Annotated in this window: 225 protein-coding genes, 3 tRNA genes, 2 pseudogenes and 1 riboswitch (1 of these 231 cut by a window edge); of the genes and pseudogenes, 101 read left to right on the top strand and 129 right to left on the bottom strand. The window is 65.3% G+C overall.

Going from position 1 to position 220,829, the window contains the following annotated elements:
- The 9 genes and pseudogenes from FPL11_RS01595 to FPL11_RS10260 all read left to right on the top strand — a co-directional run.
- On the top strand, window positions 1-273 hold a 273-nt coding region (locus FPL11_RS01595), incomplete at its 5' end, for a lysophospholipid acyltransferase family protein (protein WP_484385948.1).
- 3 nt (window positions 274-276) lie between these two features.
- Window positions 277-1,218 (top strand): ADP-glyceromanno-heptose 6-epimerase, encoded by a 942-nt coding sequence (gene rfaD, locus FPL11_RS01600; protein ID WP_144346948.1) that lies wholly within the window; start codon window positions 277-279, stop codon window positions 1,216-1,218.
- A 573-nt stretch (window positions 1,219-1,791) separates the two neighbouring features.
- On the top strand, window positions 1,792-2,574 hold the full coding sequence (locus FPL11_RS01605) for a hypothetical protein (protein ID WP_144346949.1): 783 nt from the start codon (window positions 1,792-1,794) through the stop codon (window positions 2,572-2,574).
- A 29-nt stretch (window positions 2,575-2,603) separates the two neighbouring features.
- Entirely contained in the window at window positions 2,604-2,873 is a 270-nt protein-coding gene (locus FPL11_RS01610; protein ID WP_144346950.1) for an LpxL/LpxP family acyltransferase, read from the top strand.
- 3 nt (window positions 2,874-2,876) lie between these two features.
- Window positions 2,877-3,407: pseudogene (locus FPL11_RS01615) on the top strand (NAD-dependent epimerase/dehydratase family protein); the annotation flags it as partial.
- Between the two features lie 111 nt (window positions 3,408-3,518).
- Entirely contained in the window at window positions 3,519-4,847 is a 1,329-nt protein-coding gene (locus FPL11_RS01620; protein WP_144346951.1) for an O-antigen ligase family protein, read from the top strand.
- An 82-nt stretch (window positions 4,848-4,929) separates the two neighbouring features.
- Window positions 4,930-5,892, top strand: coding sequence for a glycosyltransferase (locus tag FPL11_RS01625; RefSeq protein ID WP_144346952.1), 963 nt, complete (start codon window positions 4,930-4,932; stop codon window positions 5,890-5,892).
- A 374-nt stretch (window positions 5,893-6,266) separates the two neighbouring features.
- Window positions 6,267-6,911, top strand: a complete 645-nt coding sequence (locus FPL11_RS10055; RefSeq protein ID WP_159308525.1) for a glycosyltransferase family 9 protein — start codon at window positions 6,267-6,269, stop codon at window positions 6,909-6,911.
- The gene (locus FPL11_RS10260) at window positions 6,898-8,067 is read left to right on the top strand and encodes a glycosyltransferase family 4 protein (RefSeq protein WP_412549250.1); all 1,170 of its coding nucleotides are present in this window, start codon (window positions 6,898-6,900) and stop codon (window positions 8,065-8,067) included. Before FPL11_RS10055 ends, FPL11_RS10260 begins: the two co-directional genes overlap by 14 nt.
- Here the strand turns inward: FPL11_RS10260 and FPL11_RS01640 are convergent.
- The 4 genes from FPL11_RS01640 to FPL11_RS01655 form a co-directional block, all read right to left on the bottom strand.
- Window positions 8,056-9,150, bottom strand: coding sequence for a glycosyltransferase family 4 protein (locus tag FPL11_RS01640; protein ID WP_159308526.1), 1,095 nt, complete (start codon window positions 9,148-9,150; stop codon window positions 8,056-8,058). The two genes, FPL11_RS10260 and FPL11_RS01640, sit on opposite strands and share 12 nt — an antisense overlap.
- 261 nt (window positions 9,151-9,411) lie before the next feature.
- A complete protein-coding gene (locus FPL11_RS01645) occupies window positions 9,412-10,380 on the bottom strand; it encodes a UDP-glucuronic acid decarboxylase family protein (RefSeq protein WP_144346956.1) in 969 nt (322 codons plus the stop codon).
- 24 nt (window positions 10,381-10,404) lie between these two features.
- On the bottom strand, window positions 10,405-11,466 hold the full coding sequence (gene waaF, locus FPL11_RS01650; RefSeq protein ID WP_144346957.1) for a lipopolysaccharide heptosyltransferase II: 1,062 nt from the start codon (window positions 11,464-11,466) through the stop codon (window positions 10,405-10,407).
- Complete coding sequence (locus FPL11_RS01655; RefSeq protein WP_235013501.1) at window positions 11,463-12,422, bottom strand: lysophospholipid acyltransferase family protein; 960 nt, start codon at window positions 12,420-12,422, stop codon at window positions 11,463-11,465. The genes waaF and FPL11_RS01655 overlap by 4 nt, the downstream gene beginning before the upstream one ends.
- A 99-nt stretch (window positions 12,423-12,521) precedes the next feature.
- Here FPL11_RS01655 and hldE point away from each other — a divergent pair, with 99 nt between their 5' ends.
- A complete protein-coding gene (hldE, locus tag FPL11_RS01660; RefSeq protein WP_144346958.1) occupies window positions 12,522-13,982 on the top strand; it encodes a bifunctional D-glycero-beta-D-manno-heptose-7-phosphate kinase/D-glycero-beta-D-manno-heptose 1-phosphate adenylyltransferase HldE in 1,461 nt (486 codons plus the stop codon).
- On the opposite strand, the gene FPL11_RS01665 is transcribed toward hldE, so the two are convergent.
- Entirely contained in the window at window positions 13,964-14,674 is a 711-nt protein-coding gene (locus FPL11_RS01665; RefSeq protein ID WP_144346959.1) for a 3-deoxy-D-manno-octulosonic acid kinase, read from the bottom strand. The two genes, hldE and FPL11_RS01665, sit on opposite strands and share 19 nt — an antisense overlap.
- On the opposite strand from FPL11_RS01665, the gene FPL11_RS01670 reads away from it, so the two are divergent.
- The gene (locus tag FPL11_RS01670; protein ID WP_144346960.1) at window positions 14,666-15,769 is read left to right on the top strand and encodes a glycosyltransferase family 9 protein; all 1,104 of its coding nucleotides are present in this window, start codon (window positions 14,666-14,668) and stop codon (window positions 15,767-15,769) included. The genes FPL11_RS01665 and FPL11_RS01670 overlap by 9 nt on opposite strands.
- The gene (locus FPL11_RS01675; protein WP_144346961.1) at window positions 15,766-17,106 is read left to right on the top strand and encodes a 3-deoxy-D-manno-octulosonic acid transferase; all 1,341 of its coding nucleotides are present in this window, start codon (window positions 15,766-15,768) and stop codon (window positions 17,104-17,106) included. Before FPL11_RS01670 ends, FPL11_RS01675 begins: the two co-directional genes overlap by 4 nt.
- Here FPL11_RS01675 and FPL11_RS01680 read toward each other — a convergent pair.
- From FPL11_RS01680 to FPL11_RS01690, 3 genes are read right to left on the bottom strand one after another with little or no spacing between them, the layout of a single operon-like run.
- Window positions 17,081-18,400 (bottom strand): TolC family outer membrane protein, encoded by a 1,320-nt coding sequence (locus FPL11_RS01680; protein ID WP_144346962.1) that lies wholly within the window; start codon window positions 18,398-18,400, stop codon window positions 17,081-17,083. The two genes, FPL11_RS01675 and FPL11_RS01680, sit on opposite strands and share 26 nt — an antisense overlap.
- A gap of 19 nt (window positions 18,401-18,419) precedes the next feature.
- Window positions 18,420-18,743 (bottom strand): rhodanese-like domain-containing protein, encoded by a 324-nt coding sequence (locus FPL11_RS01685; protein ID WP_144346963.1) that lies wholly within the window; start codon window positions 18,741-18,743, stop codon window positions 18,420-18,422.
- A gap of 24 nt (window positions 18,744-18,767) precedes the next feature.
- Window positions 18,768-19,430: a protein-L-isoaspartate O-methyltransferase family protein gene (locus tag FPL11_RS01690; protein WP_144346964.1), complete on the bottom strand. Its 663-nt coding sequence runs from the start codon at window positions 19,428-19,430 to the stop codon at window positions 18,768-18,770.
- Window positions 19,431-19,929: 499 nt separating this feature from the next.
- On the opposite strand from FPL11_RS01690, the gene FPL11_RS01695 reads away from it, so the two are divergent.
- Window positions 19,930-20,943, top strand: a complete 1,014-nt coding sequence (locus FPL11_RS01695; protein WP_144346965.1) for a transposase — start codon at window positions 19,930-19,932, stop codon at window positions 20,941-20,943.
- Here the strand turns inward: FPL11_RS01695 and FPL11_RS01700 are convergent.
- Window positions 20,924-21,907, bottom strand: coding sequence for a DnaJ C-terminal domain-containing protein (locus FPL11_RS01700; protein WP_144346966.1), 984 nt, complete (start codon window positions 21,905-21,907; stop codon window positions 20,924-20,926). The two genes, FPL11_RS01695 and FPL11_RS01700, sit on opposite strands and share 20 nt — an antisense overlap.
- Window positions 21,908-22,080: 173 nt before the next feature.
- On the opposite strand from FPL11_RS01700, the gene rpmB reads away from it, so the two are divergent.
- From rpmB to mutM, 3 genes are all read left to right on the top strand, one after another.
- Window positions 22,081-22,317: a 50S ribosomal protein L28 gene (gene rpmB, locus FPL11_RS01705; RefSeq protein WP_110882317.1), complete on the top strand. Its 237-nt coding sequence runs from the start codon at window positions 22,081-22,083 to the stop codon at window positions 22,315-22,317.
- Between the two features lie 7 nt (window positions 22,318-22,324).
- Complete coding sequence (gene rpmG / locus FPL11_RS01710; protein WP_110882318.1) at window positions 22,325-22,480, top strand: 50S ribosomal protein L33; 156 nt, start codon at window positions 22,325-22,327, stop codon at window positions 22,478-22,480.
- A gap of 81 nt (window positions 22,481-22,561) precedes the next feature.
- Window positions 22,562-23,380, top strand: a complete 819-nt coding sequence (mutM, locus tag FPL11_RS01715; protein WP_144346967.1) for a bifunctional DNA-formamidopyrimidine glycosylase/DNA-(apurinic or apyrimidinic site) lyase — start codon at window positions 22,562-22,564, stop codon at window positions 23,378-23,380.
- 42 nt (window positions 23,381-23,422) lie between these two features.
- Here mutM and FPL11_RS01720 read toward each other — a convergent pair whose 3' ends face one another.
- The 7 genes from FPL11_RS01720 to FPL11_RS01750 all read right to left on the bottom strand — a co-directional run bounded on the left by FPL11_RS01720 (window position 23,423) and on the right by FPL11_RS01750 (window position 31,969).
- Window positions 23,423-24,202, bottom strand: a complete 780-nt coding sequence (locus FPL11_RS01720) for a dienelactone hydrolase family protein (protein ID WP_144346968.1) — start codon at window positions 24,200-24,202, stop codon at window positions 23,423-23,425.
- A 79-nt stretch (window positions 24,203-24,281) separates the two neighbouring features.
- Window positions 24,282-25,340 (bottom strand): tartrate dehydrogenase, encoded by a 1,059-nt coding sequence (locus FPL11_RS01725; RefSeq protein WP_144346969.1) that lies wholly within the window; start codon window positions 25,338-25,340, stop codon window positions 24,282-24,284.
- A 15-nt stretch (window positions 25,341-25,355) separates the two neighbouring features.
- On the bottom strand, window positions 25,356-27,137 hold the full coding sequence (cydC, locus tag FPL11_RS01730) for a thiol reductant ABC exporter subunit CydC (RefSeq protein WP_144346970.1): 1,782 nt from the start codon (window positions 27,135-27,137) through the stop codon (window positions 25,356-25,358).
- Complete coding sequence (cydD, locus tag FPL11_RS01735) at window positions 27,130-28,812, bottom strand: thiol reductant ABC exporter subunit CydD (RefSeq protein WP_144346971.1); 1,683 nt, start codon at window positions 28,810-28,812, stop codon at window positions 27,130-27,132. Before cydD ends, cydC begins: the two co-directional genes overlap by 8 nt.
- Window positions 28,813-28,815: 3 nt before the next feature.
- Window positions 28,816-29,814 carry a cytochrome d ubiquinol oxidase subunit II gene (gene cydB / locus FPL11_RS01740; RefSeq protein WP_200833614.1) on the bottom strand — a complete coding sequence of 333 codons (999 nt, stop codon included), beginning with the start codon at window positions 29,812-29,814 and terminating at the stop codon, window positions 28,816-28,818.
- A complete protein-coding gene (locus FPL11_RS01745; RefSeq protein ID WP_144346973.1) occupies window positions 29,811-31,232 on the bottom strand; it encodes a cytochrome ubiquinol oxidase subunit I in 1,422 nt (473 codons plus the stop codon). Before FPL11_RS01745 ends, cydB begins: the two co-directional genes overlap by 4 nt.
- A 50-nt stretch (window positions 31,233-31,282) precedes the next feature.
- Window positions 31,283-31,969 (bottom strand): Crp/Fnr family transcriptional regulator, encoded by a 687-nt coding sequence (locus tag FPL11_RS01750; RefSeq protein ID WP_246085258.1) that lies wholly within the window; start codon window positions 31,967-31,969, stop codon window positions 31,283-31,285.
- Between the two features lie 112 nt (window positions 31,970-32,081).
- Here FPL11_RS01750 and FPL11_RS01755 point away from each other — a divergent pair, with 112 nt between their 5' ends.
- Genes FPL11_RS01755 through FPL11_RS01765 form a run of 3 tightly spaced genes read left to right on the top strand, consistent with a single transcriptional unit; the run spans window position 32,082 to window position 33,726 of the window.
- Window positions 32,082-32,276 carry a YgaP family membrane protein gene (locus FPL11_RS01755; RefSeq protein WP_110882325.1) on the top strand — a complete coding sequence of 65 codons (195 nt, stop codon included), beginning with the start codon at window positions 32,082-32,084 and terminating at the stop codon, window positions 32,274-32,276.
- A gap of 44 nt (window positions 32,277-32,320) precedes the next feature.
- Window positions 32,321-32,755: a DsrE family protein gene (locus FPL11_RS01760; protein ID WP_186295079.1), complete on the top strand. Its 435-nt coding sequence runs from the start codon at window positions 32,321-32,323 to the stop codon at window positions 32,753-32,755.
- 17 nt (window positions 32,756-32,772) lie between these two features.
- Complete coding sequence (locus FPL11_RS01765) at window positions 32,773-33,726, top strand: sulfurtransferase (protein WP_246085259.1); 954 nt, start codon at window positions 32,773-32,775, stop codon at window positions 33,724-33,726.
- Between the two features lie 93 nt (window positions 33,727-33,819).
- On the opposite strand, the gene FPL11_RS01770 is transcribed toward FPL11_RS01765, so the two are convergent.
- Entirely contained in the window at window positions 33,820-34,398 is a 579-nt protein-coding gene (locus FPL11_RS01770) for a LysE/ArgO family amino acid transporter (RefSeq protein ID WP_235013518.1), read from the bottom strand.
- On the opposite strand from FPL11_RS01770, the gene FPL11_RS10220 reads away from it, so the two are divergent.
- Window positions 34,339-34,464, top strand: a complete 126-nt coding sequence (locus FPL11_RS10220) for a hypothetical protein (RefSeq protein WP_268815730.1) — start codon at window positions 34,339-34,341, stop codon at window positions 34,462-34,464. The genes FPL11_RS01770 and FPL11_RS10220 overlap by 60 nt on opposite strands.
- Here the strand turns inward: FPL11_RS10220 and hemH are convergent.
- From hemH to FPL11_RS01785, 3 genes are all read right to left on the bottom strand, one after another.
- Window positions 34,446-35,564: a ferrochelatase gene (gene hemH, locus FPL11_RS01775; RefSeq protein WP_144346975.1), complete on the bottom strand. Its 1,119-nt coding sequence runs from the start codon at window positions 35,562-35,564 to the stop codon at window positions 34,446-34,448. The two genes, FPL11_RS10220 and hemH, sit on opposite strands and share 19 nt — an antisense overlap.
- A 95-nt stretch (window positions 35,565-35,659) precedes the next feature.
- Window positions 35,660-35,980, bottom strand: coding sequence for a carboxymuconolactone decarboxylase family protein (locus FPL11_RS01780; protein ID WP_144346976.1), 321 nt, complete (start codon window positions 35,978-35,980; stop codon window positions 35,660-35,662).
- Window positions 35,980-36,663, bottom strand: coding sequence for a CsgG/HfaB family protein (locus tag FPL11_RS01785; protein ID WP_144346977.1), 684 nt, complete (start codon window positions 36,661-36,663; stop codon window positions 35,980-35,982). Before FPL11_RS01785 ends, FPL11_RS01780 begins: the two co-directional genes overlap by 1 nt.
- A gap of 252 nt (window positions 36,664-36,915) precedes the next feature.
- Here FPL11_RS01785 and FPL11_RS01790 point away from each other — a divergent pair, with 252 nt between their 5' ends.
- The 5 genes from FPL11_RS01790 to FPL11_RS01810 all read left to right on the top strand — a co-directional run bounded on the left by FPL11_RS01790 (window position 36,916) and on the right by FPL11_RS01810 (window position 40,735).
- Window positions 36,916-37,833 carry an alpha/beta hydrolase gene (locus FPL11_RS01790; RefSeq protein WP_144346978.1) on the top strand — a complete coding sequence of 306 codons (918 nt, stop codon included), beginning with the start codon at window positions 36,916-36,918 and terminating at the stop codon, window positions 37,831-37,833.
- A gap of 17 nt (window positions 37,834-37,850) precedes the next feature.
- Window positions 37,851-38,489, top strand: coding sequence for a GntR family transcriptional regulator (locus FPL11_RS01795; RefSeq protein ID WP_144346979.1), 639 nt, complete (start codon window positions 37,851-37,853; stop codon window positions 38,487-38,489).
- A gap of 77 nt (window positions 38,490-38,566) precedes the next feature.
- Window positions 38,567-38,923, top strand: coding sequence for a helix-turn-helix domain-containing protein (locus tag FPL11_RS01800; RefSeq protein WP_110882331.1), 357 nt, complete (start codon window positions 38,567-38,569; stop codon window positions 38,921-38,923).
- Between the two features lie 91 nt (window positions 38,924-39,014).
- Window positions 39,015-40,031: a zinc-dependent alcohol dehydrogenase family protein gene (locus FPL11_RS01805; protein ID WP_144346980.1), complete on the top strand. Its 1,017-nt coding sequence runs from the start codon at window positions 39,015-39,017 to the stop codon at window positions 40,029-40,031.
- Between the two features lie 23 nt (window positions 40,032-40,054).
- Window positions 40,055-40,735, top strand: coding sequence for an SOS response-associated peptidase (locus tag FPL11_RS01810; protein ID WP_144346981.1), 681 nt, complete (start codon window positions 40,055-40,057; stop codon window positions 40,733-40,735).
- Window positions 40,736-40,759: 24 nt separating this feature from the next.
- Here the strand turns inward: FPL11_RS01810 and FPL11_RS01815 are convergent, their stop codons facing one another.
- Window positions 40,760-42,322, bottom strand: coding sequence for a BCCT family transporter (locus FPL11_RS01815; RefSeq protein WP_144346982.1), 1,563 nt, complete (start codon window positions 42,320-42,322; stop codon window positions 40,760-40,762).
- A gap of 82 nt (window positions 42,323-42,404) precedes the next feature.
- The gene (putA, locus tag FPL11_RS01820) at window positions 42,405-45,902 is read right to left on the bottom strand and encodes a bifunctional proline dehydrogenase/L-glutamate gamma-semialdehyde dehydrogenase PutA (RefSeq protein WP_144346983.1); all 3,498 of its coding nucleotides are present in this window, start codon (window positions 45,900-45,902) and stop codon (window positions 42,405-42,407) included.
- An 88-nt stretch (window positions 45,903-45,990) separates the two neighbouring features.
- On the opposite strand from putA, the gene FPL11_RS01825 reads away from it, so the two are divergent.
- Window positions 45,991-46,464 (top strand): Lrp/AsnC ligand binding domain-containing protein, encoded by a 474-nt coding sequence (locus FPL11_RS01825; protein WP_144346984.1) that lies wholly within the window; start codon window positions 45,991-45,993, stop codon window positions 46,462-46,464.
- A 49-nt stretch (window positions 46,465-46,513) separates the two neighbouring features.
- On the opposite strand, the gene FPL11_RS01830 is transcribed toward FPL11_RS01825, so the two are convergent.
- The gene (locus tag FPL11_RS01830; RefSeq protein ID WP_144346985.1) at window positions 46,514-47,803 is read right to left on the bottom strand and encodes an NCS2 family permease; all 1,290 of its coding nucleotides are present in this window, start codon (window positions 47,801-47,803) and stop codon (window positions 46,514-46,516) included.
- A 58-nt stretch (window positions 47,804-47,861) separates the two neighbouring features.
- Entirely contained in the window at window positions 47,862-49,052 is a 1,191-nt protein-coding gene (locus tag FPL11_RS01835) for a urate hydroxylase PuuD (protein WP_235013504.1), read from the bottom strand.
- A 23-nt stretch (window positions 49,053-49,075) separates the two neighbouring features.
- On the opposite strand from FPL11_RS01835, the gene FPL11_RS01840 reads away from it, so the two are divergent.
- The gene (locus FPL11_RS01840; protein WP_144346986.1) at window positions 49,076-49,828 is read left to right on the top strand and encodes a TetR/AcrR family transcriptional regulator; all 753 of its coding nucleotides are present in this window, start codon (window positions 49,076-49,078) and stop codon (window positions 49,826-49,828) included.
- Here FPL11_RS01840 and FPL11_RS01845 read toward each other — a convergent pair.
- From FPL11_RS01845 to FPL11_RS01905, 13 genes are all read right to left on the bottom strand, one after another.
- Window positions 49,715-50,452: an ABC transporter permease gene (locus FPL11_RS01845; RefSeq protein ID WP_200833615.1), complete on the bottom strand. Its 738-nt coding sequence runs from the start codon at window positions 50,450-50,452 to the stop codon at window positions 49,715-49,717. The genes FPL11_RS01840 and FPL11_RS01845 overlap by 114 nt on opposite strands.
- Window positions 50,453-50,478: 26 nt before the next feature.
- The gene (locus FPL11_RS01850; RefSeq protein WP_144346988.1) at window positions 50,479-51,282 is read right to left on the bottom strand and encodes an ABC transporter ATP-binding protein; all 804 of its coding nucleotides are present in this window, start codon (window positions 51,280-51,282) and stop codon (window positions 50,479-50,481) included.
- Window positions 51,279-52,289 (bottom strand): ABC transporter substrate-binding protein, encoded by a 1,011-nt coding sequence (locus tag FPL11_RS01855; RefSeq protein ID WP_144346989.1) that lies wholly within the window; start codon window positions 52,287-52,289, stop codon window positions 51,279-51,281. Before FPL11_RS01855 ends, FPL11_RS01850 begins: the two co-directional genes overlap by 4 nt.
- A gap of 85 nt (window positions 52,290-52,374) precedes the next feature.
- Window positions 52,375-52,890: a 2-oxo-4-hydroxy-4-carboxy-5-ureidoimidazoline decarboxylase gene (uraD, locus tag FPL11_RS01860; protein WP_144346990.1), complete on the bottom strand. Its 516-nt coding sequence runs from the start codon at window positions 52,888-52,890 to the stop codon at window positions 52,375-52,377.
- Entirely contained in the window at window positions 52,887-54,215 is a 1,329-nt protein-coding gene (gene guaD, locus FPL11_RS01865; protein WP_144346991.1) for a guanine deaminase, read from the bottom strand. The genes uraD and guaD overlap by 4 nt, the downstream gene beginning before the upstream one ends.
- On the bottom strand, window positions 54,212-56,623 hold the full coding sequence (xdhB, locus tag FPL11_RS01870; RefSeq protein ID WP_235013505.1) for a xanthine dehydrogenase molybdopterin binding subunit: 2,412 nt from the start codon (window positions 56,621-56,623) through the stop codon (window positions 54,212-54,214). Before xdhB ends, guaD begins: the two co-directional genes overlap by 4 nt.
- Before the next feature lie 4 nt (window positions 56,624-56,627).
- Window positions 56,628-58,085 carry a xanthine dehydrogenase small subunit gene (gene xdhA / locus FPL11_RS01875; RefSeq protein WP_144346992.1) on the bottom strand — a complete coding sequence of 486 codons (1,458 nt, stop codon included), beginning with the start codon at window positions 58,083-58,085 and terminating at the stop codon, window positions 56,628-56,630.
- Window positions 58,082-58,915, bottom strand: coding sequence for a xanthine dehydrogenase accessory protein XdhC (gene xdhC, locus FPL11_RS01880; RefSeq protein ID WP_144346993.1), 834 nt, complete (start codon window positions 58,913-58,915; stop codon window positions 58,082-58,084). Before xdhC ends, xdhA begins: the two co-directional genes overlap by 4 nt.
- Window positions 58,916-59,016: 101 nt before the next feature.
- Window positions 59,017-59,367, bottom strand: a complete 351-nt coding sequence (uraH, locus tag FPL11_RS01885) for a hydroxyisourate hydrolase (RefSeq protein ID WP_144346994.1) — start codon at window positions 59,365-59,367, stop codon at window positions 59,017-59,019.
- 49 nt (window positions 59,368-59,416) lie between these two features.
- Entirely contained in the window at window positions 59,417-60,052 is a 636-nt protein-coding gene (locus FPL11_RS01890; RefSeq protein ID WP_200833616.1) for a LysE family translocator, read from the bottom strand.
- A 209-nt stretch (window positions 60,053-60,261) separates the two neighbouring features.
- Window positions 60,262-60,495 carry a hypothetical protein gene (locus FPL11_RS01895; protein WP_144346996.1) on the bottom strand — a complete coding sequence of 78 codons (234 nt, stop codon included), beginning with the start codon at window positions 60,493-60,495 and terminating at the stop codon, window positions 60,262-60,264.
- Between the two features lie 523 nt (window positions 60,496-61,018).
- Window positions 61,019-61,210, bottom strand: coding sequence for an H-NS family nucleoid-associated regulatory protein (locus FPL11_RS01900; protein ID WP_144346997.1), 192 nt, complete (start codon window positions 61,208-61,210; stop codon window positions 61,019-61,021).
- 446 nt (window positions 61,211-61,656) lie between these two features.
- Window positions 61,657-62,529: a hypothetical protein gene (locus FPL11_RS01905; RefSeq protein WP_144346998.1), complete on the bottom strand. Its 873-nt coding sequence runs from the start codon at window positions 62,527-62,529 to the stop codon at window positions 61,657-61,659.
- A gap of 134 nt (window positions 62,530-62,663) precedes the next feature.
- On the opposite strand from FPL11_RS01905, the gene FPL11_RS01910 reads away from it, so the two are divergent.
- Window positions 62,664-63,467 (top strand): hypothetical protein, encoded by an 804-nt coding sequence (locus FPL11_RS01910; protein WP_144346999.1) that lies wholly within the window; start codon window positions 62,664-62,666, stop codon window positions 63,465-63,467.
- A gap of 142 nt (window positions 63,468-63,609) precedes the next feature.
- On the opposite strand, the gene FPL11_RS01915 is transcribed toward FPL11_RS01910, so the two are convergent.
- Both FPL11_RS01915 and FPL11_RS01920 read right to left on the bottom strand, forming a co-directional pair.
- Complete coding sequence (locus FPL11_RS01915) at window positions 63,610-63,945, bottom strand: hypothetical protein (RefSeq protein WP_144347000.1); 336 nt, start codon at window positions 63,943-63,945, stop codon at window positions 63,610-63,612.
- A gap of 103 nt (window positions 63,946-64,048) precedes the next feature.
- Window positions 64,049-64,357 (bottom strand): DUF6626 family protein, encoded by a 309-nt coding sequence (locus FPL11_RS01920; protein ID WP_144347001.1) that lies wholly within the window; start codon window positions 64,355-64,357, stop codon window positions 64,049-64,051.
- A gap of 707 nt (window positions 64,358-65,064) precedes the next feature.
- Here FPL11_RS01920 and FPL11_RS10265 point away from each other — a divergent pair.
- Window positions 65,065-65,637, top strand: a complete 573-nt coding sequence (locus tag FPL11_RS10265) for a tyrosine-type recombinase/integrase (RefSeq protein ID WP_144347002.1) — start codon at window positions 65,065-65,067, stop codon at window positions 65,635-65,637.
- Between the two features lie 8 nt (window positions 65,638-65,645).
- On the opposite strand, the gene FPL11_RS01930 is transcribed toward FPL11_RS10265, so the two are convergent.
- From FPL11_RS01930 to FPL11_RS01940, 3 genes are all read right to left on the bottom strand, one after another.
- On the bottom strand, window positions 65,646-66,062 hold the full coding sequence (locus FPL11_RS01930; protein WP_144347003.1) for a restriction endonuclease: 417 nt from the start codon (window positions 66,060-66,062) through the stop codon (window positions 65,646-65,648).
- 11 nt (window positions 66,063-66,073) lie between these two features.
- Window positions 66,074-67,396, bottom strand: a complete 1,323-nt coding sequence (locus FPL11_RS01935; RefSeq protein ID WP_144347004.1) for a tyrosine-type recombinase/integrase — start codon at window positions 67,394-67,396, stop codon at window positions 66,074-66,076.
- A gap of 127 nt (window positions 67,397-67,523) precedes the next feature.
- Window positions 67,524-67,599: transfer RNA gene (locus tag FPL11_RS01940), tRNA-Phe, on the bottom strand.
- A 66-nt stretch (window positions 67,600-67,665) separates the two neighbouring features.
- Here FPL11_RS01940 and FPL11_RS01945 point away from each other — a divergent pair.
- Window positions 67,666-68,775, top strand: coding sequence for a tRNA-queuosine alpha-mannosyltransferase domain-containing protein (locus tag FPL11_RS01945; protein ID WP_159308527.1), 1,110 nt, complete (start codon window positions 67,666-67,668; stop codon window positions 68,773-68,775).
- Here the strand turns inward: FPL11_RS01945 and FPL11_RS01950 are convergent.
- From FPL11_RS01950 to FPL11_RS01975, 7 genes are read right to left on the bottom strand one after another with little or no spacing between them, the layout of a single operon-like run.
- On the bottom strand, window positions 68,720-69,547 hold the full coding sequence (locus tag FPL11_RS01950; RefSeq protein WP_144347006.1) for a bifunctional allantoicase/(S)-ureidoglycine aminohydrolase: 828 nt from the start codon (window positions 69,545-69,547) through the stop codon (window positions 68,720-68,722). The genes FPL11_RS01945 and FPL11_RS01950 overlap by 56 nt on opposite strands.
- Window positions 69,548-69,549: 2 nt before the next feature.
- Entirely contained in the window at window positions 69,550-70,080 is a 531-nt protein-coding gene (locus tag FPL11_RS01955) for an ureidoglycolate lyase (RefSeq protein WP_144347007.1), read from the bottom strand.
- Window positions 70,077-71,012, bottom strand: coding sequence for an allantoinase PuuE (gene puuE, locus FPL11_RS01960; RefSeq protein WP_144347008.1), 936 nt, complete (start codon window positions 71,010-71,012; stop codon window positions 70,077-70,079). Before puuE ends, FPL11_RS01955 begins: the two co-directional genes overlap by 4 nt.
- Window positions 71,009-71,137, bottom strand: a complete 129-nt coding sequence (locus FPL11_RS10225; RefSeq protein WP_268815726.1) for a hypothetical protein — start codon at window positions 71,135-71,137, stop codon at window positions 71,009-71,011. The genes puuE and FPL11_RS10225 overlap by 4 nt, the downstream gene beginning before the upstream one ends.
- A 23-nt stretch (window positions 71,138-71,160) precedes the next feature.
- Window positions 71,161-71,433, bottom strand: a complete 273-nt coding sequence (locus tag FPL11_RS01965) for an oxidative damage protection protein (protein WP_110882341.1) — start codon at window positions 71,431-71,433, stop codon at window positions 71,161-71,163.
- The gene (gene mutY / locus FPL11_RS01970) at window positions 71,423-72,487 is read right to left on the bottom strand and encodes an A/G-specific adenine glycosylase (RefSeq protein WP_144347009.1); all 1,065 of its coding nucleotides are present in this window, start codon (window positions 72,485-72,487) and stop codon (window positions 71,423-71,425) included. The genes FPL11_RS01965 and mutY overlap by 11 nt, the downstream gene beginning before the upstream one ends.
- Complete coding sequence (locus FPL11_RS01975) at window positions 72,487-73,971, bottom strand: AsmA family protein (RefSeq protein ID WP_144347010.1); 1,485 nt, start codon at window positions 73,969-73,971, stop codon at window positions 72,487-72,489. Before FPL11_RS01975 ends, mutY begins: the two co-directional genes overlap by 1 nt.
- A gap of 54 nt (window positions 73,972-74,025) precedes the next feature.
- Here FPL11_RS01975 and modA point away from each other — a divergent pair, with 54 nt between their 5' ends.
- The 4 genes from modA (at window position 74,026) to FPL11_RS01995 (ending at window position 76,849) form a co-directional block, all read left to right on the top strand.
- Window positions 74,026-74,832 carry a molybdate ABC transporter substrate-binding protein gene (gene modA, locus FPL11_RS01980; protein WP_144347011.1) on the top strand — a complete coding sequence of 269 codons (807 nt, stop codon included), beginning with the start codon at window positions 74,026-74,028 and terminating at the stop codon, window positions 74,830-74,832.
- Window positions 74,829-75,500 carry a molybdate ABC transporter permease subunit gene (gene modB / locus FPL11_RS01985; RefSeq protein WP_144347012.1) on the top strand — a complete coding sequence of 224 codons (672 nt, stop codon included), beginning with the start codon at window positions 74,829-74,831 and terminating at the stop codon, window positions 75,498-75,500. Before modA ends, modB begins: the two co-directional genes overlap by 4 nt.
- Complete coding sequence (gene modC, locus FPL11_RS01990; RefSeq protein ID WP_144347013.1) at window positions 75,497-76,576, top strand: molybdenum ABC transporter ATP-binding protein; 1,080 nt, start codon at window positions 75,497-75,499, stop codon at window positions 76,574-76,576. Before modB ends, modC begins: the two co-directional genes overlap by 4 nt.
- A 90-nt stretch (window positions 76,577-76,666) precedes the next feature.
- Window positions 76,667-76,849 carry a hypothetical protein gene (locus FPL11_RS01995; protein WP_144347014.1) on the top strand — a complete coding sequence of 61 codons (183 nt, stop codon included), beginning with the start codon at window positions 76,667-76,669 and terminating at the stop codon, window positions 76,847-76,849.
- On the opposite strand, the gene FPL11_RS02000 is transcribed toward FPL11_RS01995, so the two are convergent.
- Genes FPL11_RS02000 through FPL11_RS02020 form a run of 5 tightly spaced genes read right to left on the bottom strand, consistent with a single transcriptional unit; the run spans window position 76,850 to window position 82,295 of the window.
- Window positions 76,850-77,881 carry a proline racemase family protein gene (locus tag FPL11_RS02000; RefSeq protein ID WP_200833617.1) on the bottom strand — a complete coding sequence of 344 codons (1,032 nt, stop codon included), beginning with the start codon at window positions 77,879-77,881 and terminating at the stop codon, window positions 76,850-76,852.
- The gene (locus FPL11_RS02005) at window positions 77,878-79,437 is read right to left on the bottom strand and encodes an aldehyde dehydrogenase (NADP(+)) (RefSeq protein WP_144347015.1); all 1,560 of its coding nucleotides are present in this window, start codon (window positions 79,435-79,437) and stop codon (window positions 77,878-77,880) included. The genes FPL11_RS02000 and FPL11_RS02005 overlap by 4 nt, the downstream gene beginning before the upstream one ends.
- Window positions 79,438-79,443: 6 nt before the next feature.
- On the bottom strand, window positions 79,444-80,391 hold the full coding sequence (locus FPL11_RS02010) for a delta(1)-pyrroline-2-carboxylate reductase family protein (protein ID WP_144347016.1): 948 nt from the start codon (window positions 80,389-80,391) through the stop codon (window positions 79,444-79,446).
- A 2-nt stretch (window positions 80,392-80,393) separates the two neighbouring features.
- On the bottom strand, window positions 80,394-81,395 hold the full coding sequence (locus FPL11_RS02015; RefSeq protein WP_144347017.1) for a 4-hydroxyproline epimerase: 1,002 nt from the start codon (window positions 81,393-81,395) through the stop codon (window positions 80,394-80,396).
- Window positions 81,396-81,398: 3 nt separating this feature from the next.
- Complete coding sequence (locus tag FPL11_RS02020; protein WP_144347018.1) at window positions 81,399-82,295, bottom strand: dihydrodipicolinate synthase family protein; 897 nt, start codon at window positions 82,293-82,295, stop codon at window positions 81,399-81,401.
- Between the two features lie 92 nt (window positions 82,296-82,387).
- Between FPL11_RS02020 and FPL11_RS02025 the strand changes: the two genes are divergently transcribed.
- The 10 genes from FPL11_RS02025 (at window position 82,388) to FPL11_RS02070 (ending at window position 91,511) form a co-directional block, all read left to right on the top strand.
- On the top strand, window positions 82,388-83,068 hold the full coding sequence (locus FPL11_RS02025) for a GntR family transcriptional regulator (RefSeq protein WP_069133866.1): 681 nt from the start codon (window positions 82,388-82,390) through the stop codon (window positions 83,066-83,068).
- Window positions 83,069-83,078: 10 nt separating this feature from the next.
- Window positions 83,079-84,185, top strand: a complete 1,107-nt coding sequence (locus FPL11_RS02030; RefSeq protein ID WP_144347019.1) for a cis-3-hydroxy-L-proline dehydratase — start codon at window positions 83,079-83,081, stop codon at window positions 84,183-84,185.
- Window positions 84,186-84,254: 69 nt separating this feature from the next.
- Window positions 84,255-85,373, top strand: a complete 1,119-nt coding sequence (locus FPL11_RS02035; RefSeq protein ID WP_069133868.1) for a branched-chain amino acid ABC transporter substrate-binding protein — start codon at window positions 84,255-84,257, stop codon at window positions 85,371-85,373.
- 74 nt (window positions 85,374-85,447) lie between these two features.
- A complete protein-coding gene (locus FPL11_RS02040; protein ID WP_144347020.1) occupies window positions 85,448-86,362 on the top strand; it encodes a branched-chain amino acid ABC transporter permease in 915 nt (304 codons plus the stop codon).
- 2 nt (window positions 86,363-86,364) lie between these two features.
- The gene (locus tag FPL11_RS02045; protein ID WP_069133870.1) at window positions 86,365-87,336 is read left to right on the top strand and encodes a branched-chain amino acid ABC transporter permease; all 972 of its coding nucleotides are present in this window, start codon (window positions 86,365-86,367) and stop codon (window positions 87,334-87,336) included.
- A 16-nt stretch (window positions 87,337-87,352) separates the two neighbouring features.
- Complete coding sequence (locus tag FPL11_RS02050) at window positions 87,353-88,129, top strand: ABC transporter ATP-binding protein (RefSeq protein ID WP_069133871.1); 777 nt, start codon at window positions 87,353-87,355, stop codon at window positions 88,127-88,129.
- Window positions 88,126-88,842: an ABC transporter ATP-binding protein gene (locus FPL11_RS02055; RefSeq protein WP_069133872.1), complete on the top strand. Its 717-nt coding sequence runs from the start codon at window positions 88,126-88,128 to the stop codon at window positions 88,840-88,842. The genes FPL11_RS02050 and FPL11_RS02055 overlap by 4 nt, the downstream gene beginning before the upstream one ends.
- Window positions 88,842-90,116, top strand: a complete 1,275-nt coding sequence (locus FPL11_RS02060; RefSeq protein ID WP_144347021.1) for an FAD-dependent oxidoreductase — start codon at window positions 88,842-88,844, stop codon at window positions 90,114-90,116. Before FPL11_RS02055 ends, FPL11_RS02060 begins: the two co-directional genes overlap by 1 nt.
- A complete protein-coding gene (locus FPL11_RS02065) occupies window positions 90,103-91,245 on the top strand; it encodes an NAD(P)/FAD-dependent oxidoreductase (protein ID WP_144347022.1) in 1,143 nt (380 codons plus the stop codon). The genes FPL11_RS02060 and FPL11_RS02065 overlap by 14 nt, the downstream gene beginning before the upstream one ends.
- Complete coding sequence (locus FPL11_RS02070) at window positions 91,242-91,511, top strand: 2Fe-2S iron-sulfur cluster-binding protein (protein ID WP_144347023.1); 270 nt, start codon at window positions 91,242-91,244, stop codon at window positions 91,509-91,511. Before FPL11_RS02065 ends, FPL11_RS02070 begins: the two co-directional genes overlap by 4 nt.
- Here the strand turns inward: FPL11_RS02070 and FPL11_RS02075 are convergent.
- Window positions 91,500-91,573: transfer RNA gene (locus tag FPL11_RS02075), tRNA-Gly, on the bottom strand. The genes FPL11_RS02070 and FPL11_RS02075 overlap by 12 nt on opposite strands.
- Before the next feature lie 46 nt (window positions 91,574-91,619).
- On the opposite strand from FPL11_RS02075, the gene thiS reads away from it, so the two are divergent.
- The 9 genes and pseudogenes from thiS to FPL11_RS02115 all read left to right on the top strand — a co-directional run bounded on the left by thiS (window position 91,620) and on the right by FPL11_RS02115 (window position 99,371).
- Window positions 91,620-91,841, top strand: a complete 222-nt coding sequence (thiS, locus tag FPL11_RS02080; RefSeq protein WP_144347024.1) for a sulfur carrier protein ThiS — start codon at window positions 91,620-91,622, stop codon at window positions 91,839-91,841.
- 17 nt (window positions 91,842-91,858) lie between these two features.
- Window positions 91,859-92,656 carry a thiazole synthase gene (locus tag FPL11_RS02085; RefSeq protein ID WP_144347025.1) on the top strand — a complete coding sequence of 266 codons (798 nt, stop codon included), beginning with the start codon at window positions 91,859-91,861 and terminating at the stop codon, window positions 92,654-92,656.
- Window positions 92,653-93,336, top strand: coding sequence for a tRNA (guanosine(46)-N7)-methyltransferase TrmB (gene trmB / locus FPL11_RS02090; protein ID WP_144347026.1), 684 nt, complete (start codon window positions 92,653-92,655; stop codon window positions 93,334-93,336). The genes FPL11_RS02085 and trmB overlap by 4 nt, the downstream gene beginning before the upstream one ends.
- A 312-nt stretch (window positions 93,337-93,648) precedes the next feature.
- A pseudogene (locus FPL11_RS10165) lies at window positions 93,649-93,831 on the top strand (Fic/DOC family N-terminal domain-containing protein); the annotation flags it as partial.
- Window positions 93,832-93,926: 95 nt separating this feature from the next.
- Window positions 93,927-94,538 carry a Fic family protein gene (locus FPL11_RS02095; RefSeq protein WP_246085260.1) on the top strand — a complete coding sequence of 204 codons (612 nt, stop codon included), beginning with the start codon at window positions 93,927-93,929 and terminating at the stop codon, window positions 94,536-94,538.
- A 32-nt stretch (window positions 94,539-94,570) separates the two neighbouring features.
- Window positions 94,571-94,762: riboswitch (cobalamin riboswitch) on the top strand.
- A 145-nt stretch (window positions 94,763-94,907) separates the two neighbouring features.
- Complete coding sequence (locus FPL11_RS02100) at window positions 94,908-96,770, top strand: TonB-dependent receptor plug domain-containing protein (RefSeq protein ID WP_144347027.1); 1,863 nt, start codon at window positions 94,908-94,910, stop codon at window positions 96,768-96,770.
- A complete protein-coding gene (locus tag FPL11_RS02105; protein ID WP_235013507.1) occupies window positions 96,764-97,633 on the top strand; it encodes an ABC transporter substrate-binding protein in 870 nt (289 codons plus the stop codon). Before FPL11_RS02100 ends, FPL11_RS02105 begins: the two co-directional genes overlap by 7 nt.
- On the top strand, window positions 97,630-98,613 hold the full coding sequence (locus FPL11_RS02110) for a FecCD family ABC transporter permease (protein WP_144347028.1): 984 nt from the start codon (window positions 97,630-97,632) through the stop codon (window positions 98,611-98,613). Before FPL11_RS02105 ends, FPL11_RS02110 begins: the two co-directional genes overlap by 4 nt.
- Window positions 98,610-99,371, top strand: coding sequence for an ABC transporter ATP-binding protein (locus FPL11_RS02115; protein ID WP_144347029.1), 762 nt, complete (start codon window positions 98,610-98,612; stop codon window positions 99,369-99,371). Before FPL11_RS02110 ends, FPL11_RS02115 begins: the two co-directional genes overlap by 4 nt.
- Here the strand turns inward: FPL11_RS02115 and FPL11_RS02120 are convergent.
- Window positions 99,344-99,886 (bottom strand): hypothetical protein, encoded by a 543-nt coding sequence (locus FPL11_RS02120; protein ID WP_069133884.1) that lies wholly within the window; start codon window positions 99,884-99,886, stop codon window positions 99,344-99,346. The two genes, FPL11_RS02115 and FPL11_RS02120, sit on opposite strands and share 28 nt — an antisense overlap.
- A 35-nt stretch (window positions 99,887-99,921) precedes the next feature.
- Here FPL11_RS02120 and FPL11_RS02125 point away from each other — a divergent pair, with 35 nt between their 5' ends.
- On the top strand, window positions 99,922-100,728 hold the full coding sequence (locus FPL11_RS02125; protein ID WP_144347030.1) for an exodeoxyribonuclease III: 807 nt from the start codon (window positions 99,922-99,924) through the stop codon (window positions 100,726-100,728).
- Here FPL11_RS02125 and FPL11_RS02130 read toward each other — a convergent pair.
- The 3 genes from FPL11_RS02130 to FPL11_RS02140 are packed head-to-tail and all read right to left on the bottom strand — an operon-like array spanning window position 100,683 to window position 103,340.
- Window positions 100,683-100,964, bottom strand: coding sequence for a glutaredoxin family protein (locus FPL11_RS02130; RefSeq protein WP_144347031.1), 282 nt, complete (start codon window positions 100,962-100,964; stop codon window positions 100,683-100,685). The genes FPL11_RS02125 and FPL11_RS02130 overlap by 46 nt on opposite strands.
- 8 nt (window positions 100,965-100,972) lie before the next feature.
- Window positions 100,973-101,935, bottom strand: a complete 963-nt coding sequence (gene trxB / locus FPL11_RS02135) for a thioredoxin-disulfide reductase (protein WP_069133887.1) — start codon at window positions 101,933-101,935, stop codon at window positions 100,973-100,975.
- A gap of 25 nt (window positions 101,936-101,960) precedes the next feature.
- A complete protein-coding gene (locus FPL11_RS02140) occupies window positions 101,961-103,340 on the bottom strand; it encodes an AmpG family muropeptide MFS transporter (RefSeq protein ID WP_144347032.1) in 1,380 nt (459 codons plus the stop codon).
- A 141-nt stretch (window positions 103,341-103,481) separates the two neighbouring features.
- On the opposite strand from FPL11_RS02140, the gene ppc reads away from it, so the two are divergent.
- Window positions 103,482-106,124: a phosphoenolpyruvate carboxylase gene (ppc, locus tag FPL11_RS02145; protein ID WP_144347033.1), complete on the top strand. Its 2,643-nt coding sequence runs from the start codon at window positions 103,482-103,484 to the stop codon at window positions 106,122-106,124.
- 3 nt (window positions 106,125-106,127) lie between these two features.
- Entirely contained in the window at window positions 106,128-106,769 is a 642-nt protein-coding gene (gene pyrE / locus FPL11_RS02150) for an orotate phosphoribosyltransferase (protein WP_144347034.1), read from the top strand.
- Here pyrE and FPL11_RS02155 read toward each other — a convergent pair.
- From FPL11_RS02155 to coaBC, 6 genes are all read right to left on the bottom strand, one after another.
- Window positions 106,757-107,851: an acyltransferase family protein gene (locus FPL11_RS02155; RefSeq protein WP_144347035.1), complete on the bottom strand. Its 1,095-nt coding sequence runs from the start codon at window positions 107,849-107,851 to the stop codon at window positions 106,757-106,759. The genes pyrE and FPL11_RS02155 overlap by 13 nt on opposite strands.
- Window positions 107,848-108,753, bottom strand: a complete 906-nt coding sequence (gene argB / locus FPL11_RS02160) for an acetylglutamate kinase (RefSeq protein ID WP_069133892.1) — start codon at window positions 108,751-108,753, stop codon at window positions 107,848-107,850. Before argB ends, FPL11_RS02155 begins: the two co-directional genes overlap by 4 nt.
- Before the next feature lie 95 nt (window positions 108,754-108,848).
- Window positions 108,849-109,928: a cytochrome-c peroxidase gene (locus FPL11_RS02165; RefSeq protein ID WP_144347036.1), complete on the bottom strand. Its 1,080-nt coding sequence runs from the start codon at window positions 109,926-109,928 to the stop codon at window positions 108,849-108,851.
- A gap of 90 nt (window positions 109,929-110,018) precedes the next feature.
- Entirely contained in the window at window positions 110,019-111,395 is a 1,377-nt protein-coding gene (locus FPL11_RS02170) for a phosphomannomutase/phosphoglucomutase (protein WP_144347037.1), read from the bottom strand.
- A 17-nt stretch (window positions 111,396-111,412) separates the two neighbouring features.
- Window positions 111,413-111,868, bottom strand: coding sequence for a dUTP diphosphatase (gene dut / locus FPL11_RS02175; RefSeq protein WP_144347038.1), 456 nt, complete (start codon window positions 111,866-111,868; stop codon window positions 111,413-111,415).
- A complete protein-coding gene (gene coaBC, locus FPL11_RS02180) occupies window positions 111,855-113,042 on the bottom strand; it encodes a bifunctional phosphopantothenoylcysteine decarboxylase/phosphopantothenate--cysteine ligase CoaBC (protein WP_069133896.1) in 1,188 nt (395 codons plus the stop codon). The genes dut and coaBC overlap by 14 nt, the downstream gene beginning before the upstream one ends.
- 83 nt (window positions 113,043-113,125) lie before the next feature.
- Here coaBC and radC point away from each other — a divergent pair, with 83 nt between their 5' ends.
- Window positions 113,126-113,800, top strand: a complete 675-nt coding sequence (gene radC, locus FPL11_RS02185; protein WP_069133897.1) for a RadC family protein — start codon at window positions 113,126-113,128, stop codon at window positions 113,798-113,800.
- Between the two features lie 9 nt (window positions 113,801-113,809).
- On the opposite strand, the gene rpoH is transcribed toward radC, so the two are convergent.
- From rpoH to ftsY, 4 genes are all read right to left on the bottom strand, one after another.
- On the bottom strand, window positions 113,810-114,697 hold the full coding sequence (gene rpoH, locus FPL11_RS02190) for an RNA polymerase sigma factor RpoH (RefSeq protein WP_069133898.1): 888 nt from the start codon (window positions 114,695-114,697) through the stop codon (window positions 113,810-113,812).
- 76 nt (window positions 114,698-114,773) lie between these two features.
- Window positions 114,774-115,688 carry a permease-like cell division protein FtsX gene (gene ftsX, locus FPL11_RS02195; RefSeq protein WP_235013508.1) on the bottom strand — a complete coding sequence of 305 codons (915 nt, stop codon included), beginning with the start codon at window positions 115,686-115,688 and terminating at the stop codon, window positions 114,774-114,776.
- Window positions 115,689-115,699: 11 nt separating this feature from the next.
- Complete coding sequence (ftsE, locus tag FPL11_RS02200; RefSeq protein ID WP_069133900.1) at window positions 115,700-116,350, bottom strand: cell division ATP-binding protein FtsE; 651 nt, start codon at window positions 116,348-116,350, stop codon at window positions 115,700-115,702.
- Window positions 116,347-117,354, bottom strand: coding sequence for a signal recognition particle-docking protein FtsY (ftsY, locus tag FPL11_RS02205; protein ID WP_069133901.1), 1,008 nt, complete (start codon window positions 117,352-117,354; stop codon window positions 116,347-116,349). Before ftsY ends, ftsE begins: the two co-directional genes overlap by 4 nt.
- A 91-nt stretch (window positions 117,355-117,445) precedes the next feature.
- On the opposite strand from ftsY, the gene FPL11_RS02210 reads away from it, so the two are divergent.
- The 6 genes from FPL11_RS02210 (at window position 117,446) to FPL11_RS02235 (ending at window position 122,683) form a co-directional block, all read left to right on the top strand.
- Window positions 117,446-118,783, top strand: a complete 1,338-nt coding sequence (locus FPL11_RS02210; RefSeq protein WP_235013509.1) for a M16 family metallopeptidase — start codon at window positions 117,446-117,448, stop codon at window positions 118,781-118,783.
- Window positions 118,780-120,099: a M16 family metallopeptidase gene (locus FPL11_RS02215; protein WP_144347041.1), complete on the top strand. Its 1,320-nt coding sequence runs from the start codon at window positions 118,780-118,782 to the stop codon at window positions 120,097-120,099. Before FPL11_RS02210 ends, FPL11_RS02215 begins: the two co-directional genes overlap by 4 nt.
- Entirely contained in the window at window positions 120,099-120,644 is a 546-nt protein-coding gene (gene rsmD / locus FPL11_RS02220) for a 16S rRNA (guanine(966)-N(2))-methyltransferase RsmD (protein ID WP_144347042.1), read from the top strand. The genes FPL11_RS02215 and rsmD overlap by 1 nt, the downstream gene beginning before the upstream one ends.
- A gap of 76 nt (window positions 120,645-120,720) precedes the next feature.
- Window positions 120,721-121,215 carry a pantetheine-phosphate adenylyltransferase gene (gene coaD, locus FPL11_RS02225; RefSeq protein ID WP_069133905.1) on the top strand — a complete coding sequence of 165 codons (495 nt, stop codon included), beginning with the start codon at window positions 120,721-120,723 and terminating at the stop codon, window positions 121,213-121,215.
- A gap of 166 nt (window positions 121,216-121,381) precedes the next feature.
- Window positions 121,382-121,660, top strand: a complete 279-nt coding sequence (locus FPL11_RS02230; RefSeq protein WP_069133906.1) for an RNA recognition motif domain-containing protein — start codon at window positions 121,382-121,384, stop codon at window positions 121,658-121,660.
- A gap of 114 nt (window positions 121,661-121,774) precedes the next feature.
- Window positions 121,775-122,683, top strand: a complete 909-nt coding sequence (locus FPL11_RS02235; RefSeq protein WP_144347043.1) for a hypothetical protein — start codon at window positions 121,775-121,777, stop codon at window positions 122,681-122,683.
- Here FPL11_RS02235 and FPL11_RS02240 read toward each other — a convergent pair.
- Window positions 122,662-123,405, bottom strand: a complete 744-nt coding sequence (locus FPL11_RS02240) for a class I SAM-dependent methyltransferase (RefSeq protein WP_159308528.1) — start codon at window positions 123,403-123,405, stop codon at window positions 122,662-122,664. The genes FPL11_RS02235 and FPL11_RS02240 overlap by 22 nt on opposite strands.
- Window positions 123,406-123,489: 84 nt before the next feature.
- Here FPL11_RS02240 and FPL11_RS02245 point away from each other — a divergent pair, with 84 nt between their 5' ends.
- Genes FPL11_RS02245 through FPL11_RS02260 form a run of 4 tightly spaced genes read left to right on the top strand, consistent with a single transcriptional unit; the run spans window position 123,490 to window position 127,842 of the window.
- Window positions 123,490-125,292, top strand: coding sequence for a PHA/PHB synthase family protein (locus FPL11_RS02245; protein WP_069133909.1), 1,803 nt, complete (start codon window positions 123,490-123,492; stop codon window positions 125,290-125,292).
- The gene (gene purE, locus FPL11_RS02250) at window positions 125,282-125,773 is read left to right on the top strand and encodes a 5-(carboxyamino)imidazole ribonucleotide mutase (protein ID WP_144347045.1); all 492 of its coding nucleotides are present in this window, start codon (window positions 125,282-125,284) and stop codon (window positions 125,771-125,773) included. The genes FPL11_RS02245 and purE overlap by 11 nt, the downstream gene beginning before the upstream one ends.
- The gene (locus FPL11_RS02255) at window positions 125,770-126,918 is read left to right on the top strand and encodes a 5-(carboxyamino)imidazole ribonucleotide synthase (protein WP_144347046.1); all 1,149 of its coding nucleotides are present in this window, start codon (window positions 125,770-125,772) and stop codon (window positions 126,916-126,918) included. The genes purE and FPL11_RS02255 overlap by 4 nt, the downstream gene beginning before the upstream one ends.
- A 30-nt stretch (window positions 126,919-126,948) precedes the next feature.
- Window positions 126,949-127,842 carry a recombination-associated protein RdgC gene (locus FPL11_RS02260; RefSeq protein WP_069133912.1) on the top strand — a complete coding sequence of 298 codons (894 nt, stop codon included), beginning with the start codon at window positions 126,949-126,951 and terminating at the stop codon, window positions 127,840-127,842.
- Between the two features lie 200 nt (window positions 127,843-128,042).
- Here the strand turns inward: FPL11_RS02260 and FPL11_RS02265 are convergent, their stop codons facing one another.
- Entirely contained in the window at window positions 128,043-129,065 is a 1,023-nt protein-coding gene (locus FPL11_RS02265; RefSeq protein ID WP_069133913.1) for a histone deacetylase family protein, read from the bottom strand.
- Window positions 129,066-129,385: 320 nt separating this feature from the next.
- Between FPL11_RS02265 and FPL11_RS02270 the strand changes: the two genes are divergently transcribed.
- Window positions 129,386-130,465 (top strand): porin, encoded by a 1,080-nt coding sequence (locus FPL11_RS02270; RefSeq protein ID WP_144347047.1) that lies wholly within the window; start codon window positions 129,386-129,388, stop codon window positions 130,463-130,465.
- A gap of 56 nt (window positions 130,466-130,521) precedes the next feature.
- Here FPL11_RS02270 and FPL11_RS02275 read toward each other — a convergent pair.
- Window positions 130,522-130,598 (bottom strand) — tRNA-Arg (locus FPL11_RS02275).
- A 106-nt stretch (window positions 130,599-130,704) separates the two neighbouring features.
- Between FPL11_RS02275 and FPL11_RS02280 the strand changes: the two genes are divergently transcribed.
- Window positions 130,705-131,214, top strand: a complete 510-nt coding sequence (locus FPL11_RS02280; RefSeq protein ID WP_144347048.1) for a c-type cytochrome — start codon at window positions 130,705-130,707, stop codon at window positions 131,212-131,214.
- Here the strand turns inward: FPL11_RS02280 and FPL11_RS02285 are convergent, their stop codons facing one another.
- The 4 genes from FPL11_RS02285 to ubiK are packed head-to-tail and all read right to left on the bottom strand — an operon-like array spanning window position 131,215 to window position 136,340.
- Window positions 131,215-133,200 carry a monovalent cation:proton antiporter family protein gene (locus FPL11_RS02285; RefSeq protein WP_144347049.1) on the bottom strand — a complete coding sequence of 662 codons (1,986 nt, stop codon included), beginning with the start codon at window positions 133,198-133,200 and terminating at the stop codon, window positions 131,215-131,217.
- 20 nt (window positions 133,201-133,220) lie between these two features.
- On the bottom strand, window positions 133,221-134,483 hold the full coding sequence (locus FPL11_RS02290; protein ID WP_144347050.1) for a D-amino acid dehydrogenase: 1,263 nt from the start codon (window positions 134,481-134,483) through the stop codon (window positions 133,221-133,223).
- 29 nt (window positions 134,484-134,512) lie between these two features.
- Window positions 134,513-136,006 carry a YifB family Mg chelatase-like AAA ATPase gene (locus FPL11_RS02295; protein ID WP_144347051.1) on the bottom strand — a complete coding sequence of 498 codons (1,494 nt, stop codon included), beginning with the start codon at window positions 136,004-136,006 and terminating at the stop codon, window positions 134,513-134,515.
- A 52-nt stretch (window positions 136,007-136,058) separates the two neighbouring features.
- On the bottom strand, window positions 136,059-136,340 hold the full coding sequence (gene ubiK / locus FPL11_RS02300) for a ubiquinone biosynthesis accessory factor UbiK (protein WP_069133918.1): 282 nt from the start codon (window positions 136,338-136,340) through the stop codon (window positions 136,059-136,061).
- Window positions 136,341-136,590: 250 nt separating this feature from the next.
- On the opposite strand from ubiK, the gene glnK reads away from it, so the two are divergent.
- From glnK to FPL11_RS02315, 3 genes are all read left to right on the top strand, one after another.
- Window positions 136,591-136,929, top strand: coding sequence for a P-II family nitrogen regulator (glnK, locus tag FPL11_RS02305; protein WP_069133919.1), 339 nt, complete (start codon window positions 136,591-136,593; stop codon window positions 136,927-136,929).
- Between the two features lie 22 nt (window positions 136,930-136,951).
- Complete coding sequence (locus FPL11_RS02310; protein ID WP_144347052.1) at window positions 136,952-138,199, top strand: ammonium transporter; 1,248 nt, start codon at window positions 136,952-136,954, stop codon at window positions 138,197-138,199.
- Between the two features lie 125 nt (window positions 138,200-138,324).
- On the top strand, window positions 138,325-139,209 hold the full coding sequence (locus FPL11_RS02315) for an NAD(P)-dependent oxidoreductase (RefSeq protein WP_144347053.1): 885 nt from the start codon (window positions 138,325-138,327) through the stop codon (window positions 139,207-139,209).
- A 10-nt stretch (window positions 139,210-139,219) separates the two neighbouring features.
- On the opposite strand, the gene FPL11_RS02320 is transcribed toward FPL11_RS02315, so the two are convergent.
- The 7 genes from FPL11_RS02320 to FPL11_RS02350 all read right to left on the bottom strand — a co-directional run bounded on the left by FPL11_RS02320 (window position 139,220) and on the right by FPL11_RS02350 (window position 147,283).
- A complete protein-coding gene (locus FPL11_RS02320) occupies window positions 139,220-139,846 on the bottom strand; it encodes an SPOR domain-containing protein (protein ID WP_144347054.1) in 627 nt (208 codons plus the stop codon).
- 2 nt (window positions 139,847-139,848) lie between these two features.
- A complete protein-coding gene (argS, locus tag FPL11_RS02325; RefSeq protein WP_144347055.1) occupies window positions 139,849-141,609 on the bottom strand; it encodes an arginine--tRNA ligase in 1,761 nt (586 codons plus the stop codon).
- Window positions 141,610-141,676: 67 nt separating this feature from the next.
- Complete coding sequence (locus tag FPL11_RS02330) at window positions 141,677-143,866, bottom strand: primosomal protein N' (protein ID WP_144347056.1); 2,190 nt, start codon at window positions 143,864-143,866, stop codon at window positions 141,677-141,679.
- A 57-nt stretch (window positions 143,867-143,923) separates the two neighbouring features.
- Entirely contained in the window at window positions 143,924-144,337 is a 414-nt protein-coding gene (locus FPL11_RS02335) for a hypothetical protein (RefSeq protein ID WP_110882346.1), read from the bottom strand.
- 17 nt (window positions 144,338-144,354) lie between these two features.
- Entirely contained in the window at window positions 144,355-145,848 is a 1,494-nt protein-coding gene (locus FPL11_RS02340) for an NAD(P)(+) transhydrogenase (Re/Si-specific) subunit beta (protein ID WP_144347057.1), read from the bottom strand.
- Window positions 145,845-146,153 (bottom strand): NAD(P) transhydrogenase subunit alpha part 2, encoded by a 309-nt coding sequence (locus FPL11_RS02345; RefSeq protein WP_110882348.1) that lies wholly within the window; start codon window positions 146,151-146,153, stop codon window positions 145,845-145,847. The genes FPL11_RS02340 and FPL11_RS02345 overlap by 4 nt, the downstream gene beginning before the upstream one ends.
- On the bottom strand, window positions 146,153-147,283 hold the full coding sequence (locus FPL11_RS02350; protein ID WP_144347058.1) for an NAD(P) transhydrogenase subunit alpha: 1,131 nt from the start codon (window positions 147,281-147,283) through the stop codon (window positions 146,153-146,155). The genes FPL11_RS02345 and FPL11_RS02350 overlap by 1 nt, the downstream gene beginning before the upstream one ends.
- Before the next feature lie 254 nt (window positions 147,284-147,537).
- On the opposite strand from FPL11_RS02350, the gene FPL11_RS02355 reads away from it, so the two are divergent.
- Window positions 147,538-148,095 (top strand): HNH endonuclease, encoded by a 558-nt coding sequence (locus FPL11_RS02355; protein ID WP_144347273.1) that lies wholly within the window; start codon window positions 147,538-147,540, stop codon window positions 148,093-148,095.
- A 3-nt stretch (window positions 148,096-148,098) separates the two neighbouring features.
- Here the strand turns inward: FPL11_RS02355 and FPL11_RS02360 are convergent, their stop codons facing one another.
- The 5 genes from FPL11_RS02360 to FPL11_RS02380 form a co-directional block, all read right to left on the bottom strand.
- The gene (locus tag FPL11_RS02360) at window positions 148,099-148,881 is read right to left on the bottom strand and encodes an MlaA family lipoprotein (RefSeq protein ID WP_235013511.1); all 783 of its coding nucleotides are present in this window, start codon (window positions 148,879-148,881) and stop codon (window positions 148,099-148,101) included.
- A 4-nt stretch (window positions 148,882-148,885) separates the two neighbouring features.
- Window positions 148,886-149,899: a CDP-6-deoxy-delta-3,4-glucoseen reductase gene (locus FPL11_RS02365; protein ID WP_144347059.1), complete on the bottom strand. Its 1,014-nt coding sequence runs from the start codon at window positions 149,897-149,899 to the stop codon at window positions 148,886-148,888.
- 67 nt (window positions 149,900-149,966) lie between these two features.
- The gene (xth, locus tag FPL11_RS02370) at window positions 149,967-150,737 is read right to left on the bottom strand and encodes an exodeoxyribonuclease III (RefSeq protein WP_144347060.1); all 771 of its coding nucleotides are present in this window, start codon (window positions 150,735-150,737) and stop codon (window positions 149,967-149,969) included.
- Window positions 150,738-150,817: 80 nt separating this feature from the next.
- Window positions 150,818-151,975 carry an FAD-dependent oxidoreductase gene (locus FPL11_RS02375; protein WP_144347061.1) on the bottom strand — a complete coding sequence of 386 codons (1,158 nt, stop codon included), beginning with the start codon at window positions 151,973-151,975 and terminating at the stop codon, window positions 150,818-150,820.
- A 21-nt stretch (window positions 151,976-151,996) separates the two neighbouring features.
- Window positions 151,997-154,036, bottom strand: coding sequence for a M3 family metallopeptidase (locus FPL11_RS02380; protein WP_144347062.1), 2,040 nt, complete (start codon window positions 154,034-154,036; stop codon window positions 151,997-151,999).
- 205 nt (window positions 154,037-154,241) lie between these two features.
- Here FPL11_RS02380 and FPL11_RS02385 point away from each other — a divergent pair, with 205 nt between their 5' ends.
- From FPL11_RS02385 to FPL11_RS02395, 3 genes are read left to right on the top strand one after another with little or no spacing between them, the layout of a single operon-like run.
- Window positions 154,242-156,749 (top strand): mechanosensitive ion channel family protein, encoded by a 2,508-nt coding sequence (locus tag FPL11_RS02385; RefSeq protein ID WP_144347063.1) that lies wholly within the window; start codon window positions 154,242-154,244, stop codon window positions 156,747-156,749.
- A 55-nt stretch (window positions 156,750-156,804) separates the two neighbouring features.
- A complete protein-coding gene (gene gorA, locus FPL11_RS02390) occupies window positions 156,805-158,169 on the top strand; it encodes a glutathione-disulfide reductase (RefSeq protein ID WP_144347064.1) in 1,365 nt (454 codons plus the stop codon).
- 16 nt (window positions 158,170-158,185) lie between these two features.
- Window positions 158,186-158,713: a gamma carbonic anhydrase family protein gene (locus FPL11_RS02395; RefSeq protein ID WP_144347065.1), complete on the top strand. Its 528-nt coding sequence runs from the start codon at window positions 158,186-158,188 to the stop codon at window positions 158,711-158,713.
- Here the strand turns inward: FPL11_RS02395 and FPL11_RS02400 are convergent.
- From FPL11_RS02400 to pilM, 14 genes are all read right to left on the bottom strand, one after another.
- Window positions 158,695-159,948, bottom strand: coding sequence for a cation:proton antiporter (locus FPL11_RS02400; RefSeq protein WP_144347066.1), 1,254 nt, complete (start codon window positions 159,946-159,948; stop codon window positions 158,695-158,697). The genes FPL11_RS02395 and FPL11_RS02400 overlap by 19 nt on opposite strands.
- A 9-nt stretch (window positions 159,949-159,957) precedes the next feature.
- Window positions 159,958-160,776, bottom strand: a complete 819-nt coding sequence (aroE, locus tag FPL11_RS02405; RefSeq protein ID WP_144347067.1) for a shikimate dehydrogenase — start codon at window positions 160,774-160,776, stop codon at window positions 159,958-159,960.
- A 25-nt stretch (window positions 160,777-160,801) separates the two neighbouring features.
- Window positions 160,802-161,818: a porphobilinogen synthase gene (gene hemB, locus FPL11_RS02410; RefSeq protein ID WP_144347068.1), complete on the bottom strand. Its 1,017-nt coding sequence runs from the start codon at window positions 161,816-161,818 to the stop codon at window positions 160,802-160,804.
- Entirely contained in the window at window positions 161,808-162,263 is a 456-nt protein-coding gene (locus FPL11_RS02415) for an NUDIX domain-containing protein (protein ID WP_110882365.1), read from the bottom strand. Before FPL11_RS02415 ends, hemB begins: the two co-directional genes overlap by 11 nt.
- The gene (hemE, locus tag FPL11_RS02420; RefSeq protein ID WP_144347069.1) at window positions 162,256-163,320 is read right to left on the bottom strand and encodes a uroporphyrinogen decarboxylase; all 1,065 of its coding nucleotides are present in this window, start codon (window positions 163,318-163,320) and stop codon (window positions 162,256-162,258) included. The genes FPL11_RS02415 and hemE overlap by 8 nt, the downstream gene beginning before the upstream one ends.
- A gap of 14 nt (window positions 163,321-163,334) precedes the next feature.
- Window positions 163,335-164,741 (bottom strand): FAD-dependent oxidoreductase, encoded by a 1,407-nt coding sequence (locus FPL11_RS02425; RefSeq protein WP_144347070.1) that lies wholly within the window; start codon window positions 164,739-164,741, stop codon window positions 163,335-163,337.
- Between the two features lie 7 nt (window positions 164,742-164,748).
- Window positions 164,749-169,203 (bottom strand): glutamate synthase large subunit, encoded by a 4,455-nt coding sequence (gene gltB / locus FPL11_RS02430; RefSeq protein WP_144347071.1) that lies wholly within the window; start codon window positions 169,201-169,203, stop codon window positions 164,749-164,751.
- Between the two features lie 182 nt (window positions 169,204-169,385).
- Window positions 169,386-170,558, bottom strand: coding sequence for a deoxyguanosinetriphosphate triphosphohydrolase (locus FPL11_RS02435; RefSeq protein ID WP_144347072.1), 1,173 nt, complete (start codon window positions 170,556-170,558; stop codon window positions 169,386-169,388).
- Window positions 170,551-171,645: a 3-dehydroquinate synthase gene (aroB, locus tag FPL11_RS02440; RefSeq protein WP_144347073.1), complete on the bottom strand. Its 1,095-nt coding sequence runs from the start codon at window positions 171,643-171,645 to the stop codon at window positions 170,551-170,553. The genes FPL11_RS02435 and aroB overlap by 8 nt, the downstream gene beginning before the upstream one ends.
- Entirely contained in the window at window positions 171,635-172,168 is a 534-nt protein-coding gene (locus FPL11_RS02445) for a shikimate kinase (protein WP_144347074.1), read from the bottom strand. Before FPL11_RS02445 ends, aroB begins: the two co-directional genes overlap by 11 nt.
- Window positions 172,165-173,274 (bottom strand): type IV pilus secretin PilQ, encoded by a 1,110-nt coding sequence (pilQ, locus tag FPL11_RS02450; RefSeq protein WP_144347075.1) that lies wholly within the window; start codon window positions 173,272-173,274, stop codon window positions 172,165-172,167. The genes FPL11_RS02445 and pilQ overlap by 4 nt, the downstream gene beginning before the upstream one ends.
- Window positions 173,275-173,277: 3 nt before the next feature.
- A complete protein-coding gene (gene pilO, locus FPL11_RS02455) occupies window positions 173,278-174,174 on the bottom strand; it encodes a type 4a pilus biogenesis protein PilO (protein WP_144347076.1) in 897 nt (298 codons plus the stop codon).
- Window positions 174,164-174,730 carry a hypothetical protein gene (locus tag FPL11_RS02460; protein ID WP_144347077.1) on the bottom strand — a complete coding sequence of 189 codons (567 nt, stop codon included), beginning with the start codon at window positions 174,728-174,730 and terminating at the stop codon, window positions 174,164-174,166. The genes pilO and FPL11_RS02460 overlap by 11 nt, the downstream gene beginning before the upstream one ends.
- Window positions 174,714-175,655, bottom strand: coding sequence for a type IV pilus biogenesis protein PilM (gene pilM / locus FPL11_RS02465; protein WP_159308531.1), 942 nt, complete (start codon window positions 175,653-175,655; stop codon window positions 174,714-174,716). The genes FPL11_RS02460 and pilM overlap by 17 nt, the downstream gene beginning before the upstream one ends.
- Before the next feature lie 93 nt (window positions 175,656-175,748).
- Between pilM and FPL11_RS02470 the strand changes: the two genes are divergently transcribed.
- Together FPL11_RS02470 and FPL11_RS02475 are read left to right on the top strand one after the other, a co-directional pair.
- On the top strand, window positions 175,749-178,046 hold the full coding sequence (locus FPL11_RS02470) for a penicillin-binding protein 1A (RefSeq protein WP_144347079.1): 2,298 nt from the start codon (window positions 175,749-175,751) through the stop codon (window positions 178,044-178,046).
- A gap of 17 nt (window positions 178,047-178,063) precedes the next feature.
- Window positions 178,064-178,687: a hypothetical protein gene (locus tag FPL11_RS02475; RefSeq protein ID WP_144347080.1), complete on the top strand. Its 624-nt coding sequence runs from the start codon at window positions 178,064-178,066 to the stop codon at window positions 178,685-178,687.
- A 3-nt stretch (window positions 178,688-178,690) separates the two neighbouring features.
- On the opposite strand, the gene FPL11_RS02480 is transcribed toward FPL11_RS02475, so the two are convergent.
- Window positions 178,691-179,989, bottom strand: coding sequence for a citrate synthase (locus FPL11_RS02480; protein WP_144347081.1), 1,299 nt, complete (start codon window positions 179,987-179,989; stop codon window positions 178,691-178,693).
- 35 nt (window positions 179,990-180,024) lie between these two features.
- Window positions 180,025-180,288 (bottom strand): type B 50S ribosomal protein L31, encoded by a 264-nt coding sequence (locus tag FPL11_RS02485; RefSeq protein ID WP_110882379.1) that lies wholly within the window; start codon window positions 180,286-180,288, stop codon window positions 180,025-180,027.
- Between the two features lie 140 nt (window positions 180,289-180,428).
- Between FPL11_RS02485 and FPL11_RS02490 the strand changes: the two genes are divergently transcribed.
- Complete coding sequence (locus FPL11_RS02490) at window positions 180,429-180,809, top strand: SirB2 family protein (RefSeq protein ID WP_110882380.1); 381 nt, start codon at window positions 180,429-180,431, stop codon at window positions 180,807-180,809.
- Here the strand turns inward: FPL11_RS02490 and FPL11_RS02495 are convergent, their stop codons facing one another.
- Genes FPL11_RS02495 through rph form a run of 4 tightly spaced genes read right to left on the bottom strand, consistent with a single transcriptional unit; the run spans window position 180,810 to window position 183,460 of the window.
- Window positions 180,810-180,995: a CPXCG motif-containing cysteine-rich protein gene (locus FPL11_RS02495; protein ID WP_370456333.1), complete on the bottom strand. Its 186-nt coding sequence runs from the start codon at window positions 180,993-180,995 to the stop codon at window positions 180,810-180,812.
- The gene (gene hemW / locus FPL11_RS02500; protein WP_144347082.1) at window positions 180,992-182,143 is read right to left on the bottom strand and encodes a radical SAM family heme chaperone HemW; all 1,152 of its coding nucleotides are present in this window, start codon (window positions 182,141-182,143) and stop codon (window positions 180,992-180,994) included. Before hemW ends, FPL11_RS02495 begins: the two co-directional genes overlap by 4 nt.
- Window positions 182,128-182,742 (bottom strand): RdgB/HAM1 family non-canonical purine NTP pyrophosphatase, encoded by a 615-nt coding sequence (gene rdgB / locus FPL11_RS02505; protein ID WP_144347083.1) that lies wholly within the window; start codon window positions 182,740-182,742, stop codon window positions 182,128-182,130. The genes hemW and rdgB overlap by 16 nt, the downstream gene beginning before the upstream one ends.
- Before the next feature lies 1 nt (window position 182,743).
- On the bottom strand, window positions 182,744-183,460 hold the full coding sequence (gene rph, locus FPL11_RS02510) for a ribonuclease PH (RefSeq protein WP_110882383.1): 717 nt from the start codon (window positions 183,458-183,460) through the stop codon (window positions 182,744-182,746).
- A 61-nt stretch (window positions 183,461-183,521) separates the two neighbouring features.
- On the opposite strand from rph, the gene gmk reads away from it, so the two are divergent.
- The 7 genes from gmk to ubiA all read left to right on the top strand — a co-directional run bounded on the left by gmk (window position 183,522) and on the right by ubiA (window position 190,713).
- Window positions 183,522-184,160 (top strand): guanylate kinase, encoded by a 639-nt coding sequence (gmk, locus tag FPL11_RS02515; protein ID WP_144347084.1) that lies wholly within the window; start codon window positions 183,522-183,524, stop codon window positions 184,158-184,160.
- Window positions 184,161-184,270: 110 nt separating this feature from the next.
- Window positions 184,271-184,585 (top strand): DNA-directed RNA polymerase subunit omega, encoded by a 315-nt coding sequence (gene rpoZ, locus FPL11_RS02520; RefSeq protein ID WP_144347085.1) that lies wholly within the window; start codon window positions 184,271-184,273, stop codon window positions 184,583-184,585.
- A 10-nt stretch (window positions 184,586-184,595) separates the two neighbouring features.
- Complete coding sequence (locus FPL11_RS02525) at window positions 184,596-186,764, top strand: RelA/SpoT family protein (protein ID WP_144347086.1); 2,169 nt, start codon at window positions 184,596-184,598, stop codon at window positions 186,762-186,764.
- Window positions 186,765-186,796: 32 nt separating this feature from the next.
- Entirely contained in the window at window positions 186,797-187,189 is a 393-nt protein-coding gene (locus tag FPL11_RS02530) for a RidA family protein (RefSeq protein WP_110882386.1), read from the top strand.
- Between the two features lie 3 nt (window positions 187,190-187,192).
- Window positions 187,193-189,271 (top strand): ATP-dependent DNA helicase RecG, encoded by a 2,079-nt coding sequence (recG, locus tag FPL11_RS02535; RefSeq protein ID WP_144347087.1) that lies wholly within the window; start codon window positions 187,193-187,195, stop codon window positions 189,269-189,271.
- 12 nt (window positions 189,272-189,283) lie between these two features.
- Complete coding sequence (locus tag FPL11_RS02540; RefSeq protein WP_144347088.1) at window positions 189,284-189,835, top strand: chorismate--pyruvate lyase family protein; 552 nt, start codon at window positions 189,284-189,286, stop codon at window positions 189,833-189,835.
- Window positions 189,832-190,713 (top strand): 4-hydroxybenzoate octaprenyltransferase, encoded by an 882-nt coding sequence (gene ubiA / locus FPL11_RS02545; protein WP_110882389.1) that lies wholly within the window; start codon window positions 189,832-189,834, stop codon window positions 190,711-190,713. Before FPL11_RS02540 ends, ubiA begins: the two co-directional genes overlap by 4 nt.
- On the opposite strand, the gene FPL11_RS02550 is transcribed toward ubiA, so the two are convergent.
- Window positions 190,710-191,432: a ComF family protein gene (locus tag FPL11_RS02550; RefSeq protein ID WP_144347089.1), complete on the bottom strand. Its 723-nt coding sequence runs from the start codon at window positions 191,430-191,432 to the stop codon at window positions 190,710-190,712. The two genes, ubiA and FPL11_RS02550, sit on opposite strands and share 4 nt — an antisense overlap.
- A gap of 86 nt (window positions 191,433-191,518) precedes the next feature.
- On the opposite strand from FPL11_RS02550, the gene FPL11_RS02555 reads away from it, so the two are divergent.
- The 5 genes from FPL11_RS02555 to FPL11_RS02575 all read left to right on the top strand — a co-directional run bounded on the left by FPL11_RS02555 (window position 191,519) and on the right by FPL11_RS02575 (window position 196,565).
- Window positions 191,519-192,415, top strand: a complete 897-nt coding sequence (locus tag FPL11_RS02555; RefSeq protein WP_144347090.1) for a methyltransferase domain-containing protein — start codon at window positions 191,519-191,521, stop codon at window positions 192,413-192,415.
- Between the two features lie 90 nt (window positions 192,416-192,505).
- The gene (locus FPL11_RS02560; RefSeq protein WP_110882392.1) at window positions 192,506-193,087 is read left to right on the top strand and encodes a DUF2244 domain-containing protein; all 582 of its coding nucleotides are present in this window, start codon (window positions 192,506-192,508) and stop codon (window positions 193,085-193,087) included.
- On the top strand, window positions 193,084-193,953 hold the full coding sequence (gene coxB, locus FPL11_RS02565) for a cytochrome c oxidase subunit II (protein WP_144347091.1): 870 nt from the start codon (window positions 193,084-193,086) through the stop codon (window positions 193,951-193,953). The genes FPL11_RS02560 and coxB overlap by 4 nt, the downstream gene beginning before the upstream one ends.
- Before the next feature lie 28 nt (window positions 193,954-193,981).
- Window positions 193,982-195,556, top strand: coding sequence for a cytochrome c oxidase subunit I (gene ctaD, locus FPL11_RS02570; protein ID WP_110882575.1), 1,575 nt, complete (start codon window positions 193,982-193,984; stop codon window positions 195,554-195,556).
- Between the two features lie 148 nt (window positions 195,557-195,704).
- Complete coding sequence (locus FPL11_RS02575; protein WP_144347092.1) at window positions 195,705-196,565, top strand: cytochrome c oxidase subunit 3; 861 nt, start codon at window positions 195,705-195,707, stop codon at window positions 196,563-196,565.
- Between the two features lie 5 nt (window positions 196,566-196,570).
- Here FPL11_RS02575 and FPL11_RS02580 read toward each other — a convergent pair whose 3' ends face one another.
- The gene (locus FPL11_RS02580) at window positions 196,571-196,786 is read right to left on the bottom strand and encodes a twin transmembrane helix small protein (RefSeq protein ID WP_144347093.1); all 216 of its coding nucleotides are present in this window, start codon (window positions 196,784-196,786) and stop codon (window positions 196,571-196,573) included.
- A gap of 57 nt (window positions 196,787-196,843) precedes the next feature.
- Here FPL11_RS02580 and FPL11_RS02585 point away from each other — a divergent pair, with 57 nt between their 5' ends.
- The 4 genes from FPL11_RS02585 to cyoE are packed head-to-tail and all read left to right on the top strand — an operon-like array spanning window position 196,844 to window position 200,152.
- Window positions 196,844-197,608, top strand: coding sequence for an SURF1 family protein (locus FPL11_RS02585; RefSeq protein WP_159300254.1), 765 nt, complete (start codon window positions 196,844-196,846; stop codon window positions 197,606-197,608).
- Entirely contained in the window at window positions 197,605-198,198 is a 594-nt protein-coding gene (locus tag FPL11_RS02590) for a hypothetical protein (RefSeq protein WP_144347095.1), read from the top strand. The genes FPL11_RS02585 and FPL11_RS02590 overlap by 4 nt, the downstream gene beginning before the upstream one ends.
- On the top strand, window positions 198,195-199,202 hold the full coding sequence (locus tag FPL11_RS02595) for a COX15/CtaA family protein (protein WP_144347096.1): 1,008 nt from the start codon (window positions 198,195-198,197) through the stop codon (window positions 199,200-199,202). Before FPL11_RS02590 ends, FPL11_RS02595 begins: the two co-directional genes overlap by 4 nt.
- Window positions 199,199-200,152 carry a heme o synthase gene (cyoE, locus tag FPL11_RS02600; protein WP_144347097.1) on the top strand — a complete coding sequence of 318 codons (954 nt, stop codon included), beginning with the start codon at window positions 199,199-199,201 and terminating at the stop codon, window positions 200,150-200,152. The genes FPL11_RS02595 and cyoE overlap by 4 nt, the downstream gene beginning before the upstream one ends.
- A gap of 1 nt (window position 200,153) precedes the next feature.
- Here cyoE and FPL11_RS02605 read toward each other — a convergent pair whose 3' ends face one another.
- Entirely contained in the window at window positions 200,154-200,999 is an 846-nt protein-coding gene (locus tag FPL11_RS02605) for a universal stress protein (protein WP_159308532.1), read from the bottom strand.
- Between the two features lie 57 nt (window positions 201,000-201,056).
- Here FPL11_RS02605 and FPL11_RS02610 point away from each other — a divergent pair, with 57 nt between their 5' ends.
- Complete coding sequence (locus tag FPL11_RS02610; protein WP_200833618.1) at window positions 201,057-202,784, top strand: cation:proton antiporter; 1,728 nt, start codon at window positions 201,057-201,059, stop codon at window positions 202,782-202,784.
- Between the two features lie 7 nt (window positions 202,785-202,791).
- On the opposite strand, the gene lipA is transcribed toward FPL11_RS02610, so the two are convergent.
- Entirely contained in the window at window positions 202,792-203,799 is a 1,008-nt protein-coding gene (lipA, locus tag FPL11_RS02615; RefSeq protein ID WP_144347099.1) for a lipoyl synthase, read from the bottom strand.
- A gap of 19 nt (window positions 203,800-203,818) precedes the next feature.
- Window positions 203,819-204,004, bottom strand: coding sequence for a hypothetical protein (locus FPL11_RS02620; RefSeq protein WP_110882401.1), 186 nt, complete (start codon window positions 204,002-204,004; stop codon window positions 203,819-203,821).
- Window positions 204,005-204,072: 68 nt separating this feature from the next.
- Between FPL11_RS02620 and FPL11_RS02625 the strand changes: the two genes are divergently transcribed.
- Complete coding sequence (locus FPL11_RS02625) at window positions 204,073-204,321, top strand: sulfurtransferase TusA family protein (protein ID WP_144347100.1); 249 nt, start codon at window positions 204,073-204,075, stop codon at window positions 204,319-204,321.
- Here the strand turns inward: FPL11_RS02625 and sohB are convergent.
- Window positions 204,293-205,297, bottom strand: coding sequence for a protease SohB (gene sohB / locus FPL11_RS02630; protein ID WP_144347101.1), 1,005 nt, complete (start codon window positions 205,295-205,297; stop codon window positions 204,293-204,295). The two genes, FPL11_RS02625 and sohB, sit on opposite strands and share 29 nt — an antisense overlap.
- A 92-nt stretch (window positions 205,298-205,389) precedes the next feature.
- On the opposite strand from sohB, the gene FPL11_RS02635 reads away from it, so the two are divergent.
- Genes FPL11_RS02635 through FPL11_RS02645 form a run of 3 tightly spaced genes read left to right on the top strand, consistent with a single transcriptional unit; the run spans window position 205,390 to window position 207,111 of the window.
- On the top strand, window positions 205,390-205,701 hold the full coding sequence (locus FPL11_RS02635; protein WP_144347102.1) for a hypothetical protein: 312 nt from the start codon (window positions 205,390-205,392) through the stop codon (window positions 205,699-205,701).
- Window positions 205,698-206,516 (top strand): cytochrome c oxidase assembly protein, encoded by an 819-nt coding sequence (locus FPL11_RS02640; protein ID WP_110882405.1) that lies wholly within the window; start codon window positions 205,698-205,700, stop codon window positions 206,514-206,516. The genes FPL11_RS02635 and FPL11_RS02640 overlap by 4 nt, the downstream gene beginning before the upstream one ends.
- A complete protein-coding gene (locus FPL11_RS02645; RefSeq protein ID WP_110882406.1) occupies window positions 206,509-207,111 on the top strand; it encodes an SCO family protein in 603 nt (200 codons plus the stop codon). Before FPL11_RS02640 ends, FPL11_RS02645 begins: the two co-directional genes overlap by 8 nt.
- 21 nt (window positions 207,112-207,132) lie before the next feature.
- Here FPL11_RS02645 and ilvD read toward each other — a convergent pair whose 3' ends face one another.
- A complete protein-coding gene (gene ilvD / locus FPL11_RS02650) occupies window positions 207,133-208,824 on the bottom strand; it encodes a dihydroxy-acid dehydratase (RefSeq protein ID WP_144347103.1) in 1,692 nt (563 codons plus the stop codon).
- Between the two features lie 133 nt (window positions 208,825-208,957).
- Between ilvD and zapE the strand changes: the two genes are divergently transcribed.
- The gene (gene zapE, locus FPL11_RS02655) at window positions 208,958-210,058 is read left to right on the top strand and encodes a cell division protein ZapE (RefSeq protein ID WP_144347104.1); all 1,101 of its coding nucleotides are present in this window, start codon (window positions 208,958-208,960) and stop codon (window positions 210,056-210,058) included.
- A 220-nt stretch (window positions 210,059-210,278) separates the two neighbouring features.
- Here the strand turns inward: zapE and FPL11_RS02660 are convergent, their stop codons facing one another.
- The 14 genes from FPL11_RS02660 to gshB form a co-directional block, all read right to left on the bottom strand.
- Window positions 210,279-211,202 carry a histone deacetylase family protein gene (locus FPL11_RS02660; protein ID WP_144347105.1) on the bottom strand — a complete coding sequence of 308 codons (924 nt, stop codon included), beginning with the start codon at window positions 211,200-211,202 and terminating at the stop codon, window positions 210,279-210,281.
- 4 nt (window positions 211,203-211,206) lie between these two features.
- A complete protein-coding gene (locus FPL11_RS02665; protein WP_110882410.1) occupies window positions 211,207-211,647 on the bottom strand; it encodes a DUF4426 domain-containing protein in 441 nt (146 codons plus the stop codon).
- An 11-nt stretch (window positions 211,648-211,658) separates the two neighbouring features.
- Window positions 211,659-212,261 (bottom strand): methionine biosynthesis protein MetW, encoded by a 603-nt coding sequence (metW, locus tag FPL11_RS02670; protein WP_144347106.1) that lies wholly within the window; start codon window positions 212,259-212,261, stop codon window positions 211,659-211,661.
- On the bottom strand, window positions 212,258-213,412 hold the full coding sequence (metX, locus tag FPL11_RS02675; protein ID WP_144347107.1) for a homoserine O-succinyltransferase MetX: 1,155 nt from the start codon (window positions 213,410-213,412) through the stop codon (window positions 212,258-212,260). The genes metW and metX overlap by 4 nt, the downstream gene beginning before the upstream one ends.
- A gap of 2 nt (window positions 213,413-213,414) precedes the next feature.
- Window positions 213,415-213,993, bottom strand: a complete 579-nt coding sequence (locus FPL11_RS02680; protein ID WP_110882413.1) for a YggT family protein — start codon at window positions 213,991-213,993, stop codon at window positions 213,415-213,417.
- A gap of 2 nt (window positions 213,994-213,995) precedes the next feature.
- Window positions 213,996-214,823, bottom strand: coding sequence for a pyrroline-5-carboxylate reductase (gene proC / locus FPL11_RS02685; RefSeq protein ID WP_144347108.1), 828 nt, complete (start codon window positions 214,821-214,823; stop codon window positions 213,996-213,998).
- Window positions 214,820-215,530 carry a YggS family pyridoxal phosphate-dependent enzyme gene (locus tag FPL11_RS02690; protein WP_200833620.1) on the bottom strand — a complete coding sequence of 237 codons (711 nt, stop codon included), beginning with the start codon at window positions 215,528-215,530 and terminating at the stop codon, window positions 214,820-214,822. Before FPL11_RS02690 ends, proC begins: the two co-directional genes overlap by 4 nt.
- Before the next feature lie 70 nt (window positions 215,531-215,600).
- Window positions 215,601-216,287, bottom strand: a complete 687-nt coding sequence (locus tag FPL11_RS02695) for a hypothetical protein (RefSeq protein ID WP_144347110.1) — start codon at window positions 216,285-216,287, stop codon at window positions 215,601-215,603.
- Window positions 216,284-217,567: a dihydroorotase gene (locus FPL11_RS02700; protein WP_144347111.1), complete on the bottom strand. Its 1,284-nt coding sequence runs from the start codon at window positions 217,565-217,567 to the stop codon at window positions 216,284-216,286. The genes FPL11_RS02695 and FPL11_RS02700 overlap by 4 nt, the downstream gene beginning before the upstream one ends.
- On the bottom strand, window positions 217,564-218,532 hold the full coding sequence (locus FPL11_RS02705) for an aspartate carbamoyltransferase catalytic subunit (RefSeq protein ID WP_144347112.1): 969 nt from the start codon (window positions 218,530-218,532) through the stop codon (window positions 217,564-217,566). The genes FPL11_RS02700 and FPL11_RS02705 overlap by 4 nt, the downstream gene beginning before the upstream one ends.
- Complete coding sequence (gene pyrR, locus FPL11_RS02710) at window positions 218,529-219,041, bottom strand: bifunctional pyr operon transcriptional regulator/uracil phosphoribosyltransferase PyrR (RefSeq protein ID WP_144347113.1); 513 nt, start codon at window positions 219,039-219,041, stop codon at window positions 218,529-218,531. The genes FPL11_RS02705 and pyrR overlap by 4 nt, the downstream gene beginning before the upstream one ends.
- Complete coding sequence (gene ruvX, locus FPL11_RS02715) at window positions 219,038-219,451, bottom strand: Holliday junction resolvase RuvX (protein ID WP_144347114.1); 414 nt, start codon at window positions 219,449-219,451, stop codon at window positions 219,038-219,040. The genes pyrR and ruvX overlap by 4 nt, the downstream gene beginning before the upstream one ends.
- Before the next feature lie 16 nt (window positions 219,452-219,467).
- The gene (locus tag FPL11_RS02720; protein WP_144347115.1) at window positions 219,468-220,043 is read right to left on the bottom strand and encodes an energy transducer TonB; all 576 of its coding nucleotides are present in this window, start codon (window positions 220,041-220,043) and stop codon (window positions 219,468-219,470) included.
- Window positions 220,044-220,049: 6 nt separating this feature from the next.
- Window positions 220,050-220,829, bottom strand: partial view of a glutathione synthase gene (gene gshB / locus FPL11_RS02725; RefSeq protein WP_144347116.1) — the 3' portion only. The gene runs 177 nt beyond the window's last position; 780 of the gene's 957 nt are visible here — the last part of the coding sequence; the start codon falls outside the window, past its right edge; it ends in the stop codon at window positions 220,050-220,052.

Consider the following 220,829-nt stretch of genomic DNA (forward strand, 5'->3'; position numbering starts at 1 on the left):
ACATTGTTCGGCAAGCTCGCCGAGCGCACGAATGCGCCGGTGGTGATTGGCTGGGCGGAGCGCCTTGAGCGGGGACGCGGCTATCGGCTGCACTGGCGGCGGGTGACGGAGCCGGTGGGCGACCCTGACCCGGAAGTGGCGGCGACGGCGTTGAATCGGGAGATCGAGCGGGTGGTGGAAGCGCGGCCCGCGCAGTATCAGTGGACGTATCGGCGGTTTTCGCGGCGGCCGGCGGGGTGGGCGAATCCGTATGAAAGAACATCTGAGGGGTGATTAGTGATTGTTGTAACCGGTGGCGCTGGATTTATCGGCAGCAACCTTGTCCATGGGCTCAATGCGAGGGGTCGTGACGACATCGTCGTCGTTGATGATCTGACAGATGGGCGGAAGTTTCTCAACATCCGGGACGCGGGCATCGCGGACTATCTGGATCAGGATGAGTTTCTGGATTGGCTTGCGGAGAGTGGCGATCACCGCGTGGACGCCGTGTTTCATCTAGGTGCCTGTTCCGACACCACCGAGTGGGACGGCCGTTACATGATGGAAAACAACTTCGAGTACTCAAAACAGGCGCTTAACCTGTGTCTGCTCTATAACGTGCCGTTCATCTATGCCTCGTCCGCTGCGGTTTATGGCGGCGACACCGACTTCACGGAACAGATTGGCCGCGAGCGGCCGCTCAACGTCTACGGTTATTCGAAGGCGCTGTTTGACCAGTACGTCGCCAAGCTCATGCCCGAGGCCGAGAGCCAGATTGCGGGTCTGCGGTATTTCAACGTGTACGGACCCCGCGAACAGCATAAGGGCGGCATGGCCAGTGTCGCCTACCACCACCGCCAGCAGCTGCGTGACACCGGGCGCGTCAAACTGTTCGAGGGCTGTGACGGATACGGCGACGGTGAGCAGCGTCGGGACTTCGTCCACGTGGACGATGCCGTCGCGGTGAACCTGTGGCTATTGGATAACCCCTCGGTGAGCGGCGTATTCAATTGCGGGACGGGGCGATCGGAGCCGTTCAATCATGTGGCCCAGGGGGTTACGGAGTACTTTGGAGAAGGCGAGGTCGAATACATTCCCTTCCCCGCTCACCTCGAAGGGCGGTATCAGAGCTATACCCAAGCCGATATCTCGAAGCTGCGTGAGGCCGGGTATCGCGGCGAATTCAGGGATGTTCGTGCTGGGGTGAAGGATTATATGGCCTGGCTGGACGATGGTTGATAAGAGCAGCCGGGGAAGGACGGGGCTGATCCTTGCCACTACCAGTCGAGGTGTCTACGCACTCGACCCCAAGCAGTCAGCTGCTCCGAAGAAAATTTTAGAAGTGCGCCCCAGAGGATTTTGGGGGAGACGGCACAAGCTTGGCTTCTTCGGCGTAGCGAGCGACGCTCGGAGTAACGTTTATCTTGCTGAACGCGTCCAACCTTCATGGGTAACCAAAAAACAACTTACTAGTGTTTCTTGCTTATCTTGCGGTGATCTGTCGCTCAAGTCTGTTGTGGATGTCCCAGGTTGTTCAGACGTGCATCAGATTGCCTTTTTTAAAGAGAGCTTGTTTCTCACTGACACTGCGAAAGACAGAGTTTTAGTCTTTGATTTGGCCTGTAGTTCTATCGTTGGCGGCGCTGAAAAAATGAATATTGAACTTCACCCACGATCACGAAGATAAAGAAGCATAGTTTGTCCGGTTATAGGTAAGCAAGCTCCCTCAGGTGGGCAATTTGGCGATCTGTTTTCTTTTGACGATTTGTAAGCCCACCAATTTCGATTTATTTTTCAAAATAGCTTCATACAATGACGATATTAAACAGGAATAAAAAGTTCATCTACCTCAAGTCTCATAAGACTGCTGGAACCTCAACAGAGGTCTACTTGATCACACAGACCGCATTAGGTTCCGACATCTATAGGACAAGCAAAGATATTGAGAAGTATGGCTTCCCCAAGAAGCGCAGAGATAGAGAATTTGCACGTTTTAAAAAAGCTCTTCCAGCTCCTCGCCATTCAGCAAGTGACTGGATTTTAGCAACGAAATTGAAGTTTGGATCAAAGATGAGGGTCCGCGAGCACATGACGGGCAATGATGTTCTCGACCTTGTGGGGCAGGACTTTTTCAATCAGTGTTCGGTGGTCACGAATGTGAGAAATCCCTGGGATGCATTGGTCTCTAGTTATAAGTGGCAGCAAGGTGGTAGAGGAGGCGGTACACAGCCCTTCGAGTGTAGCTTCTCGGAATTCTTAAGCAGGTCACTGAGTGTTGGAGACAATGGAATAAGCATCGCCGAAGAGTATCTTTTCGATCCGTATATCAGCGGTCGGGGCTGGTTGATCGATAGGGTGATTTTTTTCGAAGATCTTGCAAATTCTATTGACGAGACTTTGAAGACTTTTCGGGTGGAAGGTGTTGGGTTCGAGAATGCATCAATTTACGAAAAGCGGACTCGGAAAAAGGAGGATTATCGTATCTGGTATTCGGATGCCGATGCCTACGCTGTTGAAGAGCGATTCTCTCGTTTTCTTTCCTGGTTCAGATATGATTTCAATAGCCCCGGAACGCCGCCGATGATGGGGCTTTAGTCGGTCATGCACGGCTAGGTTGATGGGTATTGTTCGGCAAGCTCGCCGAGCGCACGAATGCGCCGGTGGTGATTGGCTGGGCGGAGCGCCTGGAGCGGGGACGCGGCTATCGGCTGCACTCGCGGCGGGTGACGGAGCCGGTGGGCGACCCTGACCCGGAAGTGGCGGCGACGGCGTTGAATCGGGAGATCGAGCGGGTGGTGGAAGCGCGGCCCGCGCAGTATCAGTGGACGTATCGGCGGTTTTCGCGGCGGCCGGCGGGGTGGGCGAATCCGTATGAAAGAACACCTGAGGGGTGATTAGTGATTGTTGTAACCGGTGGCGCTGGATTTATCGGCAGCAACCTTGTCCATGGGCTCAATGCGAGGGGTCGTGACGACATCGTCGTCGTTGATGATCTGACAGATGGGCGGAAGTTTCTCAACATCCGGGACGCGGGCATCGCGGACTATCTGGATCAGGATGAGTTTCTGGATTGGCTTGCGGAGAGTGGCGATCACCGCGTGGACGCCGTTTTTCATCTGGGTGCCTGTTCCGACACTACCGAGTGGAACGGCCGTTACATGATGGAAAACAACTTCGAGTACTCAAAACAGGCGCTTAACCTGTGTCTGCTCTACAACGTGCCGTTCATCTATGCCTCGTCGGCTGCGGTTTATGGCGGCGACACCGACTTCACGGAACAGATTGGCCGCGAGCGGCCGCTCAACGTTTACGGTTATTCGAAGGCGCTGTTTGACCAGTACGTCGCCAAGCTCATGCCAGAGGTCGAGAGCCAGGTCGCTGGGCTGCGGTATTTCAACGTGTACGGTCCCCGCGAACAGAACAAGGGCGACATCTGAGCTATACTCAGGCCGATATCTCGGAGCTGCGTGAGGCCGGGTATCGCGGTGAGTTCAGGGACGTTCGTATTGGAGTGAGGGGTTATATGGCTTGGTTAGCGAATGAAGGCTGATAAAACCGCCGTCAGTGATGACTGCCGGGACCGAATCAGCGAACGGATTTCCGTTTTTCTGAGCATATCGGCGGCCGCGATGGCTGCCTTTGCAGTCGTTCTGCCTTCCGGTTACTCCATTGGCGCACTATTTCTACTTATCGGTAGCGTTTTCGGACTAATTCGGAGCGGAGTTCCACATATAGACCGAACGGCATGGGGGGTCGTCTTCGCTATGTCCGCTTATTCGACTTATTGGATCACTCATGCGGCCTTACATGGAGCTGATCCATCTGCATTCGATCAAACGAGCCGTCTGTTGCTTGCCGTTCCTGTATTGCTGGCAACTGCTATGTATGGGTTACGCTGGGTCTTCATATGGATCGGCATTGCGCTTGGCGGTGTCTCAACCGGTGTTATAGGGCTTTATGAGACCTATGTTGAGTCGGCTAGACGCGCTTCTGGAGGGGTTGGTCCTGAACACTTCGGCAATCTCTCTATCTTTTTCGCGTCTCTCAGTATTGTCGGCCTAGCATGGATGAGTGAAACGCGCCAGCCCATACGCTATCAAGTAATTCCGATACTGGGCATTCTCGGAGGCTTCGCTGGATCGTTGGCCTCCGGGACGCGCGCCAGCTGGATCGCCCTACTAGTTCTACTTGTTTTAATCACTTTCGCACTCCTCCGCCTCCGTTTGCGACGAATGCTACTTGTGATGGCTGTCGCAATACTAGTGGGTAGCAGCGCATTAGCAACTACTATGGATCACTCCTCATTCGTTACGAGACTGCAAGGTGCAGCGGAAGATATCAGCCATTTCTACACTGACGGGGCCCGGGCTGGATCTATGTCGAAAAGGTTCGATGTCTGGAAGGGTTCTTTAAGACTCTTCAAGGAGAAACCGTTATTCGGTTGGGGTGACCGCGGTTATCAAGAAGAAATGAACTCACTTGCGGAAAGCGGGTATATTACAAAAGGCGCAGCGAGGCTGAATCACTCACATAATGATTGGCTGAATGCTTCTTCAAAGCGAGGCATTCTGGGTTTAACAATCTTGGCAGCGCTTTACTTTTTCCCGATCTGGCTATATCTTCGATTTTTCCGTTCTGAGCAAAGCCCGTCGGATCGCATTATTTCTTTAGGCGGATTAGTTGCGTCTACGAATTTTTTGGTGTATGGGCTTGCGCATCATGCGCTTGGCTCAAATAATGGTGTAATGAACTTTGCTTTCTGGACCGCAGTATTCTGCGGGTACATCACCAATGCGAAACGTTATAACGAGCTTTCAGAGAGCTGTAATCAGATCTCCCATGAACCGCAGCGGATCAGCCGCAGTTGACCCAGAATATACGCAATCTTCAAACGTAAAGGCAATTTCCTTTCGTGAAAATCACGTTAATGATTATTTCTTTTAGGACAGCTTGGGTGTTAGTGAGGTGAAAATACTACATGTTACCGATAGAGATTTCCCATTAACCGGTGATGAAGGTGGGGCGCCGCAGTCCCTTATTGCCCTAGTTGATGCACAGAACAAGCAAGGGCATGACGCGGGTATTGTGACAACTGGGTCATCAAGGGTGGCATCAATCCATTCTATAAGTGGCCGCGGCGGTGAAGCTCAGAAACTTTTGGAGCTATGCGTCGACACTGGCGTGGATATCGTTCACTTTCATGCGGAAGCGAATCGATTACAGCCGACGTTAATGCAAAGGCGCATTATGTCTGTGACGCACGTCCGCGGATTGCACGACCCATCACTGGATCGCTCTATAAATCGTATATATGTTTCTCGCAGTCATGCCCAGCAGCATAGAGGCAGGCGATATGTCTATAATGGGATTGACGTTCAAGATATCCCATATCGGGAAGATCCAGGGCAATATTTAGCCTTCCTTGGGAAGGTGCGTCGTTCTAAGAAGGGTGCTGCTGAAGCAATAGCTGCGGCGAAAAAATGTAAGCATCCATTGAGAATCGCTGGAGGGCGGAAATTCAAAATCAAGGAGACATGGTTGCCGTTTCAGTCATTGATTTCAACACTGGGTGTCTTGGGCGGTGGAGAAAAGTACGAATTCCTTGGAAATGCAAAAGCGCTTCTGTTCCCAATCAGATGGGAGGAGCCGTTTGGCCTTGTGATGATCGAAGCGATGGCGACGGGAACGCCGGTGATAGCGTTTAACCGTGGTGCTGTTCCGGAGATCGTAAAAGACGGTGTCACTGGGTTCGTCGTCGAAGATCTAGAGGGCATGTGTGCAGCAATCGGGAACATCTCGTCACTTAGTCGTTCTCAATGTCGTCGGCACGTGCAAGAATCGTTTTCCATTGAGAGAACTTCTAGCTCGGTAATAGGTTGTTATCAGGATGCCCTCGCAGGGAGCATTTGGTGACATTACCGTCTCGGATCTTGCTAACACGTACAGATAAGCTTGGCGACTTTATGCTCGTGTGGCCGGCGCTTGCGCTGTTGCGTGCCTCGCTCCCGGCTGCGCGGATCGACGTACTCGTCGGACCGGCTGGTGTTCAGATTTCACAGTTGTGCAGGTACGTCGATAACGTCTTAGTTGATCATGGGCAGCCTGTTGGGGAGATAGCGGATGTTATCAAAGGCAACAAGTATGACGCGGCATTATCGTTTTTTGTTAATCGTAGAGCGGCGGCAGCGTTATGGGTAGGCCGAGTACCGTTCCGGCTCGCGCCAGCGACCAAGATATACCAGGTATTGTTTCACGGCCGGCAGGTGCAGAGGCGATCGAAATCGCTCATGCCCGAGTACGAATATAACATCGACCTGGTGCGCGCCTTACTCAGGCATTATGGAAGGGTGGTTCCCCAAGTCCCGAGCGGCCCCTACCTTGAGTTTCCATGCGAGTGTCTGGATCAGCGTCTCAAAGAGGTGGAAACTACCTACGGGTTCTCGAACGGAGCGAAGTTGATAGTTATACATCCGGGCAGTGGTGGGTCCGCACGGAACATGACGCCAGAGCGTTACGCTTGGCTAGCAGGAAAGATTTCAGAATTCGGCGATTGTTTCTTTCTCATAACAGCAGGGCCAGGAGAGGAAGGCGTAGCGCTGAGTGTTAACGATGCGATTGAATCCGCCCCTTCCGCGGTGCATTTTTCAAATCGAGGCATTGAAAAATTTGCCCAATTGATTGCCGTTTCAGATGTCTTTATTAGTGGATCAACAGGGCCACTTCACGTTGCTGGTGCGCTGAATGTGAACACAGTAGGGTTCTATCCTCGACGGCAATCGTCGACAGCGTTGCGTTGGCAGACGATCAATAGTCCATCTAAACGGCTTGCGTTTAGCCCGCCGGCGTGGGCAGGCGAAGACGATATGGACGCTATCGATCTTACGTTAGCCGCGTCAATAATAGGAGAAAAATATCTCTGTGGCAGCGAATAACGCACGAACTACCCCGAGACGGGTTTTGGAGGTTTGCTTAAGCGCTAGCTGGGGAGGCCTCGAAATGTATCCCGGTAGAATAGCCCCTCACTTACAAAAGCGGGGGTGGGAGGTTTATGGTCTAACGTTACGCGGTGCGAGGGTTGAAGAGGCACTACGGAGGCACGGGTGCAATGTAAAGACTTTCAGGTCGCGGTGGCTTTCTCTCCTCAACATTTGGCAGGTATTAAGCTATATACGTAGGAACGATATCCATATTGTGCACTGTCACAAGTCGAGCGACATGCAGATTGGGGCTTTGGTGGTTCTTTTTAGGCCCGATATCAGGCTTTTTTTCACTGACCATATGGGTGTGAAAAAGCCGAAAAGTGATTGGTATCACCGATGGGTATATAATAAGACAGCTCGCGTTTTTTCGATCAGCAAAGCCACTTATCAGTGGAATCGGTATTCATTACCGGTAACAAAGAAAAAGCTCACCCAGCTATATTATGGCGTCGACCTTGAGGCCTATACGGCTCCTCTGGCAGACCAGAAGGTTCGTCAAATCAGGGCGGATCTCGGAATTCGGCCCGGCGCCGTCGCCATTGTGCTCCCAGGGCGTATTGACAGAAGCAAGGGGCATCATATCTGGCTTGACGCATTGCGGGAGCTCTCCAATAAGGAGGGCTTGCCGGATTGGCAAGGTATTATTCTAGGTGGCGTGGATCCCCAAGATGCGCATTCGTCGGATTATTTTGGTGAACTAAAGAGATTCGTTGATAATAGCGGCTTAGATGGGGAGGTAATCTTCGGGGGTTTCCGAGACGATCTCGCTATGTGTCTACGGGGGGCTGATATCGCGTGTATACCGTCAGCGTGTGAGGCCTTCGGATTAGCAGTTATCGAATCAATGGCATCGGGTTGCGCGGTGGTGGGGTCGGCCTCAGGTGCAATCCCTGAGTTGCTAGGCGAGGATCGAGGGCTGACGGTTGAGCCGAGTGATCGTTCGGCTTGGGCAACGGCGCTTGAGTCCCTGCTTCGTGATCAGCGGAAGCGAAACTCCCTCTCGTCCAACGGAGCGGCGTGGGTGAGGGAAAATTTCTCAATGGACACTCATGTTAACAGGCTTACGGATTACTACTTGGGCATTTCAGGGTGTGAGTCAAGGGAGTAGCTGGTGATAGAGAGCGGCCGTTGATTCAACCGTTTTTCTGATATCAAAGGAACGAAGCATTTTCTCTTTAGCGCGTTGGCCCATGCGGTCACGAAGTTCTGAGTCAGCAATCAGCTTCGCTAGGTGACGGCTAAAGGCATTCAGGTCATCTATTGGGACGATGAAACCGTTGTCACCGTCGTCAATTATCTCAGGTAGGCCACCGGCGTTGGTTACTACGGCCGGGATTCCCTGTGCCATTCCCTCAATCACTGACTTCGGGAGGCCCTCTCTCCTCGATGGCGCTGTATTTATGTCCAATCCAGCCAAAATGTGAACGGCATCCGACCGGTAGCCAGTGAAGTGCACTCGAGATGCAATGTTAGAGTTGCTTGCCAATTTTTCGATATTAGGGTCACGGACCTCACCAATAAGGATAGCATGTACGTTGTCTGGTAAAAAATGTAGTGCCTGGATCAACATATCAGCGCCTTTAATGTAGCGCATATTCGCGACCATGCCGACCAAGATAGAGTCTTCCGGTATAGCGAAAAGTTCATTAATTTCGTGGCGTGCTGTGTGCCTATCGAGTCCTGAGTACCAGCTGATATCGTGACCCTTGTGTATTGTTACTAGCTTGGTCTCGGGTACACCGTTTGATGCGAGATCGGCCTTAACGGCATTCGACACACAGATCAGGCAATCTAATCTTGGGTTGAGCCACTTTAGGTAGCAAGTGGGATCCCAGCGTGAGACGTGGCCGACGGCTCCTCTGTAGGCAATGACTTTGTTTTTCAACCCATAGCTCGCTGTTATAAAGTTGGCGACCTGTCGGTTGCCTAACCCATGGAGGATGTCGAACCGCTCATGTATTACCCAATTTCGTATCAACTTGGCTTTTGGGAGGTCGATATTACTTTTAAGGTCGAGGGTGCGAGTTGGTACGCCGGCGTCGCGCAATTTGGTTAAATGAGGCGACGATGACTCGAATGCTGCGTGGGCATCGATGCCGTGGTCGCGTAGCCGGATTATTAGCTCCACTTCAGTAACATGCCCTTCGCCGACGGCGATGAGTGCTTTCGGGTTCGCGGAGGTCGGGCTCATTGGTGTGCCTTCTGTAGTTATCACAGTACTGGAGTGGTGCTGGTTGTCGCGCATAATTTGTGGGCGGTTCGATTGTCGGAGCTGGGAATGTTGCCCGCTTGTGCTGATTGTAAGTGTGTTTTGCGGACCACCTCCGCCGGCTGCAGGGGCTCGAGGCTATCGAGCAGCCTCGGCAGGTTCGCTTCCTCGTCCTTGGTGATGATGGCGACGGACAAGGATAGTGCCTGTCCCAGAGTTTTTGCTCCCGACTCGTCGTTCAACTTAGCTCAGCCCGCGTTCGACGAGATCGCGGAAGTACGCGACGGTCGGCTGCAGGCCGTCGACCAGCGGTACTGTTGGCGTCCACTCGAGGGTCTGCTGGGCAAGACTGATGTCGGGCTGGCGCTGGCGCGGGTCGTCGGCGGGCAGCGGTGCGTGGATCATCTGGCTTTTCGCTCCGGTTTCGTCGATCACCGCACGGGCGAGCTCGCGCATGGTGAACTCGCCGGGGTTGCCGAGATTGACCGGGCCGGTCACCGCGGCATCGGTGTTCATGAGCCGGATCAGCCCTTCGACCAGGTCATCCACATAGCAGAACGAGCGGGTCTGCTCGCCGTCGCCGTAGAGCGTGATGTCGTCGCCCCGCAGCGCCTGCATGATGAAGTTCGAGACCACGCGGCCGTCATTGGGGTGCATGCGCGGGCCGTAAGTGTTGAAGATCCGCGCCACCTTGATTTCGAGGTCGTGCTCGCGGTGGTAGTCAAAGAACAGCGTCTCGGCGCAGCGTTTGCCCTCGTCGTAGCAGGCACGCGTGCCGATTGGGTTGACGTGTCCCCAATAGTCCTCGGTCTGCGGGTGGATTTCCGGGTCGCCGTAGACCTCGCTGGTGGAGGCCTGAAGGATCGGGACATTCAGCCGCTTCGCGAGTCCCAGCATGTTGATCGCGCCGTGCACGCTGGTCTTGGTGGTCTGGACCGGATCGCGCTGGTAGTGAACGGGCGAGGCCGGGCAGGCCAGGTTGAAGATGCCATCGACCTCGACGAATAACGGGAAGGTCACGTCGTGGCGCATCGCTTCGAAATGCGGGTCATCGAGCAGATGGGCGATGTTGTCGCGGCTGCCGGTCAGGTAGTTATCGACACACAGCACGGCATGACCGGCGCCGATGAGTCGGTCACACAGGTGTGAGCCAATGAACCCTGCGCCGCCGGTGACGAGGTACGTTTTACGGAAGTGGTTACGAGTCGGCATGAGTAGGGCTCTCGGCTGGTTGCATCACGTGACTGGCGGTGCGGTGTGATCGATGGCCCGGATGACTTCGTCGGGCGAGATGCCGCGCAGGCAATTGAGGTGTCCCAGCGGACACTCTCGGGCAAAGCAGGGGCTGCACTCGAGGTGGTGGTAGATAATCTGCGCGTGCCTGCTAAGTGGCGGAGTATATTCAGGATCTGACGACCCGTACAGGGCGATCACGCGGGTCGGCGTGGCGGCTGCGATGTGCATCAGCCCCGAATCGTTGGTGACCACCGCGGTGCTTGCAGCCAACAGATCAATGGCCTGGCTGAGGGTTGTCTGCCCAGCAAGATCGAGGGCGCCGGGCGCATCCTGCGCAATCGACCGGGTGATCTCGGCATCTTTGGCTGCGCCGAGCAGCCAGACCGCCGCGTCACGGGCCAGATAATGCCGCGCCAGTGCGGCAAACGACCCGGCCGGCCAGCGCTTAGCCGGGCCGTATTCGGCGCCGGGGCAGAGGGTGATGATCGTGCCTGTCCCAAACCGCGGCGCGATCTCCAGGTCCTCGAGCGTGCGCTTTTGCTGCGTGGCGGTGCTGGTGAGTGCGGGGGTGGGTTGGGTCGTGCCCGGTTGGATTGTGCCTGTCCCAAACTTCCCGCCCTCGGAGTCGGCCAACGACACGAAGCGGTCCACTGTCCGGTAGGTGCGCTCACGGTCGAGTGGGCGGATGTCGTTGAGCAGGCCGTAGCGGTGCTCTCCCAGGTAGCCGGTTCGATGCGGTATGCGGGCGAGCCACGGCACGAGGGCCGCTTTGGCCGAGCGTGGCAGCACGATGGCCTGGCGATGGCGCAGGCGTTTTAGTGCCTGTCCCAATCTCCAACGCCTGAGCAGCCCCAGTTCGCCGTGGGCCACCGGCAGTGTCAGGGTGTGGCGCACTTCGGGCATGCGCTCGAGTAGTGCCTGTCCCCAAGTGGGTGCGATCACGTCAATCGGGCGCTCGGGGGATTGCTGCCGAAGTGTTTTGAAAAGGCTCTGCGCCATGACCATGTCGCCCACCCAGCCGGGGCCCACTACCAGCACGGCGTCATCCCGCTGGTTGCTCATGAGCGATCTCCACGCCGGTTATGCGGTTTTTGCAGGGCGTCGGCATAGGCGGGGCGCTCGTCCGGTGGGGGGTGCTTGAAGCGCCGGTGGAGCCAGAGGTACTGCTCGGGGTGGGCACGAATCCCGCGCTCCAGCACGGCGTTCATCCATTGGGCGTCGGTGCGGTCGTTGCCGGTGGGGAACCCGTCCATTGCCGGGCCCAGCGAGACGGTGTAGCCATCGCCGGCCGTGTTGACGTGGAAGAACATCGGCACGACCCGGGCGTTGGTCATGCGGCAAAGGCGCATCAGCCCGGTTGTCGTGGGTGTGCGCACGCCCATGAAGGGGACGAATTCGCTGTTCTGAGTGCCGTAGTCCTGATCGCCGGCGTACCAGACAGGGATGCCCTTTTTTAAGGTCCGAACAATCTGGCGAAGATCGGTCCGCGGCAGCACGCCTGCCAGGGTGCGCGAGCGGCTGCGGAGCATCGCCTGATCCATGCCCGGTTTTTTGCGCATCGGCTTGTAGATGACAGCCATGCGAATACGCGGGCCGATCAGTCGTGCCGCGAGTTCAACGCACAGGAAATGACCCGAGAGCAGGATCACCGGTCTCCCGTCGGACTGCGCGGCCTGCAGATGCGCCAGCCCATCGACTTGGCAGGGGATCTGGTCCACTGCCCGTCCGCCAAACCAGGCGAGTGCGGTCTCGGCTACCGCACGACCGGTGTAGCGGAGGTTGGCTCGAATGACCTGCTCGCGTTGTGCCTGTCCCCATTCAGGAAAGCACAGCTCAAGGTTTCGGTTCGCGACGCGGCGGCGCTGGGTCGGCAGTCGATTGAATAGGCCACCGAGGGTTTCGCCTAATTTAAATGCAATGCGCGGCGGCAGTTTGCCGAGGCTCCAGAACAGGGCAAGGGTCAGTCGCTGACTGATTCGGTTGCGCATCGTGGGCGCGGGCGGGCTGGCATCGGTCACGTCAGGAGGAGCTCTGATCGGCTGTTGGCGCGTGCTTGAGCGCGGTGGCTGCTAGAATCTGAGTCATGGTTCACACAATCTACCGCCTCGAGGGTTTCGATGCAGCTTGAATTGCCGGATTTTGAGGCCGCCCGGGTGCTCGTGGTCGGTGATGTAATGCTTGACCGCTACTGGCACGGCCCGACCCGTCGTATCTCGCCTGAGGCGCCGGTGCCGGTGTTGCGCGTGGATGGCGAGGACATGCGACCGGGCGGCGCGGCCAACGTCGCCATGAATCTTGGTGCACTGGGCGTTCAGGTGCGAATCATCGGGCTCATCGGGGATGACGACCACGGCCGGCTTCTGGAGGCCTCGCTGCAGGCCGGCGGCGTCGAGCCGATGCTCAAGCGTGTCGATACTCACCCCACGATCTGCAAGCTGCGCGTGCTCAGCCAGCGACAACAGCTCATGCGGCTTGATTTCGAGCGGCCATTCACGGCCTCGGAAACCGACGGCCTGACCGATCTGTTCAAATCCGCGCTCGCGGATACCGATGTCGTCATCGTCTCCGACTATGCCAAGGGCACGCTCTCGCACGTCGAGGCGCTGATCGCTGAAGCGCGGAACGTGCCTGTCCCAATCCTCGTCGACCCCAAAGGCACGGACTGGCAGCGCTACGCCGGCGCGACACTGCTCACCCCCAACCTTGGCGAATTCCGGCAGTACCAGGACAGGCACGGTGCCGGTCGGCCGGCTCGGGGGGATGAGGTTTGGGACAGGCACTTTCTTGAGACGGTCGTCCCGCCGGCGCTGGATGATCTGTCAATCGGGGGAATGCTGGTGACGCGCGGCGAGGCCGGGATGAGCCTGCTGCGCTCCGACGCGCAGCCATTCCACCTGCCGGCTCACGCCCAGGAGGTTTTTGATGTGACCGGCGCGGGCGATACGGTGATCGCCTTGCTGTCGGCGTCGCTGGCCGCGGGGTCCGATTTCCATCAGGCGACCGCGATCGCCAACTTTGCGGCCTCGCTGGTCGTGGCCAAGGTGGGTACGGCGTCAGTGACCGTGCCGGAGCTGGAGGCTGCGATCGGGCAGTCACCGCGGGATCATCCAGTCACCGACCCGCAGACGCTGCTGAAAATCCTCGAGCCGCTGCGCGAGCGCGGTGAGCGCATTGTCATGACCAACGGCTGCTTCGATCTTCTACACGCGGGGCACGTCCATTATCTGGGACAGGCGCGGGCACGGGGCGACCGCCTGATCGTCGCCGTCAATGACGACGAATCCGTGAGACGTCTCAAAGGGGCAGGCCGTCCGGTGATGCCCCTGGCGCAACGCATGGCAGTCCTCTCGGCGTTGGCGGCGGTTGATTGGGTCATTCCGTTTGCGGATGACACCCCCGCGAATGTGATCGAAAAGCTGCTGCCCGATGTGCTGGTCAAGGGAGGAGATTATCGACCGGAGGCGATCGCCGGCTACGACGCCGTCACTGCGGCAGGTGGCGAGGTGGAAGTGCTTGATTTTGTGGACGGCGAATCCACCAGCTCAATCATTGAGCGCATTCAGGGGCCTGACTCGTAGGCCTCGAGCAATCGCGGCCAGCCCCGCTCAGCCGCGCCCGTCAGCCCGGGCTCTTGGTCGAGCGAGCGTTTCAATCGCGCCAGGCTCCGGGTTTTCAGGAGAGCGTTGGCACGCAGGTGCCCTCGGTCCCAATCGATCAACCAGACTTCATGGCTCTCATCGATCAGTATGTTGCGAACATTCAGATCTGGGTGATGCGCATTCGCATCATGAAAGCCGCGCAACACCCGCCCGATCTTCGCCCAAATCGCCGACGAAGCCTCGTCAGCCACCCGATCGGCCATCGACCGAGCGCCCGGGATCCGTTCGGTGAGAATGTCCGCCGTGTAGGTCGTCGTCTGTCGCTGAACGCGTCCTAAGAATGGGACAGGCACAAAAAAATTCAGCGCTCGCAACCGCGCCATCACCGCCAGCTCCCGCCACGGACGGCTCCGCGAAAGCCCCGTCCAGATAAATCGGTCGTCGCTCAAGTGACGGGGCAGGCCGCCACGGCGGTAGTGACGCAGCACTAGGTGCTTACCGTGGGCACGCAGGAAGTAGGCCTGGGCGCGACCGGTGGCCTGACCGTCGAGCAAGCCCCGAGCCCGCAGCGCGTCAACATCGAACAGGTGGGGGGAATGGCTGGCGGGCGAGGCCGGATCTGGGCTGATAAAGTACTCATCATCCTCTTGTCGGACGCTTATATGCCCCATTACCGTCCAAACCCGATTGAACCGCTGCCAGAGCGGTTGTGTCTGTTTCGTCTCTCAGCGATTGGCGATTGCTGCAATATCGTTCCCGTTGTCCGCACGCTCCAGACCCAGCTGCCGGATACGCAGCTCACCTGGGTAATGGGCAAAGTGGAGGCCAGTCTACTGGGTGATCTGGATGGCGTGGAAGTCATTGCGCACGACAAAAACAACGGGACAGGCACATTGCGGCGCCAGCTTGGCGCCCGCAGATTCGATGCCTTGTTGCTGATGCAGGTCGCGTTGCGGGCGGGCCTGGCCTCGAGAGCTGTCCGTGCGCCGCTACGCGTGGGGTTTGATCGCGCTCGGGCGCGGGACGGTCATGGCCTTTTCATCAATCGTCGGATTCCCGCATCACCGCCCGGTCATGTCACTGAGGGGTTTTTCGGTTTCTGTGAAGCACTCGGGGTCCGGGATCGAACGCTGAAATGGGACATCCCGGTCCCGCAGGCGGCGAGGGACGAGGTTGATCGCTTGGTCGCAGGGACGCCGCTGATGGTGATCAGCCCCTGTAGCAGTGAGCGCTTTCGCAACTTCCGCAACTGGCCGGCCGAGCACTACGCCGAAGTTGCTCGGCATGCCGCCCTACACCATGGCCTGCAGGTCGTTCTCACCGGCGGGCACAGCGAGCTCGAGCACGCCTATGCAGAGCGTATCGAGCGGGCGCTGGCGGGCAGCAACAACGTGCCTGTCCCAAACCTCGTGAACCTGGTCGGTCGCACCAACCTGAAAACCCTGTTCGCCCTCATCCAGCGCGCAACGGTGGTGATTGCTCCCGACTCGGGGCCGGTGCATATGGCGGTGGCGGCGGGGACGCCGGCTATCGGGCTCTACGCGACGTCCAACCCGGATCGCACCGGACCAGTGCTGGGCCGAAAGTGGGTGGTCAACGCCTATCCGGCCGCTGTTCAGCGCTTTCTCAAGCGATCGGTTGAAACAGTCCGCTGGGGCCGGCGTGTGCGCGATCCCGATGCCATGTCGCTGATCACCCCGGCGATGGTGGTCGAGCGTCTGGATCAATTAATGGCGACGCCCGCCGATGAGCGGTTGCGCGAATGAACCTGGCTGCCTATCGCCTGATATCCCGAGCGCTTTCGCCGGCTTATCGCGTCTATCTGTGGCGTCTGGGGCGGAAAAATACCGCTTTTAAAAACGGTCGGGAGCAGCGCTGGGGCCGCTTTGGCAGTCACCCGCCAAAGGCCGGAGCCATCTGGGTGCATGCCGCTTCGGTGGGGGAAGTGCGGGCGGCGCAGAGCCTGATTGATCGGTTGGTGTCCGACGGGCGCTCTCTCTATATCACCACCAATACGCCAACGGGGTTGGAAACCCTGGCGCGGCGATATCGGGGGACCGTCGAGTACGGGTATGCCCCGGTGGATGTCCCCGGGGCTGTCGAGCGATTTGTGGACACCCTTTCACCGGCGGCTGCCGTGTTTATCGAACTTGAGATCTGGCCGAATCGTCTCGACACACTTGCCCGGCGGAGCGTCCCCGTGGCGCTGATCAATGCCCGCCTGAGCGCCGCAAGTCTCAAGCGATATCAGCGACTGGGTGCCCTGATCAAGCAGTCGCTCCGGGGGCTCACCTGCCTGTGCGCACAGACCGAGGAGGACGCCCAGCGGTTCAGTGAATTAGTAGGGAGGGATGGGCCGGATAACGTGCCTGTCCCAAAGCGGCATATCCACATCACCGGGAATCTCAAGTTCGATCAGCCAGTCGATGCCCGTCAGGCGGAGGCCGGCACGCGGCTTAGAGCCTTTATAGGCGGGGAGCGCCCGGTCTGGGTGGCCGCCAGTATCCGGCAGGGAGAGTCCGAGCTCATCCGACAAGCCCATCAGATGGTGCTTGAGGCCTTTCCTGATGCGCTTTTGATCGCCGTGCCCCGCCATCCCGAGCGCTTCCAGTGGCCGGCTGATGGTGCGGGCGGGTCCGAAGAAGTTTGGGACAGGCACGTTGTCAGCGCATCAGATCTCAACGATTCCATCGCTCTGGACCGCTCCACGAGGGTCTTGCTCGGCGACACCATGGGTGAGATGCCCCGATATCTATCCGCGGGGGATCTGGCATTTGTTGGGGGAAGTCTGGTGCCCGTCGGGGGGCACAACCCGCTTGAACCCGCCGCCCTCGGTAAGCCGATCCTGATGGGGCCTTTCGTGACCAACTGCCAGCAGATCGATTCGCTGCTAGGCCGTTGCGCGGGGCGGATCAGAGTCGAGACCGCTGCCGACCTGGCCCAGTCGGTGATGGTGCTGCTTCGGGACAGGCACTTTCTCGAGCAAACCGGCCGCAATGCCCGGACGCTCATCGAAGCCCACCGCGGGGCCAGTGAGCGGACGCTGGATATCCTTGAGCGGTGCGTTCTGCCGCCGCTCAGGACTCCCCGAGCAGATCATTGACCCGCTCGAGATCAGCTTCGGTCAACGTCCCGGCGGCCTGCCGTAAACGCAGGGTGTTCACCAGATACGCGTTGCGCGCCTGCTCGTAATCGCGCTCGGCGTTGAATAGCTCGCGCTGCGCGTTGAGCACATCGACAATGGTCCGAGTACCAACCTCAAAACCCGCTTCCGTGGCCTCCAGCGCAGACCGGGTCGAAACGCGGGCCTGATCAAGTGCCCGCACCCGCTCCAGCGCTGTTTGAACGCCCCGGTATGCATCCGCCGCGTTGCGGCCGACTGTCCGGCGCGTTTCCTCAAGCGCCTCGCGCGCTTCGGTATACCGGAACTGCGCTTCGCGGACATTGGAGGATACTTCGCCGCCCTGATAGAGCGGGAAGTTGAGCTCAACACCCGCACTCAGTTGGTTGGTTTCACGCTCGATACCATCGTTGTTGTAGTTGCGCGAGCGGTTGTATCCGGCCACCAGATCGGCGGTCGGCAGGCGCCCGCCGCGCTGGACATCAACCCCTTCCATGGCGGCCTCTGCGGCAAACCGGGCAGCCGCCAGCTGGCGGTTTTCCTCTTCGGCCTGCTCGCGCCAGGTGGCCGGATCCTCGGGTTCGGGAGCGGTAAGCGAGACTTCAGCCCGCACGGCATCGAGCTGTTCCGGGGCGCGGTCGGTGAGTTCGCGCAGCTCCTCTCGCCGGCTCTCGAGATCGTCTTCGGCCTGCAGCCGCTCCGCCTGGGCCAGATCGGCTCTCGCTCGGGCTTCTTCGACATCAGTGCGGGCGATCACTCCCACCTCGAAGCGCTGCTCGGCCTGATCGAGCTGACGTCGGATCGCGTCGAGGTTCGCTTCCGCCGCGTCCAGCGCCTCGCGGGCGTCGAGCACTGCGAAGTAGCGCTCAGCCACACGCAGGATAAGCTCCTGCCGGGCAAAATCGAACTCGGCCCGCGCCTGACTGACCTGAGCGTCCGCTCGATCGACAGCCTGGCTCTGTGAGTAGCGATACAGCGGCTGGGTCAGCGATACCCCGTAGGTAAGCTGTTGGAACTGATCGTCGGTCTCCCGATTATCGATCGCATCGTAGGTCGAGCTCAGCGCGACGTCCGGTTTCAGTCCGGCCTGTGCCTGTGGCAGCAGCTCCTCTCTGGCGTTGCGATCTGCGATTGCCTGCTGAAACTGCGGGTCGCTGGTGCGCGCCTGCTCGTAGATGCTCGTCAGGCTCTCGGCGTTCGCCAGGTTCGGGACAGCCACAAAAATGGCCGCCGCAAAGAGCGCCGTCCGCGCTGGCGTCTGTTTGGGGTCACGCATTGCGTAATAACCTGCTTGATCAGTATTTCGGTAAATCGGGGTCAACGGAATGGCACCAGGCGTCGATCCCGCCGCTTAGGTTGAAGACTCGTGAGTGCACATTTTGTTCAAGCCACTGGGCCACTTGAGCGCTTCTGACGCCATGGTGGCAAATCACGACAATGTCCTGGTCCGCCGGGACTCGCTCAGCAAGGCTTGGGTCAATGCCGCTCATGGGCTCGAACATACTGCCCTCGAGGTGGTTGATCCGCGTTTCCCAATCCTCGCGGATATCGAGCAGCGTGAAACGTGCCTGTCCCGTTGTCAGTTGCTCGTGCAATTCCCTGGGTGTAATCGTCAGCAAAGCATCGATCCGTTGCGGTCCCGGTCAGACCGCGAAACTGCGTGTGACGGGGGCTCCGACCAGCGCCGGCGCACTTGTGTCAAACAGACTCTCACGTGCCCATTGGTCCTCGCCGACGCGCGTGATCAGAACGGCTTCCATGATGGGGGGCTGTCCCACAATCAGAAACAATCGCCCGCCCTGGGTCAGGCTGCGATGGAATCCCTGATGGAGTTCCGGCAGTGAACCGGTAACCGCAATGACATCGTAGCGACGGCCGTCATCCCATCCCAGCGCTGCATCCCCGGTCTCAAGGCGGTTGTTTTCGATCGCCTGCTTTTTCAGGTTGGAAGCGGCAAGCTCGGTGAATTCCGGGTAGAGATCCACACTCGTGACATCCGCCGCCATCTCCCCGAGGCAGGCAGTCAAATACCCGGTTCCAGTACCGATCTCCAGAGCCCGCTCGTTCGGCTGCGGATCAAGCGCCTGCAGCAAGCGGCCGACCACCTTGGGCTCGAGCATCACCTGGTCATGATCGATCGGCACCTGCATGTCGGCATATGCGAGGTTGGCGAACGCACTCGGCGTGAAGCGGTCGCGCGGCATCCTGTGCATCACTTCGAGCACACGCTCGTTGAGGATTTCCCACGTGCGCAGCTGCTGCTCCACCATGTTGTCTCGCGCCGTTGCGAGGTTGACGTCGGTCATCGAGTTAAACCTATTGAGTGTCGACAGGGGCTGGGGTGTCAGGGACGCGTGGCGACGGGCGGTAATGACTATTCCTCCAACGTGCCTGTCCCGAACCAGATTCTACTGAAACCCTAAGCACTTTGCTTGAATGCGACAAGTTCGGCCTGACCCCCCTCATATGGGGGATACCAATGCCTCCCTTCCGCGTGGATACTCAGAGTCGACCAGCCGCTGGGCCGATGGACTTGGCAGCAGGGACGCTGATTTATCCCCGGACTGGCGGCTGGTCACCTTCCTCCTTCTCCCCATTCGCTTGACCTGCCGCTCGTCGGACGGCTGCTGCCGTTCGGTCGCTCAGGCGCGGATTGGGCTGGTGATCGATCCATTTGTTGGCGACACTGCAGTCGTGGGCAGTCGCTGGTGACGGGGTCGAGGAAAGGACGCCAAGCACCACGGCCGGCGGCTGTTTCCACCTTTTCCATAACGCTTGCATAGACCGTCGAGGAGCAGACCAGGGATGGGGCAACCACGACGCAATCAGATTTCGCTTGAGGCAACGCCTTACTATCACCTCGTTTCCCGGTGCGTGCGCCGGCAGTTCCTCTGCGGGAAAGATTCCCTCAGCGGCCAGGACTATTCGCATCGGCGCGAGTGGATCAAGGCAAGGCTTGCCCATCTGGTTGACGTGTTCGCAATTGATCTTTGCGCCTATGCGGTGCTGTCCAACCACTATCACCTCGTGGTGCGCGTCAATGAGAGTGACGCTCGAGCCCTCAAACCCCGGGAGGTCGTTCAGCGCTGGTTACGGATCTTCAGAGGACCGGCGTGGATGCACGAGTTTGTCAACGCGGGTGAGTCCGCGACGCCTCATCCAGCTATGCGCCTGATGATCGAGGGATATCGCTCACGTCTGATGAGTATTTCGTGGTTCATGCGCTGCCTGAACGAGCCCATCGCTCGTCGCGCTAATCATGAGGATGGTGTTACAGGCCACTTCTGGCAGGGCCGCTACCGGTCTCAGGCGCTGGCGGATGAAGGGGCGCTGCTTGCCGCCATGACCTATGTCGACCTTAACCCGCTGCGTGCGGGGATGGTGGATCGCCCGGAAGCAGGGCGTGACTGTTCGGCCGTCCAACGATTCAAGCAGGCCGCCACGGGGACCGATAAGGCCTCCGGGCCAGTCATCATGCCTTTCTCCGGTACCGATCTCGGAATGGCTGCTGGTGACCTTCCCGGAGAAAAATTTGAGTATCTGGAGTTACTCGACTGGACCGGACGTCATATGACCAAACCAGGTGTCCCAGTGATTGCCGCGGAGATGCCGCCGATAGCGGAACGGCTTGGTCTCGCGGCTCGAGGTCTGGTGGAGTTCGTAACAGGTCAGACGCGCTACCGTCAGGCGGTGCTGGGGGATGCCGCCAGGCTACCAGGCCTGGCGCGGCAGCTCGGGCGCCGCTACGTCAGGGGGTATCGCAGCGCCGCCGGTCTTTTCCTTGAGACGAGCGATAACCTCAATGCGAGCCCAGGCTAGCGCGCGGGTCGAAATCAAAGGCCTCCCTGAACGACTCAAAAGCCGCCTTCGCATCCTCCGTTTTGGCCGGCGGGTTGACGATCATGAGGCTGACATACTGATCACCGGGGGTTTTTCCGGGCATGCCCCGTCCCTTCAGCCGTAGCCGCTTCTGGCTCTGGCTTTCAGCAGGGATAGTCAGCTCAACTTTTCCGCCGAGCGTCGGTACCGCGACTGTGGCGCCCAACGCCGCCTCCCACGGTGCGACAGGAAGCACCAGATGGACATCTTTGCCATCGAGCTGGAAGTGTCGATGGGGCTTGATCAGGATTTTGATCAGAAGGTCCCCGTTCTCCCCGCCAAAAGGTGATGCTTCGCCCTGACCCTTCAGGCGTATCCTCTGCCCGTCAGTGACGCCGGCCGGGATTTTGACTTTGAGTTCGCGGCGCTGGGATTGTGCCTGTCCCGCTGCTGTGAAGCTGACCGTTCTGGTGGCCCCGCTATAAGCATCTTCAAGGTCGACTTCGAGCTCAGCGCTGACATCCCGTCCCTGCGCGCTCGCGCCTTGGTGCCTGTCCCAATCCGGCCCCCTCTGCTGACCGCGGAACTCGCCGAAGGGGTCATTGAAACCGCCCGCTGCGCCGCGGCCAAAGATACTTTCGAAAAAGTCGCTGAAGTCACCAAAGTCACCGCCGCCGCTAAATCCGGAGGTTGTCCTGGATCCAGTGCGCTGGCCGCCCGGCGGTGGCGAGTAGTCCTGGCCTGCCTGCCAGTTCTCGCCGAGCTGGTCATAGAGCTTGCGCTTTTCCGGATCCTTCAGGACTTCGTATGCCTCGGATATGCGCTTGAACTGGGCTTCCGCGTCTGGCTCTTCGCTTACGTCCGGGTGGTATCGACGCGCAAGCCGGCGGTATGCCTTCTTGATCTCGTCGGCCGACGCATCCCGGTTGACGCCGAGGGTTTTGTAGTAGTCCTGATACTCCATGCTTTTTTGTGCCTGTCCCAAACCTGGTATACCCATAGACCTTGTGCTTTCCCGGAGCAAATTCAAGGAGTAAGGCGTCCGCAGCATTGCAGCGTGACATCGATGCTGGTATAAAACACGGCTCAGTGAGCGCAGTTGCGCATCAGCTCGGTAACGGATTTCGGGAGGGCCAAATGGCCAAAGTCTGTCAGGTCACCGGCAAGCGCCCGATGACCGGAAACAACGTCTCACACGCCAACAACAAGACGCGCCGGCGCTTCCTGCCCAACCTGCGCTATCATCGGTTCTGGCTCGAGAGCGAGAGCCGTTGGGTAAGGCTGCGGATCTCCAGTAAGGGGATGCGGCTCATCGATAAACTCGGCATCGAGCAGGTTGTATCGGATCTGCGCAGCCGCGGCGAAAAGGTCTGAGGTAATCATGCGCGACAAGATCAAACTTGTATCGACCGCCGGCACGGGGCATTTCTACACTACCGACAAGAACCGTCGGAACACGCCCCATAAGCTTGAGTTCCGCAAGTACGACCCGGTGGTGCGCAAGCACGTGGTCTACAAGGAAGCCAAGATCAAATAAAAGTCTCGCAAGGCGCAGACTTCAAGGCCCGCTACAAGCGGGCTTTTTTATGCCCGATTGACCCTGAGCGGGGGCGAGCTGATGCCCGAACTACCTGAAGTCGAGACGACACGTCGGGGCCTTGAGCCACACTGTGTCGGGCGGGTCATAGAACGAGCCGTTGTCCGCGAGTCGAGGCTGCGCTGGCCGGTTCCCGCCGAGTTGGCAACGGCGATCACCGGGGCTCGGGTCTGGCAGCTGGACCGTCGTGGCAAATACCTGATCATGCGGCTCGACTCAGGTAGCGCTGTGATGCTGCATCTGGGGATGTCCGGCTACATCAGAGTGGTCCCGCCGCACACCCCGCCCCTCAAGCATGACCATGTCGACTTTCTCGTGGGGAGTGACTGCTGTCTGCGGTTTCATGATCCGAGGCGCTTTGGAAGCATCCACCTGACCGAAGAGCCCGCCGAGTCACACTCACTGCTGCGCTCACTGGGGCCTGAGCCTTTTGATGCCCGGTTTGATGGCGCCTATCTTTATGCTCAGGCCGGTAACCGACGTTTGGCAGTCAAGGCATTCATCATGGACAGCCGCATCGTCGTCGGTGTCGGGAACATCTACGCGACCGAAGCCTTGTTTCGTGCGGGGATCCACCCGGCCCGTGCGGCAGGCCGGGTGTCCCGGAAGCGCTTCGAGGGCCTCGCTGTCACAATTCGGGCAGTGCTCGCCGAGGCGATCGAGGCAGGGGGCACGACCCTTCGCGACTTCAGCCGCAGCGACGGCCAGCCGGGCTATTTTCAGCAATCCCTGGACGCTTACGGACGAGGCGGACAGCCCTGCAGGCGCTGCGGACGGACGCTGCGCACAAGCCGCCTCGGCCAGCGCGCCACTGTGTACTGCCCTGGTTGTCAACGCTGAAAGCGGTTGGCGACGAAGCTTTGTAGCCTGCCATCTGCGCTGTCAGTTATTCGCGTTAAGTGCCTGTCCCAAAAAATCCATCATCGCCGCCCAGGACTTGAGGTCGGCGCTGGCGTCGTATCGCTCGCTCGCATGCCAGTCGGTGAAGGCATGGCGCGCGCCGCCGTAAATCTCCATGTCATAGGCGACACTGTCCTCATCCAGTCTTGCAGCCAGGTCAGCGACATCGCTCATGGGAGCGACCTGGTCATTGCTGCCGTGGAGGATCAGCAAGGGAGCCTGGACTTGCTCATAGGTCTGTCCATCGGGCGTTGCCAGACCGCCGTGGAAGGACACAAATCCCTCTAGATCAGCGCCGGAGCGCGCCCACTCGAGCGCCGCAGCACCTCCAAAGCAGTAACCGATCGCCACTGCAGTGTCGGCTCCGATCGCCGATTGATTATCGGCTGCATCCAGCCCTGACTCCATGAGTGCCCGCATGCGGTCGCGATCGGCGTAAAGGGCATTGGTCAGTTCGCGGCGTCGCTCAATGCTCTGCGGACGAACACCTGCGCCAAACAGGTCCACCGCAAACGCTGCGTAACCGGCCTGGGCGAGCATCTCGGCCCGCGCTTTCTCATAATCTCCAAGGCCGTCCCAGTCATGGATGATGATGACTGTCGGTTGCTCGCTGCCAAGGGCGCTGTTGTAAGCCGCATAGCCCTCGAACGCCTGCTCGCCATGACTGTAACGAACAGTCTCGGTCACGATTTCCGCTCGAGCGATTGCGGGTATCAGCACCATCACCGCTGCGGCAGTCACTGAATGAAGGATGTAACGCATGGTTTTGCTCCTTGGCTGAAAACGGGCTGATAACGTGCCTGTCCCAAACTTGTCCCGATAACGTGCCGGTCCCAAACTTTTACCCAAGCTCGGCCAGCACGCGATCCGTAAACTCGACGGTGCCAGCGGTGCCTCCAAGGTCGCGGGTCATGACTTTGCCTTCGCCGGTGACAGCTTCCAGGGCGCTCATCAGGTCGGTCGCGGCGTCGTTTTCGTTGAGATGCTCGAGCATCATGACAACGGTCCAGATCATGGCGATCGGGTTTGCGATGTCCTGACCGGCGATGTCCGGCGCTGAACCGTGCACGGGCTCGAACATCGATGGCACGCCGGGATCGGGGTTGATGTTCGCGGAGGGGGCGACACCGATCCCACCGGCCGTGGCCGGGCCCAGGTCCGAGAGGATATCCCCGAACAGGTTGGTGCCAACGATGACATCGAACCAGTCCGGATGCGTGACCAGATTGGCGGCCAGGATGTCGACGTGATACTGCTCGACATTGACCGCCGGGTAGCGTGGCGCCATCGCTGCGACCTGCTCATCCCAGAAGGGCATGCTGTGCTTGATGCCATTGGATTTGGTGGCGTAGGCAAGCGTCTGGCGTGCCCGCGACTCGGCAAGCCGGAAGGCATAATTGAGGATCCGCTCGCTACCCTTGCGGGTGATGACATTGGCCTGGATGGCCATGGCCTCAGGAAGCCCGTCATACATGCGCCCGCCGATGTCCGAGTACTCACCCTCGTTATTCTCGCGGACCACAAGGTAGTTGATGTCCTCGGGGCCGCGATCGCGCAGCGCTGAGGTGAGACCTCGGAGCAGTCGCACGGGACGCAGGTTGACGTACTGCCCGAACTCGCGCCGGATGGGCAGGAGAAGCCCCCAGAGCGAGATATGATCGGGTACACCCGGATAGCCCACCGCGCCCAGCAGGATCGCGTCGTGAGGCCGAAGCTGCTCGATCCCATCCGCGGGCATCATCACCCCATGCCGCGCGTAGTACTCGCAGGAGTAGGGGAAGTCGGTGAATTCGAAGTTCAGCCCGGGACGGCGGGAGAGCGCCTCGAGACAGCGTAGCGCGCTTGGCATTACCTCGGCGCCAATCCCGTCGCCAGGAATCAGTGCGATGCGGTGGGTCATGGGGGCCTCTATTGTCTAGTTTTCTTCAGATAGCGCGCCCGCGCGCAGCAATAGCCGTCGATCGACACGGGGCAGAGATTCCGGACCGTGTCCGAGGACGATGGCGGACCGCGCTGACAGCCAGTCGGAGAGTCTCGCTGAGACAGCCTCCGCCGTCTGCTCGTCCAGGCCGGTCAACGGCTCATCAAGGATGACGAGTTGAGGATTGCGCATGAAAAGGCGAGCCAGTGCAAGACGTCGTGCCTGTCCCGCTGATAGCTCCATGCCGGACTCGCCCACCCAGGTGTGTAAGCCCTGATCCGTTGATGCCACGAATTCATCCAGCTGAACACTTTGCAAGGCTGCCCACATCATCGACTCGTCGGCATGCTGGTTGGCGATGCGGAGGTTGCCCGCGAATGAGCCGCTGAAAAGGTCGGTCTGCTGGGTGAGGTAGGCGATATCCGGATATAGGGCGTCAAGATCAAATGTCTCGATCGAGGTTCCATCAATCTCGACCGTGCCACTATCTACCTTAAGCTGACCGGCAATCATGGCGGCGATGCTGGATTTTCCGCAGCCGGATACGCCAATAATCCCGATGGTCTCCGCGGGCGATACATCCAGGTGGAGATTATCGAGGACGCGGGCACCCGCCCCGCGCACGAGCGACACGGCGTTGATGCTCACAGGCGGCGCGTGGCTGAGGCCCTCGGTACGCGGGTGTGCTCCAGCCGGTTGAACCGTGGTTTTGGAGCTGGCGTCTGACGTCTGTTTTGTGCCTGTCCCGTTGCTCCCGTTGTTCGTCGAGAGGCCGTCGATTGTGCCTGTCCCATTACTCACCCCATTACTCACCCCGTTACTCAGCCGTTGCGCGGAGGCGCGGGCGCGGGCGAGCTGGAGGCCGGCGGCGGGGAGGACGCCGAGCGGTTCGAGCAGCGCCAGTACGGCGAGGGGCATCATGACGGCAACGGGGCCGCTGGTCTGACCGGTCTGGAAAAGATGCAGGGCGATGAGTAGCACCAGCACGGCGGTTAGATGGATGCCGCTGTTGAGGATCGATTCGCCGTAGGCCATGCGTTTGGCAATCCGTTCATCGCGCCGGCGGGCCTGGTCGTCGGCTTGCATTACGGCCTGGCGATGATGCTCCAGGCTGCCGAAGGCGGTCAGCTCCGAGAGTCCCGTGACGTGATCCATGGCACTTGCACGAAGCGCGGCGGATGATGCCGCCAGATCCCGGGTGAGCTGCTGGCCGGTGTGCCAGGCCATCCAGAGCGCCCCGCCGGCCATCGTCGTCAGAACCACAATTACGAGCCCGCCGAGCCAGGGCGCGCCGATTGCAAGCAGAGCACCGACGAGCAGAATCGCAAGCAGCGCCACAACCGGCGGTGAAAGGCCGCGCAGGTACAGTCCGTCGAGGCGATCAATATCCGTGGTCAGGCGGTTGAGCAGTTCGCCGCTTCGCAGGCGCGCCATTTCCGCCGGATTGAGACGACTCAGCTGGGTGAAAACACGCCCACGCAGGTCACGCAAAAGCTGGAGTACCGTGTCGTGGTTGAAGATTCGCTCAAAATAGCGTGCGACGGTTCTGGAAACCGCGAAAGTCCGGATGCCGCCTCCGGGGATATAGATTTCGAGCGTGGCCGCGACACCGGCCGCAATCAGTGCCCCGGTAATGGCGGTCGCCGTGATGAACCAGCCGGACAGGGCCAGCAGCCCAATCCCTGACGCACTCGTCACGAACATCAGGACCGCGCCAAGGATCAGCCGGCCCCTGTAGTGTTTCAGCATCCGCAGATAAGGCTTTAGCTCATCCATTGCCAATCATCTCGAGCTGCTGATCGTTGATGCGGTAGCGCTGGTCAGCGACTCCCCGCAGCGCTGCGTCATGACTGCTGATCACGACCACACGGCCTTCGGCCGCGAGCGTGTTGATGGCCTTCAGCACGTAGCTTTCCGTTGTCGCGTCCAGCGCGTTGGTCGGTTCGTCGAGCAATATCATCGGTGCCGGTGAGACCAGGGCGCGGGCTAGCGCAACACGTTGTGCCTGTCCCCCTGATAGCGAGAGGCCTCGTTCGCCAACAATCGTATCCAACCCCTGGTCGAGGCGGTCGGTGAATTCCATGACTCCGGCCTGATGGGCGGCATCGAGGATGGCTGAGTCATCGGCGGCGGGGTCACCAAAACGGATATTGGCGCGGATACTCGTGTTGGCCAGGAAGGGCGGCGAACCCAGCCAGCCGATCCGCGAGTCCGAAAACCGCCGCTCGATTGTGCCCTCAGCCACTGGCAGGAGGCCGGCGATGGCGAGCAGCAGCGAGGTCTTGCCCGTACCGGAGGGGCCTTCGATCAGGACCCGCGCGCCAGCGTCCGCGCGAAAGGAATCGACCCGCAGAATGGTCCCACGCCCCACCCGATCCAGGCGCAGATCGGTCATCTGCAACGTGCCTGTCCCGAACTTTTCCTCCCCGAACTTTGTGCCCCCCCGCAACGTGCCTGTCCCAAACGTTTCCTCCCCCACCGGCCGGGCTTCGAGCTCGTTGAGGAGCTCGGCGGCGCCGAGGGCGGTGGCGCGGTCGTGGTAGTGCTGCGCGAGCGTTCGCAGGGGCTGGAAGAATTCCGGGGCGAGCAAGAGGATGAACAGGCCACTGAAAAGCGTGAGCTGTGTGGACGGGCCGTATTCGATGTAGCCGAGCAGTCCAAAGCCGATGTAGATCGCGACGACGGCGATGGCCACCGAGGCGAAGAACTCAAGCACCGCCGAGGAGAGGAAGGCGACGCGCAGCACGCGCATGCTCCGCTGCCGGTACTCATCCGATCCCGAGACAATGCCGGCGGCGGCGTCCTCGGTGCGGCCGAACAACCGCAGCGTCGTCAGTCCCCGCACCCGGTCGAGAAACTGACCGGACAGACGGCCGAGCGCCAGGAACTGGTCACGGTTGAGACGCTCGGCGCCCATGCCGACCAGTGCCATGAAAAGCGGGATCAGCGGCGCCGACAGCAGCAGAAAACTGGCGGCGATCCAGTCCTGGGTGTACGCCGCCGCCACAATGGCCGCGGGAACGATCACCGCAATGGTCATCTGCGGAACATAGCGGGCGAAGTAGCCCTCCAGGGCGTCCACCTGATCGGTCAGCTGGCTGCTGAGCTCTCCGCTGCTGATGTCCGCCAGCCCGGCGGGCCCCAGGGATTCCACATGATGGATGAGGCGGTGACGGACCACCGCCCGCACCCGGGCGGCCGCCGAGATACCGGCCCCGGCCCGGAGCGAGGCAAACAACGGTCGCAGACCGACAACGCCAATCAGGATCAGGCCGGCAAGCAGGAAATCGCCGAGGGGGCGCTCGTGAATGACCACCTGTTGGACCAGCCAAGCGATCAGCCCGGCCTGCGCGATGATCAGTCCGCCCTCGGCGATCCCGTATACCGCGGCCAACCGGAGTGGCCCGGACACCTCGCGGCGTTGCCGGGCCAGCCATTCCCTGGGTGTCATTCGCTAGTGGTAGCCCTCACCGGCGCGCACCTTGCCGCGGAACACCCAGTAGGTCCAGGCGGTGTAGGCGAGCACGACCGGAATGACAAACAGCACGCCCACCAGCAGGAACGCCTGCGACTCGGGTGCCGAGGCCGCGTCATAGAGGGTGTAATCCGGCGGCACCACATAGGGCCACTTACTGGCGAGCAGACCCAGATAGGTGAATACGAAAAGCCCCATGGTGGCGACGAACGGGATGCCCTCGTCGCGTCGCCGGACCGCCCGCATCACCAGATAGGCACAGCCCAGCGCACCCGCGGGTAGCAGCCAGATGAGCGACAGCGTGTCCATCCAGCGCTGGCGGACGAACTCGTCGACCAGCGGCGTCCAGAAGCTGATGATCAGGAAGATGCCCAGCACGCCGGCAAGCAGCTTGGGGGCGATGCGATACGCCCAGTCCTGGACCAGGCCTTCGGTTTTCATGATGATCCATGTGCTGCCGAGCAGCGCATAACCGATCAGCAGTCCGACGCCGGTCAGCAGCGTGAACGGCGTCAGCCAGTCAAAGGCCCCGCCGGTGTAGACCATGTTCTCGGTCTGGTAACCCTGGATATAGGATCCGACGACGATGCCCTGCGCGAGTGCGGCGACGGCGGACCCGCCCGCAAAGGCGACACTCCAGAAGTGCTTGCGCTCACGACTGGCCTTGAACCGGAATTCGAACGCCACCCCGCGGAAAATCAAACCGGCAAGCAGCAGGAACACCCCCAGGTACAGGGCCGGGAGCAGCACCGAGTAGACCAGCGGGAAGGCACCCAGCAGACCGGCGCCACCCAGCACCAGCCAGGTTTCGTTGCCGTCCCAGAATGGTGCAACGGTGTTCATCATGATGTCGCGGGATTCCTCGTCCGGGGCGAGGGGGTAGAGGATCCCCACGCCCAGATCGAAACCGTCCATGAGCACATACATGATCACGCCAAAGGCGATGATCGCCGCCCAGATCATGGTGAAGTCGATCATGTCCAGTCTCCCTTCAGCGGCGCAGCGGGCGCGGCATCGCCGATGGGGCCGCCACCGGAGAGCGGACGCTTGGGATGGGCGCCGGCCTCGTCGCTACCCGGCTCGGAGCCATCCATTCCGCCTTTTACCACCTGCCAGAGGTAGTATCCGCCCGCCGCGTAGACGACGGCGTAGACGGCCATGTACCCGATCAGGCTCACCACGGCCATCCAGCCACTGAGTGACGGCGTGACGCCCTCGGCAAAGCTGACCATGCCATACACCAGCCACGGCGCACGGCCCGACTCGGTGGTCACCCAGCCGGCCACCACGGCAATGAAGGGCGCGGCGATCATGAACGGCAGGGTGCGGTGGAACAGGCCCGGCTCGTAGAGCTGACGCCGCAGCCGTAGCACCAGTCCCCAGAGGCCGAAGGCGATCATCAGAAAGCCGATGCCCACCATGGCGCGGAACGACCAGAACACGATCGACACCGGTGGCTGCTCCGCCGGTGACGCCTCGCTGATGCCCGGCACAACGCCATCGGCATGATGGGTCAGGATGATGCTGGCAAGGCTGGGGATGCCCACCTCGAACAGGTTGCCCTGCGCTTCCTTGCTGGGCAGCGCAAAGAGCAGCAGCGGCGCATTCGACTGGGTCTCCCAGTTGCCCTCCATGGCCGCCAGCTTGGTCGGCTGATACTCGAGCGTATTCAGCCCATGGAAGTCGCCGATGACGGCCTGGGCCGGCGCCAGGAACAGGATCATCCACAGACACATGGACAGGGCCTTTTTGTTGGCCTCGACCCTGTGACCCTTGAGCAGATACCAGGCGCTGACACCCGCCACCACGAAGCTGCCGGTGAGGAAGCTGGCAACGGCCATGTGCGTGAACCGATACGGGAACGACGGGTTGAAGATCGCTTCCGTCCAGCTCGTCACGTGGAGGATACCGTCCCGGAACTCGGCGCCCGCCGGTGTGTGCATCCAGCTATTGGCGACCAGGATCCAGAACGCCGACACGAAGGTGCCCAGCGCCACCATGCAGGCGGCGAACAGATGCGTGCCCCGCGGCACTTTGTCGCGACCGAACAGCAGCACACCGAGGAAGGCGGCTTCGAGGAAGAACGCGGTGACCACCTCGTAGCTGAGAATCGGCCCGAGGAAGTTGGCTGATGCCTGCGAGAAGTTGCTCCAGTTGGTTCCGAACTGGAACGACATCACGATCCCGGAGACCACGCCCATACCAAACGCCACGGCGAAGACCTTGGTCCAGAACCGTGAGAGCTGCGCCCAGAGCGGGTTGCCGGTCTTGAAATGCAGCCCCTCGAGCAGGGCGATGTAGGACGCCAGGCCGATGGTGAACACCGGGAAGATGGCGTGAAACGACACCACGAAGGCGAACTGCAGTCGCGATATCAGTACGGGATCAAATTCCATGACACTTGCCTCTGGCTTGCCAACTTAAAACGCGGCCCTCCGCGTCTTATTCATGCGGTCCTGTCCTTCGCGGTTTCACCGCGGACCCGATCAAGCGCGTCGCGATCGCTGATCGTGATGCAACCGCGCTCGAGCCGAACGAGACCGCGACGTTCGAACTCCTTGAGCAGCCGGCTGACGACTTCCCGCGCCGTCCCCAATTCTACCGCAAGATCCTGATGGGTGACGGCGAGTTGCCCCTGAAATTGACGTTCGACAAGTTTTTCGGCGAGCCGCTCATCGAGACGCCGGAAAGCCACTTCCTCGATCACCAGCATGAGCGACTGCAGACGTTGACCATAACTCTCGAGTATCGCCTGGCGGAAGCACACGGCTTCGTCCATCAGCTCGGTCGTCAATGCCGGCGACAGGACCAGCACCTCGCTGTCCTTCTCCACAATCGCTTCCGACTGGTGGCTGTTCCGGGAAAGGAGACAGCCCAGCGACAGGGGACACATTTCACCCCCTTGGATGCGATAGAGCACGATTTCGTTCCCCGACGCGCCGATCATCTGCACCCGGATTTCACCCTCGATGACCAGTGGCAGCCCCTGGCATTCGTCGCCCGGGGCGAAGACCGGCGTGCCGGCGGGCATCGTCATGCGTCTGCCGCCCTCGAGCACCCGCCTGCAGGTGGTTTCATCCAGCGCATCGAACAGCCGATTGTCGGCGATTGCGGTCTCGTCGATATCTTTCACTGCAGTGCCCACCTGTGCTGTGTGACTTGATCACTGATTGCAGGCCGCCATCACGCGCCTACTGTCCGGGTCATTAAACCTGATGCAGTCGAATACTGTAAGGAGACCCGCAATGCTGAAACAGAACATCGGAACAGTCGACCGCGCCCTGCGCGCCATCGTTGGGCTGGCGCTGATCGCGCTGGCGGTTTTCAACTCAGGCATGGCCTGGGGCTGGATCGGCCTGGTCCCGCTCGCGACGGCCGTGTTCAGCACCTGCCCGGCCTACAGCCTGCTGGGCCTCAATACCTGCGCCCGCAAGGCGTGAATCGTTCCTCTTTCATTGTCCAGAACCCAATCAGGAGCACTTCCATGGATACTTTTCGACAACTCCTCGCCGGCTTCGTGCTGACGGTTTTTTCCGCCTCGGCGCTCGCCCAGAGTGGGCCGGACATGCTGTCCATCCTCACCAGTGACGAGGATGAGACACAGGCCATGGCCCTCATCCTGACCATGCAGGCGCAGAAAAACGGCGCTGTTCCTCAGGTCCTTCTCTGCGACGACGCGGGCGATCTGGCCGTGAGCTCGGAGGTGGATGAGTCGGAGACCCTGCGCGGCCCCGACGCCAGCCCGGCGCAGATGATCCAGCGGCTGGTGAATAACGGCGTCCAGGTTGATGTCTGCGCGATCTATTTGCCCAACCGCGAGTACACAGAGGCCGATCTGATCGATGGCGTGGGCGTTGCTCAGCCGCCGGCGATCGGTGCCCTGGTGGCGGATCCCTCGGTTCGCGAATTCACGTTTTAACGATTGAAGAGGTGACGATGATGACGATCCGTCAATCATTCCATGCAGCGGCCCTTGGCATCGCCGTTGCCCTGCCCGGTGCCGCGATGGCGCAGGACGCGGGGTCGGTCGACCTGCCCGAGCCGGTGGTCGGCGCCGACTGGGCGCTGGCTCATCAGGACGAGGTCACGCTGATCAACGTTTCGCGGCGTCCGTCCAACTACGACGCCACCGGCTTTGTGGACGGTGCGCCATTCGTCGGAATGTCGGAGTTCCTCTCGGAGCGACCGGGCATGAAGGACACCATCCGCTATCTGGCGCCGTCCGCTGAGGCGTTCGAAACGGTCATGCAGGGCCTGGGTGTGGACATCGACGACACCATTGTCATCGCTCCGGCCGGCGATACCGTGTATGGCGACGCCACCGTGGCCTCGCGCTTCTACTGGCAGCTGAAATATTTCGGTCACGACAACGTCGCGATCCTTGATGGTGGTGCCGCCGCCTGGGATGCCGCCGGCGGCGAAGTCGCCGAGTCGCCGGGATCGGCTGCCAACGGCAATTACACCGCCGGGGCCCCGCGTGAGGATCTGTTGGCGACGACCCAGGACGTCACGGCCGTGATCGATGGCGACTCGCCAGCTCAGCTGGTCGATAACCGTCCACTGGTGCAGTTCACCGGTCAGATGAGCAAGGACTACGTGGACGGTAGCGGTCATCTGCCCGGGGCGCGGCCGCTTCCGTTCACCCAGTTCGTGGCGCCACGCGACGGCATCGTCTACTGGCGCTCGCCGGAGGCTGCCCGGGAAATCGTCGCCTCAATGCTGCCGGGGACCGACGGGCCGATCATCAACTACTGCAACTCGGGGCATGTCTCGTCGCTGGCATGGTTCGGCGTCTCGGAGATCGCGGACCGCCCCGATGTGGCGCTCTATGATGGCTCACTCCACGAGTGGACCCTCGACGGCAACCGCTCGCTGGTCATCGGCGAGTAAGCACTGATTTCGGGACGGGCTTCGTGCCGGGGCGGGCTTCGTGCCTGTCCCGAAGTTTTCCACCCCACAAACTTCGTGCCTGTCCCAAACCGCCTACCCCCGCAACACCAGGTGTGCCGCGATCAACCACATCACCACGCCGATGGAGGCCTCCATCAGTCGCCAGGCGAGGGGGCGAGCGAATAGCGGCTGCAGGCGGCGCGCGCCGTAGCCGAGTGCGAAAAAGAACAGGAACGAGCCGGAGACCGCACCGCTGGCGAACGCCCATCGGCCGTCTTCGTACTGTGACGCCACCGTGCCGAGCATGACCACGGTATCCAGATAGACGTGGGGGTTGAGCCAGGTAATGGCCAGACACGCAAGCAGGGTGCCTGCAAGCGTCGATGCGTTGCCACGCCCGGCAACCGCGCCGGCTTCAGGCTGCAGGCCACCCGTTGAGCGCAGCGCCGCCAGCAGGCTTCGAGCGCCGTAGACTGTCAGGAAGAGCGCGCCGGCCGCCCGCATCGCCGGCTCCAGCCAGGGCAGCCAGGCTGTGATCTGGCCAAAACTGGTGACGCCGGCGGTGATCAGGATGGCGTCGGAGGCGGCACAGGTCAGGCATACCGCAAACACGTGCCGGCCGAGCAGGCCCTGCCTCAGGACGAACGCGTTCTGCGCCCCGATCGCGACGATGAGCCCGAGGCCCACCGCCAGACCGGTGGCAAAGACCGTGATCAGCGCTATTCATCCATCCACTGACTGCTGCCCATGGCGCGCGCCCGCTCCAGGGTCTTCTGCGGATCCCGACGGCTGCGCTTGATCGCCGGATCAGCCTCGGGCCAACCCTGAATGTGGTCCACCACCAGATCGGTCAGCATGTCGAGGTGGTCATCGCGTGCGTTGAGTGCACGGATGTAGCGCAGGTGCTCGCCGCCATTGTCCTCGAAGATCTCCGCGTTCTCGCCCTCGATCTCCTCGAGTGTCTCGAGGCAGTCGGCGGAGAACCCGGGGCAGATCACATCGAGCGTTTTCATGCCCGACTCCGCCAGCGACTTCACCGTCGCGTCGGTGTAGGGCTGCAGCCAGACCTCACGACCGAACAGTGACTGGAAGGTCACCTGCCACTCGTCATCCGCCAGACCGAGCTGTTCCGCGACCAGGCGCGCGGTCTTCTGACACTGGCAGTGATAGTTGTCGCCATTGAGCAGATAACGTCGCGGCATGCCGTGGAACGAGAACAGCATCTTCTCGGGCTTGCCGTTGGTTTCGCGATGCTCGCGGATGGTGTTCACCAGCGCCTGGATATAGGCCGGATCATCGTGATACTGGCCGATCAGCCGCAGCTCGGGGATCCGCCGCCACTTCTTGAGCTCGTCAAACACGGCATCGTAGGTCGATCCGACCGTCGTGGCCGAGTACTGCGGGTAGAGCGGCAGCACCAGGATGCGCTCCGCGCCCTCGTCGCGCAGGGCCTGCAGGCCTTCACGGATCGAGGGGTTGCCATAGCGCATGGCGAGCTTTACCGACACCGGACCATCCAGGCGCTCCTGCAGCCGCTCGTCGATGCCGGCGACCTGATCCTTGCCAATGGTCAGCAGCGGCGAGCCACCCTCTTCCCAGACTTCTGCGTAGGCGGCCGCGGATTTTTTTGGACGCGTGCGCAGGATGACCCCGTGCAACAGCAGCCACCAGAGCACCCGGTTGATCTCCACCACCCGCGGATCGCCCAGGAACTCGGCCAGATACCGGCGCAGCGCCGGGGTGGTGGGCGCATCCGGTGTGCCCAGATTGGTGACCAGAATCCCCAGACGCGGGACATCATCGTGGCGGGCGTTGGGTTTGGAGCTGTACATCGGCATGTCGATCGACCCTGCATTGAAGCTGAAACATCAATAATAGGCCGGATCACGCGCGGGGGAAAATGCAGCGCTCCGGCCCAATCGATAGGCGCGGTCTATTCACGCGGCCCGAGGATGTCCTCGATCCACGACAGACCCGCCACAGCGGCCGGAAAGCCCGCGGTGGGAATGGCCAACAATGCGACATGGCGCAGTGCCTCGGGGTCCACCCCTTCCGCCAGTGCCCGCCGTGCGTGCGAATGGGTGGCGCCTTCACTGCCGGTGCCGATTGCCAGGGCCAGTTTGACCAGTCGGCGTGAGCGTTCGTCCAAAGGCCCGTTTTCCGCGGCCGCACGGCCGAGTTCACTATAGGCGGCCCAGACCTCTGGGTGGTCCCTGGCGACGCGGTTGGCCGCCGGCGGCAGTTCATCACTCATCAGGATCCTCCCTGGCCCCGCTCGGGCAGGCTCTGTGTTAACTGATCAACGAGCACGGCGGTCTGCTCCTGACGCTGCTTTGACAGGGCGTCACCGGCGATGCCGCCGCCAACGGCGCCGCCGACACCGCCAATGATGGCGCCGGTGCCGCTGTCATCACCCACCTCGGCGCCAATGATGCCGCCGCCGATGGCGCCCAGAATCTGGCCGGCACGGCGCGTCATATCGGCACCGCTGCGAGCGCTGCCGGAGGCCGACCACAGGATCGTGCCGTTCTGCACATCGACCATCTGGGCGCTCATGCTCATGTCGTCGCCGAACTCGGGCACATTGACCAGCACCACGCTGTCGACGTTGAGGATCTCACCGGCGCGCGCGGCCCCGGACGCGCTGGTCACGGCCGAGCGGGAGAAGTCCTGTTCGCTGAGCACTTCCTTGATCTGACTGCGCTCGATGGGGCTGTAACCGCGGCCCAGCAGGGCCTGATTGAACATGCTGGCCACCTGGTCGCGGGCCGCCTGGCCGCCGATCCCATCCACTGAGACGACCGCCGTGCGCTCGAGGCCGGAGAAGTCGTAGCTGCGGTTGTATTCGCCACTCCCGCTGACCGAGGCGCAGCCAGCCACCAGCGCGGCAAGAGTGATGAGCAACCCGAGGGTCGAAAAACGCCGTGATATCAACATGAGCCTGCTCCGCCATTGCTTGTGGATCGTCAGACCCTCAATGCGGCCTGATCATTCAACGCGATCATTGTACCGCAGTGGTGCGGCGTCCGGCGTCGCAGCGCTCAGGCGCGCCGCTCGGGCCACTGCCGCTTCGCTGAATATTGATACATTAGTCATCCATCCGCCAGAACAGCCCGATATGCCCGCGTCCGAACATGCCCGACCGCTCTCCCCCAGTCAGTGGCCCATGCGTCGCCTGTGCCTGTCGAGATGATCGGCCTGATTACGGCGGTGGCCGTGGTGGCTGCGCTGCTCGCGGGTGGCGCGGTCTGGCTGCGCCGCAGTCTCGCGGCGCCCCGCCGGCCGGTAACGGGGACGCCGGCGGGCTATGGTGTCGTCGCTGACAGTGTGCGCTTCCGCACCCGCTGCGGGCGCTGGCTGTCAGGCTGGTTGCTGGCGGGGGATCCGCGCGTCGGCCGCGTCGTGATCTGTCACGGCTGGGGCGTCAACCGGGTGTTCATGCTGGCCCTCGCGCGACCGCTGCAGCAGGCGGGCTGGCAGGTGCTGGTCTTCGACGTCCGCAATCATGGCAACAGCGATGACGATACCTTTTCATCGATGCCGCGCTTTGCCGAGGATATCGTCGCGGCCGTGAGCTGGCTGCGACGCCATGACACCGGTGACGAGGGTCCGCTGGTGGTGGCCGGGCACTCGGTGGGCGCGGCGGCGACGCTGCTGGCGGCCTCGTGGTGCGACGACATTGATGCGGCGATCAGTCTGTCCGGGTTTGTCCATCCGACGCGCATGATGCAGCGCTGGCTGGCCGCCCGGCATATCCCCTATATGCCGTTGGGCTGGCTGGTGTTTCGGTACATCGAGGCGGTGATCGGTCATCGCTTTGACACTATTGCACCGGTGAAGGTCATCCGCGGACTGGACATTCCGGTGCTGATCGCCCATGGCCGGGGCGATACGGTGATCCCCCCGGCCGATGCCGAGGCACTGGCCCGGGCAGGACCGCCGGAAACGACCTGGCAGGTATGGCTCGAGGGCGGGCATGACCTCAGCGACGAGCTGGCCGCGCAGTGGCCGCGGCTGGCGGGTTTCCTTGAGCAGGTCCGGGCTGAAACCGCCAGCGTTGCAACACGCCGGCCCACGGCGCAATATCCAATGGAGTCGCATCGTTGAGCTGACATCAGGACTTCATGGACACGGTGACCGATCAGATCTGCCTTGCCATCCGCCAGCGCATTCTCGAGGGTGGCTTTCGCGGTGGGGACTTCCTCAAACAGCAGATGATTGCCGATGAGCTGGGGACCTCGCAGGCGCCGGTGCAGGCGGCCCTTTCACGGCTGGCCGCCGATGGCTGGGTGGAGAATATCCCCTACCGCGGCGCCCGAGTGATTGAGTGGACCCGCGAGGACAGTCACGAGGTTTTCGAAATCCGCGCACTGCTCGAGGCGTACGCCGCCCGGCGCGCGGCGGTTCGCATCCGCGCGACCCAGCTCACGCGCCTGCGGGCCATCGTTGAGCAGGAGTTCACCCTGCTGCAGCGTGCTTCGCCACCCCATGACTGGCTGAGTGATCTTAATCTCGAGTTTCACCAGACCATCATGGCCGCGGCTGGCAGTCGTCGCCTGCAGCGCTCGCTGGAGACGGTGATGCACGGCGCCATCTCCGCGCGCAGCACCTATGGCCTGGACCATCCGGTCATGGCCAACGCCATCGACGAGCACGCCCGCATTACCGACGCGCTCGCCAATGCCGACGGCGAAAGCGCCGCTGATCTGATGCAGGTCCACATTCTGTCGGTGGCTCGAGGTCAGTGCGAGGAAGGGGTTTAATTTAGTAGTTGAATTTAATTGCGACGGGGGGATGGCATGACTAGCTTCAACATCGGACGGGGACACAAGGGATTGCCATGGAACGGCAGACAATGCTTGCCGACGCGGACCTGACCGCAAAGCTCAGGGAGTCGATCTCGCCGGCGCTCCCCTACGGTGCCTCCCTCATTGCGCTCGACATTCTGGTGGCGGTGACCCGCGCCAGCAACGCGCAAACGCCGCTGAGTGTGAAGCAGCTGCTTGCGACGCTGCCTTATTCGGTGACGGGGGTTCGCTACAACCTGTCGCAGTTGGTGGCCGATGGCTGGCTGATCAAATCACGCCGGGCGGATGACCGACGTCTGGTACGTCTGTTTCCCACGGAGCGGGTCGCCGAGGCGTTTGCCGAGGTGCGCCGCGAATGCGAGTCCCAGCTGCGCGTTCCCCCGGATTAGGCCTGCCGGGGCGCGAACGGTTGCGTCGATCCGCCAGCGTGCTCAGCATGACGCCCTATAACAGTCAGGCATTCACGCTGAGGAGAAAAATATGGGGAACCGGACACTGACAATCGCCGCTGGCGGTGGCTTCGATCAGGTCAGCCTCGACAACCGGGCCGACCCGCCGGCACCCGCCGCCGGCGAAATCACCGTCCGACTGCGCGCCAGTTCCCTGAACTACCATGACTACGGGGTCGTTAAAGGGCCGATGGCCCCCCGGCACGAGTCGCGTATCCCACTTTCCGATGGCGCCGGTGACGTGACCGCCGTGGGCGAGGGGGTCGACGAGTTTGCCGTGGGCGATGCGGTGGTCAGCACGTTCTTCCCGGACTGGGTGGACGGTGATGCGACCGATGAGGGCTTTGGCGGGACACCCGGCGATGGCATTGATGGCTATGCACGGGAATCCGTGACCCGTTCCGCCAACGCCTTTACCCGCATCCCGGCAGGCTGGAGCCATGCCGAGGCGGCGACGCTGACCACGGCGGGTGTCACCGCCTGGCGGGCGCTGTTCGTAAACGGCAACCTCAAGCCCGGGCAGACCGTGCTGACCCTGGGCACCGGCGGGGTGTCGATCTATGCCCTGCAGATGGCCGTGGCGGCCGGCGCCCGGGTGATCGCCACCTCCTCGAGCGACGAAAAGCTTGAACGGCTGCGGGCGATGGGCGCCGAGGCGGTGATCAACTACCGCGACACCCCCGAGTGGGGCGACGAGGTCCGTGCGCTGACCGAGGGCCGCGGTGTCGATCATGTCGTTGAAGTGGGCGGCCCGGGCACGCTGCAGCAGTCGATGAAAGCCGCCGCCGTGGGCGGGCACATCTCGCTGATCGGTGTGCTCACCGGCGTGAACGGCGACTTCCCGCTGATTCAGGCGCTGTTGCGTCAGCAGCGTCTGCAGGCCGTGCTCGTCGGCAGCCGGCGCGATCAGCAGGATCTGGTCGAGGCCATGGAAGCCACCGGCATCCAGCCGGTCATTGATCGGCATTTTCCGCTGGATCGGCTGGTCGAGGCCTTCCAGCACGAGGAAAGCGGTGCCCACTTTGGCAAGATCTGCATCGATATCTAGCCACTGCAGCGACGGCCTGCGCCATGTGCGGACGCTTTGACCGCCATGTCAGCGCCGATGCCGTGGCCCGGGCCATGGGCGCCGGCGACGGGCTGGAAGAATCCGAGGCGCCGGCCGGTGGTTACAACATCACCCCCGGCCGGCCGATCCTGACCGCCCATGCCGACCCGGCCTCGGCGGCACCGCGGCTGGCGCTTGACCACTGGGGCTTTCACCCGCACTGGGCGGGCAGTGATGCGCCGTCCCCCATCAATGCCCGGGCCGAGACCGTGGCCACCTCGCCCTACTTTCGTGATGCGTTTGCCCATCGGCGCTGTCTGATCCCGGCCAACGGCTGGTTCGAGTGGCAGGCCACCGACGCCGGCAAGCAACCCTGGTATTTCACCGTAGCGGATGCCCCGCTGATCGCCTATGCCGGGATCTGGACCGAGGCCCCGGAGGACCGCACCGACGCAGGCCGCTCCTGCGCCGTCATCACCGAGCCGGCGCGCGGCATCGCCCGTTCGGTTCACCCGCGGATGCCCCTGGTGCTGGACCCCGGGTGCTGGGCGAGCTGGCTTGATCCCCACCTGACCGCGCGGGCCGATATCCGCCGGGCCGTCCAGCGCCTCGACCCCGAGGCGCTTGAGGCGTGGCCGGTGTCCCCCCGGGTCAATCGACCCAGTGAGGACGACCCGGCGCTGCTCGAGCCGGTCGAGCCCTGATCGGGCCCTGCCCGGGGCCGGACCTCAGCGTACCAGGCCCTGGGCCCGCGCCATGGCATAGGCCGCTTTCGGCCCGGTCCACAGCGATGGCAGCAGCACCAGCGACACCGGGATGGCGGTCACCACGATGAACTGCTGCAGTGCCGAGATCTGCCCGGCACCCATGTAGAGCAGGATCGCGGCCATCACCGCCAGGGCGATCCCCCAGAAAGCGCGAACGCCTGTCTCGGGACGGTCGTGCCCGGTGGCGACCATGGAGATGGTGTAGCTCATTGAATCGCCGGTCGTGGCCACGAAGATGGTGGTCAGCAGCAGGATCGCGGCGGCCATCACCGAGCCCAGTGGCAGGGCCTGGGCGACGGTGAGCGTGGCGACATCAAAGCGGAAGTTGGTCAGCGCTTCGGCAAGATCGATGCTGCCGTTCAGCTGATAGAAGATGCCCGAGCCGCCCAGCAGCGTGAACCAGACCGTGGTGGCGACCGGAGCGGCCACGCAGACCGCGAGGATCATTTCGCGCACGGTGCGCCCGCGCGAGATCCGCGCCACGAACAGCGCCATCAGCGGCCCATAGCCGATGAACCAGGCAAAGAAGAACACCGTCCACCACTTCATCCACCAGTCCGGCGCGGTCTGGGTGGTCATGGTGGCCATGGCGAGGAAGTTGCCCAGATACGCCCCCATGCCCTGGGTATAGGCGTCGACCAGGAACAGCGTGGGCCCGAACACCAGGATGACCGCGCCAATGGCCAGTGCCAGGTAGACGTTGAAGCGGCTGAGCATCTGGATGCCGCGATGGATGCCGGTGATCGCCGAGGTCACGTAGATCCCGCCGAGCACCACCAGCACCGCCAGCTGGGTGCCGTAGCCATCGGGCAGGCCGAACAGCACGCTGCCGCCAAAGGCGACCTGGGTGGCCAGAAAGCCGATGGGGCCGACGGTGCCCGCCACCACCGAGATCACGCACACCGCATCGACGACGCCGCCAAAGGCGCCGCGCATGACCCGGTCGCCGAACACCGGATAGAGCAGGGTGCGGGGCTGCAGGGGCTGACCCTTGACGTAGTGTGCATGGACCAGCACCAGACTGGTCAGCCCGCCCAGCACCGCCCAGGCAAGAAAGCCCCAGTGCATGAATGACTGGGCGAGGGCGCCGCGGATGGCCTCGACGGTGCCGGTCTCGGTGTCAAAGGCCGGCGGCGTCTGGGCGATGAAGTGGTAGACCGGTTCACCGGCTGCGAAGAACACCCCACCACCGGCCAGCAGGGTGCACATGATGATGGCCACCCAGCGGAAGGTGCTCATCTCGGGGGTGTCGAGATCGCCCATGACCGCGCCGCCGGCCGGCGAGATGGCCACCGCGATGGCAATGACGAAGGTCAGCAGCAGCAGCAGCTGGAAGTATGAGCCCAAGTACTTGGCCGTCCAGGCGAAGCCGCCGCCCACCAGCTGACTGACCAGATCGACATCAAGGATGGACAGGCCGACAAACAGCAGTATGAACCCTGCGCTGATCCCGAAGACCCAGGGGTCACCAAAGATGCGTTGCTTGTTTGTGCCTGTCCCGTAGTGATCCGGCGTTCTGGCCATTGGCGCTTTCCCCCATGGATAAAAAGCGCCGCATTCTGGGAGCCCGCCCTTGGGAAGTAAAGCGGGGTGCAGTCGCCGCGGGTTACTGCACCTTGGCGAGCAGCTGGGCGTTGCCACCGGAAGCGGTGATGTCCACGCAGACGTGGCGTTCCTGATTGACGTGGGCACGGTCCGGGCGGCCGGTGATCAGCGGCAGTATGACGCCGTCGCGCTGCGCGAGGGCGCGGGCATACGACTGCCCGGTGGGGGTGTCGCCCCACCAGATCGCTGCCGAAAAACCGGTCAGTGTCTCCAGCGCACTGGCTGGCAGTGCCCCGGGCGCCTCGATGGCCACGCCGCCCAGCGCCTCCACCTGGCGACGCTGCTCGGCGGCGGCCTCGACCCCGGGCCCCAGGCAGAGCAGCGGGGCCCGGGGAACATGATAGAGGCGGTTGGACTCGCCGGTGGGGCCCGGCATGTCCATGCCCTGGGCGGGCATGGGGGCATTGGCACTGGCCTCGAGCGTCTCCTGGATGGCGCCGACATCCGCCGGCTCGGCGCCGGGCTGGCCGATGGCCGGTGGCGGCGTCCCGCGGGCGAAGCGGGGCACGTAATCGGGGCCGCCGGCCTTGGGCCCGGTCCCTGAAAGCCCCTCGCCACCGAAGGGCTGACTGGCGACAATCGCGCCGATCTGGTTGCGGTTGACGTACAGGTTGCCGGCATGGACGCGGTCGACGATGTGCTGGACGCGGTCCTCGATGCGGGTGTGCACCCCGAAGGTCAGTCCGTAGCCACGAGCGTTGATGGCATCGATCACCGCGTCGAGGTCTTCGGCTTGATAGCCGGCGACATGCAGCACGGGGCCAAAGACCTCGCGCTCGAGGTCGTCGATGCCATCAACCTCGATGACCGCCGGGCCAACGAAATGGCCGCTCTCGGGGGCTTCGACCTGCTTGATCAGCCGCCCCTGACGACGCGCTGCGGCGACATAATCATTGATCGCGGTGGCCGCCTCGGCGTCGATCACCGGCCCCACGTCGGTGGACAGCTGCCAGGGATTGCCCAGGCGCAGTTCATCCATCGCACCCAGCAGCATGCGCATGAAATCGTCGCGGACATCCTCCTGTACATACAGGCAGCGCAGCGCCGAGCAGCGCTGACCGGCCGACTGGAAGGCACTGGCGATCACATCGCGCACCGCCTGCTCGTGCAGCGCCGTGGAATCGATGATCATGGCATTCAGGCCGCCGGTCTCGGCGATCAGCGGTGCCCCTGGGTCGAGGTTGCCATGCATGCTGCGATGGATGGCCTGTGCCGTTTCGGTCCCGCCGGTGAAGGCGACGCCGTCGATCCGCGAATCAGCGGTGAGCGCCGCCCCTACGCGGGCCCCGTCACCGGGCAGAAACTGCAGGGCCGAGACGGGCACACCGGCTTCATGGAGCAGCGCCACCCCCTTGGCCGCGGTCAGTGGGGACTGCTCGGCGGGCTTGGCGAGCACCGCATTCCCGGCGGCGAGGGCGCCGGCGATCTGACCGGTGAATATGGCCAGCGGGAAGTTCCATGGCGAGATGCACGCGAACCGCCCCCGCGGCTCGGGCTCGAGCTGCCGGGACTGGCGGGCGTAGTAGTAGAGAAAGTCGATGGCCTCACGCAGCTCGCCAACGGCGTCGAGCAGGTTCTTGCCGGCCTCGCGGGCGACGATGGCCAGGATTTCGCCAAAGTCGCGTTCATAGAGCTCGGCGGCCCGCTCGAGGATGTTGCCCCGCTCACGCGGTGACGCCGGCCACGGCCGGGCGGCTTCAATGGCGCGGCTGACGTCATCGGGGCTGGCGTCGTAGACCGTGCTGACAATGTCGGCGGGATCGGCGGGATTGGGGTGGTCATGCCCCTCAGCTCCCTCGGTGGCTGCCCCATCGGCGAGCAGGGGCCGGGCCTCAAAACGGCGGGCGTGGTAAGGCCGCCGGGCGCCCTCGATGCAGTCCAGATCGGCGATGTCCCCCAGATCGAACCCCCGGGCGTTGCGGCGCACCGGCTGGAACAGTTCCGGGCCGTTGGCAAGCTTGGGGTTGACCGGATGGACAACATCGTCGAGCGCCTCGAACGGACAGGCGACCACGGTCTCCGGCGGGACGTTCTCGTCAACGATCTGATTGACGAACGATGAGTTCGCGCCGTTTTCCAGCAACCGCCGCACCAGGTAGGCCAGCAGGTCGCGGTGCTCGCCCACCGGCGCATAGATGCGGCAGCGGGTGCCGTGACGCTGCATGACGATGTCGTGCAGGCGCTCGCCCATGCCGTGCAGGCGCTGAAACTCGAAGGCCTCGGCGGGTACGGCCTGCTCCCCGGCCATCGCCATGATCGCCGCGACTGAATGGGCATTGTGCGTCGCGAACTGGGGGTAGAGCCGGTCGGTCATCCCCAGCAGCTGGCGCGAAACGGCCAGGTAGCTGACGTCGCTCCCGGCCTTGCGGGTGAATACCGGAAAACCATCCACGCCCAGCGCCTGGGCGCGCTTGATCTCAGTATCCCAGTAGGCGCCCTTGACCAGACGCAGCGTCATCCGTCGATCGAGTCGTCCGGCCAGCGCATAGAGCCAGTCCACCGTGTCGGCGGCGCGCTGGCCATAGGCCTGAATGACCATGCCAAAGCCATCCCAGCCGGCGGTGCCGGGGTCCTGCAGGATGGCCTCGGCCACCTCCAGCGAGAGGTTGAGCCGGTCCGACTCCTCGGCGTCGATGTTGAACCCGAGGCCTTTTTCCGCGGCGAGCCGGGCGAGGGCGGTGACCCGCGGCACCAACTCGGTGAGTACACGGTCGCGCTGGGCCAGCTCGTAGCGCGGGTGCAGCGCCGAGAGCTTGACCGAGATGCCCGGATTGTCGCGGGCACTGTCCTGGCGCGCGGCGGCGCTGATGCGCAGGATGGCGTCGCGGTAGGCCTCGAAATAATGCTCGGCGTCCGTCGCGGTGCGGGCGGCCTCGCCCAGCATGTCGTAGGAGTAGGTGAAGCCCTTTTTCTCCTGCCCGCGCGCCCGCTTGAGGGCCGCCTGGATGGACTCGCCCAGCACGAACTGCCGGCCCATTTCGCGCATGGCGCGCCCGACCGCGGTCCGGATCACCGGCTCGCCAAGGCGCTTGACGGCACTGCGCAGGTTGCGGGTGACGCCCTTGCCGGGATCGTCGAGGATCCGGCCGGTCAGCATCAGCGCCCAGGTCGAGGCGTTCACCAGGCTGGAGCTGGAATGCCCCATGTGCTGGCCCCAGTCGGACGGGCGGATCTTGTCCTCAATCAGGGCATCAATGCTGGGCGCATCCGGCACCCGCAGCAGGGCCTCGGCAAGGCACATGAGCGCGATGCCCTCGTCGGTGGACAGGCCATACTCGGCGAGAAACACCTCCATCAGCCCGGGACGGGCGCTCTGGCGGATTTCGCGCACCAGGCCGGCGGCGTCCGCGACGATGGCGCCACGCTGGGCCGGGGACAGTGCCGCCCGGTCGACGAGCCGCTGCAGCGTGGTGATCTCCGAGCGCCGCATGCCATGGGTGAGGGCCGCCGGCAGTTCGACGGGACGATTGCTATCGAGGGCACTGATTCGAATATCCATGCCAATCACCATAAACGAGAAAAAATGATAGATTGGCCTGAAAACGACGGATCAGAAGGTCAAACGAATTGTTCTGGAGGCCTTTTCAATGACGGATGAACCGGGCAAGTCCCTTTCCCTCGATCGTCTGGACCGCGCCATCCTTCGCGTGCTCTCCGTGAACGGCCGCATCAGCGTGGCCGAGCTCGCCCGCCGTATCGGCCGCTCCAAGACGCCTACCCAGGCGCGCCTGCAGCGCCTTGAGAAAAGCCAGGTGATTCGCGGCTATCGGGCCATCCTCGACCCCATCGGCATCGGCGCGGCGCATGTGGCGTTCGTCGAGGTGCGCCTGTCGGATACCCGCGAGGCCGCGTTGCGCGACTTCAACGCCGCCGCCCGCGATATCCCCGAGATCGAGGAATGCCACCTCATCGCCGGTGGGTTCGACTATCTGCTCAAGGTGCGCACGCCCGGGATCTCGAGCTATCGGCGGGTGCTTGCCGAATCGATTTCCAGCCTCCCGTACGTGGCTTCCACCAGTACCTACGTGGCCATGGAAGCGGTCAAGGAGCTGGGGCCCTGAGGAGCGCTCCCGGTGGTTACGAGCCAGGAGCATCAAGGCCCGATCCCCTTTAGATGAAGGCGAACCGCAATGCGAACAGGGCGGCAATCACCCACACTGCGATGTGGACATTCCGGCCCTGGCCGGCGAGGGCCTTGCCAAGGGCGTACGTGATGAAGCCAAGGCCCATGCCATCAGCGATGGAATAGGTGAGAGGCATCGCGATTGCGGTCACAACCGCCGGCGCCGTGTCGGTGATGTCATCCCAGTCCAGATCAGCAAGGCCGCGTGCCATCATGCAGGCAACGAACAGCAGCGCGGGTGCCGTGGCATACCCGGGAATCGCACTGACCAGTGGCAGGAAAAACAGGGAAAGCAGGAACAGCACCGCGATGACAACCGCGGTCAGTCCCGTCCGGCCCCCCACGTTGATGCCTGCCGCACTCTCGATGTAGGTCGTCGTCGTCGAGGTGCCGAGCATGGCGCCGCCAATGCTGGCGCCCGAGTCAGCCACGAGTGCATTGCGCAAACGCCCGAGGCGCCCGCCCTGATCGAGAAACCCGGCGCGGTGGGACAGGCCCACCAGAGTCCCGGAACTGTCAAACAGATCCACAAAGAGGAACACAAGCACGACTGAGATCAATCCCATTTCGAGTGCGCCCGCGATATCCATCTGCAGCAACGTCGGGCTTGGGTCCGGCGGCATTGAGACAACGCCGTCGAACTCAGCCACACCGAACGGCACACCGATGGCGCTGACGGCAAGGATGCCAATCAGGATTGCCCCAGGTATGCGGTGGTAACTCAGCGCGATCATGATCACGAACCCGAGCATCGCCAGCACCGTGGACGTGGCGGTGAGATCGCCGAGTGTGACCAGTGTCGCGTCGCTGTTAACGACAACGCCGGCGTTCTTAAGCGCGATGATGGCGAGGAAGAATCCAATGCCGGCGGAGATGGCCATTTTCAGTGACATCGGTATCGCATTTATGATCCATTCGCGGATCGGCAATAGCGAAATGATCAGGAACAGGATGCCCGAGAGGAATACCGCTCCCAGAGCGGTCTGCCAGGCAATCCCCATCCCCAGCACTACACTGTAGGTGAAATACGCGTTCAGACCCATGCCCGGTGCCAGTCCAAAGGGATAATTGGCATAGAGGCCCATGATGAGACAGCCCAGCGCCGCGGCGACGCAGGTCGCGACGAACACTGCCCCCCAGTCCATGCCCGTATCCGATAGGATGCTCGGGTTGACGACGATGATGTAGGCCATCGTGAGAAAAGTGGTTAGTCCAGCGAGAATCTCACGGCGTACCGTCGTCTCGTTTTCGGCAAGGCCAAAAAACCGTTCAAGCATTGCGTTTACCCCCCAACATTTATTCAGTGATCGTGATGAATTCAGTTGCCAGATGCCCTCATTGCTCTGCCAGCCAAGCGGCGAGTGCCTGCCTTTCGTCGCCCGTCATTCCGGTCATGTTTCCCAGTGGCATTGCATGCGATGCCACTGATTGCGCGTGAACCTGCGATGAATAACGCCGGATGTCGTCGAGCGTTTCCAGACGCACCCCCTGGGGAGGTTGCGCATACCCTGGCATTGACGGTTCCGCGGCATGACAGGACACGCAATGCTTCTCGACAATGGTTCGTACGACGTCGTCAGACACACTGACTGAAGCCGGTGTGACCCGCTCGCCCCCGACGGGGGCGGGCCTCAGGGCAATGCCGAGACCTAGAATCAGCACAAGGGCAGCCGGCCACTGCCATTGGACCCTCAGCCCCGAGTACCCACTGTGGGTTGCGTTGAAGTAGTCACGGATGACGCCCCCGAGCAGGACGATGACCCCCGCGAGCAACCACAGCCATTCGCCGACGAAGGTCATCGGGTAGTGATTGGAGAGCATCATGAACAGCACGGGCAGGGTCAGGTAGTTATTGTGCGTTGACCGCTGCTTCGCCTCCAGGCCCAGTGCCGGGTCGGGAGCCTCGTCGGCCTGAAGCGCGTTCACCACCCGCTTCTGGTTGGGAATGATCACGAAAAAAACGTTCGCGGTCATCCAGGTCGCGACGAGCGCTCCGGTATGAAGCAGGGCCGCCCGAGAACTGAACACTTCGCTGTAGCCCCAGGCCGAAGCAACGACAAAGCCGTATACAGCGATCGCCAGTAAGCCCGTGCGACGGCCCAATGGACTTTTGCATAGACCGTGGTAGACAAGCCATCCGAGTGCGAGAGAAGCCCCTGAAACAAGAATGGCCGCTGAGGCGCTCAGCCCTGAGACGGCCGGGTCGAGCAGATAGGCCTCGGCGCTCCAGTAGTAGCTTACGGCGAGTAGCAAGAAGCCACTGATCCAGGTGAAATAGCTCTCGTACTTGAACCAATGCAGCGTCTCTGGCATCGCCGACGGTGCCACCATGTATTTCTGGACGCGGTAGAATCCCCCACCATGGACAAGCCAACTCTCTCCCTTCACGCCCTCGGGCAGGGTCTGTGCACGGCGCAGGGACAGGTCGAGCCAGATGAAGTAGAACGAGCTGCCAATCCACGCGATGGCCGTGATGACATGCAGCCAGCGAACGAACATGCTGGCGAGTTCCACCCAGTAGTCCACTTCTATACCCCTTCTCTGTCCGTATGAATAAACGCCATCTCAATCGGCATCAAAAGCGCAACCGGATTCTCCGAGCCGCGCGCGACGCGTTCGGACGTGAGGGGTTCCGCGCAACGAGTCTGCAGATGATTGCTGCTCGGGCGGACCTGCCCAAGTCCAATCTCATCTATTACTTTGGTTCTAAGGCTGGGCTTTACAACACCGTTCTGGACGACATCACCCGGGAGTGGAACGACGTTTTCGAGTGCCTCACACCGGAGGCCGATCCTGCGACCGCGATCGGGACGCTGGTCCGGGAAAAACTCCGGCGGGTCATGGCGGATCCCCGTGCCTCCCGGATATTCGCCATGGAAATCATTCATGGTGCGCCCCATCACGGAGGTGCGATCCGCGAGGTGATTCTGCCATGGGTGAAGGCGCGTACTCAGGTGATCGAAGTGTGGATCAGCGAAGGGAAAATGGCTCCGGTGGATCCCCTGCATCTGATTTTCATGATCTGGGCGATCACCCAGCATTACGCCGATTTTCAGTACCAGGTCCTGACGCTGATGGAACGTGACGCGTACAGCGATGCTGATATAGAGCACATCACGGAGACGGTGAGCGGCTTCGTGCTCCGCGGATGCGGCCTTGCAACGGGTAGTGAAGGGCCCAATCATGGGTCACGAGGTCTCGGTACGTTCCGCCCAGCCGGCGAAAATGCGTTCGAGCAGGATAACGGCGTAGTAAATCATGATCCCCATCACTGCGAGCACAATGAGTACGGCGAACATTAGTGGGTAGTCGCCATTGGTCTCGCCCGAACGAAAAAGCGCGCCGAGTCCGCGGCCGTGTGGCGAGACGATCTCGACAAGGTTGGTGCCGATGAATGCGAGGGTCGCGGAGACTTTCAGCGCGCCAAAAAACTCGGGCAGCGTCTTCGGCAGGGCGATCTTGCGGAAAAGCGTGAGTCGCGAAGCACCGAGGCTTCGCAGAATGTCGCGGTACTCCGGTTCGAGCGTCGACAGCCCGATGCTGACGGACACGGCGATCGGAAAGAACGAGATCAGAAACGCCATCAGGACGGTGTTCAGATCGTGCTGGCCGATCAGGATCAGTGCAAGCACCGGGACGAGCGTCGCCTTGGGGATTGCGTTGAACCCGACCAGTAGGGGGTAGAGGGCCTCCCTTGCGATTCGTGAAAACCCCATGACCATGCCGATGGTCGTCCCCACGACCACTGACAGGCTCAGCCCAGCAACGGTCCGCCATAGGGTCTGCCAGCCCATTTCTATGAACAGGCCGGAGTAATTGACGAATGCCGCTGGCAGGTCGGAGGGCGCCGCCATCTTATAGGGCGGCCAGTCATTGACCCAGACCAGTGCTTCCCACAGAAGCAGGAACACAATGATCGCGCCCACCGGTATCGCAATCCTGTGTTTCCAGTTCATGAGGCCTCCGCGATCGTATCCGGCCTGCCCCGGCCCTGGGCGATCCGGATCTGCTCCCTCAGGGTGGCCAGCATGTCGACGGAGCGGTTGTCGTAGAGCACCTCAATGTCACGATCTTCCGGAAGATCGACGCTGAGCGTGTACTGAGTCTGCGCAGGACGCCCCGAGAGCACGACGACCTGATCGCCGAGGAACACACTCTCACGCAGGTCGTGTGTGATCAGAAGGGTTGTGAAGGGCTCTTCGCGTCGAAGATTGCGCAGCGTCTGCCAGAGATCCTCCCGCGTGAACGCGTCAAGGGCGCCGAAGGGCTCATCCAGAATCACCACCTCGGGCTTGTGGACGATGGCCCGGCACAACGAGGCGCGCTGGCGCATGCCACCGGACAGCTCAGAGGGACGCTTGCGCTCGAACCCGGCCAGACCAACCATCTCGAGAAGCTGCATCGCGCGCTCCACGCGGGTCCGCTGCGGCATTCCCGGCGCAACGATCTCAAGCGGAAGCACCACGTTGTCCACGATCGTGCGCCATTCCAGCAGCACCGGATTCTGGAAGGCCATCCCCACACTGCTTCGCGGCGAGGTCACCCATTGGCCATGCAACCTCACGCCGCCCTCGTCGGGCATCATCAGCCCGGCGACGAGTTTGGTCAGCGTGGATTTCCCGCATCCGGACGGCCCGACCACGGCGGCAAACTCGTTCTCGGGAACGCTGATATTGAGGTTTTCCAGAACGGGGAGAGGCCCCGCCGCCGTCGCATAGGCGTGCGAGACCCCGTCGATCTCGATCAGCCCCCTCATTCCAGCATCCGCTCCTCGACAGGTGGCAGGTAGGAATCATCGAAGAATCGCTCGATCGCGGGCGGGTTCTCGAAGTCATAGACCAGCCGGGTCTGCTCGATGGCCGTTTCCATGCGTGTCGCATCGATGCCGCCCATTCCGTTAGCCTGAACGTCATCGGTCAGTACATTCGCCTCGATCGAGAGGCTTAGACGCTGGGTCTCGCTGGCGGTGTCAATGGCGGGGTTGGCCGGCACCATGGCCTCGACGGCCGCCTGAGGATCCTCAATGGCCTCCTCCCAACCGGTGGCAATCGCCGCGAGAAAGCCAGTGACGGCCTCCGGGTTGGCCTGCGCAAAGTCGGTGTTCACGATGATGGCATTGCCGTAGAGATCGACGCCGTAATCCGCCATCAGCATCACGCTCAGATCCTCCCGCGGCACACCCAGGCGAAGGAGGTTGAGGGTGGACGAGAACGAGAAGCCGGCAATGGCATCAACCTCACCGTCAGCGAGCATCGGTTCGCGGACCGGGAACCCGACGGGCTCAACGGTCATTGAGTCCTGATCAATGCCCGCCTCGCGAGCAAAGATCGGAAACTGCGCCCAGGCCCCATCCGGTGGCGGTGCGCCCAGAATACGTCCCTCCAGATCAGTGGGTGATTCCACCCCGAGCGACTTGCGTCCAACGATCGAAAACGGTGGTTTGTCGTAAACCATCATCACCGCGGTCACGGGGGCATCCGGGTTCTGGTCAATAAATCGCATCAGGGAGTTGATGTCGGCGAACCCAAAGGGAAAGGACCCGGTTGCCACTTTGGGGATTGCATCCAACGACCCCGACCCTTCGGCAATTTCGATATCAAGCCCCGCATCCGCGAAATAACCGCGCTCCTGTGCGAGGAAATAGGGCGCTGCCGGTCCCTCGAATTTCCAGTCCAGAGCAAAGCCGGCGTCTATGGTGTCGGCGAGTGCGGTTGACGGCAGTATGGTCGTCAATGCTGTGGCCAGCATGGCTTTTCGGATCATCGGAGCCCCCTTTGATGGTCATTGACTTTCACTCTACAGGAGCAACTTTCGTGCCAGTCGTCAGGGCGATGCCACCGGCTTTGGTTCAGAGTGATCGCAGGCGATTTGCTGCAATCTGGTGCACTTGATGCAGTGCGGCGCACCTTTCTGTGGCTTGATCATTGTTGATGCGTGATTCGAATGCCGAGAGGATAGCGTGTCGATCCAGACCGCGGACCGCAATGATGAAAGGGAAGCCAAACTTGTCCCGATAGGCGCGGTTGAGCTCCTGGAAACGACTGAACTGCTCCGGGGTGCAGGCGCTGATCCCCGCGTCAGCCTGCTCGCCGCGGCTTGCATCAGTCAGCTCACCGGCCACCGCCGCACGCCCGGCCAGATCCGGATGGGCGCGCAGCACCGCAAGAACCGCGTCTGAGCCGGCCGCCTCGAGTGCCTTCGCCATCCGCTCATGCAAACGGGCGATCGTATTGCACTGCGAATCGATGCCGGCATCGAATACCTGAGCGGCGATCCAGGATGAGTGTTCGTAGACGCCGCCGAAGATCGCAATGAATCTGTCTCGGGACAGCGCTGTAACATCAAGGGTCTTGAACTGGCTCATGAAACACTCGCTGATGGCCGGTTGTGGACAATGACGCCTCCTGCGACTGTCTGCTGGACACAGCGGTCATCGCCGAGGACGAACAGGGTGAACAGTCGTTCGCTGATATCCCGCGGCGGCACGCTTCGGTGTCGCAGCGCCGGCGTGCCTTCGAGGTCGAGGATCACGAAATCCGCCTCCCTGCCGGTTGTCAGGGAGCCGATCCGCTGATCCAGGCGCAACGCCCGTGCACCGCCGAGGGTCATCAGGTAAAGCGCCTGGATCGGCTCGAGCGACTGGCCCTGCAGCTTGCAGACCTTATGGGCCTCATCAACGCAACGCAGCTGTGACAGGCTGTTCCCCGCGCCGATGTCCGTGCCGAGCCCAATCCGCAGCCGGTGTTCGGTGGCGCGTCGTAGGTCGAACAGCCCACTCCCCAAGGCGAGGTTAGACATCGGGCAGAAGGCCACGGCGGCGTCGTGATGCGCGAGGCATTGATAATCGGCCGCATTCAGATGAATGGAATGCGCGAACACTGAGCGATCACCGACAAGCCCATGTGCTCGGTAGACTGAGAGGTAGTCATCGTATTCGGGAAAGGCCTGGGCGACCGCAGTGATTTCATCCGCGTTCTCACACAGGTGGGTGTGCAGAAGGACATCGGGGAACGCCTCCAGCAATCGCCCGGCCACGGCCAGCTGTTCCCGGGAACTGGTCAGCGCGAAGCGGGGGGTGACGGCATAGCCGAGCCGTCCGCGCCCCTGCCACCGCTCGATGAGGTCACGGGTCTGGCGTTCGCTCTCGGCCGCCGTGTCCATCAATCCGGTGGGGGCGTTCTGGTCCATGAGGACCTTGCCGGTGATCATGCGGAGGTTGCGGTGTAGAGCCGCCTCAAAGAATGCGTCCACTGATTCGGGGTGAACCGTGGGAAAGACCAGAGCCGTGGTCGTGCCGTTCGCCAGCAGGTCGTCCAGAAAGCCTTCCGCGATCGAGCGGGCATGGACGGGATCGGCGAAAGCCATCTCTGCTGGCAGGGCAGCTTCCTCCAGCCAGGTCAGAAGCTCTCCGGCGTAGGCCCCCATCATTCCCAGTTGTGAATAGTGAACATGCGTGTCAACGAACCCCGGGGTGATGATGGCCTCCGGCAGGTGATGCAGCTCAATGTCCGGGGACAGTTCGGGAATGATCCGGTCCGCGGGGCCGACCGCTTCTATATACTCGCCCTGTGTGACGATGACGCCGTCCGGGAGGTACTCGAAAGCCGCATCGCCGCCCACCTGAGCGGGATCATCGATGCAGTGGGCGAGTTGGGCGCGCCAGGCTCGACGACCCGGTGACGAGGTCATTCGGTGACGGCCCTGTCGGATCGGTGGCGTTCGCTTCCAGCATGCCGGGCGGGCCTGGATGTGGACGCATCACTCACCGACCGCGTCGCCCAGAATACGCGCTCGGGTGTCGCGGGCGCGTCCATCACTGGATGTGTCCGGTGCCCGTCGACGCTTGCAATCGCATCCTTGATCGCGCACCACGCTGAAATACCGAGCATCAGCGGCGGTTCCCCCACTGCCTTGGACCGGAACACAGTGTCTTCAGGGTTCGGTCGGCTTTCCACCAGATCAACATGGAAAGCCGACGGCATGTCCGAGGCCGCCGGAATCTTATAGGTGGCGGGCCCCGGCGTCATCAAACGTCCGGACTCGTCCCAGACCAGCTCCTCGGTGGTCAACCAGCCAACGCCCTGTGCATAGCCGCCTTCAATCTGGCCAATATCGATCGCCGGGTTGAGAGACTGACCGACGTCGTGAAGGATGTCGGTCCGGAGGAGTCTGTACTCGCCGGTCTGCGTATCGATGATCACTTCGCTGCAGGCGACGCCATAGGCAAAATAATAGAACGGTTTGCCGGCTGCCCGGTCGCGGTCATAGTGGATCTTCGGGGTGCGGTAATATCCGGTACTCGAGAGTGATATCCGCGATTGGTAGGCAAGGCCGATCAATGCCTCGAACGTCATGGTTTCGTTCCGCAGGTACACCATCCCGTTCCAGAAGGCGACTTCCTCTGGCGTGATACGGAAATGCGCCGCCGCGAAATCAACCAGCCGCTGGCGGATGGTGTCGGCTGCATTGCGGGCGGCCATTCCGTTGAGATCCGCTCCCGACGAGGCCGCCGTGGGTGAGGTGTTGGGAACTTTGTCCGTCCGTGTGGCGGTGATGCGAATCCGATCGGTCTCGATCTGAAAGACTTCGGCGACGATCTGCTGCACTTTGGTGTTGAGGCCCTGCCCCATTTCAGTGCCGCCGTGGTTCAGATGGATGCTTCCGTCGGTGTAGACATGGATGAGCGCGCCAGCCTGATTGAGGAAAGTCGTGGTGAACGAAATGCCGAATTTCACCGGCGTTAACGCCATTCCCCGCTTGAGGACGCGATGCGCGTCGTTGAACGTGTCGATGGCTTCGCGTCGGGCGTGATAGTCGGCGCTTTCAACCAGCTGGGTGGTCATCTCATCGAGCAGGCCGTCCTGCTCAAGCGTCTGGTAGTAGTGGGTGGTGTTGCGCGCGGCCCCGTCGTAATAGTTGCGACGCCGGACCTCGAGGGGGTCCAGTCCGAGCCCGCGGGCGATGCGGTCCATGATTTCCTCAATCACTAGCATCCCCTGAGGCCCACCGAAGCCGCGGAAGGCGGTGTTCGATGCCAGATGCGTCTTGCAGCGATAGCCAGTGACCCGAGCATCGCCGAGGTAGTAGGCGTTGTCGACATGGAACATGGCGCGATCGACGATGGCACCGGAGAGGTCCGGTGAATAGCCACAGTTCGCCGCCAGGTCGATGATGACGCCACTGAGTCGACCGGTGTCGTCGTAGCCGACCTGGTAGCGCGCGAGGAATGGATGGCGTTTGCCGGTCATGAGGGTGTCATCGCGGCGGGACAGGCGCATCCGCGTGGGTCGTTGTGTCCGGTTGGCGACGACCGCCGCGAGGCAGGCCGGGCCCGCCGCCTGTGTCTCCTTGCCACCAAAGCCGCCCCCCATGCGGCGCGTATCAACGGTTACAGCATTCATGTCGATGCCCAGCACGCTCGCGACCAGCTTCTGGATTTCCGTGGGGTTCTGCGTCGACGAGTAGACCAGCATGCCGTCATCCTCGGTCGGCATGACCGCAACCGCCTGCCCCTCGAGGTAGAAGTGCTCCTGACCGCCGATCTCGAGCTCTCCGTCAATTCGGTTTCTGGCTCGTTGCAGGGCGCCATCGGCGTCACCCCGCTCCTGACGGTGCGGGTCGAGCACGAAGTGTTCCCGTTCGAGGGCTTCGCGGATATCGAGGATGGGTCTGAGTTCCTCATAATCGATTCGCACGGCATGGGCGGCTGCACGGGCCTGGTCGGCCGTATCGGCGGCGACGGCCACGACGGGCTGACCGACGTACTCCACGACATCCCTGGCAAGGAGGGGGTCGCCACCGTAAACGGGCCCGATATCCAGAGCCCCGGGAACATCCTCGGCGGTGATTACCGCAGCAACACCCGGCATAGAGCGGGCGGTGGTCGTGTCGATCGCTTTGATCCGAGCGTGGGCATAGTCGCTGAGGTGGGCGTGGAGGTAGAGCTGATTGGCGAAAGACAGTCGATCCGCGACATAGGTGGCGGCGCCGGTGACGTGCTTGTCGCCACTTTCGTGTTTCTTGCCGCGTGTCACGCCGGTGACGAGGTCGGCCTTGAAGCGCGCCTCCATGGCCTGACGGTCGTGTGCGGCTGGCACTGAATCATGCATAGTCGGTCACCGTTAATGGCTCGTGGTTATCCTGCAGGCGGGTACAGGCGCGCCTAAGCAGGCTCCCGGCGATCTCGCGGCGGTAATCCTGGCTGGCGCGGGCATCGCTGATAGGCGAGTAGTCGTGATTCAGTGCGGCACATGCCTGTTCAATGATGTCTCCGGTCAGCGCCGCGCCACCCAGAATGGCCTCGCAGGCCCGGGCTCTTGCAGGGGTGGCGGCCATGCCCCCAAAGGCGATGCGCACCCGCTGGATCTGCTGGCTCGCCGGGTCAAGGGCGAAGCTGAAGGCACCGCAGACGGCGGAGATATCGTCATCGAGCCGTTTCGATACCTTGTAGGCAAATAGCCGTTGATTGGCCTTTCGAGGGATTCGGACCCGTTCAATGAACTCCCCGGTCTGGAGATCGGTCCGGCGGTATCCGTGGAAGAATCCATCCGCCGGCACCTCGCGCTGCCTGGTGCCCCGCCGAAGCACGAGCGTGGCATCCAGTGCGATCAGCAGCGGTGGCGTATCGCCGATGGGCGAGGCGGTGGCCAGGTTGCCGCCGAGCGTTGCGCGGTTACGGATCTGTGTGGAGGCAAACCGATCCAGGAGTTGACCAAAATCCGGAAAAGCCTCGGCGAGGGTTGCATGGCAGTCCGTCAGGCTTGCTGCCGCGCCGATCTCGATTGATGTGTCATCGAATACAATCGCTTGAAGGTCCGCCACATGGTCAAGGTGGATGAGCCGTGAAACGGTTTGATGCTGCTGCGTGATGTCCAGCCCCAGATCGGTTGCGCCGGCGACCAGTCGGGCCTCCGGATGACGCTCAAGGCAATCGGCGACCTCATCGGCAGTCGTCGGCAGGTGGCTGGTGTTCAGGCGGTCGTGCAATGACTGATCAGGGCCGAGAGCGATCTTCCGGAGCCGCTGCCGCGTCTCGACGCTATCGGCGTCAAACGTATCCGCTGGCCACTCACGCTGACGCATTACCTCCAGTGCCTGAAGCGAAGCGTCAATGATGGGCCGGTAACCGGTACAGCGGCAGAGGTTGCCGGCTATGGCTTCGACCGTATTCGCGCGGCCACCCTCGGGGGCGTTCTTACCAAGTGCGAACAGCGACATGACGAAGCCGGGAGTGCAAAACCCGCACTGCGATCCATGTAGATCCGCCATCGCCTGCTGAACCGGGTGAAGGCCGTCGGGCTGGGCGAGATCCTCGACCGTAATCAGCTGCTTGCCGTGAAGGGTGGGCACCAGAGCGATGCAGGCATTGATGGCCTGGTACCTGAGACCATCGTCGCCGGGTTCAGCGAGCACGACGGTACAGGCGCCACAATCACCGGACGCGCAACCCTCTTTGGTTCCGGTTTTGCCGTGGACTTCCCGTAGGTAGCGGAGAATCGTCAGGTTGGGATCGAGCCGCGTTTCCTGACGCAGCGTGTTGTGTATCAGAAATTCAATCAACCGATGCCCTCCTTAAGCGTGGTTTTGTCGAGCCCGCGCCAGCCGGCCCGTGGATCATCTGCGTGTGACCATGCAATAAGCTGGCCAGCGATGGACACGGCGACTTCCATCGGTTGCTTGCCAGGGACCTCGGGGAGACCGATCGGGCAGGTCAGGCGGTCGCGTAATGCGTCCTCCATGCCGATGTCATGGAGTCGCCGGCGAAACCGGCGAGCCTTGGTGCCGGAGCCGATGACCCCGATGCTGCCCATCTCCTGGCGCTGGAGCCCCGCATGGACCAGCTCGAAGTCGAGGTCATGATCATGCGTCATCACTACCATGTGCGTGCCCGCGCTCAGGCGCGGGACCCAGCTGACCGGATCCCGGGCGGGTCGGGGCAGGATGTTGTCGGGGAGATTGTCGGGAAACTGTTCGAGCCGGGAGTCGACCCACTCAACCTGGCAGGGGAGCTCAGCCAGGATCTTTGTCAGTGCCTTTGCGACATGGCCGGCGCCAAACAGGCCAATCCTGAAGGGGCACCCGGGAAACCCCTCAAGGAGGACGCTGACCTGCCCGCCGCAGCATTGTCCCAGCTGTGAGCCCAGCGCGAACTTCTCAACGCTGGGACCTTCCGTGCCGGCGGCGATCCGCTCGCGCGCCATGTGGACGGTTTTAAATTCGAGACGCCCACCGCCGATGGTGTCGAACTGCTGATCCCGGGTGATCACCATTTTGGCATCGGTGTTGCGCGGGGTTGAGCCGGCGGCCGACAGGACCGTGGCCAATACGAACGGCTCATTGCGACGCTTACAGAGGCTTAAGGCTTCATGCCAATGCCGTGGGTTTTCCATGGCCCGCTCCGTCACTACCCGACTACCAGCATACGGAATCGGCAATAGGATGCAAAAATTCCTGACCGATCGGTCAGGAATTCATTGGACCCGGGACCGGATCAGCTGCCGCGGTAAGTGCTGTAGCCGTAAGGACTGAGTAGAAGGGGGACGTGATAGTGCCCCTCGTCGCCGAGGCCGAATCGGATCGGGATAGTTTCGAGGAAAGCGGGGGTCGGCAGTTCAATGCCTTGCCCACGGAAATAGTCGCCCACCATGAAGATCAATTCGTAGTGGCCCGGCCATGCAGAGTGTGCGGGCAGCAGCACCGCGTCGATCCGGCCGTCTTCATTGGTCATGAAGTCCCCCAGTTGGGCGGGTTCTGGCGAGTGACGGCTGAGCGTGAGGCAAAGTCCTCTGGCGGGGATGCCGCGTGATGTGTCGAGGACATGGGTTGATAGGGTGGCGGTCATGGGCTTGGATGCTCCTTGATGGACAAGACGGTCGTCGGTCGAGCTTTTGCTAGGCCATCAGCAGATCAATGGCGATCTTCAGGGAAAACCCCAGAAAGGCCACGCCGGCCAGCCGCTCGATCCAGTGCTGGTGATCCTCGAGCCGCACCAGCATGCCGGTGGAGGCGGTCAGCAGGCTGACGGTGGAAAACCAGACCAGCGCGCAGACACCGATCACGCCGATCAGCACCCCGATGACCAGCGTCGGTGTCGTGGGGCTGATGGCGCTGCCGAAGATGCTTGCAAAAAAGACGATCGCTTTGGGGTTGGTCAGGTTGATCAGCAGCCCCAGCAGAATCGGGTTGCGGGGACCGGCGGGTACCCGCACCGCTTCCTGCTCGATGTGGCGCACCGGCAGGCGTGTCAGCACCAGACGTATGCCGAGATAGCCCAGAAACAGCGATCCGCCGGCCCGCACTACCACCTCGAACCACTCGATGCGGTTGGTGAGTGCCGACAGCCCCAGCGCGCTCAATGCGGCGTAGAAGGTGATCCCCAGGCTTACGCCGACCGCGGTCAGCACGCCTGCGCGCGTCCCACGGGCCACGGTGTTGCGGACCACCGCGACAAAGTCCGGCCCCGGCAGCATCAATGCGGGTGAAAAGACGGCAAAGATGCCAAGGATGGGGAAAAGCGACTGCATCATGGGATTCAAGAGGAGTGGTGGCCAGGGAGAGAATCGAACTCCCGACACGACGATTTTCAGAAGCCGTTAGCAATATACGTCAAATAAAATCAACAGCTTGCAACGCATTCTGCATGGTGTGCGAAATTGTGTGCTACAGATTTAGGAGCCAATCGTGTCAACACGAACGCGAGTGTGCCACATTTGCCGCGCTCGCTCTCACACTCCTTTCAGCTTAACTCTTTCAGCGTCCACAACACAGCATGCTCCACCAGCGTGTGATGAAGCATGCCGTGCTCTACAGCGCTGTTGGCAGTGGCGCGTGCAACTCTCTCTACGTCGTCACCATCTTTCAGCTGCAGACGTGTGTTCCATAGCACGCTCTCTACTTCATGCCAGTGCTCTACAAGGAACTCATGCTCAACAGCTTCGTGTTCTGTGAACTTGTTAATACCGATGTTCAATGACGCGATACGCTTCTGACACTGATGCGCATTCCGTATCTGTAGCGGATTGCGCATAAGCGATCACATAAGTCCTCTCAGTGCCCACAGCACAGCATGCCCCACCCAGCCCTAAATTATCGACTGATTGCACACCTCGTGTCTGGCAAGTTTCTGGTTATAGCACTGCAGAAATCTTCGACCGTCGATGCAGTTGTGCCATAGTCTACTACTTGTCCACCCACAGTACTTGAGATAAAAAGGGATGTTTCCTCCGCGTTCTCGTCCACTGAAATGTTGATCACTGGATTCTCGTTAGTCAACAGCGCATTTGCGCCACGAGTTGCCGTGATGAACCCATCATCGCTGTCGACTGAGGTTAGCGTCAGACCAGCCTCCAATGCCGCTCGCTTAGCAACATTAAACGCTTCATCCGCAGACATGTTCAAAGACCTAACCTCGGCAGTTGTACGCGTCTGCAATGTCGTACAGGCAGCTAGGAGCGCAACAACTATGATTCCCAGAATTGCCTTCCCTTTCATTTCTACTCCGATGTTTGTCTTGACTTCGTTCTTCCTTCACTCAGATGATTCTTCAGCATGTTGTATGTGAAGCCATGTCGCTTACAGAGCTGACGCACGAGCTTCAAGTCGTCCTTCTTCTTCTCCTTAGCAGCTTCTTCAATCTGCTTCTCAATCTCTGCCTTCTGCTGTTCAAGCTCTTCAATCGTCGCCATGTCCCTATCCTCTGTCTTGGCTGTATCGTGCAATATTTGTCACCACACTCGCTCCATCTGACGGCTGGATTTCATAGTCGCCAGGCTGAACGGTGATGTTCATCCACGTCACTTTAGGGCGCCTTCCATACCACAGGCACTCCACCTCCAGTCGCTCAGTCCCGTTGCTGCGCTGTTGCACGACATAGTCATCAACAAGCAAGAAGCACTCGTTGCGTATAGTGGCGTTTCTGATGGATGCTTCGCCCACACAGACGACGTAACGGTCACTGGGCGCGGGTTCTCGCTTGACTGGGTGAGCATTGGGGTCAGTGTGGGGTATGATGTCCCAATCTGTGAGGTATACTTTCTCTTCTGGCATGCGTGGTTGGCTCCATCCAACTTTGCTTATCACCGTATACGACTCAAAGCGTGGATGGAACAGCTGGGCACTGTGATATGTACCTTTACTGCCGTGTTGGGAAAACGCCCTCACCAGCGGCTGTGATCATGCTGCGTGCCGTGCGCAGATAACGCGCCACTTGTGTAGTCAGGTTTCTATGCTCGTCTGCTTTCGTCGCCACTTCGCCGCTGCGTGCTTTGTACTTCAAGCCCACTGCGCGTGCGATGCGAACGTTGTGTGGCAGTGTTTTAGGGATACGCTGTGGGATTGGGTCCACTGCGCAGTCGTTGCGCAAGTCCCATATGTCAAAAGCGAGCTTGAGAGCGCGCGGCTGTACGGCAGTGTTGAGGTGGTAGCGCGCCTTGCTTGAACGTGGATCACTGATAGCACGTCCCTTCTGCTCGGCGATGTGCTTGCGAACGATGCGCGTGAGGCTCTTGTTCGCGTGGTGGCGTGTTTGGTGGATCGGCACCGCAATCACTATCTGCGCGTCGTCGTCCCATGCACTCTGCAAGTCCGCCTCGTCTGCGAGCACGCGTGTCCAAGTGCCACGCAGAGGCTCAGCGAACAGATAGGCGCCACGCTGCTCGTTCGTGTTAACACGATTGCGCCACCAGTCGCAGAACGCTCGGTATCTGTCGCCTTCATAGCGCACATCTCCAAAGTCGTCATACACCTTCAGCATGTCTGAGTGCGCTTTGAAGGAATCACCGCTTGTAGAAGCTCGTTGAGCGTCGTCCTTCTGCTCAGTTTCTGTTTGAGAGTCTGCTAACAGACTCAAATCACCACCACCTTCGCACAAGGCACAATATGTAGTGTTTCGCGTGAGTGCGTACCACCACCAATAGTAGGGGCTTTGCTCAACCTTGCTGCGAACAGGATTGGCATAGGAGCCAAAGCGAGGTGCGTGTGAGATGAAATGCCGCAAGTCTGTCATCGCTGTCTGCGCTCCGTGCAGTCAGAAACCATTCAGAGTGGTTTTCGTCTGGTTCCAGCGTAGCCGTTTCCTCGTAATCTGTACACGTCGCTTAAGGAAAGCGGCGTTAACACAGACAAAATGAGGTACGAGCTATGAAGATGAGTAATGAAATGTTGACGATTGAAGTGGAGAAAACGCTAAATGAACTGCAGAGCAAGCACGCAGAGTGGGACAAGCAGCAGCGCTACGCAGACACCCTGCTATATACGCTGCTAGAAGGCTGCTTGGACTTCTATTACTTTTTGCGCAAAGACGAGCGATATGAATCTGCGTTTAAATCAGTCTGCGACTTTAAGTGGAACAGCAAAACGACGCTTGCGACACTGATTACTAAGGCAGTTTTTGGTGCCAAAGCGAAAAAAGGTTATGCCTATGCTAAGGCTTTGGCTGAGGCTGTGCGCAGCAAGATTGGCGTGAACGGTAACGTAGGTATGGCGCAGTGGCTTAAGGAAAACGGTGGTGTGAATGGCGTTATCCGCAACGAGAAAGGTGAGAGCAAGGCGAAAGCAGAAAGAGATTATCGCATCTTAGTTGGAAAAAATAGCGAGCGCTTTGGCATTCAGTCAAAAATCCATCCAATACATGCTCCACAGCTAGCTGAAGTGATTGGCGATAAGGAGGCTGTGATGCTTGTAGCAAGGAATGGTGATAAAGACGAGTTGATTGTTAAGTACATGTCAAGTAGCGATGCGATAAAAGACAGCATGTATGAACGTTTAGGGGAGCTCATAATGGGCAAGGAGGCTTATAGAGAGAAACGCGCTGAAGTTATTGAAGAGATTAAACAAGAAGGGGATGAGGCAACGCAAGAAGTGCTTGAAGCATTAAACGCTGTTAAGAGCAAAGTAGCAGAGGCAGAAGAGGCAGAAGAGGAGGAAGCGCTAGAAGCAGCATAAACGGACATAGCGGTTGTGGCGAAAAGCGCTGTACATGTGTGCAGCGCTTTTTTTATGCGTGTCGCATAGCCTCCATCTCCCTCGTTCTGCAACCTATTGCTGCATCAAGCCTTCCGTATCCCCAATATGCTTCTGTGTGACACTACTGCTCCCTCTGCTGTTGTGGCGTCAACGGCGGTTGTGGCTTAGTTGGTGATAAATCGTCATTCGAACGTGTTCTTTCCGTGTCATCTGTGTCGCTTGACGCTGTCGCCTTCTGCTTCACTACCTTCGTCTGCGGTATGGCTACCTTCTGCGTCTTTGTCTTCGTCTGTGCGTCACCCATCTTCCTTGCTGCTTGTATGATTGAGTCACTTGTAGAGTTGAGCAGTGCAAGCGTGGCAAGCTGCGTGTCTTTATCTTCCTCTGCGACAGTGCTGCGTATCACATTCAGCGCTTTCTGCACGTCGTTGATTGCAGCCTTGCTCACTGCTGCCACCAACCATGTAGAAAACGGGGTGAGTTCAAATCACCAGGCTGAACAGATAAGTACTCCATGCTGAGATTTTGCAGCGCAGAGCGTGTGAGCTGTAGACCCCCTTTCATACAGCCTCCAGCCACGTTGCTTCTGCATCTTTGTTGATTTCTCTGTGGCACTGCTCACTTAACTGCAGAAAGCGTTTGCCAGCAGCCTTGTGCTTGTCTGTCTGCACCATACGCTCGCCATAGTGCTGTAGCTTGCTGGCACAGATAGCAATGGTGGCGATAGAGGGCTTAATCTTCTCAAATCGTAAAGTGCGCATATAACACTCGCTCCTACCCAGCCACTCCATACAAAAAACACGCTCGCTTGGCGTTAGCCCCATTGCTTTCAGCTCCCCATACACCTCATCCAATATCGTTTTTGCCATGTTTTTTCCTCAAGTTGATAAATAGCTGTAGATGCAAGGGCAGCTACCCACTGCGTTTGTATTTATCTGCTACAAGGGCTAGGTCTGTGACATTGAGGACGCCAGTGTAGAGCTGAAAGCGTTCAGAGCTTGTCGCCCATTCGTTCAAAGCAGAGACGAGAACCAAGCAAAGCTGCGACTGGCTTGTAAAAGAATACGCAGTGGAATGGGAAGAGAGGGCTGTGTGTGACGAACATACAGCTACCCCATATGCAGCGCACTGCTGGCGACTTGGTGGCGTGCTGTTGCGTTGGGAATAACTCTACGCACGTAAAGGCAACAGCCTAACTCTGTCTCCCAGCTATGTAGCTGGTTGTGCGAAGTCGCTGACTGAGCCACTCACAGAATGCTCAACGTCAATGAGAGGCGTGAAGCCTCTCTATGACTAAACAATCTACAGAATACCCCCAAAGCACATCGTCCAATCATCAATAGAGAAAACCAACGCGATGTGTTTGAGCGAACAGCGATAACACAGAAGCGTTTGTGTGACTGCGAAGCAGTTGCACATGTATCAAACAGCAAATGTAAGAGAATCGCGTTTCTCTTATGTATCACGCTAAATCATTGAAAACACAGAGCCACTGACAAAGCAGCTTTCTGGTTGCTCAAACGAAACATCAGAAAACACACTATGCGTCATCAATCCAAACATTTAGGAGCAGATGATGGCACAAGCACGTGTACTTACAGACAAGGAACTCAAACAGGTACTGAACTACAACGACGCATGTGAGCGCCACGCAGCGCGCAATCGTCTCATGTTACTGCTGACACATTGGGCTGGTATGCGCATAGGTGAAGTAGTAGCACTGCGTGTGAGTGACGTAGTGACAGAGGACAGCACACCACGTACTGAAATCAGATTGAGCAGCACACAGACGAAAGGCAAGCACGCACGCACGGTATTCGTGTCAACACGATTAAAGCGTGAGATTACGAAGTACCTCAAAGCGTCAAACACGTGCTATAGCGAACGTTCTTTGTTCAGAACACAAAAGAGCCAGCAGTTCTCAGCAAACACAGCGACACAACTACTGCAGCGCATATACGCACGTGCTGGCATGGCGGGCGCTACGAGTCATTCAGGTAGACGCTCATATCTCACCAAGCTGGCAGACAAAGGTGTTGGTGTGTTTGTGTTGGCGCAGTTGGCTGGACATAGGCACATAAGTACGACACAGCGCTATGTCAGCGTCAGTGACACGCAGTTGAGGAACGCAGCGGAGTTGGCGCACTAGATGCGCGGTCAAAGGCGGGAGAGCTGCGTATCTAGTAGTAACATGACGCCTGTACGGCTCGCTAGCTCTCTAGCAGAAGGTGTATAGCCAACGGTCGTCACTACCGCAAGTATGTCTAACTCATGAAATGCTTGCGCGGCTAGAATCTCTTGCACAGGCTTATTTCCCACCTTTGCCGTATAGCGCTTACATTGTATGCCTGCAACCCTACCATTCTTCTTCGCTATAACGTCTATACCATTATCACCGCGCGCTGGAGTCACTTTTGTCGCCCAGCCATGCTTGCGCAGCTGTGCAGCGACCCAATGTTCAAAATCTTCACCAGTCTCGTGTTTCTCTGTCTGCATTACACGCCATTGATGTTGCATCTTGTTATAGGCGCGGTACATGCGTTTTACAGCGCGGATGAATTGGTTCAGCGTCATTGTATTTCTCGTTACGACTCTTCGCTTCGCTCAATCGTACGCACCCGTCCACTCAACTCCTCTGCACGCATACGCGCTGTGAGCTTGCTGTAGTGCTGTTCCAGCATCTTCACGCTCGTGCCCATCTGCACGCTCAGCACGTAGATGTTCTGTCCCTTTGCGAGCGCACGCGTAGCGTACATGTGACGCAGTGAGTACAAGCTTCTGTTCTTGCCGTCTCTGTCGCGTCGCAGTCCCCTCTCGTCCAGTAGGCGCCTAAATGCCTGGCGCAGTTGGTCAGCAGAGACTCTCTCGCCTGTGTCGTCCCTGAACAGATACTTGTCAGAGCGCAGTGCGATGACTTCATCCAGCGTTTTGTCCGCGAGCGCGGTGTCCATGTCTTTAAGACGTTCAAGGAAACGATAGACTCCATCACGTGCTATGAGGCTGCGCTGCCCAGTCTTGCCACGCACGTAGAACTCAAAGTAGCGCTCGCCTGTGCGTGCGTCTGTGTAGTAGTTGACGTCGCTCCAGCGCATGTTTGTCGCTTCTGTGCCGTGCCGCATGCCTGTGTTTGCCAGTATCAGTACATACTCGCGCAGCACTCTGCGTATACGTTTGCCCTGTTCGCTTGGCGTTTGTGTAAGCCAGTTGCTGCGAAGCGTGTCAGTAATACGTCTGTATTCGTCAAACTCAAACGAACCACGCGTGTCAGTCTTCGCTGCCTTATTGAGCATGCTTGGACGTATGCTCTCTGTAATCCATCCATGCAGCAGTGCTTCATCAAACACTCTGTTCAACGCAGCGTTGTGCGTGTTAACGACGGTTTGGCTGGGCTGGTAAGGAGGTGGACTGGCGTCAAGCTGCTGTAGTGCTTCGCGCAGTCTCTCCACACGTTTGATGCGCTTTTTTAGAGCTTCACGCTTCTGCTCATACAGCCTGTATGCAATCGCCTCGTCACGCCACGCTGCATAGTCGTGCAGGTCAGCGACAGTGATTGAGTCAATCTGACGATTGCCAAAGTAAGGTATGAGGTGCTGGTCAATGACGCGTACGTACTGCTTGTACACGCCCTTGCCTGTGCCATACGCCAACTCTTGCTGCATGCGCTGCTTGGCATGCTCTGCGACGTGCTTAAAGCGACGGGTATTGACGGGGAGGTTGTTGCGAGCGCGTTCTTCGGCAGAGTAGTAGAGCTTGAATGCTGCCTCGCGCGCGTCATCCAGTTCGTGCTCGCCAGTGCTCTCTCTGTGCCAGCCACGTCCTTTCAGCTTGTATCTACACTGCCAACGACCACTATGGCTGCGTCTGTACAGCGTCAGCTTGTTTGGCAGTAGAGAGATGCTTTTCTGCAAGCCACGCACCACAAGTCCCTGTAGTGCTTGCGATTGTAGCAGCACGCGTTGTCTTGCGTGAGAGGAGGTGTGCTACGAGTGTGCTACAGCGTTTGAGTGGTAGAGAACGCTGTAAGTTGTTGAAAAATGGTGGCCAGGGAGAGAATCGAACTCCCGACACGACGATTTTCAGTCGTCTGCTCTACCGACTGAGCTACCTGGCCGCCGGAACCGCTATATTCAAACCGATGCGCCGGGACGGGTCAAGGTACAACGCCTATAATCGCGGCATGAGACAACGCATTCTGCTGCTGTCGGCCTATCAGGCGGATAGCCATGCCTGGTGGACGCGATGGCTTGAGCAGCGCTTTGCCGACATCGACTGGCGGCGCCTCACGCTCCCCGGGCGGCATTTCAAGTGGCGCATTCGCGGCAATCCGCTGTCGTGGATCGATCACATCGCCGAGGCCAGTCAGGGGGTCGATCGGGTGCTGGCCACCTCGATGGTCGATCTGGCGACGCTGCGCGGATTGCATCCGGCCCTCGCGGGGATCCCCAGCGATTATTACTTCCACGAAAACCAGTTCGCCTATCCGGTCGGGCCCGGGCAGCGGCCCTCGGTCGAGCCGCAGATCGTGCAGCTCTATGGCGCGTTGGCGGCCGACCGGTTGCTGTTCAATTCCGAGTGGAACCGCGGTAGCTTTCTCGACGGTGTTGCGGCCTTGCTGCGGCGCATGCCGGATGCGGTGCCAGCGGGCATCGTCGAGCGTCTGGCCCCGAAAACCGCCGTTGTGCCGGTGCCAATCGTTCCGCCCGCGCCGGGTCGCGTATCACGGGATGCGCGGTTGATCCTCTGGAATCATCGCTGGGAGTACGACAAGGCGCCTGACGTGTTCGCCGATGCCGTCATCCGGTTGGCCGAGGCCGGCCATGCGTTTCGGCTGGCGCTGCTCGGTCCCCGACCCCATCCGCCGCCACCCGCGCTGTCGCGTATCGTGGATGCTCTGGGCGATCGCGTCATCGCCAACGGCCGTGTCCCGCGCGGCGAGTATGACGCCCTGCTGCACCGCGCAGGGGTGGTCGTGAGTACCGCCATCCATGAATTCCAGGGACTGGGGATGCTTGAGGCGACGGCCGCCGGCGCCATCCCGCTGGTGCCCGATGCGCTGGTCTATCCCGAGCAATATCCCGCCGAGTATCGCTATCCCGCTGGTGATGCCGATGCGCTGGCACGGCGGTTGGCGGGGTGGCTGGGTGACAGCGCCCGGCCTGGCGCCCCGGATGTATCGGGCTGGTACGACACGGCGCTGCAACCGCTCTGGCGGCAGACGCTGAGCGGACCGGTCAGCGCAGCTGCAAGCTCGGGTGGCGGTTCACATCCTTGTACAGGAGATAGCTGAAAGGCCCGGTTCCCCCGGCATAACAGGCCTGGGGGCAGAATGCGCGCAGCCACATGAAATCACCGGCCTCGACCTCGACCCAGTCCTCGTTGAGGCGGTAGACGGCCTTGCCTTCAAGCACGTACAGGCCGTGCTCCATGACATGGGTTTCGGCAAACGGGATCAGGGCGCCGGGATCAAGGCTGACCACGTTGACGTGCATGTCGTGGCCGATGTCATCGGGATCGATCAGGCGCGTGGTCCGCCAGCGGCCCTCGGCATTGGCCATGGCGACGGGGGCGACGCTGTCGGCAGGCGCGCTGAAGCTGGCCGGTGTGGCGATATCCGCCACCGGTTGGTAGGCCTTGCGAATCCAGTGAAAGGTGACCGGCCCGGTGCCGGGATTGGTGACGGTGTAACGCTCGCCGGGCGCCATCCAGGCGAATCCGCCGGGGCCTAGCCGCTCGGTGCGGTCGGCGTAGGCGATTTCAAGCGTACCAGCCAGCACGAAATAGGCCCCCTCGCCGTCGGGATCCGGCTCGGGCCTTTTGCTGCCTCCCCCGGGCTGCACTTCAAGGATGGCCTGAAAAAAGGTTTCGGCGAATCCCGATAGTGGCCGGGCCAGGATCCATGCCCGGGTCTGCGACCAGTGCGGGAGGCGGCTGGTGACGATATCCCGCAGCACGTCGTTGGGGATGACCGCGTAGGCGGTCCTGAACACGGCGCGGCCACTGATGTGTCCCGACTGATCCGGGACGCCACCGGGGGGCAGGGCGTAGGGGCTGATGGTCATGGTCAGGGCAGCTCCGTGGTTGTCACGACGATTGTTTGTTCGAGCGGGGCTTCGTCGCAGTTGTTGCCGGGGCCATTGCGATCCACCACCAGAAACTGCGAAGCAGCCTGCAGGGCGATGAGCGGGTGGTGCCAGACGCCAGCGGCATAGTTGACGCCCTGGTCGCCGCGGGCGATGAACGCGCGCAGGGCGGTGGCTGCCGGTGGTTCGCCGGCGGGCGCCACCACCACCAGCCAGGGGCGCTGTTCGAGGGGCATGAACGCCTGACTGCCCAGCGGGTGCCGCTCGAGCATCCACAGTTCCGCGGGCAGTGAATACGGCTGGCCCAGAAAGATGCTGATGATGGTTTCGGCCTGGCCCTCATCGGCGGAGGATGCCGGGGCCGGCTCGGCCGTCGCGACGGCCAGGCGGTGGTAGCGCTCGGTCAGGCCATTGTTGATCGGAAAGGGATCGGTGCTCCGGGTGTCGATGACCGACCCGAAGGCCGCGAAGCGCTCCGCGGTGAGGGGTTCGGCGGTCAGGGTGATGGTCATGCGCGGGTGACCCCGGGAGCGGGATGGAGCTGCTGCCAGTGCCGGGCGATGTCGATGCGGCGCGTCACCCAGACATCCGCGTGGCTTTCGAGATGGTCGAGAAACCGCTGCAGGGCGCGGAACCGACCCGGACGCCCGATCAACCGTGGATGGAGTCCCACCGACATCATGCCCGGTTGGTCCGCGCCTTCCGCGTAGAGGACGTCAAAGCTGTCGCGCAGATAGGCAAAAAACTGATCGCCACTGTTAAAGCCCTGCGGGGTGGCGAAGCGCATGTCGTTGCAATCCAGCGTGTAAGGCACCACCAGCTGGTGGTGGGGCTCGCCATGGGTGTCCTCGACCGGCATCCAGAAAGGCAGCTCGTCGCCATAGTAATCCGAGTCGTACAGGAAATTCCCCTGATCGACCACCAGACGCCGGGTCCGGGGGCTGTCCCGGCCCGTGTACCAGCCTTCGGGCGGGTGTCCCGTCAGCGCCCGGAAGATCTCGATGGCGGTCTGCATGTGTTGGCGTTCAGTGGCCTCATCGATCCCCTGGTAGTCGAGCCAGCGATAGCCATGACAGGCGATTTCGTGGTCCGCCTTGCGCAGCGCTGCGGTCACCTCGGGGTTGAGCTGCAGGGCCCGGGCGACGCCGAAGACGGTCAGTGGCAGGCCGCGCAGCTGAAACTCGCGGAGTACCCGCCAGACGCCCACCCGACTGCCGTATTCATAGATCGATTCCATGCTCATGTGGCGATCGGCGACGGCCGGCGCGTTGATGATCTCCGAGAGAAACGTCTCGGCATGGGCGTCTCCCTCGAGGACGCAGCGTTCGCCGCCTTCTTCGAAGTTGAGCACGAACTGCACGGCAACCCGGGCACCACCGGGCCATTTTGGATCAGGACGATGGCGGCCGTAACCAATCAGGTCGCGCGGGTTGGGATGGGTCATGAAGCGATTTCCGAGTCGTCGAAAAGGGTGAAAAAGTCGGGGGCCTCGCGCGGCGCATCGGCAAACTCGAGGCTCGCCTCGATTTCGCGCAGGTGGTGGTCCATCCAGCGCTCGGCCTGCTCCACCGCGCGGGCACCGCCGTCCCGGGTCAGTCCTCGGGCTGAAAATCCGGCGGCGGCGCCGAGCCCTCGCCAAAGAAGAACTTCTCCATCTCCTGCTCAAGAAATGTGCGTGCCTTCGGGTCCATCGGCGAGAGTCGATACTCGTTGATCAGCATCGTCTGGTGGCCCAGCCACATCTTCCAGCCTTCCTGGCTGACGTTCGCCATGATCCGCTCGCCCAGTTCACCGGGGTAGGGCTGGCGTTTCATCTTCTGGCCTTCACGGCCGAGTTTGATGCAGTGGACGGTATCATCGCTCATGGTCGAGCTCCTGTTGGTGAATCAGGCGTTGCACCGGGGCCGGCAGCCCGGGTGCGTTGTCGGTGTGCGGTTTATACCAGAGCCGGTCGGCATCCTCGATGCCATGATCGCTCAGTAACCGGGCGCGAACCGGCTGGATCGTCAGACTGTAGTGGGTGAACTCGTGGCGCAGCGGCGGCAGTGTATCGTCCATCAGCTCGATCTCCAGCCCGCGCTCAGCCCGGGCCCAGTCCTCGGCCGGCGCCGTTGCCTCGGGCAGTGACCAGAGGCCGGCCCAGATTCCCGTGGGCGGCCGGCGCTCGAGCAGAATCCCTTCGGGCCCGTCAATGATGATCATGGTGGTGGTTCGCAGCGGTTTCTCCCGCTTCGGCCGGCGGCCGGGATAGGCGCCTGGATTGCCCTCGGCGAAGGCCTGGCAGCCCGACTGCAGCGGACAGCGCGGGCACTGGGGCTGGCGGGTGCAGAGCGTGGCGCCCAGATCCATCATGGCCTGGTTGAAGTCGCCGGTCCGCTGGGTGGGCGTCACCGCCTCGCTGTATGCCCAAAGTTCGCGGGCCACGGCGCTTCGGCCCGGCCAGCCGGGCACCGCGAAGTAGCGCGCCAGGACCCGCTTGACGTTGCCATCCAGGATCGCCGCGGGCGTGCCCCGGGACAGCGACAGGATGGCAGCGGCGGTGGAGCGACCGATCCCGGGCAGGTCGGCCACCGCGGCCGGGTCGTTGGGGAAGACGCCGGCATATTCGTCCACCAGCCGTTGCGCGCAGCGATGCAGGTTGCGGGCGCGGGCGTAGTACCCCAGTCCCGCCCAATACCTGAGTACTTCGTCCAGGCCTGCCGCCGCCAGCGTCTCGACGTCGGGAAACCGGGCCATGAAGCGCTCGAAGTAGGCGATGACGGTGGTGACCTGGGTCTGCTGCAGCATCACCTCCGAGATCCACACCCGGTAGGGCGTCGCCGGACGCTGCCAGGGCAGATCATGGCGGCCCGCGCGGTCAAACCACTCGAGTACCGCCGGGGCAAACCCGTCCCGGGTCGGGGGCTGCGCCACGGCCATCAGTTGAGCAGCCCCTCCAGCCGGTCGCGCAGTCTGTCGACCTCTTCCTCGACCCGCTCGCGGATCTGCGTGCCCTGGCTTTCCTGCAGCACGCGGGCGATGTTCAGTCGGATGGACGGATCACTCCAGCTGCCCTCGATCTGCAGCGGGATGGACACGCCCCGCAGCGACTCCGGCGGCACACCCCCCTGTCCCTCGAGACTGCCCACCACGCTGACATCCAGCGACAGGTCCAGGCGCTGCGCGGCCAGGTCGCTCTGACCCTCACCGCGCAGCCGCAGCACCGGCGAGTCCATGGCGATGTCATCGCTCCGGGCCACGCCATCGCGCACGACCACACTGGCGGTCAGGCTGGTGAAATCGGTGCTCGGGCTGGCATCCGCGGCGGGCGGTGTCTCACCCTGAAGGCGGGCCAGCGCCTCGCGGATCAGGCGGGCGATGTTGACCCCCTTCACCGCGCCGTCGCGGATGCTGAAATCGCCACGGGCGTTGAGCGTGGACAGCGGCGCGGCCCCGCTCGACAGGGCCATTTCGCCGTCGGCGTTGATCCCGGCGGCGCCGGTCAGGCGGTCGATGCCGGTGAGCGCCTCGAGCAGCGGTCCCATGGCGACGCCGTTGAGCCCCTCGTCAAACGTGACCGGCAGACGGCTCTGCTGGCTGGCCAGGCGGATGTCACCGGTGTACGCGCCCTCGTAGAAATCCGCGCCCAGCGGATGGATACGCCAGCCCTCGCCGGTCTGGACGACGTCGGCGTTCAGCGCGGTCAGTGTCAGATCGTTGGCGCTGACCGTGGTGTCGCGCAGTGACAGGGTGTGATCGCGGCGGATGATCAGATCGCCGTCAATGCGCGTCTGCCACTGTTCGTCGCCCCGCTCGATGGCGGCTTCAAAGGTGATGGGGGCGGTCTCACCCAGCGCAATGGCTCCCAGATCCAGGGTGACCGGATCGGCGCGGAGGCGCTCGCCGGTGGTCTCGTCGGTGTAGAGCAGCTGCCCGCCGGACAGATCGATTCCTCCCAGGCTCAGGCCGGCCAGCCAGTCCGGCAGGCCGCCGGTGGCACCGCCCGCGTCGCCGCCCTCGCCGGCGCCTTCACGGGCGGTGCCGATCTGCCAGTTGGCCTGTCCGGAGCCATTGCGAATGAGCCGGACGGTGGGCTGATCGATGGTCAGGGTCTCCAGCTGGATCTGGCCCGATAGCAGCGGCATGACGGCCATGCCAGCACTGACGCCTTCGGCGCTGAGTAGCGGGGTGTCGTCAAACCCGTCCCCGCTGCCCAGCCGAATGCCACCCAGATCAAGGCTGAGCCGCGGGAACAGGCTCCAGCCGATTTCGTCTTCGATGACGAACGAGCGCCCCAGCTGATCCTCAACCGCGGCGGTCAGCGAGTCGCGGTAGTCGTTCGGATCGAACAGCAGGAACAGCGCGGCAATGCCCGCCACAATCAGTGTGGCGATACCGCCGAGCAGGATGAACAGCACCCTCATGCGATGGCTCTCTTGTTAGGATGACGACTGGGATCATAACGCCGAAAGGGAAACATGAGCGATCAGGCCGCATTGGCGCCCGGCGCGGGGCGTGGCTCCGCGCTGCTCAAGTGGCTGCTCGCAGGGCTGTTGCTGGGGCTGGTCGCGCCGGCATCGGCCGCACCGCTGAAAGTGGCGGTGGCCTCGAACTTTCTGGCACCGCTCGAGGCCCTGGCCGACGTCTACCACCAGCGGGGTGGCCCCGCGCTGCAGATCAGTGCCGGCGCCACCGGCCAGCTCTACGCCCAGATCACACAGGGTGCGCCCTACGATGTCTTTCTCGCCGCGGATCAGGCCCGGCCGCAACGGCTGGTGGCCGAGGGCGCGGCGCTTGCCGACTCGCGCATGACTTATGCCCGTGGCCGGCTGGTGCTCTGGGCCCGGCCCGGTGTCGAGCTGCCCGTCAATGGCCTGGCCGGGCTGCAGCGCTCGTTAGTGACACGCCTCGCCATCGCCAATCCGGCCCTTGCCCCCTACGGTCGGGCCGCCCGTGAGGCGCTGCAGGCAAGCGGACAGTGGTCGGTGCTGAGTGAGCGGATCGTTCAGGGGCAGAACGTCGGCCAGGCCCTGCAGTATCTGGCGACCGGCAATGTCAGCCATGCGCTGGTCGCGGCGTCCTACACCCGCCTCGACGAGGGTCCGGCCGGCGACCACCAGCCGGTGGATGCGCAGCTGTACGCTCCGATCCGCCAGGACGCGGTCATTCTGTCCGGGACGGCATCCGCCGATCAGGCCCGGGCTTTCCTCGCGTTTCTGCGCGGGCCGGCGGCGGCCGACGTGCTGGCGTCGTTCGGCTATCGCCCGGCGGGTGGGTCGCGATGAACCTCACGCCGGTGTGGATCAGCCTCCAGCTTGCCGCGGTGACCGTCGTGGTGTTGCTGGTGCTGGGCACTCCGCTGGCCTGGTGGCTCGCCACGGGCCGCAGCCGCTGGCGGGTGGCGGTGGATGCGGTGGTGGCCCTGCCGCTGGTGCTGCCCCCCACGGTGCTTGGCTTCTACATGCTGATCCTGCTCGCCCCGCAGGGACCGGTCGGCGGGCCGTGGCTGGCAGTGACCGGTCAGACCCTTACCTTCAGCTTTACCGGTCTGGTGATCACCTCGGTGCTCTATTCGCTGCCGTTTGTCGTCCAGCCGCTGCGCGATGCCTTCCGCGGGATCGGCCCGCGGCCGCTGGAGACCGCGGCGATGCTGGGCGCGAGCCGTCTGGATGCGTTCGTGACGGTGGCCTGTCCGCTGGCGGGGCGGGGTTTTGTCACCGCCATCGTGCTCGGCTTCGCCCACACACTCGGGGAGTTCGGGGCGATCCTGATGGTTGGCGGCAGCCTGCCGGGCGAGACGCGCACCGTCGCCATCGCGATCTACGAAAGTGTCGAGACCCTCGACTACGCAGCCGCCCATGCCCTGTCCGCCGGCCTGCTGGTGTTCTCGTTCGTGGCGCTGCTCATCATCTACACGCTCAACGGCCGGCGGCGCGCGGGGGTGGGGCTGTGACGGCGCGGCCGCTGGATTTTGATGTGACGCTCGAGCGCCCGGGCTTCCAGCTGCGGGCGGCGGACCGGATCGAGTCGGGGATTACCGCGCTGTTCGGTCCATCGGGCTGTGGCAAGACCAGCCTGCTGCGCTGCCTGGCGGGGCTCGAGCCGGCGTGCCGGGGGCGGATCCGGCATGGCGATCAGCCCTGGCAGGGGCCGGGGGTGCGCCTGCCGCCGCATCGCCGTGCCGTTGGGCTGGTGTTCCAGGACACCCGGCTGTTCCCGCATCTGAGCGCGCGCGGAAACCTGGACTTTGCCGAACGCCGACGACGGGGCGACGGCCCTGGCCGTGCCGAGGTGATTGAGGGTCTTGGCCTGCGCGCGTTGCTTGATCAGAGTCCCGCGGCGCTCTCGGGCGGCGAGTCGCAACGCGTGGCGCTCGGTCGGGCGCTGCTCGCCGGGCCGCGGCTGCTGTTGCTCGATGAACCCCTGAGCGGGCTGGACGCCGCGCGCCAGCGCGAGATCATGCCGCTGCTGCGGGCCATTCCCGAGCGTTTCGGCGTGCAGCTACTGGTGGTCACCCACGCCTGCCACGAGGTGCTCTCGCTGGCGGATCGCATGATCCTCATGCAGGCCGGGCGGCTGATCACCCAGGCGCCGCTGAGCGATCTGTTTTCGGCGCCGGACTACTGGCCCATCCTGGGGCTCACCGAGCCGGCCGTGGTCTGGCCGGGCCGGGTGGTGGCCCGGGACAACGACTGGGGTTTGACCACACTGGCCACCGACGCCGGGCGGCTTCGGGTGAGCGGTATCAACCCCGGCTCGGGCGCGCCGGTGATGCTGCGGGTCAGCGCCCGCGACGTGGTGCTGAGCCTCGAGCCGCCCATGGCCACCAGCATGCTCAACAGCCTGCCGGTGCGGGTCGAGGCCCTCGAGAACGAGCGCGACGGCGTGGTGCGCGTGCGCCTGGCGGTGGGCCATCGCGCGGCGTTGTGGACGCATGTCACCCGCCAGTCAGTGGCTGCCCTGCGGCTTGAGCCGGGCCGGCGTCTGCATGCATTGATCCGACCCGAAGTGCTTGGCGTCAATCATTGATAAAGGCGAATGCCAGAGCCTTTACTCCCGCCCGCCCCAGCGTCAGACTCCGCGCCTTTGCAGTGCACCAAAATACGCGGAGATGGTTTCATGGCAGGCGTCGCGCAGCAGAATTGTCACGTTGAATACCGCGGCTGTGACATCGTCATCAGTGGCCCCTCGCGCGAGGCCCACGCCCAGGCGCAACGCATCATCCGCCGCTTTGCCTGCAGCGCCGTGCCCTACCGGCTGGCCAGCACGGGCACCGACCAGGTCATCCTCAAGCCGGCCTGACTAGCCGCCAGGGTCGGCAAGCCGCGCCGGCACCTCGAAGCCATCGGGCAGGGGGTCGTCGGCCTCCACCTCGAACCGGCCGCTGCCGCTGCAATGACCGGTCCCGGTGACTGTCACGATCAGATGCCCGTCGGCATCCACCTCGCGGATAACGCCACGGAAGGCGACGCCGCTCAGCCCCGCCACATCCCAGTCCTGACCCGGACCGATCAGCCCCTGGCGATGGCCAAGCGCCAGCCGCGCGGCAATCCCGGATCCAGTGGCACTGCGATCGACCTGGCCGCCACCAAAGATGCACAGGTTGCGTGACGCCGGCGACTCGCCGGGCAGTCGCCCGTCGGTGATGATGCAGCCATACAGAAAGCCCAGATCGGCGGCATCGGGATGGCGGATCGTCAGCTGCGCGCGTCCCGCCTGGATGATCCCGCGACCCGCCTGCACCAGGGACTCCGTCGGGCTGTCGGCCAGATCAAGGCCCAGTCGACGCGCCGGAACGACCGCGTAGTAAGCACCGCCGTAGGCGATATCGACGCTGACCGCGCCACGGCCGGGCAGTGTCAGGGTCTGCGCCAGCGGACCGGCAAAGACCGGCACGCTGTCAAAGCTGACCGCCCCGATGGGGCCGTCGGCCGGTGTTTCCACGCGCACGGCCACGGGGCCGCAGGGGCACTGCAGGTTGAAGTGCGTGACCGGGGGCGTCGGCGTGACAAGGCCGGTGTCGATCATCCAGCGCCCCAGGGCGATGGTGGCGTGGCCGCACATGGTGCTGTAGCCCTCGTTGTGCATGAACAGCACCGCCAGTGCACAGTCCGAGTGATCGGCTGCGGTCGGCCAGACGCCGTACATGTCGGCGTGGCCGCGGGGTTCGAGCATCAGGTGCCGGCGCACCCGGTCGTGCCGGGTAATGGCGTCGCGGCGTTTCTCGAGCAGGGTGTCACCGGCAAGCGGCGGGGCACCGTCGGTGACGATGCGCACCGGCTCACCGGCCGCATGCAGATCGGTGTAGCGGTAATGGTGGGCGGTCGGCGTCACTGCCGCGTCCCGGGCTGCTCGATGCCATCCACCCGCCGCGGCAGGCCCAGCGGGTTGTCATCCCGCAGCGCCGGTGGCAGAGCCGCCGCGGGCATGTCCTGCACCGCCACCGGGCGCAGGAAGCGCTCCATGGCCCGGGTGCCCACCGAGGTGCTGCGGCTGTCGGTGGTGGCGGGATAGGGCCCGCCATGGACCATGGCCTCGCCGACCTGTACGCCGGTGGGAAAGCCGTTGAACAGCACCCGCCCGGCGCGCTGTTCAAGCTGGTGGATGAGCGCGGCATGCCCGCTCAGTTCGGCATCGCTGGCGTGGATACCGGCGGTCAGCTGGCCGTCGAGTTCAGCGGCCACCGTGGTGAAGGGCGTGGCGGCGTCCACCGCCACAATCAGCACCGCCGGGCCGAATACCTCGTCGGCCAGTTCCGGCTGCTGGCGCAGGTGCTCGAGGTCAGTGATGAATGCCATGGCCCGGGCGCGTCCATCGGCCGCTTCGCCCGTTGCCAGCCGGCTCACCCCGTCGGCGGCATCGAGCCGCGCGCAGCCCGATTCATAGGCCGACAGGATCCCCTCATGCAGCATGACCGCCGGTGGAATGGCGGCGATGGCGCCGGCGAGCTGGTCGCGGAACGCCTCGAACCCCGCGTCACGGCGCAGAAACACGACGCCGGGTTTGGTGCAGAACTGCCCGCAGCCCATGGCCACTGAACCGGCCAGGCCGGAGGCGATATCGCCGCCGCGCTGGACGAGGGCTTCGGGGAGGATGAACAGCGGGTTGACGCTGCCCATTTCGGCATACACCGGGATCGGCCGGTGGCGCTCGGCGGCGAGGCGCTGCAGGGCGAGGCCGCCGCGCTGCGAGCCGGTAAAGCCCACCGCCTGGATGGCGGGATGCTGCACCAGTGCGGCGCCCAGGGCATGTTCGGCGCCCTGCAGCATCGAGAACACGCCGCCGGGTAGCCGGTGCTCGGCGACCGCCGCTTCCACCGCCTCGGCGGCGAGGGCTGACGTGCCAGGGTGCGCCGGATGGGCCTTGACCACCACCGGGCATCCGGCCGCCAGCGCCGAGGCGGTATCACCGCCACAGACCGAAAAGGCCAGTGGGAAGTTGCTGGCCCCGAATACGGCCACCGGCCCCAGGGGGATATTGCGCTGGCGCAGATCGAAATCGCCATGCTCGATGCGAACGCCCAGGAACGCCCCCTCGCGGACGACACCGGCAAACAGCCGCAGCTGCCCGGTGGTGCGGGCCAGCTCGCCGCGAATGCGTGCGTCGGGCAGTCCAGTCTCGGCGCCGGCGCGCTCGACAAAGGCATCGGCCCGTTCATCGAGCCCGCTGGCAATGGATTCCAGCAGCGGTGCGCGCTGTTCGAGCGCGGCGGCCGCCAGGGTATCGGCCGCATCGGCCGCCGCCCGGCATGCCCGGTCGACCTCCTGCGGCGTAGCCTCGGCAAAGGCCGGGGCCAGCGGCTCGCCACTGGCGGCGTCGCGGGCGTTGAACGGGTTGCGGCCGGCCGCGGTCCGGGTCCCGGCAATGAATTGATCGGCTGTGATCGTCATAAAGCCCTACTGCGTCGATGAAGTGTGGTGTCGGTCCAGAGACTCTACGAGGACCTGGCCGGCGGCGAGGTCCCAGAGAGACTGACCAACGCTTTTGAAAATGATCGGGCCGCCGCCCACCGGCTGGGCCTGGTCCAGCACCACGGCCTCGAGGGAAGTGGCCTGCTGCCAGTCGAAATGCCCTGATTCATGGGCCTGGATGAGGTCGCCCGCCTCTTCGCGGGCGCCTTCGGCCGTGTCGATGACCACCCGGCCATGGGCCAGCAGCGCCGGCGGCACTTCCGCCATATGGGCACGGAACGCGCCCACTGCGGCCACAAAGGTGTCGGCGGGCAGCGCGGTGGGCAGGATCGGTCGTGTCGAAGTGGTGGCCGTCACGATGACGCGGACCGTATCCAGAACCGTGGCCGGATCATCGGTCACGCTGACGCGCATGCCGGCCTGGTTCATCTCGGCGGCAAGGGCCTCGGCCCGGGAGCGGGTGCGCGAGTACAGATAGGCCTCGCGCAGGCCCAGGCCATCACGGAACGCCTCGAGGTGGGTGCGGGCCTGGGTGCCGGCCCCATAGACCAGCATCGGGGTATCGGTGCGGGGTGCCAGTTGCCGGGCGGCGAGCAGCGACACCGCCGCCGTCCGCCGGGCCGAGACGGCGCCCCCGTCCACCAGCAGCTGACGCTCGCCGGTGGCGGCGTCCAGAACCACCATCTCGCCCTGTATGGTCGGGCGGTCATGGCGGCTGTTGTGCGGGTGGACCGTGACCAGTTTGGTGATTGCGAGGCGGCCATCGGTGGCGGGCATGAGCAGCAGCGTACCCCCCTCGGCAAGGCCCATGGCGCCGCGGGTGGGGCACTCGGTGTATCCGGCCCGGGCGCTCGCCAGCACCCGGGCGCAGGCGTCGGCAAGGGCCGGATAGTCGAGTCGCTCGAGGGTCTGCTGGCGGTCGAGTGTGCGCATGGTCAGTTCACCGAAAAGCCGAGGGCGAAGGGGTCGCGATCATCAATGAAGATCGTGTTGTAGCCGGTGACCCGGGCCCAGCCAGTGATCTGCGGGCGGATGCCGGTATGCGGGCCGATGATCTCAGTGTCCAGGACCTCGCCGGTGAACAGGCTGCCGATCACGCTTTCATGGACAAACCGCTGCCCCACCGCCAGGCGCTGACGGCCGTGGAGCTGCGCCATGCGCGCCGAGGTGCCGGTGCCGCAGGGCGAGCGATCGATGGCCCGGTCGCCATAGAACACGGCGTTGCGGGCATCGGCCGCCGGATCGCGCGCCGGGGCGGTCCACATCACGTGCGAGACCCCGCGGATCGTCGCGTCATCCGGATGGACCGGATCAATCAGGGCGTTGAGGCGCCGGCGTACCTGCGGTGACAGGCGCAGGATGTCGTCCACGCTCAGCTGATCCAGGCCCTCAAAGCCCGGCTGGGGATCGAAGATGGCGTAAAAGTTGCCGCCATAGGCGATGTCGCAACGCAGCCGCCCCAGGTCGGGGACATCCACTTCGACATCACGCGCTTCAAGCCAGGCCGGCACATTGCGCAGACTCACCGATTCGACGAACCGCCCCGGCTGCTCGTAGCTGACCTCGACCTTGCCGGCGGGGGTCTCCAGCGCCAGTCGCCCGGCGTGGGCCGGTGTGACCAGGCCCTCCTCGATGGCGGTGGTGACGGTGCCGATGGTGCCGTGCCCGCACATCGGCAGGCAGCCCGAGGTCTCGATGAACAGCACCCCCAGGTCACAGTCGGGCCGTGTGGAGGCGTAGAGGATCGAGCCCGACATCATGTCGTGGCCGCGGGGCTCGAACATCAGCCCCTGGCGGATCCAGTCGTGGTGGGCCAGAAAGTCCTGGCGGTACTCGCTCAGGCTGTCGCCGCGCAGCCGCGGCCCGCCGCCGGCCACCACCCGCACCGGATTGCCGCAGGTGTGGCCGTCAATGCAGAAAAACGTATGCCGTGCCATGGCTCAGACGGACGGCCGTGTCGCCAGGGCCTGCTCGATGACGGCCGTCACCCGAGCGCGCTCATCGCCGACCAGGGGCAGGCGGGGCAGGCGCACGGTCTCGCTGCCGCGGCCGGCGATCTGCTCGGCGAGCTTGATCATCTGCACCAGCTTGGGGTCGGTGTCCATATGCAGCGAGTCCATCATCCAGCGGTACAGGTGCACCGCCGGCTCGATCCGCCCGGCCTGAAGATGGTCGTAGATCGCCACGCTTTCGCGCGGATAGACGTTGGCGAAGCCGGAGACCCAGCCAATCGCCCCCACCACCATGCACTCCAGTGCGACATCATCGACGCCGGCCATGATCGCCAGCGCATCCGGCGCCCGGTTGATGAGGTCGTTGATCCGGCGCGGGTCTTCGGAGGACTCCTTGACGGCGACGATGCCCGGTGTCCGGGACAGCTCGACGAGGGTTTCCGGGTCGATGTCGATGCCGTACGAGGCCGGGTTGTTGTAGATCATCGCCGGCAGCGAACAGGCATTGGAGACCGTGCTGATGTGGTGGACGATTTCGCGCCGGTCCGCCTTGTACACCATCGCCGGCAGGATCATGATGCCGTCGGCGCCGATGGCCTCAACGTCGCGCGCATAGCGGCATGCCGCCTCGGTGGTGAACTCGGCCACGCCGCAGATCACCGGCACCCGGCCGGCACTGACCCGGCAGGCCGCGCGGATGACCTCGCGTTTTTCCTCGTCGGACAGCGAGGTGTTCTCGCCACAGGTGCCCAGCATGACCAGGCCATGCACACCATCGCGGATGAGGTTGCCGACGACCTGTTCCGTCGCCGCGACATCGAGGCTGTGATCGGGATGGAACTGCGTGGTGACTGCTGGGTAGATGCCGCGCCAATCGGGAATCATGGGTCTGCTCCTCCTGTGGGTGATGACCGCCTTTCGGTCGGCCATTGTATATTGTATAAAGTTATCCTCCGGGATAGGGATGGTCAACGACAATGAATCTGCAGAGTAGTAGCGGCCGGCAGACAGTGGCCGGGATGCTGGTCAGCGAGATGCGCGAGCGCATCCTCACCCTGGAGTTTCCCGAGGGAGCCCCCCTGCGCCAGGACACCCTTGCCGCCGAGTTCGGGGTCAGCCGGATCCCGCTGCGCGAGGCGCTTCTGCAGCTTGAAGGCGAGGGGCTGGTCACACAGACCGCCCACAAGGGCTACGCGGTCAGCGTGCTGTCGCTTGAGGAGATCCGCGAGATCTTTGATCTGCGCGCCCTGATCGAGGTGGACCTGCTCCAGCGCGCCCTGCCGCACATCACCTCCGAGGTCATCGCCGAAGCCCGTCAGGTGCTCGCCCAGTTCGACGAGAACCTGGCCGCGCCCTCGGCCGAGCGCCAGTGGGGCCACTTCAACTGGCGCCTGCATGCCACGCTCTGCGCGCCGGCGGGCCGTCACCGCAGCCTCGACATCCTGCGCAAGCTGCACCGCAATGCCGACCGTTACCTGCGTCTGCAGCTCAATCTCTCGGATCACAACAATGCCCGTGCCCGCGAAGAGCACGACCGCCTGGTCACCCTCTGCGAGGAGCGCGATAACGCCGAGGCCAGCCGCCTGCTGAACGAGCATATCCTTGCCGCCCGCGACGATCTGCTCGACTTCCTGTCGGTGCGCCGGGCCAATGACTGAGGGGAGTGCGATGAAGATAACCGCGATCAATGTCTACCAGGTCGATCTGCCGCTGCACGAAGGCCGCTATGCCTGGTCCGGCGGCAACAGCGTCGACGTGTTCGACAGCACCGTGGTGGAGATCGAGACCGATGCCGGCCTGACCGGCGTTGGCGAGGTCTGCCCGCTGGGTCCGGCCTATCTGCCGGCCTACGCCGCCGGCGCCCGCGCCGGGTTGCAGCAGCTGGCCCCCGGGCTGCTGGGCATGGACCCGACCCGCCCGATGCAGATCAGCCATCATCTGGATGCCGCCCTGCGCGGGCATCCCTACGTCAAATCGCCCATCGACATGGCCTGCTGGGACCTGTTGGGCAAGGCCACCGGTCAGCCGGTCTGCCACCTTCTGGGGGGCCGATATGGCGAGACCATCAGCCTCTATCGCGCCATTTCCCAGCAAAGCCCCGAGCAGATGGCCGAGCGCTGCCGCGAGTACCAGGCCCAGGGCTATCGCCGCTTCCAGCTCAAGGTGGGCGGCGACCCGGATACCGACATCGACCGCATTCACGCCTGCGCGGCGGTCATGCGCCGGGGGGACACGCTGGTGGCCGATGCCAACACCGGCTGGAGCCAGTACGCCGCGCTGCGTGTGGCCGCGGCGGTGGCCGATCTCGATGTCGCCATCGAGCAGCCCTGCGCCGACTATCGCAGCTGTCTGCAGGTGCGGCGGGCGACGGCCCGGCCGTTCGTGCTGGATGAGTCGGTGGACGGGATGGCGTGGTTATTGCAGGCGATCAACGATGGAGCAATGGACGCGGTCAACATCAAGATTGCCAAGGTGGGAGGACTCACCCGGGCCCATCGGATGCGCGATGTGTGTATGGAATCGGGGATCGTGATGACCCTGGAGGACACCTGGGGCGGCGATGTGGCCACCGCGGCCATTGCCCATCTGGCCCATTCGACGCCCGAGGCGGCGCGCTTTTCCGTCACCGATTTCAACAGCTACGTCACCCGGGCGTTCGCCCCGGGGGCCCCGCAGCGTCGCGGGGGCGAGATGGCCGCATCCACTGCCCCCGGGTTGGGCGTGAGCCTGGATTACTCGGTGCTCGGTGCCCCGATATGGCGCACCGCAGCGTAGGTAATGCTTGCGCGACGGGTCACGATCGTCTAAACCGTAAACTGTATACAATTTTTGGAGGCTCATCCGATGAAAACCACAATCACCGCAATCGCCACGACCGTCGCCCTGGGCGTGGGTCTGGGCGGGGCCGCGCAGGCCCAGGACGATGCCATTGTCATCGGCGTGCAGGTGCCCACCACGGGCTCCGAGGCGACCTACGGTCAGGACATGTACAACGCCGCTGAACTGGCGGCCGAAGAGATCAACGCCGACGGCGGCCTGCTGGGCCGGCAGATCGAGCTGATCAACGGCGACTCGGCCTGCGATCCCCAGCAGTCCGTCAACGCCGCCGGCAACCTGGTCTCGCGCGATGTGCTGGGCATCGTCGGGGGGTATTGCTCGGGCGCCACGATGCCGACCCTCAAGACCTACGGCGATGAGGGCCTGCCGTTCGTGATCACCGCGTCGAACTCCACTCAGCTCATCCCCGCCAACCCCGGCAACGCCTTCATGATCAACTCCACCGGGGCGGATCAGTCGAAAAAGGCGGCCGAGTTCTTCGAGTCACAGGGCATTGAGCGCCTGGCCGTGATCGATCAGGGCGATTCGTACTCGCAGGACCTGGCCGACCTGACCGTCGAGCGCTGGGAGGCGATGGGCCACGAGGTGGTCACCCGCGAGACGGTCAACAAGGGCGAGCAGGACTTTTCGGCCGTGGTCAGCAACGTGCGCTCGAGCGGTGCCGAGGCGGTGTTCTGGACGGCCTACTACGCCGATGGCGGCCTTATGATCCGCCAGCTCCGTCAGGGTGGTTTCCGCGGCATGATCGCCGTGGGTGATGGCTCCAACTCGCCGCAGCTCTTCGAGATCGCCGGTGGCGCGGCCGAGGGCGTGTTCGCCTTCTCCAACCCCACCGCCGAGTTCCTGCCCGCCGCGGCGGACTTCATCGACGACTACGAGGCCGAGTACGGCCAGAGCCCGGGTCCCTACGCCCCGCTCAACTACGACGGCCTCAAGCTGCTCGCCTGGGCCATGGAGACCGCCGGGACGACCGATTCGGCGGCCGTGATCGACGTGCTCGAGTCGACGGACGGGCAGTCGTGGCTGACCGGCCCGATCAGCTTCACCGACGAGAACACGCTGGCCCGCAGCAACTTCATCATCCTCGAGGGCGAAGACGGCGCCTGGACGTTCTTCGAAAACTAACGGGCTGAATCGCGGCGCGGGTCCGGCGCGGGCCCGCGCCGCTTCATTCAGGCAGAGTCAACGGGGGGCTTGGCATGCCGGCCTTTGAGACATTCCTCCAGGCCATCGTCAACGGCCTGGTGCTGGGATCCTTTTACGCGCTGATCGCGCTTGGCTACACCATGATTTTCGGTGTGATCAAGCTCCTGAACTTCGCCCATGGCGATGTCTATATGGTGGGCGCGTTCGTCGGCTTCGGCGTGCTCTCACTGATCTCGGGCGTTGTCGGGGCGGGCTGGTTCGGCCTTGGCATTGCCATTCTGGTTTCCATGATCGCGGTCGGCTGTCTCGGCGTGATCATTCAGCGGGTCGCCTATCAGCCGATGCTCTCGGCGCCGCGGCTCTCGATCCTGATTACCGCGCTGGCGGTCTCGCTGGTGCTGCAGAACAGCGCCCTCAGCCTGACCGACGGCAAGTACACGGCGTTCCGCACCGACCTCGGCTTTGGCGGGTTTGAATTCGGACGCCTTTTCATCAGTCACCAGGCCGTGGTGCTGGTGGCCATCGCCGGACTGCTCATGATCGCGCTCGAGCTGTTCGTGAGCCGGACGATGTATGGCCGCGCCATGCGCGCGGTGTCCATCGACAAGGACATGTGCCGGCTGTTGGGCATCAACGTCTCGCGGGTCGTCGCCATCACCTTTCTGATCGGCTCGGGGCTTGCGGCCGCCGCCGGCACCATGGCGGGCGCCTACTACGGCAGCATCTGGTATTTCATGGGCTTTCTCATCGGCCTCAAGGCGTTCACCGCCGCGGTGATCGGCGGTATCGGCAGCATTACCGGGGCCATGCTGGGCGGTCTCATCCTGGGCCTGCTCGAATCCTTCGGCACCCTGGTGCCGTGGATTGGTAGCGAGTGGAAGGACGTATTTACCTTCTCGATCCTCATTCTCGTGCTCGTGTTCAAACCCACGGGCCTGCTGGGCAAATCAGAAGTGGAGCGGATGTAGCGATGAGTACCGCAACGGGCACAACGACCGGTCTGGTCGACCGCCTCTACGCCGCCTTCGACAGCCCCCGGCGGCAGATGCTGCTGATGGTGGCCATCGTGGTGGTGATGGCCGTGCTGCCAATGCTGATGGGGCGTTATGCGACCACCATCATGACCAACGCGCTGCTGTATGTGGTGCTCGCGCTGGGGCTCAACATCGTGGTGGGCTATGCCGGGCTGCTGGATCTCGGCTATGCCGCCTTCTTTGCGGTGGGGGCGTATAGCATCGGCATCCTCACCGTGCAGTTCGACTGGAATTTCTGGCTGGCCATTCCGCCGGCACTGGTCGCGGCCTGCATGGCCGGAGTGATCATCGGCGGGCCGACCCTGCGACTGCGCAGTGATTATCTGGCCATCGTGACCCTGGGGTTCGGCGAGATCGTGCGCTTCAGCGCGCGCAACCTCGAGATCACCGGCCGTGCCAGTGGCCTGTCGAACATCCCTGAGCCGAATTTCTTCGGCTATGTGATCAACAGCTACGTCGATTTCTACTATGTATTCCTGCTGCTGGCCGTGATCGCGGTCATCGCCAGTCATCGGCTCTATCACTCGCGGCTGGGACGGGCATGGCTGTACGTGCGGCATGACGAGGACGCGGCCGAGGCCATGGGCATCAACCGGGTGCGGGTTAAGCTGGCCGCCTACGTCACCGGATCGGTGTTCGGGGCCGTTGGCGGGATCTTCTTCTCGGTCAATCTGGGCGCCATTTCCCCGGAGAGCTTCAGTTTCGAGCAGTCGGTGCTGATCCTCATGGCGGTGATCCTGGGCGGCATGGGCAAGATCCCGGGGGTGATCCTGGGCGCGTTCATCATCATCCTCGGCCCCGAGCTGCTGCGCGAGCTCGGCGAGCTGCGGCTGTTGCTGTTTGCGGTGGTCATGCTGCTGATCATGCTGCTGCGGCCCAGCGGCATCTGGCCCGAACGGCGTCATTAAAGCGGAGGAGTGACGGATGCTGCTCAATCTTGAACAAGTCACGCTGCGCTTTGCCGGCAACACCGTGCTCGATAAGGTCGACTTCGGGGTCGAGGCGAATACGCTGGCCAGCCTGATCGGGCCCAACGGCGCGGGTAAGACCTCGCTGTTCAACTCCATCACCGGCTTTTACCGGCCCCAGGAGGGGCGTATCGAGTTCGCCGGCGAGCGCGTGCTGCGGCGCAAGCCCCACAAGGTCACCCAGCTCGGCATCGCCCGCACCTTTCAGAATGTGCGCCTGTTCCGCGAGATGTCGGTGATGGAAAACGTCATGGCGGGCATGCATTGCCGCACCCGCGCGGGGGCCTTTGGCGCCGTGTTGCGCACCCCCGGCCAGCGCGCCGAGGAGCGCTATATCGCCGAAGTGGCCCACGACTGCATGCGTTTTGTGGGCGTCGATGAATACGCCGACCGCCTTGCCACCAACCTGGCCTATGGCTATCAGCGCCTGGTGGAAATCGCCCGGGCGCTGGCGACCCAGCCGCGGCTGATCCTGCTGGATGAGCCCGCGGCCGGGCTGAATGCCACCGAGAAGGCCTCGCTGATCGAGCTGATCCGGCGTATCCGTGACGAGCGCGGCATCGCGGTGCTGCTCATCGAGCATGACATGGGCTTGGTGATGCAGGTCTCGGAGCGCATCAATGTGCTCGATTACGGCCGTATCATCGCCAATGGCAACGCCGAGGAGATCAAGAACAACCCCCGGGTCATCGAAGCCTATCTGGGGCAGGAAGACGAGGAGATGGTGCTGTGACAGAGCCGGTCCTTCGCGTGGAGCAGGTCGAGTCGTTCTACGGCAAGATCCAGGCGCTCCGCGGTATCGACATCGAGGTGGCCCCCGGCCAGATCATCGCCGTGCTGGGCAGCAACGGCGCCGGCAAGACCACGACGCTCAAGACCATCTCGGGACTGGTGCGTGCCCAGGTCGGCCGCATCCACTTTGACGGTGAGGACATCACCCGTCTGCCCCCGCATGAGATCGCCCGCAAGGGCGTGGTGCATGTGCCCGAGGGCCGGCATATCCTCAAGGGCCTGAGCGTGCAGGAAAACCTCGAGCTCGGCAGCTTCACGGTCCGCGACCCCGCGGTGCGGCGCGAGCGCATGGCGGATGTGTTCGAGCGCTTCCCGATCCTCTCTGAGCGGCGTCACCAGGACGGCTCGCTGCTCTCCGGCGGCGAGCAGCAGATGCTGGCCCTGGGACGGGCGCTGATGCATGGCCCGCGGGTGCTGCTGCTTGATGAGCCGTCCATGGGGCTTGCGCCCAAGCTGGTCACCCAGACCATGCGCATCGTCAAACAACTCAACGAGGCGGGCACCACCATCCTGCTCGTCGAGCAGAATGTGCGCCTCGCGCTCAAGATCGCGCACTATGCGTATGTCCTCGAGAACGGCGAAATCCACAACCAGGGGAAGGCTTCGGCGCTTGCCGAGGACGAGAGCATCGTCCAGGCCTATCTGGGGGCCTGATGCGGGTGGCGATCGTGGGTACTGGCCCGGCCGGCACGGCGGCGGCCCGGGGGCTGATCGGCCGCGGCGTAGCGGTGACGCTGTTTGATGAGCAGCCCCGCAGCGGCGGCAATATCAGCCGGATCCGGGCAACGGATGCTGCCACGCCCCTCGAGACCCTCGCCCGCGCCTCAGCGGAAGTGGAACTGCATACCGCCACCCGGGTGTTGTCCACCGAGGCCGGCGGCCGGGTCTGGTTTGATGCCGGTGACGGCGCCGAGGCGCGGGACTTTGACGCCATCGTGCTCGCCTGCGGGGCCTATGATGTCCACGACCCCATCCCCGGGCTGCCCGCGCCGGGGGTCAGTGGCGCCGGCGCCCTGCAGGCCCTGCTCAAGGGTCAGGGCCTGGTCCCCGAGGGGCCGGTGGTCATCGCCGGCAGCGGACCGTTTCTGGGAGTGGTCGCCGCCGGCCTGGTGCGCGCCGGTGTGCCGGTCACGCAGGTGCTGGATCGGCTGTGTCTGAGCGACTATTTTCGCCTGGCGCCCTGGGGCGCCGGCATCCCCGGCAATAGCCTGGAGTTTCTGCAGACCCGCTGGCAGCTGGCCCGGGCCGGGGTCGCGATGCGGCATGGTGTGGCCGTGACCGCTGTGGGCGACAACCAGTTGACCACCGATCAGGGCGAAACCATCGGCTTTCGTCATCTGGGCCTCACCGAGCGCTTCATCCCCCAGACCCAGCTGGCGCGGACCGCCGGCTGCGGCCTTGAGTACGATCCCGTGGGCGGTTATTGGCGGGTGGTGACCGATGCCCGCGGGCGCACCGATCGCCCGGGTATTTACGTGATCGGCGAAGGCCAGGGCGTGCGCGGCTGGCGGCATGCCCGACTATCCGGTGAGCGGGTGGCCCCGGCGGTGGCCGCGGATCTGGCGGGGCAGCCCCTCAAGGCCCGCGACAATGGCCTGCGGCGGCGCTTTCTGATCGGGTTCGGCCGCGCGCTTGAACACCGGCAGTCGCGGCGGGCCGCCACCCGACCCGCCGCCGAGGCGGTCATCTGCCCCTGTGAGGGGACCCGGGTGAGCGCCGTCGACGAGGCCGTCTCGCTGGGTCTGGCCGACCTGTCATCGATCAAGGTGGTGACGCGTTGCGGCATGGGCCCCTGTCAGGGCCGCTACTGCGAGCCGCAGGTGACGGCGCGCATCCGTGCCGCCGGTGCCACGCCCCGGGGAGCGCTCAATCAGCGTGCCTTCTCGCGACCGGTCCGTGTCGGGGAGGTGATCGATGGAACGGGTTGATGCGCTGGTGGTCGGCAGCGGGATCATCGGCAGTTTCGTCGCCCTGGCGTTGCGCGAGCGGGGCCTCGAGGTGATGGTTGTCGACCGCGGGGGGCTTGCGCCGGGGACATCGCGCAGCAGTGACGGCAACCTGCTGTGCTCGGATAAATCCCCCGGACTGATGCTGGATCTCTCGCGCCGCAGCCTGGACGCGTGGCACCGCTTCGCCGGGCGCTATGGCAATGACTGCGAATTCGACCCCAAGGGGGCGACGGTGGTGGCGCGCTCGGCGGATGAGGCCCGGGGCCTGAAGGCGCTGGTGGCCGAGCATCAGGCCCGCGGCATCGACTGCCGGTTTCTCGACAGCGGCTGGCATGCCCTTGAGCCGCACCTGGGCCCGGAAACCGTGGCCGTCGGCAACTGGCCGAACGACGCCCAGGTGCAGCCCATGCTGGCCTGCTACCAGATCGCGCGGATCCTGCGTGATCAAGGGGTGACCTATCGGTTCTATGAGGGCATCGACCGGCTTGAACCGCGCGACGATGGCGTGACCGTCACCCTGGACGGGGGTGATCGCATCGAGGCCGGCCACGTCGCGCTATGCACGGGGGTCTGGACGCCCGAGATCCTCGCGCCGCTGGGTCTGTCCGTGCCGGTACAGCCGCGCAAAGGGCATATCGCCGTGCTCGAGCGGGGTGATGTGGTGGTCAACTCGAAGATCGCCGATTTTGGCTACCAGGCCGCCGCCGAGAGCACCGAGGTGGACGAGACCGCGGTCCAGACTGCCGCCATCATCGAGGCAACGCGCAGCGGGACCATCCTCTGCGGCAGCTCGCGGGAATTTGCCGGTTTCGACATGGCGGTCAATATGCAGACCGTCCAGCAGCTGCTGGCCGACTGCGTGCGCATCGTCCCCGACCTGGCCCGCCTGCGGGTGATCCGCGGCTACGCCGGACTGCGACCGTTTTCGCCCGACGGCCATCCGCTGATCGGTCCGGTGCCCGGCGCGGAACGACTCATCGTGGCGACCGGCCACGAAGGGGCAGGCCATGGGCTGGCGGCGGTGACCGGCGATCTGGTGGCCGCCTGCGTGGCCGACGGCGATACCCACCCCTATGAGGGCCGCCTGCACCCGGAGCGGTTTCAATGACGGGGCCGGGGTTTCGTTGTCTGGAGGCGGCGGGCGAAGCGATCCGCGTTGAGATTGACGGCCGGTCGGTCGAGATACCCCGCGGGGTGAGCGTGCTGGGTGCGCTGCTGTTGCAGGCGGATCAGGGTCAGCGGCCGGACTGGTTCTGCGCCATCGGCCAGTGTCAGCGCTGTCAGGTGCGGGTCAATGGCCACGAGACGACGGCCTGCCAAGCTTATCCGGCACCCGGTGATCGCATCGAGACACCAAAGGGATGGAGCGGCTGACCGGGATCGAACCGGCATCACTGCCTTGGGAGGGCAGCGCTCTACCATTGAGCTACAGCCGCGCTGCGGGATCATTATATCGCTGGATGGCTGCGGTACAATGGCCGTATGAACGCAAACGACCCCCAGATCACCCTGTATGTGAACGGCGAGGCCCGATCGGTGCCGGCCGAGACTACCGTTGCCCGGTTGGTGGAGTCCCTTGAGCTCGGCCAGCGGCGGATCGCGATCGAGCTGAATGGCGAGGTCGTCCCGCGCAGCGAGCACGCCAGCCGATCCCTCAACGACCAGGACCGTATTGAAATCATCCGCGCCATCGGCGGCGGGTGAATGACCAAGAGGCAAGCATGACGCAGCAGCGACCACTGACCATCGCGGGGCACAGCTACCAGTCCCGCCTGCTGATCGGTACCGGCAAATACCGGGACATGGCCCAGGCCGGCGAAGCCATTCGCGCCAGCGGGGCCGAGATCGTGACCGTCGCGATCCGGCGCACCAACATCGGTCAGAATGCCGACGAGGAAAACCTGCTCGATGTCGTCCCGCCCAGCGAGTTCACCATCCTGCCCAACACCGCGGGCTGTTATACCGCCGATGATGCCGTGCGCGTCTGCCGGCTGGCCCGCGAGCTGCTGGATGGGCACGACCTGGTCAAGCTCGAGGTGCTGGGTGATCCCCAGACCCTCTATCCCGACATCCCCGCCACGCTCGAGGCCGCCGAGCGTCTGGTGGCCGATGGCTTCAAGGTGATGGTGTATACCAGTGACGACCCGATCATCGCCCGGCGGCTCGAGGAGATGGGCTGCGTGGCGGTGATGCCACTGGCCTCGCCGATCGGCTCGGGGCTGGGCATCCAGAACCGCTACAACCTGCTGACCATCCTCGAGAATGCCTCGGTGCCGATCATCGTCGACGCCGGCGTGGGAACCGCCTCGGATGCGGCGGTGGCCATGGAGCTGGGCGCCGATGGCGTGCTGCTCAACACCGCCGTTGCCGCGGCGCAGGAGCCGGTGCTGATGGCCTCGGCCATGCGCAAGGGGATCGAGGCGGGGCGTGAAGCCTACCTGGCCGGGCGCATGCCGATGCGCCGGTTTGCATCCGCCAGCTCGCCGCTGGAGGGCACCTTCTGGCAAGGCCGCCAGTGAGTACGACCGGTTACCGACCGATCCGCAGTTTTGTCCGGCGCGAGGGTCGCCTGACCGCCGGCCAGCAGCGGGCGCTTGATGAGTTATATCCGCGCTACGGCGTCGACTGGTCGGGCGGCAGGATCGATGTGGCGGCAGGCTTCGAGCGCCCCGCGCCCCTGGTGCTGGATATCGGTTTTGGCGACGGCGACGCACTGGCGGAGATTGCTGCCGCCCATCCCGATCGCAATTACCTGGGCGTCGAGGTCTATCGCACCGGCACGGGCCGACTGCTGCGCCGTATTGAATCGGAAGGCCTGACCAACCTGCGGGTGCTGCTCGCCGATGCCAGCGAGCTGCTGCGCGAGGGCCTGGCCCCGGCATCGCTCGCGGGGGTGCAGCTGTTCTTCCCCGACCCGTGGACCAAAAAGCGCCATCACAAGCGCCGGATCGTGCAGGCCGAATGGCTGGCGCGGGTGGTGGACCGCCTGCAGCCCGGCGGCTTTCTGCATATGGCCACCGACTGGGCGGACTATGCCGAATGGATGCTGTCGCTGAGCGACGCCGAGCGGCACCTGCACAATCCCTATGGCGGCTATGCGCCTGATGCCGGTGATCGGCCCGAGACCCGCTTCGAGCGCCGCGGCCGACGCAAGGGGCATGAGGTGTTCGACCTTATCCTGCAGCGGGTGGATGTGTGATCAACTCAACCCTTCGTGTCGAGCAGATACGATTGAGCCACCGCTAGAGCGTCACATCTTCGGCAGCGGGAAGCCGCTCATCCACATCGGGAAAGTCCATTTCGAGGTCTTCCAGCTCAGCGAGTACATCAATGAGCCCTTTTTTCGTCACCGGCTCAATGATCAGATGATCTCCTTCCTTGCGTATGTTTGAGCATGTGTCTGGAAGAGCGCCGTGTCAATCGGCCGACAGATGCAACCGAGTGAGCCGCTGTTAACGAGCGCGTTATTAGTGGCGTGGGCTATTAACGAAAACGCCGCTTAGTGTTAATCGTGAACGCGTTCGTCCCGCAGCCGTTACCCCCGTGTCCCGCACCGGAGATCACGGGGTCGCGCGCACGACGCCATGAGCAGGCACTACTGGCTTGCGGTCGACTGGATTCAATCACCCAGCTCCTCCCGGAGCCCGACCTGTTTCTCTATGCGTATATCCGCCGCGAAGCGCTTGTCTCCAGTCAGATCGAGGGGACCCAGTCTTCGTTGTCTGATCTGCTGCTCTTCGAGCTGGATTCCCCTTATCCAACCGGCTCCTGTGCGAGATGCATGCGCGGTTGCTCGCCCGCGGTCGCGGCGCCCGGATGCAGCCCGGAGCATTCCGTCGATCACAGAACTGGATCGGCAGGACGCGGCCCGGAAACGCTCGTTTCGTCCCTGCGCCGCCTGAGTATGTACAGGACGTGATGGCCTCGCTTGAGGCGTTTCTGCATAAGGAGAAGCTGCCTTTTTCGGCGTTGATCAAGGCCGCGCTTGCCCATGTGCAGATTGAGACGATCCATCCATTCCTCGATGGCGTGCGCTACGACGGGGACTGGGAGGCATGGCTGGATTTCTTCCTGGAGGGGGTTCAGGTCACCGCCACGGGGGCTGTCGACACGGCGGATCGGCTGGTGACGCTGTTCCGGGAGGATGCGCAACAGATTCAGAATCTTGGGCGGGCATCCGCCAATACCCTCCGGGTCTTCGACGCACTTCGTTCGCGTTCGGTGGCATCCATAAAAGACCTCCGGCGGCGTAGCGATCTCAGTGCGCCAACGGTTGGCCGGGCGGTTGATGCCCTCGAAGAAATGGGAGTTGTCGACGAGATCACGGGCCGTCAGCGTGATCGTGTCTATGTCTATCGCCGCTACCTGAATATTCTCAACGAGGGGGCAGAGCCGCTGTGAAGGGCCGCATTGAAGGCTTACTCCGTTTGTTGCAGACTGTTAGACACTTTGGTTTGGGTGCCACGGCATCCGATTAAAAGGGAACGCAGTGCAAGACTGCGGCTGCCCCCGCAACTGTGAGCGGAGAGCGAAGCCCCGATATGCCACTGTCGCCACGGCGATGGGAAGGTGGGGCCAAGCGTTGACCCGCGAGCCAGGAGACCTGCCAGAGCGATCACCCATTTCCGGTGCGGGGCGCGCCAGGGAAGCGGCACTACCGCAGCGGTGACAGTCGCCGGTCTGCGGTGGGCTGTCCGATGAGGGCCTTCGCAGACCACGTGTGTCTGTCGGCGGGAGCCATCCCGCCCGAACGCCAAGGGCCTCAATCAAATGAACAAAGCAACCCCTCTGACCGCACTGGCGCTGGCCGCCGGTGTGTCGACGAACGTCTACGCGCAAACCAGCCAGACCACCGAGCTTGAACCGATCATCGTCTCCGGCGGCATATCCCCGGTCGCCGCGGATGAATTCGGCCGCTCGAACACCGTCATAACCCGGCGCGATATCGAAGACAGCGGCTACGCCACCGTCCAGCAGGCGCTTGAAGCGCAGCCGGGGGTTTCGATCAACGGGACGGGGCCGAATGATCGGCAGATTCGCATTCGCGGCGGTGAGGGTAACCACACGCTCGTGCTGATCGACGGCGTCCGCGCCGCTTCAGGCGATAACGAATTTGTCCTGCGCGGGCTGGACACGAGTTACATCCAGCGGATTGAGATCCTGCGGGGCCCGCAGTCGGTCCCCTATGGCACGGATGCCGCAACAGGTGTCGTCAATATCATCACACGCGAGGCGGGTGAAGGAGTCGGCTTCGGCGCGTCAGCCGAGTTTGGTGAAGGTGATCGTCAGAGTGCCTATGTCACCCGCGGCACTGAGAACAGCAAGCTGTCGCTATCGCTATCCAACCTGAACGACGAAGGCTATGACTTCAGCGGGAGCGGTGGTGAGAAGGATGGCACTCGCTGGAAATCGCTGAACACCAAGGGATCTCTGGATCTGACCGCGAGAACAACAGCGGGCTTCAGCTTCCGTATCGCTGATGCGCGTTATGACTTTGACGACACAGATAACAGCGCAAACAGCGCTGGTGGCTATATAGTAGACAATCCAGACAAGCAAAGGGATTTGACTGAACGGGCCGGGAGTGTCTACTTAAAGCATCGGACGTCTGACGAAACCATCAGTCATAGGCTTCGTTTCGACCGCACCGCTAATCAGACCGATAACGACTTCGCGAGCGATACGACGACTGACGTCGGGCAATATCGTGTTCAGGTTGCACTCGATCAGGCCCGCATCGAGAGCAGCGATCAACTTCTGAGCTTACTGCTGGAGCGGCGTGTCGACGGAGATGAAGGCGAGACCCAGGATCGCGAAAACGATAGCTTCGGCCTCGAGTATCAGACGTGGTTGTCCGACGCCCTGAGCGTGCAGGCGGGGCTGCGTTACGACGATAACAACCTCTTTGAAGATGCGACGACCTGGAACATTGCGGGCAGCTATTTCCTAGATAACGGATTACGCCTGCATGCGTCAGGCGGTCGAGCCGTGGTTAACCCTAGTTTCTTTGAATTCACGGGCAACACAGACGAGGCCTATAACAGCGATCTTGAGGCAGAAAAGAATCTTGGTTTTGACGTTGGTCTCGAAGTGCCACTGCGGCGGATCAGCGGATCTATAGACATAACTGTTTTCCGCGACGCTCTGGAGGACGAGATTTTTTTAAAAAGTGGGACGTTTCCAGGCCCGTACGAGTACGGTAATCGTGACGGGAAGAGCGATCGCCGGGGCGTGGAGCTGACGATATCCGCCAATCCGACACAAAACCTTGATCTTAAGGGTAGCTATACCTATCTGGATGCCACAGATTCGGACGGACAAACGGTTACACGCCGGCCTCGTAATGAGCTCGGCGCCCGCGCTCAGTGGCGTCTCCCCAACGTAGCCACAACACTATCCGGTGATGTTCGCTATGTGGATGGGCTTTCTGGCAAGGAATTCTGGAAAGAGGGGTCACCACGGAAGGAGCTTCCTGAATTCACCGTTGTTAACCTAGCGGCTACTCATTCCTTAACGGATCATGTTGATTTGACCGCCCGCGTTACCAATGCCTTCGACGAGGATTATCAGGAGGTCTGGGGCTTTGCCACCCGTGGCCGTGCTGCCTTCGTTGGTGTCCGCACGTCGTGGTAGGCCGATCGATTCGACGTTTGCTGGCCGGGCTGCTGCTCCCGGCCGCGCTCTCGCTTGCCATGCCGGTGCTGGCGGCTGAGGACACGCCCCAGCGCGTCGTCTCCATGAACCTGTGCACTGATCAGCTCGCCATGCTGGTGGCGGGACCTGAGCAGTTGATCTCGGTGTCGTCCCTGTCTCAGGACCCTGCCAACTCGGCGATGGCGGATCGGGCCCGGCAGTATCCCGTCAACCATGGGCGGGCCGAGGAGATTCATGTCCTCGAGCCTGACCAGGTGATTGCCGGACGTTTCAGTGCCACGACCACCGTGGCGATGCTGCGGCGGCTGGACATCCCCGTCGCGGTGTTTGAGCCGGCGATCTCACTGGACGATGTGCGCGATAACCTGCGGCGAATGGGGGAAGTGCTGGGGCGGTCCCAGCGGGCCGAGGCGCTGGTCCGGCAGTTTGATCGGCGCCTGGACGCCATCCGCGTTGCCAGGACGCCGGCGGACGGGGCGGATGCGGCGCTGTTCTTTCCCAACGGCTACACCCGCGGTGAAGAGACCCTCATCGGTGACATCGTCGAGACGGCGGGTTTCGACAATGTGGCGAGTGATCTGGGCGTGACGCGGGGGGCGATGCTGCCGCTGGAGCGGCTGGTGATGGCAGGCCCGGATCGGGTGATCACGGCCAGTCGGGGGCCGGGTTACTCGCGCTCGGAGGCGATCATGCAGCATCCGGTCCTCGAGGATATCGCGCCGTTCGGCGTCCATCGGGGGCTGGGTAATGCTGACTGGGTCTGCGGGACGCCGCATGTCCTTGACGCCGTCGAGCGGATGGCATCCCTGCTCCAGCGCCCGGCTGGTGAGCCATCTCCATGACCCGATTGCTGGCGGTCCTCGGAGTTCTGCTGGTGGGGCTGTTCGGGGCGTCGCTGGTGGTGGGCCCAGCCCCGATTGGTCCGCTGAGCAGTCTTGAGGCGCTGTTCGACGGTGGACAGACGCCGCTGTCACTGGTGATGCGTGAGATCCGTCTGCCGCGCGCCATTCTGGCGGTCATGGTGGGGGCCAGTCTGGGCCTGTCGGGGGCGGCGATGCAGGGCTACCTGCGTAACCCGCTGGCCGAGCCGGGATTGTTGGGGATTTCGGGCAGCGCGGCGCTGGGGGCGGTGCTGGCCATCCAGACCGGGCTGGCAGCGGGTTTTGCCCTGGCGCTGCCGCTGGCGGCCCTCGCCGGCGCGCTGATCGGTGTGCTGCTGATCACCCTCCTGGCGGGTCGGCAGGGCGGTACGCTCAGCCTGATTCTGGCGGGGATCGCGATTTCGGCGCTTGCGAGTGCCCTGGTGTCACTGGTCCTCAACCTCTCCCCCAACCCGTTCGCCACCAGCGAGATCGTGTTCTGGATGATGGGATCACTCGCCGACCGCTCCATGCACCATGTCCTGCTGGCGCTGCCGTTCGTGCTGCTGGGCGCCCTCTTGCTGCTGACCCTCGGCCGGCCACTGGATGCGATGACGCTGGGCGAGGACACCGCTGAGGCCATGGGTATGCGGGTGCGCCGGGTGCGCTGGCGGCTGATCATCGGATCAGCACTGGTGGTGGGGGCCAGCACCGCCGTGGCCGGCACCATTGGTTTTGTCGGCCTGGTCGTTCCGCATCTGATCCGGCCCTGGGTGGGCGCAATGCCCGGTCGGCTGCTGGTCAGCAGCGCGCTGGGCGGGGCCGCCATGGTGCTGCTGGCCGATGTGCTGGTGCGGGTGATATTGCCGGCCTCGGACCTCAAGCTGGGTGTGGTGACGGCCCTGATCGGCGCGCCACTGTTTCTGCACTTGATCTACCAGACGCGACGGACGCTGGCATGAATGCCCTGACCATCCGCGATTTTTCGGTGTCGCTGGGGGACGGACCGGTCCTTGAGCACGTCAATCTCCACATCCAGCCCGGCGAGCTGGTCGGGTTGATCGGCCCCAATGGGGCGGGCAAGACCAGCCTGATGCGCGCGGCGCTGGGGCTGATCCCGGCCACCGGGCACTGTTCGCTGGCGGGTCTGGATGATCGCAGCCGCGCCCGGACTGTGGCCTGGATGCCCCAGGACCGCAGCGTCGCCTGGCCGATCAGCGTCGCGGCGCTCGTGATGCTGGGTCGGATGCCGCACCGGATGCCGGGTCAGCGCCCGAGTGCGCAGGATCATGACCAGGTGGCCGCGGCGATCAGACAGGTGGGCCTGGCCGGTTTCGAGCAGCGGGCGGTGACGCGGCTTTCAGCCGGTGAGCGCACCCGGGCACTGATTGCGCGCGCCCTGGCGCAGCAGACCCCCCTGGTCATGGCCGATGAGCCGATCGCGGGACTCGACCCGGCGCATCAGATCACCACCATGGAGACGTTTTCCGGGATTGCGGCCAGTGGCCGTTCAGTGCTCGTGTCGATGCATGATCTGGGGCTGGCGGCCCGTCACTGCACGCGGTTGATCCTGGTGGGAGAGGGGCGCGTAGTGGCCGATGGCACGCCCCAGCAGGTGCTGACCGCCGATCACCTGGCCCGGATCTTTCATATTGAAGCGTTTCTGCACTCCACTGATCACGGCCCGGTCTTTCAGTCGCTGCGCGTCCTCGGCCCGTAGCTTTTCGAGACGAACGCCACCTCGGTGTCGCCCCGCCGCTGGTTGATCACCAGAATCATCGCAAAAAACAGATTGCAGAGGATGTTGCAGAACCGCGGCAGGACATCGGGCACCTCGATCCCGGCCTCCTCGATGCGCACCATCTGCCGGATCGCCTTCTTGGCGCCGGAGCGGGCCAAGTTGAGGAATGGGACAGGCACGTCGCCGCGGGGCAGGACGAAGCCGTCGGCGCGGCCGTCGGCCTCGTTGCGATAGTGGTCGAGCCGGGCCTTGGCCCAGGTCAGGTCCGCCTCCTGGATGGCCAGCCGGCCACGGATCGAGCCATTCAGGTGAAAGGCGAGGGGCTGGAGGGTGTCCAGATCGGCGTGCAGGTCGGTCATTTCCGCGGGCAGGCTCGAGAGCGCCGCACCGATATTGCCGCAGAGCTCGTCGGTGATGACCTCGAAATCGCACAGTGGCGAGGTTTCGTGGATGAACGGGTAGCAGACTTCGTCAAGATCGGCGCTTCGTTGCATGGGTTATGTCCTGCTCATCAGTTATTCTTCAGCCCATGACACTGAGCATTATGACCGCCAATCTCAATGGCATACGCGCGGCCCAGCGCAAGGGGTTCTTTGAGTGGCTCGACGCTGAGCGCCCGGATGTCCTGTGCATTCAGGAGACCAAGGCCCAGCAGGCCCAGCTCGAAGGCGGGCCGTATTTCCCCGACGGCTATCACGCCGCCTTTGCCGATGCCGAGCGCAAGGGCTACAGCGGCGTAGCGGTGTATAGCCTGCGCGAGCCGGACGCTTACCATCGGGGCATCGGCATTGACGAGATCGATCGCGAAGGCCGATGGCTGGAGGCGCGGTTCGGCGATCTGAGCGTCGTCTCGTTCTACATGCCTTCGGGCAGCTCCGGTGAGCACCGCCAGGGCATCAAGGATGCGTTCATGGAGCCGCTGCTCGAGCGCCTGAAAACGATGGCGGCGGATGGCCGGGAATACATCATCGGCGGCGACTGGAACATCGCCCACACCTGGCGCGATCTGAAGAACTGGCGCTCCAACCGCAAGAACTCGGGCTTTCTGCCCCACGAGCGCGAGTGGATGGACCGCCTGCTGGGCGAGGCCGGGTTCGTGGACGCGTTCCGGCAGGTCAACGACCGCGACGATGAATACACCTGGTGGTCATTCCGCGGTCAGGCGTGGGCCAACAACACCGGTTGGCGCATCGACTATCAGATCACCACGCCGGGGATCGGGGCGCGGGTCCAGGACGCCCGGGTGCACCGTGCCGACCGGTTCTCGGACCACGCCCCGCTGACCGTTCATTACGACTGGCCGGATCCGTCCTCGGCATCCAGCCGCTTGAGATAGTCGACGATATCCGAGGATTCATACATCCACTCGACGCGACCGTCCGGGTACTCGATGCGCAGGCACGGCACCATGCCCTTGCCGCCGCCCTCGATCAGTTCCTGACGCCGACCGGGCTCGCGCAGGATGTTGCGCGACTCGAACTCGACGCCCAGGTCACTGGTCGAGCGGCGGACGCTCTGGCAGAAGCCGCAGAGTTCGTGTTCGTAGAGTGCGAGATGGTTCGGTTTTTCCATTCTGATCCTCACTGACCGGTTTCAAGGGTGTCCAGGTAACGCTCTGCGTCCAGCGCGGCCATGCAGCCACTGCCCGCCGATGTAATGGCCTGCCGGTAGACATGATCCATGACGTCGCCGGCGGCGAACACCCCGGGCACGCTGGTGGCGGTGGCGTTGCCTTCAAGACCGCTTTTGACCCGGATATATCCCCCGCTCATGTCCAGCTGGCCCTGAAACAGCTCGGTATTGGGGCGATGGCCGATGGCGATGAACACACCCGTCAGCGCGAGATCGTCGGTGGAGTCGTCAACACGGCTGCGCAGGCGGGCGCCGGTGACGCCGCTGTCGTCGCCCAGGACCTCGTCCAGGGTGCTGTTCCAGCGGATGCTGATCTGCCCGGCGTCGACGCGCTGCTGGACCTTGTCTTGGAGGATTTTCTCGCCGCGGAACCGGTCGCGGCGATGGATGATGGTGACATGCCGGGCGATGTTGGACAGGTACAGCGCCTCTTCGAGCGCGGTGTTGCCACCGCCCACCACGGCCACCTCCTGATTGCGGTAGAAAAACCCGTCGCAGGTGGCGCAGGCCGACACGCCCTTGCCCATGAACCGGCTCTCGGAGTCGAGGCCCAGATACATGGCCGAGGCACCGGTGGAGATCACCAGCGCATCCGCGGTGTACTCGCCGCTGTCGCCGATCAGGCGCACGGGCTTTTCGCCCAGCTCGGCGGTGTGGATATGATCGAAGCGGATGTCGGTCCCGAAGCGCTCGGCGTGCTGGCGCATCCGCTCCATCAGATCAGGACCCTGCAGGCCCGAAACATCGCCGGGCCAGTTGTCCACATCGGTGGTGGTGGTCAGCTGCCCGCCCATCTCCATGCCGGTGACCAGCACCGGCTCGAGGTTGGCGCGGGCGGCATAGACCGCGGCGGTGTAGCCCGCCGGCCCCGAACCGAGGATCAACAGGCGGCAATGACGCGCTTCGGACATGACGGACTCCCTGTGCGTTAAAACCCTATTTTCCATCGCCCCGCGTCGGGGCGTCTACCGTTGCGGGCGCGGGTTGGTATTTCATGATGATCAGGACCAGCCCCACGGCGGGCAGGCCGAGCAGCGCCGAGAGGGTGAAGAAGGTGGGATAGTCCATCGCATCCACGACGATCCCGCCGAATCCGCTGAGGAATTTGCCCGGCAGCGTCATCAGCGAACTGAACAGCGCGTATTGGGTGGCGGTGTAGCGGACGTTGGTCAGGCTTGATAGCCAGGCGATGAACACCGACCCGGCCAGACCGCCTGACAGGTTGTCGGCGCTGATGGTCAGCACCAGGGCATGGGTCGCGCCGTCCTGACCGGCCATCCAGGCGAACAGCAGGTTGGTGACCGCCGCCAGAAAGGCGGCGGCGAGCAGTGGCCGCAGGATACCGAAGCGGGTCGCCAGCGAACCGCCCAGCAGTGCACCCAGGATGGTCATGCCCAGCCCCCAGGCCCCGCTGATGTTGGCGATCATCGCCTTGCTGTAGCCCAGATCGATGTACAGCGGATTGGCCATGCTGGCCATGGCGATGTCGGTCACCCGAAAGCTCGCCACCAGCGCCAGCATCACCAGCGCAAAGCGCCCGAAGCGGCTGAAGAAATCGCGCACGGGGGCGATGACCGCGCTCAGCAGCCAGGCCAGCGTGGCGCGCAGCCAGACCGGCATGTCCGGGTGCCGGGCGACGAAGGCCCGGGCCCGGGCGTCTTCCCCGCGCGCCAGACGATCCTGCTCGGCGACCGGCTCGGGCCGCAGCAGCACGGTCAGCATGCCAATGCCCATCAGCCCGGCCATGCTCAGATAGGCCGCCCGCCAGCTGAGCAGATCGGCGAGATACAGGGCGCCGGTGTACGAGGCGAGGATGGCGATGCGGTAGCCGAGCTGATAGGCGGCGGCCAGGGCCGCCTGGTGGCGATCGATGTCGCACTCGATGCGAAAGGCGTCGATGGCGACATCCTGGGTGGCGGATGAGAACGCCACCAGCAGCGCCAGCAGCGCCACCGGCAACAGCGCCGCCTGCGGATCGGCGAAGGCCATGCCCGCCAGCCCCGCGGCGATGCCGATCTGCCCGAGCAGGATCCACGACCGGCGCCGGCCCAGCGCCCGTGTCAGCCCCGGCACCGGCAGCCGGTCGACCACCGGCGACCAGATGAACTTGATCGAATAGGTGATGCCCACCCAGCTGAAAAAGCCGATGGCACTGCGGCTCACCTCCATCTCGCGCAGCCAGGCACTGAGCGTGGCAAACACGAGCATGAACGGCAGTCCCGCCGAAAAGCCCAGAAACAGCATGGCAAGGACGGTGGGACGGCGATAGATGGTGATCGCCTCGCGCCAGCGCCCGATCCGGGTTGTTTGCTCCATGCACGCATCGTCGGGGAAGGCGCGGGGCGGAGCAAGCTTTCTTGATCACCCATGGCCGTTTGGTCAGAATGAATCGTTCAGGGGGAGTCCGGTCGGCGCTTTTGCCGTCCGGACTTTTTGTTGGCCGGGAGGGCCGCACGAATGAGTGAAAACCGCAGCGACGCGCCATTGCGCGAGGATATCCGCCAGTTGGGGGGCCTCCTTGGCAGTACCATCCACGAGCAGTCGGGCGCGCATGTCTATGAAACCGTTGAGGAGATCCGCGGCCTGGCGAAAAGCGCCCGGGCGGGGGACGAGGCGGCGGCCCGGGCGCTGGAAAAGCGTCTGGGTGAGCTGCCCGATGAGCTGATCGTCCCCGTGGTGCGGGCGTTCTCGCAGTTCCTCAATCTGGCCAACATCGCCGAGCAGCATCACCGCATCCGCCGTAGTCGGGCGTGGGTCCGTGACACCCAGACCGGGCCGCTGCGCGGCTCGCTCGAGGAGTTTTTCAAGCGCATGGACGCCGCCGGCAACACCGGCGAGTTGCACGAGACCATCGCCAACCTGGATATCGAGCTGGTGCTGACCGCGCACCCCACCGAGGTCATGCGCCGGTCGCTGCTGCAGAAGTACAACCACATCGCCGAGTTGCTGGGACAGGGGGATCGGCTCGATCCCACGCCGGAGGAGATCGAAGAGGTCCACCAGGCGCTCAAGCGCGAGATCACCGCCGCTTGGGAAACCGACGAGATCCGCCGTCGACGTCCGGCGCCCCAGGACGAGGCCCGCTGGGGGCTCGCGGTCATCGAGCAGACCCTGTGGGATGTGGTGCCGCATTTTCTGCGCCGTCTGGACCGCAACCTCAAACGCCAGACCGGCACACCGCTGGCGCTGGACTCCGCGCCCATCCATTTCGGCTCCTGGATGGGCGGCGACCGCGACGGCAACCCGCGGGTGACCGCGACCGTGACCCGCGAGGTCTGCCTGCTCAATCGCTGGAAGGCGGTGGAGCTCTACGAGCAGCAGATCAACGCCCTGATCGAGGACCTGTCCCTGCAGTGCGCCAGCGACGAGCTGCGCGGCTGGGTGGGTGATGCCTGGGAGCCCTATCGAACCGCCCTCAAGGCGGTCCGCGACCGGCTGCTGGCCACGCGGCACTGGCTTGAGGCGCGTCTGGCGGGGCGGCAGCCCACCGACGGGCTGATCTACTGGCGCACCGAGGAACTGCGCGAGCCGCTGATGATCTGCTACCGCTCGCTGCATGAAAGCGGCGCCGGCATGATCGCCGAGGGGCGGCTCAAGGATCTGCTGCGCCGGCTGTCGGTATTTGGTCTGACCTTGATGCGCGTCGACATCCGCCAGGAATCGACCCGCCATACCGATGCGCTCAACGCCCTGACCGAGGCGCTTGGCATCGGGAGCTACGCCGACTGGGACGAGGACGAGCGCCAGCGCTTTCTGGTGCGCGAGCTGGACAGCCGCCGGCCGCTGATCCCCCGCGACTTCGAGGCCGATGAAGAGGTCACCGAGGTGCTCGATACCTGTCGCGTCATCGCCGAGATGGGCGCCGATTCGCTGGGTGCCTACGTGATCTCCATGGCCTCGAAGCCCTCGGACATCCTCGCCGTCAAGCTGCTCCAGAAAGAGGCCGGCGTGCGCTCGCCGCTGCGCGTGGTGCCGCTTTTTGAAACGCTTTCCGACCTGCAGGGCGCTCAGGCCTGTCTCGATCAGCTGATCGGCATCGACTGGTACCGCGAGCACATCGACGGCGTCCAGGAAGTCATGATCGGCTATTCCGACTCGGGCAAGGACGCCAGTCATCTGACCGCGGCCTGGGCGCTCTACCAGACCCAGGAGCAGCTGGTGGAGAGTGCCCGCCGCCATGGCATCAGCCTCAAGCTGTTCCACGGCCGGGGCGGTTCCATTGGTCGTGGCGGTGGCCCCACGCACGCCGCCATCCTCTCGCAGCCACCGGGCTCGGTGGACGGGCGCCTGCGGGTCACCGAGCAGGGCGAGGTGATCCAGGCCAAGTTCGGCCTGCCGGGCATTGCCGAGCGCAACCTCGAGCTTTATATCACCGCGGTGGCCGAGGCGACGCTGGTGCCGCCGAATCCGCCCGAAAAGGGCTGGCGTGAGGTCATGGATCAGCTCGCGGGACGCTCCTGCGAGGTCTACCGCGACATGGTCCGCGAGACGCCGGAGTTCATCGAATACTTCCGCCACGCGACGCCCGAGCACGAAATCAGCCATCTGGCCATCGGCAGCCGGCCGGCCCGGCGCAAACCGACCCAGGGCGTGGAAAGCCTGCGTGCCATCCCCTGGATCTTCGCCTGGACACAGACCCGGCTGCTGCTGCCGGCCTGGCTGGGGGCCGGCAGCGCCCTGGCGGAAAGCCTTGAGGCGGGTCGGCGCGACACACTGCACCATATGTACGAGGCGTGGCCGTTTTTCCGGGCGTTCATCGACATGCTGGAAATGGTGCTGGCCAAGAGTGACCCCGCGGTGGCCGCCTGGTACGACGCCCGGCTGGTGCCCGAATCGCTGCATGGGCTGGGTGAGGGGCTACGCGAGCGCCATGACGAAACCCGGCGGACGGTGCTCGAAGTCAGTCAGCATGCCCAGCCGCTGGATGATGCGCCGGTGGTGCAGCGCTCGGTGGGCCTGCGCAACCCCTACGTCGATCCCCTCAACCTGCTGCAGGTCGAGCTGCTTGATCGGGTACGCCACGGCCACGAGGAAGACCTGCGCGATGCCCTGATGATCTGCATCAACGGCATTGCCGCCGGCATGCGCAACACCGGGTAGCCCATGCAGCCGTATCAGCACGATCTCATCGACTTCGCCCTCGAGCGTCAGGTGCTGCGCTTTGGCACCTTCACGCTCAAGTCGGGGCGCCAGAGCCCATACTTTTTCAATACCGGGCTGTTCAGCTCCGGCGAGGCGCTGCGCCGGCTCGGGGCCGCCTACGCCCGGCGGGCGGTGGATGCGGGGCTGGCCTTTGACGGCGTGTTCGGGCCCGCCTACAAGGGCATCCCGCTGGTCTCGGCCCTGTCCATGGCGCTGGCCGCTGAGCATGGGATCGACTGCCCGTGGTCGTTCAACCGCAAAGAGGAAAAGGACCACGGCGAAGGCGGGTCCGTGGTGGGGGCGCCGCTGTCGGGCCGCGTGCTGATCGTCGATGACGTGATATCGGCGGGGACCTCGGTGGCCGAGAGCGTCGCGCTGATCGAGGCGGCCGGGGCGCAGCTGGCCGGCGTGCTGGTGGCGCTGGACCGCCAGGAGCGCGGTCAGGAAGCGCTATCCGCCACCCAGGAGGTCGCCGCGCGGCACGGTGTGCCGGTCATCGCCATCCTCACCGTCGATATCCTCATGGAATACCTGGCGCGCCAGCCGGATCGGGGCGGCGACCTGGCGGCGATGCGCGAGTACCGCGCCCGCTACGGCGCCTGACGCCGGCGCCCGCCGGTGATGGCCGGCAGATGACGCTCGAGCAGCAGCGCCAGCGCCGCGGCGATCGCCAGACTGAGCGCCACGGCGAGAGCGCTGCCGGCCGCCAGCATCCAGTGTGACGAAGTGGGCAGGTTGGCCTGCATCCACGCGGCGATCGGCGGGTTGGCGAAGTGGTAGAAAAACCCATGCAGGCAGTAGATGATCAGGGTGACCTCACCCAGACGCTGTAGCCCGGTCCATGCCGGTACCAGCCGCGCGATCAGGATGATGGTGGCGGTACCGACCAGCGCGGTCAGCGGGAACAGCAGCGGGTGCCCGACCGTGCCGAACATCATCACCACCACGTCGAGCAGCCGGAACGGTCCCTGATTGAGGTTGTAGGTGAGGGTGATGATGGCAAGCCCCGCGACAGCCGCCAGTGCCACGCCATAGGGCGGGAACGAGCGCTCCAGCACGCCGGTGCGGCGGACCAGAATGCCGGTCAGGTAGAACGCGTAGCCCAGCGGCACCACATGGGCCATCCACATGATCAGGCCCGCGCTCAGCACATCGACCTCGCGGTTGAAGACATACCCGATGACGTAAAAACCGATGATCGCCGCGACAAGCGCGGTGTTGCTGCGCCACAGACGGCCGATGGCGCCATGGAGCAGTTCAAGGACGACCAGACTCGCCAGAAACCACAGCGGGATGCTGAAGGCGGGCAGGCCCCGGGCGGTGCTGATCAGCCCGGCGATATAGCCGTCGGCACCGCTCAGATCCACCGTGGGAAACCAGCCCGGCACGCCCGCCAGCGCCACGCCGGCCGGCAGCAGCGCAAACACCGCGTAGGGCACCAGACGCCCGCGGGCAATGCGCTTGAGCAGCGCCCCCCAACCCTGCGTCAGCCGGCGCTCGTTGTGGACGATCCCCGAGAGCACATAGAAAAGCGGCATGTGAAAGCTGTAGACCCACTTGTACTGGGCGGCCGCCGCGGCGCTGTCCAGGTACATGACCTGCTCGACCAGATGACCGTAGAACACCAGCGCGATGGCCAGAAACCGCGCCGTGTCGATGCTGCCGATGCGCGGGCTCGGGCTCATGCGGCGTCCGCGCCGTGGATCAGTGTGCCGACGCCGCTGTCGGTCAGCAGCTCCAGCAGCACGGCATGCTCAACCCGCCCATCAATGATGGTGGCGGCGCCGACGCCGTCGTGCACCGCTTCCAGCGCGCAGTCGACTTTGGGCAGCATGCCGCCCTGGATGGTCCCGTCGTTGATCAACTGCTGCACCCGGGCGGCGTTCAGCCCGGTCAGCAGGCGCCCGTCGCCGTCGAGGATGCCGGCGGTGTTGGTCATGAGGATGAGCTTTTCCGCCTTGAGGGTGCGCGCCAGGTGACCGGCGACCAGATCGGCGTTGATGTTGTACGAGGTGCCCTGGTCGTCGACACCGATCGGCGCGATCACCGGGATGAAGTCGGCCCCATCGAGCAGCGTCATCAGGGCGGGGTCGATGCCGGTGACCTCGCCGACGTGGCCGATGTCGATGATCTCCGGGGCCTGTTCCGCCGGCCCGGTGCCGGTGAGGGTGAGCCGCCGCGCCCGGATGAGCCCGCCGTCCTTGCCGCTCAGCCCCACCGCGCGGCCGCCATGGGTATTGATCAGGTTGACGATGTCTTTGTTGACCAGTCCGCCGAGGACCATTTCAACCACGTCCATGGTCTCGGCATCGGTGACGCGCATGCCCTGGACAAATTCGGTCTGCTTGCCGATCTGCGAGAGGACATTGCCGATCTGCGGGCCGCCGCCATGGACGATGACCGGATTGATGCCCACCAGCTTCATGAGCACCACGTCCCGGGCGAAGCTCTTTTTCAGGTCATCGTCGACCATGGCGTTGCCGCCGTATTTGACCACCACGGTGCGGCCATGGAACCGCCGAATGTAGGGCAGGGCCTCGGTGAGGACGTGGGCGACCTGACTGGGCGGCGTGGCATCAGTATTCATGGGCGATGTTTTTCCGGTTCACACAAAAAGACCGCACCCTGGGGTGCGGTCCAATGGTCGCCCCCCGGGGGGCGGGACGCAAGCGTGGGGGCGGCTCAGCCCTCGGCGCTCGTCGCCCGCGGGTAGTCCGGGATATCGGGCATCGGCGTGTCGTCCGAGCTGAGCGGCAGCTCGGGGTAGACCACCCTCGGCTGGTCACCCGTCAGCGAGCGCAGGAAGGCCGTGACGTTCACCACGTCTTCTTCCGTGAGCAGACTGTTGAGCTGCGCGTCGTTCATGATCGACACCGCTTCCTGCAGGCTCCAGACGTTGCCCGAGTGGAAGTAGGGCGCCGTCAGCTCGACGTTGCGCAGTGACGGGGAGCGGAACACATACTTGTCAGCGGCCGTCTCCGTGACCTGGGCGCGGCCCGTGTCACCCTCAGGCATGACATCGGCGCCGGGGCGGTTGATCACGCCGAAGGGATAGTACCCCTGACCGCCCACATTGACGCCGTTATGGCAGGCGACGCAGCCCTTGTTCATGAACGCGTCGAGGCCGGCGATCTGCTGGTCGGTCAGCGCGTCCTTGTCCCCCTTGAGGTACTGGTCAAACGGCGCATCCGGCGTGATCAGCGTGGCCTGGTAGACCTCGAGGGCCTTCGCCGTGTTGTCAAAGCTCACCGCCTCTTCCGACTCGGGGAAGGCGTTCTCGAAGGCGTCCACGTAGGCATCGATGCTCTGCAGCGTCGCCTCGAGGTTGGCGGGCGTGTTGTTCATCTCGACGCCGGCCTGGATCGGGCCTTTGGCCTGCTCGGTCATATCCTCGGCGCGGCCATCCCAGAACTGCGCGACGTTGAACACCGCGTTGAAGATGGTCGGCGAGTTGCGCGGCCCGCGCTGCCAGTTATGGCCGACCGAGCTGGGGATGTTGTCATCGCCACCCATGCCCACGTTATGGCAGGTGTTGCAGCTGATCGTCTGGCTGGCCGACAGGCGCGGGTCAAAGAACAGGAGCTTGCCGAGCTCGACCTTCTCGGGGGTCATCTCATTGCGCTCGGCGATGTGACCGGCCGCACTGTCCGGGATCGGCTCGAACAGCATCTGGGCGCGCTCCAGAAGCGCATCGTTGGCCAGCGTGGCGCTGCTGGCGAGCCCGAGCGCAACGGCGACGGGGATGGAATGGACGGCCTTCATGACTTTGCTCCTTGACTCGAACTGTTGGAGCCAAGCGTAGGCCGCCCTGCGGGGATTGAATAGCTGAACCTGCGCGATACTTGATCCGGATCAAACGCTGATGCCGACCGCCTCCCCCGCGCGCTGGATCAGGCCCTCAAAGCGCTCGCGAATGCGCGCCAGCGCCGCCGCGTCGCTGCCCTCGAAACGCATGACCAGGCAGGGCTGGGTGTTGGAGGCACGGACCAGTCCCCAGCCATCGGCAAAGTCCACGCGCAGGCCGTCGATGGTGGTCACGCGGGCGGCATCGAAGCCCTCGGCACGGTCCATCAGGGCGGTGATCAGGCGGTGCGGTTCGCCTTCCTGCAGATCCAGACGGATCTCGGGCGTCGCCACCGGTTCGGGGAGCGCGGCGAATACCTCGCTGACCCGGCGGTCATCGGCGGCGAGAATCTCCAGCAGCCGGGCAGCGGCGTAGATCCCGTCGTCAAATCCGTACCAGCGGTCGTTGAAAAACAGATGCCCGCTCATCTCCCCGGCGAGGGGCGCATTGGTCTCGCGGAGTTTTTCCTTGATCAGGGAATGGCCGGTCTTCCACATGATGGGCTGGCCGCCGGCGGCCTCGACCACCGTGGCCAGGGCCGCGCTGCATTTAACATCAAAGATGATGCCGCCACCGGGATGCTCGGCGAGCACCGACTGGGCGTAGCACATCATCTGGCGATCGGCCCAGATGATGTGGCCGGTCTCATCCACGACGCCCAGACGGTCGCCGTCGCCATCAAACGCCAGCCCCACATCGGCCTGATGATCGGCCACGGCCTGGATCAGATCGGTCAGGTTTTCCGGGACGGTGGGGTCGGGGTGGTGATGGGGGAACTGCCCGTCCACCTCGCAGAAAAGCGGCACCACTTCGGCGCCAATGGCCGCGAGCACGGACGGAGCGACTGCGCCGGGGACGCCGTTGCCGCAGTCGACCACCGCCTTGATGGGGCGCGGGAGCCGGATCTCGCGGGTGATGCGCTGCTGATAGGCGTCGATCACCTCCACCGAGCGGGTCTCACCGGTGCCGGTCACCAGATCGCCCCGGCGGATGCGCTCGCCCAGTGCGGTGATGCCCTCGCCCCACAGCGGCCGGCCGTTGATGATGGTCTTCAGGCCGTTGTACTCGGCGGGATTGTGGCTGCCGGTCACCACCACGCCGGCCTGGGTGTCCAGCCAGTGAGTGGCGAAGTACATCACCGGGGTGGGCACCTGACCGATATCGATCACCCGACGCCCGGCCGCCATCAGCCCCCGGCGCAGCGCTGCGGCCAGGCGCGGGCTCGACTCGCGGCCGTCATAACCCACCACGATGCCTGACTGGCCGGCGTCGGCGGCCGCCGAGCCGATGGCCTGACCCAGCCACTCCACCGTGGTCTCGGGCAGCTCGCGGTCGACGCGGCCACGGATGTCGTAGGCGCGCAGAATGGAGGCATCAATGGGCATGCGACAGGCTCCCTTGTCTATTGCTGGCCGGTATGTCCGAAACCGCCCGTGCCGCGCTCGCTGTCGGTGAACGCCTCGACGGGGGTAAAGCGCGGCCGGCTGACCGGCAGAAAGACCAGCTGCGCGATGCGGTGACCGGGCTCGATGGTGAACGCGGCCTGGCTGCGGTTCCAGCACGAGATGAAGATCTCGCCTTGGTAGTCGGAGTCGATCAGCCCCACGGCATTGCCGAGGATGATGCCGTGCTTGTGGCCAAGGCCTGAGCGGGGCAGCACCACGGCGGCGTGACCGGCATCGGCGATGTGCACGGCGATGCCCGAGGGGATCAGCTGGGTGTCGCCGGGGGCGAGGACCCGGGTGGTCTCGACGCAGGCCCGCAGGTCGATGCCGGCGGCGCCCTCGGTGGCGTAGTCGGGCAGCGGGAATTCGCTGCCGAGGCGCGGGTCGAGGATGCGCAGTTCAACGTTCTGCATGGCAATGGGCTCCAATGAGTTCAATCAGCGCCGCCGCCAGCCGATCCTTGGCCATGGGGCCCAGGCGCTGATGGCCCCCGGCCCAGAGCACGTCGAGGGCGTTGTCGCTGACCTCGAACCCCAGGCCCTCGCCGACCCGGTTGGCGGCGATCATGTCGAGCCCCTTGGCGGTGAGTTTGGCGCGGGCATGATCGATCACGTCGTGGGTTTCCGCGGCAAAGCCGACCGTGAATGGCGCCGTCGGCAGGGCCGCCACGTCACCGACGATATCCGGATTGCGCACCAGGCTGAGGGTCGGTGGCGCATCGGATTTGCGCACCTTGTGATCGGCGGGCTGTGCCACGCGGTAATCCGCGACGGCGGCGGCGGCAATGAAAAGCTCGACATCACCCGCCCGCTCGAGCGTGGCGGCGTGCATTTCGGTGGCGGTCTCGACATCGATGCGCTCGACGCCGGGGGGAGTCGGCTGCTCGCTCGGCCCGGCGATCAGGGTGACCGTGGCACCCGCCGCGGCCGCCGCGCCAGCCACCGCAAACCCCATGCGTCCACTGCTGCGGTTGGCGATGAAGCGAACGGCATCGATGGGCTCGCGGGTGGGACCGGCGGTGACCAGCACCGAGCGGCCCTGCAGGGATCCGGGCGTATCAAGGGCGGCGACGATGTCCGCCGGTTCCATGAGTCGGCCGGGGCCTGATTCGCCCTCGGCGAGCGGGCCTTCCACCGGCCCGAGCAGCTGCATGCCGCGCTGCTGCAATGTCTCGGCGTTGGCCCGGGTAGCGGCGGACTGCCACATCACGTGATTCATCGCCGGGCAGATGCACAGGGGGGCACGGGTTGCCAGACACAGCGTGGTCAGCAGATCTCCGGCCAGTCCGTGCGCCAGGCGGGCCATGGCGTCGGCGCTGGCCGGCGCGATGATCACCCGGTCGGCCCAGCGCGCCAGCTCCAGATGGCCCATGCCGGCCTCGGCCTCGGGGTCGAGCAGATCGGTGTGTACCGGCTGATGGGAAACCGCCTGAAAGGTCAGCGGCGTTACGAACGCCTGGGCCCCGGTGGTGAGGACGACCCGCACGGCGGCGCCGGCCTGGCGCAGTCGCCGGACCAGGTCGGGCGCCTTGTAGGCGGCGATGCCGCCGGTCACCCCCAGCAGGATGTTTTGACCGGAAAGGCTCATGGCGGAACGTGTTCGCAGCTTGAGTGGATCACAGGAAACTACACTGTTGCCCGTTGCATGAAAACGCCAGGCATGAGGTGAGTATGGCGATTTCCGACTGGCCGGCGGCGGAACGGCCCCGCGAGAAGCTCCTCGATCGTGGCGCATCGGCACTCTCGGATGCCGAGCTGCTGGCGATCTTCCTGCGCACTGGCGTGCGCGGGCACACGGCGGTGGATCTGGCCCGACACCTGCTGGCGGCGTTTGGCGGGCTGCGACCGCTGCTGGAGGCCGATGCCGCGACATTCGCCGGCCATCATGGCCTGGGTCCGGCCAAGTACGTGCAGCTGCAGGCCGTGCTGGAAATGGGACGGCGCCACCTGCAGGCCCGCCTCGAGCGCGGCGAACCCATGACCGGTCCGGAGGACACCCGGCAGTATCTGGTCGCCCGGCTGCGGCATCTGCCTCATGAGATCTTCGCCTGTCTGTTCCTCGACAACCGGCATCAGGTGATCGGCTTCGAGGAGCTGTTCCGCGGCACCATCGACGCGGCGAGCGTCTATCCGCGCGAGGTGGTCAGCCGGGCGCTGCGCCTGAACGCCGCCGCGGTGATCCTCGCCCACAACCATCCCTCCGGCGTCACCGAGCCCAGTCTGGCGGATGAGCGCATGACCGACCGGCTGCGCGAGGCCCTGGCCACGGTGGACATCCGCGTGCTGGATCACTTTGTCGTGGGGGAGGGGCGGCCGGTCAGCTTTGCTGAACGCGGCCTGATCTGAAGTGGCCGCTCAGGCCTCGAGCACCTGGGGGCCCAGCCCCTCGCGCAGCTTGCGCAGGGCGTTCTTCTCGAGCTGGCGGATGCGCTCGGCGGAAACCCCGTACTCATCGGCCAGCGTGTGCAGGGTGTCCTTGTGTTCGCTTAGCCAGCGCCGCCGCAGGATGTCGCGGCTGCGGGCATCGAGCGCCGCCAGCGCGTCACCCAGAGCATGATCCTGCCAGTCGGCCCAGTCTTCGCTTTCGACCGTCTGTGCCGGATCCATGGACTGATCGGTCAGATACGCCGCCGGCGCGCGGGCGACGCTGTCCTCGTCGTCACTCTCAGGCGCCGGGTCAAATCCGACATCCTGACCGGACAGCCGTGACTCCATCTCGAGGACCGTTTCGGGCTTGACGCCCAGATCCTCGGCCACGGCATTGACCTCCTGGCGGTTGAACCATCCCAGACGCTTCTTGGAGCCGCGCAGATTGAAGAACAGCTTGCGCTGGGCCTTGGTGGTGGCCACTTTGACCATCCGCCAGTTGCGCAGGATGTATTCGTGGATCTCGGCCCGGATCCAGTGCACGGCGAATGACACCAGCCGCACCCCGACCTCGGGGTCGAAGCGCTTGACCGCCTTCATCAGGCCGATGTTGCCTTCCTGGATGATGTCCGCCAGTGGCAGGCCGTAGCCGGTGTAGCCGCGGGCGATATGAACGACAAAGCGCAGGTTCGACAGCACCAGCCAGCGCGCGGCTTCCAGATCTTCGTGGTCGCGGTAGCGGCCGGCGAGCGAGCGCTCTTCCTCGGCCCCCAGGGCGGGAATCGCGTTGACCGCCTGGATGTAATGGTTCTCGCTGCCCGCACGGAGTGGCAGTTTATTGTAATCGGTGCTGACCAGTGCCGCGCCTGTGTCCATAACAACCCTCCCGAGTCGTTTCGATGATGCAATTATAATACCAATATTTGAAGGGCGGGGCAGCCGGCAAGTTCCGTCATGGCGGTTCGATGGCCGACAGATGACGGCCCACGGCCAGCCAGGCACCGCTCAGGCCGAGCAGCGCGCCGGCGCCGACGAGTGTCAGGGTCCCGGTCAGACCCGGACCGCTGGGCCGGAAGCCGCTGCCGTAGAGGCTCGCGAGCCGCTGGACGGGGTCGGCGACCGATGTAACCGCAATGGCCAGCAGCAGGCCTGCGATCAACCCGCCGGCCATCCCGTACCAGACGCCGGTGTAGAGGAACGGGCGGCGGATGAATGCATTAGTGCCGCCGATCAGGCGCGTGATCTCGATCTCGCGGCGATGGTTTTCGATGTCCAGGCGCAGCGTGTTGAACAGCACCAGGATGACGGTCAGCCCCAGCAGCAGCGCGACCAGTGTGGTGATGCGGTTGCCCAGATCGATGATGGCGGCAAGGCGCGCCATCCAGTCGCGATCAAGGCGCAGGTTGGCCACCGCCGGCAACGCCCGCAGGCGACCGACGAGCCGGTCGACCGACTCCGGCCCGAGGCGCGCGGCCAGTTCCGCCACCACCACCGCCGGCAGTGGGTTGGCGTCGAGCATTGCCAGCGGGTCGCTGACACCGCTGCTCTGCCGGTATTCGGTGAGCGCCTCGTCGGGCGTGATCAGGCGTACCCCGCGGATGCCGTTCAGCCCGTCAATCCGCGCGGCGATTGTGGCGTACTGATCCGCCGCGGTCCCCGTGTCCAGAAACACCGATGCCCGTGGCGCGCCCTGCCAGCCGTCCATGGCCGATTCCAGGTTGTCCATGGCCACCACGAACGCGGCGGGCAGGGCCAGGGCGATGCCGATGGCCGCGGCGGTCATGACGCTGCCGAGCCACTGCCGCCGCAGGCGTCCCAGCGAGCTGATCGCGGCATGGGCGTGGAGCTTGGCCCAGCGCCCGGGCATGGCGCTGATCCTCATGTTGCGCGGCCCTCGCTGAGATGGATCTGGCGGTGCCCCAGCGCGTCGATCAGCGGCTGGTCATGACTGGCGATGACGGTGGTGACGCCCACCTGATTGAACTGCCCGAACAGCTGCATGATCTCCAGCGAGAGCGCCGGGTCGAGGTTGCCGGTGGGCTCGTCGGCCAGCAGGATCGGCGGTCGGCTGACAATGGCGCGGGCGATGCCCACGCGCTGCTGTTCGCCGCCGGACAGGGTGACCGGATAGGCGCGGCTCTGCGCCAGCAGTCCGACCTTGTCCAGCGCCGCCTGCACCCGGCGACGGATATCGGCGTGGGGGCGACCCTCGATGACCAGCGGCAGTGCAACATTGTCGAACAGGGTGCGGTCGTGGAGCAGGCGATGGTCCTGGAAGGTCATGCCGATGCGCCGGCGCAGGTAAGGGATGCGGCGGCGTGGCAGCCGGGCCAGATTGGCGCCGTCGATCAGCACCTGGCCGCGGGAGGGGCGCTCAAGGCGGGGGATCAGTCGCAGCAGTGTGCTCTTGCCCGCGCCGCTGGCGCCGGTGATGAAAACCAGCTCGCCGCGCTCGACGTGCAGGTCGAGCCCGCGCAGCGGCTCGTTACCGCCCGGGTAGCGCTTGCCCACCCCCTCCAGGCGGATCATGTGTCATCGGTTCCCGCGACCGCCGCGTCGAGCAGGGCGTCGACGAAGGCCTCGGCATCGAATGGCCGCAGGTCATCGACGCCCTCGCCGATCCCGATAAAGCGCACTGGAATGCCAAAACGCTGCGCCATGGCAAAGATGACGCCGCCTTTCGCGGTGCCGTCGAGCTTGGTCAGGGCAAGCCCGGTGACATTGACCGCCGCGCCGAACTGCTCGGCCTGTGCCAGGGCGTTCTGTCCGGTGCCCGCATCCAGCACCAGGAGCACCTCGTGGGGCGCGTTGTCGTCCTGTTTGCCAAGCACCCGCCGGATCTTGCGCAGTTCTTCCATCAGGTTGCCCTGGGTATGCAGACGACCGGCGGTATCGGCGATGAGCACGTCGGCACCGCGGGCGATGGCCGCCTGATGGGCGTCGTACACCACCGAGGCAGAGTCGGCGCCGGTGGGCTGGCTGATGACCGGCGTGCCGGTGCGCTCGCCCCAGGTCTGGAGCTGTTCCACCGCGGCGGCCCGAAAGGTGTCCCCGGCGGCGAGGATCACCCGCCGTCCCTGCTGGCGGTACTGTTCGGCGAGCTTGCCGATGGTGGTGGTCTTGCCGGCGCCGTTGATGCCCACCGTCAGGATGACCATGGGCTTGTCGTGGGCGCTGATCTCCAGGGGCTGGGCCACCGGCTCGAGGATCCCGAGCATGTCCTCGCGCAGGGCGCGCTGCAGCGCGTCAGTGTCGTCGAGTTCGTTGCGCTTCAGCCGGTCGGTCAGATCGGTGATGATGCGGGTGGTCGCCTCCATGCCCACGTCGGCCATCAGCAGATGGGTTTCCAGCTCTTCGAGCAGGTCGGCATCGATGCGCTTGCGACCCAGAAACAACTGACCGAGACCGCTGCCCGTGCGACTGAGCCCACTGCGCAGACGGGCCAGCAGCCCGGGGCGCGATGGCGCCGCGGTGGCGGGCGTGTCGTCGGACTCGGCGGGTGGGGCCTTTTTCTTGCGGCGGAACGGCAGCATGGAACTCTCGGGGCTCGGGCGTGAACGAATGATTCAGTATGCTAACACCGCATCGATGATTCGATGTGTCAAACCAGAGGCTTCATTGACGATGCGAAACGCGCTCTTCGCCCTGATCCCCGCCCTGATGGCGACGCCGGTCGCAGCGCAGTCCGGCGCGGGCGTCACCGAGTTCACCCTCGACAATGGCATGCAGATCCTGGTGCGCGAGGACCACCGCGCCCCGGTGGTGGTCTCGCAGGTCTGGTACCGCGTGGGCTCATCCTACGAGACCCGCGGCGAGACCGGCCTCTCGCACTTGTTTGAACACATGATGTTCAAGGGCACCGAGCGTCACGCCGAGGGCGAGTTCTCCGAAATCATTTCGCGCGAGGGTGGGCGGCTGAACGCCTTTACCGGGCGGGATTTCAGTGCCTACTTCGAGATCATGGCCGCCGACCGGCTGCCGGTGGCGCTCGAGCTCGAGGCCGATCGCATGGCCAATCTGCAGATCAACGCCGAGGCGCTGTCCACCGAGCGCGAGGTGGTGCTTGAAGAGCGCCGGCTGCGCACCGATGACCGGCCGGAGGGCCGCTTTGCCGAGCGTTATGCCGCCATCGCCCACCCCGGCACGGGCTACGCGCATCCCATCATCGGCTGGGCCGACGATGTGGCCGCGTTCGAGGTCGCGGATCTGCGTGACTGGTACGACCAGTGGTACACGCCCACCAACGCCACCCTGGTGGTGGCCGGTGACGTCGAGGCCGAAGCGGTTCATTCAATGGCGCAGGAATACTTCGGCGGCATTGAAGGCCGCGAGGTGCCGGCGGTGCACGATCCCGACAACCTCCAGCCACCCGGCGAGCGGCGCGTCATCCATCGCGATCCCCAGGCGCGGGTGACCCAGCTGCGCATGGGTTACGAAGTGCCGTCCTTCGCCACGGCCGAGTCAGGCCTTGACCCCTACGCACTGCAAATGCTCGCCACCATCCTCGATGGCGGTGACGGCGCGCGGCTGGCTGAGGATCTGGTGCGCGGCTCGGGCGTGGCCGCTGCGGCCGGCGCGGGCTATAACCCCATGGTCAGGCTGGATGGCGAGTTCTCGCTGTTTGGCGTGCCGGCCGACGGTGATGTCGACGCGGTGGAAGCGGCACTGCGCGAGCAGATTCGCCGTCTGCAGGAAACCCTGGTATCGGACGAGACGCTGGAGCGGGCCCGCAGCCAGATGCTGGCCGATCACCTGTTCGAAATGGACTCGGTGTTCTATCAGGCCATGCAGCTTGGCATGCTCGAGACCACCGGTGCCGGATGGCAGACCCTCAATGACTTCGAGGAAAACGTGCGCGCCCTGACCGCGGAGGATCTGCGGGCCGCCGCCCGTGAATATCTCCGCCCCGAGATGCTGTCCGTCGGCATCATGCAACCCGCCGATCAGGAGGAGACCGGATGAAGCGTCTCATCGTCGCGACGGCCCTGATCCTTTTCAGTCACACAGGGGGCGCAATGCAGGCCGATATCCAGGAGTGGACCACCCGTGCCGGCACCGAGGTGCTGTTCGTCGAGCGCCACGAGCTGCCGATCGTCGATGTCCGCGTGACCTTTGATGCCGGCAGCGCCCGCGATGGCGATACGCCCGGCCTGGCGCGGATGACCAGCAATCTGCTGCTGGAGGGAACGCCCGAGCGCTCAGCGGGGGGCATCGCCCGCGGATTCGAGCGCTACGGCGCCCGGGTCAGTACCGGCAGTGGCCGTGACACCGCTCAGGTCAGCGTTCGCGCGCTGAGTGAACCGGCGCGTCTCGATCCGGTGATCGACAGCCTGGCCGACGTCATCGCCAAGGCCGACTTTCCCGCCGATGCCGTCGAGCGCGTCCGCCGGCAGATGAGCCTCGGGCTGCAGCAGGCGCAGTCGTCGGCCTCGGCGCTCGCCGAGAAGGCCTTCATGCGTGGCATCTATGGCGAGCATCCCTACGCCACACCGCCCGGGGGCACCCTGGAGTCGGTGGAAGCGCTGACCCGCGCGGCGGTGGTCGACTTTCATCGCCGCCACTACACCGCCCGCAACGCAACCATCGCCATTGTCGGCGATCTCAGTGCCGAGCGCGCCAGAGCGATCGCCAACGCCCTGAGCGGCGCGCTGCCGGCCGGTGAGGCGCTGGCGGCGCTGCCGCCGGTGGATATCCCGAGCTCGGCGCAGACCATCCGCGTGCCGCTGGAAGCCGAGCAGACCCACGTCATGATGGGCCAGCCGTCGGTGCGCAAGGGCAGTGAAGCCTATTATGCGCTGTATCTGGGCAACCACATCCTCGGCGGCGGGGGACTGACCTCGATCCTTGCCGAGCGCATGCGCGAAGAGCGTGGACTGTCCTACAGCAGTGCCTCGTCCCTGACGTCCGCTGCCCGCCGCGGGCGGTTTCAGATGACCACCCAGGTGCGCAATGATTCGCTGCCCGAGGCGCTGTCGGTGATGCGGGACAGCCTTGAGGAGATGCGGGTCGACGAGCCGGCGGCGCAGCGGCTGAGTGACTCGAAGCGCAACATCACCGGCAGCTTCCCGTTGCAGCTCGACAGCAACCGGGATCTGCTGGGCTACATCGCCACCATCGGTTTTTACGGCCTGTCGCGGGATTATCTCGAGGCGTTCGTCGAGCGCATCGATGGGCTGGATGGCGAGGCGGTCCGCGCGGCCATGCACGAGCACATCGACCCGGCGCGCAACGTCACCGTGCTGGTCGGCCCGGAGGCCACGATCAACGCCGCTGAATAATGCGCATCATCGGTGGTGACTGGGGCGGACGGCGGTTTCCGGTGAGCACGGCCGCCGGGCTCCGCCCCACCGCCGATCGCAACCGTGAAACCCTGTTCAACTGGTTGCAGCCGACGCTGCGTGGCGCCCGCGTACTCGATCTGTTCGCCGGCACCGGCGCGCTGGGGCTCGAGGCCCTGTCCCGGGGCGCGTCCTGCGCCACCTTCGTGGAGCGCTCGCGCCCGGTGGCGGCGGCGCTCCAGGCGCTTGTCGAGCGTCTCGAGGCCACATCGCGCGCCCGGGTGCTGACGATGGATGCGCGGCGGTTTCTGCGATCCGATCCCGTGGCTTTTGATCTGGTGTTTCTCGATCCGCCCTTTGCGAGCGATTGGCTTGATGCCGTCCTGACCGGGCTGGCGGAGGGCGGATGGCTTGCCGACACGGCGCAGGTGTACGTCGAGACGCGCGCCGGCCATGCCCCGACCCTCGATCCCGGAGCGTGGGCCTGTCAGCGCCAGAAAACCGCCGGGGATGTCTGGTTCGGGCTGCTGCAGCGGGGGGAGTGAGGCGCAGTCACCGGTCGGGGGCTGGCATGTTGGTTCGACAGGCAATACGATGCATCGCCTCAAGGGAGGAGGCGTTATGTCAGTCGTTGCGGTCTACCCCGGCACGTTCGATCCGCTGACCAACGGTCACAGTGATCTGGTCGAGCGCGCCTCGCGGTTTTTTGATCATCTGATCGTGGCGGTTGCCGGCAGCCCTAGCCCCAGCAAGCATCCCGCCTTCAGCCTTGAGCAGCGCGTCGAGCTGGCGCGCCACGTGCTGCGGCCCTATCGCCGGGTCGAGGTCATGCCCTTTGACTCGCTGCTGGTGGACTTTGTCGAGGCCCAGGGTGCGCGGGTGATCCTGCGTGGTCTGCGGGCGGTTTCGGACTTTGAGCACGAGTTCCAGCTCGCGAGCATGAACCGTCAGCTGGTGCCCAACGTCGAGACAGTCTTCCTCACCCCCGCCGAGCAGTACGCGTACATTTCTTCCAGTCTGGTGCGCGAGGTCGCGGCCCTGGGCGGTGACGTCAGCCGTTTCGTGCATCCCAGCGTGCAGGAAGCGCTGGCGGGTCGGTACGCGGAAAATTTTTGATTGCGCGGCGTCCAGCCCTGCCGTATTGTCCAAACCAAGTGCATGATCATGCTGTGGTCAGCACCCGGCAGCCCGACGTTCGGGCGGTCTAAAGGAAGGCGGACGCCTTCTGCGATGTTTGACCTGTCGGTTTGATAGACCCGGCAGACCTTGATGAGACAGATAGATGAAATCGATTTACGTGGGCAATCTGCCCTTCTCCGCCTCCGAGGATGAAGTCCGTGACCTTTTCGCCAACCACGGTGAGGTCAAAGAGGTTCGGATGATCTCCGATCGGGAAACCGGTCGTCCTCGTGGCTTCGGCTTCGTGCGCATGGACCCTGCCGAGGCGGACGCCGCCATCGAGGCACTCAATGGCACGGAAATGGGCGGACGCACGCTGCGCATCAATGAGGCGCAGGAACGTAAGCCCGGCGGTGGAGGCGGCCCGCGCCGTTCCTGGTAACCGCAGGACTTGACTGCCAGGGCCCGATGCCGCGTGCGGCATCGGGCCCTTTTTTATGGGCGATCGCTGATCCAGCGGGATGACCGCCGCCATCCGCTCAGGTCACAATGAGTCATGGACTCGACCACCGCCGAGCGTCGCTATCGCGCTTTTCTCGCTGCCGCGCAGCTCCGTTATCCCTGGCAGTTCCGCTGCCCCGGGGGCCCCGAGGACGCCGAGGGCGTTCAGGTGGATGTCCCGCCGGGCTGGTATGGCGTGCTCGAGCGACTCTTCGAGCAGGTCGAAGCCGGCATGCCCATGGCCGAGCGCCACGGTTTTCGCTGGCGACGGCTGTGCGCCCGCCAGGGGATGCTGGAGGTGGCGTTTGACGGCCTCCGCGACCCGGTCTCGCCGCGGGTGGTCGAGGCCCGCGACCGCGCGGCGGTAACCTGCGAGGCCTGCGGCTACCCGGGCGCCCGCCGCGAAGTGGCCGGACGGTTCGCTGTCAGCTGCAATCATCATTTCATCGAACGCCTGCTCCACGGCCATCCGCAGGGCGAGTCCGCCGCGCGCCACTGGTGGGATACGCCTCAGCCGGGCCTGGGTAACCGCACGCCAGCGGCTTACATGGCCGCCGGGCCCCCGTCGGAAGTCCTCATCGAACAGGCGCTGCGTCTGGCCATGCCGCCGGTGCCGACGCTGGAGCCCGCGCATCGCCAGCGTCTGCAGGCGGTGTGGCCGGTCCTCGACGAGGCACTGGGCGAGGGACTGCGCAGCCTGCGGGTGGCGGAGTTCAACCCCCGTGCACGCCGCGGCGGCACGCTGATCGCCCTGGTGGCGGGGTCAGCCGATGCCTCCGCGCAGGCGGCCGCCGTGACCCGCTTGGCCCGAAACGGTTTCAGTGATCTGCGGCTGCGCCTGGTGGCGCAGTCCGATCTGGTCGCCCCCGCCGCGGCGGACGATCCCTGGGCCTGCATGCTGGCGCTCGAGGCATCGGTCAGCCTGTCGCGGGCCGAGCCGGATCAGGCATTTCTGGTGCGATAGACATCAAACCGGGTGCTGCGGCCCGGCAGGTGATAATCCGGGGGCTGATCGGCCAGCGGTGCGGCATGGCGGTGGCGCTTGACCACCACGCGCTGGGTGGCAACGGCCCGTGCCCGGGCAAGCAGTGCGGGCTCGTCCGTTGTGTCGGTCAGAAGCGCCTGCAGCAGGGCCAGTTCCTTGCCGGCGGCACCGCGGCGCCGGCCGGAATACATCGGATCAAGATAGACCACCGCCGGGCTGATGTCGCCGGCCGCGCCGGTCAGCCAGTCCACGGCGTCGACGGCGTGGGCGTGCATGCGGCCCGTGCGCTCGCCGGCGCCGGCCGCCGTGGCCCGCTGCAGTCCATCGGTGAGGAGCGCATGCACCACGGGCGAGCGCTCGAGGAGGGTGACGCGGGCGCCGGCGCTGGCAAGCACGAAGGCATCGCGCCCCAGCCCCGCGGTGGCGTCGACCACCCACGGGCAGTGTCCGCGGGTGATCCCGCAGGCGCGGACGACGGCCTCGTGCTGGTGGCGCTGTCGGGCACTGCGATAGCCCTGCACGCCGCTTACGAACTCCGCGCGCATGCACATGGCCGGGCCGGCGGCCTGGCAGAGACTGAGGCCGTCCGGTGCCAGCCACAGGTAGAGACCGCGCTCGGGAGGATGGGTCCGCCGGGGGCTGCCAAGCCGCTCGGCCAGCGTTTCGGCGACCGCCACCGACGTCTCATCGGCGGCCACCACGGGTGGCGGTGAAGGGGTTTGTGGCGGTTTGTCGCAGTGCCGTATGATCCCAATCACCATTTGTTTCGTGAGCGGAGGCTCGCTATGACTGACAAGCAGGATACCGGAACCGGTCAGGTCGACCCCAACGAGCTGTCACGCTCGCTGGCCGAGGTCGCCGGCCGCAGTCAGCATCTGGTCAAGGACTTTCTGACGCGTCAGCAGTTCGGCCAGCAGATTTCGGTGGACGATGCGCTGCACATGAGCAAGCTCTTCCAGGACCTCTACACCCGCCTGATGGCCGACCCCGTGCAGTTGATGGAGTCGCAGATGGCCTTCTGGCAGGACTACCTGTCGATTGTCCAGAATCAGACGCTGCGCATGATGGGCGTCGAGAGCGAGCCGGTGCGCGCCGCGCCGAAGAGCGACAAGCGCTTCCAGCACGATGCCTGGGACGACAATCCGTTCTTCGATTTCGTCAAGCAGACCTATCTGCTGACCGCCGATTACCTCAATCACTCGGTGAACACCGTTGAGGGGCTCGACGAGAAGACCCAGCGCAAGATCGACTTCCATACCCGGCAGTTCATCAGCGCCGCTTCGCCCAGCAATTTCCTCGCCACCAACCCCGAGGTGCTTGAGCGGACCGTCGAGACCGGCGGCCAGAACCTGGTGGACGGCCTGAATAACCTCCTTGAGGACCTGGAACGCGGCAACGGCAAGCTCAAGATCCGCCAGACGGATCCCAACGCCTTTGAAGTGGGCGAGGATCTGGCGGTGACGCCCGGCAAGGTGGTGTACGAGAACGAGCTGATGCAGCTGATCCAGTATGCGCCCGCCACGGAGCAGGTGGCGCGCCGGCCGCTGCTGTTCGTGCCGCCGTGGATCAACAAGTACTACATTCTCGACCTCCGGCCCAAGAATTCGCTGGTCAAATGGCTGGTGGACCAGGGCTTTACGGTGTTCGTCATTTCATGGCGCAACCCGGATGCCGAGCTCGCCGACAAGGAGTTCGAGGACTACATGAAGCTGGGTCCGCTGGCGGCGCTGGATGCTGTCGAGCAGGCGGTCGGCGAGCGCGACGTCAACATCATCGGCTACTGCCTGGGCGGCACGCTGCTGGCCTCAACCCTCGCCTGGATGGCCAGTCGGGGCGAGGGCGGCGTGAACAGCGCCACCTTCCTGACCACGCTGCTGGACTTTGACAGCCCCGGCGAGCTCGAGGTGTTCATTGACGAGGAGCAGCTCACCAATCTCGAAAAGCAGATGAACGAGCGTGGCTACCTGGCCGGCAATCAGATGGCGTCGACCATGTCGAGTCTGCGCTCCAACGACCTGGTCTGGTCGTTTTTCGTCAACAACTACCTCAAGGGCCAGGATCCGTTCCCGTTCGATCTGCTCTACTGGAACCAGGACTCCACCAACATGCCGGCGCGCATGCATGCCTTCTATCTGCGCAAGATGTACCTCGAGAACAAGCTGCGCGAGCCGGGCGGCATCACGCTGGACGGCATTCCCATCGACCTCGGCAAGGTCGAGGTGCCGTCGTATTTCGTCTCGGCCAAGGAAGACCATATCGCGCCCTGGCATGCCTGCTACCGCGGCTCGCAGCTGTTGAGCGGGTCGACGCGTTTCGTGCTGGGTGGCTCGGGGCATATCGCCGGCGTCGTCAACCCGCCCGAAAAGCAGAAGTACGGCTACTGGCTGAACGGGCGCAACCCCAAGAACCCGGACACCTGGTTCAACGGCGCCAAGCACCATGAGGGCTCCTGGTGGCTCGACTGGGCCAAGTGGCTGTCGCCGAAGCGCGGTGGCGAGGTGCCGGCACGGACCCCCGGTGACGGCAAGCTGACCCCCATCGAGGATGCGCCCGGCCGTTACGTGAAGGAGCCGAGCGATGGTCGATGACGCCCCGCGGGTCGGCATCATCATGGGCAGTCGCTCCGACTGGGAGACCATGGCCCATGCCGACAGTGTGCTCAAGGAGCTCGGCGTGCGCCACGAGTGCCGGATCGTCTCGGCGCACCGCACGCCGGCGCGCATGAACGACTACGCGGCGACGGCGCAGGAGCGCGGTCTGCGGGCCATCATTGCCGGTGCGGGCGGAGCCGCCCATCTGCCCGGCATGGTGGCGGCCCAGACGCCGGTGCCGGTGCTGGGCGTGCCGGTCCAGAGCCGCGCCCTCAAAGGGCTCGACTCCCTGCTGTCCATCGCGCAGATGCCGGGTGGCGTGCCGGTGGCCACGTTCGCCATCGGCGAATCCGGGGCACGCAATGCCGCGCTGTTCGCCGTGGCGATGCTGGCGGCGGATGACCCGGCCCTTGCCGAGCGTCTCGACGCTTTCCGTGAGGCCCAGGCCCAGAAGGTGATCGAGGATGAACTGCCTTGACTGATCCGGTTCTGCCCGGCGCCACCCTCGGCATCCTTGGCAGTGGGCAGCTGGGCCGTATGCTGGCGCAGTCCGCGCGGCGCATGGGGTATCGCGTCCACACCCTATCGCCGGCCACGGATTCGCCGACCGGGCAGATCGCCGACCGCGAGACCGTCGCCGCCTACGAAGACCTTGATGCCATCGAGCGCTTCGCCCGCGGTGTCGATGCGGTCACGTTCGAGTTCGAGAACATCTCCTCGGCGGCGGCCGATGTCGCTGCCCGGCATGGCCCGGTGCGACCGCGCGGCGAGGTGCTGCACCTGTGCCAGAACCGCTGGCGCGAGAAGCATGCCCTGACCGACGCCGGGCTGCCCACCGCCCCCTACGAAGCGGTGGAGTCGCTCGAGGCGCTGCCAGCCGCCATTGCCCGGCTGGGGACGCCCTGCATCCTGAAAACCGCCGGCTTTGGTTATGACGGCAAGGGCCAGGCCCGGATCAACACCGTGGATGACGCGGCGGCGGCCTGGGCGGCCATCGGCCGGGGGCCGGCGATTCTCGAGGGTGTGGTCGACTTCGCCGCCGAGCTGTCGGTGGTGGCCGCCCGCGGCGCGGCGGGGGATCAGGTGGACTTCGGCGTCATCGAGAACCGGCACGTTGATCACATCCTGGATGTGTCCATTGCCGACGCCCCGCTCACCGACGCCCAGATCACGCGGGCCCGGGAGATCGCCGCGGCCGTGATGGAAGCGTTCGACGTGGTGGGTGTGCTCTGCGTGGAGCTCTTTCTGGACCAGAACGGCGGGCTGCTGGTCAATGAACTGGCGCCGCGGCCGCATAACTCCGGCCATCTGACCATCGAGGCCTGCCCCAGCAGTCAGTTCGATCAGCAGCTGCGGGCGGTCTGTGGCCTGCCACTGGGGGATACCCAGCGCCAGCGGCCCACCGCCATGGCCAACCTGCTGGGTGATCTTTGGGCGCAGGGCGAGCCCGACTGGGCCGCGGCGCTGTCGGCGCCGAGCGTCAACCTGCACCTCTACGGTAAGGCCGAGCCCCGACCCGGCCGCAAGATGGGGCATCTGACCGCCTCGGCTCCGGATCGGGACGAAGCGGTCCGCCGCGTCCAGGCGGCCCGGGCCGCCCTGGTCCGGCCCTCCAATCCCTGACCCCTTTCAGCACGGAACAATCAATCAACCATGTGGTTTCGCAATCTCTGCGTCTATCAAATCGCCGATGCCTTCACCATCGATGCCGAGGCGCTGGAGGACCGGCTCAGTGCCGGCCAGTTCCAGCCCGTCGGCCCGCATGATCCGGAAACCCGCGGCTGGGTCCCACCGCTCGAGAAGGGGGGTGAGACGCTGGTGCATGCGGCCGGTGACCGTTTCATGATCTGCCTGCAGACTGAAACCCGGGTGCTGCCGCCGGCGGTGGTGCGGGAAAACGTCGATGCCCGCGTGGCCGAGCGCGAGGATGCCATGGCCCGACCGCTGGGGCGGCGCGAGAAGGCCCGCATCAAAGAAGAGGTGACCATCGATCTGCTGCCACGGGCCTTCACGCGCAGTAAACGCGCCTACGCCTATCTGGATCTGAGCGGACGCTGGCTGGTCGTGGATGCTGCCACCTGGCGTGAGGCCGAGCTGCTCACGGATGATCTGCGGGCGCTGCTGGGCAGCCTGCCCATCCGGCCGCTGCAGACCGAGAGCGCGCCGCATCAGGTCATGACCGAGTGGCTCGCCCATGACCGCTTCCCTTCCGACCTGGAGCCGGGCGAGGAGGCGGTGTTCGAGGATCCGCGCAGCGAGGGCGCCGAAGTGCGCTGCAAACGCCAGGACCTGCGCAGTGCCGAAATCCGTGGCCATATCAAGGCCGGTAAGCGCGTCCGTCGGCTGGCGATGACCTGGGATGATCGGGTCAACGCAGTGCTCGACTCGGATCTGTCCATCAAGCGACTGAAGTTCACCGATGGCGTACAGAGTGATGTCGATGACCGCGATGCCGAGTCGCCGCAGGAGCGGTTCGATGCCGACTTTGTGATCATGGCCGAAGAGCTGGGTCGGTTTCTGCCGCGGCTGATGGCCTGGTTTGACTGACGGCGACCGTCAGCGGCGTCATCCGGACAAAAAAAAGCCGACGATGACGTCGGCCAAGAGGAGGAGAGTCGGTTCAGGGGATCGCCCCTGACAACGGCTCTTATCCTAGTCCTTGTCGCATGCTGCCGGAATAGCCATGGCGGATGATCGCCTATGCTTGCAGGGCACAAATGCCCGGGAACCGCCGCGACGCCGCGTTGTCACCGCGGCGTGTTGAGCCCCGCCATCAACGATTCGGTGTTGGTCGCCAGACTGGCGTAGTGATACCCCCCCTCCTGGATGACCACCGTGGGAAGCCCCAGTCCGGCCACGCGCTCGCCCAGGGTGCGGATATCGTCCGTGTTCACCCCGATCTTCGCCTGCGGGTCTTCGTGGTAGATATCGAAGCCGTTGGAGAACACCAGTGCATCGGGGGCGAACAGGCGGATGGCGGTGAGCGCCTCGTCCAGCCTGCCGAAGAACGCCCCGGCATCGGAGCCGTGGGGGAGCGGCAGGTTGATGGTGGTCCCATAGCCCTCGCCGCGGCCGCGCTCATCCTCGAACCCGGTGACCACCGGATAGAAATTGGTGGGATCGCCGTGGATGGAGACATAAAGGACATCGGCGCGGTCGTAGAAGATCTCCTGGATGCCCTGGCCGTGATGCACATCGGTGTCGAGCACCGCCACCCGGGGGTAGTGCGGACGCAGCGCTTCGGCGGCGATCGCCGCATTGTTCAGGTAGCAGAAGCCACCGGCGGCATCGACCCGCGCGTGGTGACCCGGCGGCCGGCATAGGGCGAACGCCATCGGATCGCCGGCGACGACATCGTCGGCGGCGCACAGCGCGGCCTGCACCGACCAGTAGGCCGACTCCCAGGTATGCTCGCCCACCGGGCAGCTGCCATCGGCCAGATAACGCGCCGCCTCGGCCAGGATGCCCCGCAATGGGTTAGGCTCGCGCACGAACACGTTCGAGAGCACCTCGTCGCCCCAGTCCTCGGGCATGCTCGTCCAGCGCCGGTGGCACGATTCCAGAAACCGCAGATAGCCCAGATCATGCACCCGGCTGATGGGCTGGATGCCGTGATCGCTGACCGTCTCAAGCCGGGCGCCGGCCCGTTCGAGGCCCTCGAGGATGTGCCCGGTCCGCTCGGGGATCTCCTGTGGCGCCCGCATCTGGCCACGGGTGAAATAGGTCCGGGGGTAATGAAGGTCCTGACGGTGATCGAAATAGGCTTTCACGGCGTGCTGACTCTCTCGTTAAAGACTACATCAAGTTTACCAGTCGGCCGCATTCCCAGGAAAAACAATTCCTGCAGCGTCCGTGGCTTCTCCTATATGCACCGCGCAGACGCATTCGCGGGGCTCAATGCACCATTTCTTTCCGGTCTTGGCCGGTAAGTCGGAGCTTCAGCGTCCTCGCGCAAAAAAAACGTTTTAAAAACAGTAGGGTAAGGGACGCCCGAATCATGGCACGAATCGTGATAGGTCAATGTGCGGCATGCGGATGATTCTGCAACCCGTCGCGACTGATTGATTGAACACGAAATTCAGGGGGTATCATGAAGAACGCATTGCGATCTGCGACCGGGCTTGGCCTGGCGGCGGTAATGGTCAGCACGAATGCCACGGCGGTGGACGTCGAAATCGACGGCATCATTGATGTCTTTGCGGGGTCGGTTGAGCCCATCGGCGAGGATACCGATTCCACAACGGTCCTCAACTCGGGTGGGCGTGACACATCCTACTGGGGTATTCAGGCATCCGACGCCATCACCAGTGATCTCACGGCGGTGGGTGATGTTGAGGCATTCTTCCGCCCGGATGTTGCCGAGAGCGGCCGTTTTGATGGCGACAAGTTTTTTGCGCGTAGCGCGAAGCTTGGTCTGCAAGGCGACTTTGGGTCCGTCTACGGTGGGCGTATTACGGCGCCGCTGTATCTGCCCATGTTGTTCACCAATCCGTTCGGAGGATCGTTCACGTTCTCGCCTGCAAATTTTCACACCTATGCCGGGAACGGAGACGCGGCTGCCTCCTATCTGGGGGACTCAGGCTGGGATAACAGTATCCAGTACGTTGCCCCAACGATGGGCGGAGTAACGGCGACGGCCCAATACGCATTTGGCGAAACTGAGGGTGAGTCGGGCGAGGACCGGCTGGGCGGCAACCTGGTCTATCGATCGGGTGGCACGGTGATGATCGCCGGCGCCCAGTATCTCGACCTTGGAACTGTCGGTGGGCTGAACTACAGCGCCGGTGGCGAGCACTCCTCCGCGATTCTCGGCGTGAGTCAATCCATCGGTGGAGCGCAGCTATTCGGGCAGTACCAATACGCGGATTATGACCTGGACGAAGACCTTAATGGGAACGAGTCCTTTGACATCAATACTGGTACCGCGGGTGTCTCACTGCCGGCCGGCCCGGGGTCCGTCCTGGCGGCGGTCGCGTATTCGGATGCCACCCGTCTGACGACGGATGTTGATTTCGAGGAGGGGGGAAACCGGACGACCTTCGCGGTTGGCTACGACATGTCTGTTGGCAGTGCCGTCAACCTCTATGCAACTTACTTTCATGACGACGTGGACGAGCCCGGGCTAGACGCCGGGAAAACTCTCGCCGCGGGAATGCAGTACAGGTTCTAGTACTACTCCGCGTGTCGGCTGCGGTCAGGATGGCGCAGCCGACGCGTGGATTGATCTGGTGCGCCCGGCAGGATTCGAACCTGCGACCTTCGGCTTCGGAGGCCGACGCTCTATCCAGCTGAGCTACAGGCGCATGCCGCAGATTATAGCGTCTGCCGCGGTCCGGGCATAGCCCCCGGTTTGCCGTGTCGGGCAATGCCGCTATACTTTGTGACAGCCCAAAAATTGAGGATTATCAAGTGAGCGCCGAGCAGGATAGTGTCTTCGTCCGTAACTTCGCACTGGTCATTGCCACGCTGGTGGGCGTGACCGTTCTGCTCATCGTGATCGCGAATTCGGTGTTCGGTGACATGGATCCTGAACGGCAGGCGCTTGCCGAGGAGCGCGCCGAGCAGAACCTGTCGCCGGATTTCGCCGTCCGCCTCAGTGGCGAGCCGGCGCCCGCCATCGCCTCGGCGGACTCCGGCGCGGATGAGGGCGGTGTCACCGAGGTGCGCAGCGGCGAGCAGGTCACCCAGGCGGTCTGCATCGCCTGCCATCAGGGCAACTTCCTCAATGCTCCCGGGATCGGCGACAAGGCGGCCTGGAATGAGCGCATTGGCAAGGGCTGGGAAACGCTCACCCAGAACGTCGCCGATGGCTACGGCAACATGCCCGCGCAGGGTGGCGCCGCCTCTGAGGAGGAGATCCGCGCGGCCATCGAGTGGATGGTCGAATCCGAAACCGGGCTGGAAGTCCCCGAGTCCTGATCAGCCCGCCGGCTCGCCGCCGAGCAGGACGTGTTCGGCATGCTCGAGGGCCTCGGGCGTGCCATAGACCACCAGTACATCCCCGTCCCGCAGCACGGTGTCCGGTGATGGCTGCGGCCCGCGGATGCCACCCCGCCGCACGGCGTTGATGGTGACCCCGATGGAGTCGGGGTCAATGTCGCTCAGCCGCTGACCGATCGCCGGGGCATTGCCACTGAGCGTGATGGCGTGGAGCTGTTCCTGGAAGCGCCCGACCTTCTCCATATCCACGCGCTCGGCGCCGTGGAAATACCCCTTGAGCAGCCGGTAACGATCCCCGCGGACTTCCCGCACGCTGCGGAACACCTTCGCCATGGGAACCCCCAGCAGCGCCAGCACATGCGAGGAGAGCATCAGGCTTGCCTCGAGGATCTCCGGGACCACCACGGTGGCGCCGGCCGCTTCAAAGCGCTCGATCCAGCGATCGTCGCGGGTGCGCACGATGACCGGAATGTCCGGGCGCTCGGCGCGGGTATGCTCGAGCACCTTGAGGCTACCGGCCGGGTTGTCAAAGCTGAGCACGATCATCCGCGCCCGCTCGAGGCCAGCGGCCTGCAGCACTTCGCGTCGCTCGGAATCGCCATAGCTGACCGGGTCGCCGGCGTTGCGGGCCTCCTGGACGCGCTGGGGGTCGAGGTCGAGGGCGAGGTACGGCAGCGCTTCCTGATCCAGGAAGCGGCCGATGTTCTGACCCGTCCGGCCATAGCCGCAGAGGATGACGTGGTTGGCGAGGGGCTCGGCAATACGCGAGACCTCGGTCCTGGTGTCGGCGGCATTGGCGCCCTCCGCCGGGGCACTGAGCAGGCGCTGGGCGAGCGCCTGGTTATGGCGGATGAGGATCGGCGCGGCCAGCATGCTCAGGACGATGGCGGCCAGCACCAGCTGGCTGGTGGCCGATGTCATCAGCCCGGCGCTGATCGCCAGGGCGATCAGGGCAAAGCCGAACTCACCGCCGTTGGCGAGGATGATCGCGGTCCGTCCCGAGTCCTGTGGGCCGTCCACCTGGCGGGCGATGGTGTACACCAGCAGCAGCTTGACGGCCACCATGCCGGCGGCGATGAGGAGCACCCAGTGCAGCTCCATGATCAGTACCGGCAGGTTGATCACCATGCCGACGGTGATGAAGAAAAACCCCAGCAGCACATCCCGGAACGGTCGGATGTCGGCATCGATCTGATAGCGGTATTCGGTCTCGCCCAGCATGATGCCGGCAAGGAACGCCCCCAGCGCCAGCGACAGGCCCGCCAGATGGGTCAGCCAGGCCGCGGCGACCGCGATCAGCAGTACCGTCAGCGTGAACAGCTCGTTGGACCGGGCCTGGGCGACTTCGTGGAAGATCGGTCGCAGTGCCTTGCGCCCCACCCAGACCATGATGCCGAACACCACCACACCCTTGATCAGCGCCAGCCCCAGCTCGGTGGTCAGTGAGTTGTCGCTGTTGCCGGCGAGGATCGGAATGGCGATCAGCAGCGGGACGACGGCCAGATCCTGAAACAGCAGCACGCCCACTGCCCGCCGCCCATGTCGGGTGTGCACCTCGACCTGCTCGGTGAGCTGCTTGGTGACGATGGCGGTGGACGACAGTGCCAGCGCGCCGCCCAGCACCACGCCCACCTCGATGGATCCGGTCAGCCACCAGGCGATGCCACCGAACAGCGCCAGACACAGGGTGACCTGGCTGCCACCCAGTACGCCGACGGCCCAGCGCATGGCGTGCAGCTGCGGAAACGAAAACTCCAGGCCGATGGTGAACAGCAGAAAGACCACCCCGAACTCGGCGAGCAGATGAGTGGTTTCGTTTTCGGGGATCAGGCCCAGTGCCGAGGGGCCCAGGGCCATGCCCACCACCAGGTAGGCGATGATCGGCGGCAGGGTCAGCCGGCGAAACACCGAGACCGCCACCACGGAGGTGGTCAGCAGGAGGATGATGCTTTGCAGGCTGTCCATGCTCGGGGTGGCGTCCTCGCCTATTGGTAGCGCTCGAGGGTCAGGCCGGACACATCAATCTCCGGCGTACGTTGGTCGATCATATCAGCGACGACGCGCCCGGTCCCGGCGGCGAAGGTCCAGCCGAGGTGGCCGGCGCCGGTGTTGAGGTAGAGCCCGTCGATGCCGCTGGGCCCCAGGATCGGCGGACCATCAATGGTCATCGGGCGCAGGCAGGCCCATTGATCGGCCTGACGGGTGTCGACCTGGCGCGCCAGTGCGGGAAAGTTCGCCAGCCCCTGTTCGAGCACGCGCTCGACCCGCTGCGGCCGTATACGCCGGTCATAACCGGTGAACTCGGCGGTGCCGGCAATGCGCAGTTGATCGCCCAGTCGCGTAATAACGATCTTGCGGCCATCGTCGATGATCGGCAACCGCGGTGCCGCCTCGAGCCCGCCCACCGGCAGCGTGGCGGAGTAACCCTTCACTGGCTTGATGGGCAGGCGGAGGCCTGCCTGTCGGGCCAGGTACGGTGCCTCGGCGCCGGTGGCCAGCACGAATGCGTCGGCCTCGAGGGTGGTCCGGTCGGTGTCGATGGCCCGCAGCCGGCCGGCTTTGACGTGCAGGCGTTGTACCGATTCGCCCAGTCGCAGGGTCAGTCCGCGCTCGACGGCCTTCTCGCCCAGCCGCTGGCAGAAAAGGCGGGCATCACCACTGGCGTCGTCGGGGTAGAAGAACCCGCCGGCGAGTTCCGCCTGAATATCGGCGAGCGCCGGCTCGCGCTGGCTGATCCCGGCGGGGCTCAGTGTCTCGTGGCGCACCCCCGAGTCCGCCATCAGGCGGCTGCTGGCGCGGGCGGTTTCCATTTCCTCGGGATGCCGGAAGATTTTGAGGATGCCGTTATGCGCCTGGGTATAGTCGATGGCAGTTTCCGCTTCGAGCTCGCGCATGCGCTGCAGGCTGTAAGTGGCCAGACGCGCGTTGACGGCCGTGTTGCGGGCGTGGTGATGGGGGCGGCTGTAGCGCAGAAACCCCAGTCCCCAGCCCATCAGGCGCGGCAGTTGCGTGGGCCGCAGCAGCAGTGGTGAGTCCTCGCGCCCCATCCAGCGCAGCAGCTGGCCCAGGGCCTGCGGGGTGTTCCAGGGCTCAGTGTGGCTGGCGTGGAGCATGGCCCCATTGGCATGGCTCGCCTCCGAGGCCAGTTCCGGTGCCCGGTCGAGCAGCGTCACCGAATGGCCGCCCTCGAGCAGATACCATGCCGTGGCCACGCCGACCAGGCCGCCGCCCATCACGATGATATTCACTGAACCTCCCCTGACGTATTGCGATCAGTTTAACGCTGAACCCGCTCACGATAGGACAGTGCTTCGGCGATATGGTGTTCCCGTATGTCAGCAGCGCCGTCGAGATCGGCAATGCTGCGCGCGATCCGCCAGCAGCGGTGCCAGCCGCGTGCCGACAGACCAAAGCGTTGGGTGGCCTGGCGCATGATTTGCCGGCCGGCGGCATCGAGTCGGCCGATGCGGCGCATCGCGCTGACCGGCAGATGACTGGCCGGGATCCCGTCACGGTCCAGCTGGCGCTCGCGGGTGATCTGGACGCGGCGGGCCACCGCGTCGCTGGACTCGCCCTCAGTGCAGGTATCGAGCTGGGCGGCGGTCAGCCGGGGGACCCGCACCTGCAGATCGATGCGATCCAGCAATGGACCGCTGATGCGGTTGCCGTAGCGACGGATCTGCGCCGGCGTGCAGCGGCAGTCATGGTCGCTGTCACCCTCGTAGCCGCAGGGGCAGGGGTTCATGGCCGCAATCAGCTGGAAGCGGGCGGGAAAGCGCAGCCGCGCGTTGATCCGCGAGACGCTGATTTCGCCGGTCTCGAGTGGCTCGCGCAGGGCCTCGAGGGCTTCACGGGGGAATTCGGGCAGTTCGTCGAGGAACAGCACCCCGTGGTGGGCGAGCGAGATCTCGCCCGGCCGCGGGCGCACGCCACCGCCGGTCAGTGCCCGCGACGATGTGCTGTGATGGGGGCTGCGGAAGGGGCGTCGGGCCCAGTGAGCGGGGTCAAAGCAACCCTCGGCGATGGAGTGCAGCGATGCCGACTCCATTGCCTCGGCATCGGTCATGGCGGGCAGCAGGCCCGGCAGGCGTGCCGCCATCAGGCTTTTGCCACTGCCGGGCGGGCCGCAGAACAGCAGGCTATGGCCGCCGGCCGCGGCGATTTCAAGGGCCCGCCGCGCCGGCGCCTGGGCGATGACATCGCGCAGATCGGGGCCTGCCGGGGCATGGCCGCGCCCGCTGGGCTGCGCCGGTGGCAGGGGACGCTTGCCACCGAGATGCCGGGTCACATCGAGCAGATGATCGGCGCCATGCACGGGGCCACCCGCCAGCGCGGCCTCGGCGGCATTGTCGGCGGCAACGACGAGGGTTTCCGAGGCGGCGGTACAGCGCAGTGCCACGGGCAGGGTGCCGTTGACCGGACGCAGGCGGCCGGACAGCGCCAGCTCGGCGCAGAACACGGTGGTCCCGCAATGCTGTCCGGGAATCTGGCCGGAGGCCACGAGGATGCCCAGCGCAATCGCCAGGTCGAAGCGGGCGCCATCCTTGGGCAGATCGGCGGGAGCGAGATTGACGGTGATGCGGCGACGCGGGAATTCAAAACCGCTGGTGGTCAGTGCCCCGCGGACCCGGTCGCGGGCCTCGCGCACCGCCGTATTGGGCAATCCCACGATGGACAGCGACGGCAGACCGCCGCCCAGATGAACCTCGACGCCCACGCGCGGGGCATCGATGCCCACCGCCGCGCGGGCCTGAATCTGTGCCAGTGCCATGGCGACGCACCTCCCTGTGCGAAGCTGAAGACCCGCGCGTGGCGGGCGGGAATCAGTCGGCGGCGTCGTCCGGCTGTGCCGCTTCGCCGGTGGCTGGCGTCCCCTCGAGCGCCGCGACCCGGGCTTCCATCGCCTCGAGGCGCTCGCGGGTGCGGGCAAGCACCTTGGCCTGGGCGTCGAATTCCTCGCGGGTGACGAGCTCCATCCGGCTGAAAGTGCTCTGCAGCGCCACTCGGGCGTTCTTCTCGACTTCCGCCTGAAAGTCGCGCAGCCCGCTGGGCAGGTTTTCGGAAAAGCGCTTCGCCATGTCGTCAAGCTGTTTCGGATCGAGCATTGTTCGGCCTCCGTTGACTGTCGGGCCAGTTTAAGGCGTTCGCGGGCAATTCCCAATCCACGGGGCGACTCATTTTGGTGCGTCCGATGAACGGAGTTTGCACCGAGAAAGTGCATATCGCCCGCGATGCACAGGATCAGGTCGCCGATCGCTGAGCGCCCGCTCGTTGGCACGGTCCGTGCATAGACTCTGGTGCATTTATATCGTTCATGGGCACCGGGGGATCCGGTCCCGACAGGGGAGTTCAGGCATGAAGCTGATCACTGCGATTATCAAGCCTTTCAAGCTCGACGATGTCCGGGAGTCACTCTCGGAGATCGGCGTGCAGGGCGTCACCGTCACCGAGGTCAAGGGATTTGGCCGTCAGAAAGGCCACACCGAGCTCTATCGGGGGGCTGAGTACGTCGTCGATTTCCTGCCCAAGATGAAGGTCGAGGTCGTGCTCGACGATGATCTTGTCGAACGCGCCATGGAGGCCATCAGCAAGGCGGCCAACACCGGCAAGATCGGCGACGGCAAGATCTTTGTCTCGCCCGTCGAACAGGCCATCCGCATTCGTACGGGTGAAACCGACAAAGACGCACTCTAAGGAATCACTGGGAGTCTGAAACATGTCTGCAGAATTCAACGAACTGGCCTACGCGCTGGATACTTTTTACTTCCTGATCTCCGGGGCGCTGGTCATGTGGATGGCCGCCGGGTTCACCATGCTCGAATCGGGCCTGGTGCGCTCGAAGAACACCACCGAGATCCTCACCAAGAACGTTTCGCTCTACGCGATCGCCTGCATCATGTACATGCTGATCGGCTACAACATCATGTATGGCGGCGGCATCAGCAGCGTCATTCCGTCCATCGGCGGCATTCTCGGCGCATCGGATAACGTGCCGGCGGACATCGCCGCGGGCAGCGATGCCTACTACTCGAACATCTCCGACTTCTTTTTCCAGGTGGTGTTCGTGGCAACCGCGATGTCGATCGTCTCGGGTGCCGTGGCCGAACGGATGAAGCTCTGGACGTTCCTCCTGTTCACGGTGATCGTCACCGGCCTGGTCTATCCCATCCAGGGCTTCTGGAGCTGGGGTGGTGGCTTCCTGGCCGAGGTCGGTTACTCCGATTACGCCGGCTCGGGCATCGTCCACATGTTCGGTGCGGCCGCGGCACTGGCGGCGGTGATGGTGCTGGGCCCGCGCAAGGGCAAGTTCGGCCCCAATGGCGAGGTCAAACCAATTCCGGGTGCCAACATGCCGCTGGCGACGCTGGGTGTGTTCATCCTGTGGTTTGGCTGGTTCGGCTTTAACGGCGGCTCCGAGCTCAAGCTCTCCGACGCCGGCTCAGCCAACGCGGTCGCCCTGGTGTTCGCCAACACCAACCTGGCCGCTGCCGGTGGTGTCGTCGCCGCGCTGGTCACCGCGCGCCTGATGTTCGGCAAGGCCGACCTGACCATGGCCCTCAACGGCGGTATCGCCGGTCTGGTGTCGATCACCGCGGGTCCCAACGTGCCGAGTCTGCTGGGCGCGACCCTGATCGGCGTTGTCGGCGGCGTTCTGGTGGTGTTCTCCATCGTCGGACTCGACAAGCTCAAGCTCGACGACCCGGTGGGTGCCATCTCCGCGCACGGCACGGCCGGCATCTGGGGTGTCCTGGCGGTGCCGCTGTGGAATGAAGGCGCCAGCTTCGGGCCGCAGATCATCGGTCTGGTGACGATCTTCGTCTGGACCTTTGGCGTCAGCTACATCCTCATGACCATCCTCAAGGCGGTGATCGGACTGCGTGTCTCCGAGGAGGATGAAGAGACCGGGCTCGACATCGTCGAATGCGGTGTCGAGGCCTATCCGGAGTTCAGCAACCCGCGCTGACGCGGACCGGCTGAACCACTGACCCACGGGCGCCTTCGGGCGCCCGTTTTTTTTCTGGGGCAGGATGAGCACCTGCGTTAGACTGCCGGGCCTCAGATGGGCTGACGCACGATAGGGAGACAAGCATGAAAGTGGGTGTTGCCGGACTGGGCGTGATGGGCCGGGCGATGGCGCGGAACCTGTCCGCCGATGGACTGCTCGCGGGGGTGTGGAACCGCACGCGGGCCACGGCCGATGCCCTCGGCAATGAGCTGGACGTACCGGTGGCCGACGATGCGACGGCGCTTGCCGACGCCTGCGATGTGGTCATTACCTGCGTCCGCGCGGATGCCGATGTGCTGGAAGTGGTTGCGGCGCTGGCGGCGGGTGTCAGCCCGGGTGATGTGGTGATCGATACCTCGACCATTGGCGTGGACGCGGCCGGCGAGGCCGCAGCGATGCTGGAGGCGAAGGGCGCGACGTTCCTGGATGCGCCGGTCACCGGCGGCCCCGAGGGCGCCGAGGCCGGCACCCTGCAGATCATGGTGGGCGGCGACCCGGCGGTGCTCGAGCGGGTGCGCCCGGCCCTGCAGGCCATCGGCAGCGACGCCACGCACTTCGGGCCGGTGGGCAGTGGCCAGCGGGCCAAGGCGGTCAATCAGGTGATGGTTGCCGGCATCGTCCAGGCGATCAGTGAGTCACTGTCATTCGCTGAGGCGAGTGGCCTCGACACCGAGCGCCTGCTGCCGGTTCTCACCGGTGGCGCGGCGGGAAGCCGTCTGCTCGAGCGCCGTGGCAGCCGGATACTGGCCGGCGATTTTGAGCCCGGCTTCCGGGTGTCGCTGCATCACAAGGATCTCAACCTGTGCCGCGACCTGCTGCAGAAGCTCGACGTCAATCTGCCGCTGGTGGAGATGACCATCAAGCACTATGAGCGCCTGCTGGATCAGGGCTACGGCGACGAGGACACCTCGGCGCTGTTCCGGCTCAAGCGCGAGCTGTTCGAATCGGGCAACCGCAAGAGTCTCTAGGCCGGGCGGGTCAGCCGCCGGCCTGGAGGAGGATGGATTCGATCTGCTGATCGGCCATCCGCGCCCTGACCCCATTGACCTGCTCGAGATCGGCGAACGGCCCCACGCGAACCCGGTGCCAGGTCTCGCCGCCGGGCAGCTCGACCACCTGGACGCGGGCCTGGATGCCCAGCAGCGCCAGGCTGGCTTTCAGTGAATCGGCATCCTCCGCCTGACGGAACGAGCCGGCCTGCAGCAGATAGCGGGTGCCGTCCGATTCGGGGGCGGCCGGTGGATCAGCGGCGGGATCGGCCTCGGGCACGGCCGGTGCGGGCGGCTCCTCGCCGTCATCCCGCTCGCCCACTTCCACCTCCTGCTCGTTGAGCAGGCGATAGAACTCGAACCGCGGCTGATCGTCCTGCGTCGCCGGCGAGGGGGCCGCTTCACTGTCAGCGGTTGCGTCGGTGCGGGGTGCATCGGGCCGGCGATGCTCGAGGTGCACCACCAGGGCCACCAGCAGGCCGACGGCCAGCCCCGTCGCCCCCCAGACAATGGCACCCGGCCGACGGCCCGACGCCGCCCGGGCGCGGGTCGGACGGCTCGCCTGCCCATTGCTCTTGCGGGCCGGCTTGCGGCGGGTGCTGCCCTTCGCTGCCATGTCTACATGCGTTCCGGTGCCGAGACGCCCAGCAGATCGAGGCCATTGCGCACCACCTCGCGCACGGCTTCGATCAGCGTCAAGCGGGCATCGCGCAGGTCGCGGTCGTCGACCAGGAACGTATGGGCGTTGTAGTAGGTGTGGAACGCGCCGGCCAGCTCGCGCAGGTAGGCGGCCAGCAGGTGCGGCTCGTGATTGGCCGCCGCCGACTCGAGCGCCTCGGGGTAGCGGCCGAGGGCCTGAATGAGGGCCTGCTCATGATCGGCGTCGAGCCGGTCGACATGGCTCAGCCCGTTGTCGTGGTCATGCTCGATCCCGCGCTCGTGCCTCTGCCGGCGCACGCTGCAGACCCGGGCGTGGGCGTACTGAATGTAGTAGACCGGGTTGTCGTTGGACTGCGACTTGGCCAGCTCGAGGTCGAAGTCGAGGTGCTGTTCGGGCCGACGCATGACATAGAAAAAGCGGGCGGCGTCGTTGCCCACCTCCTCGCGGAGGGCGCGCAGGGTGACGAACTCGCCGGCGCGCGTCGACATGGGCAGGCGCTCGGAGCCGCGGTAGAGGATGGCGAACTGCACCAGCCGGAAGGTGAGCGCGTCGGTGGCATGGCCAAACGCCTCGAGGCTTGCCCGCACGCGGGCCATGTAGCCGTGATGATCGGCGCCGAAGACATCGATGGCCTGTTCGAAGCCACGCTCGAACTTGTTCAGGTGATAGGCGATGTCCGAGGCGAAGTAGGTGGTCTGCCCATCCGCCCGGCGCACCACCCGGTCCTTGTCATCGCCATAGTCGGTGGAGCGGAACCAGCGGGCACCTTCGGCGTCGTAGAGCGCGCCGGCGGCCTGGAGCTGCTCGAGGGCATGCTCCACGGCGCCGGTGCGCACCAGTGCGCGCTCGCTGAACCAGCGGTCGTAGCGGACACCGAAGGCGGCCAGGTCCTCGGCGATATCCCCGGTGATGGCGGTGACCGCCGCTTCGAGGATCTCCTCGTAGCGGCCTTCTCCCAGCAGGCCCCGGGCGCGCGCGATGAGGGCGTCGATATACGCCTCCTTGTCGCCGCCGGCGTGGGCATCGGCGGGCAGACCGGCGGTCAGCTCGGCGGCGGTGATGCGGTAGCGCTCGCCGGCCTCGGCCTCCAGATCGCGGGCAATGCCGTGGATGTAGTCACCGCGATAGCCGTTGGCGGGAAAGGCCATGGACTCGCCACGATGTTCCAGATAGCGGATCAGCACGCTGACGGCGAGGATATGCATCTGCCGCCCGGCGTCGTTGATGTAATACTCGCGATGGACCGCGTGGCCGGTCGCCTCGAGCACGTCGGCCAGCGCCGCCCCAAAGGCGGCGCCGCGGCCATGGCCGACATGCAGCGGGCCGGTGGGGTTGGCCGAGACGAACTCGACGATCACCTGCTGGCCCCGGCCATAGTGGCTGCGGCCGAATTCACGGCCCTCGCGGTGGATCCGGGCGATGACGGCGTTGGCCGCATCGCGGGTGAGAAAGAAGTTGATGAACCCGGGGCCGGCCACCTCGACCTGATCGATGTGGGCATGCACCGGCAGATGGGCCACCAGCCGGGTCGCCAGCTCGCGGGGGTTCTGGCGCAGTACCGGGGCCAGACGCATGGCGAGGTTGCTGGCGTAGTCGCCGTGGCCGCTGCCGCGGCCGCGCTCGAGCTGGATGTCGATCCGGTCGGGAAGGCTGAGGGATTCGGCGGCGGCCAGGGATTGCAGGGCCTGACTCAGCAGATCGACGAGTTCTTCTTTCATCGGGGTGTTCAATATCCGGTTGGCAAACGAGCGACCATTATCCGGCCTCGGTCGCAGTCTTCAAGCGCTACAGCGACTCGGCCGGATCGACATCCACCGACCAGCGCACCTGCCGCGCCTCGGGCAGCCGGCCCAGTGCCGGCAGCCAGCCGCTGAGCAGAGCCTGCAGATCGCCACGGCTGTCGGCCAGAAGCATCAGCTGGGCGCGATGGCGACCGGCGCGTCGCTCCATGGGCGCGGGAAACGGACCGAGCCGCTCCACCGCGTCGTCGGCGGGGGCCAGTGGCACGGCGGCGCGTAGAAAGGCCAGTGGCGCGTGACGGTCGGTGGCCTCGGCGCGGATCAGTGCCATCGCCCGCATGGGCGGCAGTCCGGCGGCCTCACGCTCGGCCAGTGCCGTCCGGGCGAACGCCGGGTAGCCACCGTGCAGCAGCTGCTGGAGCAGCGGGTGCTCCGGGTGATGGGTCTGGATGACCACCTCGCCGGGCCGTTCGGCCCGGCCGGCCCGCCCGGCGACCTGAATGACCTGCTGGGCGAGCCGCTCAGGCGCCCGAAAATCGGCACCGAACAGGCCCTGGTCGGCGTCAACGATGGCGACCAGCGTCACCGCCGGCAGATGATGGCCCTTGGCGAGCATCTGGGTGCCCAGGATCAGCCGCGTCTCGCCGGTCTGCGCCCGCTGCATGGCCTGCTCGAAGCTGCCCCGGCGGCGGGTGCTGTCGCGGTCGATGCGCACCGGCGGGGTCTGCGGGAAGGCCTCGGTCAACGCCGCCTCGATCCGCTCGGTGCCCAATCCCAGTGCGCGCAGATCGACGCTGCCGCAGCTCGGGCAGTGGTGTGGCAGGCGCTGCTCGCGATTGCAGTGATGGCAGTGCAGGCGGCCACGCCCGCGGTGATAGGTATAGCGGGCGTCGCAGCGATCGCACTCGGCGAGCCAGCCGCATTCATGGCAGATCAGTGTCGGGGCAAAGCCGCGTCGGTTGAGAAACAGCAGGGCCTGGCCGCCGGCATCCAGATGGCTCTGTACCCGTTCGATGAGCGGCTGCGAGAGGCCTTCCCGGGTGGGCTGACCGCGCATGTCCAGCAGCTGCATTGAGGGCGGTCGTGCATGACCGGCCCGCCGGGTCAGCGCATGGTGTTGATAGCGCCCCTGCGCGGCATTCGCGAGGCTTTCCAGCGAGGGCGTCGCCGAGCCGAGGACAACGGGGACGTCGCTGCGGTAGGCGCGCAGCACCGCCAGATCCCGCGCCGAGTAGCGAAACCCCTCCTGTTGCTTGAGCGAGGCGTCGTGCTCTTCATCGATGACGATCAATCCGGGCCGGGCCAGCGGCACGAACACCGCCGATCGTGTGCCGATGACCACGTCCGCCACGCCCGCCCGCGCCGCCAGCCAGGCATTGAGGCGCTCGCCATCGGCCAGCCCCGAATGGAGGATGGCGATCCGCCCGCTGAGACGGCTTTGAAAGCGCTGCACGAGCTGAGGGGTCAGGCCGATTTCGGGGACGATGACCAGGACCTGCCGTCCGCATTCGAGGGTGCGGGCGATGGCGTCCAGATAGACCTCGGTCTTGCCACTGCCGGTGACGCCGTCGATCAGGATGGCGGCATGCCCCGCCGTCGGGCGGATGGCGGCGGCGCAGGCCTGCTGCTCGTCATTGAGGGCGGCGCCGGGTTGATCGGCGCGTCCGGGCAACAGGCCGTAGTCGGGGGCGGTATCGGTGGCCGCCAGTCCCTGCTCGACCAGACGCCTGAGCACGCTGCGGGCGTCGCCACCGATGCCCGCGAGCTGCACGGGGGTCAGCGTGCCGCTGCGCTGCAGGGCCTCGAGCAGCTGGCGCTGGCGGGGTGCCCGTCGCGCCCGGGCGTCGGGCTGAGCCGCACGACCCGCGTCGGTCAGGTGCCAGGCGGTGGACTGGCCGGGCGTCGCGGGATCGCCACGGCGCAGCCGTGTGGGCAGGGCGGTGAGATAGGCCTCGCCCGGCGGGTGGTGATAATAGCGGGCGGCCCATTCGATCAGGGCCATGGTGGCGGGGTCGAGCAGCGGCGTCGGGTCGATGACATCGATGATCGGTCGCAGCCGGTCGGCGGCCAGATCGCTGGCGGTGGGACCGGCGGTGACGATCCCCACCCGCTCGCGGCGCCCCAGCGGAACCCGGACACGGACGCCCACGGCCGGCGCGGGACCGTTGGCGGGGGGTAGGTAGTCGAGGGCCTCAGTGAAGGGCCCCGCCACCGCGACTCGGATGATATCGGTCATGGGCGGGGCGGACGTCGTCGGACCGCCGGGGCCGGCAGCCCCGACGGCCACAGGGCGCTAGCGCATCTGGATGCCGCCGCCCGGCATGCCGCCACCGGCACCCGGGGCACCCCCGCCGCCCATCTGATCGGGCGTCATGATGCGTGACGCCTGCTCACGCTGCATCTCCTTGAGCTGCTCCATGGTCTGCTCCAGCGCTGCCTGGGCGGCGGGCGGGAAAGCATTCATGGCCTCCTCTAGGCTGTTGGCCTCGAGCTCAAAGTTGAGCGGCAGGGCACCGGCCGGTGTCATGACCTGGGTGCTGCCCAGGTAGAGCACCGGCCGGCTGTCGTCCGGCTTCCCGTCGCGGGTGACCGGACTCAGCCGCTGGATGCTGCCGACCTGACGGTCGGTGAAGTTTTCTTCCTGGTACAGCCCGTCCGCATTCAGCGTGAGCTGATCCAGGGTGTCCGCGTTTTCGGCATCCGTCATGTTGACTCCTTTTGCCGTTACAGGCCCTTGACGGCCTGAACCATGCCACCGGCGACCTTCTGACCGTCGCCGAACACCATGCGTGTGTTCTCGCCGTAGAACAGATGGTTCTCCACGCCCGAGAAGCCGGCGCCACCGCCGCGCTTGATGACCATCACGTTTTCGGCCTCGTCGACGTTGAGGATCGGCATGCCGTAGATCGGGCTCGACGGATCGTCCCGCGCCGCCGGGTTGACGACGTCGTTGGCGCCGATCACCACGGCGACATCGGTCATGGCGAACTCTTCGTTGATGTCCTCCATGTCGAAGATCATGTCATAGGGCACACCGGCCTCAGCGAGCAGAACGTTCATGTGACCCGGCATACGTCCGGCCACGGGGTGGATGGCGAACTTGACCTCAACCCCCCGGTCCTGCAGCAGCTCGACGAATTCCCAGATCTTGTGCTGCGCCTGGGCCACCGCCATGCCATAACCGGGCACGATGATCACGCGCTCGGCGTAGGCCATCATGATGCCCGCGTCCTCGGCCGAGATGTCCTTCATCTCGCCCTCGGGGCCTTCGCTGGTCGCCCCTTCGCTGCTGCCCCAGCCGGCGAACAGGACATTGGTGAGCGGACGGTTCATGGCCTTGGCCATGAGCTGCGTGAGCAGCGTACCGGCGGCACCCACCACCGTACCGGCGATGATCATGGCCGGGTTGCCGATGGCATAGCCCTCAAAGCCCACGGCCAGACCGGTCAGGGCGTTGAACAGTGAGATGATCACCGGCATGTCGGCGCCGCCGATCGGTACCGCGACGAACACGCCGAACAGCAGGCCGAGGGCAAAGAATACCGCCACCACCAGCGCACTGTCGGTGAAGAAGGTCAGAATGCCGAACAGCACCGCCAGGGCGAACACCACAATGTTGACGATCTGCTGGCCGGGGACCAGCTGGCTGCGCTTCATGCGGCCGTCAAGCTTGGCCCAGGCGATCAGCGATCCTGAGAACGCCACCGTGCCGATGAACGCACCCAGAATCGCCAGGATGGCGACGTCGGCCCCGAGGGCACCGGCGATGCCGACGCTGCCGGCCCCTTCCGCGCGCAGGGCGGCGGTGGCCGCCTGGACGCTGATGTCGGCATCGGCGGCCAGCGCCTCGGCCCGTACCTGGAGGTCATTGGGCAGGGTGCGCAGGGCGCGCAGCATCTCGACCGCGGCGATGGCGGCGGCGGCGCCGCCCCCCATGCCGTTGTAGAGCGCGACCATCTGGGGCATCTCGGTCATGCCCACGCGACGCCCCGACCACCAGGCGAGCCCGCCGGCGGCGGCGATCGCGATCACGATCAGGACGTAATTGGTTAGCCCATGCACCGCCGGGTGCAGGAAGGTGACCAGGGTGGCCAGCACCATGCCGGCGCCGGCCCACATGATGCCCTTGCGGGCGGTCCGCGGGGAGCTCATGGCCTTGAGGCCAAGAATGAAGAGGACCGCCGCGAGGAGGTAACTCAGCTGGACAACAAAGTTCATTCCTCGGCCCCCTTCTTCTGCTCATCCTTGCTCTTGAACATCTCGAGCATGCGCTCGGTGACGACATAGCCGCCCACGGCGTTACCCGCGGCGAGCAGCACCGCGATGAAGCCGATGATCTGCTCGGTCACCGTCCCGGCATGGCCGAGCACCACCATGGCGCCCACCACCACGATGCCGTGGACAAAGTTGGAGCCGGACATCAGCGGTGTATGCAGGATGACCGGCACACGGCTGATGACCTCGAAGCCGGCGAACGCCGCCAGCATGAATATGTAGATTGCGACAAATCCTTCGATCGCCATTATTTATCTCCTTCCATGCGCTCGCGGGTCGGCGCATGCCGGGTCTCGCCGTCGTGGGTCAGGCAGCTGTCGGCCAGGACCTGGTCGTCCCAGTCGAGGTGGATCTCGCCGTCCTTGATGATCAGCCCGAGCAGGTTGACCAGATTGCGGGCGTACATCTCGCTGGCATGGGTCGCGGCCATGCTGGGAATGTGCCTGGGCCCGGCAATGATGACGCCCTGGTGGGTGATCTCCTTGCCGGCCTCGGTCAGCTCGCAGTTGCCGCCGGTCTCGGCGGCCATGTCGACGATCACCGCACCGGCCTTCATCCGCTCGACGGTGGCCCGGTCGATGATGGTCGGCGCCGGCCGCCCCGGGATCGATGCGGTGGTCACCACCGCGTCGGCCTGGGCGATGTGGCGGGCGAGGACCTCGGCCTGCTGGGCCTTTTCCTCGTCGGTGAGCTCGCGGGCATAGCCCCCTTCGCCCTCCGCGCTGACGCCGGTGTCGATGAACTTGCCGCCCAGCGATTCGACCTGCTCGCGGGTGGCGGAGCGCACGTCGTACGCCTCGACAATCGCACCCAGGCGCTTGGCGGTGGCGATGGCCTGCAGACCCGCCACGCCGGCGCCGACAACCACCACCCTGGCCGGGCGCACCGTGCCGGCGGCGGTGGTCAGCATCGGGAACAGCTTGGGCGAGAGGTGCGAGGCCAGCAGCGCGCACTTGTAGCCGGCGATGTTCGCCTGCGACGACAGGGCATCAATGCCCTGGGCGCGGGTGATGCGCGGCACGAGCTCCAGCGCGAAGCTGGTCACGCGGCGCTTCTTGAGGTTGCGGATGCGGGTGTCGCCCTCGTGGGGCGTAAGAAACCCGAGCAGCAGGCTTTTCTCGGGGAGCTTGCCGGCTTCATCGGCGCTGGGTGGCTCGACCCGAAGGACCACATCGGCATCCTTGTAGAGCGCTGCCTGATCGTCGGCCCAGCTGACCCCTTCGTAGAGCTCGTCGGGAAAACCGGCCGACTCGCCGGCGCCCCGCTGAATCCGCACCTCGACGCCAAGCTTGGTGAACTGCTTGAGAACACTGGGCACGACGGCGACGCGTTTTTCTCCGTTGGCCGTTTCCTTGGGGACGGCGATGGTGATGCTCATCGAGTTAACTCCTGTCCTTTGGCGGTCCACTTGAACCGTCGAATCCGCGATTCTACAACATCTTTGCGGCTAAACACCCCCACGCCCATCGGGGTACCCCGGAACCGCCACGGTAATCAAGCAGTCATACTTGCACAGTAACGTCAAGCATCGGATGATCGAAGTCAGTCATTCAGGTGCGGTGACGCGCGTGACAAGGGGACCCTGGCGTGATCAGCTTGCAGCAGCCCATCCTCCGGACCGATGTCTCCGGCATGCCACTGGAGTGGATGACCTACCAGGCGGCGGTCCGCCTCTACCACCTCGACCAGGTGGCCTATACCTGCGGCCACACCCTCTACCGGGTCCACGGCGGCTACAGCGCCCGGACCGGTCTACGCAGCGTGGTCGACGTCAACTCGATCATCGCGACCGCAGGGGCGATGCAGGCGAGCCTCAAGGATCACGCCGCCTATCGACCGCCCCTGAATAACGCCACGCTGTTCCGCCGGGACGATCATCTGTGCCTGTACTGCGGCGAGCGCCGGCCGGTCCGCGAGCTCTCCCGCGATCACATCAAGCCGATCAGTCGCGGGGGCATCGACACCTGGACCAATGTGGTCACGGCCTGCAAGCGCTGTAATAACCTCAAGGGCAACCGCACGCCGGAGCAGGCCGGCATGCAGCTGCTGGCGGTGCCATTCGCCCCCACCCATGCCGAGTATGTCTATCTGCAGGGGCGACGCATCCTGGCCGATCAGATGGCCTTCCTGCGTGCGCATTTCCCGCGTCGCAGTCCGCTGCGCGAGCGGCTGGCCGCAAGCCCCAGCTAGCCGTTACTCGCCGGGCAGGCGGCCCATTTCCTCGAAAAAGTCGGAGTAGGCGTCGTCCTCCAGGGACACGTCGCCGTCAACGACCTGCGAGCGTCGGTACTGGCGATAGGCCGAGCGGGTGAAGACGTACGGGTCAACCGCGGCGTCATCGCGGAAGCGGGCCGCCCCCGCCATCCGGGCGCGGGTGTTGACGATCTCGAGGGCGGTCAGTGCGCCGAAGGTCACCGTATCCAGGGTCACGTAGGTGATCACGTTGGTGTAATAGGCGACCGGGTACTGGGTGACGTCGCGGGTGTCAGAGGGACCGAACAGCGGCAGCACCAGATAGGGGCCGGCATCGACGCCCCAGACGCCCAGGGTCTGGCCAAAGTCCTCGGCGCGGCCCTCGATGCCCAGCCAGGCCTGCGCCGGGTCGAACAGTCCCAGCAGCCCCACCGTGGTGTTCACCACAAACCGGACACTCTCGCGACCGGCATCCCCCGCCTTGCCCTGGAGCAGGTCATTGAGGATGTAGCCCGGCGCCTCGAGGTTGGTGAAAAAGTTGTCAACGCTGTCCCGCACGCCCTCACTGGTGATGCGCGTCCAGCCCTCACTGGCGGGCTCGAGGGCGTAGGTGTCGACGCCCTCGTTGAAGTCGTAGACACCCCGGTTGAACCCCTCAATGGGGTCATTGGCCGAGTTGCTGCCGGTGCTGGCGCAGCCGCTCACCACCAGGGCGATCAGCAGCAGGGCGACCAGCCGGAGGATGCCGGCGGGCGGATGGTTCGGATGATGCTGCCGGGTCACTGAATTACTCCGGTGCCGCTTCAAAGGAGTCGTAGAACAGCCGGTCCGAGGGCAGCCCCGCCGCCGCAAAGGCCTCGCGGGCGGCGTTGATCATCGGCGGCGGTCCGCTCATATAGACATCGAAGCCGCTCAGATCCGGGTGATCGCGCACCACCTGCTCGTGGACAAAACCGGTGGCGCCGCGCCACTCATCGGCGGGTTCCGGATCGGAGAGCACCGGGGTGTAGGCGATGTTCGAAGCCTGCCCGGCCCACTGGCGCGGCAGCGAATCGAGATAGAGATCGGCCGGCCGGCGGGCCCCCCAATAGATATGCATGGGCCGCTTGAGGCCCAGGTGCAGGGCCTGTTCCATGATGCCCTTGACCGGGGCAAAGCCGGTGCCGCCGCCCATCAGGATCATGGGGCGATCGCTGTCGTCGCGGAGAAAGAAATTGCCCAGCGGGCCTTCAAAACGAAGCAGCGCCCCTTCCTTGAGGTCATTGAATACATGCCCCGAGAATACGCCCCCCGGCAGGTGGCGGATATGCAGCTCGAGCAGATCGTCGTCGTAGGGGGTGTTGGCCAGCGAAAAGCTGCGCCGCTGGCCGCCCCGCAGCAGAAAGTCGATGTACTGCCCGGGCAGGAATGCCAGGCGCTTGTCCCGCGGCAGCTTGAGAAACAGCCGGCGCACGTCCGGCGCGCATTCCTCGATGGCCTCCACCCGGGCCGGCAGGCGCTGGGGGCGGATATCGCCGGCCTCGCGGACTTCCTTCACCCGAATCACCAGATCGCTGGCCGGTCGGGCCTGACAGAACAGCGCTTTGCCCGACTCATCCTGGTCGGCGTCGATGGCCGGGGGCAGCCCGTCGGGATAGGCGATCCGTCCTTCGACCACATCGCCCATGCAGGTCCCGCAGGTGCCGCCGCGGCAGCTGTAGGGCAGCATGAGCCCGGCGCGCAGGGCGGCATCGATGACACTCTCGCCATCATCCACGTCAAAGGCGTGATCGCTGTCGGCGATGCGGACCTGGTAGCTCATCGGTTGTCTCCCTCAGTCAGCGGGTCGTGGCTTGTGGCAGGACAGACATTGACGGTGCCGGTCACGTTCACGCCTGCGTGAACTCCGCCAGCACAGGGGCATGGTCCGATGGCCTTTCCCAGCGCCGGGGGTCGAGGTCCACCGCGCTGGCGGTCAGGCGCCGGGTGAGGGCGGGGCTGGTCAGGATCAGGTCGATGCGCAGGCCGCGATTGCGCTTGAAGTTGTTGACCCGGTAGTCGAACCACGAAAAGCGGTCAGCCGGCTGCTCGAAGCGTCGAAAGCTGTCGCTGAAGCCCAGTGCGGTGATGGCCGACAGGGCATCGCGCTCGGCATCGGAGCAGAGGATCTTTCCCGCCCACTCCTCGGGATCGTGGACATCGGCATCCGCCGGCGCGATGTTGAAATCGCCCACCACCGCCACCTGGTCGTGGCGGCTCAGCTCGTCCTGCAGCCAGCCGCGCAGATGCGCGAGCCACTCCAGCTTGTACTGGTATTTGTCGTCGCCCACCGCCTTGCCGTTGGGCACATACAGGTTGATGAAGCGCACGCCATCGACCGTGGCGGCCAGCACCCGGCGCTGCGGGTCCTCGAAACCGGGGATGTCGAGGCTGACCGCCTCGAGCGGCGCGCGTGCGAGCACCGCCACGCCGTTGTAGGTTTTCTGGCCCGAGTAGGCCACCTCGTAGCCGGCCTCGCGTATCGCCTCCACCGGGAATCGCTCGTCGGGCAGCTTGGTCTCCTGCAGCCCCAGAATGTCGGGGCCGGCGGTCTCGAGCCAGTCGAGGACATGGGGCAGGCGGACGTTGAGCGAATTGACGTTCCAGGAAGCGATCTTCACCGAGGACTCCGGGCAGCGTGTTGGCAGGCTCTCAGTATACGCTGAGGCCGTCGTCCGTGCAGTGTCGGGATGATCATCGGTCAGACGCTGGACGTCGCATCGCGGGCGCCACGGTAGCGACGCATGAACCGCCGGTCGATCCAGTCCTTGAAGTGCCAGACCAGGCGCCCGCCGATGCTGAAGGCCCCGCGCGAGGCAACGGCATGACGATCACCCGTGGTGACAAGCGCCAGCCAGCGGCGCTGGGGATGATAGGGCCGTAGCGGTTGATCGCGCAGAAACCGGCGCAGGTTGTGCGCCAGCGGCGGCCCCTGGCGGACCGCGATCACACCCGCCTTGGCGCGCGGCTGATTGTCCATGCTGGCGATGTCGCCGGCCGCGAACACGCCGGCGTCAGTCACGCTCTGCAGGGTGTCGCCGACCCGGATGAAGCCCTGCGCATCGAGGGCGAGTCCGGTGGTGGTCAGCCAGTCGGCGCCCCGGGCGCGGGTCACCCAGATCACTTCCTCGGCATCGTGATGTCGGCCATCGGCGGTGGTCAGACCGTGGGCATCGACGGCGGTGACCGCCTCGCCGCAGTGCAGGCCGATATGACGCCGGGCCAACAGCCGCTGGAAGCGTCGCCGCACGCGCGGGTTGTGGGTGGGCAGCACGCTGGCGCCACGGGTGTAGAGGGCAAAGCGCAGCACTGACGGGTCAGCACCCCGGGCCTGGAGCTCGGCTGTCAGCCGGTGCTGCATGGCGAGCACCAGCTCGACACCGCCCGCGCCACCGCCGACCACGGCAATCCGCCGCGGCCGCGGATCGGCGCACACCCGCTCAAGCAGGGCCCGCCAGCGCGCATCGAAGCCGTCAATGGGTTTGGCCGCCACCGCATGCCGATCGGCCCCGGTCTGACCGGGATCGGGTGTCGAGCCGATGTCCAGTGACACGGCATCGTAGGGATAGGCTGCGCCCGATGCGGTGATAAGGGTGCGCGCCATGCGGTCCAGCCCGGTCGCACTGGCGGGGATGAACTCGATGCCGGCCCTCGCCGCCAGTGCCTGCAGGTCGATGTGCACGTCGCGATAGCGATAATGCCCGGCGATATAGCCGGGCAGCATGCCCGAATAGGGGGTGAACCGGTCCCGCGAGAGCAGGGTGACGCGGATGCCGGGCAGTGGCCGCTGGCCGAGGCGGCGCATCACCTCGACATGGCTGTGGCCGCCGCCCACCAGCAGCAGATGCCGCGCGGTCATGCCCGCCTGCGCCCCTGCGGCTCAGGCGGCCAGGCCGCTGGCCTTCAGCAGCGGTTCGATGCTCGGCGCCCGGCCGCGGAAGTCCCTGAACAGCGTCGCGGCATCCACCGAGCCACCGCGCTCGAGGATGGCTTCGAGAAACGCCCGGCCGGTGACTGGATTGAAGATGCCTTCCTCGGTAAACCGCGCGAAGGCGTCCGCCGACAGCACCTCGGCCCACTTATAGCTGTAGTAGCCGGCGGCGTAACCACCGGCAAAGATGTGCGCGAAGCTGTTGGGAAAGCGATTGAAGGCCGGTGGCTGAACGACGGCCACCTGCTCGCGGACTTCGTCGAGCAGGGCAAAGATCCGCTCGCCCCGCTGGCGGTCATGCTCGACGTGCAGGCGCAGGTCAAACAGCGAGAACTCGAGCTGGCGGACCATCTGCATGGCGGCGTGAAAGTTGCGCGCCGCGGTCATGCGCTGGAACAGGGCATCGGGGATCGGCTCGCCGGTTTCGTGATGGCGGGCGAACAGATCCAGCGCCTCGCGCTCCCAGCACCAGTTCTCGAGGAACTGGCTGGGCAGCTCCACGGCATCCCAGGCGACGCCGTTGATGCCGGCCACGCTGGCGGCATTCACCCGGGTCAGCATGTGGTGGAGGCCGTGGCCGAACTCATGGAACAGCGTCTCGACCTCGCCATGGGTGATCAGCGCCGGGCGATCCCCCACCGGCGGGGTGAAGTTGCAGGTCAGGAACGCCACCGGTGTCCGGGTCTGGCCGCTGTGATTCATGCGACCCCGGGCCGGGGCCATCCACGCCCCGCCACGCTTGTGCGAACGGGCGTAGAGGTCGGTGTAGAACTGCCCGCGCAGTGCCCCATCCGCGTCGCGGATTTCATAGAAGCGGACATCCGGGTGCCAGGTGTCGACACCCTCGCGCTCGGCGATGCGCACACCGAACAACCGTTCCACCACCGCGAACAGCCCGGCCATCACCCGGTCGGCCTGAAACCAGGGGCGCAGATCCTCGGGCGACAGGTCAAATCGCGCCTCGCGCAGCCGCTCGCTGTAATAGCCGACATCCCAGGCCTCCAGCGACGCCAGCCCATCCCGCTCGCGGGCGAAGGCCTGGAGCCCGGCATACTCCTGCTCCGCGACGGGCCTGGCGCGCTCGGCAAGATCTTCCAGAAAGGCGATCACTTCGGCGGCCGAGTCGGCCATCTTGGGCGCCAGTGACAGGCTGGCATAGTCGCGGTAGCCCAGCAGCTCCGCCTGCTCCTGCCGCAGGTCGAGGATCTCGGCCATGATCGGGTGATTGTCCCGCTGGCCGGCCTGCGGGCCGGTATCCGACGCCCGGGTGGTGAACGCCTCGTAGACCTCGCGGCGCAGCCCGCGATCATGGGCATGCGCCAGGACGGCCTGCACGACCGGCATGTCCAGGCTGATGCGCCAGCCCTCGACCCCCGCCTGCTCCGCATTCTGCTTCATGACCCCCAGCGCGCTGTCGGGCAGGCCGGCCAGCTCGTCGGCATCGTCCGTATCGCGGTACCAGGCATCGGTGGCATCCATGAGGTGCTCCTGGAACCGCGATGACAGCTCGGCAAGGCGGGCGGCGATGGCGGCATAGCGCTGCTTGGCACTGTCTTCCAGCGCAACGCCGGCCAGCTCGAAGTCACGCAGAGCATTGTCCACACTCTGGCGCTGATCCTGATCGAGATGCGCGTATTCATCACTGTCGCGCAGCGCCCGGAAGGCGCTGTAGAGCGCCGTGTTCTGCCCCATCTCGGTATGGTAGGCGGATAGCGCCGGCAGGCAGGCGTTGTAGGCCTCGCGCAGCGCCTCGCTGTTCATGACGGCGTTCAGGTGCGACACGGGCGCCCAGATCTGCTCGAGCCGGTCTTCAAGCCGCTCCAGCGGGGCAACCAGGTTGTGCCAGGTGTAAGGCCCGCCATCGCGGGTGATCGCGTCGATGGCGGCGCGGTTGTCGGCCAGCACCTGGTCGACCGCGGGCTGGACATGTTCGGGACGGATCTCCGAGAAACGGGGCAGGCCGGATTCAGCGAGCAATGGGTTGGTCATGGTGATGCCGTTGTGCTCCGTAGGTCAGTGGGGAAGATTCCCCGTTGCGGACAGATCATCAGGGTAGTCGATTCGGCTTGGCCTGTTCGAACCGAATCCTCGCTCGGAAGTTCGATGGTTCCGGCCAGCCGTTGCTTTGTGTCAGTGCCTTGCAATACCGTCTGAGTGGACTGCACCCGGGACATGCCACAACAATGAACACTCAATGATCAGCACGAAACGCCTCCGCGCGGCCACGTTTGCTGCCGGACTCGCGCTGGCCTCACTGGTCCTGCTGCTGCCCGGCACCGCTCGCGCGGACGCCTCGGACTCCCCGTCGCTGCTCTCGGTCGATTATTTCAGCCCCCGTGCCTCGTTCGACCGTTTCATCCGCAACACCGACGCGTTGATCGGCCTCCGCGCCGACGGGGCGCCGGTGAGCGAGCAGGTCCCCCGTCTTCGTGCAGCGGCCGGCAGTTTCGATTTTGACGCGACGCCCCACGCCTCATCGACCGCCGAGCAGATCCGCCGGATCCTGATGGCCCGCGAGATCATCGCGCGTCTGCCCATGCCGCCGGTGGATACGATCCCCGACCGAGCCCGGGTGACGGAGACGGATCTGCGCAGCTGGACCGTTCCCGGGACCCAGCTGCGCATGCGGCGCATGACCGGTACCCGCCACGAGGGGGCATTCAGGTTTGATGCCGCCACCATCGCGGAAATCGATGATCTGTATCGTCGGATCAGCGACAGGCCCAGGCTCGACGGCGCGCCCGATGCCTATCAGCGCTACATCGCCGACGTCGACGCCGGTGCGGGCGCGATGGGGCTGAGTCAGGCATTGATCGCCAGCCGCCTGCATGTCGTTGGCACCACCAGCCCGCGCGACACCATGGAGAGCTTTCTCGGCAACATGACTGACGCTTACCGGGTGGCGCGGACCGCGGCCCGCCAGCTCGGCAGCGATCCGCCGCAGATATCCATCGAGGCGGCGCGACGCCAGCAGGCCATCGCCACCGACCAGCTCCAGCAGGCGGTATCGGTCTTTGATCTGTCGGAAGTGCCTGAAGCGCTGCGACGGGATACCGGGATCGAGGCCGCGCTGCTCCTCAAGGAGATCCTCGACCGGATCCCGCTACCACGGCCGGAGACGATACCCGACGCAATCGATCTGGCCGGGCTGCCCGCCGGGGCGGATTACGACTGGCGAATACCGGGCACGCAGATTCGGATCGAGCGCATGCAGTCGGGCCCCCACGCCGGAAGCTTCCTGTTCGATGCCAATACGGTCAGCATTCTGCGGGACAGCTACGCGGCGCTGCGTGACCTTGAGTACCGTGATCCGACGGCCCTTGCCCTCGCGGCCTTTCCCGCGGCCGGGATCACGCCGGGATTCTATGATTTCTACATCACGGGTCCGGGTTATCTGGTGCCCGGCGCCCATCCGCTGGGCGCCATCGTCGACCGACTGCCCGACTGGTCCGAGCGGGTGATCATGGATCAAACCGTCTGGCAGTGGGGCGGATCCGTGGTGACGCTGGCGGTCCTGGTCCTTGCCATCTGGCTTGCGTTTCGCGTCATCGACTGGCCTGCCTGGCACCACCCGGACAGTGGAATCGCCGCCTGGATGGCGATTGCCGCCCCGCTGCTCGCCGCTTTCCTGACCCACCGCGCGACCCTTTTCATCGATTACGACCTGAATTTCAGCGGCACGATGCTCGAATATCTGCTGTTCGCATCGGGGCTGGCTGAGCTGGGTTTTCTTGTCTGGGCGGTCTGGCGTCTGTCCAGCGCGTTCGCCACGACAATACTGGCGTCGTCGGCCCTGTCGAATCGCGGTTTCGATGCCAGCCTGGTCCGGCTGCTGTCCGGGATCCTCGGCGTGGCCGCAAGCATTGGCGTCGCCTCCTTTGGACTCGGGCGACTGGGCGTGGATGTGGTGCCGTTGCTGGCCGGTCTGGGGGTGGGCGGTCTGGCCGTGGCGCTGGCGGCCCGGCCGACGCTGGAAAACCTCATCGGTGGGCTGATCCTGTTCAGCGACAAGCCGGTGCGTGTTGGCGACTTCTGCACCTTCGGGGACATGAGTGGCACGGTCGAAGGGGTCGGCATCCGGTCGACCCAGATCCGCGCCCTCAACCGGGCGCTGATCTCGGTGCCCAATGCGAAGTTCGTTGATATGGAAATCGTCAACTGGGCGCGATGCGACACCATGCTGATCGAACAGACCCTCAGGCTGCGTTGCGAGACCTCGGCCGATCAGCTTCGCCACGTGCTCATCGGCATTCGCGAAATGCTGCACGGCCACCCTCGGATCGAGGAATCCACGATCCGTGTCCGCTTTGCGGGCTATGGCGAATCCTCGCTCGATGTCAGCGTGCGCATTTATGCACTCACCCGCGACTGGAACGAGTATCACGCCATTCGCGAGGACGTGAACTTCCACATCAAGCGGATCGTCGAGGCTTCCGGTACCCGTTTCGCGGTTCCCGCCAGCGTCATTTATACCGCCCGGGACAGTGGGCTTGACGAGGAACGCACGGCCGAGGCCGAGGCGGCGGTGGCGGCATGGCGGCGGGAGGGCCTGTTGGCCTTTCCCCGTCTGACCCCGGAGCAGATCGAGCGGGTCCGGGATAGCATCGACTACCCGCCGGAGGGCTCGTCGGAACGGGCCCAGCAAAGAAGCCGGCAGAGAGAGGAATCCGAACCCCTGTCCGATCCCGACTCGCGGTCCTGAGCCATGGCTATGTCAAAATGGCTGTCGAGACATTCATCGACAGCAGGAGCCGGCAATGAGCGGCGAGCAATACGACTATGATCTGATCTGCATCGGCGGCGGCAGTGGCGGGATCGCCACCGCGCGGCGTGCGGCCGCCCATGGCGCACGCTGCGCCGTGATCGAGGCGTCGCGGCTGGGGGGCACCTGCGTGAACGTCGGCTGTGTGCCCAAGAAGGTCATGTGGCAGGCCGCGCACAGCCGCGAGGTCATGGCGCGGGCCGCGGATTATGGCTTCAGCGGTGTCGCGCCAAGCCTTGACTGGGGCGCCCTGGTCAGTGCCCGCGAGGCCTATATCGAGCGCCTGAACGGCATCTACGACCGCAACCTGGATAACTCCGGCGTGGACCTTATCCGCGGTCAGGCGCGCTTCACCGATCCGCATACCGTTGAGGTGGACGGTCAGTCCTATCGGGCCGAGCGCTTCGTGATCGCCACCGGTGGCACGCCGGGACGGCCCGGTATCCCGGGTGGCGATCTGGGCATCGATTCGGATGGGTTTTTTGAGATGACCGATCGGCCCGAGAAGGTGGCCGTGGTCGGCGCGGGCTATATCGCCGTGGAGCTGGCGGGCGTCCTGCATCAGCTGGGCAGCGACGTGCAGCTGGTGGTGCGACGGGAAAAGCCGCTGCGCGGTTTTGATGCCGCTATCCAGGATGCCTTTGTCGAATCCATCGAGGCGCATGGCCCCACGCTGGTCAATCATTTCACACCGGCGGGGCTGGAGGCCGCCTGGGGCGGCTATACGCTGCATGGAGCCGACGGCCGCACGCTGGAAGGTCTCGATCAGGTGATCTGGGCGGTGGGGCGGCTGCCCAATACCGACGAGCTGGGCCTGGACGCGGCGGGTGTCCGTATGGATGCCGCCGGCACCATCCCGGTGGATGAATGGCAGTCGAGCAATCAGCCGCATATATTTGCGCTGGGCGATGTCACCGATAATCCCTACCCGCTGACGCCGGTGGCGATTGCCGCCGGCCGGCGTCTGGCCGATCGGGTGTGGGGCGGTCAGCATGAGCGCCGGCTGGAGTATCGGGACGTTCCCACTGTGGTGTTCACGCATCCGCCCATCGGCAGCGTCGGGTTGACCGAGGCCGATGCCCGCGCGGCCCATGGCGATGCGGTGCGCGTCTATGAAACGCGGTTTGTGCCCATGGACTTTGCCCTGGCGCCCGCCGAGGCCAAGCAGCGCAGCACCATGAAGCTGGTCTGCGTGGGCGATGATGAGCGGGTCGTGGGCGTGCACCTGTTCGGGGTCGGCAGCGACGAAATGCTGCAGGGCTTTGCCGTGGCGGTGCGCATGGGCGCCACCAAGCACGACCTGGATGAAACCGTCGCCATCCATCCGACCAGCGCCGAAGAGCTGGTCACCCTGACCTGAGACAGGTGGTGTCGCGATGATTGAGACCTATCAGGGCATTACCCCGCAGGTGGCGGCCTCGGCCTGGATCCATGACAGCGCGGTGGTGATCGGTGATGTGCGGCTCGCGGCGTCGGTGTCGGTCTGGCCGACGGCCGTGCTGCGGGGGGATGTGCACCACATCGACGTGGGCGCGCAGACCAATATCCAGGATGGCGCGATCGTTCATGTGGCCCATGAGGGGCCTTATCAATCCGGTCATCCGGCGATCATCGGTGCGGCCGTCACCGTGGGGCACCGGGCCATCATTCATGCCTGCCACATCGGTGATCGTGTGCTGGTGGGCATGGGCGCGACGGTGCTGGACGGCGCCCATGTCGGGGACGAGGCGATCCTTGGTGCGGGGGCGCTGGTGCCCCCGGGTAAGCAGCTCGAGGGTGGCTATCTGTACCTGGGCAGCCCGGCGCGGGCGGTGCGTGCGCTCGATGATCGCGAGCGCGAACAGCTGGCCTACTCCGCCCGCCATTACGAGTCACTGATGGGGCGTCACCGCGACGGCGGCTGATCGGGCCCGGTCAGGTTGGGGGGCGTGATCGGGTTGGCGGCCAACTGGCGCTGGACAATGCTGGGGGTGATCGCGCAGGTGGCGAGGGTGACCACGGTCATCGCGCCGTAGAGCGCCGGCGGCACAACGCCGGGCCCGTAGCGGCCGGCCTGGTCGACGATCACCATCGCGATCTCGGCCCGGGGCACCATGCTCATGGCGATGACCAGCGCGCTCGACCGCGGGGCCATGAACCGCGCCGGCAGGGCAGTGCCGACCAGCTTGCCGAGGACCGCCGCCACCAGCAGGATGGCGCCCGCACTGAGCGCGCCGGTCAGGGCTTCGGGCTCGAGCTTGAGGCCAATGCCGATGAAAAAGAACGGCGTGAGAAAGTCGTAGAGCACGCGATAACCCCGATCCTGCCGGATCTTTCGCGGTGCCTTGCTGAAGACCAGTCCCGCGAACAGCGCCCCCACCGCCAGCGAAAATCCCAGCATGCCCGCCAGCGCGGCGATCAGGCTGCCCACCGCCACGACGATCAGCATGCGCGTTGGGGAGCGCTCGCGGCGGATGAGGGCCCGGGTCATGGGAGGCTCGACCCAGTGCGCGAAGGCATAGCAGCCTGCGGTGAAGGCGGCGAGGCTTGCCAGCAGGCTGGCGCCGGTGGTGCTCGCCGCCATCCAGTCGACGCCGTTACCACCGGTCAGGGTCGGGATGATCGCCAGCAGCAGCGCCATCAGCACCACACCGGAGATGTCGTCGAGCTCGGCCACGTCCAGCACCAGCGCACCCTGCTCGCTGCGGAGCGCACCGGCGGCCTGCCACGGCGGCAGGGCGACGCCGATGCTGGTGGCGGTCAGGGCCACGCCGGCGACCAGCGCCGGCACGTTATCAAAGCCCGCCCAGCGCGCCGCGTAGTAGCCCACGGCCCCTGAGACCAGCACGCTGATCAGCCAGATCAGGCTGGCGCCGGGGAGTTTGTCGAGGAGTCGTCGGGGGTTGCTGCCCAGCCCCACCCGAAACAGCAGGGCGACCAGCCCCAGGGCGGCAAGCAGGTCGAAGGCCCCCTGCACCGCCGGACTCAGCAGCGGCACGACGTCGTGGAGCAGCCGCAGCCCCAGGCCGATGAGGATATAGCCCACCAGGGCCGGGATCCTCAAGCGCTCGCAGAGGTGTTTCAGCACGATGGCGAGCAGCGTGACGCCGCCCACCAGCAGCACCAGTAGCGAGTCAGGTGTGGCGCTCGCCTGGATCATCCACGCGGGTCAGGGACGGGTGTCGTTGCGCAGGGTCTCGATCACCGGAGCGGTGCTGGGCCGGATGCGGCGCCAGAGCTCGAAGGCCCCGGCGGCCTGCTCGACGAGCATGCCCAGTCCGTCACGGATGCGATAGGCGCCATTGGCTTCGGCCCAGCGCAGGAACGGCGTGGGCTCGGCGCCATAGAGCATGTCGAAGGCAGTGGCCCCGTCGCCGACGATACTCGCCGGGAGGTCGGGCACGTCGCCCTCGAGCCCGCTTGAGGTGGCGTTGATGACCACTTCGAAGCGCTCGCCGCTCAGGTCATCGAGCCCGCAGCCCTCGATGCTGCCGGCGTCGGCGAAGGCCCGGGCGAGGGTCTGCGCCCGCTCGGGGGTGCGGTTGGCGATCACCAGAGTGGCCGGGTTCTCGTCGAGCAGCGACATCAGCACGCCGCCCGCGGCGCCGCCGGCACCGATCAGCAGGATGCGCTTGCCGGCAAGGCCGACGCCCAGGTTGTTGCGCAGGTCGTTGATGAGTCCCTCGCCGTCGGTGTTATCGGCATAGACACTCTCGCCAAAGATCAGGGTGTTGACCGCACCGGCGCGCTCGGCGCGGTCACTGCGCTGGTCGGCCAGCGCCCAGGCCTGTTCCTTGAACGGCACCGTGATGTTGGCGCCATGGGCCCCCTCGGCGCGAAAGGCCGCGATTGCCTCGGCGAGTCCATCGAGTGGTGGCTCGCGCCGGGTGTACTCGATCTGCTGGGCGGTCTCTTCGGCGAACAGCGCGTGGATGCGCGGTGACAGGGAGTGATCGATGGGGTGGCCGAAAACGGCATAGGAATCCATGGGGACCTCCGATAGGTCGGGGCGTTCAGTGCTCGGCCAGCCAGCCGGCAACGTCCCTCGCGAAATAAGTCAGGATGGCATCCGCGCCGGCCCGCTTGAAACCGAGCAGCGACTCCATCACGCAGGCCTCGCGGCTGAGCCAGCCGTTATCGAAAGCGGCGTTCAGCATGGCGTACTCACCACTGACCTGGTAGGCGAAGGTCGGCACGTCGAAGCGCTCACGCACCCGCCGGATGATATCCAGATACGGCATGCCCGGCTTGATCATGACCATGTCGGCGCCTTCCGCCAGATCGAGCCCCACCTCGCGGAGCGCCTCGGCGCCATTGCCGGGGTCCATCTGGTAGGTCCGCTTGTCGCCGCCGCCCAGGTTGCCGGCCGAGCCGACCGCATCGCGGAATGGCCCGTAGAAGGCCGATGCGTATTTGGCGGCATAGGCAAGGATGCGCGTCTCGGGGTGGCCATCGGCCTCAAGCGCCCGGCGGATGGCGCCGACCCGTCCATCCATCATATCCGATGGGGCAACGATGTCCGCCCCGGCCGCGGCATGCGACAGCGCCTGGCGGACCAGTGCCTCCTGGGTGATGTCATTGGCGACATAGCCATTGGCATCCAGCAGCCCGTCCTGGCCGTGGACGGTGAACGGATCGAGGGCGACGTCGGTGATCACGGCAATCTCCGGCGTCCGGGCCTTGATGGCGCGCACCGCGCGCTGTGCGAGCCCCTCCGGATTCCAGGCCTCGGCGGCATCATCGCTCTTGGCGGCCGCCGGCGTGACCGGAAACAGGGCGATGGCCGGCACCCCCAGCCGCTCCAGCTCGGCGGCTTCCGCCTGCAGGCGATCCAGGGTCAGGCGCTCGACGCCGGGCATGGATGCCACCGGTTCGCTGTGATCGTGGCCCTCGATGACAAAGACCGGTTGGATCAGATCGTTGACCGATAGGCCGTTCTCGCGCACCAGTCGCCGGGTGGCGTCATCGCGCCGCAGCCGCCGCGGACGGCTGGCGGGAAATCCCGGCCCGTGGGCTGATTCATGCGTCACCTTTGAATCCTCCGCTCGGTTGTTCGGGCAGGCGGGCCACCGCCCAGTCCAGCACCCGCCGCACCCGGGGCGCGGTGATGCGATAGGCCGTGGGCTGGTCCACCCAGCGCCATTCGTGATGTTCGGGGGTGCCAAGCTCGGGGGCAATACCCAGCGTCACTTCGCGGACGGGGGTTTCCGCCAGGTAATAGCGCGCCACCTTGCCGCGGGCGTAGGGACCGGTCTCGGTGTAGTCCTCGCCCCAGTTGAACCACATGTCGGTGATGCCGGTCTCCTCGGCCACTTCGCGTCGGGCGGCCTCAAGGGGCGTCTCGCCGGTTTCGGTCCGGCCCTTGGGGAAGTCCCAGTACTGGTAGGCGCGCAGCAGCAGAAACCGCCAGCGGCGGTGTTCCGCGCGCACCAGAACCACGCCGGCGGACAGGATGCGTGGGTTCTGTCTAGTCATGCCAGGCCGGGCTCAGAGAGCGGACGGCATCGACCATGGCCTCGACATGTTCCGGGGGGATCTGGGGGTGTACGCCGTGACCGAGGTTGAAGACATGACCGCTGCCGGGGCCGAACTCCCGCAGCACGCGTTCGACCTCGCGACGGATGACTTCGGGGCGCGCGTAGAGAATGCTCGGGTCGAGATTGCCCTGCAGGGCCACGCGATCGCCCACCCGGCGCCGCGCTTCGTCCATTGACAGCGTCCAGTCGATGCCCAGCGCGTCGGCACCGCTGTCGGCGATGGTCTCGAGCCAGATGCCGCCGCCCTTGGTGAAGAAGGTCACTGGCACGCGCCGGCCTTCGCGGCTGCGGATCAGCCCGTCGATGATCTGCTGGGCGTACTGCAGTGACAGCCGCGGATAGACATCGTGGGCCAGCGCGCCGCCCCAGGTGTCAAAGATCATCACCGCCTGGGCACCCGCCTCGATCTGCGCGTTGAGATAGGCGGTGACCGCGCGCGCGGTTTTCTCGAGCAGGCGGGCCATGACCTGAGGCTCGTCGTAGGCGAGCGCCTTGATATGGCGGAAGTCCTTGCTGCTGCCGCCCTCGACCATATAGGTCGCCAGCGTCCAGGGGCTGCCGGCGAAACCGATCAGCGGGACGCTGCCTTCCAGCGCCTGTCGGACCCGGCTCACGGCATCGGTGACGTAGCGTAGTTCGGCGCCCACATCCGGCACCGGCAGGCGGTCGACGCTGGCGGCATCACGCACCGTATGCTCAAAGCGCGGACCTTCGCCGGGCTCAAAATAGAGCCCCAGGCCCATGGCGTCGGGCACGGTGAGGATGTCCGAGAACAGGATGGCGGCATCCAGGTCGAAGCGCCGCAGCGGCTGCAGGGTCACCTCGCAGGCAAGCTCGGGATTGCGGCACAGGTTCATGAAACTGCCCGCCTGGGCGCGGATTTCGCGGTACTCGGGCAGATAGCGCCCGGCCTGGCGCATGATCCAGACCGGGGTGCGGTCGACGGGCTCGCGGGCGAGGGCCCGCAGGAGACGGTCGTTATGCAGTTCGCTCATGACCACGGGCCGGCCTAGACGCCCATGTAGGCGAGGATGCCCTTGGCGGCCTCGCGGCCTTCATAGACGGCGGTGACCACCAGGTCCGAGCCGCGCACCATGTCGCCGCCGGCGAACACGTTGGGGTTATCGGTCTGGAAGGGGTGCCGGCCGCCTTTTTTGACGCGGACCCGCTCGCGCTCGTCGACGCCGATGCCGTGCTCGTCGAACCACTCCGGCGGATCGGGGCGAAAGCCGAAGGCCATGATGACGCGGTCCGCGGGGATGATCTCCTCGCTGCCCGGCACGGTCTCGGGGCGCCGGCGACCGCGCTCGTCGGGGGCGCCGAGGCGGGTCTCGACCACCTTGACGCCCTCCACCTGGCCATCACCGACGATCTCGACGGGCTGACGGTTGAAGCGGAAGTCGACGCCTTCCTCGCGGGCGTTGTAGACCTCGCGCCGCGATCCGGGCATGTTCTGCTCGTCGCGTCGATAGGCGCAGGTCACGCTGCTCGCGCCCTGACGCAGGGCGGTGCGGTTGCAGTCCATGGCCGTGTCGCCGCCGCCCAGCACCACCACGCGCTGATCGGCCATGTCGACGAACTCTTCCGGGCTTTTCTCGAAGCCCATGAGCCGGTTGATGTTGGAGACCAGATAGGGGAGCGCCTCGTAGACGCCGGGCATGTCCTCGCCGGGAAAACCGCCCCGCATGTAGGTGTAGGTGCCCATGCCAAGGAACACCGCGTCGTACTCGCGCTCGAGTTCGGCGTAGGTGACGTCGGTGCCGACGTCCACGCCCAGACGGAACTCGACGCCCATGTACTCCATGATCTCGCGGCGCTTGGCGATGACTTCCTTTTCGAGCTTGAACGGCGGAATCCCGAAGGTCAGCAGCCCGCCGATCTCGGGGTAGCGGTCAAAGACCACCGCCTCGACGCCATTGCGCACGAGGATGTCGGCCGCACCCAGGCCGGCCGGGCCGGCACCGATGACCGCCACCCGCCGGCCGGTGGGGACCACGCCGGTCATATCCGGCCGCCAGCCCTGCTTGAAGGCCTCGTCGGTGATGTACTTCTCGACCGAGCCGATGGTCACGGCGCCGAAGCCGTCGTTCAGCGTACAGGCGCCTTCACACAGCCGGTCCTGCGGACACACCCGGCCGCAGACCTCGGGCAGGGTGTTGGTCTTGTGCGAGAGCTCGGCGGCCTCGAACAGGTTGCCCTCGGCGATCAGCTTGAGCCAGTTGGGGATGTAGTTGTGGACCGGGCATTTCCACTCGCAGTACGGATTGCCGCACTCCACGCAGCGGTCGGCCTGGGCGGCGGCATGCTCGGTGCTGAAGTCACCGTAGATTTCGGTGAACTTCTGCACCCGGGCACGCGCCGGCTCTTTCTCGGTGTCCTGACGCGGGACGTCGATAAACTGGAAGTAGTTACCCATAGCGTTCTCAGGCTGCCTGCCGCAGCGTGCTCAGTACCTCGTTGATGTCAGCAGCCCGCGGCTTGACCAGCCAGAAACAGCCGACGTAATCGCGGAAATTGTCGAGGATCTCCTGCCCCCAGGGCGAGCCCGTCTCGTCGATGTACTCGGCGATGGTATCGCGCAGGAACTCCCGATGCGCAGTCATGGGCTCGGTCTGGACGCGGCGGATGTCGATGAGCTCGTGGTTGTAGCGATCGACGAACTGGTTGTCCATGTCCAGCACGAAGGCGATCCCACCGGTCATCCCGGCGCCGAAGTTGAGCCCCGTCGGCCCGAGCACGCAGACCACGCCGTCGGTCATGTACTCGCAGCCATGATCGCCGACGCCTTCCACCACCGCATGGGCGCCGGAGTTGCGCACCGCGAACCGCTCACCGGCCAGGCCCGCGGCAAACAGCTTGCCGCCGGTGGCCCCGTAGAGGCAGGTGTTGCCGATGATGGTGGTGTCCTGACTGGCGAAGCCGCTGCCTGCCGGCGGGCGGATGACCAGCTTGCCACCGGCCATGCCCTTGCCAACGTAGTCGTTGGCATCACCGTCGAGCACCATGTTGAGCCCACCGGCATTCCACACGCCAAAGCTCTGACCGGCGCTGCCGGACAGGTTAAGACGGATGGGCGAGCCGCTCATGCCCAGGTTGCCGTGGCGGACGGCGATTTCACCGGACAGCCGCGCACCGATGGAGCGGTCGTCGTTGCGCACCGCGTACTCGAACACCCCGCCCGAGGCCGACTCGATGGCCGGCAGGGCGTCGGCGACCATGCGCTCGGCGAGCTCGCCGCGGTCGAACGGCACGTTGCTGGGTGTGACACAGTGGGTGGGCTTGGCCGGATCGAGCCCGCCGTCGGAGAGGATCGGCGAGAGATCGAGCTTGGCCTGCCGGGCCGTCTCGGGGGTGCGCTGCTCGAGCAGATCCACCCGGCCGATCAGCTCCTCGAGCGAGCGGATTCCCAGCCGCGCCATCCACTCCCGCGTTTCCATGGCCACGAAGGTGAAGTAGTTGGCGACCCGCTCGGGGGTACCGATGAAGTGCTTGGTCCGCAGGACCTTCTCCTGCGTCGCCACGCCCGTCGGGCAGTTGTTGAGATGGCAGACGCGCAGGTACTTGCAGCCCATGGCGATCATCGGTGCCGTGCCAAAGCCGAAACTCTCGGCTCCCATGATGGCTGCCTTGATGACGTCGAGCCCGGTCTTGAGCCCGCCGTCGGTCTGCAGCCGGATCTTGCCACGCAGGTCGTTGGCGCGCAGCGTCTGATGGGTCTCTGTGAGGCCCAGCTCCCAGGGCGTCCCGGCGTACTTGACCGAGGTCAGCGGGCTGGCGCCGGTGCCGCCATCATGGCCAGCAATGGTGATCAGGTCGGCATATGCCTTGGCCACGCCGGCGGCCACGGTGCCCACACCGGGCGCCGCCACCAGCTTGACCGAGACCAGCGCCTGCGGATTGACCTGCTTGAGGTCGTAGATCAGCTGGGCGAGGTCCTCGATGGAGTAGATGTCGTGATGCGGCGGTGGCGAAATCAGCGCCACCCCGGGCTTCGAGTAACGCAGCCGGGCGATCATCTCGTTGACCTTATGCCCGGGCAGCTGTCCGCCCTCGCCGGGCTTGGCACCCTGGGCGACCTTGATCTGCAGCACCTCGGCGTTACGCAGGTAATGCGGCGTGACGCCGAAGCGGCCCGAGGCCACCTGCTTGATCTTGGACATCCGCTCGTTGCCGAAGCGGTGGGCATCCTCGCCCCCCTCGCCGGAGTTGGAGCGCCCGCCGAGGCGGTTCATGGCGATCGACAGGGCCTCATGGGCCTCGGGCGAGATCGCGCCCAGTGACATCCCGGCCGAGTCGAAGCGGCGGATGATGTTCTCGAGCGGCTCGACCTCGTCGAGCGGGATCGGTGTCCGGTCGGTGACCTGGAACAGGTCGCGCATGGCGGCCACCGGGCGTGTGTTCACCGTTTCGGCGTACGCCTGATAACGCGCGTAATCGCCGGTGTAGGCGGCCTCCTGCAGGGCGGCCACCACATCGGGGTTGTAGGCGTGATACTCACCGCCGTGGACGTACTTGAGCAGCCCACCTTGGGCGAGGGGCACGCTGGCCCGCCAGGCCTGTTCGTGGAGACTGCGCTGGTCCTCCTCGAGGTCCGCGAAATCCGCGCCCTGGATGCGTGAAGTGGTGCCGGTGAAGCACAGGTCCACCACGCTGTCGCCGAGGCCGACAATCTCGAAGAGCTGGGCGCCGCGATAGCTGGTGATCGTCGAGATGCCCATCTTCGAGAGGATCTTGTAGAGCCCCTTGTTCAGCCCCTTGCGATAGTTGCGCAGCAGGTCGGAGAGCTCCGCGCCCTTGATCTCGCCGGTGCGCAGCTGATCCTGCACCACCTCGAAGGCCAGATACGGGTACACCGCGGTGGCGCCGTAACCGATCAGCACCGCGCACTCGTGGCTGTTGAGGGCTGTGCCGGTCTCCACCACCAGGTTGGTGTCGCAGCGCAGACCGGTGCGCACCAGGTGATGGTGAACGGCGCCGGTGGCGAGCAGGGCATGCACCGGGATGCGATCGCGGGCCAGCTCTCGGTCGGTGAGCACCAGCAGCGTGGCGCCGCCGCGGACGGCCTCGGCCGCCTCGTCGCGGATCGCATGGATGGCCGCCTCCAGCGAACCGTCCGCGGCAAAGCTGAGGTCGATGTGGTGGACGCACTCGCCTTCGCGATGGGCCTCGATCAGGCCGCTGAACTTGCCGTCGGAGAGGATCGGCGAGTCGAGCACCAGGCGCCGGGCATGATCCTCGACCTCCTCGAAGAGGTTCTTCTCCGGGCCGAACACGGTCTCCAGCGACATCACGATCTGCTCGCGCAGCGGGTCGATGGCCGGGTTGGTCACCTGCGCGAACTGTTGGCGGAAGTTGTCGTAGAGCGGCCGCACCTGGCGCGAGAGCACCGGCATCGGGGTGTCATCACCCATGGAGCCGACCGCTTCCTGGCCGCCCTGGGCCAGTGCGCGGGTGACGATGTCACGCTCCTCGAAGGTCACGCCGAACTGCTTCTGATAGGTGTCGAGCGAGTGGCCGATACGTGACTCGCCGGTGTCGCCCACCGAGGGCACATCGCGGGAGTGCTCGGCCAGCCAGCGCTTGTAGGGCGCGCGGTTCTTGAGCCGCTCGTCGACGTCCTCGGGCAGGATCAGGTTGCCGGTCTCGGTGTCCGCCGCGAGCATCTCGCCGGGCTTGAGACGGCCCTTTTCGACCACCTGATCGGGATCGTAATCCCACACGCCCACTTCGGAGGCCAGCGTGATATGGCGGTCCTTGGTGATCACCCAGCGCGCCGGTCGCAGGCCGTTGCGGTCGAGGGCGCAGGCGGCATGCCGGCCGTCGGTGAGGACAATGCCGGCGGGCCCGTCCCAGGGCTCGATATGCTGGGAGTGGAATTCGTAGAACGCGCGCAGGTCGGCGTCCATGGTCTCGACATTCTGCCAGGCCGGCGGCATCAGCAGGCGCAGGGCCCGGAAGATATCCATGCCGCCGGTGATCAGCACGTCGAGCATATTGTCGAGGCTCGAGGAATCCGAGCCGGTCAGGTTGACCAGCGGCTGGATCGCCTCGATGTCGGGCAGCAGCGGGGTGCTGAACCGGTACGCCCGGGCGATGGCCCAGTTGCGGTTGCCCTGTATGGTGTTGATCTCGCCGTTGTGCGCGAGATAGCGGAACGGCTGGGCCAGCCGCCACTGCGGCAGCGTGTTGGTGGAAAAGCGCTGGTGGAAGACCGCCAGCGAGGTCTCGAGGGCGGGATCCTGCAGGTCCTTGTAGAACACCGGCAGGTTCTCCGGCATGACCAGGCCCTTATAGGAGAGCACCCGCGCCGACAGGCTCGGGATATAGAAGACCGGATCGACGCCCTCCAGCGCCTTCTCGGCACGCCGGCGCGCCATGAACAGGCGCCGCTCGAACTCGGACTCTTCCATGTCATCGGGCGTGTTGACGAACACTTGGGCGATGTCCGGCAGCGTCGCCAGGGCCTGTTCGCCGCAGGCGCTGGTGTCGACCGGGACTTCGCGCCAGCCCGCCGCCGGCACCTCGTAGTGGGCCAGTGCATGCTCGAGCACGCTGCGGGCATGGCGGCCCGCCTCGGCGTCGCGGGACAGGAACACGCAGCCGGTGGCAAAGCGATCGGCCAGATCGATGCCCGCTGCGGCGCCCGCCTGGCGCATGAACGCCACCGGCGGCTTGATCAGCAGACCGCAGCCGTCGCCGCTCTTGCCGTCGGCGGCGACCGCGCCGCGATGCGTGAGCCGCGCCAGGGCGGAAATCGCCGTTTCCAGCAGCCAGTGGCTGGGTTGGCCGTCCATGTGGGCGATCAGGCCAAAGCCGCAGTTGTCTCGCTCGAATTCCGGCTGATAGAGCGTCGGACCGTTAAAGGGTAGTTGCTCCACGCTAACTGCCTCTCTGTTATTGGCTGGGGTTGGGCGTCGCCCGGCGTTCGGGCCGCATCGGGGCCCGGTGCGGACGACGCCTCCGGCGGCGCCAGCAGTTGACGTCCTCAATCAATGCGCGACTTCCATGTCAGCGGGCAAATGGTTGGACAATATAGCGCGGGCGGCGTTTTGCGGCAATGTCAGGTGAGCTTGGTGGGATCGGTCAGGCGCTCGTATTCCTCCAGTGCAAAGCGGTCGGTCATGCCCGCGATATAGTCCGCAATCACCCGTGCCTGACCGCGTCGGCCGTTGTGCCCGGCCCGCTCGCGGGCGCTCTCGGCGAACTCCGGGGGCAGCAGTTGGAGGTCGGCCATGAAGCGCTCGAACAGGCTGTGGACCACATGGTCCGCCTTGGTGGTCATGCGGTGCACCCGGTAGTGCCGGTAGAGGTTGGCCATTAGGTGATCCTTGAGCGCCCGGTGGCGCGCCTGCATGCCGGGGCTGAAGGCGATGAGTGGCTGCGCGCTCGCGCGCACATCGTCGGGTCCGAGGGGGTTGGCCCGGGTGATCCGCTCGCGGCTGGTGGTCAGCAGGTCGTTCACCTGCCCGGCGATCAGCTCGCGGACGATGCGATAGACCCGCCGCCGGCCGCCGAGGGCGGGATATTCGGCTTCGACATGGCGGTCGAGCGCGTCGATCCACTCCACCTCGCGCAGCGCATCGATATCCAGCAGTCCGGCCCGCAGGCCGTCATCGACGTCGTGACTGTTGTAGGCGATTTCGTCGGCGACGTTGGTGAGCTGCGCCTCGAGGGATGGCTGGGTCCCGTCGATGAAGCGCTGGCCGACATCGCCCAGACGCTCGGCATGGGCGAGCGGGCAGCGTTTGACCAGTCCCTCGCGGGTCTCAAAGGTCAGGTTGAGCCCATCGTGATCGGGATAGCGGGTCTCGAGCTGATCCACCACGCGCAGCGACTGGAGGTTGTGCTCGAACCCGCCGTACTTGGCCATGCAGTCGTTGAGCGCGGTCTGCCCGGCATGCCCGAAGGGCGTGTGGCCCAGGTCGTGGGCCAGTGCGATCGCCTCGGTCAGATCCTCGTTAAGGCCCAGTGCGCGGGCGATGGTGCGCGCGATCTGCGCCACCTCGAGGCTGTGGGTGAGCCGCGTCCGGAACAGGTCACCCTCGTGATTGACGAATACCTGGGTCTTGTACTCAAGGCGCCGGAATGCCGCGCTGTGGATGATCCGGTCGCGGTCGCGCTGAAAGGCGTTGCGCAGGTCGGGGCGGCTGTCGGCATGACGCCGGCCGCGGCTGGTGGACGGGCGGCAGGCAAATGCCGCCAGGCCGAGGGGGTCACTGGCCGGCTCAGTCATGGCCTTCCGCCTCCAGTGTTGCGGTGAGGGCGTCGGGGTCATAATCGGCGGTGACCGTGGCGTCCCCCAGGGCCCGCAAGAGCACCAGGCGCAACGCGCCGTCGCGGTTTTTCTTGTCGCGGGCCATGAATTCGCGGAAGCGCCCGGCGCCCATGTCGGCAGGCGCGTGCACCGGCAGCCCGGCGCGCTCGATAAGGGCGATGGCCCGGTCGCGGTCGCGGGCATTGATCCAGCCGAGCCGCGCGGACAGGCGCGCCGCCATACACATGCCGGCGGCAATCGCCTCGCCATGCAGCCAATCGCCATAGCCACGGGCCGCTTCGATGGCATGGCCGAAGGTATGCCCCAGATTGAGCAGGGCACGCTGGCCGGCCTCGCGCTCGTCGGCGGCGACGATGGCCGCCTTGTTACGGCAGCAGCGCTCGACGATATGGGCCAGCGTGGCGGGATCGCGCGCCATGGCCGCGTCGAGGTGGGCTTCGAGCCAGGCAAGGAAATCGGCGTCGCCCAGCAGGGCGTACTTGATGACCTCGGCCATGCCGGCGCGCAGCTCCCGTTGCGGCAGGCTGTCCAGCACGGCCAGATCGGCGATGACCGCGCGGGGCTGGTGGAAGGCGCCGATCATGTTCTTGCCGCGGGGGTGGTTGACGCCGGTCTTGCCCCCCACGGACGAGTCGACCATGGCCAGTAGCGTGGTGGGCACCTGAACAAAGCCCACCCCGCGCTGGTAGGTGGCGGCGACGAACCCCGCCAGATCGCCGATGACGCCGCCGCCCAGGGCCACCACCTGGCAGTCGCGGCTGAAGCCGTTGACCAGCAGGGTGTCGAACACCGGCAGCATCGATTCGAGCTGTTTTTCCTGTTCGCCGTCCGGCAGGCAGGCGCTGGCCAGGCGACGGTCCGCGAATGCCGCACGCAGTCGGTCGAGGTACAACGGCGCGACGGTCTCGTTGCTGACCACCATGACTTCGCGGGCGTCGATGGAATCGCGCAGGCAGCGGGGGTCATCGAGCAGGCCGCGGCCGATCAGGATGGGGTAGCTGCGCTCGCCCAGGGCGACGTCGACGCGGCGGAGTTCATCCGTCATGCGAGGGCTCCGTCTGCTGTAGTCGCCGGGCCAGTTGCTCGGCGATCCGCTCCGGTGATCCATCCCGGGTATCGATGCTGATATCCGCGATGGCTTCGTAGATCGGCGCTCGTGCCTCGAGGATCGCCGCCAGCCGTCCGGCCGGGTCGTCGCCGCGTAGCAGCGGGCGATCGCTATGCCGGGTGCGTGCGATCTGCGTGGCCACATCGGCGCGCAGATAGACCACCTGGCCGCGCTCGCGCAGACAGCGCTGATTGGCCGGGTCGAGCACGGCGCCGCCGCCGGTGGCGAGCAGGGTACGCGGCTGCCGGGTCAGTGTCTCAAGCAGCTCCGACTCGCGGCGTCGGAAGCCCGCCTCGCCCTCGATGTCGAAAATGCGTGGGATGTCGACGCCGGTCCGCGCCTCGATGGCGGCGTCCAGATCGACGAACGACAGCGCCAGCCGCGCCGCCAGGCGGCGGCCGATGGTGCTCTTGCCCGCGCCCATGGGGCCGACGAGGAATACCCGGTCAATCCTGCTCATGGTTCTGATTCTATCGCGTTTGTGGGTGTGCCCGGAGCCTCGAGGATGCGGGGTGTGACAAAGATCAGCAATTCGCTGCGGTCGTTGACGGCGGTGCGGCGCTGAAAGAGCTGTCCCACCAGTGGCAGATCCGACAGTCCGGGGACGCGGCGCACGCCATCGCGGCGCGTCTGTTCGAACACGCCGCCGAGGACCACGGTCTCGCCGTCGGCCACCAGCACGTGGGTGCGCACCGCCTGGGTGTTGATGGCCGGGCCCTCCGGGGTCTCCTCGCCGCGGCTGTCCTGGTTGATCGCCAGGGTCAGCTGCACCTGGTCATCCGGGGTGATCTGGGGTGTCGCCACCAGCCCCAGAACCGCTTCCCGGAAAGCGATGCTGGTGGCGCCGCTGGAGGTGGCTTGCTCGAAGGGGATCTGCACGCCCTGCTTGATTTCGGCCTGCTGGTTGCTGGCAGTGACCACGCGTGGGCTTGAGATGATCTCGCCCTTGTTCTCACTCTCCATGGCCGAGAGCTCGAGTTCGAGCAGGTAGCTGCCGATCTTGCCGATGGCCACCCCGGCGCCGCCGGCGGCATTGCTGGCGGGCAGATCCACCATCAGGCCGTCGGCATCCAGCGTGCCGCCGCTGGTGATGCGGGTGTCGCCGGTCTGATTGCGACGCGCGGCATTGAAGCGCACGCCGATCTCGTTACTGAAATCGTCACTCGCGATCACGATCCGCGCCTCGATAAGCACCTGCCTTACCGGCACATCAAGACGCTCGACCAGCGTCCGGGCCTGCTGGATGGCGCGATCCGACCCGCGGATGATGAGGGTGTTGGTGCGCCCATCAACGCTGACCCGCGCATCGTCCAGCAGACCGGCGAGCTCATCGGCATTGGCATAGCGGATCGGCATGAACACTGTCCGTGCCGGCGTGTTGGTCGGCGGTTCGGCGTCGGGCCGCGGCTCGGCCGTGATCGCCTCGACGTGTTCACGCACCTCCGGCAGGGTCACCGAGTCGACGTCCAGCTGAACCGGCTGGGCGGCCGCGGGCAGGGCCACGCCATGCAGCGTGATCAGGGCGATGAGCGCCGCGGGTAGCGGCCGGATGAGGGGAAGGGGCATCCGCTATTCTCCTGCCGATGGCGGTCCCGGCTGTCGGGGAATGATCCGCATGGGGGCGTCGGGGTTGCTGGGGCCGGGCGCCACGCTGATCGCACCGGATTGAATGCGCGCCAGCTGCCCCAGCCCGGCGATCGGGTCGCCGCGCTGGTGTCGCTGCAGCGGACCGTCGGCCCGGCGGATCAGTGCCCACTGCCGATCGCCGCGGATGATCCGGCCGATGTAGCGGATATCGGTGTCGGCGATGGGCATGGAGGGGCGGGCGCTGGCGAAGGGATTGGCCGGCGGCCTCCCCGGGGGCACGGCATCCGGTCGTCGGGTTTCGGCGATCCAGCCCAAGCTGGTCTCCGCGGGCTGGGACGCCCCCGGCACCGACGGTTGCCAGTAGACGTCCAGGTTCAGCGTCAGGACGATTCCGCCCGGTTGCGCATCGGCATCGCCATCGTTGAATTCGAGGCCGGTCAGGGCGATCCCGCGGGTGGTCTGCTCGACGCCGGCCAGAAACCGCATCAGGGGCGTCCACCCGCCGTTGAGGCGCACCACCAGGCGGCGTTGATGGTAGGCGGGCGTCGCTCGGGTGGTGCCGGGGTCGATGTCGACCAGACGTGCGCCGTTGTCGGCGGCCAGTCCCGCCAGATGACTCACCAGCCGGGACTCGTCCGCTGCTGCCGGCAGGCGCATGGGGTGATGGCGGAGGGCACTGCGCCGCCGCTCGATCGCCGCTGTGACCGCCTTGCGGTCGGCGAGGCGGCGTTGCTCGGCATCCAGACGCTGGGCAAGGGGGGCGCGGCTTTCGGCCAACCGGTCGCGCTCGGCCAGCGCCGGTCGCAGGGCAATCAGCCAGCCGGCGATCAGCCCCAGCAACAGCCCCACGCCCGCGGTCTTGAGCGCTTTAACGGTCATCGTCCACCGTCGGCGTTGACGGGCGCGTCAGGGTCAGCCGGAACCCGCGGCGTTCCCCGCCCTCGGCGGCCAGGTGGGTCAGCCGCTGCAGGTGAAACCCCGCGAACGCCGGCGCGGCACGCAGCGCGTCGATGAGCCGCGGCAGGGCATCGGGCTGTCGGGTGTGGCCCTCGATGACGCGTTCTTCGGCGTGGATCCGCAACCGGGTCAGGGCGATCGTCGGCGGGCGCGCGGCCAGCGTCTGGGTCAGTGCATCCGGCGCGCGACGGCGTTGCTCGCCCAGTGTCTCAGTCACTGCATGGCGGGCATCGAGGCGCTCGCGGGTGCGCTCGAGGCGACCTTGGGCTTCGATCGCCGGGGCAAGCTCGGCGAGCTGCGCCTCGAGCTCGGCCTGATGCGCCCGGTCCGCGGCATTCTGCTGATCGACGCGGGTGGCGATGATGGCGAGGGCCATCAGCCCCGCCAGGCCCCCGCCAAGGCCGATCAGCGCCAGCCGCCAACGCCGCCGGCGGGCTTGTCGGGCGCGCCAGGGCAGCAGGTTAACGCCAATGGGCATAACGGTCTCCGGCATGAAGGGCCAGCCCGATGGCCGTGACAAGCCGTGACTGGTCGGCGGCGAATGCATCGGCATCGCCGGCGTCGGCCAGTTCCAGGCCGCGCAGCGGGTCCGGCAGGTAGCAGTCGCTGCCCAGCCGGCTGGCAATGGCCGCCGCCAGCGTCTGGCTGGCGCCGCCGCCGATGAGGGTCATGGCATCGGGGACGCGGGTTGAGGCACTGCCGTGGTGCATCGCGAGGGCCTGTTCAATGCGGCGCAGGCAGTCGCTGTCGCCGGGCGTATCGCTCAGCTCGTGGGTCTGGCAGTAGTGCAGACGCTGGCGATCGAAGATGCCCAGCCGCAGGCGCGCCCCTATATCAAGCAGCGCGACCGGGGCGCTGGTGGGGCCGAGCGGCAGGCGATCGTCCCGCAACGCGGCGCGGACGCTGGCATGGGCGTCGAGGTCGATCAGCTGGCAGCGCAGTCCGGCTGCCTTGAGTTGATGCCGCCGCTCGGCAATGGCCCTGTCCCGGGCGGCCACCACAAGAACGGCCTGCTGATCCCCGTCGGGCTCGGCGGCGAGTCGCCGAAAGTCAAACGCCAGTGCCTGGCGGGACTGTTTGAGGGTCGCCTCGATATCGAGCTGGACCCGGGTCTCGAGGGCCGCCTCGTCGAGACCCGCCGGGACCTTGATCACTCGGGTGATGGCCTGTTCGTCGGCCAGCGCAGTGGCGGCCAGTCGCGCGTCGGGGGCGGCGCGCCGGGCGGCCGTGGCGATGGTCGCGGCCACCGAGGCGGGTGACGGGTCGTCGGCCGGATAGGGCTCGATGGCATGGCCGGCGAGGATCATCCGCCCGCCGGCCCGGCGCAGCGCAACGGCCTTGACCGCCGTGGTGCCGCAGTCGATGCCGATGACGGCGGGGCCTCCGCGGCTCCGGCGTCGCACTGGCATCATGATGCAGTGGGTCCCGGCGCCCCGTCGCCGCCGCCGGCGGTGATATACTCGGCCCTCGACGGGTCAGTGCATGCAAGAAGGTTCATGTCGGTCATCATTCGGCGCTCACTGCAAATGCTGGCGGGGCTGGCCTCGCTGGGGCTCCTGGCGGCCGGCGGCATGATTGCCGCCTACATCGTGCTGGCGCCCGGGCTGCCCAGCGTTGAGTCGGTGCGCAATGTCGAGTTGCAGGTGCCGCTGCGCGTCTACACCGCCGAGGGCGAGCTCATCGACGAGTTCGGCGAAGTGCGGCGGACGCCCGTCGGCCTTGGAGCCATCCCGCCGAGCATGGTGGAGGCCTTCATCGCCGCCGAGGATCAGCGCTTCTATCAACATCCCGGCGTTGATTATGAAGGCATCGCCCGGGCGGTCTGGTACCTGGTTCGCACCGGCGAGAAAGGACCGGGCGGCAGCACCATCACCATGCAGCTCGCCCGCAACCTGTTCCTCAGCTCGGAACAGACCTATCTGCGCAAGCTCCGCGAGATTTTTCTGGCGCTGCGCATCGAGCAGGAGCTCGACAAACGCAAGATCCTCGAGCTGTATCTGAACAAGATCTACCTGGGTCAGCGTGCCTATGGGGTGGCGGCGGCGGCCGAGGCCTACTACGGCCGCCCACTGGCGGAATTGACGCTGCCCGAACAGGCGATGATCGCCGGGCTGCCCAAGGCGCCGTCGGCCTCCAATCCGCTCGCCGATCCGGACGAGGCCCTGAGTCGCCGGGCCTATGTGCTGGGGCGCATGCTCGCCACCGGCGTGATCGACCAGGACCGCTACGACATGGCCATGGCGGCGCCCATCACCGCGGATCGGCATCGCCGCCAGAGCCGCGTGGATGCGCCCTATGTCGCCGAGATGGCGCGCGCCCGGGTGGTCGAGCGCTTTGGCCGCACCGCCGCCTACACCGAGGGCTATTCGGTCTATACCACCGTCGCCGCCGATCGCCAGGCCGAGGCCCGTCGGGCACTGCGCTCGGGGCTGCATGCCTATGACGAGCGCCACGGCTACCGGGGCCCACTCGCGCAGCTTGAACCGGCGCTCATCGACGGGCCGCGCGAGGCCCTGCTGGATCGGCTGTCCGGGTTTCCGCGCCCGGGGGCGCTTCGCGTGGGCGTAGTGACCGGGGTCGATGATGAGGGCGCGACGCTGCTGACCGCCGCGGACGAACGGATCGCGCTGCCCGAGGCGGGCATGCAGTGGGCGCGACCGCAGTTGGTGCTCTCGGTGGGGGATGTGGTGCACGCCCGCGAGACGGATGACGGCTGGCGACTGGCCCAGCCGCCTGAGCCCCAGAGCGGTCTTGTGGCGCTGGATCCCGATACCGGCGGCATCCGTGCGCTGGTGGGCGGCTATGACTTTTCATTCAGTAAGTTCAACCGCGTGACCCAGGCCGCCCGCCAGCCTGGTTCGGCCTTCAAGCCGCTGATCTACTCGGCGGCGCTCGCCAACGGCCTGACACCGGCGACGCTGATCAACGATGCCCCGGTGGTGTTCACGGATGCCGCGCTGGAGGACGTCTGGCGTCCCGAGAACTACAGCGGCCGCGTGTTCGGGCCGACCCGCCTGCGCGAGGCCCTGACCCGCTCCCGCAACCTGGTCTCGATCCGGGTGCTGCGCCAGATCGGCATCAGCCCCACACTGGCTCACCTCGAGCGCTTTGGCCTGCCTCGCGGGCGGTTGCCGCGCAACCTGTCGCTGGCGCTGGGGGCGGCCGAGGTCACGCCGCTTGAGCTGGCGCGGGCCTATGCGGTGTTCGCCAACGGCGGCTATGCCGTCGAGCCGCATGTCATCGAGCGCATCGTCGATAACGACGGCGAAACCGTGCATGAAGCCCCGAAGACTGAATCCGCCGAGCGGCGCCGGGCGATCAGCGCCGGCAACGCCTGGCTGATGCGCTCGATGCTGCGCAATGTGGTCGAGGAGGGCACCGCCCGGCGGGCCAGGGAACTGGGCCGCTCGGACATCGCCGGCAAGACCGGCACCACCAATGACCAGAACGATGCCTGGTTCTCGGGGTTCAACGCTGACCTGGTCGCGACGGTCTGGGTGGGCTTTGACGAGCGCCAGAGCCTGGGCCGCTATGAAACCGGTGGCCGGGCGGCCCTGCCCATCTGGATGGACTTCATGGGTGAGGCGCTGGCGGGGCGGCCGGCATCCGAGTGGTCGCGGCCTAATGGTCTGGTGACGGTGAAGATCGATCCCGAGACCGGTGAGCGGGTCAGCGGTGACGCCCCCGACGCCATTTACGAGACGTTCCGTACCGAGAATCTCCCGCCGCCACCGGCGCCCAGCGACGAGGGTTCGTCGGGCAGCGGCGGGGAAGCGGACACCCCCCTGTTCTGATCTGGGAGTACACCCCCATGGCCCGAGGAAAAGCCAACCGTGATGCCCGCATGCGCGAGCGCCTGGTTCAGGAGTCGGCCCGCATCATGGCGGTGGAAGGGATCCGGGACTTTTCAATCGCGAAGCGCAAGGCGGCGCTGCAGCTGAACGCCCCGCGGACCACCAATCTGCCGCAGAACCGCGAGATCCAGGCCGCCCTGCAGGATTATCAGCGGCTGTTCGGCGGCGAGCGCCAGCTAACGGCCCTGCAGTCGCTGCGCGAGGCGGCCCTCGAGGCGATGACGTTTTTCGCGGCGTTCCGGCCGCGGCTGACGGGCTCGGTGCTGGATGGCACCGCCGGTGACCAGAGCGCCGTGGACCTGCACTGCTTCGCCGAAACCCCTGAGGACGTCGTGTTCTTTCTCATGGATCACGACATCCCTTTCGATACCCAGGAAAAGCGGTTTCGGTTCGAGGATGACTACGAGACGATTCCCGTGCACCACTTCGTCGCCGGCGATACGCCGATCACGGTGGCGGTGTTCGCGGGGCGCGGCAATCATCAGCCGCCGAAAAGCCCGATCGACGGCCGGCCCATGCAGCGGGCGAGCCGACGCGACGTCGAGGCGCTGATCGCCGAGGACGCCAGCGCCGTCGACTAGGGTTCAGCCGCGGCGGTGCAGCGGGATGTAGTCGCGGCGGGCCGGGCCGGTGTAGAGCTGGCGCGGCCGACCGATGCGCTGCTCGGGGTCGGAGAGCATCTCCATCCACTGGGCGATCCAGCCCGGCGTGCGGCCGATGGCGAACAGCACCGTGAAGAACTCCTTGGGGATCCCCAGGGCGCGGTAGATGATGCCCGAGTAGAAGTCGACGTTGGGGTAGAGCTTGCGCTCAACGAAGTAATCATCGGCGAGGGCGATCTCCTCAAGCCGGATGGCCAGTTCGAGCTGCGGGTCGTTGCCGACGCCAAGCTCATCGAGCAGCTCGTGGCAGGTCTTGCGGATGATCGTCGCTCGCGGGTCGTAGTTTTTGTAGACCCGGTGACCAAAGCCCATCAGCCGGAACGGGTCGTTCTTGTCCTTGGCCTTCTCGATGTACTTCGGCACCTGCTCGACACTGCCGATCTCGCTCAGCATGTTGAGCACCGCCTCGTTGGCACCGCCGTGGGCGGGGCCCCAGAGGGCGGCGCAGCCGGCCGAGATGGCGGCGAACGGGTTGGTCCCGGTGCTGCCGGCCAACCTCACCGTGGAGGTGCTGGCGTTCTGCTCGTGATCGGCATGCAGGATCAGCAGCTGATCGAGGGCACGCTCGGCCACCGGGTTGATCGCGTAGTCCTCACTGGGCCGCGCGAACAGCATGTTCAGCAGGTTGCCGGTGTAGGACAGACGGTTGAGCGGGTGGACGAACGGCTCGCCGACCATATGCTTGAACGAGGCGCCGGCGATGGTGGGCATCTTGGCGATGATGCGGTGCGCCGACAGCAGGCGGCTCTCGGGGTCGGTGATGTCCATGGCGTCGTGGTAGAACGCCGACAGCGATCCGACCACGCCGGTCAGCATGGCCATTGGGTGGGCGTCGTAGTGAAAACCGTTGAAAAAGATCCGCAGGCTTTCGTTGACCATCGTGTGCCGGGTGATGGCCTCGTCGAACTCTTCGAGCTCGCGCTTATTCGGCAGATCACCGTGGATCAGCAGCCGCGCGACCTCGAGGAACGAGCCGTGCTCGGCCAGCTGCTCGATGGGATAACCGCGATACAGCAGGATGCCGCGCTCACCATCGATGAAGGTGATGTCACTCTGGCAGCTGCCGCTGGTGCCGTAGCCCGGATCGTAGGTGAAGTAGCCGAGATCGCTCTGCAGTGAGCGGATGTCGATGACGTCAGAGCCGTGGGTGCCCTGGCGTACCGGCATATCCGCCCGCCGGCCGGTCTCGTTGTCGGTGATGGTAACGGTCTTATCGGCCATCGAGACGCCTCCTGTTCGTTCGGCGCTGTCCGGTCTCAGCTCTTGGTGCCTTTCGCCATCCCGCCATAACGGCGACGGAACTGATCGACCCGGCCACCGCTCGACAGCACGCGCTGCTTGCCGGTGTAGAAGGGGTGGCTGGCGCTGGAGATCTCGACTTTGACCAACGGGTACTCGTTGCCGTCTTCCCACTGGATGGTCTCGTCGGTTTTCACCGTCGAGCGGGTCAGGAACGAGTAATCCGCGGAGATGTCCTGGAACACCACCTGGCGGTACTCGGGATGGATGTCTTTCTTCATTCCGTCTCTCGAAACACTGGTTAAAAGATGCGCGTATGTTAGGCGGTCGCTGCCGGCGGTACAAGAGACGCGCTCGACCGGCCCATGTCGCGCCGGTAGGATGACGCGGTCAACTCGGCCGTCGAACAGGAATCGCGTTCATGCTCTACATCGGGCTCAAGCATCTGCACACCACCGTCGCCACGCTGACGGTCCTGCTGTTCATCCTGCGGGGGGGCTGGATGGTCGCCGGCTCGGCGATGCTGCAGCGCAAATGGGTGAAGATCCTGCCGCATGTGATCGACACGACACTGCTGATCACCGCCTTCGCGGTGGCCTGGATCGGCTGGCGCTACCCGGTGGTGCCGCATGACTGGATTACGGCCAAAGTGGTCGCGCTGGTGGTCTATATCGTGCTCGGCATCATCGCACTCAAGCGCGGGCGCACCGCCACCATCCGCGTCACGGCCTTCGTGGCCGCGCTGGTGGTCTACGGCTATATCGTCATGGTGGCGCTGTACAAGACCCCGCTGCCGATCTGATCAGTCGTCGTCGCGCTGCACCGTAAGGACCGGGCCATCGGGCGTGACGGTCAGCCGGCACTCGATGGGCCGGCAGCACACCACGCAATCCTCGATATAGGCCTGATCGCCGGCGGAGCAGTCGACCACGGTGGAGAATGTCTCGCCGCAGTAGGGACAGTCGATGGTGAGCGTCTCGATCATCATTGGAAAAGCCCCAGAAGGTCGTTGAGAAAACGCTGCCCCAGCGCCGTCGCCTGCAGTCGCGCGGGGTCGGTCACCATCAGTCCGCGGCGTCGGGCCTCGCTCAGCCCCGGCTCGAAGGCCGCTGCCGACAGGCCCGTGCGGGCCCGGGCGTCGGCCATGGATGTGCCTCCGGTCAGGCGCAGGGCATTCATCAGATACTCCAGCGGCCGCTCGTCAGGGGTGATGTCGCGTTCCCCCGCGGTGGCCGCATCAGTGCCCGCCAGTTCCTGATAGAGCCGCGGCAGCCGCTGCTTGTGGGTGCGGCGGATGTGGCCCTCCGGCCGGCTCAGCTTGGCATGACCACCGGCACCGATCGCCAGGTAATCCCCGAAGCGCCAGTAGTTCAGATTGTGGTGGCATTCCTCGCCGGGCACCGCCCAGGCGGAGACCTCATAGCGCTGCAGTCCGGCGCCTTCGATCCGCTCGGCGCAGGCCGCCTCGATGTCGGCGAGCTGGTCGTCGTCCGGCAGTGTCGGCGGGCGGGCGAAAAAGGCGGTGCCGGGCTCGAGGGTCAGCTGGTAGTGCGAGAGGTGTTGGACACCCAGTGCCAGCGCCTGCTCGACATCATCCAGTGCCTCGGCGGCCGTCTGCCCGGGTAGGCCGTGCATCAGGTCGACGTTGATGCGCTCAAACCCTGCGCGCTGGGCCGCCCTGACCGCGTCCGCCGCTTCATCACCGCCGTGGATGCGACCGAGGCGCTCGAGGTGATGGCCCTGAAAGCTCTGCACACCGATGGACAGGCGATTAACGCCGGCGGCCAGAAACCCTTCGAAGCGGCCGGCCTCGCCGGTGCCGGGGTTGGCCTCAAGGGTGATCTCGGCAGTCGGGGACAGGTTGAGCCGCTGCCGCAGGCCGTCCAGTAGCCCGCCAATGGCCCCGGCACTGAAAAGGCTCGGCGTACCGCCGCCGATGAACACGCTGTCGATGCGCCGGCCGCCGGCGTCGGCGGCCTCGCGCCCGGCATCCCGCAGCAGGGCGGCAGTGTAGTCCGCCTCGGGCAGCTCGCCGCGCAGGGCGTGGGAGTTGAAATCGCAGTAGGGGCATTTCTGCACGCACCACGGCAGGTGGACGTACAGCCCCAGCGGTGGCGGGATCAGCGTGGCTGCCATTCCTGCTCCAGCCGCCGGCGCAGGGCACTCAGCGCCTGGCCGCGGTGGCTCAGCATGTTCTTGGTATCGGCGGGCAGTTCGGCGGCCGTGCAGCCGGACTCGACCAGATAGAAATGCGGGTCGTAGCCGAATCCGCCGCTGCCCTGGGGCGTTTCGATCAGCCGCCCGGTCCATACCCCTTCCGCGATCAGCGGCGCGGGGTCATCGGCGTGGCGCAGTGCCACCAGTACACAGCGGTAGGCGGCGCCGCGCTCATCCTCGCCAAGATCGATCAGTGCATCGCGCAACCGGGCGTTGTTCTCGGCATCGCCGGCGTCATCGCCGGCCCAGCGGGCGGAGCGCACCCCCGGGGCCCCGTCCAGCGCTGGGATCTCGAGCCCCGAGTCATCGGCGATGGCCGGCAGCCGGGTGTGGGCGGCGGCGTTGCGCGCCTTGATCAGGGCGTTTTCCACGAATGTGGTCCCGGTCTCCGCCGCTTCGGGGACGTAGTAATAGGACTGCGGGACGATCTCATCGACGGGGCCGCGCAGCAGGGCGGTGAGCTCGGCCAGTTTGCCCTCATTGCCGCTTGCCAGTACCAGTCGTTCGATGAGCGCCATATCAGGCCTCCAGCGAGGTGCGCTGCGCGGCGATCAGTTCGGCGATGCCGGCGCCGGCGAGATCCAGCATGGCATCGAGCTCGGGACGGCGGAAGGCGTGGCCCTCGGCGGTGCCCTGAACTTCGATGAAGTGCCCGGCGTCATTCATGATGACGTTCATGTCGGTCTCGGCCTCGGAGTCTTCGGCGTAGTCGAGATCAAGCACCGGCGTGCCCTGATGGATGCCCACCGAAATCGCGGCGACGTGGCCATGCAGCGGGTTACGGCGCAGCTTGCGGGCGCGCACCAGCGTCTGCACCGCGTCGGCGAGGGCGACATAGCCGCCGGTGATGGCCGCCGTACGGGTCCCGCCGTCGGCCTGCAGGACGTCACAGTCCACCACCACGCGGCGCTCGCCCAGCGCCTCCAGATCAACCACGGCACGCAGGCTGCGGCCGATCAGCCGCTGGATCTCGATGGTGCGGCCCTGCTGACGGCCCCGGGCCGCTTCGCGATCCGTCCGGCTGCCGGTGGCGCGCGGCAGCATGCCGTACTCGGCGGTCACCCAGCCGCGGCCCTTGTTGCGCAGCCACGGCGGCACGCGCTCTTCGACCGAGGCGGTGCAGAGCACCCGGGTGTCACCGAACTCCACCAGCACCGAGCCTTCGGCGTGTCGGGTGAAGTCGCGGGTCAGGCGAACGGTGCGGAGTTGGTCAGGGCTTCGGCCGCTGGGGCGCATGCGGATCTCCCGGGTGGTTGGCAAGATGCGAAAAAACAGCGCGCAGGGTAACATCGCGGGCATGCAATCGGGCACAACGGGCACTCTGTATATCGTCTCGGCGGCGTCGGGCGCCGGCAAAACCTCGCTGCTGCGCGCGCTCATGGAGCGCGACCCGCGGCTGTGCTTCTCGGTGTCGCACACCACGCGCCAGCCGCGACCCGGCGAGCGCGACGGCCGCGACTATCACTTTGTCGATGAGCAGGGGTTTCGGCGCCTGATCGACGCCGATGCCTTTCTCGAGCATGCGCACGTCTTCGATCGCCGTTACGGGACGTCGTGGGCGGCGGTGGACGACGATCTGGCCGCCGGTCGCGACGTGCTGGTGGAGATCGACTGGCAGGGGGCGCGCCAGATCCGCGAGCGTCTGCCGGACTGTGTGTCCGTTTTCGTCCTCCCGCCGTCGCGGGATGTGCTCGAGTCACGGCTGCGCGGTCGGGGGCAGGACAGCGACGCGGTGATCGCGGCGCGGATGGCCGAAGCGGTCAGCGAGATGAGTCATTGCCGCGAGTACGATTACCTGGTCTGGAATGACGACTTTGCGGTGGCGCTGGCCGACCTCGAGGCCATCATCCGGGCGCGGCGCCTGGCCACCGATCAGCAGGCGCGCGCCCACGCGGCGGCGCTGGCGCAGCTCACCGGCGGTGACGCGGCGGGCTGATTCCGCGCGGGCGGGCGTTTCTGGCCGCACAATCAAGCCTTTATTGCAACCCGGCTTTCAGGCTAGACTGGTCGCCATTCCACAGCGCAGTCATTCTGGAGAACGCCGCCATGGCACGAGTCACGGTCGAGGACTGCCTCGACAACATCGATAACCGCTTCGAACTGGTGCTGGCCGGCACCCGGCGCGCCCGCCAGGTGGCCCATGGTGCCCAGCCGCTGGTGGACTGGGAAAATGACAAGCCCACCGTGGTCGCGCTGCGCGAGATTGCCGAGGGCTATGTCACCGCCGACATCCTGAATGTCGAGGCGGAGGCGGCCGAGGCGCTGGGCGCGCTGGATGACGCCAGCCGCGAGGCCGAGCCGGAAGCGGCCGACACCCCGGCGACGCCGCCGGCGGATGACGGGGCGGAGACCGGCGACTGACCGGGGAGCCATGGCCAGCAGCGAGGCAGTAGTCACCCCCGACACATCGGGATACGACTCCGCGGCCCGGGCGGCCGACCTGTGCTCGCTGCTCGAGAATTACCTCGACCCACACAACGTCCAGAAGGTCTATCGGGCCTATCAGTTTGGCGCCCAGGCCCATCAGGGTCAGCGCCGACTCTCCGGCGAGCCGTACATCACCCATCCGCTGGCGGTGGCGCGCACGCTGGGAGAGATGGGCCTGGATGCCGAGAGTCTCTGCGCCGCCATCCTCCACGACGTGATCGAGGATACGCCCACCGCCAAGGTCGAGATCGCCGAGGCGTTCGGCCCGGAAGTGGCCCAGCTGGTGGATGGCGTCTCCAAGCTCACCCAGATCAACTTCCGCAGCAAGGCCGAGGCCCAGGCCGAGAACTTCCGCAAGATGATCCTGGCGATGTCGAAGGACATCCGGGTCATTCTGATCAAGCTGGCCGACCGGCTCCACAACATGCGGACCATCTTCGTGATGCCGCCCAGCAAGCGGGCCCGCATCGCCCGCGAAACCCTCGAGATCTATGCGCCGATCGCCCAGCGACTGGGCATCAACAGCATTCGGGTGGAGCTCGAGGACCTGGGCTTTGCCGCCCTGCATCCGATGCGCTATCGGGTCCTCAAGGAGCGGGTGCGCCAGCAGCGCGGATCGCGCCGAGAGCTGCTCGACAACGTCCGCGACGAGATCCAGGCGAGCCTTGCCGAAGCGGGCATCGATGCGCAGATCAGCGCCCGGCAGAAACACCTGTGGAGCATCTATCAGAAGATGCGCAGCAAGCAGGCCGGCTTCGAGGACATCTTCGACGTCTATGGCTTCCGCGTGGTGGTGGCGGACGTGGATACCTGCTATCGCGTGCTCGGCCATTGCCATGGGCGCTACAAACCCCTGCCGGGGCGCATCAAGGACTACATCGCGATTCCCAAGGTGAACGGCTACCAGAGCCTGCACACCACTCTGCTGGGGCCGCGCCGGGTTCAGCTCGAGGTGCAGATCCGCACCGCCGAGATGGACCGGGTGGCCGAGGCCGGGATCGCCGCCCACTGGCTGTACAAGGACCCGGGCCAGCCCAGCAATGTCGCCCAGACCCGGGCCCGCGAGTGGGTCCACGGCCTGCTCGAGATCCAGGAAAACGTGGGCAACTCGCTGGAGTTCATCGAGAACGTCAAGATCGATCTGCTCCCCGACGAGGTCTATGTGTTCACCCCCGGCGGCGACATCATGGAGCTGCCCAAGGGCGCGACGGTGGTGGACTTCGCCTACGCGGTCCACTCCGAGATCGGTGATGCCTGTATCGCCGCCAACATCGACAACCGCCTGGCCCCGCTTCGCACGCCGCTCAAGACCGGCGAGACGGTCGAGATCATCTCTGCCCCCGTCGCCCGTCCCAATCCCGCCTGGCTGGACTTCGTGGTGACCGCGAAGGCGCGCTCGGCCATCCGTCAGAGCCTCAAGCGGCTGCAGGGGGCCGAGGCCACCGATCTGGGCCGGCGTCTGGTGGAGCGGGGGCTGAATGCCATGGATCTGAGCCTGGGCGATCTCAGCGACGAGCAGATCGCGACGGCCCTCGAGTCGTTCGGCGTCGAGCGCGTCGACGAGGTGTTCGAGGAAGTCGGTCTCGGGCGGCGGCTGCCCTGGTTCGTGGCCCGCTATCTGGCCGGGGGCGACGATGGCGCGGATCGGCCCGATACCGCCGGCGCCGGTGGCGCGCTGACCCTGCAGGGCACGGAAGGGGCGGTGGTGGCGTTTGCGCGCTGCTGCCGGCCGATCCCGGGTGACCCCATTGTCGGTTTTGCCAGCGCCGGGCGGGGCGTGGTGGTGCACCACGAGGCCTGCAACAACATCCGCGAGTACCGCAAGCACCCGGAGAAGTGGGTGGACGTGCGCTGGGGCGCCATTGCCGAGGGCGATTATCCGGTGGCCGTGGATATGGACGTAATGAACAACCGCGGCGTGCTGGCCAGCGTGGCGGCGGTCATCTCCGATCTCGACTCCAGCATCGATGCCGTCGAGATCGACGAAAAGGCTGACATGATCGCTACCCTGCGGCTGGTGGTGGGGGTGCGTGACCGCGCCCATCTGGCGCGTATCATGCGGCGGCTGCGGGGCCTGTCAGCGGTGCAGCGCATCACCCGGCGGCGCGGCTGAGCGCCTCGAGTCATCCCACAACGGAGCAAGCCATGACACGCCGTATCATTCAGACCGATCAGGCACCGGCGGCCATCGGGCCCTACTCGCAGGCGGTGCAGGTGGGCGATCTGGCCTTCATCTCGGGTCAGATCCCCCTCGACCCGGCCAGCATGACCCTGGTCGAGGGCGACATCAGCGTCCAGACCCGCCAGGTATTCGATAATCTGCGCCATGTCTGCGTTGCCACCGGGGGCGATCTGGCCTCGATCTGCAAGCTGACGATCTTTCTGACCGACCTCGGCCACTTCGCGACGGTCAATGACATCATGGCCGAGACCTTCGCCGAGCCCTACCCGGCGCGAGCCGCGGTGGGCGTGCGCGAGCTGCCCAAGGGGGCGATGGTCGAGGTCGAGGCGATCCTGAGCCTGGCCGAAGACGCCTGAGCCATGGCTGAGGGCGCCGCCGCGTCGGGCACGCCGGTGGCCCGCCTGCCGGGGATCGGCCCACGGCTCGCCGAGAAACTCGCACGGCTGGGGCTCGAGCGCGTCGAGGACATGCCGTTTCACCTGCCGAACCGCTACGAGGACCGCACCCGGGTGCGGGCCATCGGCGAGCTGGTGCCCGGCGTCGCGGCGCTGGTGGATGGCACGGTGACCGCCGTGGAGGTCGTCGGCGGGCAACGCCGCCGGCTGATCTGCCGCATCAGCGATGGCACCGGCAGTCTCGAGCTGGTGTTCTTTCATTTCTACGCCAGTCAGCAGCGTCAGATGGCGCGCGGTGTGTCGCTGCGGGTGTTTGGCGAGGCCCGTGCCGGGCCGGTGGTCATGCAGATGGTCCACCCCGACTGGCAGCGCGTCGAGGCGGGTGCCCCACCGGCCCAGGGCGAATTCAAACCGGTCTACCCCGCCACCGAGGGGATCACCCAGGCGGCCCTGCGGCGCGCCATCGCGGCGGCGCTGGCAAAACCCGGCGCGGTCACCGAGTGGTTGCCGGCCCCGCTGCGCGCATCGCTCGATCTGGTGCCACTGGACACGGCCCTGGCCGAGGTCCATGCGCCGGGGGCGGATAGCGACGTCGACGCCCTGCTGGACGGGCGCCATCCGAGCGTGCGGCGCCTGGCCTTCGAGGAACTGCTGGCCCACCGCCTCAGCCTGCTGCGCCTGCGCGCCGCCCAGCAGCAGGTCATGCCCGCGCCGGTGATCGGCGAGGACGCCCGGGGAGTCGCGCGTTTTCTTGATGGACTGGGATTCGCGCTGACCGGCGCCCAGCAGCGTGTGCATGCCGAGGTGGTGGCCGATCTGGGCCAGCCATTGCCCATGCTGCGACTGGTGCAGGGCGATGTCGGCTCGGGCAAGACCGTCGTCGCCGCGCTGGCGGCACTGCATGCGGTGGCGGCCGGCTGGCAGGTGGCGATCATGGCGCCCACCGAACTGCTCGCCGAGCAGCACGAGCGCAGCTTCCGGGACTGGCTCGAGCCGCTTGGCCTGCGGGTGGGCTGGCTCAGTGGCCGGGCCGGCGCCGCCCAGCGGCGGGCGACGCTGACCGGGCTCGCCGCCGGCGACATCCAGGTGGTGGTGGGCACCCATGCGCTCTTCCAGGCTGATGTGGTGTTCCGAGCGCTGGGACTGGTGGTGATTGACGAGCAGCACCGCTTCGGCGTCCATCAGCGCCTGGCGCTGCGGGATAAGGGCAGCGATCATCACCAGCCCCATCAGCTGGTGATGACCGCCACGCCGATCCCGCGCACGCTGGCGATGACCGCCTACGCCGATCTGGATACCTCGGTGATCGACGAACTGCCGCCGGGGCGCCTGCCGGTGCAGACCGTCGCCCTGCCCGACACCCGCCGCGACGCGGTCATCGAGCGCATTCGGGCGGTGGGGGAGCAGGGCCGGCAGGCCTACTGGGTCTGCACGCTGGTGGAGGACTCGGACTGGCTCGAAGCCGAAGCGGCCGAAGCCACTGCCGATCGACTCCGCGAACAGCTGCCGGAGCTGACCATCGGGCTGGTGCACGGGCGGCTCCCGGCAACGGCCAAGGAGGCCGTCATGGCGCAGTTCGAGGCCGGCGCGATCGATCTGCTGGTGGCGACCACGGTGATCGAAGTGGGAGTCAATGTGCCCAACGCCTCGCTGATGATCATCGAGAACGCCGAGCGGCTGGGCCTGTCGCAGTTGCATCAGCTGCGCGGCCGGGTGGGGCGCGGTCATGCCCGAAGCAGCTGCGTGCTGCTGTACCATGGCCCGCTGGGCGACACCGCCCGGGCGCGGCTGGGCGTGCTGCGTGAGAGCAACGACGGGTTTCGCATCGCCCGGCGCGATCTCGAGATCCGCGGTCCCGGCGAGGTGCTGGGCACGCGCCAGACCGGCGCGCTGACCTATCGCATTGCCGATCTGACCCGTGACGCCGATTTGCTGGACGCGGTCCAGGCGGCGGCGCGCACGCTGCTCGACGAGGATCCGGTGGCGGTGTCCGAGCTGATCCGCCGCTGGGTGGGCGAGGGCGAGCGTTACGCACAGGTATGAGGGGATTCCAGCATGGCTGAGCCGGGACTGCGTCACTGGCGACCGCGGGCTGTGCCCGGCGCCCGCCCGCGGCCGGGGCCCGTCCGTGACTGGCTGGACGAGCCCGGTTCACTGACCCGGCGGCTGCGGGCACAGGCCGGTGGCGCCTTCCGGGTGCAGGTGCTGCGCGAGTACTGGGGTCGGCCCTGGCCGGACGAGCGCCGGCGGCTGGGCGTGCGCGCGCCGGCCTGGCTGTGGATCCGCGAGGTCAGGCTGGGCACCGGTGACCAGCCCTGGATCCATGCCCGCAGCGTCATCCCGCGCCACAGCCTCGAAGGCCCGCTGCGCCGTCTGCGCACCCTGGGGCGGCAGCCGCTGGGGGCGTTGCTGTTCGGTCGCTACCCGGTGGCCCGCGGGCCCATCGAGGTGGCGCCGCTCGACGCCAGCTCGCGCCTCGGCGCCCGGGCCCGGGCGCCGGGAGCCGAGCCGTGCTGGGCACGGCGCTCGGTGTTCTCAATCGCCGGCCGCCCGCTGCTGGTGACCGAAGTTTTCCTGCAACCCCTGATCGAGGAGCTCCACCCATGACGGCATCCGCCACCGGCTGGCCGCATCGGCTGACGCTGTATGCCCGGCTGGCGCGCCTGAACCGGCCCATCGGCAACTTCCTGCTGCTCTGGCCCACGCTCTGGGCGCTGTGGCTGGCGGGCACTGGCGAGCCGCGCCTCGATGTCCTCGTGGTGTTCGTGCTGGGCGTGGTGGTGATGCGCGCCGCAGGCTGCGTGATCAATGACTACGCCGATCGCGACTTTGACCGTCACGTCAAACGCACCCGCACGCGGCCGCTGACCACCGGCGAGGTCAGCGAGCGCGAGGCGCTGCTGCTGTTTGCTGGCCTGTGTCTGATCGCCTTCGCGCTGGTCCTGCTCATGAACCGGCTCACGATCCTGCTCTCGCTGGGCGGTGTCATCCTCGCCGCCACCTATCCGTTCATGAAACGCCATACCCATCTGCCCCAGGTCCACCTGGGGGCCGCGTTCGGCTGGGCGGCCCCCATGGCCTTCGCCGCCCAGACCGGCGGTGTGCCGGTGCTTGCCTGGCTGGTGTTCGCCGCATCGGTGGTATGGGCGACCATCTATGACACCGAGTACGCCATGGTCGATCGCGATGACGACCTGAAGGTGGGCATCAAGTCCACGGCGGTGCTGTTCGGGCGCTACGACCGCGCCATGATCGGGCTGCTGCAGGGGCTGCTGACCCTGCTGCTGGCGGTGATCGGCTGGCGTGCCGGGCTGGGGCCGGTCTATTACCTGGCGCTGGCGCTGGCCACGGGACTGTTCCTACGCCAGCAGTGGCTGATCCGCGACCGCAGCCGTGATGGCAGTTTCCGGGCGTTTCTCAACAACAATCTGTACGGCGGTGTGGTCTTTGCGGGGATCGCGCTGGCCTATCTGACCGGCGCCTAAATCGCCCGGGCCAGGGCGATGACCTCGATCCGCCTGACCCCGCCGCGGCGCAGGCAGTCCGCCACCGCCGTCAGGCTGGCCCCCGTGGTCACGACATCATCCACCAGAGTGACCGCGGCCGGCGGTGGGCGCTGCAGCCGGAAAGCGCCGTGCAGATTGGCGCGCCGGTCGGCGGCTGTCTGACCGCGCTGGGGGGCGGTATGGCGGTGGCGCTGGATCAGTGACGGGGCCACCGGTGGCCCCAGCCAGCGGGCGAGCAGCGCCGATTGGTTGAACCCGCGCCGGCGATAGCGGGCCGCATACAGCGGCATCGGCACCAGCGGGCCATGGCAGGGGGTGCCGCGTTGATGCAGTGCCGCGGCGGCCAGCTCGGCCAGCAGACGGCCGGCGGCCAGATCCTCGTGCAGCTTGAATGCGCGGATCAGGTCGTCGACACCCTCGCCGTAGGTCCAGATCGCGCGGGTCCGGTCAAATGGCGGCGGCGCGGTGCGACAGCCGGCGCAGAGCGGCTCGCCCGAGGCCAGCGGCAGGCCGCAGCGCTCGCAGGCGGCGCTGATCCAGGGCAGGTCCTCGCGGCAGCCGGGGCACAGGGGGCGCTCAAGGCTGCGGGCCTGGCAGAACCGGCAGCGGCCGCTGAGCAGGTTGTGCAGAAAAGCGGCGCCGCGGCCGGGCGAGCGCCAGGGTGTGCGCGCCTGAGGTGGCGGGACGGGCAGGGTCATGCGGGCAGACTGCCGCGGCGGCCGCGTTGCGGCCAGTACACCGCCGGGCGCTGCCGACCGGCGGTGGATTATGTCAGGATGAGCGTATGTCAGAGCCCGCCAACGATCCCCTGCAGCTTGACCCCCGCGTCCTTCGGCGCCGGCTGGAGCGTGCCGCCCCGCGTTTTGACGACGCCGCGGTACTCCACCGCGAAGTCAGTCGGCGACTGGTGGAGCGACTCGATTACATCCGCCTGCAACCGACGGCAATGCTCGATCTTGGCTGTGCCAGCGGGCTGAACACCCAGGCGCTGCGCAAGCGCTATCCCCGGGCGGATTACTACGCCATGGATCTGGTCGCCCCGCTGGTGGCCCAGACGCGGCGGCGCGCCGGCCGCTGGCGCCGGCCGCCGGGTGTCTGCGCCGGGCTCGATCAGCTGCCGTTCCGCAATGACAGCTTTGATCTGGTGGTCTCGAGCCTGGCGCTGCACCGCGTGCCCGACCTGGCGCCCACTGCCCGCGAGCTGCAACGCGTGCTGCGCCCCGATGGGGTGCTGCTGTTCGCGACCTTCGGGCCGGATACGCTGGACGAGCTGCGGACGGCCTGGCAGGCGGCCGATGAGACGCCCCATGTGCACGGCTTTGTGGACATGCATGATATTGGCGATGCCCTGGTCAACGCCCGTCTGGCGGATCCGGTGATGGACATGGAGCATTTCACGCTGACCTATGCGGACGTGCCCGCGCTGATCCGCGACCTCGATGCACTGGGGCTGCGCAACGCGCTGATGGCCCGTCAGCCGGGGCTCACGTCGCGGCAGCGCTGGCAGGCGATGGAAACCGCCTATCAGGCCCTGGCCGACGCCGAGGGTCGGCTGCCGGCAACCTGGGAAATCGCCTATGGGCATGCCTGGGGCACCGATGCCCAGCAGCAGATCACCGGTGACGACGGCGCCGTGCGGGTACCGCTGGATACCCTGTCCATGCCTCACCGGCAGCGCTGAGGCGATCGCTACCCGCGCTATTGCTTTCCTCCGCGCGCGGAATTCACTAAACTTGACTTATATCAGTTTCAACCCGAGCGGGGCGGGCCCATGAGTACCCGGACGGAAAGCGAGCCGAATCACGGCCGCCGCTTTGTTCTGGCGCCCAATATCGCGCCCGACTGGCGGCAGACCATGCTGATCTTCGCCGGCATCAGTACAGTGTGTCTGGGGATTGGCGTGGTCTGCGCGTGGTTCGGGCTGTGGCCGATCCTGCCCTTCGCGGGCATTGAGGTGACGGCCCTGGGTTGGGCGCTCTACAAGTCGGCGCGGCGCTCGCTCGATCGCGAGGTCATCCACGTGGTGGATAACGCCGTGGTCGTGGAAAAAGGCTGCGGCCGGGTCGAGGAGCGCTTCGAAATGGACCGCACGTGGACCGACGTGCAGCTCCGCCGGCGGTCCCGGCGCTGGGATGAAACCCAGCTGCTGCTGCGCTCGCGGGACCGGTCACTGGTGATCGGCGCGTTTCTTGACGCCGACGAGCGACGCAGCCTCGAGCGGGCGCTCAGGGCCTGCATCGGGCCGATGGCCCGGTGGGGTGATGCGCGCCCGGTGACGGCCACTGAATCGAATGCGCCGGAGAGGTCCTGGACGCCGGGGCTCACCGCCAACGTTGGAGAAAAATCGGGATGACTGCAGCAACCGCGATGAAGCGCGTGGGTCAACTGACCGCCCTGGCGGCGGCATTCGCCGCCGTACCGGCCAGCGCCGACTTTGGCCTGCTCAACATGACCGAGGGGGTCACCGAGTCGAGCCGCGAGATCTATGGCCTGCACATGACCATTTTCATGATCACTGTGGTGATCGGTGTGGGCGTTTTCGGGGCGATGTTCTACTCGATTTTCCGGCACCGGAAGTCGCGCGGCGTAACACCCTCGAAGTTCCATCACAGCACCACCATGGAAATCGTCTGGACGGTGATTCCGCTGGTCATTCTCGTGGCCATGGCGGTGCCCGCCACCCAGGTACTGATCGACCTCGATGACACCAGTGGTTCGGAGATGACGGTCAAGGTGACCGGCTACCAGTGGTTCTGGGGCTACGAGTACCGCGGCGAGGATGTCCAGTTCCTCAGTCGCCTGTCGACGGACAGCGACCGGGCACGGCGGCTCGACTCAGGGATCAAGCCGGCCTCGGTGGATAACTACCTGCAGAACGTCGACCAGCGCCTGGTGCTGCCGGTCGACACCCGCATCCGCTTTCAGATCACCGGCGCGGACGTCATCCATTCGTGGTGGATGCCGGACCTGGGCTGGAAAAAGGACGCGATCCCGGGTTATGTCAACGAGATGTGGACCGAGATCGAAGAGCCGGGCGTGTATCGTGGCCGCTGCGCCGAGCTGTGCGGACGTGACCACGGCTTCATGCCCATCGTGGTCGAGGCGCTGCCCAAGGCGGAGTTCGAGACCTGGCTCGCCAATCGCCAGGCCAGTGGCGAGGGCATGACGGCCGATGCCGACGCGACGCCGGACACCGACGGCGAGCTGGCCGCCCGGTAAACAGAATCAGACAGGGGAGATGGTTGAAATGACGGCAACGACCTACAACGACGCATCGCATGAGGGAGAGCCGACCGGCATCACACGCTGGCTGGTGACCACCAACCACAAGGACATCGGGTCCATGTACCTGTTGTTCTCGCTGGCCATGTTCCTGGTGGGCGGCGCCATGGCCCTCGTGATCCGCGCCGAGCTGTTCCAGCCCGGCCTCCAGCTTGTGGATCCGTACTTCTTCAACCAGATGACCACCATGCATGCGCTGGTGATGATCTTCGGGGCCGTCATGCCGGCGTTCACGGGGTTGGCCAACTGGATGATCCCGTTGATGGTGGGCGCGCCGGACATGGCGCTGCCGCGCATGAACAACTGGAGCTTCTGGCTGCTGCCGTTCGGCTTTGCCGTGCTGCTGTCGACGCTGTTCATGCCCGGCGGCGGACCGGCAGGTGGCTGGACCATGTACCCGCCCCTCATGCTCCAGACCGGCACCGCCTTCCCGTTCGTGATCTTCGCGATCCACGTGCTGGGGATCAGCTCGATCATGGGCTCGATCAACGTCATCGCCACCATCCTGAATATGCGCGCGCCCGGCATGAGCCTGATGAAGATGCCGCTTTTCGTGTGGACGTGGCTCATCACCGCCTATCTGATGATCGCGGTCATGCCGGTGCTGGCCGGCGCCGTGACCATGCTGCTGACGGATCAGTACTTCGGGACCACATTCTTCAGCGCCGCGGGTGGCGGCGATCCGGTGCTCTATCAGCACATCTTCTGGTTCTTCGGTCATCCTGAGGTCTATATCCTGATCCTGCCGGCATTCGGCATCATCTCGACGATCATCCCCACCTTCGCGCGCAAGCCGCTGTTCGGCTACAGCTCGATGGTCTACGCCACGGCGTCCATCGCGTTCCTGTCGTTCATCGTCTGGGCGCATCACATGTTCACCGTCGGCATGCCGCTCGCCGGCGAGCTGTTCTTCATGTACTCGACGATGCTCATCGCGGTGCCCACGGGCGTGAAGGTGTTCAACTGGGTCTCGACCATGTGGCGCGGGGCGATGACGTTTGAAACGCCCATGCTGTTCGCGCTGGCGTTCGTGTTCCTGTTCACCATCGGCGGCTTTTCCGGGCTGATGCTCGCGATCGCGCCGGCCGACTTCCAGTACCACGACACCTACTTCGTAGTCGCGCATTTCCATTATGTGCTGGTCACCGGGGCGGTGTTCGCCATCCTTGCGGCGGCCTACTACTGGATGCCCAAGTGGACCGGGCACATGTACAGCGAGCGGCTGGGGCAGTGGCACTTCTGGCTGTCCGTGGTGTTCGTGAACGTGCTGTTCTTCCCGCAGCATTTCCTGGGGCTCGCCGGCATGCCGCGCCGCATCCCGGACTACTCGGTGCAGTTCGCCGACTGGAACATGGTCTCGAGCATCGGCGGGTTCGGCTTCGGGTTCGCCCAGCTGCTGTTCGTCTACCTGCTCTACAAGTGCATCCGTGGTGGCCAGCAGGCCGAGGCCAAGGCCTGGGAAGGCGCTGACGGTCTTGAGTGGGATGTGCCCTCACCGGCGCCGCACCACACCTTCGAGACGCCACCGGTCGTCCGCTAGGGAATGATCAACCGCGAAGTCGATCGACGCACACGACGCAGGATCCGCTGGACGGTGGTCCTGCTCGTGCTGCTCGTTCTGGGCATCTATCTGGGGGTTTTCCTCGATCGTCTCTAGCGATCCGACCGGGGGAGAGGGAGAGCAGACAATGGCACAGGCACAGGGCGGGTATTACGTCCCGCATCAAAGCTACTGGCCGATCATCGGCACCATCGGCGTGACCGCCCTGGTGGTCGGGATCGCGATGTACCTCGAAGGCATGGCACTGGGGACGTGGGTGATGGGCGGTGGCGGCCTGATCACCGCCTGGTTCGTGTTCGGCTGGTTCAGTGACGTGGTCAGTGAGGGCGTCAGGGGCCTCTACAGCGATCAGGTCGACCGCTCGCTGCGCTGGGGGATGATCTGGTTCATCTTCTCCGAGATCATGTTCTTCGCCGCGTTCTTCGGCGCGCTGTTCTACGCCCGGATGCTGTCCGTACCGTGGCTGTCCGGCGAAGACCCGGCCACCAGCCGCCTGCTGTGGGACTCAATGGCGCTCAACTGGCCTACCGCCGGGCCGGCCAATGCGGCCATGGAGTGGCGGCCGATGGGCCCCTGGCCGCTGCCCACCATCAACACCCTGATCCTGCTCACCTCGGGGATGACGCTGACCATCGCGCATCATGCCCTCAAGGACGACAACCGCACCAAGCTGATCGGTTTCATGTGGGCCACGGTGCTGTTGGGCACACTGTTCGTCGGCCTGCAGGCCTATGAGTACTACGAAGCCTACGTCCACCTGAATCTGCGCATGGACACCGGCATCTACGGGTCGACGTTCTTCATGCTGACCGGCTTCCACGGCATGCATGTGGTGATCGGTACACTGATGCTGCTGGTGATCACGCTGCGGTGCATGAAAGGCCACTTCGATCCCAAGTCACACTTCGGTTTCGAGGGAGCGGCCTGGTACTGGCACTTCGTCGACGTCGTCTGGCTGGGCCTTTTTATCTTCGTCTACATCCTCTAGCGCGGCTACAACGGGCTGCCGTTCGGGGCGATGGCCCCGGTCAGAAAGCCCACCAGGATCAGCACGAACAGGATGATCGACAGCGTGATGCGCACCGTCAGGGCGTTCAGCGTGCGGCGCGATTCGCCCCGGTCGCGGATAAGATAGAACAGACCCGAGCCGAGGCTCGCGACGATGACGAACAATGTGAGCAGAATCGTGATGCGAATTGCGAAATCCATGAGCTATTCCCTGTCGCTTTGCGCGCATTGTAAAGGAAGATACGGGCGGCAGCTGGCTTGATCACCGCCCGCCGGGGGATTCGCTTCGGCGGCTGGGTGTTCGCACCCGGCCCCCTGCCGACGCTGGTTTATGCGGTGCTCCTGGGGTTGCTGATCGGGCTGGGTCAGTGGCAGCTCGACCGGGCGGCGGAGAAGCGCTCGGCACTGGCTGCCAGGGCCGACGCCACGGATGCCCCGGTGATGGCGCTCAATGACCGCCCGGCGAGCCTGGCCCGCCACGAATACCGGCGGGCCACCGCCGAGGGGCGCTATGACACGGACCACCAGTTTCTGCTGGACAACCAGGTCCAGGACGGGCGTATCGGTTACCGGGTGCTGACGCCGTTGCGACTGACGGGTCGGGACGCCGCGGTGCTGGTTCAGCGGGGATTCGTGCCCATCGCCGGCAGCCGCCAGACGCTGCCCGAGCTGCCGCCGGTGGACTCGCCCGCGCGGGTCACGGGCCAGATCGGGTCGGGGCCGTCCGTGGGCATGCGTCTGGGCGAGGCGGCGGATGGCAGCGGGAATTGGCCGCGGCGCCTGCAATACATTGATTTTGAGGCCATGAACGCGATGCTCGACTATCCGCTCAGCGACTATGTACTGGTCGAGGGATCGCTTTCCACCGACGCGGTCGCCCGGCGCAGCGATCGGGATGCCTGGCGCTTCGGGCCCGAGCGTCACCAGGGCTATGCGGTGCAGTGGTTCTCACTGGCCGCGGCGCTGACGGTGATCTGGCTGGTGGTCAATACGCGCCGGCCAACACGAGGAGAGAGCAGTTGATCGATCGACTCAAGGGCCGTTGGCAGCCGTTCGCGCTGCTGGCGGTCTTCATCCTGCCCACCGCCGCGGCCATGATCATGGTCTTCAGCGACTGGCGACCTGAATCATTCACCAACAATGGCGATCTGGTGCAGCCCGCTGAGCAGATCAATCCCGGGCAGTGGCAGGGCGTGGTCGAGGCAGCGCCGATCCTCGCCGGCGACTGGCTGATCGTGACGCCGCAGCGCGAGTCCTGTGGCGAGGCCTGCCGCGAGCGGGTCGATCGCCTCAACCGGGTGCAGATCGCACTGGACCGCGACATTGAGCGGGTGCGCCTGGTGGTGCTGCAGCCCGAAAGCCTCGAGGCCCCGGTGTTCGAACCCGTTCCCGGCATCCTCAATCTGTCGGCGGCCGATGCCGTGGTGGATCGACTGGCGGTCCACAACGGTGAACCGATGGCCGCGCATATTGTCGATTATCGCGGTTATCACGTCATGCGCTACCCCCGGCCGCTGGATGCATCCGGCCTGCTGGATGATCTGGAAAACCTCCTCAGTCTGGCCAAAGAGGAGGCCGAGCGCCGCGCCCTTGAGGAGGCTGTCAACGAATGAATCCCCATCCCTGGTTTTACCGCCTGAGTCTGTTGGCGACTGCGACGGCGCTCTGCGTTGTGGTGCTGGGTGCCTGGGTGCGGCTGACGGATGCCGGACTGGGTTGCCCGGACTGGCCCGGCTGCTATGGGCAGTGGGATGTCCCCAACACGCCCGAGGCGATCGCCGCGGCCAATGAGGCATTCCCCGATACGCCGGTGCATGTGGGCAAGGGATGGCGCGAGATGGTGCACCGTTATCTCGCCAGCGGCCTGGGCCTGCTGATCGTGGGGATGGGGGTGTTCGCCTGGCGCCAGCGGCATCGCCCCGGCCAGCCGTGGCGGGTGCCGTTGCTGTTGGTCGCGCTGGTCTGCTTTCAGGGTCTGCTGGGCGCGTGGACGGTGACCTGGCAGCTCAAGCCCGCGGTGGTCACGGCACATCTGCTGGGCGGCCTGACAACGCTGTCACTGCTCTGGTGGGTGACGCTGCGCAGCAATCGTCTGGGGGCCGGACGGCTCTCGCAGGTCCCGGGGCTGGGGGTGTTCCTTGCCGTCGGGGTGCTGGCGGCGGTCGGCCAGATCACGCTGGGCGGCTGGACCAGCACCAACTACGCGGCGCTTGCCTGTAATGAGTTTCCGACCTGCAGCCTCGGCGAGTACTGGCCGGATAATGCCGACTTTGGCGAGGGCTTTGTGCTGTGGCGCGGCCTGGGTGTGAACTACGAGTTCGGCGTGCTGGACCATCCAGCGCGCATGGCCATTCATCTGGTCCACCGCATCGGCGCCATCGCCGTCACGCTGGTGCTCGGTGGCCTGGCGTTCTGGCTGTGGCGTGCGGGCGGTCTGGGCCGCGTCATGGGCGTCGCGGTTGCCGGGGCGCTGGGTCTGCAGGTGTTGATCGGCATTGGTAATGTCATCTATAGCTTGCCGCTGACACTGGCCGTCGCGCACAATGCAGGCGCAGCGCTGCTGATGCTGGTGCTGGTCACCGCCATTCACGTCCGGCGACCCATAGCGCGATCATGAGCCGATATATCGACGCCACTTCCAACCCTGCCACGGGCGCCACGGCCGTCCTGCAGCATGCCGTCCAGCACTGGCGGGATTACTACGAGCTGACCAAGCCCGGGGTGGTGGCGCTGATGGTGTTCACCGCGCTGGTGGGCGAGCTGCTGGCGAGCCCCGGTGCCATTCCCTGGACAGCACTCACGCTGGGTAACCTGGGGATTGCGCTGGCGGCCGGCTCGGCGGCGGCGATCAACCATCTGGTCGATCGGCGCATCGATGCCCGCATGAAGCGTACCGAAGGGCGCCCGCTGCCCACCGGCGGGCTGCGCACCCGCGACGCCAGCCTGTTTGCCGGGGTGCTGGGGCTGGCGGGCCTGTCGATGCTGTACTTTCTGGTCAACCCGCTTACCGCTTGGCTGACCTTCGGCTCGCTGATTGGCTATGCGTTCATCTACACCCTGTTTCTCAAGCGTGCGACGCCGCAGAACATCGTCATCGGTGGCGCGGCGGGGGCCGCACCGCCGGTGCTGGGCTGGGTCGCGGTCACCGGCAGCATCGATCCTCACGCCCTGCTGCTGTTCCTGATCATCTTTACCTGGACGCCACCGCATTTCTGGGCCCTGGCGATTCATCGGCGCGAGGAATACGCGAGTGTGAACATCCCGATGCTGCCGGTCACCCACGGCGATCGGTTCACGCGCTGGCAGATCCTTTTCTACACCGTGCTATTGGTGGGCGTGACGCTGATGCCGTTTGCCACCGGGATGAGTGGCTGGGTGTATCTGGTGGGCGCTGTGGGACTGGGAGCGCGTTATCTGTGGTTTGGCTACGCACTGCTCGCCCGCCCCGACGACCGGTCACTACCGATGAAGTCGTTCGGCTTCAGCATTGTCTACCTGATGGCGCTATTCGCGGTGCTGTTGCTGGACGCCTATCTGCCGGTGATTCTGGCGCCCCTGCTCGGCTGAATCACAGAATCAGCAGATCCACCGGCGAGGCATTCAGCAGCCGGGTGGTGGTGCGATAGCGCAGAAAGTGATCCAGGCCTTCGCCCTGACGCGGGGTCAGCACGATCAGATCCGCCCCCTCATGCGCCGCGATCTCCATCAGGACAGTGGCAGTGGGGCGGGTATCCGCCTCGACCCGGATACCGACAGCCCCCAGGTCCGCATTGCGGACGAATCCTTCCAACCGCTCCCGGGCCACCGCCTGATCGTGGGCGAGCAGTCGATCGCGCGCGTCATCCGTCATTCGGCCGGCCGGCACGGCGGACTGCTCCTGGGTGCCGACCAGATGCACCACCGTCGTGGAGGTGCCGGCGCTGACGGGAGTCGCGCCCAGAGCGCGCGCCCTGGCCATGGAGCCTTCCGAGAGATCTGTGGCAAGGAGCAGCCGGCGATAGCGCTCGACCGGAGCCGCCCGAACGACCAGTACCGGGCAGTCGGTATGGGCGATGATGCGCTCCGAGGTGCCGCCCAGGAACAGGTCACGCAGCTGGCGTTTGCGGTGGCTGCCCAACACGATCAGCGGTGTCGTGTCGTCGACGGCGGATCGGATGGCCTCATCGGGCCCCCGGCCGCTCACGACCGCGACGGAACAGGCCACATCATCCACCGTCTCGATCGTGGTGGCGAGACGCTGTAGCATGAAGTTGGCGGTGTCGCGCTGCGCATCGATCATGGCCGTCGGCTGGTCGGTATCGATGGCGTAGACGAGCTTGAGGCCGTAGTGATGCTCACGGGCCAGTAGCAGCGCCATGCGTTGCGCGCGCTCGGCACGGTCACTGAGGTCGGTCGCCAGGACAATCCGGCGCATCAGCGGGGTTCCGCGTCCTGCCGATGACGCAAACGGCCGGCGGGGAGGAGTTTGATCATGGACTTGATGCTGCATTCCGCCTTCGCGGAGGTCGCCACCCTGCTCATGCTGGCGGCGGTGGTCGGCTTTGCCGGCATCCTCCTGCGCCAGCCACTGATCGTGAGCTTTATCGCCGTTGGCATCATGGCCGGCCCCTCTATGCTCGATGTGGTGCATGCCGAGGCGCAGATTGACCTGCTTTCCGAACTCGGCATTGCCGTGCTGCTGTTTCTGGTCGGCATCAAACTGGATATCAAGCTCATTCGGTCTCTCGGCGCCGTGGCGCTGGTCACGGGGCTCGGTCAGGTGGCTTTCACCGCCGGGATCGGCTTTCTGCTTGGCCTCGCCATGGGGCTTGAGGCGGTCACCTCGCTGTACGTCGCCGTCGCGCTTACTTTCTCCAGTACCATCATCATCGTCAAGCTGCTCTCGGACAAGCGCGAGATCGATTCGCTTCACGGCCAGATCGCGCTGGGGTTTCTGATCGTCCAGGATCTGGTGGTGGTCCTGGCGATGATCGTCCTGTCCACGGTGGGGATCGGTGGTCGCGCCGATGGCGGCGGCGTTGCTGAAATCGCCATGGTGTTGCTGGCCGGCGTGGCGCTGGTCGGCCTGGTGATCCTCTTCGTCCGCTATGTGGCCAACCCGCTCAGTGCCCGGCTGGCCCATGCCCCGGAGCTGCTGGTGATCTTCGCCATTGCCCAGGCGACCGTTTTTGCCACTGTGGCCGACGTCATTGGCCTCGGTAAGGAGCTGGGCGGCCTGCTGGCCGGGGTCTCACTGGCGTCAACGCCCTACCGCGAGACCATCTCGGCGCGGCTCGCTCCGCTGCGCGACTTCCTGTTGCTGTTCTTCTTCATCTCGCTGGGCTCGACACTGGATCTTGCCTTGCTGGGGGACAGCCTGCGCGAGGCGCTGGTGTTCTCGGCCTTCGTCCTGATCGGTAATCCGCTGATCGTGCTCGCCATCATGGGGGCGATGGGCTACCGTCGGCGAACCGGATTTCTGGCGGGCCTGACGGTGGCGCAGATCTCGGAGTTCTCGCTGATTTTCATCAGCATGGGACTGGCGTTGGGTCATGTCGGTGATCAGGCCCTCGGCCTGGTGACGCTGGTGGGGCTGATCACGATCGCGGTTTCGGTCTATATGATTACCTACTCGCACTGGCTCTACGAACACGTCGGGCGTCATCTATCGATATTCGAGCGCGCCGGGACGCCGCGTGAACCGAAGGGCAACGCGGGGGCGAGTCAGGCGGCCGCCGACGTCCTCATCTTTGGTATGGGGCGGTTTGGCACCGCCATGGCGCTGCGGCTCCAGCGCCGGGGGTTTGGAGTGATCGGCGTGGATTTTGATCCGCGTGCCATCGCACGCGCCACCAGTCTGGGGCTGCGGGCTGAATACGGCGATGCGACCGACCCGGAGTTCATCGCCTCGCTGCCCCTCGAACAGGCCCAGTGGGTGGTCAGCACGGTGCCGCGGCACCCGACGGGCCTGAGCCACGAGGACAGTCGCCACACGCTGATGCAGATCGTTCGCTCAACCCCATTCCGTGGCCAGGTGGCGGTGGCCTCGCATAACGCCCGTGAGACGGACGAACTGCTCGCGCGCGGCGCGGACACGGTCATGGAGCCCTTTCAGGACGCCGCCGATCGGGCAGTGGATCTGATCAGCGGCGCCCCGCCAACCCAGCGCACGCCCATTCCCCCGATTACCCCGGAGGATCGCGGCGACGCGGGTGACTGAGGGGCGTTCAGCCTTCGCCCGCCGCCTTGTCCAGGCCGACGTTGTTTTTCTCGAGGACGCGGTCGGCGCGATAGCTCGAGCGCACCAGCGGGCCCGAGACCACTTCGAGAAAACCCTTGCCAAGCCCGATCTCGCGGTAGCGCTCGAACTGTTCGGGCGTGACGTAGCGGTCCACCGGCAGATGATTGACCGTGGGGCGCAGGTACTGGCCGAACGTGACGATATCGACGCCAATGGCGCGCAGATCGTCCATGGTCTCGATGATCTCCTCATCGGTCTCGCCCAGGCCCAGCATCAGGCTGGTCTTGGTGAGCACGCCCGGCCGGCGCTTTTTGGCATACGCCAGTACGTCCAGCGTCTGCTGATAGCCCGCCCGCGGGTCACGGACCGGGTGGGTGAGGCGTTTGACCGTCTCAACGTTCTGGGCAAACACCTCGAGCCCCGTGTCGACCACGGTGTCGATCGCTTCGTGGCGGCCGTTGAAGTCGGGGGTCAGTGCCTCGACCGCGGTGTTGGGGTTGCGCCGCTTGATCTCGTGGATGCAGTCCGCGTAGTGCTGGGCCCCACCGTCGGCCAGATCATCGCGGTCCACCGAGGTCAGCACCACATACTTAAGGCCCATCAGTTCAACAGTGGTGGCGGCGCCATTGGGCTCGTTGTCGTCAAGCCAGCCCTTGGGGTTGCCGGTGTCCACCGCGCAGAACCTGCAGGCCCGGGTGCAGACATCGCCCATGAGCATGATGGTCGCTGTCCCGGCGCTCCAGCACTCGCCCATGTTGGGGCACATGGACTCTTCGCAGACGGTGGCAAGCTTGTGCTCGCGCACCGTGTTGCGGACCTTCTGATAGGTCTCACCGGTGGGGACCTTGACGCGCAGCCAGTCCGGCTTGTCGCCGCGCCCCACCGGCGCGGTGTCGCGCTGGGCTTTGACGCCATTTTTGATCGCGCGGATACCGTTGTCCTTGTCGACCTTCTGGCCGCTGACCACAACGGGGATGCCTTTGAGTTCGGGCATGTCCGACTCCTTGCCTCGTTCAGTCCTTGCCGTAGGGGTTGTTCATCACCGAAAACCAGTTGGCGTGCGCCCGATCGGCGTCCTCCCGGTAGGCTTCAACCTCCTCACGGGTCATTTCCTCGCGCAGACGGCCATCGCTGACCGGCCGCGGATCATATCCCTCGGTATCGTCTTTATCCTGCTTGTCTGGCCGTTCATCACTCATGACGGCACCCTCCGCATCCTGACTGTGTCATGTAAAATCCAGTATACGTTTGAAACCGGACCGCCTCCATGGCCGCTGCCTCATACCCTCATGCCCATCGTGAACTGGACCTGCGGGGACTGAATTGCCCCCTGCCCGTCCTGCGCACCAAACAGGCGCTGCGGGACATGGCGGTGGGCGAGTGCATCGCCGTGCAGGTCACTGACCCGCATGCGGTGATCGACTTCCGTGCCTTGTGTGACACCACTGGGCATCAGCTGTTGCATGAGACCGAGTCCGGCGATGTCCTCACATTCTGGCTTGAGAAGGGCCCCTGAGGCGCGCCAGCAGCGACTCGGCCACCACGGACAGCCGTCGGCTGAACGACGGCGCCTGATGCCAGGACAGGCTGATCAGCTCCATGCGCTCGCGCCGCTCGAGCAGCAGGTCGTCGCTGGTGCCCAGATCATCCACCAGCCCCAGCTCAAGGGCGCGCTCGCCCATCCAGTGCTCGCCGGTGGCGACACGGTCGACGTCCATGCGTGGCCGATAGCGGGCGATGTGGTGGCGGAACAGGTCATGCACCGCCTGCAGGGACTCGCGGAAATGCTCGCGGCCCTCGTCGGTGTTCTCGCCAAACACGGTCAGATCGCGCTTGTGCGCGCCGGCGGTGTGCAGCTCAAACTCGATGTCGTGGCGCTTGAGCAGGCCGTGGAAGTTGGGCAGCTGGCCGACCACGCCGATCGAGCCGATGATCGAGAACGGGGCGGCGACGATGCGGTCGGCCACGCAGGCCATCAGATAGCCGCCGCTGGCCGCGACCCGATCCACCGCGATGGTCAGGCGGATATTGGCCTCGCGCAGCCGTGCCAGCTGGCTGGCCGCAAGGCCGTAGCCGGGCACCATGCCGCCGGGGCTTTCAAGGCGCAGCAGCACCTCGTCATCGCGTCGGGCGCTGGCGATGATCGCGCTCACCTCTTCGCGCAGCGAGTCGACCGCAGTGGCGCGGATGTCGCCGTCGAAGTCGAGCACGAACAACCGCGGCAGGCGACCTTCGCCATCCTGTCCGCGGCGCTTCTGGCGGCGCTCCCGCAGGCGCTGGATCAGGTTGGACCGACGGGCGTCGGGACCGCGCTGGATGCGCCGGCTCATGGCCTCGTAGCGGCGGTTGAGGGGCTCGACCTCGAGCTGTTCGCGGTGACGACCGCGCCGCCGGCTGGTCATGCCGCCGATCATGCCCAGCACCACCGCGAACGCCGCCACCAGGGTGAGCACACGGGCCAGGAAAAGGGCATAATCCTGCAGGAATTCCATCGCGTTATCCTTTCATGAATGCCGAATACGACTGGACTGCAAGTCTACGCGAGCCAACCGATGAAAGAAGCCACCCGCCGCAGGGGAGGGGCATGAACCCACCTGGCACCGCACTCTACCGCCATCGCGGCGTCGATGTGGCGACGCTTCGCCAGCTCGATCAATGGGCGGCGGCGCCCAAGGGCACCGCCTTTCGCGCCTTCAAGCGCTGTCAGGCGGGACTGGTCGAGGAGCGGGATTTTTTTGTCGAGCCCATCGATGCCCCGTCCGATGCCGCCGCCGCGGCGCTGATCGAGCGCCTGCGCGCCGACGGCAGACTCTACCCGAGCAGCCACGTGGCCATTCTGCTGTCCCGCGCGGCCTGCTCGCGGTTACAGGTCATGCCGGGGTCTGACGGCCGATGAATACCCTGGTCACCTGGCTGCAGCCGTGGGAGCCCTCGCTGCCGGTCTTTCTGGCCTGCGCGCTGGCCGTCGGCCTGTACGCCATCGGTCTGATCCGGGGGGCCTCGCCCGGGTTCTGGCCGGCGCTGTCGTATTTCGCCGGTGTGGCGCTGATCTATGCCGTCACCCAGACCCATTATGATTACTACTCGCAGTATCTGTTCTCGGCGCACCGGCTGCAGCATCTGGTGCTGCATCACCTGGGGCCGTTCCTGATCGCGCTGGCAATGCCGGCGGGCGTGCTGGCGACTGCCCTGCCGGCGCGGGTCCGGGCCTGGCCGCGGGGGCCGGCGGCACCGCTTTTCGGTGCCCTGCGCCGGGTGTATCGCGTGCTCCAGCAGCCGTTCATCGCCGGTGTGCTGTTCGTCGGGGTGATCTACTTCTGGCTGACGCCCGAGATTCACTTTGACGCCATGCTGAGCATCGACCTGTACTGGTTCATGAACTGGACGATGCTGCTCGACGGGCTGCTGTTCTGGTGGCTCATTTTCGAGCGCAGTGATCAGGCCGTCACACCCCGCCTGAGCCCCGGTCGGCGCATTCTGCTGCTGGCGCTGATCATGCCGCCGCAGATCGCACTGGGGGCGTACATCACATTCAGCGGCCAGAATCTGTTCGAAATCTACGATGTCTGCGGCCGCGCGTTTCCCATCGATCCGCTGCTTGATCAGCAGATCGGCGGCCTGATTACATGGATACCGGCGGCAATGATGAGCGTGATGGCTGCCATCATCGTCCTCGCATTCCGTCTGCACGGGAGGGAATCGGATGCCTGAGCACCCCAGAAAACGTCGCTGGCCGGGCCCCGCGCTGGTTGTGATGATGGCTGCGCTGCTGAGCGCCTGCGGCGGCAGTGGCTATCAGACCAAGGGCATCGAGGGCCTGCTGCCGGATCTCGCCTTCCGCCTGACCAGTGAGACCGGTGAAACGCTGACCGCCGCCGATCTGCGGGGCGCGCCCACGGTGGTGTTCTTCGGCTTCACCCATTGCCCCGATGTCTGTCCCACGGCCATGGCGCGGATTGCGGCGGCCACGGAGGCGGCCGGCGAGAGCCTCGACGGCGATCTGCAGGTGCTGTTCGTCTCGGTGGATCCCGGCCGGGATACGCCCCAGCGGCTTGCCGACTACACGGACTTTTTCAGTGACCGCGTCACCGGCGCCACGGCACCGGTGGAGCGACTCCGCGAGCTCACCAAGCGCTACCGCGCCACCTTCGGCTACGGCGAGCCCAATGAGTTCGGCGACTACAACGTCTCGCACTCGAGCGCGATGTACGTGTTTGATGCCGAGGGTCACGCCCGGGCGCTGTTCCGCCCGAGCGACAGTGTGACGGGAATGGCCGCGGATCTGCGGCGCATCGCCCGGGGTTAGCCCGGGGTCAGCTCGGCGCGCTCAGTCCTCGAACAGGTCCTTGTCGGTGACCGCGCCATACGACGCCGAGCTGACCAGCCGGGCGAACTTGCCCAGCACGCCGCGGCGGTAGTTCGGCGGCCGGGGGCTCCACCGGGCGCGGCGCTCAGCGAGTGTGGCCTCGTCGATCTGCACCTCGAGCAGGTTCTGGTCGGCATCGATGATCACCGTATCGCCTTCCTCGACCAGGGCGATGTTGCCGCCGGCCGCCGCCTCGGGGGCGACATGGCCGACGACCATGCCGTAGGTGCCGCCGGAGAACCGCCCGTCGGTGATCAGGCCCACGGCGTCACCCAGCCCGCGGCCGATGATCGCCGAGGTCGGCGCCAGCATTTCGCGCATGCCGGGGCCGCCACGCGGGCCCTCGTAGCGGATGATGAGGACATCGCCGGCCTGGATCCGGTCGGCGAGGATCGCATCCATGGCGAGCTCTTCGGAGTCGAACACCCGGGCGGGGCCTTCGATGCGGCGCTTTTTAATGCCACTGACCTTGGCGACGGCGCCCTCGTTGGCCAGGTTGCCGCGCAGGATCGCTAGATGGCCCTCGGCATACACCGGGTTGTCGAAGTCGCGGATGATGTCCTGATCCGGCGACGGCGTGGCGGGGACCGATTCCAGCAGCTGCTCGATGGTCTGCCCGGTGATGGTCATGCAGTCCCCATGCAGCAGCCCATTCGCCAGCAGCATTTTCATGACCTGGGGGGTGCCGCCAACGGCGTGGAATTCGCTGGTGACATAGCGCCCCGAGGGCTTCAGATCGCAGAGCACCGGCACGCGCTGGCGGATCCGCTCGATATCGTCGATGGAGAACTCCACCTCGCAGGCGCTGGCGATACCCAGCAGGTGGAGCACGGCATTGGTCGAACCGCCCAGTGCCATGACCACGCTGGCGGCGTTCTCGAAGGCCTTGCGGGTCATCAGGTCGCGGGGCAGGCGCTGGTGGTGGATGGCATCCACCAGCACCTCGGCGGCGCGTGCCGCCACGTCCCGCGCCTCGTCGTCCTCGGCCGAGACCGTACTCGAGCCCATCAGGCTCATGCCCATTGCCTCGAAGGCGCTCGACATGGTGTTGGCGGTGAACATGCCGCCACACGAGCCGGCGCCCGGGCAGGCGTTCATTTCCACGCCCTTGAGGTCCTCGTCCGAGAGGTTGCCGGCGGCGGACTGGCCCACCGCCTCGAAGGCGCTGACGATGGTCAGGTCCTGGCCTTTGTAGTGGCCCGGCTTGATGGTGCCGCCATAGACGAAGATCGCGGGGATGTTCAGCCGGGCGATGCCGATCATCGCCCCGGGCATGTTCTTGTCGCAGCCGCCGGTGGCGAGAATGCCGTCAAGGCTCTGGCCGTTGCAGACGGTTTCGATGGAATCGGCGATCACTTCCCGCGAGACCAGCGAGTACTTCATGCCCTCGGTGCCCATGGAAATGCCATCGGAGATGGTGATGGTGCCAAAGCTCACCGGCATCGCACCGGCGGCACGCAGCGCGTCGCTGGCGCGCTCGGCCTGGGCGCCGATGCCCATGTTGCAGGGCGTGATGGTGCTATGGGCATTGCCCACGCCGACGATGGGCTTTGCGAAGTCCTCGTCGGTAAAGCCGGCGGCCCGCATCATCGCGCGGTTGGGGGTGCGGGCACGTCCTTCGGTAACGGCGCGGCTGCGGCGGTTGTCGGCCATGGTGATTCCTTGATGATGGGTAGTGATCGGTCAACCGACAAAATACGAAACTCCGGGGCGGGTGGCAATCGTCGCCACGCCCTGCAATGGCATACTCTGCAAGTGAGGAAAGCGACAGGGCAGGCAAGGGGCGGTGACAACGCCGAGTATCCGTTACGAGGCCGATCTGGCCGGCGGTGATTTCGTCGACGATCCGGCGCAGCGCGCCGCGGTGGAGGCGCTGGATGCCCTGCAGGCGGCGCTGCAGGACCAGCCGCCGCCGGCCACCGGCCTGCGCGGCTGGTGGCAGCGTCGCCGCGGCGCTGCCCCCGCCGCGGTGCCGGGGCTCTATCTGTGGGGCGGGGTGGGCCGCGGCAAGACCTATCTGATGGACACCTTCTATGAATGCCTGCCCGCGTCCATCCCCCGGCGCCGGGTGCATTTCCACCGCTTCATGCAGTCCGCCCATTACCGTCTGCGCTGGCTGCGTGAACAGCCGGATCCGCTGCGCACCCTGGCCGCTGAATGGGCCGGCGAGGCGCGGGTGCTCTGCTTTGACGAGTTCTTCGTCAGCGACATCGCCGACGCGATGATCCTCTCGGGACTGCTGCATGGGCTGATCGACGAGGGCGTGACGCTGGTGGCCACCTCGAACCTGCCGCCGGACGGGCTCTATCCGGGCGGTCTGCAGCGTGATCGCTTCCTGCCCGCCATCGATCTGCTGGAGCGCCATCTGCAGGTGATGAACGTGGATGGTGGCACCGACTATCGCCTGCGGCTGCTCAGCCGCGCACCGGTCTATCATGTGCCCGCCGACGCGCATGCCCGCACCGCCCTCGCCGAGACCTTCGAGCGCCTCAGCCCCGAGCGTGATCATGAAACCGATGGACTGGCCATCAACCAGCGCGACATCCCGGTGCTGGCCCTTGGCGACGGCGTGCTCTGGGTGCGCTTCGGTGCCTTGTGCGAGGGGCCGCGCAGCGCCGATGACTATGTCGAGATCGCCCGTCGCTTTCACACCGTGCTGATCTCGGACGTGCCGATTATGGATCGCGACCGCGAAGACGCGGCGCGGCGCTTCGCGGCGATGGTCGACGAGTTCTATGATCGCGGCGTCAAGCTGATCATCTCCGCCACCGCCGAGCCCGAATGGCTGTACCGCGGCCGGCACCTGCATTTTGAGTTTCGGCGCATCATTTCGCGTCTGCGCGAGATGCAGTCCCGGGAGTATCTGGCCCTGCCCCACCGGCCCTAGGGTTTTCCCCAGACCCTGTGGACAAGTCTGTGGAGGAACCCGGGGATGAATGCCGGACAGGCCCGCGTGATGCGGCTTTTCTCAGACTGGCGAATTCTTGACCAGTTTTAAATAAGCTTTAAAAACAGGTACTTACGGTTTATCCGGCGGTATCAGGGAGTTAGCGGCGTCGTGACCGTCCGGCGCCGCGCTGGATGTGCACAACCGCCGCTGTCAAGCCCTATTTCATCAGCCCGGCGACGTGCGCGGCCGCGCCCCGGGCAAGGGCATCGAGGTCGTAGCCGCCTTCGAGCACCGAGCAGATATGCCCCCCGCAGCAGTAGTTGGCCACGGCCACCAGCTCGTCGGTGATCCAGGCAAAGTCCTCCGTGGTCAGCGCCATGCCGGCCAGCGGGTCCTCGACGGCGGCATCAAATCCCGCCGAGATGATCATCAGCTCGGGGTCAAAGTCGATCAGCGCTGAAATCGCCTCGCGGTGGAACTGCTCGCGGTAGTCCGCCGAGCCGGTGCCCTCGGGCATGGGGATATTCAGGATATGCCCGGGGCGGTTTTCCTTGCGGCTGCCGGTGCCGGGGAACAGCGGATACTGATGTGTGGACAGGTAGAACAGCCCCTCGCGCTCGGCCACCACCGCCTGGGTTCCGTTGCCGTGGTGGACATCGAAATCGACGATGGCGACGCGCTGGACACCGTGTACCGCCTGCGCGTGGAGGGCGGCGATGGCGGCATTGCTGAACAGGCAGAACCCCATGGACTCACCGGTCTCGGCATGATGCCCGGGCGGGCGCACGGCACAGAACACCCGCCGCGCCTCGCCGGTCTGGATGGCGTCCACCGCCTGGGTCGCCGCACCGGCGGCGCGCAGTGCGGCCTCTCCCGAACCGGCCGACAGGGTGGTATCGGCGTTGAGCTGCGTCCGCCCGGTGGCCGGCACGGCCGCCATCACCTCATCAATATACCCGGGGCTATGGGCGCGCTCGAGCACCGCCCGCGACGCCGACTGCGCGGTATGGCGCTGCAGGTCGGCAAACGCCGGGGTGTCGAGGGCGGCGAGGATGGCCTCAAGCCGCTCGATGCGCTCGGGGTGAGCACTGCCGGTGTCATGCTGCAGGCAGGCCTCGTGGGTGATCAGCCAGGTCGACACAAGCCTATTCCCCCGGGTGGAAGGTCTGCCGAAAGGCCACGGAGTACACCTCGCCACCGGCATGGGGGTTGACGTCGATTTCGAAGATACGCGCATCGCCGGGCTCGATGGGGAACGTCCCGACATAGGAGACCCAGCCGTCCTCGCGGACCCGCTCGGCGGGGATTTCGGTGAGCTCGTCATTGTCATCGCGGGCGACGATGTCGACGGCGCCGGACACGGCCTCGCCATTGCGCAGGATCGTCACCATCACCATGCCGCGGGTGCGGCTGCGCACCAGTCCGTATTCGCGGGCCACGTCGGCATTGAGCATGCCGGTGGGGATGGCGCTGTAGTGGATCTCATAGTCACCGAAGCGCTCCGACTGCTGGGCCGATGCCAGCAGGGGAAGGGCGACCAGCAGGGCGGCCGCCCAGCGGGCCAGCCGATGTCCGGGATGCTTCATGTCATTCTCCTTTACGCCCGACAGATCCGGTACAGCGCCACTTCTCCGAACAGGTTGGGCATCCAGCGCGCCAGTCGCGGACTCTTGTAGTCATGAGATAACACGCGGCGCTCAATAATGTGAATACTCAGCTGCTCGCAGAGTGCTTCAAAATCATCGATGGTGCAGAAATGGATGTTGGGCGTCTCGTACCAGGCATAGGACAGGGCATGACTCATCGGCATGCGGCCCTTGACCGCCAGGTGCCAGCGCAGCCGGTAATAGGCGAAGTTGGGGAAGGTCACGATGCCGGTGCGCCCCACCCGCAGCATTTCCCAGAGCAGCTGGTCGGGCCGCTGCACGGCCTGCAGTGTCTGGGTGAGGATGACCTGATCGAAGGCATTGGTGTCAAAATCGGACAGGCCCTCGTCGATATCGCTCTCGATGACGTTGATGCCGTTGGCAAGGCTCCGGGTGATGCCGTCGGGATCGATCTCCAGCCCATAGCCGGTGGCCTGGCGGCGATCGAACAGATAGCGCAGCAGCCGGCCATCGCCGCAGCCCAGGTCAAGTACCCGGTCACCGCGGCCCACCCAGTTGGCGACGATTTCGAGATCCGCACGCAGTGGGCTCATACCCCGACCTCCTCGGCGATGCGCTGCATATAGGTCGAGAAGACCTCGCGGTAGCGCGGCACCGGCATCAGAAAGGCGTCGTGGCCGTGGTTGGCGCGGATTTCGGCATAGCTCACGCGTTTGTCGGTATCCAGCAGCGCCCGGACGATTTCATGACTGGCGGCCGGCGGAAAGCGCCAGTCGCTGGTGAACGAGGCGACGAAAAACGGCGCCGTCACGCCGCTCAGTGCCACCGACAGATCACCATCGGTGGCGGCCGCGGGGTCAAAGTAGTCCAGCGCCCGGGTCATGAGCAGGTAGGTGTTGGCGTCAAACCGGTCGACGAATGACTCGCCCTGGTAGCGCAGGTAGCTTTCCACCTCGAATTCGACATCGTAGTTGTAGTGATAGCCGCTCCGCGTGTCGCGCCGCTCGCGCCCGAATTTTTCGCCCATGGCCGCCTCCGAGAGATAGGTGATGTGGCCGAGCATGCGCGCGAGCATCAGCCCGGTCCGCGGCCGATCGCCCGTGGCGGCGTAGCGGCCGTCCTGGAAATCCGGGTCGGAGCGGATCGCCTGACGGGCGACCTCGTTGAAGGCGATGTTCTGTGCCGACAGGCGGGGTGCGGCGGCGATGACCACCGCGTGGCGCAGGCGCTCCGGCTGATCGATGGCCCACTGCATGGCCTGCATGCCCCCCAGGCTGCCGCCGGCCACGGCCGCCCAGCGCGCCACCCCCAGGTGGTCGGCGAGGCGTGCCTGGCTGCGCACCCAGTCGCGCACGGTGACCAGCGGGAAGTCGGCGCCATAGAGCTCGCCGGTCTCAGGGTCGATCGAGGTGGGGCCGGTGGAACCGTGGCAGCCGCCCAGGTTGTTGCTGCAGACCACAAAGAAGCGGTTGGTGTCGAGCGGTTTTCCCGGGCCGATACAGGCCTCCCACCAGCCCGGCTTACGCTCGCCGGCGTGGTGATAGCCCGCGGCATGGTGGTTGCCGGACAGGGCGTGGCACACCAGGATGGCGTTGCTTGCGTCGGCATTGAGCGTGCCGTAGGTCTCGTAGGCCAGGGTATAGCCCGGCAGCACCCGGCCCGAGTCCAGCGCCAGGGGTTCATCGAAATGCACGGTCTGCGGGACGATCACCCCGACCGATGTCTCCTCGGCAGGCGCGGCCATGGCTACATCATCAGGCCGGGGGCGATGCGATCAAGCGGCGGCAGCACGAGCATCTTCACCACCTGCAGGGCAAGGATCGCCGCCAGCGGCGACAGATCAATCCCGCCCATGTCCGGCAGGATGGCCCGAAACGGGCGGATCACCGGCTCGGTCAGGCTCAGCAGCACCGTGGTGGCGGGGTTGTAGTCGGTCGGGCTGACCCACGAGAGGATCGCCCGCACCACGATGGCGATGAGATAGACATTCAGCAGCAGGCTGATCAGTTCCGCGGGCGTGCGCAGCAGCAGGTAGTCGATGCGTGGCGTGACGCCGGCGATGCTCATGAGCAGGCTGATCGCGATCATCTGCAGGATCACCATCAGCACGATGGCGGCGATGTCCACGCCGCCCCATGACGGGATCAGGCGGCGCAGGGGCTGCAGCGCCGGTTGGGTGACGCGCACTAGAAACTGCACCAGCGGATTATAGAAATCCGCCCGCGACCACTGCAGCAGAAACCGCAGCATGACCGCCATGATGTAGAGGCTGAACAGCGTGTCGACCAGAAACGCCAGCGGATTGGTGAGATAGCCCGGGCCCATGGCTACTGATCTCCCAGCTCTTGGCCCAGTTCCTCGGCGCGTCGGGCGGCGGCGTGCAGCGCGCGGTGGTAGGCCCCGGCCAGATCCCCGGCCTCGAGCTCGTCGATGGCCGCGGCGGTGGTGCCGCCCGGCGAGGTGACCCGGCGTTTGAGTTCATCCACATCCTCGGCGCTCTCAAGCGCCATGCGCGCGGCGCCCAGGGCGGTCTCGAGGGTCAGCAGGTGCGCCGTCCGCGCATCCAGCCCCAGCGACTCGCCGGCGGACTGCATCGCCTCCATGGTCGCGAAGAAATACGCCGGGCCGCTGCCGGAGATCGCCGTGACGGCGTTCATGTCGCGTTCGTCGTCGAGCCACACGATCAGCCCCACCGCGCGCAGGATGGTCTCGGCCAGATCCCGTTGCTCGTTGCTGACCGCCGCGTTGGCGAACAGTGCCGTCGCGCCGGTCTGCACCAGGGCCGGCGTGTTGGGCATGGCCCGCACCACCGGCCGGTCGCCGCCCAGCCAGCTGTCGATGTCGGCGCAGCGCACGCCGGCCGCCACCGAGATCACCAGGCTGCCCTGGGCCTGAATCTGCGGCGCCAGCTCGCGCACCACATCGGCGACGCGGTTGGGCTTGACCGCCAGTATGACCACGTCGGCGCCGCGCACGGCCGTGGCGTTTTCCTGAAACGCCTGCACCTCGAAGTCCGCGATCAGAGCCTCGCGGCGCTCGGCGTCCGGTTCGGCGACGCGCAGTCCGGCGGCCGGATGGCGATCGGCGATGAGCCCACCAATCAGGCTGCGTGCCATGTTGCCGCCACCGATGAAGGCAATGGTCTTTTCATTCAAGGCGTTTTCTCCGGTCGGGGTCCGAAAACGGCGGTGCCCAGGCGGACCATCGTGGCGCCCTCGGCCACCGCGGCCTCCAGATCGTTGGACATGCCCATGGACAGGGTATCGAGTCTCAGGCCCCCGTCGACAAGACCGGCCTGCAGCTCGCGCAGCCGCCGGAATGCGGCGCGCTGGGCGTCGAAGTCGGTCACCGCCTCGGGCAGGGTCATCAGCCCGCGCAGGGTCAGGTGGGGCAGTTCGGCAATGGCGTGGGCCAGCTCGTGCACCTGCTCCGGCCCGGCGCCGGATTTGCTGGCTTCGCCGCTGACATTGACCTGCAGACAGCACTGCAGCGGCGGACGGTCTGCGGGGCGCTGCTCGGACAGCCGCCGGGCGATCTTGAGCCGGTCGACGGTGTGCACCCAGTCAAAGCCCTCGGCAACCGCGCGGGTCTTATTGGACTGGATGGCACCGACGAAATGCCATTCGATGGGGGTGTCGGCCAGCGCCTCGCGCTTCTCCGCCCCCTCCTGCAGATAGTTCTCGCCAAACGCCTGCTGACCCTCGGCCAGTGCCGCCCGCAGGGCCTCGACGGGCTGGCGCTTGCTGACCGCCAGCAGCGCCACACTGCCGGGTTGACGGCCATAGCTGGCCTCGGCGGTGCGAATCCGCTGGCGGACCGCCGCCAGGCGGTGGGCGATGTCGTGAGCCGGGGTTGTCGTCATGACCGAATGATACGGCGGGAGGTGTGATGGCGTCGAATGCTGCAGGCCGCGGGCCGATCCCGGCGGTTGCCTAGCGACTCGGCAGCTCCACCCATTCGGCCTCGCCGACATTGGCGGCGGCACCCTGGCGGAACGGGTGCAGGCTCTGCCACGGACCGAAGGCGATGACACGCAGCCCATCGCGCTGGTTCGCCGGCGTGTCGCCCAGATAGCGGCTGGTCAGCTCGATGACGCTGCCCTCATGGACACCGGGGCGCTCCTCGTCGAGCGCCACCCGGGCCGGGACACCGGCCTGCTCCAGCGCCGTCAGCCCGGCGATGGCCACCTCGCTCAGCGCCGGCACGAAAAACCGCGACGGCACCAGCCGGCCCGGGATGCCGTGCCGGCCGCCGAGCAGGGCGAGCCGGGTCTGATCGGCATGCCGTTCGGCCAGCGCGATGGCCGGGCCCACCCCCAGGTTCTCGCCGATGATCAGCAGGGTGTCGTCGGCCCGGGGCTGCACGGCCTGGCCCTGCAGGGCCGACACCGACACGGTCAGCCCCGGTCGCAGCCCGTCGGGGAGGCAGGCGCCGGGCAGGATGCCGGCCACCCAACCCTCGCCGGTATCGGCGTCACGAATCGGCAGGCAGAGGCGCTGGCCATTGAGGTCAAGCCACAGCCACTGACCGGGTGCGGGGCGGCCGGCACGCCACTCGAGCCGGAGCAGCCACCAGTCATCGATGACCGGCGTGGCATCGATGAGCCGGCCCGGTGTCATGCCCGGTCGGCGGCGCGGATCAGGCGCCCGCCCACCAGCGTATGCGTGGCGCGGGCGCTGAACTCCCAGCCCAGAAACGGCGAATTGTGGCCGCGGCTGGCGAGCGTTTCGCGGGTGCAGAACCACGGGGCCACCGGGTCGACGACGACCAGGTCGGCAACACCGCCCAGGCCCAGGCGCCCTCCCTCGAGCCCCAGCAGGCGCGCCGGCTCAACGGTCACCGTCGCCAGGGCGCGGTGCAGGGGGAGGACTTCGTCTTCCACCAGCCGCAGCACCAGGGGCAGGAGGGTGTCGATGCCGCTGGCGCCCGGCTCGGTACTGGCGAAGGGGCCATCCTTGGCGTCGCCGTCGTGGGGCTGATGGTCGGAGCAGATGATGCGCACGACCCGATCCGCCACGGCCTGGCGCAGCGCCTGACGGTCGACGATGTCGCGCAGTGGCGGCTCCAGATGAAAACGGGAGTCGTACTCCATGGCGTCCTGATCGGTCAGGAACAGCTGATGGATCGCGACATCGGCGCTCAGCCGGCGCTGGCGGCCCTGTTCATCGGTCAGCAGGCGGGCGCCCTCGGCGCTGGACAGCCGGCCGACATGCACGCGGGCCCGGGTGGCGCCGGCCACCGCCAGCTGGCGCCCGAGACCGGCGGTTTCGGCGGCGGCCGGCACGCCGGGCAGGCCCAGCCGGGTGGCGGTCGGGCCTTCGTTGAGGCAGCCCGTGGCCAGGAACGGATCCACCGGCGTGAGCAGCGCCGGCAGCGAGAAGGTGCAGGCGTAGTCCAGGGCATTGCGCAGCACCCGCGAGTCCTGCACCGGCCGGCCGCCGTCGGAGACGGCCGGACAGCCGGCCGCGGCCAGCCCCGCCATGGCCGAGAGCTGTTCGCCGGCGAGCCCCAGGGTCAGGGCACCCAGCGGGACGACCCGGGCGCCGGCGGCCTGCTCGGCGCGGTGCGTGACCTGCTCGACCACCGCCGGGCTGTCCATGACCGGCGTCGTGTCCGGTGGCATGACCAGGGTGGTGATCCCGGCGGCGGCCGCGGCGCGGCTCTCGCTGGCGATGTCGGCCTTGCGCGTTAGGCCCGGTTCGCGCAGCCGGGCGCTCAGATCGATCAGCCCCGGCATCACCCACTGGCCCGCCGCGTCGATGGTCTGGTCGGGGGTGAAGTCGTCGACCGTGCCGCCGAGCTGGACGATGCGGCCATCGGCGACGGCCAGATCGCCCACCTCATCGAGTCCGCTCTCGGGATCGATCAGCCGCCCCTGGCGGATGAGTATGCGCGTCATGATGCCTCCCGCGGGGTGTCGGGCTGGACGCCCAGGACCATGGTCATGACCGCCATGCGGACCGCGATGCCGTTGGTGACCTGATCGAGGATCACCGAGCGCGGCCCGTCGGCCAGCGCCGAGTCGATCTCGACGCCCCGGTTGATGGGCCCGGGGTGCATGACGATCGCCTCGGGGTGCGCACCGCGCAGGCGCGACTCGGTGAGTCCGTAGTGGCGGAAGTACTCCGACTCGCCCGGCAGCAGCGCGCCCTGCATGCGCTCGCGCTGCAGGCGCAGGGCGATGACCACATCGGCATCCCGCAGACCGGCATTAAGGTCGTTGTAGACCTGCGCGCCCAGGCTGTCGATGTCGGCGGGCAGCAGGGTGTCGGGGGCGATGACTCGCACCTCGCCGGCGCCCAGCGCGTTGAAGGCATGGATCTGCGAGCGCGCCACCCGCGAATGGCGGATATCCCCGACGATGGCGATGCGCAGGGGCTCGAACGCGCCCTTGTGGCGGCGGATGGTGAAGGCATCGAGCATGGCCTGGGTTGGATGGGCGTGCCAGCCGTCGCCGGCATTCAGCACCGCGACGCCCGGGTCGACATGCCGGGCGAAATACTCCGCGGCGCCGCTCTGGTGGTGGCGTACCACGAACATGTCGGCCTGCATGGCCTGCAGGTTGCGCAGCATGTCGAGCAGGCTCTCGCCCTTGGTGGTCGTGGTGTCGACGGCGATGTTGAGTACATCGGCCGAGAGCCGTTTGGCGGCCAGCTCGAAGGTGGTGCGGGTGCGCGTGCTCGACTCAAAGAACAGATTGACCACGGTGCGGCCGCGCAGCAACGGAACGGTCTTCACCGATTTGCCCAGCACGCCGGCAAACGATTCGGCGGTGTCGAGGATGCGCCCGAGCAGGCGCGGATCGACGCCTTCAGTGGTCAGGAAATGCCGCAGGTTGCCCTGGGTGTCGATCTGCACGCTCATGGGCTCGCCTCCTCGATCACCAGATGCAGGGGGTCGGGACCGCGCAGCTTGACGCGCTGGCGCGGGGCCAGGTCGATGGGCGCGGCGGCGATGTCCGCCGCGATGGGCAGCTGACGGCCGGAGCGCTCCAGCAGCACCGCCAGGCGCACCGCGGCCGGGCGGCCATAGTCGAATATCTCGTTGAGGGCCGCGCGGATGGTGCGGCCGGTGTAGAGGATATCGTCGACCAGGATGATCACCCGGTCGTCAATATCCAGCGGCATGCGGCTTGGCTGGATATCGCCGGGCAGACCGGCGCGGCTCAGGTCGTCGCGGTAGAAGGCGATGTCGAGGGTGCCCGGGGCCGTGTCCAGTCCCAAGCGCTGCTGCAGGGCCCGGGCCAGCCAGGCACCGCCCTGATGGATGCCCACCAGGGTGCAGCGCTCGCGGCCCTCGGCATCGATGAGCGCGGCGACGCGGGTGGTCAGCTGCTCGAGCAGCGGTTCGATATCAGGCAGATCGGTGCTCACGGGAAATGCTCGCTTAACCAGGTCTCAAGGATGATACGCGCCGCCTCGGCATCGATCACCTCGGGGCGCTGGCCCCGGCCGCGCACGGCGTCCCGGGCGGCGTGACTGGACAGATGCTCGTCGATGCGATGGACGCTGCCGCCGCTGCGCCGGGCGAGCTCGCCGGCAAACCGCTCGGCAAGCCGAGTGCTGTGCGAGTCGCGGCCATCGGCATGTCGTGGAATGCCCACGATCAGGCCCTCCGGGCTCCAGTCGTCGATCAGCCCCTGAAGGCGTGACCAGTCGGGCGTCCCCTGACGGCAGGTGATCACCGCCAGCGCACGGGCATGCCCGGTGACGGTCTCGCCAACGGCGACGCCCAGGCGTTTTTCGCCCGCATCAAAGCCCAGATAGGTGCCGGTCGCGCTCATCGACCGCCAGTATCCGTCAGTCCCCGCCGAATGACCAGCTGCGGGTGATGACCAGCGTGTCCCGGTCCTCGAGGACGGCCTCGGGCACCGGGGGGTAGGGCGCGGCGGTCTCCACCAGGGATCGCGCGGCCCGGCGCAGCACCGGGTTATCGCTGCCGCCGATGATACGCGCCCCGCGCACCTCGCCGGCGGCGTTGAGGGTGATGGCCATCACCACCCGGCCACGGATACCGGCGTTGATCAGTTCGGCCGGATAGGCGCGGTTGCCGCGGCTTTCGGTGTGCACGATCCAGTCGCGCAGATACCGCGCCCGGGCGTCGTCATCCCGGGTGCCGTCGATGGCACGCGGCGCGGGATCGGCGGACGATCGGGCGGATTCGCTCGCGGGTCCGTCCCCGGCCACCAGCCGCAACATCGGCCGGTCGGCCGGGCTGGCGGGCTGCACGTTGAGTGCCAGAGGGCGCTCGGCGGTCCGCGTCGCAGGTGTCGGTGGCATGGGCCCGAGCGGGCCCATGATCACGATCAGGTGGATCACTGCCGAAATCAATATCGCCATGATCAGCCGATCGCGGACCCGGGCGGCATCCTCCATAATTGATCAGGATGCGGCGGGCAGCGCGCGCTCGATGGCCGCGAACAGCTCGCCGGCGATGCAGGTCTCCTGCTGGGCGTCGATCTCGCGCACGCAGGTGGGACTGGTGACGTTGATTTCGGTGAGATAGCCGCCAATCACATCCAGCCCGGCAAACAGGATCCCCTGCTCGATCAGCAGCGGTCGCACCTGATCGACGATCCAGCGCTCGCGATCGGTCAGGGGGCGGGCAACGCCGCGCCCGCCGGCGGCCAGGTTGCCGCGGCTCTCGCCGGCGGCGGGCAGGCGCGCCAGGGCATAATCCACGGGCTGGCCATCGATCACCAGGATGCGGCGGTCGCCGTCACTGATCTCCGGCAGGTAGCGCTGCGCCATGACGTAGCGCGTGCCCCGTTCGGAGAGCTGCTCGATGATGACGCTGGTATTCGGATCGCCGGCCTGCACCACGAAGATGGCCTCGCCGCCCATGCCATGCAGCGGCTTGAGCACTGCCTGCCCCTGGGCGTCGATGAATGCCCGCAGCGGGGCGGCCTTCATTTCGACAACGGTGGGCGTGCAGCACTGCGGGAACAGCGCGATGGCGAGCTTTTCCTGGACATTGCGCAGCCCGGCCGGCCGATTCACGACCTGGACGCCGGCGCGCTCGGCCACTTCGAGGATCTGCGTGGCGTAGACAAAGGCGCTGTCCACCGGCGGGTCCTTGCGCATGAGCAGGGCATCGAGCTCGTCGAGCGGGGCCTCGCGGCGCTCGCCCAAGCTGAACCAGTCGTGATTGTCATCGCGCAC

The sequence above is a fragment of the Spiribacter aquaticus genome, from assembly GCF_007625215.1.
In the GTDB taxonomy this organism is placed as follows: Bacteria; Pseudomonadota; Gammaproteobacteria; order Nitrococcales; family Nitrococcaceae; genus Spiribacter; species Spiribacter roseus.

Excerpts from the sequence above, each read along its gene's own strand:
- FPL11_RS01605 (WP_144346949.1), top strand. The coding sequence starts at position 1,792 with ATGACGATATTAAACAGGAATAAAAAGTTCATCTACCTCAAGTCTCAT.
- FPL11_RS01620 (WP_144346951.1), top strand. The coding sequence starts at position 3,519 with ATGAAGGCTGATAAAACCGCCGTCAGTGATGACTGCCGGGACCGAATC.
- FPL11_RS10055 (WP_159308525.1), top strand. The coding sequence starts at position 6,267 with ATGCCCGAGTACGAATATAACATCGACCTGGTGCGCGCCTTACTCAGG.
- FPL11_RS01640 (WP_159308526.1), bottom strand. The coding sequence starts at position 9,150 with ATGAGCCCGACCTCCGCGAACCCGAAAGCACTCATCGCCGTCGGCGAA.
- FPL11_RS01645 (WP_144346956.1), bottom strand. The coding sequence starts at position 10,380 with ATGCCGACTCGTAACCACTTCCGTAAAACGTACCTCGTCACCGGCGGC.
- waaF (WP_144346957.1), bottom strand. The coding sequence starts at position 11,466 with ATGAGCAACCAGCGGGATGACGCCGTGCTGGTAGTGGGCCCCGGCTGG.
- hldE (WP_144346958.1), top strand. The coding sequence starts at position 12,522 with ATGCAGCTTGAATTGCCGGATTTTGAGGCCGCCCGGGTGCTCGTGGTC.
- FPL11_RS01670 (WP_144346960.1), top strand. The coding sequence starts at position 14,666 with ATGCCCCATTACCGTCCAAACCCGATTGAACCGCTGCCAGAGCGGTTG.
- FPL11_RS01665 (WP_144346959.1), bottom strand. The coding sequence starts at position 14,674 with ATGGGGCATATAAGCGTCCGACAAGAGGATGATGAGTACTTTATCAGC.
- FPL11_RS01675 (WP_144346961.1), top strand. The coding sequence starts at position 15,766 with ATGAACCTGGCTGCCTATCGCCTGATATCCCGAGCGCTTTCGCCGGCT.
- FPL11_RS01680 (WP_144346962.1), bottom strand. The coding sequence starts at position 18,400 with ATGCGTGACCCCAAACAGACGCCAGCGCGGACGGCGCTCTTTGCGGCG.
- FPL11_RS01690 (WP_144346964.1), bottom strand. The coding sequence starts at position 19,430 with ATGACCGACGTCAACCTCGCAACGGCGCGAGACAACATGGTGGAGCAG.
- FPL11_RS01695 (WP_144346965.1), top strand. The coding sequence starts at position 19,930 with ATGGGGCAACCACGACGCAATCAGATTTCGCTTGAGGCAACGCCTTAC.
- FPL11_RS01700 (WP_144346966.1), bottom strand. The coding sequence starts at position 21,907 with ATGGAGTATCAGGACTACTACAAAACCCTCGGCGTCAACCGGGATGCG.
- rpmB (WP_110882317.1), top strand. The coding sequence starts at position 22,081 with ATGGCCAAAGTCTGTCAGGTCACCGGCAAGCGCCCGATGACCGGAAAC.
- rpmG (WP_110882318.1), top strand. The coding sequence starts at position 22,325 with ATGCGCGACAAGATCAAACTTGTATCGACCGCCGGCACGGGGCATTTC.
- mutM (WP_144346967.1), top strand. The coding sequence starts at position 22,562 with ATGCCCGAACTACCTGAAGTCGAGACGACACGTCGGGGCCTTGAGCCA.
- FPL11_RS01720 (WP_144346968.1), bottom strand. The coding sequence starts at position 24,202 with ATGCGTTACATCCTTCATTCAGTGACTGCCGCAGCGGTGATGGTGCTG.
- FPL11_RS01725 (WP_144346969.1), bottom strand. The coding sequence starts at position 25,340 with ATGACCCACCGCATCGCACTGATTCCTGGCGACGGGATTGGCGCCGAG.
- cydC (WP_144346970.1), bottom strand. The coding sequence starts at position 27,137 with ATGGATGAGCTAAAGCCTTATCTGCGGATGCTGAAACACTACAGGGGC.
- cydD (WP_144346971.1), bottom strand. The coding sequence starts at position 28,812 with ATGACACCCAGGGAATGGCTGGCCCGGCAACGCCGCGAGGTGTCCGGG.
- cydB (WP_200833614.1), bottom strand. The coding sequence starts at position 29,814 with ATGATCGACTTCACCATGATCTGGGCGGCGATCATCGCCTTTGGCGTG.
- FPL11_RS01745 (WP_144346973.1), bottom strand. The coding sequence starts at position 31,232 with ATGGAATTTGATCCCGTACTGATATCGCGACTGCAGTTCGCCTTCGTG.
- FPL11_RS01755 (WP_110882325.1), top strand. The coding sequence starts at position 32,082 with ATGCTGAAACAGAACATCGGAACAGTCGACCGCGCCCTGCGCGCCATC.
- FPL11_RS01760 (WP_186295079.1), top strand. The coding sequence starts at position 32,321 with ATGGATACTTTTCGACAACTCCTCGCCGGCTTCGTGCTGACGGTTTTT.
- FPL11_RS01765 (WP_246085259.1), top strand. The coding sequence starts at position 32,773 with ATGATGACGATCCGTCAATCATTCCATGCAGCGGCCCTTGGCATCGCC.
- hemH (WP_144346975.1), bottom strand. The coding sequence starts at position 35,564 with ATGCCGATGTACAGCTCCAAACCCAACGCCCGCCACGATGATGTCCCG.
- FPL11_RS01780 (WP_144346976.1), bottom strand. The coding sequence starts at position 35,980 with ATGAGTGATGAACTGCCGCCGGCGGCCAACCGCGTCGCCAGGGACCAC.
- FPL11_RS01785 (WP_144346977.1), bottom strand. The coding sequence starts at position 36,663 with ATGTTGATATCACGGCGTTTTTCGACCCTCGGGTTGCTCATCACTCTT.
- FPL11_RS01790 (WP_144346978.1), top strand. The coding sequence starts at position 36,916 with ATGATCGGCCTGATTACGGCGGTGGCCGTGGTGGCTGCGCTGCTCGCG.
- FPL11_RS01795 (WP_144346979.1), top strand. The coding sequence starts at position 37,851 with ATGGACACGGTGACCGATCAGATCTGCCTTGCCATCCGCCAGCGCATT.
- FPL11_RS01800 (WP_110882331.1), top strand. The coding sequence starts at position 38,567 with ATGGAACGGCAGACAATGCTTGCCGACGCGGACCTGACCGCAAAGCTC.
- FPL11_RS01805 (WP_144346980.1), top strand. The coding sequence starts at position 39,015 with ATGGGGAACCGGACACTGACAATCGCCGCTGGCGGTGGCTTCGATCAG.
- FPL11_RS01810 (WP_144346981.1), top strand. The coding sequence starts at position 40,055 with ATGTGCGGACGCTTTGACCGCCATGTCAGCGCCGATGCCGTGGCCCGG.
- FPL11_RS01815 (WP_144346982.1), bottom strand. The coding sequence starts at position 42,322 with ATGGCCAGAACGCCGGATCACTACGGGACAGGCACAAACAAGCAACGC.
- putA (WP_144346983.1), bottom strand. The coding sequence starts at position 45,902 with ATGGATATTCGAATCAGTGCCCTCGATAGCAATCGTCCCGTCGAACTG.
- FPL11_RS01825 (WP_144346984.1), top strand. The coding sequence starts at position 45,991 with ATGACGGATGAACCGGGCAAGTCCCTTTCCCTCGATCGTCTGGACCGC.
- FPL11_RS01830 (WP_144346985.1), bottom strand. The coding sequence starts at position 47,803 with ATGCTTGAACGGTTTTTTGGCCTTGCCGAAAACGAGACGACGGTACGC.
- FPL11_RS01840 (WP_144346986.1), top strand. The coding sequence starts at position 49,076 with ATGAATAAACGCCATCTCAATCGGCATCAAAAGCGCAACCGGATTCTC.
- FPL11_RS01850 (WP_144346988.1), bottom strand. The coding sequence starts at position 51,282 with ATGAGGGGGCTGATCGAGATCGACGGGGTCTCGCACGCCTATGCGACG.
- FPL11_RS01855 (WP_144346989.1), bottom strand. The coding sequence starts at position 52,289 with ATGATCCGAAAAGCCATGCTGGCCACAGCATTGACGACCATACTGCCG.
- uraD (WP_144346990.1), bottom strand. The coding sequence starts at position 52,890 with ATGAGCCAGTTCAAGACCCTTGATGTTACAGCGCTGTCCCGAGACAGA.
- guaD (WP_144346991.1), bottom strand. The coding sequence starts at position 54,215 with ATGACCTCGTCACCGGGTCGTCGAGCCTGGCGCGCCCAACTCGCCCAC.
- xdhC (WP_144346993.1), bottom strand. The coding sequence starts at position 58,915 with ATGGAAAACCCACGGCATTGGCATGAAGCCTTAAGCCTCTGTAAGCGT.
- uraH (WP_144346994.1), bottom strand. The coding sequence starts at position 59,367 with ATGACCGCCACCCTATCAACCCATGTCCTCGACACATCACGCGGCATC.
- FPL11_RS01890 (WP_200833616.1), bottom strand. The coding sequence starts at position 60,052 with ATGATGCAGTCGCTTTTCCCCATCCTTGGCATCTTTGCCGTCTTTTCA.
- FPL11_RS01900 (WP_144346997.1), bottom strand. The coding sequence starts at position 61,210 with ATGGCGACGATTGAAGAGCTTGAACAGCAGAAGGCAGAGATTGAGAAG.
- FPL11_RS01905 (WP_144346998.1), bottom strand. The coding sequence starts at position 62,529 with ATGACAGACTTGCGGCATTTCATCTCACACGCACCTCGCTTTGGCTCC.
- FPL11_RS01910 (WP_144346999.1), top strand. The coding sequence starts at position 62,664 with ATGAAGATGAGTAATGAAATGTTGACGATTGAAGTGGAGAAAACGCTA.
- FPL11_RS01920 (WP_144347001.1), bottom strand. The coding sequence starts at position 64,357 with ATGGCAAAAACGATATTGGATGAGGTGTATGGGGAGCTGAAAGCAATG.
- FPL11_RS10265 (WP_144347002.1), top strand. The coding sequence starts at position 65,065 with ATGGCACAAGCACGTGTACTTACAGACAAGGAACTCAAACAGGTACTG.
- FPL11_RS01930 (WP_144347003.1), bottom strand. The coding sequence starts at position 66,062 with ATGACGCTGAACCAATTCATCCGCGCTGTAAAACGCATGTACCGCGCC.
- FPL11_RS01945 (WP_159308527.1), top strand. The coding sequence starts at position 67,666 with ATGAGACAACGCATTCTGCTGCTGTCGGCCTATCAGGCGGATAGCCAT.
- FPL11_RS01950 (WP_144347006.1), bottom strand. The coding sequence starts at position 69,547 with ATGACCATCAGCCCCTACGCCCTGCCCCCCGGTGGCGTCCCGGATCAG.
- FPL11_RS01955 (WP_144347007.1), bottom strand. The coding sequence starts at position 70,080 with ATGACCATCACCCTGACCGCCGAACCCCTCACCGCGGAGCGCTTCGCG.
- puuE (WP_144347008.1), bottom strand. The coding sequence starts at position 71,012 with ATGACCCATCCCAACCCGCGCGACCTGATTGGTTACGGCCGCCATCGT.
- FPL11_RS01965 (WP_110882341.1), bottom strand. The coding sequence starts at position 71,433 with ATGAGCGATGATACCGTCCACTGCATCAAACTCGGCCGTGAAGGCCAG.
- mutY (WP_144347009.1), bottom strand. The coding sequence starts at position 72,487 with ATGGCCGTGGCGCAGCCCCCGACCCGGGACGGGTTTGCCCCGGCGGTA.
- FPL11_RS01975 (WP_144347010.1), bottom strand. The coding sequence starts at position 73,971 with ATGAGGGTGCTGTTCATCCTGCTCGGCGGTATCGCCACACTGATTGTG.
- modA (WP_144347011.1), top strand. The coding sequence starts at position 74,026 with ATGAGCGATCAGGCCGCATTGGCGCCCGGCGCGGGGCGTGGCTCCGCG.
- modB (WP_144347012.1), top strand. The coding sequence starts at position 74,829 with ATGAACCTCACGCCGGTGTGGATCAGCCTCCAGCTTGCCGCGGTGACC.
- FPL11_RS01995 (WP_144347014.1), top strand. The coding sequence starts at position 76,667 with ATGGCAGGCGTCGCGCAGCAGAATTGTCACGTTGAATACCGCGGCTGT.
- FPL11_RS02005 (WP_144347015.1), bottom strand. The coding sequence starts at position 79,437 with ATGACGATCACAGCCGATCAATTCATTGCCGGGACCCGGACCGCGGCC.
- FPL11_RS02010 (WP_144347016.1), bottom strand. The coding sequence starts at position 80,391 with ATGCGCACACTCGACCGCCAGCAGACCCTCGAGCGACTCGACTATCCG.
- FPL11_RS02015 (WP_144347017.1), bottom strand. The coding sequence starts at position 81,395 with ATGGCACGGCATACGTTTTTCTGCATTGACGGCCACACCTGCGGCAAT.
- FPL11_RS02020 (WP_144347018.1), bottom strand. The coding sequence starts at position 82,295 with ATGATTCCCGATTGGCGCGGCATCTACCCAGCAGTCACCACGCAGTTC.
- FPL11_RS02025 (WP_069133866.1), top strand. The coding sequence starts at position 82,388 with ATGAATCTGCAGAGTAGTAGCGGCCGGCAGACAGTGGCCGGGATGCTG.
- FPL11_RS02030 (WP_144347019.1), top strand. The coding sequence starts at position 83,079 with ATGAAGATAACCGCGATCAATGTCTACCAGGTCGATCTGCCGCTGCAC.
- FPL11_RS02035 (WP_069133868.1), top strand. The coding sequence starts at position 84,255 with ATGAAAACCACAATCACCGCAATCGCCACGACCGTCGCCCTGGGCGTG.
- FPL11_RS02040 (WP_144347020.1), top strand. The coding sequence starts at position 85,448 with ATGCCGGCCTTTGAGACATTCCTCCAGGCCATCGTCAACGGCCTGGTG.
- FPL11_RS02045 (WP_069133870.1), top strand. The coding sequence starts at position 86,365 with ATGAGTACCGCAACGGGCACAACGACCGGTCTGGTCGACCGCCTCTAC.
- FPL11_RS02050 (WP_069133871.1), top strand. The coding sequence starts at position 87,353 with ATGCTGCTCAATCTTGAACAAGTCACGCTGCGCTTTGCCGGCAACACC.
- FPL11_RS02060 (WP_144347021.1), top strand. The coding sequence starts at position 88,842 with ATGCGGGTGGCGATCGTGGGTACTGGCCCGGCCGGCACGGCGGCGGCC.
- FPL11_RS02065 (WP_144347022.1), top strand. The coding sequence starts at position 90,103 with ATGGAACGGGTTGATGCGCTGGTGGTCGGCAGCGGGATCATCGGCAGT.
- FPL11_RS02070 (WP_144347023.1), top strand. The coding sequence starts at position 91,242 with ATGACGGGGCCGGGGTTTCGTTGTCTGGAGGCGGCGGGCGAAGCGATC.
- thiS (WP_144347024.1), top strand. The coding sequence starts at position 91,620 with ATGAACGCAAACGACCCCCAGATCACCCTGTATGTGAACGGCGAGGCC.
- FPL11_RS02085 (WP_144347025.1), top strand. The coding sequence starts at position 91,859 with ATGACGCAGCAGCGACCACTGACCATCGCGGGGCACAGCTACCAGTCC.
- FPL11_RS02100 (WP_144347027.1), top strand. The coding sequence starts at position 94,908 with ATGAACAAAGCAACCCCTCTGACCGCACTGGCGCTGGCCGCCGGTGTG.
- FPL11_RS02110 (WP_144347028.1), top strand. The coding sequence starts at position 97,630 with ATGACCCGATTGCTGGCGGTCCTCGGAGTTCTGCTGGTGGGGCTGTTC.
- FPL11_RS02115 (WP_144347029.1), top strand. The coding sequence starts at position 98,610 with ATGAATGCCCTGACCATCCGCGATTTTTCGGTGTCGCTGGGGGACGGA.
- FPL11_RS02120 (WP_069133884.1), bottom strand. The coding sequence starts at position 99,886 with ATGCAACGAAGCGCCGATCTTGACGAAGTCTGCTACCCGTTCATCCAC.
- FPL11_RS02125 (WP_144347030.1), top strand. The coding sequence starts at position 99,922 with ATGACACTGAGCATTATGACCGCCAATCTCAATGGCATACGCGCGGCC.
- FPL11_RS02130 (WP_144347031.1), bottom strand. The coding sequence starts at position 100,964 with ATGGAAAAACCGAACCATCTCGCACTCTACGAACACGAACTCTGCGGC.
- trxB (WP_069133887.1), bottom strand. The coding sequence starts at position 101,935 with ATGTCCGAAGCGCGTCATTGCCGCCTGTTGATCCTCGGTTCGGGGCCG.
- FPL11_RS02140 (WP_144347032.1), bottom strand. The coding sequence starts at position 103,340 with ATGGAGCAAACAACCCGGATCGGGCGCTGGCGCGAGGCGATCACCATC.
- ppc (WP_144347033.1), top strand. The coding sequence starts at position 103,482 with ATGAGTGAAAACCGCAGCGACGCGCCATTGCGCGAGGATATCCGCCAG.
- pyrE (WP_144347034.1), top strand. The coding sequence starts at position 106,128 with ATGCAGCCGTATCAGCACGATCTCATCGACTTCGCCCTCGAGCGTCAG.
- FPL11_RS02155 (WP_144347035.1), bottom strand. The coding sequence starts at position 107,851 with ATGAGCCCGAGCCCGCGCATCGGCAGCATCGACACGGCGCGGTTTCTG.
- argB (WP_069133892.1), bottom strand. The coding sequence starts at position 108,753 with ATGAATACTGATGCCACGCCGCCCAGTCAGGTCGCCCACGTCCTCACC.
- FPL11_RS02165 (WP_144347036.1), bottom strand. The coding sequence starts at position 109,928 with ATGAAGGCCGTCCATTCCATCCCCGTCGCCGTTGCGCTCGGGCTCGCC.
- FPL11_RS02170 (WP_144347037.1), bottom strand. The coding sequence starts at position 111,395 with ATGCCCATTGATGCCTCCATTCTGCGCGCCTACGACATCCGTGGCCGC.
- dut (WP_144347038.1), bottom strand. The coding sequence starts at position 111,868 with ATGCAGAACGTTGAACTGCGCATCCTCGACCCGCGCCTCGGCAGCGAA.
- coaBC (WP_069133896.1), bottom strand. The coding sequence starts at position 113,042 with ATGAGCCTTTCCGGTCAAAACATCCTGCTGGGGGTGACCGGCGGCATC.
- radC (WP_069133897.1), top strand. The coding sequence starts at position 113,126 with ATGGCGATTTCCGACTGGCCGGCGGCGGAACGGCCCCGCGAGAAGCTC.
- rpoH (WP_069133898.1), bottom strand. The coding sequence starts at position 114,697 with ATGGACACAGGCGCGGCACTGGTCAGCACCGATTACAATAAACTGCCA.
- ftsX (WP_235013508.1), bottom strand. The coding sequence starts at position 115,688 with ATGCCCGGGCGCTGGGCCAAGCTCCACGCCCATGCCGCGATCAGCTCG.
- ftsE (WP_069133900.1), bottom strand. The coding sequence starts at position 116,350 with ATGATCCGCCTGGAGGGGGTGGGCAAGCGCTACCCGGGCGGTAACGAG.
- ftsY (WP_069133901.1), bottom strand. The coding sequence starts at position 117,354 with ATGCTGCCGTTCCGCCGCAAGAAAAAGGCCCCACCCGCCGAGTCCGAC.
- FPL11_RS02210 (WP_235013509.1), top strand. The coding sequence starts at position 117,446 with ATGCGAAACGCGCTCTTCGCCCTGATCCCCGCCCTGATGGCGACGCCG.
- FPL11_RS02215 (WP_144347041.1), top strand. The coding sequence starts at position 118,780 with ATGAAGCGTCTCATCGTCGCGACGGCCCTGATCCTTTTCAGTCACACA.
- rsmD (WP_144347042.1), top strand. The coding sequence starts at position 120,099 with ATGCGCATCATCGGTGGTGACTGGGGCGGACGGCGGTTTCCGGTGAGC.
- coaD (WP_069133905.1), top strand. The coding sequence starts at position 120,721 with ATGTCAGTCGTTGCGGTCTACCCCGGCACGTTCGATCCGCTGACCAAC.
- FPL11_RS02230 (WP_069133906.1), top strand. The coding sequence starts at position 121,382 with ATGAAATCGATTTACGTGGGCAATCTGCCCTTCTCCGCCTCCGAGGAT.
- FPL11_RS02235 (WP_144347043.1), top strand. The coding sequence starts at position 121,775 with ATGGACTCGACCACCGCCGAGCGTCGCTATCGCGCTTTTCTCGCTGCC.
- FPL11_RS02245 (WP_069133909.1), top strand. The coding sequence starts at position 123,490 with ATGACTGACAAGCAGGATACCGGAACCGGTCAGGTCGACCCCAACGAG.
- purE (WP_144347045.1), top strand. The coding sequence starts at position 125,282 with ATGGTCGATGACGCCCCGCGGGTCGGCATCATCATGGGCAGTCGCTCC.
- FPL11_RS02260 (WP_069133912.1), top strand. The coding sequence starts at position 126,949 with ATGTGGTTTCGCAATCTCTGCGTCTATCAAATCGCCGATGCCTTCACC.
- FPL11_RS02270 (WP_144347047.1), top strand. The coding sequence starts at position 129,386 with ATGAAGAACGCATTGCGATCTGCGACCGGGCTTGGCCTGGCGGCGGTA.
- FPL11_RS02285 (WP_144347049.1), bottom strand. The coding sequence starts at position 133,200 with ATGGACAGCCTGCAAAGCATCATCCTCCTGCTGACCACCTCCGTGGTG.
- FPL11_RS02295 (WP_144347051.1), bottom strand. The coding sequence starts at position 136,006 with ATGGCACTGGCACAGATTCAGGCCCGCGCGGCGGTGGGCATCGATGCC.
- ubiK (WP_069133918.1), bottom strand. The coding sequence starts at position 136,340 with ATGCTCGATCCGAAACAGCTTGACGACATGGCGAAGCGCTTTTCCGAA.
- glnK (WP_069133919.1), top strand. The coding sequence starts at position 136,591 with ATGAAGCTGATCACTGCGATTATCAAGCCTTTCAAGCTCGACGATGTC.
- FPL11_RS02310 (WP_144347052.1), top strand. The coding sequence starts at position 136,952 with ATGTCTGCAGAATTCAACGAACTGGCCTACGCGCTGGATACTTTTTAC.
- FPL11_RS02315 (WP_144347053.1), top strand. The coding sequence starts at position 138,325 with ATGAAAGTGGGTGTTGCCGGACTGGGCGTGATGGGCCGGGCGATGGCG.
- FPL11_RS02320 (WP_144347054.1), bottom strand. The coding sequence starts at position 139,846 with ATGGCAGCGAAGGGCAGCACCCGCCGCAAGCCGGCCCGCAAGAGCAAT.
- argS (WP_144347055.1), bottom strand. The coding sequence starts at position 141,609 with ATGAAAGAAGAACTCGTCGATCTGCTGAGTCAGGCCCTGCAATCCCTG.
- FPL11_RS02330 (WP_144347056.1), bottom strand. The coding sequence starts at position 143,866 with ATGACCGATATCATCCGAGTCGCGGTGGCGGGGCCCTTCACTGAGGCC.
- FPL11_RS02335 (WP_110882346.1), bottom strand. The coding sequence starts at position 144,337 with ATGACGGATGCCGAAAACGCGGACACCCTGGATCAGCTCACGCTGAAT.
- FPL11_RS02340 (WP_144347057.1), bottom strand. The coding sequence starts at position 145,848 with ATGAACTTTGTTGTCCAGCTGAGTTACCTCCTCGCGGCGGTCCTCTTC.
- FPL11_RS02345 (WP_110882348.1), bottom strand. The coding sequence starts at position 146,153 with ATGGCGATCGAAGGATTTGTCGCAATCTACATATTCATGCTGGCGGCG.
- FPL11_RS02350 (WP_144347058.1), bottom strand. The coding sequence starts at position 147,283 with ATGAGCATCACCATCGCCGTCCCCAAGGAAACGGCCAACGGAGAAAAA.
- FPL11_RS02355 (WP_144347273.1), top strand. The coding sequence starts at position 147,538 with ATGCCACTGGAGTGGATGACCTACCAGGCGGCGGTCCGCCTCTACCAC.
- FPL11_RS02365 (WP_144347059.1), bottom strand. The coding sequence starts at position 149,899 with ATGAGCTACCAGGTCCGCATCGCCGACAGCGATCACGCCTTTGACGTG.
- FPL11_RS02375 (WP_144347061.1), bottom strand. The coding sequence starts at position 151,975 with ATGACCGCGCGGCATCTGCTGCTGGTGGGCGGCGGCCACAGCCATGTC.
- FPL11_RS02380 (WP_144347062.1), bottom strand. The coding sequence starts at position 154,036 with ATGACCAACCCATTGCTCGCTGAATCCGGCCTGCCCCGTTTCTCGGAG.
- FPL11_RS02385 (WP_144347063.1), top strand. The coding sequence starts at position 154,242 with ATGATCAGCACGAAACGCCTCCGCGCGGCCACGTTTGCTGCCGGACTC.
- gorA (WP_144347064.1), top strand. The coding sequence starts at position 156,805 with ATGAGCGGCGAGCAATACGACTATGATCTGATCTGCATCGGCGGCGGC.
- FPL11_RS02395 (WP_144347065.1), top strand. The coding sequence starts at position 158,186 with ATGATTGAGACCTATCAGGGCATTACCCCGCAGGTGGCGGCCTCGGCC.
- FPL11_RS02400 (WP_144347066.1), bottom strand. The coding sequence starts at position 159,948 with ATGATCCAGGCGAGCGCCACACCTGACTCGCTACTGGTGCTGCTGGTG.
- aroE (WP_144347067.1), bottom strand. The coding sequence starts at position 160,776 with ATGGATTCCTATGCCGTTTTCGGCCACCCCATCGATCACTCCCTGTCA.
- FPL11_RS02415 (WP_110882365.1), bottom strand. The coding sequence starts at position 162,263 with ATGACTAGACAGAACCCACGCATCCTGTCCGCCGGCGTGGTTCTGGTG.
- hemE (WP_144347069.1), bottom strand. The coding sequence starts at position 163,320 with ATGAGCGAACTGCATAACGACCGTCTCCTGCGGGCCCTCGCCCGCGAG.
- FPL11_RS02425 (WP_144347070.1), bottom strand. The coding sequence starts at position 164,741 with ATGGGTAACTACTTCCAGTTTATCGACGTCCCGCGTCAGGACACCGAG.
- FPL11_RS02435 (WP_144347072.1), bottom strand. The coding sequence starts at position 170,558 with ATGACTGAGCCGGCCAGTGACCCCCTCGGCCTGGCGGCATTTGCCTGC.
- aroB (WP_144347073.1), bottom strand. The coding sequence starts at position 171,645 with ATGACGGATGAACTCCGCCGCGTCGACGTCGCCCTGGGCGAGCGCAGC.
- FPL11_RS02445 (WP_144347074.1), bottom strand. The coding sequence starts at position 172,168 with ATGAGCAGGATTGACCGGGTATTCCTCGTCGGCCCCATGGGCGCGGGC.
- pilQ (WP_144347075.1), bottom strand. The coding sequence starts at position 173,274 with ATGCCCCTTCCCCTCATCCGGCCGCTACCCGCGGCGCTCATCGCCCTG.
- pilO (WP_144347076.1), bottom strand. The coding sequence starts at position 174,174 with ATGACCGTTAAAGCGCTCAAGACCGCGGGCGTGGGGCTGTTGCTGGGG.
- FPL11_RS02460 (WP_144347077.1), bottom strand. The coding sequence starts at position 174,730 with ATGCCCATTGGCGTTAACCTGCTGCCCTGGCGCGCCCGACAAGCCCGC.
- FPL11_RS02470 (WP_144347079.1), top strand. The coding sequence starts at position 175,749 with ATGTCGGTCATCATTCGGCGCTCACTGCAAATGCTGGCGGGGCTGGCC.
- FPL11_RS02475 (WP_144347080.1), top strand. The coding sequence starts at position 178,064 with ATGGCCCGAGGAAAAGCCAACCGTGATGCCCGCATGCGCGAGCGCCTG.
- FPL11_RS02480 (WP_144347081.1), bottom strand. The coding sequence starts at position 179,989 with ATGGCCGATAAGACCGTTACCATCACCGACAACGAGACCGGCCGGCGG.
- FPL11_RS02485 (WP_110882379.1), bottom strand. The coding sequence starts at position 180,288 with ATGAAGAAAGACATCCATCCCGAGTACCGCCAGGTGGTGTTCCAGGAC.
- FPL11_RS02490 (WP_110882380.1), top strand. The coding sequence starts at position 180,429 with ATGCTCTACATCGGGCTCAAGCATCTGCACACCACCGTCGCCACGCTG.
- FPL11_RS02495 (WP_370456333.1), bottom strand. The coding sequence starts at position 180,995 with ATGATGATCGAGACGCTCACCATCGACTGTCCCTACTGCGGCGAGACA.
- hemW (WP_144347082.1), bottom strand. The coding sequence starts at position 182,143 with ATGGCAGCCACGCTGATCCCGCCACCGCTGGGGCTGTACGTCCACCTG.
- rdgB (WP_144347083.1), bottom strand. The coding sequence starts at position 182,742 with ATGGCGCTCATCGAACGACTGGTACTGGCAAGCGGCAATGAGGGCAAA.
- rph (WP_110882383.1), bottom strand. The coding sequence starts at position 183,460 with ATGCGCCCCAGCGGCCGAAGCCCTGACCAACTCCGCACCGTTCGCCTG.
- gmk (WP_144347084.1), top strand. The coding sequence starts at position 183,522 with ATGCAATCGGGCACAACGGGCACTCTGTATATCGTCTCGGCGGCGTCG.
- rpoZ (WP_144347085.1), top strand. The coding sequence starts at position 184,271 with ATGGCACGAGTCACGGTCGAGGACTGCCTCGACAACATCGATAACCGC.
- FPL11_RS02525 (WP_144347086.1), top strand. The coding sequence starts at position 184,596 with ATGGCCAGCAGCGAGGCAGTAGTCACCCCCGACACATCGGGATACGAC.
- FPL11_RS02530 (WP_110882386.1), top strand. The coding sequence starts at position 186,797 with ATGACACGCCGTATCATTCAGACCGATCAGGCACCGGCGGCCATCGGG.
- recG (WP_144347087.1), top strand. The coding sequence starts at position 187,193 with ATGGCTGAGGGCGCCGCCGCGTCGGGCACGCCGGTGGCCCGCCTGCCG.
- FPL11_RS02540 (WP_144347088.1), top strand. The coding sequence starts at position 189,284 with ATGGCTGAGCCGGGACTGCGTCACTGGCGACCGCGGGCTGTGCCCGGC.
- ubiA (WP_110882389.1), top strand. The coding sequence starts at position 189,832 with ATGACGGCATCCGCCACCGGCTGGCCGCATCGGCTGACGCTGTATGCC.
- FPL11_RS02550 (WP_144347089.1), bottom strand. The coding sequence starts at position 191,432 with ATGACCCTGCCCGTCCCGCCACCTCAGGCGCGCACACCCTGGCGCTCG.
- FPL11_RS02555 (WP_144347090.1), top strand. The coding sequence starts at position 191,519 with ATGTCAGAGCCCGCCAACGATCCCCTGCAGCTTGACCCCCGCGTCCTT.
- FPL11_RS02560 (WP_110882392.1), top strand. The coding sequence starts at position 192,506 with ATGAGTACCCGGACGGAAAGCGAGCCGAATCACGGCCGCCGCTTTGTT.
- coxB (WP_144347091.1), top strand. The coding sequence starts at position 193,084 with ATGACTGCAGCAACCGCGATGAAGCGCGTGGGTCAACTGACCGCCCTG.
- ctaD (WP_110882575.1), top strand. The coding sequence starts at position 193,982 with ATGACGGCAACGACCTACAACGACGCATCGCATGAGGGAGAGCCGACC.
- FPL11_RS02575 (WP_144347092.1), top strand. The coding sequence starts at position 195,705 with ATGGCACAGGCACAGGGCGGGTATTACGTCCCGCATCAAAGCTACTGG.
- FPL11_RS02580 (WP_144347093.1), bottom strand. The coding sequence starts at position 196,786 with ATGGATTTCGCAATTCGCATCACGATTCTGCTCACATTGTTCGTCATC.
- FPL11_RS02595 (WP_144347096.1), top strand. The coding sequence starts at position 198,195 with ATGAATCCCCATCCCTGGTTTTACCGCCTGAGTCTGTTGGCGACTGCG.
- cyoE (WP_144347097.1), top strand. The coding sequence starts at position 199,199 with ATGAGCCGATATATCGACGCCACTTCCAACCCTGCCACGGGCGCCACG.
- FPL11_RS02605 (WP_159308532.1), bottom strand. The coding sequence starts at position 200,999 with ATGCGCCGGATTGTCCTGGCGACCGACCTCAGTGACCGTGCCGAGCGC.
- FPL11_RS02610 (WP_200833618.1), top strand. The coding sequence starts at position 201,057 with ATGGACTTGATGCTGCATTCCGCCTTCGCGGAGGTCGCCACCCTGCTC.
- lipA (WP_144347099.1), bottom strand. The coding sequence starts at position 203,799 with ATGCCCGAACTCAAAGGCATCCCCGTTGTGGTCAGCGGCCAGAAGGTC.
- FPL11_RS02620 (WP_110882401.1), bottom strand. The coding sequence starts at position 204,004 with ATGAGTGATGAACGGCCAGACAAGCAGGATAAAGACGATACCGAGGGA.
- FPL11_RS02625 (WP_144347100.1), top strand. The coding sequence starts at position 204,073 with ATGGCCGCTGCCTCATACCCTCATGCCCATCGTGAACTGGACCTGCGG.
- sohB (WP_144347101.1), bottom strand. The coding sequence starts at position 205,297 with ATGGAATTCCTGCAGGATTATGCCCTTTTCCTGGCCCGTGTGCTCACC.
- FPL11_RS02635 (WP_144347102.1), top strand. The coding sequence starts at position 205,390 with ATGAACCCACCTGGCACCGCACTCTACCGCCATCGCGGCGTCGATGTG.
- FPL11_RS02640 (WP_110882405.1), top strand. The coding sequence starts at position 205,698 with ATGAATACCCTGGTCACCTGGCTGCAGCCGTGGGAGCCCTCGCTGCCG.
- FPL11_RS02645 (WP_110882406.1), top strand. The coding sequence starts at position 206,509 with ATGCCTGAGCACCCCAGAAAACGTCGCTGGCCGGGCCCCGCGCTGGTT.
- ilvD (WP_144347103.1), bottom strand. The coding sequence starts at position 208,824 with ATGGCCGACAACCGCCGCAGCCGCGCCGTTACCGAAGGACGTGCCCGC.
- FPL11_RS02665 (WP_110882410.1), bottom strand. The coding sequence starts at position 211,647 with ATGAAGCATCCCGGACATCGGCTGGCCCGCTGGGCGGCCGCCCTGCTG.
- metW (WP_144347106.1), bottom strand. The coding sequence starts at position 212,261 with ATGAGCCCACTGCGTGCGGATCTCGAAATCGTCGCCAACTGGGTGGGC.
- metX (WP_144347107.1), bottom strand. The coding sequence starts at position 213,412 with ATGGCCGCGCCTGCCGAGGAGACATCGGTCGGGGTGATCGTCCCGCAG.
- FPL11_RS02680 (WP_110882413.1), bottom strand. The coding sequence starts at position 213,993 with ATGGGCCCGGGCTATCTCACCAATCCGCTGGCGTTTCTGGTCGACACG.
- FPL11_RS02690 (WP_200833620.1), bottom strand. The coding sequence starts at position 215,530 with ATGACGACAACCCCGGCTCACGACATCGCCCACCGCCTGGCGGCGGTC.
- FPL11_RS02695 (WP_144347110.1), bottom strand. The coding sequence starts at position 216,287 with ATGACACCGGGCCGGCTCATCGATGCCACGCCGGTCATCGATGACTGG.
- FPL11_RS02700 (WP_144347111.1), bottom strand. The coding sequence starts at position 217,567 with ATGACGCGCATACTCATCCGCCAGGGGCGGCTGATCGATCCCGAGAGC.
- FPL11_RS02705 (WP_144347112.1), bottom strand. The coding sequence starts at position 218,532 with ATGAGCGTGCAGATCGACACCCAGGGCAACCTGCGGCATTTCCTGACC.
- ruvX (WP_144347114.1), bottom strand. The coding sequence starts at position 219,451 with ATGAGCGCGACCGGCACCTATCTGGGCTTTGATGCGGGCGAAAAACGC.
- FPL11_RS02720 (WP_144347115.1), bottom strand. The coding sequence starts at position 220,043 with ATGGAGGATGCCGCCCGGGTCCGCGATCGGCTGATCATGGCGATATTG.